Raw genomic sequence first — 226,450 nt, 5'->3', positions numbered from 1 at the left:
AGCACCTTTCTCGGAAGCATGCGCCGCACCCTGGTTCGCACCGAGTCGGGAGAGCTCATCCGGCTGCAGCACGCGCCAGGCATCCAGCCCGCCTTCGGCGACCGTGTGCGGATCGCCCTCGCACCCGAACCGGTCGCGGTTCATCCGCGCGGATGAATCCCGCTCTTCCGTCCCCGTGCCCGCAACGATAGTTTGAGCCGCGAGGGCGTCGCCCTCGACCCGGAGAGAAAGGACGCCTCATGGCAGGCAAATTCGAGCTGTATCAGGACAAGGGCGGGGACTACCGATTCCGCCTGAAGGCCGGCAATGGCGAAGTCATCGCGACCGGCCAGGGCTACGCCTCGAAGTCCGGTGCCCTGAACGGCATCGACTCGGTCAAGCGCAACGCCGCCGATGCCGAGGTCGTCGAGGTCGAGAGCTGACGCCGACACCCCTGTCTCACGACGAAACCCCCAGCTGCGGCTGGGGGTTTCGTCGTGAAACAGGGAGTGCGGGCTAGAGCACGCGGGAGAGGAAGTCCTTCGTGCGCTGGTGCTGCGGGTTGCCGAGCACCTCACGCGGGTCGCCCTCCTCCACGATGTGGCCGCCGTCCATGAAGATCAGGCGCGAGCCGACCTCGCGCGCGAAGCCCATCTCGTGCGTGACGACGAGCATCGTCATCCCCTCGTCGGCCAGCGAGCGCATGACCTGCAGAACCTCGCCGACGAGTTCGGGATCGAGCGCCGACGTCGGCTCGTCGAACAGCATCATGTCGGGGTTCATGCACAGAGCGCGCGCAATCGCCACACGCTGCTGCTGGCCGCCGGAGAGCTGCGTCGGATAGGCATCGGCCTTGTGGGCCATGCCGACCCTGGCGAGCATCTCGTGAGCGATCTTCTCGGATTCGGCCTTGCCGCGCTTCTTCACACGCCGCTGAGCGATGGTGAGATTGCCCACAACGCTCATGTGCGGGAACAGATTGAAGCTCTGGAACACCATGCCGATGCGTGTGCGCACACCGTCGATGTCGATGTCGGGGTCGGTGATGTCGATCCCCTCGATGAGGATCTTTCCGCCGGTCGGCTCCTCGAGGAGGTTCACCGAGCGCAGCAGCGTCGATTTACCCGAGCCCGAGGGCCCGATCACGCAGACGACCTCACCAGCGGTGACGGTGAGGTCGATGCCCTTGAGCACCTCGTTGTCGCCGAACGTCTTCACGAGCCCCTGCACGTCGATCGCGGGGGCGTGGACATCGATCAGGTCGGTGATCATCGCTGGTTCCCCATCCGTCGCTCGAGGTAGGCGGTGAACCGCGTGAGCGGGATCGTCACGATCAGGTAGAGGATCGCGGCCATCACCAGAGGCGTCGCATTCTGGTTCTGCGTCGTCGCGTCCTTGGCGAAGTTCGTGAGCTCCTTCGACCAGATGAACGAGCCCGCCACGAAGAGCAGCGAGGTGTCCTTCAGCAGCAGCACGAACTCGTTCGTCAGCGGCGGGATGATGATGCGGAAGCCCTGCGGCACCACGATCCAGAAGGTCGTCTTGAACGGCGACATGCCCAGCGAGCGCGCGGCCTCGGTCTGCCCCTTGGGGACGGCCTGGAGCCCGGCGCGGATCGTCTCCGCCATATACGCCGAAGCGACGAGGACCAGGCCGATCAGACCGAGCACAACGGGACCGCCGAGCTTCTGACCGGAGATCCCGGTCGCGATCGGAAGGACCTGCGAGATCGCGAAGATCGTCATGATCGCGGGCAGGCCGCGGAACAGCTCGATCCAGGCGGTCGCGATCCACCGGAACGGACCGATGCTCGACATCTTGAGCAGTGCGAGGAGGATGCCCAGCAGCAGACCGCCCGCGAAGGCGACGGCCGTGAACCACAGCGTGTTGACGAGTGCGGTCGTGATGATCCCGGGGAACATCTTTGCCGCGATCTCGGGGTCGAAGAACAGAGGTCCGATCCGGCTCCAGTCCGTCGTGACGATCGCCCAGAGGACTACGGCGATCAGCACGGCATAGACGACGTACCGGTACAGCTTCTGTCTTTGAGTGCGCCTCAACGCCATTGTCAAGGTCCTCCTGTATTCCTGCTCGCCGCTCAGTTCGCGGTGAAGTAGGTGTCGTAGATCGTCTGGTAGTCGCCGCTGTCGCGGAGGTCCTTCAGAGCGCCGTTGACCGCGTCGAGCAGCTCGGTCTTCTTGCCCTTCTCGAAGGCGAAGCCGTAGGACTCCTCGGTGTCATAGGTCTCGACGATCTTGTACGCGCTGTCGGCCTTCTCGTGCTCGAGGTTCACCGGCTGATCCTGCAGGATCGCGTCGATCTGGCCGGCCTGGATCGCGGGCCACAGCTCGCCGTCCGACGGGTACTGCACGAGCTGCGCACCCTTCGCGTTCTCCGTCGCGTAGGACTCGCCGGTGGTGCCCTGCTGCACGCCGACGTTCTTGCCGTCGAGGTCGTCGATGCTCTTGATGCCCGAGTCGGTGCGCACGAGCAGCGACTGCAGCGAGTCGTAGTACGGCTCGGAGAAGTCGATGTTCTTCTTGCGCTCGTCGGTGATGGTCATGGCCGATGCACCCAGGTCGCAGGTGCCGTTGGCCAGAGTGGTTCCGGACTGCAGCGCCTCGAAGCCGACGTCCTGCACCGAGAGCTTCAGGTCGAGCTTCTTCGCGATCGCGTCGAGCAGATCGATGTCGAAGCCCGTGTATCCCGTGCCGTTGTCGCCGCCCTCGAACTCGAAGGGCGGGTAGGGGATGTCGGAGCAGACCGTGAGCGTACCGGCCTCGACGAGGCCGTACGGGTCGTCCGCCGAGCCGCCGGAACCCGCACCTGATCCGCTGGCGCAGCCGGCGAGGGCGAGAGTGGCGGTCGCCGCGAGGGCGATTCCGGCGAAGATGTTGCGACGCTGCATGTCAGCTCCTGGGGAGTCGGGGGCGGATCGCGCCCGCGAACGGGTAGGTGTTCATCTTGACATGCGCTCGAGGGCCGTCACGGCCGAACAGCGTTTCCCCGGGTTACGTTTTTGTTGCAAGTGCTTTTCGTCAGACCTCGAAGTCGACGGCCGCTCGCGAGGCGACGACCGAACGCACGTAGGCGACGACCTCTTCGTGCGCCGGGTGCACCTGGTACTGCTCGAGCGCCTCGATCGAGTCGAAGTCGGCGATCAACGTCACGTCCCAGTTGGAGTCGGGGTAGGCCACGTTGGCACCGGCCGAGATCGACAGCAGCTGCGGCACGACGCCGGCGAGGGCGTTGAGCCGGCGCGCCATTTCGGCGGCCTGCTCGGCGCGGGCGGCGGGATCGGATGCGGCGAGCTTCCAGCTCACGACATGGCGGATGCTCATCTCGTCTCCTTCAGGTCGTTCACCACGGCCTCTTCGAGTGCGGAACGCAGCCGGTCGGCCGACAAGCGCCAGTGCGCATGCAGTTCTCCGTCGATCAGCACGACGGGGATCTTCTCCCACCACAGGTCGTACAGCGCCGGGTCGTCCTGGATGGAAGCCTCGACGACCTCGATGCTCTCCGCCGCGGCATCCGGAAGATCGGCGATCACGGTGTCGATGATCTCGGAAGCCACATCGCAGAGGTGGCAGTCGGGCTTGCCGATCAGAGTCAGCGTGGTCACGCCGACGGCACCTCGACCTCACGGCCCTCGGCGATCCACTCGGCGGTTCCGCCCTCGACGTTGGTGACGTCGTATCCTCGCCCCTCGAGCGCCTCGACCACACGGGCCGAACGTCCGCCCATCTGGCAGATCACGTCGAACGCCTCGGCAGGGAGCTCTTCGAGGCGGTTGCCGATCTCGGACATCGGGATGTTCACGGCGCCCGGGATGTGCCCCGATGAGAACTCGTAGGCCTCGCGCACATCGATGAGCGGCGTGTTCTCACGAGCGGCGAGCTCTGCGACGGTGATCGACTTCATGCGTCCTCCTGCGATGGATCGGAACTGCGGGCGGAGACACAAAGCGCCCGTCCGGAGACAGGCGCTCGGTGTCTGGCCGCTTACTTCTTGTTGCGACGCTGGTGGCGAGTCTTGCGAAGCAGCTTGCGGTGCTTCTTCTTCGCCATGCGCTTGCGGCGCTTCTTGATGACAGAACCCACGGAAACCTCACTAAGTCAGGGGCTGGGCGTCGCACGTGGCGGACACCCGGGTACGGGCACGGAAAAATGCCTCGGAACAGTCTAGCAAATCGCGGGGGCCCGCTCGTACGCACTCACTCCTCACCGCTGTGCAGGGCATGATCAGCCACCATGAATCGCCAGACGAGGGCGTGACCGAGCGCGACCAAGACGATCAGAAGCAGTGCTCCGACCTGGATGCCGGTGAGACCCAGCGGTGCGGCCAACTGCGGTGCGACGCCGATGACGGCGATCGCCGCGTACACGACGACGGTGCCGGCTTGAGTCCAACGCACCGCTCGGGGCGTGCCGTCGCCGCGCGCCTGGGAGACGAGTCGCAGCATCGACACCCCGCCGACGACGGCGATCACGACGAAGGAGAGCCGCCAGATCAGCGGGCTCTCGGTCCCGCCGACCTGGGCGAACAGCCCCATCAGCGCGGGGAGCAGGAACGACAGGTAGACGCCGCCGATCGTGCGTCGGATCGAGCGATCGGCCGTCCAGTCGCTGCGGGCACGGACCACGTTCCACCAGAGCCCGGTCAGCGTGAAGCAGGTGGCGGAGAACAGTGCGTAGAAAGTGCTGGCGTCCACGGTGCCTCCTGCGGCGATCCTGCTCGCGGATCAGCCCACGTCGGCGATCGGGCGCTGCAACGCCTCAGCCACGGCGGATTCGGGGACGCGGAAGCTGCGACCGAAGCGGATCGCAGGCAGCTCGCCGGAGTGCACGAGCCGATAGACGGTCATCTTCGACACGCGCATGAGTTCGGCGACCTCAGCCACCGTCAGGAACCGGACGTCAGGAACCTCGGGCATCCCACGTACCCCTTTCTCGATGTGCACACTCTATGGGTCGCTGGGACGCATGTAAACCCATGTGACCCCTGTGATCAGTGGGACTCCGACGTCGTGGCGAACGCGCGCACCGGGAAGGTCCCGAATCCGCGCACGGCGGGCGGGGCCGCGGTGAACCGTGCCCCGTGCGCCGGGACCGTATCGAGATTCGTCAGATGCTCGACCACGTGCACCCCCGCCGCGAGCAGGATGCTGTGCGCCGGGCGCGCCCCTCCGCTCTCGGTGTCGTCGATGTTCAGGGAGTCGATGCCCACGATCCGCACGCCGACATCGACGAGGAAGCGCGCCCCGCCTTCGGTGAGGAAGGGCGCGCCCGCCGCGTACTCCGGTGTGCCGAAGCGACTGCTCCACCCGGTGTCGAGCAGGACGGCGCTGCCTGCGAGTTCGCGATCCGCGAGTGTCACCGCTTCGATCCCCCGACGATCCGCGCTCCACGAGTCGCGCAGATGGAACACCTCCGCGGGTATCCCCACGAGCGTGTTCAGATCGAGTGAGGCGAGGTCACCGCCGTCTGCGTAGCGGTGGTACGGGGCGTCGAGGTACGTGCCGGTGTTGCCGATCATCGTGATGATGTCCATCGCGAACTCGGTTCCCGGTGCGTACTTCTCCCGAGAGTCCTCACGGGTCAGATGCGGAGTGATCGCCGGTGCCGGCAGGCCGGGGTACGTGATCATTCCCGCTTCGATCGGATGACTGAGGTCGATCACCCGGTCGACTCCGGGGGCCGCGGCATCCGCTCCCCTGCTGCCGCGATGCGTCTCCTCGACTATGCGCAGCCCGCGCAGGTCCACGTCGCGCACGAGCGCGAGGCCGAGATGCCGCACGAGAAGCACGCCGATCTCTTCGGCGCTCAGGTCGGGGCGAGGCAGGTCGAGACGGAAGCCCTCGCCGCTCATCCCGCCGCCGTTCGCGAAGGAGATCGAGAAGTCGAAGTGCGCGCGGTGCTGCGCCGATGCCTGTGTCATCACCACATCATGACAAAGACAACTGGGCGCCGAGCGCGCTCAGCCCTGCCCCTTCGTCTTTGCGAGCCGCCTCGCGGAGGCGCCGGTCAGCCGCCGAGCCGCTTGATGGCGTTCGCGACCACGTGCTTCGCAGAGGCGGCTGCACGGCCGACCACCTCGGCCGCGTGGGCCGCTCCGTCGGGAAGCGGCTGGAAGGGGTAGTCGATGTCGGGCGCGTCGTCTCCGTAGGCGTCGACGAGGAACGGCACGAGCCAGTCGTCGACGACCGACAGCGGCTCGACCGCCAGGCTGTAGAACCGGCGCTGGCCGTCTTCGCGCACGTTGACGAGCTCTGCCTCGCGCAGAACCTTGAGGTGCTTCGAGACCGTCGGCTGGCTGATGCCGAGCTCGGCCACGATGTGGCCGACGCTGGTGCCCGCGTCGCCCTCTTCGGCCCGGCGCAGAAGGAGCTGGAGGATGTCGCGCCTCGTACCGTCTGCGATCACGTCGAAGATGTCCGTCATGTGATCAGGCTAGCCGCCCCCGGCACGGAGTACCATGACGAAGGCTCGCAGCGGCGGGCCGCGACCGCATGGCGCGGCAGGGAGCAGACGAAAGGGGCGGGATGTCGGGCATCGCATCGGCGTCTTCTCCGCGACGTCGGCTGGAAAGCTTCGCGGTGCGCGCGCGCCACATCGTCACCTCGTCCCCGTCACGGTTCGCGATCGTCGTCTTCGCGCTGCTGATCCTGATCTTCACGGTGCTGCTCGGGCTGCCGATCTCGTCTGCGACCGGCGAGTTCACCGATCTCAGCGATGCCCTGTTCACCGCCGTCTCCACGATCTGCGTGACGGGCCTCACCACCGTCGACATGGCCACGCACTGGTCGCCCTTCGGGCACGTGCTGGTCTTCGTCGGCGTGAACGTGGGCGCTCTGGGTGTTCTGACCCTGGCGTCGCTCATGGGCATGCTGATCTCCAAGCGCCTCGGACTGCGCGCCAAGCTGATGGCGGCGGGCGACACGAACCCGCTCCGCGCTCATGGCGGCGTCGTGAACGAGAGCCAGACCGTTCGGCTCGGCGAGGTCGGCCAGTTGCTGACGACCGTCGCGATCTCGGCCCTCGTGATCGAGGGCACCCTCGCGATCCTGCTCTACCCCGCGCTCGTCATGGCGGAGGTCGATCCCATCGCGGCGCTGTGGGAGGCGCCGTACTACGCCGCCATGTCTTTCACGAACACGGGCTTCGCGCCGAACGCAGGCGGCGTCGCCGTGTTCGAGGACGACTACCTGGTGCTCACGCTCCTCATGGCCGGGGTGTTCCTCGGCAGCATCGGCTTCCCCGTGATCTACACGCTGGCCAAGCACGTCTGGCACGTGAAGAAGTGGTCGCTGCACACCAAGCTCACGATCGTCACGACGGTGCTGCTGTTCTTCCTGGGCGCCGCGGTCTTCCTGATCCTCGAATACAACAACCCCAAGACCTTCGGATCGATGGATGCCGTCGACACCACGTTCCAGGCGTTCTTCCTGTCTGCGATGACCCGCTCCGGCGGCTTCAACGTGATCGACATGGCCGATCTGAACGGCTCGTCGCTGCTGGCGGCATCCATGCTGATGTTCGTCGGCGGCGGCTCGGCATCCACGGCCGGCGGCATCAAGGTCACGACCCTCGCTGTGCTCGCGATCGCCGTGTGGTCGGAGGCGAAGGGACGCCAGTCGGTCGAGGTCTTCGGGCGACGCATCCCCAGCGACGTACAGCGCGTCGCCCTCAGCGTCGTCGCCTGGGGCGCCACCATCGTCGCCCTGTCGACGATCATCATCGCCCAGATCACCAAAGACGACATCAGCCATGTGCTGTTCGACGTGATCTCCGCCTTCGCCACGGTCGGGCTGTCCACAGGGCTCACCGAGTCCCTGCCCGATTCCGGCGCCTACGTGCTCGCGGCCACCATCTTCATGGGCCGCGTTGGTACAGTGACTCTCGCCGCGGCAGTCGCCGCGACATCACGGACGCAGTACTACTCGCTGCCGGTTGAAAGGCCGATCGTTGGTTGAAGTCCTCCGCGGAGACGCCCCCGTCCTCGTCATCGGTCTCGGCCGTTTCGGCGCCGCCTGCGCTGGCGAGCTCGACCGGCTCGACCGCGAGGTGCTCGCGATCGACGACAACCTCGAGCTCGTGCAGAAGTGGTCGGACCGTGTCACGCACACCGTGCAGGCCGATGCCAAGAACATCGACGCGCTGCGCCAGGTCGGCGCTCAGGACTTCCAGGTCGCGGTCGTCGCAGTCGGATCGTCGATCGAGGCGTCCGTGCTCATCACGGCCAACCTCGTCGACTTGAAGGTGCCCCAGATCTGGGCGAAGGCCGTCTCCCAGTCGCACGGCAAGATCCTCGCCCGCGTGGGCGCGAACCACGTCATCTACCCCGAGCGCGAGGCCGGCGAACGCGTCGCGCACCTGGTCTCCGGGCGCATGCTGGACTTCATCCGCTTCGACGACGACTTCGTGCTCGCGAAGATGTACCCGCCGAAGTTCATCCGCGGCGTGCGGCTGAACGAGTCCGGCGTCCGCACCAAGTACAAGGTCACTGTGGTCGGTGTGAAGAGCCCGGGCAAGCCGTTCCGCTACGCCGAGGCGAACACGATCGTCACCAATCACGACCTCATCATCGTGTCGGGCACGAACAGCGACATCGAGCGCTTCGCCGCTCTCGACCGGTAACTCCGGCAGCCGTCGGTCCGCTGACGGCATCGGGGATATCCCCCGCAGGGCGGATGCCGCGGCATCCGCCGTCGTGATGAGATGAAGTCATGACCGACCAGACAGCGGCCCCTCCCGTCCTTGCCCTCCGCGGCCTTCGCAAGCAGTTCGGCCCGAAGGTCGCCGTCGACGACCTCTCTCTCGACGTTCCGGCGGGCACGATGCTGGGTCTGCTCGGTCCCAACGGCGCGGGGAAGACGACGACCCTGTCGATGACGACCGGGTTGCTCCGCCCCGACGCCGGCACCGCGTGGATCCTCGGCATCGACGTGTGGCAGAACCCCGCGGCGGCGAAAGCGCTCATGGGCGTGCTGCCCGACGGCATCCGCATGCTCGACCGCCTCACCGGTGCCGAGCTGCTCCGCTACACGGGCCTGCTGCGCGGAATGACCGAAGCCGATGTGGTCTCGCGCACGGGAGAGCTGCTCGAGGCGCTGGGGCTCGCGGACGCCGGCAGCACTCTCGTCGTCGACTACTCCGCAGGCATGCGCAAGAAGATCGGCCTGGCCTGCGCGCTCATCCACGCTCCGCGGCTGCTGATCCTCGACGAGCCGCTCGAAGCCGTCGACCCGGTCTCCGGCGAGACCATCAGACAGATCCTGCGGGCGTTCGTGAACGGCGGCGGCACCGTCGTGCTGTCCAGCCACGTGATGGAACTCGTCGAGTCGATGTGCGACCGGGTGGCGATCGTCGCAGAAGGCCGCCTGCTCGCGAACGGCACCCTCGACGAGGTGCGCGCGGGCATGAGCCTGCAGCAGCGCTTCTTGTCGCTGGTCGGCGCCCACGACCTCGGAACGGAGACGCTGGCATGGTTGCGCTCCTCGTAAGCCTGCGCTGGCGGCAGCTCGGTCACCAGCTCGCCCGCAACCCGTGGATGATCGTCACCCTGATCATCTCCGGGTTGATGGCGCTCGGATTCCTCGCCGTCCTCGCCGCCGGACTGTTCGCGATGCGTTTCGCCGCCCCCGAGGCCGCGGTCACGGTGTTGGTGCTGACGGGCGCCGTGATCACCGCCGGGTGGTGGATCGGATCGCTGCTCGTGAGCGCCGACGACACGCTGGCCGCCGAGCGCTTCTCGCTGCTGCCCGTGACCGCCCGCCAGCTGCTTCCCGGCATGGTCATCGCCGGAGCGACGACCATCGGCGGCCTCGGCACGACCCTGGCGCTCGCGCTCATGCTGCTCGGATGGTCCGTGAACGGACTCGCTCTCCTGGTCGGAGTGCTGATCATCCCTCTGGCGCTCGCGACCTGCGTCCTCGGGGCGCGCGTGATCAGCGGACTGCTCGCGCGATGGCTGGCACGCCGCCGCAGCCGCGATCTCGTGATGACGATCGGCGTGCTGCTCGCCGCGAGCTCGGGCCTGCTGATCAACCTCGCGCTCGCCGCCGTGCGGGAGATGGGCGACGTCGGCTCGGTGTTCGCGGACGCCGCCGACGTGCTCGGGTGGACGCCGCTCGCGGCCGCCTTCGGCGTGCCCGCCTCGATCGTCGCCGGCGACATCGGCGCCGCAGGTCTTCGGCTGCTGATCGGGCTCGCGACGGTCGCCGTGCTCTGGTTCGCCTCGCAGGCGCTGCTCGCCGCCCGGCTGGTCGCTCCGATCCAGTCCAGCGGCGGCGGACGCGTGCGCTCGGGCGGGGTGATCGATCGGATGCTGCCCGCCACCGCTGTCGGCGCCATCGCCGCCCGCTCGCTGCGGTACTTCCGCCGCGACCCCCGCCAGGTCGTCAACGTCGTCATGATGCTGTTCCTGCCCGCCATCCTCATCGGCGTCGTCTTCATGAACGGTCTGCAGGACGAGTCGATCGGGTTCGGTCCGGTCGTCACGCTCGTGCCGGCGATCGACGCTCTGCTCGCAGGCACGATCATGCAGATGGCGCTCGCCTACGACAACGACGCCCTCGCCCTGCACATCCACACCGGCGTGCGCGGGTCGGCAGACCGCTTCGGGCGCCTCCTCGGCTTCGGCATCATCGCGGTTCCGCTGCTCCTGGTGCTGTGCGTCGCGAGCTGCGTTCTGGCAGGGCGCCCCGACCTCATGCCCGGGAGCCTCGGCGCCGCCCTCGGACTGGGCGCGATATCGGCCGGCGCCGGCGCGTGGGTCGGCAGCTTCCTGCCCGGCCGCGCACCCGCACCCGAGGCCAATCCCTTCGGACGGGGATCGTCGGGCGGAGTGCAGTCGCTCATCGCGATGGCCGTCATGTCTCCGATCACCCTGATCCTCGGCGCTCCCGCGCTCGGATTCGCGATCGCCGCGTTCTGGACGCCGGTGCTCGGCTGGGTGAGCCTCGCCTGCGGTCTCGCGGTCGGGGCGGCGGCGATCTGGGGCGGCGCCGCGCTCGGCGGGCGCGTGCTCGACCGCCGCTGGCCGCAGGTGCTCGCGGAGGTCTCGAGCGAGGCCTAAACGCGCGGCATCCGGCATCCGGCATCCGGCATCCGGCATCCGGCATCCGGCATCCGGCATCCGGCATCCGGCATCCGGTCCGAGAATAGGTCAACCGCTCGAGAACAGGACGATACGGCCGAACGCTCCTGATCTCGCGCGGTTGACCTGTTTTCGAGTGGGAGACGGTGCTTCTCGCACCGGCAGTGGTTCTCGGGAACAGGCGCGGATGCTGCGCGGTCAGACTCCGGCGGCGAGCTCCTTGGCACGGACCAGGGCGGCGGCAGCGGCCTCCGCGAAGGTGCGGTCGAGGTGAGCGTCCTGCAGCACCGCGATCGCGCGCTCGGTCGTGCCCTTCGGGCTCGTGACTCGACGCCGCAGCTCGGCCGGATTCTCACCCGAGGCGTCGAGCAGCGCCGTCGCGCCGATGAAGGTCTGCTCGGCCATGAGCCGCGCATCCGCCTCGGTGAACCCCATGCCGATCGCGGCCCGGGTGAACTCCTCGATGAGCAGGAAGACGTAGGCAGGACCGGATCCTGAGATCGTCGACAGCGCGTCGATCTGCGACTCGGGCACCTCGATGACCGCGCCGACGGTCTCGAAGAGGCGTCGCACGACGGCGAGGTCATCGGCGCTGACGGATGCTCCGACCGCCAGTCCCGTGACCGCCTTGCCGACCGTCGCCGGAGTGTTCGGCATGGACCGGATGACTCGGGCGCCCGCGCCGAGGACATCGGCGAAGGTCTGCAACGTCACGCCGGCCGCGACACTCACGACGATCGTCTCCGGCTTCAGGCGAGGGGCGATCTCGCGCAGCAAATCGGGCACCATGGCCGGCTTCACGCCGACGAGGACCACTCCTGCCGCGGCCACCGCGTCGAGGTTGCCGTCGGGCTGCTCCTCGAGCGCGATGCTCTTCACACCGGGAACCTCGGCGAGCGCGGCCGCGCTGTCGGCCGAGCGGTTCGTGGCGGTGATCCCGCCGTCCACAGTGATGCCTGAAGCCACCACGCCGCGGAGGATCGCTCCTCCCATGGAACCGGCACCGAGAAAAGCGAGAGCGGGAAGAGAATCAGCCATGTCGTCATCCTACGGCGGGCTCCCCTCGCTCGATCGGGACGGAGATCTAGACTCGTTCCATGAGTGCATCCGGAGGCAGCAAGGCCATCGTCGCAGCGTTCCTGGCGAACTTGGGCATCGCCCTCGCGAAGTTCATCGCTGCCGCGCTCTCGGGGTCGGCATCCATGCTCGCAGAGGCCATCCACTCGGTCGCCGATTCGGGCAATCAGCTGCTGCTGATGTTCGGCGGCAGGCGCGCCAAGCGCGACGCCGACCGCGAGCACCCCTTCGGATACGGGCGCGAACGCTACGTGTCGGCGTTCGTCGTCTCGATCATCCTGTTCTCGGTCGGTGGCGTGTTCGCGATCTACGAAGGTGTCGAGAAGATCCGCGAGCCGCACGCGCTCGACCCGGCGTGGTGGTGGCTGCCCCTCGTCGTGCTCGTGATCTCGATCGCGCTCGAGAGCTTCTCGCTGCGCACGGCCGTCAGGGAGAGCAACCACGTCCGTGAGAAGGGTCAGTCGTGGGTGTCGTTCGTCCGCCGCGCGAAGGCTCCCGAGTTGCCCGTCGTCCTGCTCGAAGACACGGGAGCGCTGATCGGACTCGCGTTCGCGCTGCTCGGCGTCGGGCTCACCCTGATCACCGGGAACCCGCTGTTCGATGCCCTCGGCACGATCATGATCGGTCTGCTGCTCGTGACGATCGCGATCGTGCTCGGCATCGAGACCAAGAGCCTCCTGGTCGGCGAAGGAGCGAACCAGGCTGACTACGACCGCATCGTCGACGCGATCAACGCGGGCGATGAGATCGAGAAGATCATCCACATGAAGACGCTCTACCTCGGCCCCGACGAGTTGATGGTCGCCGCCAAGATCGCGATGAGCGCGAACAAGCCCTTGCGGGAGGTCGCCGACGACATCGACGCGATCGAGGCGCGCATCCGCGATGCCGTGCCCGTCGCCCGCGTCGTCTACATCGAGCCCGACGTCTACCGTCCGGCGATCGACCCGCAGCCGTCGACGGACGTGTTCGTGCTCAAGTCTTCCGACTGAGCCGTGCTGCGCGATCTGCAGGCGGCCCTCGCACGCACCGATCTACCCGCGGCGACGCTCGCGAAGGCGCGCGCCGTGAAGAGTGTGCTCGACCGTGACTCGCAGGCACGGCTCGAGTCCTTCTGGATCGCCGGTGATCGCCCGTATGCGGTGATCGCCTTCGGCGACCCGGACAGGGCGGACCTCGTCGTCTACCTGATGCACGGCATCGAGACGGATCTCGAGGCGCTCCCCGGGTGGGCGGATGCTGCGCAGCGCGTGTGCGCGGACGTCATCCGCTCATGCGTGGTGCGCGGCACGCCGCGCTCGGTCGCGACCATCGCCTGGTTCGGGTGGGACTCCGGCACGCAGACCAGCGTCCTCGCGACCAAGCACGCCACGATCGGGGCGGCCCGCCTCGCTGTCGACATCGACCGGCTGGCGGACCGCAACCCGGGCGCGCACATCGCGGTCGTGACCTACTCGTACTCGACGACGCTGCTCGGTGAGATGTTCGCACTGAACATCGCCGAGGAGGTGCACACGGCCTTCGCGATCGCCTCGGCCGGAGTCACGCACGCGGCGGGCGCGGCCATCGAGTCGGCGATCGCCGATGGGGAGGTCGTCTTCTACGCGACCGAGGGCGCGGGCGACGGCACCGCGCCGCTCGGGAGACTCGGCCACCACCCCGTCGACCCGCGCGATCTTCGTGGCGTCATCGTCTACGACTGCGACGGCGGTGAGGCGCCGGGGGTGGACGGAGACCTCGTGCTCGGCGTCGCTGTCGAGGGACACGCGTCGCAGACCGCCGTCGACGAGCGGGGTATCCGGCATCCCGGCTACTTCGACGAGCGCGCTCAGGGGTATCTCACTCTGGTGGCGCGGCTGACGGATGCGGCGACGGGCTGAGCCCGAAGCTCGAACGGCTGCGACGGCAGCGGCGCGGTCAGCGGCGCGAGGCGAAGAAGTCGCGGAGCAGAGCCGTGGCGGCATCCGCTTCGACTCCCCCGACGACTTCGGCGCGGTACGGCAGCCGGCGATCTCGCAACAGGTCGTACATCGAGCCGGCCGCTCCGGCCTTGTCATCCCATGCGCCGAACACGACGCGCGAGATTCGCGACTGCAGGATCGCGCCGGCGCACATCACGCAGGGCTCGAGGGTGACGACCAGCGTGCAGCCTTCGAGGTTCCAGGATCCGACGGATGCCGCGGCTCCTCGCAGGGCGTTCACTTCGGCGTGACCTGTCGGATCGTGGGAGATCTCTCGGCTGTTGCGCCCTTCGCCGATGATGCGGCCGTCGGCATCGAGCACCACGGCGCCGACCGGGATCTCGTCGACCGCGGCGGCTTCGGCGGCGAGCGCGAGCGAGCGCAGCATGCCCTCGCTGTCGCCCTGCCTCACGGTCACACCCTATCCCGCCCGATGAGCCGGCATCGGCGAATGCGTGTGCGTCGGATAGCCTGGACTCATGCGCGTTCACGTGGCCGACCACCCTCTCATCACAGCCAAGCTGTCGGTCCTGCGCGACGAGCGCACATCGTCGCCGCTGTTCCGCCAGCTCACCGAGGAGCTCGTGACCCTGCTCGCCTACGAGGCGACCCGCAACGTCAAGGTCACCCCGATCGAGATCAAGACGCCGGTCACCACGACGACAGGGGTGAAGCTGTCGGAGCCGCGTCCGATCGTGGTCCCGATCCTCCGCGCCGGCCTCGGCATGCTCGAGGGCCTCGTCAAGCTGCTGCCGACCGCCGAGGTGGGATTCCTCGGCATGGTCCGCGACGAGGAGACGTTCGAGCCGACGACCTACGCCGAGCGCCTTCCCGCAGACCTCAGCGACCGTCAGTGCTTCGCGATCGACCCGATGCTCGCGACCGGCGGATCTCTCGCCGCCGCGATCCAGTTCCTGTTCGACCGCGGCGCCGAGGATGTCACGGCGATCTGCCTGCTCGGCACGCCCGAAGGAGTCGCGGCGATCGAGAAGCTTGTCGGCGACCGCAACGTCACCCTCGTGCTGGGTGCACTCGACGAGCGCCTGAACGAGAAGGGCTACATCGTGCCCGGTCTCGGCGACGCGGGAGACAGGCTCTACGGCACCGTCTGAGCGGATGGGATGCTGCAGCGCTCCGCTCCTGCGCCGCGCCGCTCCTGCTCCGCTCCACATTCCTGCGCCGCGCCGCTCCGCGCCGTACGAAACGTCGGACCCACGCACCGACACGCCGCGCAGGCGGCCGTCGGCAGCGGTGTGTCGACCGAAACACCGACTTTTCGTACCTGAGCGCGATCCGCAAGGACCGGTCCTGCGCACGACGAGGCCCCGTCAGACCGCGAGCCGGTATCCGCGCTCGTCGCCGTAGTTGCGGAAACCCGCTCGGGCGAGGATGGGCGCTGACGTGGAGATCCGCCCCTTCACCAGCGCGGTGCGGGCGCCGAGTTCAGAGCTCGCGCGCAGCCGCTCCGCGAGCACCGCGCGATAGGCCCCTCGTCCGCGTGCGTGCTCGTGTGTCGCTGCGCCCCACAGGCGGGTGAACCCGTCGACGATCGTGCAACCGCCGGTGCTCACGGGTTCGCCGTCGATCCGCCCCAGCACTCGTAGACCGGTGCCCGCGGCGAGCGCTGTCGAGATATCGGAGAACTCTGTGCGCAGCCCCTCCTCGTCGAGGGGCGCCTGCGCCCACACCGCCACATTGATTGCGTCGACCTCTCGCACCTGCTCGATGCTCCGGACGACTTCGGCGCTCCTGCCGACCGGAATGTCGATCTCGATGGCCTCGATAGGGCTGGCGAACACGGTGACCGTGTCGAAAAGCTCGCCGCCGCGGCGCAGCAGTTCGTGCTCGAGGTCAGGCGAGTCCGAAGGACTGACCCACACTGTCAGCCGCGATTCACCCCATGCGCGGGTGCGCGCGATCGCATGGTCGACAACAGCCGCGGCATCGGCCGTCGAATCGACCTGCGAAGCGCGCACTCCCCCGCCGAACCGCGCCGGATAGCGCACCAGCTGCAGCTCGTCGTTCTGCTGCTCGCTGTCGCGCGGGAACCAGACCCAGGCTGCCGCCGCCCGCAGGATGTCGTCCGTCGTGTGCATCAGTTCGCCGCCCCCACGAGCCGGGCGAAGGCGCTGAGCCGTGTCACGCCCTCCGGCGTGTGCGGCAGGTCGTCGAGCAGCGCCGGGGAGTGGATGAGATAAGCCGCGACCTGCGCGCGCGAGATTGCGACGTTCAGCCGGTTCTGCAGCAGCAGGAACTCGGGTCCGCGCGGGGCGTCACGGCCGCTCGACGCCGCGAGCGACGTGATCGAGACCACCGCCTCCTTGCCCTGGAAGTTGTCGACCGTGCCCACGGGCACCTCGCCGAAACCCGCCGCCGCCAGCGCGTCGAGAACGAGTTGGCGCTGCGCGTTGTACGGCGTGACGACGATGATGTCGCACTGCTCCAAGGGACGCACGGCGCCATCGTCGTCGGTGAAGGCACGGCCGACGATCTCGCGCACGATGCGCACCACCTCGGCAGCTTCCTCGGGCGATTCCGTCGCGTTGCCCCGGTGGCGCAAAGCGACGACGTGCAGCCCGGGTTCGACTCCGTCGAGCGACCTCTTCGCGGCGACGGGAGCCGATGCCAGTCTTCCGGCGTAGGAGAGTTTCGAGACGGGAGCGGCCACGGAGGGGTGCATACGCCACGACCTCGCGAGGAAGTAGCCGTACTCGGGCCTGACCACTTCGTCACCGTCCATGACCCAGCCGAGGGCCGAGGTGTTGACCGGCTCGGGGTGCGCCCCCTGACTCACCTGCGGCAGCTGCTGCGGGTCTCCGAGCAGCAGGAGGCGCTGGGCACCGGCGGCCACGGCGATCGTCGACGCGAGCGAGAACTGCCCTGCCTCGTCGACCACGAGGAGGTCGAGACCAGCTCTGTCGACGCGCTGGGTGTTGCTGAAGTCCCACGCGGTACCGCCGACGACGACGCCGTGATCGGCGTGCTCTCCGAGGAATGCAGCCATGCCGCCCTTCGGGATAGGCGTGTAGGAGGGTTCGGCGGCGCCGTCCTTCGGCGCCTTGCCGACCTGGCCGGCGGGCACGCCGTCGGCGACTACGCGCTCGAGCAGGGTGTCGATGATCGCGTGCGACTGTGCGACGACGCCGACCTTGAAGCCGTGCTCCTTCACGAGCCGCGCGATCACGCGAGAACCCGTGAAGGTCTTGCCTGTGCCGGGAGGACCTTGCACCGCGAGGTAACTGCGATCGAGATCGAGAACGCCGCGCACGATGGCGTCGATCGTGTCCTCACCCGCCTCGGGCAGCGGAGCGCCGGAGATCGTGCGCGGCGGGATCCGCCGCAGGATGTCGGTCGCCGCGTCGCGGGGAAAATCGGGGGCGGCGAGATGCACGGCATCCGCCCATTCGTCGATCGCCCCCTGCAGAGAGACCACCCTCGGCGGTGCCGCGGGTGTCAGAGCGATCGGCAGCTCGTCCCAGGTCTGGCCGCGCACCGAGGTCTCGGTGATGAGATAGCCGTCGTCGAGCACCTCGGCGATCTTGACAGTCCGGGCCGCGTGCACGGCCCTGGACGGAGCGTCGATCTCGAACGGCGCCGGCATCTCGTACAGAGCGAACGGCTCGCCGCCCGCGCCGAGGGTCGTGCCGGGCGCGACCTCTCCCCGGATCTCGATGTCGCGCGACATCACGCGACGCCCTTCGCCGACGCTCCAGCCGCGGAGCACCGTCGACGCGAAACGGTCGATGCGGATGACGTCCCGCGTGGTCTCCCACATCGTCACAGGCTCACGGAGTCGTGCGAAGTGCGAGATCCAGAAGCTCTTCGCCTCGCGGGGGAAGTAGTCGATCGCGGCTGCGGCGATCCGGTGCACGAGTCCGTCGCCCCCTGAGTCGACGTCGTGCGCGGCGTCGGCGAGCAGCGACACCGACCGCGGAGACGGTTCGTAGACGATCTCGTCGGCCTGATCCGGCGGAGCGGGGCGCACGCCCTTCTCTCTGGCGATGTCGATCAGCCAGTTGCGCAATCGCCTCGTCGACACGCAGTCGTAGCGGTTGTAGTCTGCGAGATCGGCGAACACGGCATCGGCCTCGGCCTGCTCCCCCGCCGCCGCGAGCTCGCGCGCGGCGACGTACTGCACGATCGAGTCGTCGCCCTTCTGCACGTCCTGTGTGCGCACCTCGTCGCCCATGTACAGCGGCTCGAGCTTCTTGATCGAGTACGAGCGCGAGCCGACGCGCACTGTCCGCAGGACCAGCGGATACAGGTCGACGAAGACTCCTTCACGCAGCAGCTTGTCGACCTCACCCTCGCGCACGCCATGCCTCGCCGCCATCGCCACGAGGTGCGAGGTCTCGTACGGCGCGTAGTGATAGATGTGCATGCCGGGGTGCGCGGAGCGACGGGCGGCGACGAAATCGAGGAAGTCCTCGAGCGCCCGTTTCTCGGCCGCGAAGTCGTGCGCCCACAGCGCGCTGTACTGATCGGCGTTGTCGACCCAACCGAACAGGTAGTCGAGCCCCCAATGGGCCTCGCCGTCGGGAGCAGGCTCGGTGTACAGAGGGTCGCCCTCGAAGTCGAAGAAGATGTCGCCGTGGCTCGGCACTGGCAGCGTGTGGATCGCCGCGGCGTAGTGCACCTCGAAGGTCGCTTCTCCCGCGACGTCGGCGCGCAGTTGCAACCGCGCCTGCGCGCGCAGGGTGTCGAAGGTGTCGGGGTTCATGCCCTCAGGGGCATCGGATGCGGTGGCCAGGGCGTCGATCGTCTCGATCCCGCCCGCGCGCAGTCGGGCGCGCTGCACGGGCCGCATGCGGGCGACCATGAGCAGGTCGCGGTGCGCAAGGACCTGCTCTTCGCAAGTGGCGCAGCGTCCACACGCCACGATCTCGAGATCTCCCCGGTCGTCGCCCCAGGCCAGCGGCGTGCCCGCAGCGCCGGACGCGATGGCACGATCGGCGATCAGGGCACGCAGACGCGCCCGGCGCACCTGGAACAGCGGCAGCAGATCGTCGACCCGGTGCGTGCTGCGAGTGCCGTCGCCGAGGATGAGGTCGACCTCGTCGGAGCGCGGCACGCCGAGGCGGTCGAGTTGATCGACATATGCCGCGAGCTGCATGAGGGCCGTCACCTTGGCTCGACGCGCGAGCTTCGAGTCTTCGACGCGCCAGCGCCCGTCGGGATCGCGGCGCAGGAAGTCGGCGAATCCGACGAACTCGTCTGTCTTGAACGCGGCCTGGAAGATCACCGTCGCGTCGGAGTTCAGCGCCTCGATCGTCTCGGCGACGGCCGCGGCGAGAGCCTCGGCATCGACCGACGACACCTTTTCGATGCGGTGCACACGATCATCGCCGAGGTCGTCGACGTAGCGCGCCAGAACCTTCTGCTCGTGCACATCTCCGAGGAGCGCCGCACGCTTCAGCGTGGCGTCTTCGGGTTCTTCGACGGCAGGGACTCTCCCGAGCTTCGCATCGATCGCCCGGCACCACGCGAACTCGCACTCGGCCGCCGCTTTGAGGTCGCTCGCGCTCCAGATGACGCGCTGAGATTCGGGATCGATCCGCATGCTTCGACACTAGCCGCGGCATCCGACAACGCCCGGCCGCGCAGCAGTCTGGGCGCCCCTCGCGCGACCGCCCTTCGGACGCCACCGATGGCCGCAATCGCGCGCGGATTCCGCCAACAGGTGCCAGGTGTGTGGCACAGGCAGAAGCGAGCAGAGCCGCACCACCCGCGACGCCGACGGCTCAGCGCCTCAGCGCCACCAGGTGTCGGCCGGTGTCGCGGGCAGGTGCCGCTTGTGCTGGGTGGCGAGGTACTTCGCCTCGATGCGGCCGGCGACCTCGGGATCGACCTGCTTGCCCTCGAGGAAGTCGTCGATCTGCTCATAGGTGAGACCGAGTTCGTCCTCGTCAGCGCGCCCGGGCGTGCCGTCGAGCAGATCGGCCGTCGGCACCTTCAGGTACAACCGCTCCGGTGCGCCGAGGCTCTTCAGCACGGCGCGTCCCTGACGCTTGCTGAGTCCCGAGAGAGGCAGCAGGTCGGCCGCTCCGTCTCCGAACTTCGTGTAGAAGCCCGTCACCGCCTCGGCGGCGTGGTCCGTGCCGATCACGAGCTTGCCCTCATGGCCGGCGAGCGCGTACTGCGTGACCATGCGCACGCGGGCCTTGATGTTGCCGCGGTTGAAGTCGCTGATGTCGCTCGTGACGGCGAACTCGATGTCCTCCTCGACGCCGTCGACCCCGTTCTGGATGTTCACCTCGACTGAGGAATCGGCCTGGATGAATGCCAGCGCGGCGTCGGCGTCGGCCGCGTCGTGCTGCACGCGGTACGGCAGGCGCACGGCCAGGAACGTCGCTTCGCCGCCCTCTTCGCGGACTCGTTCGACCGCGAGCTGCGCGAGACGCCCCGCCAGCGTGGAGTCCTGCCCGCCGGAGATCCCGAGCACGAACCCGCGCGCTCCGGAGGCGCGCAGATAGTCGGCGAGGAACTGCACCCGCCGCTCCGCTTCGGCATCGGGATCGATCTCGGCCTTCACGCCGAGGGCTTCAGAGATCTGCTGCTGCAGCGACACGGGGGCTCCTCACTCGTTGTGACACCAGTATCCCCCCTGACTGTTACGGCGGGATGACACATGCTTCTACCAGGTGCCGAGTGAAAAGATGAGGCAGTGAAACTTCTCGTCGCCGCACTCGCCTCCGAGCTCTCCGCCTTTCCCGACACACTGCCCGGATTCGACCGTCTGGTCACGGGCCCCGGGAAGCTCCAGGCGACGTACGCGTTGACCCGGGCTCTCGACGCGAACACCTATGACGAGATCGTCGTGGTCGGCACGGCCGGGGCCATCGACCCCGATCTGGCCGAGGGCGTGCACGAGGTCGGAACCGCCTTCCAGCACGACGTCACCGACCTCGACGGCATCTCCGGTCAGCACGTCTCACTTCCCGCTCGCGTGTCGACCGGACGCGACGGGGTCCTCATCGCAACGGGCGACCACTTCGTCGACGACGCCGAGGTCACGGCGGTCATCCGCCCCACCGGAGCCGCTCTCGTCGACATGGAGACCTACGCGTACATCTGGGTGGCCGGGCAGTTCGGCGTGCCCATCCGCGTGTACCGTGCGGTGTCGGACAGCGCCGAAGACGGTGCGCTGACGGATTGGCGGGATGCCGTCGCCCGATGCAGCGTGCAGCTTCGCGAGTTCGTCGCCTCGGCGTACGGCGTCTGAGGCGCAAGAAAACAATCCGACAGCGGATCATCTTGCTACAGTTGCAATATGACCGGCATCCGTCTCGACCTGGCATTCCTGCTCAATCAGTCGGCATATGCCTTCTCCGCGCAACTGGGCGCCGCCCTGCAGGAAGTCGGACTGGACGTGCGCGAGTTCTGCGTGCTCATGAAGGCCGCAGAGGCCGAGCGCACACAGAACGTCGTGGCAGAACTCGCCATGCTCGACAAGACCACGATGGTCACGACCCTTGATGGCCTGGAGAAGGCAGGACTCGCCGAGCGTCGCGTGTCGGACTCTGATCGTCGCGCCCGGATCGTCGTCGTCACGGATTCCGGCCTCGAAACGCTACGTCGCGCCTACGACGTGTACGACGCCGTCGTGGAAGAAGCCCTCGTGGTGATCGAGCCCACCGCGCGTGCGACCTTCCTCTCCACCCTGCAGACGCTGACCGAGTCGGTGTGGGCCACCCCTTCGCACACCGCCACCCTGCGACGTCGCGTGCCCGTCACGAAGTAGATCTACAAAGAATAGTTTTATACAAAACTATCTGTTACGGTCGGAATATGACTTCCACCGCGCGTCGACGCTCGCTCGCATTCCTGGCCCTCTCCGCCACCCAGTTGATGGTCATCCTCGACGGCACGGTCGTCACGGTCGCTCTCCCCGCGATCCGCTCCGGCCTCGGATTCTCGAACAGTTCGCTCTCCTGGGTGGTCAACGCCTTCTTCGCCGCGTTCGCCCTGGTCCTGCTGCCCGCCGGCAGGCTGGGCGACCGATGGGGCACCCGGCGCGTCTTCCTCACGGGCGTCGCTCTCTTCACCGCCGCATCCATCCTCTGCGGTCTTGCCTGGGATCCCGCTTCGCTCCTCATCGGCCGCGCGCTGCAGGGAGTCGGCGGCGGGCTCTCCACGGCGGTCTCGCTGGGCATGATCGCCGACCTCTTCCCCGAGCCAGCACCGCGAATGAGGGCCTTCGCGGTGCTCGCCTTCATCGGCTCTGCGGGCGGCGCCATCGGCATGGTCGCGGGCGGCATGATCACCGAGTTCGCGACGTGGCCGTGGGTCTTCCTCGTGAATGCACCGATCGGTGTGGCCGCACTCGCTCTCGGCGCAGCCACCATGGAGCGCGTGCCCGGCCACCCCGTCAGCGGGGGACTGGTTCCGCGTGCCCTCTTCAGCGCCCGTCGCTTCACCCTCGCAGGAGGCGTGCTGTTCACCATGGTGATCGCGGGGATGTCGTTCCAGTTCCTCTCGTCCCTATTCCTGCAGGACGCACTGGGCCTCAGCCCGCTCGCGACCGGGGCCGCGTTTCTGGCGGTGACGGTGCCGATCGCCATCACTTCTCTGGGGCTCTCCGTTCGACTCGCCGTCCGGTTCGGCAGTGAACGAGTGCTCATCGCCGCTCTGGCCTTCTTCGCGGCGGGCATGGTGCTGATGGCCCGTGTGCCGCACGATGGCAGCTTCTGGATGGATGTCGCTCCGGCCTTCGTCGTGATGGGAGCCGGATTCGGTCTTGCGATGCCGCAGGCCACCGACCTGGCGATGAGTGCGGCGCCGCCTGAGCATGCGGGCGCCGCATCAGCCTTCCTCGCCGCCACTCAGCAAGCAGGCGGCGCCATCGGCGTCTTCGCCGTCGCGAGCCTCGCTGCTGCCACCGACCTCGGCATCGGCTACCTTCTGGGAGCCGGCGGCCTTCTGGTGGGCATCGGCTTGGCCGTGTCTCTGGGACGCGCGACCTCAGGCGGACCTGATCGCGAGACCGTCGATGACGCGGTCAGCGGGTCTCGATGATGCTCGGCCCCTCAGGCGTCGCCCGCACCAGCAGCTGAGCAGGGATCTGCTCCTGCATCGCCTCGACGTGACTGATCACGCCGACCGTGCGGCCGCCCTGACGCAGCTCGTCGAGTGTGCGCATGGCGACCTCGAGGGTGTCGCCGTCGAGGGATCCGAAGCCTTCATCGATGAACAGGGTGTCGAGGCGGATGCCGCCCGCTCGGGACGTCACAACCTCTGCGAGTCCGAGGGCGAGGGCGAGGGAGCTCAGGAACGTCTCGCCGCCCGAGAGCGATTGGGCGGGACGACTCTGCCCAGTGAAAGCGTCGTAGACGACGATGCCCAGCCCGGATGCCGCGCCGCGCGCGGCCAGCGCGTCGGAGTGCTTCAACTGGTAGCGACCGGTCGACATGTCGTGCAGCCGTCGGTTCGCGGCTTGCACGATCTCTTCGAGTTCGGCGGCGAGCACGAAGGTCTCGAGAGTCATCTTGTGCGTGTTCGAACCGCGGCCCGCGATCGTGTCGGCGAGGCCGCGCAACACCTCGAACTCGGCAGCGTCTTCCGCGGTCGCCGCGTGCTCGGCGGTCGCCGACTCGATGAGTCCGGTCAGCTGCAGCGCCGCGTTCTCGGCCTTCGTGGCCACGTCGACCGCGGAGATCCAGCTCGCACGGGAGCTCGACGCCGCCTGTTCGGCCGGAGCGAGGTCGATGGGCTCCTCGGGCAGAGTGAGCAGTTCGAGCTCCAGCAGCGTCGCCTTCTCCTTGCCGAGCTGAGCGGCATGCTCGTCGATCCGACGCTGCAGCGCATCCTGCTCCGCCGGCGATCGCAACGCCTGCTCGACCTCCTCCACCTCGGTGAAGTCCGACGCCTCAAGCGCGGCCTGCTGCTCTTCGTGGGCGTCGACGGCGGCCAGCGCACGGCGCTGACGGTCCTCGATCGCCCCGGCCAGCCGGCGAGCTGCATCGATCCGCACCTCGGTGTCGGCGATCCGTTCAGCCACGGTGGCGAACTCGCCTCGAGCGTCATCGATCTGCGTCGCAGCGTCCGTGCTGCGCTGCTGCAGCAGTGCGAGCTGCTCTCGGGCCGACGCGGATTCCGCGTCATCTGCCGCACGCTGTCCCTCGAGGTGCTCGAGGCGTGCGCGAAGCTCGGCGAGCTCCTCGTCGAGTCGGGCGAGTGCGTCCGCTGCGGTGACGCTCTTCGCGTACTCTTCCGTCGCAGCCGCCAGTTCGGTCTCGGCGGTGTCGACTGTGCGCCCATCGGCCCGGGAGGCCGCGGCGGCAGCCTCGGCGCGCAGTGCCGATGAAGTCTCTGCCGCCGCGCGCTCGCGCTCTGCCGCGTCGTCGCGCACGCGTTCGGCCGCGTCGATGTCATCGGCGGAGACGGGATCGCTGTGCGTCGCCGGTGCGGGATGCTCCGCCGAGCCGCAGACCGGGCAGGGCTCGCCGTCGACGAGAGTCGACGCCAGTTCACCCGCGAAGCCATCGAGGCGGCGCCTGCGCAATCCGGCGAGAGCAGCCTGCTCCGCGGCGAGCGCTGCGCTGGCGTCGGCCAGCGACTGCTCTGCGACCTCGTGCTCCGCGCTCAACCGCACGACCTCTCGAGCCGCCGCCACCCGCCCGGCCGCGAGGTCGCGGACTCGAGCGAGGTCGGCTGCACGGTCTGCCGTGCGCCGTGCGTCGTCGCGTGCGGTCGTCACGGCCGCCACCCGCTCGGGCAGAGTCGCTCGCTCAGCGGCACCGGCCTCGATGCGAGCGGATGCCGCTGCCACCCGATCCTGGGACGCCTGCAGTTCGGCGGCGAGAGCGGCAGCGCCTCGTTCGAGTTCGGCTGCGCGCCCCCACGACCCCATCGCTTTGATGCGCTCCCCCACCCAGGCGCGCATCGCCGCTGCTTCGTCTTCGGCATCCGTCGGCGACAGCTCGGCGCCGTCGAATGACTCCCACGCGATCCGTGCCCCCCGCTCGAGCTCGACCGCGGCTTCGAGCGATGCGCCGGCCTTCGTCGCCGCGATGATCGTGGCTCGCAGAGCCTCAGCCGACCGAGCCTCACGGAGCTCGACAGCGACCGCTGAGATCTCCGTGGCCTCGCCCTCGAGCCGCGTGAGCGCGAGGCGGGCCCGATCGCGTTCAGCTTGCGCGCGGCGGTCTTCGCGCAAGGCCGACAATGCGGCGTCCGCCGCCGCCAGTCGCGCCTCGGCATCTTCACGATCGGCCGCGCGCCGCTCGCTGCGGTACTCGGCGCGGGACCGGGCACGGCGGAGATCGTCGAGCCGCTCCTCGGTCGTCGCATCGATCCGCGCAGCTGCGGCGGCTCGCGCTCCGCTCGCGGATTCGGGCGCGACCGCACCCTCCGCCTCCGAAGGGCCGACACCCGCGTCACCCCACAGCTGTGCATCCGTGGCCAGACGCTCGGCCTCCTCGACCCGTGCGGCCACTGTCGCGAGCCGGGTGCCCAGAGCCTGCTCCGCAGCCCGCCGCCGAGCGTCGAAACGAGCCTGCACGTCGTCGAACCGCTCGGTGCCGAACAGGCGCCGCAGCAGTGCCTGTCGATCTTTGCTGTTCGCGAGCAGGAATTCCGAGAACCGGTTCTGCGCGAGGAGTATCACCTGCAGGAACTGCTCGCGACTGAGCTGAAGGATCTCGTCGAGTTCGTTCCCGACATCGACGGCGCGGGCGGCTCGGCCGATCCATCCGGCATCCGACCACTCGTCGAGCGCGACCCCCGCCGCCTGCTTCGTCATGCCTCCGCCGCGCTTGGCCGGCCGCAGATACTCCGGCGACCGGGTCACCCGGAACCTCCCCGCCGGTGTGCTGAACTCGACGACGACCTCTGAGATCTCGTCGGGGTCGCTGTGGTCGGAGCGCACCCGCTTCTCGCCGCCGTCGTATCGCGGAACACCGCCGTACAGGCCGAAACACACCGCATCGAGGATGCTCGACTTGCCCGCCCCCGTGCGCCCGGCGATCAAGAAGATCCCATCGTCGGCGAAGGCGTCGAAGTCCACGAACTGGCGCGCTCGGAACGGGCCGAACCCCTCGACCTCGAGGCGATGCAGTCGCATCAGAGCATCTTCGGGGTCATACGAGGGCCTCGGCCCGCACCCGATCGTCGAGCACCTCGCGGATCAGCACCCGCTCGCGTTCGCTCGCTCCCTGCCCCGCGCGCACGTGCTCGAGGAACGCCTCGATGCGGTCGGTGTCGGTGACCGCGGTGCGCAGGCGCTCGGAGTACGTGCGCACCTCGGCTGCTCCGGTGACAGCGGGCTGGTGCTGCACCATCGCGCAGTATGGGAAGCGCTCACGCAGCCGGCGCATCGGCTCGGCCTGCGGCAGCGCGTCGGTGTAGACCGCGCACACCCAGTGCTCTGCATGCGCGGCCACGTTGTCGCCCGACAGGATGTCGTCGAGCGTTCCGGTGAGGGTGACGAGTGCACGCGGCACCGGCAGCGCGAGCCAGGCGACGTTCGCGAGCCCATCGGCATCGAGGTCGATGAGCCAGGATCCGCGCGGCTTGTCCTGCTCGCCGAAGCTGTAGTGCAGGGGCGCACCCGCGTAGCGCACCCGCTCGCTGAGCTGCTGCCGACCGTGGATGTGCCCGAGCGCCACGTAGTCGGGCCCGTCGAAGACCTCGAGCGGGACCATGTCGAGACCGCCCTGGCGCACTTCGCGCTCGAGCCCGACCGTCGCATCGACGCCCGCGGCGAAGCAGTGCGCGATCGCGACCGAACGCCCTTCGTGCTCGGCCATCCCGGCCCGCACGAGGCTCATCGCGTGCGCCATGGTCTGGGCCTGGGTGCGAAGCTCGGCGCCTCCTTCTCCGGCGGCAGGGAAGTGCTGTCGGACGATGGCCGGCTCGAGATACGGGATGCCGAAGAAGTGCACCGGGCCGTCAGCATCTGCCACCGTCACCGGTGCGCCGATGGCGAGCGGATCGGTCAGCACATGGATGCCGTCGCGCAGCAGCCGCGCCTGGAAACCGAGGCGAGCGGCGGAATCGTGATTGCCGCTTGTCACGATGACCCGAGCCCCGGAATCGGCGAGAGCGAGAAGGGTGTCGCTGAGGAGCGTGTACGCCGGCCCGGCCGGCGTCGCGGAGTCGAAGACGTCGCCCGCGACGATCACGACGTCGACCTCGTTGTCGCGCACCTGCACCGTGAGCGCGCCCAGCACCTCGGCCAGCGCATCCATGGTCGAGCTGCCATGGAACGTGCGGCCGATGTGCCAGTCGGAGGTGTGCAGGATTCGCATACTCACACGCTACGGACGGCCTCGGACATTCCCTCTGAGGCGTGCCGCTCGAGGGCACGAACCGGCGGAGGGACGCTGCCGGTTCCGTAACACAGTGTCACAGAGTTCAGATCATCGTGTACGCAGAAGTGAAGCGTGCTCCGGGTGCGCGTCGAACCAGTCCGCGACGTACCAGCAGACCGGGATCACATGCCGATCGCCGCGGGTCTCGAGGTCGGCGACAGCCCCCTCGACGACCTTCGCCGCGTAGCCTCTCCCGCGGAAAGTCGGGATCGTGAAGGCTCTCGTAAGGGCGATCGTCCGACCGTCGTCACGATAGTCGAGCACGCTCACGAGCTGCCCGTCATGCATCAGTGTGTAGCGGGAGGCATCCTTCTCGTCCGTGAAGATGAAACCCTTTATCGCACTCTCGGTGGTCATTCCGGCAACGTTACGCCGGCCGGGTGGGGCGAGGGTCGTTTTGACACGCGGTGACTTCTTCAGACATAATCCCCCCATGACCACCAACGCACGCCCTTTGTCCGCCCAGGAGGCGAACAGGACTGCCGGGATGATGATGCCCGGTCGCGTTGGCATGTGTTGCCGAATGTGTCGCTGAACGAACAGCCACCCCGCCTGACCTGACCCCTCGCGATCTGCGGGGCAGGGTCTCCGAGCACCCACCCTTGCTCGATCTCTCCGGCTCCGCCCGGTCATTCATGCAACGCATCAGAGCCGCATCGGCTCACGTCCCCGAGGACTCATCATCATGTCGAACACTGCCCTTCTCGAGCGTCCCGCCGCCACCGCCGTCCGCCAGTCGGCCTCTTCCGCCGCGCAGCTCGCCGCAGACCTGCCCGCCGTCCGCTCACCGCGCGGCTTCGCCCTCTACGTCGGACTCGACGAGATCAAGGCGGCTGAGGCCGGAGTGAGCCTCCCCCTCCTCGTCGACGCGCTTCGTCGCACGCTCGCAGAACTCGCCCCCGGCGCCGAGACCCACGCCACCGTGGCGCTCGCACCGCACGGCTCCGGAGGCCGCGACCTCGACGTCGTCCGCCTCGCCCTGCAGGAGCCGGGTGCGATCGCCCGCACCAAGGCCGCAGCCGAAGAGGAGACCACCGACGAGGAAGGCGGCGTGGTCGTCGACATCTCGCGCAAGCGCGTGCTGATCGACGGCGAATCCGCCGCGTTCACCTACAAGGAGTTCGAGCTGCTGCAGTACCTGGTCCTCCGCGAGGGCCGCACCATCGAGCGCAGCGAGCTCGTCTCGGCGCTGTGGCAGGCGCAGGACGACGAGACTCCCGGCGAGCGCACCATCGACGTGCACGTGCGTCGCCTGCGCGCCAAGCTCGGCCGCTACGAGGACATCGTGCGCACCGTCCGTGGAATCGGCTACCGCTTCGACCGTCACGCCGACGTCGTCATCCGCTACGGCCACGGCACCCCCTCGCCCGACCGCTTCTGACCCGACTGCCGCACGCGGCTCTCATCTCGACGGCGGCAGCGCCGCGTAGGGTGTTCGCATGACGTTGACGGCGGGTGCGGAATCGGATGCTGTGGCATCCGCTGCCCCGCTCCAGTCCGTCTACCGCCCTGCGAGACCGGTCGACCTGCTGCGTACGGTCGGCGTGCTGCGCCGCGGTCCGAACGATCCGACGACCGTGATCGACGGACCGGTGCTCTGGCGCGCGGTACGGACGCCCTCTGGCGTGGCGACCCTGGCCCTGCGCGAGTCGTCGGGCGAGATCAGGGCGACGGCGTGGGGAGTCGGTGCGTCTCATGCGCTCGACACCGTGCCCGATCTCTGCGGAGCGAGCGACGATGACGACGGCTTCGACGCCTCGCTGCATCCGGTGATCGCCGACTCCGCCCGCAGGCACCCCTCGCTGCGCCTGACCAGGACGGGACAGGTCTTCGACGCGCTCGCCTGCGCGATCATCGAGCAGAAGGTCACGGGCCTGCAGGCCTTCGGCGCGTGGCGGCATCTCGTCTCACGTTTCGGCGAGCGCGCACCGGGGCCGACGCCCCGGCCGATGTTCGCGGCTCCACTCCCCGCCGTGTGGCGGAGCATTCCCTCGTGGGCGTGGCATCGAGCAGGAGTGGAGCCTTCGCAGTCGAAGACGATCGCACGATCGGCCGAGCGAGGGGCGAGCATCGAGCGCGCCCTGCTGGCTTCACCCGACGGCCCGGCCCGCGACAGGGTTCTGACGAGCCTTCCCGGCATCGGCATCTGGACATCCGCCGAGACCCGCATCCGGGCTCTCGGCGACGCCGATGCCGTGAGCATCGGCGACTATCACCTCGCCCACGAGGTGGGCTACGCCCTCGCCGGCGCGCGCACCGATGACGACGGCATGCTCGAACTGCTCGCGCCCTGGGCCGGGCAGCGCCAGCGGGTGATCCGGCTGATCCTCGCGAGCGGCATGCGCGAACCGCGCCGCGGTCCGCGTCTCGCACCCGAGGATCACCGGCGACGGTGAGACCCCTAGGCTGAATCGCATGAACTCCGCTCCGCGCACCGGCATCCGCGTCGCCGTCTCCGCCGGGCTCCTCGTGCTCGGCGTCATCATCGGACTGATCTTCGAGAACGTGTGGCTGGGCGTGCTGCTCGCCGTGATCGTCTGGTTCGGATGGTTCCTCGGCTTCGAATCCCGCCGTGGGCACCATGAGGGCGTGAACGACGAGGACAACGGCATCGAACTCTGAGCCGCCGCATGGCTGACCGGGATAGCCTCGCCTCATGAGCTTCTCCCTTGAGCGTCGTGGCCTCGAGCTGCGCTTCCGCATCGTCACCCTGGCCTCTCGCGACTGGCTCGCCCCCGATTTCGTGCGGGTGCGCCTGACCGGCAGCGACCTGGCCGGGTTCGACTCTCTGGGCTCGGACGATCACATGCGGCTGTTCTTCCCGACGGGCCCGATCGGCTCTGTCGAGGAGGTGCGCGCGTCCCCGAGCCGCGAGTACACGCCTCTCGCCTGGGGAGACGACTGGCTCGACGTCGAGTTCGCGGTGCATGGAGATGAGGGGGTCGCTGCGCGCTGGGCGGCGACTGCTCCCTTGGGCTCATCCATCGGCGTCGGCGGGCCGCGGGGTTCGGCCGTGCTCGAAGGAACGCCCGGATCGTGGCTGCTCGCGGGCGATGAGACGGCCATTCCCGCGATCCGGCGCTTCGCCGCCCTGATCCCCACGGGCTCTCCTGCCCGCATCCTCGTCGAGACGGTGGACGCCGACCACCAGGTGGACATCGACGCCCCCGTGGACGTCGAGTGGGTGCACCGTGGCAGCGCAGCTGCCGGCTCGGCGCTGATCGCACGCCTCGACGCGCTCACCGAAGCGGATGCCGGCGCCGACCCGTTCGTGTTCATCGCCGCCGAGCAGTCGATCGTCAAGCCCGGCCGCGCCTTGCTCGAGCGCTGGGACGTCGACACCTCGCGCGCCGTCGTGAAGGGCTACTGGAAGCGCGGCGAGGCCGAGTACCACGCCCCGCACTGATCTGCGCAGTGGTGCGGCGAGTGCACGGCATCCCGTCGAGTGCACGGCCGGTCAACGCGCGGATCCCGTGCACTCGGCGACATCATGTGCTCTCGGCGACGGTTCGCGCATCGGCCGCAGCATCCGCGAGACTGGACGCATGGCACTCGTCGATCATCTGGGCATCACCGTCGCCGACGTCGCGCGCGGCCGCGCCCAGTTCCACCCCGTGCTGACGGCGTTGGGCTACGAGCTCGGCACCGAGGAGGAGGGCGGGATCTCGTGGCACCACGGCGACGACACCGAGATCATCATCTTCGCGCCCCTCGAGGAGAGCACCGAGCCGCACGTGCAGGGCCGCGTCGGCTGGCAGCACCTCGCCTTCTCGATCGACTCCCCTGAGGAGGTCGATCGTCTTCATGCCGTGGCGGTGGGCGCGGGCTGGACCGTCGTGCGCGAGCCGAAGCTCTTCCCGAGGTTCAACGAGCGCTACTACGCGTCGTTCGTCGAGGACGACAACGGCATCCGTCTCGAGTTCATGTACAACCCGCCGCGGGAGTCTTGACACCGCCAGCCAGCCTCCCCTATCGTGGCAGAGCTGTGCCGACCGGCGCAGCACTCAGCCGAGGAGACGACGGAATGACCGCCATGCGCGTGCTTCCCACGGTCCTTGCCTTCGATCAGAAGCGCAATGACCGCTACGAGTCGTACCCTCCGGCGCGCGCCGTGTGACAGCATCCGCTGTCCCTTGCCCCGCACCGTCAGGTCCGGGGCTTTTTTCATGAGTTCCCGGCCTGTGGCTGAAACCGCAGAGAAGGAAAGGAACCATGGAGAGGCTCTCCGCACGGCTGCTGTCATGGGCTTCGCTGATCGACGAGAAGACGCTCGATCAGGCGAAGACCACGGCGCGCATGCCGTTCATCCACCCGCACCTGGCGCTGATGCCGGATGCGCACCTCGGCAAGGGGGCGACCGTCGGATCGGTCATCCCGACGCTCGGCGCGATCATTCCCGCGGCCGTCGGGGTCGACATCGGCTGCGGCATGATCGCCGTGCGCACGCAGTTCACGAAGGACGCGCTCGACGGACGCGACCTCACCCCGCTGCGGGAAGCCATCGAACGCGCCGTTCCACTGTCGGCGGGTCACCACAACCGCAAGGTCGTGGCCACCGCCGAGCCGCGGATCGCCGAGCTCGAGGCCCTCGCCGAGAAGGCCGGGTTCGACCCCGCGAAGTACGCGGACAACTGGCGACTGCAGCTGGGATCGCTCGGATCGGGGAACCACTTCATCGAGATCTCGACCGACGAGCTGGGCCGCATCTGGCTGTTCCTGCACTCGGGCTCACGAGGCGTCGGCAACAAGATCGCCATGCACCACATCGTCATCGCGCAGCGGCTGGCGAAGCGATGGTGGATCGACCTCCCCGACCCCGACCTGGCCTACCTGGTCGAGGGAACCCCGGAGTTCACGCAGTACATCAGGGAGCTCCGGTGGGCGCAGCACTTCGCGCTGCTGAACCGGGAGGAGATGATGGACCGGGTCGTGCGGCAGGTGTCGGACTTCCTCGGAGGCGCGGTCGACGAGCAGGAGCGGATCAACTGCCATCACAACTTCACCGAGTCCGAGAGGCACTTCGGAAAGCAGGTGTGGGTGTCTCGTAAGGGAGCGATCCAGGCGGATGCCGGTCGACCGGGGCTGATCCCCGGATCGATGGGAACCGCGTCGTACGTGGTCGAGGGGCTCGGCAACCCGCTGTCGCTGAACTCCTCGCCGCACGGCGCCGGGCGCGAGTACTCGCGGTCGGCGGCACGGCGGACGTTCACGCACGAGCAGCTGCGTGAGGCGATGGTCGGGATCGAGTTCCGAGACACCGACGCCTTCATCGACGAGATCCCGCAGGCGTACAAGCCGATCGACCAGGTGATGGCGGATGCCGGTGACCTCGTGTCGATCCGGCACACGCTGCGCCAGCTGGTGAACGTCAAGGGGAACTGAGTCCCCCGAGCACGGCTTCGGAGACGGCGAGCGGTGTGCCGCGAGGAGAGCGGATGCTGCGGCACGCCGCATCCGCTCTCCGAAGCCGTGCCCGGGTCGACGGTGGGCGAGACTGGTCTCATGGCGACTTTCGATCACATCGGCATCAGCGTCGAGTCGGTGCCCGCGGCATCCGCTCAGTTCCACCCCGTCTTCGAGGCGCTCGGCTACGTCCGCGCGCACGACGCCGAAGACCTCGCCTACTGGCGGAAGGACGACGAACCGGAGGTGCTGCTGTACCCGGCCCGGGAGGACGGCGTGCACCGGCACGGCAAGGTGGGCTGGCAGCATCTCGCTTATGCGGTCGACTCGCGTGCCGAGGTCGACAGGATGCACGACATCGCGATCGCGGCCGGCTGGAGCGCGGTGCGCGATCCCAAGGAGTATCCGCGCTTCAGCGAGCGCTACTACGCCTCGTTCGTGGAGGACGACAACGGCATCCGCCTGGAGTTCATGTACAACCCTCGCGACTGATCAGACGGCCACGACCTCACGGTCGGTGAACGACTCTTTCGGCACGAACACGAGCAGTGCAGCGGCGGCGAGCGCGGTGACGCCGCAGACGACCCAAACCGTGACGTAGCCCGCGAACGATCCTGCGGTGCCCTCGGCCGCGGCTCCGCTCACCCCGTGCAACAGCGCGATGCCGAAGACGCACGACGCGATGGCGCCGCCGACGGTCTTGACCGAGTTCGTGAGGCCGGTCGCAACGCCGGTCTGGCTCGCGGGAGCCGCAGATGCCGCGGCCGCCGGGAGCGCGGCGACGAGGGCGCCAGAACCGACCCCGACGACCACCATGTTCGCGATGACCTGCGCGTAGGCGTCATGGAACGGCACGAACATCAGGAAGCCGACGCCGACGAGCACCGATGCGCCCATGAGGGTCAGTCTCGGGGTGACGGCGCGGGCGACCATCGGGAACAGCAGGGCGCCGCCGATCATGGCGATCAGGTAGATGCCGATGATGAGCGAGGTGGCGAAGCCCGTCGTGCCGAGACCGTAGCCGTAGACCGACGGATCGGTGCGGGCGAAGGTCGACAGCGGCGCCTGGGCGCCCAGCACGCTCACCCCGAAAAGGCCGGCGGTGAGAAAGACCGGACCGAGCGCCGGCGAGCGGAACATGCGCACGTCGATGAGCGGATCGGGGTGACGAAGCTCCCACAGCGCGAACGGGACCACGAGCACGACTCCGAGCACCACCACCGCCCACGACCACGGGTTCGTGAGCCCTCCTTCGAGCCGAAGGAGGGCGAGCCCTCCGGTGAAGCACAGCAGGGCGATCGAGATCAGTACCACTCCGACCGTGTCGAACACGCCGCCGGTCGGCTCGGGCGATTCCTTCACCCCGAAGAGCACGACGAAGAAGCAGATGATGACGAGGAGTGCGGGCACCAGCAGCACGACGGTCAGCGGCAGCACGTCGATCAGCGCACCGCCGACGAGGGCGCCGATGATCGCCCCGCCTTCGAGCGCGGCGACGAGCAGACCAGCCGCCTTCGCCGTGATCGACGAGCGCCCCTCCAGGCGCCGAGATCGCGACCAGATCAGGGCGATCTCCAGCGGCAGCCACACTACGTAGAAGCCCATCAGCGCCCACGCGATGAGGAACAGCTCGAACGAGTCGGTGAACGGCAGCACCAGAGCGGCCGCGGCGGTCAGCGCCGTCGAGATGAGCAGCATCCGCTTGTGGCCCACCATGTCGCCGAGCTTGGCGAAGGCGGGTACGACGAGGGCCGAGAGCATCAGCTGAGTGCCTTCGAGCCAGTTCACGTCTGCGTCGTGCACGCCCAGATGCCGGGCGATGTCGGTGAGCATGGGGGTGTAGTAGCCCTGCAGCACTCCGCTGGTGAACTCGACGAAGGCGAGGAAGCCGACGACGGTCGCGAGGGTGCCGAGAGTGCGGGTGCGGGTCATCGCTGCTCCTGTTCCGGGGCGGTGAGCGATTCGATGAGTGTCCGATGGAACAGCTCTCCTCGCTCCAGCGCCGCGATCTCGACGTTCTCGTCGACTCCGTGGATGGACGCGCGCTGGGCATTCGACATGTCGAGCGGTGCGAAGCGGTACACCGCGGGCGCGAAGCGGTGGAAGTGCCGGGAGTCGGTGGCGGCCATCATCACGTAGGGCACGGGTGCGACGCCCGGATGCGAGACGGCCAGCGCCTCGGCGAGCAGGGCGAACTGGTCGTTGTCGGTGGGCGACTCTGGCGAGGGCTCGCTCGCCTCGACGACGGTGACCGACACGAGCGGGTCGCGGATGCGACGGCGGACCCGCAGCACGGTCTGCTGCGCGGTCTCCCCGAGAGCGATGCGCAGGTTGACGGTGGCGGATGCTGCGGACGGCAGCACGTTCGCCGCCGTCCCTCCGGTCTGCATGGTCGCCGCCACCGTGGTCCGCACGAGTGCTGCCGGTTCGCCACCCAGCGCCGCGAACACCTGGCCTGTGAGCAGCGGCGCCGAACCGAGCAGGCGCAGCAGGTGCCGTGCGGGACCCGGCGTCTGCGCGGCGAGCTGCGTCAGCATCCGACCGATCGCCTTCGACGCCCGCGGGCGAAACGTGCGAGGGCCCAGTCGGTCGACCGCTCTCGCGATCCGCCGCACCGCCGTCAGAGTGGGCGGCGCTGACGCGTGACCGCCGTCGCCGCGCGCCGACAACCGCACCGTCATCACACCCTTCTCCCCCACGCCGATCATCGCCGCACGGCCCGGCACGAACGGCAACGGCGCATCGACGACCGCGCCGCCTTCGTCGACGACGAGCCACGGCGTGATCCCCCGCTCGCGAAGAACCCGCGCGATCTCCTCGGCTGCATCGCCGAAGGTCTCCTCGTTGCCGCCCAAGCTCAGGTAGACGTCGCGCGCAGGCGTGAAGCCTGCGGCGAGCAGGTTCTCGACTGCCTCGAGCACGACGATCAGCGGGCCCTTGTCGTCGAGTGCTCCCCGGCCGTGGACGACGCCGTCGGCGATCACGCCGGCGAACGGCGGGTGAGTCCACTCGTCGCTCTCGTCGACCGGGACCACGTCGTAGTGCGCCATGAGCACGAGCGGATCGCCGGCCCCCGTTCCCGTCCAGCGGAACAGCAGCCCGAACTCGGTGTGCCGCTCGAGAGCCAGGCTCTCGTGCAGGAGCGGGTACTGCTCGGCGATCAGCGCGACGAACGACTCGAAAGGCTCGAGGCCTCGCTCACCGAGTTCGGCCGACACGGTCGGCAGCCGGATCATCTGCGAGAGTCGCTCGGCGATGCCGGGGCGGGGTGCGGTCACGCCCGCCATCGTATCCCCCGCCTGCGAGGATGGAAGGGTGAGTCTGTTCGCCTTCGCCCCCTCGCGCGGTCCGCGCTGGCAGCTCGCGCTGCAGGCGGCGCTCGGCATCTCGATGCCGATCGCCGTGATGACGATCGCGGGCCAGCCTGCACTCGGATATCTGGCGGCGTCCGGCGCGTTCACGGTGCTGCACTACGGCTCGCTGCCGGTCGTAGAGCGGGCGCGGGTGCTGCCGGTCGTCGGTGCGGCGCTCATCGCCGCGGCCGGGCTCGGCGCTCTCGCGTCCAGTGCGATCTGGCTCGCGAGCGCCGGTCTGGCCATCATCGCGATCGCGAGCGCTGCGCTCGCCTTCGGGTTCCGACTCGGACCCCCTGGTCCGCTCTTCTTCGTCCTGACCTTCGGTCTCGCCGCGCACGTCGTCGGCTCCGGAGCCATCGGCGGTGAACTGTACGTGGCGGCGTTCGCCGCAGGATGCCTGTTCTCGTATCTCCTGTCGCTGACGCCGCTCGTGCTGCCTCGGGTGCGGAACAAGGCCTCGCGAACCCTTCGTGCGCTGCTCCCCGGTCCGACGCTGACTCCCGACGGACGGATGCTGCTGCTCCGCGTCGCGCTGGTGGCCGTGATCGGCGTGCTGCTCGGTCTGGTGATCGACCCCACGCGCACGTACTGGGTCGTCGGCTCCGGTATCGCAGTGATCGGAGTGGCCGCCGCACGCAGAGCCGCTTTCGAGCGCGGGCTGCATCGGATGCTGGGCACCGTCGTCGGCGCGGGCGTGTACGCGCTGCTGGTGCTGCTGCATCCGTCCGGGCTGCTGCTGGCCCTTCTGCTGGGCGTCCTTCAGTTCACGATCGAGATCATCGTGGTGCGTCACTACGCACTCGCGCTCGTCTTCATCACGCCGATGGTGCTGCTGCTCGCGGGAGCCGCGACGGGCACGATCGGCTCGCTCGACATCGCGTTCGAGCGCATCGTCGACACCCTCGTCGGCGCGGCTCTCGGCGCGGCATCCGGCGTCCTGCATCCGCGGACCGCGCCCACCGAGCGTTGACCGGCACGCAGGCCTAGGGAACATCGGCGGACCGCGGCCGGTTGGAACAGACGGAGTCCTGCACGGACACGAAAGGCGACGATGGAACTCACCCTGATCAGCTCGTCGTTCTGCGGGGCGTGCTCACGCACGCGAGCGGTGCTCGCCGATGCGGCGCGGTTCCTGCCGGGGGCGACCGTGACGGAGATCGACGTGGCGCGAGATCCGGATGCCGCAGAGGCGCTGGACATCCGCTTCACTCCGACCGTCGTGATCCGCGACGACGCCGGCGCCGAAGTGTTCCGCGCTGAGGGTGTGCCCACCGTTCCTCAGGTGCTCACCGCCGCCGTCAAGGCGCTCCCCGGCTGATCCGGAGGCTCTTGCGGGGGCGACGCACCCGGCGCAGACTGGGCCTGCCCGCCTGGAACCCTCGCGTGCATCCACTCGACACCGGGAGCCGACATGGCCAATCTCAATCCGTATCTCTCCTTCCGCGACAACGCGCGTCAGGCCATGGAGTTCTACCAGGGCGTGCTCGGGGGCGATCTCGACGTCAACGTCTTCTCGGAATTCCCCGACATGATCCAGGACCCGAGCGAAGGCGACCTCGTCATGCACGCGCAGCTCACGACGCCGGACGGCTTGGTCCTGATGGCGTCGGACACCCCGAGCTCGATGCCGTACGTGGCACCGCAGGGGTTCTCGGTCTCGCTGAGCGGAACCTCCGCCGAGGCCACGCATGCCGTGTGGGACGGCCTGTCCGACGGCGCCACCGTGACGATGCCGCTGGCTGAGGCGCCCTGGGGCGGCCTGTTCGGCATGCTCGTGGACCGCTTCGGCGTGAACTGGATGCTCAACGGCGACCCGACCTGACCTGTCCTCGGCGACCGTTCGACGACGCCGAGACCCCCTGATACTGCCGAGACCCCCACGTATCGACACGAATACGTGGGGGTCTCGGCGCGAAACGGGGGTCTCGGCGACGTGCGCGGGGTCAGCGACGTGCGCGGGGTCAGCGCAGCGCGTGCTCCTCGATGAAGGCGCGCAGTGCGGCCGCATCGTCGGACAGTTCGGTGACCTGCTGAGGGGCTTCGAGCATGGTGCGCAGCTCGGGCGAGTAGTCGAGCTCGACGCCGATCGCCTCGCGGATCGTCTCGGCGAACTTCTGGGGCTTCGCGGTCTCGAGCACGAGCATCGGCACGCCGGACTCGATGTACTCGCGTGCGACCTTGACGCCGTCGGCCGTGTGCGGGTCGATGATGTCATCCGATGCCTCGTGCACCGCGCGGATCGTCTCGAGCCGGTCGGCGTGGGTCGAGGTGCCGCTGACGATGCCGAACTCCTCTTCGAAGCGGGCGAGCTCGTCCGTGAAGTCGACGCAGCCCTGCTCGTCGAGATCGCGCCAGGCGCCGACGACACGAGCCGGGTCGCGGTCGACCAGCTCGAAGATGAAGCGCTCGAGGTTGGACGCCTTGGAGATGTCCATCGACGGGCTCGAGGTCGCCAGAGTCTGCTGGGCGCTGCGCGGGCGGTAGATGCCGGTGCGGAAGAACTCGTCGAGGACGTTGTTCTCGTTGGCCGCGAGCACCAGACGGCGCAGCGGCAGGCCCATCTGCTTGGCGTAGAAGCCCGACAGGATGTTGCCGAAGTTGCCGGACGGCACGGTGATGCTCAGCTCGGTCCAGCCGCCGGCATCCGTCGCCCGCAGCCAGGCCCAGAAGTAGTAGACGACCTGCGCGGTGATGCGCGCGAGGTTGATCGAGTTCACGGCGCCGAGGTGCTGCGTGCGCTTGAAGTCGAGGTCGCCGGCGAGCTCTTTCACGAGGTTCTGGCAGTCGTCGAAGACGCCGTCGACAGCGATGTTGTGGATGTTCTCGTCGTCGATCGAGAACATCTGCGCCCGCTGGAAGGCGCTCATGCGGCCCTGCGGCGAGAGCATGAACACCGAGATGCGCTCCTTGCCGCGCAGGGCGTGCTCGGCCGCGGAGCCGGTATCGCCCGAGGTCGCCCCGAGGACGTTCAGCACGGATCCCTTGCGCTCGAGCGCGTACTCGACGACCTGCCCGAGGAACTGCATCGCCATGTCCTTGAACGCCAGCGTCGGACCTTCGGAGAGGCCGACGAGCGTGATGCCGCCGTCGATCTCTCGCAGTGGGACGACCGATTCGGGGAACGGCGCGTACGCGGCCTCGGTCATGCGCGCGAGGTCTTCGCGCGGGATGTCGGTCGCGAACAGGCCGAGAACCTCGGTTGCGAGCTGCGGGTAGGTGAGTGCTCGCCAGCGCTCGAGGGTCTCGCCGTCGACCGTCGGCATGACCTCCGGGACGGCGAGTCCGCCGTCGGTCGCCAGGCCTTCGAGCAGGGTGTCGCAGTACGGCAGCGGCTGCATGCCGCCTCGGGTCGAGATGTACTGCACGGGGGCTCCTCAAGTCGGAATCGGCGCGGGACTTCCATTCTCGCAGGTGCCGAGGAGCGGATGACACGGGGCGGATGCCGCGGCATCCGCCCCGTGTCGCATCACGGCTGCGGCGCCTCGTCGACGACACTGACCTCGATCGCCCACGTCGTCCACGGGATGTCAGCCGGAACGACGCGCGTGGAGCGACCCGTCGGATACGAATCGCGGTAGCCGACGATGCGACCGGAGTCCGTGTCGATGTCGACCTGCTGCACGTGCTCCTCGCCGAGATCCGATCCCTCTCCGAGGCGGGTGCGCAGCTCGAGAGTCGTGACAGTGCCCGTCTGCCCCGCCACGTCGACGCCGCCGAGCAGCCCGAGCACGTGCAGCGTGGCCACGCGCAGATCCGCCGGCATGAGGTCTGTGCCCAGAGCGCGAGTGATGTAGCTGAAGAGGTAGCCGCTGTCGTCCGATGTGGAGAGGTGCTGCCGGTACCAGGAGAGCAACCGATCCGGGTCACGTGGCATCTCGTCGTAGAACTCGCGGAACGGATCGAAGAACTGGTCATCGCTCGTCGTCTCCGGATCCCACGACTGCAGCCCCGCCGGCAGCCGCTCCAGTCCGCCCGGATCGGCGTCGCGCTCGGGGTAGGACTCGACCAACCGCTGATAGGCCGGAAGGGCGGCCTGATCGCCGTACACGTCGAGCACCTCGTTCACGAACCGGTCATCGAGGATCCAGTCCCCCGAGCGGTCGCTCGGCACATACAGGTCGCGCACTCCGCGAGCGCGCACAGCGCCCTCGGAATTCTCGAAGGTCGAGGTGTTGAATCCTGCGACGTACTCGTCGGAGGTCGCCGGATCCGCATCGGCATCCCACAGCGACACCAGCTCGTAGGTCTCGCTGACCTTCAGGTACTGTCCCGGCCCGACGACGGGATCGGTCCCCGCCAGCACTTTTCCCGCGGCGTCGTTGAGAACCGCGACTGCGGCAGCGGACGCCGTCTCCGGTACGACCGGCGCGACGGTCCCCACGATCACGATGGTCGCGACGGCGGCGGCTGCGGATGCCGTACCCAACGCCCCTCCCCATACCCAACCACGGCGCACACGGCGCGGCGGTCGCTCCGCCATCGCGGCGACGAGGGTCCGACGTGAGGCGGCGATGCGGGTCGCCGCGGTGTCATCCGGCGTGTTCTCGATCTCACGCACCAGCTCCAAGACGTCCATCTTCCAGCTCCTTTCCGATCCAGGTGAGGCGTGTGAGCTGCGACCCCGGCGGGGCCAGCTTGCGACGGACGCGGTTCAGCCGCGACCACACGGTGCCGACGGGCACTCCGAGCGCCTGGGCGATCTCTTCGTGGCTCAGTCCGCCCCATGCGAGCAGCAGCAGCGTCTCGCGGTCTCTCCCCGACAGCGCGGCGATGCGCGGGGCGAGCGCGGCGATCGCCGCGGCGGCATCCATGCGCACCCCCGCCTCGTCGATGCCGCCCTCGGTCGTGTGCTCGCCGCCCATCGATGCCGTGATCGCTCGCCAATGCCGCGCCTCGGTCGCCCGGTGCCGCGCGGCGACCCGCGTGGCGATCCCGAGCAGCCAGGGCCGAGCGGAGTCCCACGCGCGATCGAACGAATCGCGTCTGCGAAAGGCGATCAGGAAGGTCTCGCTGAGGGCGTCTTCCGCAGCATCCGGTCCGAGCCTTCGTCGGAGGAAGGACTCGACCGACGCCGCGTGCCGGTCGAACACCTCGGCGAACGCCTGCGGTGTCCGCTCGGATCGGCGGAAGATGTCGCTGTCTGTGCTCACACCAGGTATTCCTCGATCGCGCGATTCCGCTTCACGTTCTTCTTCGCAGCGGATGCTCAGAACAGAGAAGTCGGCAGCGCTCCCTCGTGCTCGAGCAGCCAGCGCTTGGTCTCGAGCCCCTGCCCCGGCTCGCCGCCCGAGTAACCGCCCAAGCCGTCGCCGGCCACCACACGATGGCAGGGAACGATCAGCGGAACGGGGTTCGCGCCCATGATCGCGCCGATCCCGCGGGCTGGGATCGTGGTACCGCTGCGCACGGCCAGTTCTCCGTATGTGACGGTGTCTCCGGACGCGACCGTCTCGAACAGCGCCGTCAGCACGGCACGGGTCGCATCGGTCTGCGCGCCGAGATCGATCGGCAGGTCGAAATCGCGCCTCTCGCCGTCGAAGTACTCACGCAGCTGTGCGATCGCCTCATCGAGCAGGGCGTCCGGCCCGGCATCCGCTCCGACCGGCGCCGTCGACCGCCAGGTCACCTGGGTGATCGCCGCGCCCGAGCTGACGACGCCGATCACGCCGACGGGCGTCCGCAGGGTTCCGAATGAGGGCATGGGGTGAGACTACGCCCCACCGGCGACAGCCGGATCATGCGTGTGGCAGAGGGACCGACCGGCCGCATCGACGTGGCTGACGAGCACCGGCTGACCGCCGGCGGAGAAGATCTCGAAGAAAGTTTCCGGAACCCGCGTCATGATCCGTTCGTGAGCGCGTCTTGCTTGTGTGACGAAGATCGATTCTTGGGGATAATCCTTCGCATCGACGTCTGGGCCGCCTCTCCCCTCATGTGCGGCCCGCGGGTGGGGCCTCCTCCCATGGCCCCACCCGCCTTCTCTTCTCACGGGTCATGCAGACGTGCGGTCACCGCTCTGGGGTATTCTCGGCTCACCGGCACCCGAAGCCGGTCGCTCACCTTGAGGTCTGATGGACGAACCACGCGACGCCCCGGAGTCGGACAACGCCCTGCTGCTGCGCAGCCGCAGCGGTGACCGCCACGCGTTCTCCGAGCTCTGGCGCCGGCATTCGCCCGTCGCCGTCGCCTACGCCCGGAGCCTCGGCGCATCTCCCCCCGACCCGGAGGACGTCGTCTCCGATGCCTTCCTGAGCATCCTCCGGCAGCTCCGCAGCGGCAAGGGACCGCAGCGCAGCTTCCGTCCCTACCTGCTCACGACCGTCAAGAACACCTGGATGGGCCATGCTCGACGAGCGCCGATCACGATGCCTCTTGACGACGCCGAGCATCCGCCATCTCTGATCGGATCGATCGACGTCGAGGCGATGGTGAACTCGGCGGCCGTCGTCGAGGCGTTCGGGTCGCTCCCCGAGCGCTGGCAGCATGCCTTGTGGCTCAGCGAGGTCGAGCAGCTGCCTCCCCGGGAGATCGCGGAGGTCCTGCACATCCGCCCGAACTCGGCGGCCGCGCTCACCTACCGCGCCCGAGACGCCCTGCGCAAGGCGTGGATCCGCGCGCACCTGCGCACCGCACCGATCGGCAGCGAGCACGCCCGCGTGATCGAGCTGCTCGGAGCCTACGCGCACGACGACCTCGCGCCGCGGTCGGAGCGCTTCGTCACCGCGCACATCGACGAGTGCGAGACCTGCAGATCCGCCGCCGGCGAGGCCAGGCGTCTGGCGCGCGCGATGTCGCTCGGCCCGCTGCTGGCCGGCGGCACCGGACTCGTGCTCCTTCCCGCCCTGTTCCCGACCGAGCAGGCCGCGGCCGCGGCGACCGGACTCGCCGGATGGGCCGGACTTCCGGCCCACGTGCAACCGGCCCTCGACGCGGCAGGGAACACCGCCCCCGTGCTCTGGCCGGTAGCCGCAGCCACCGCCGTCGCACTGTCGATCAGCGGCAGCCTGTTCGTGCGCCCAGTCGCCGAGCCGGATGCGACGGCCGCACTCGCCCCGGCTGCGTCGGCGCCTGCGCGTCCGGCTCCCGCGGTCCCCTCTTCGGTGCCCGCGCCGGCGGTCACCGCACCCGCGCCGGTCGCGGCGGCGCCCGTTCCCGTTCCGGTCGCACCGCCAGCGACCACGAACCCGACCCCCGTCGCGCCCGTCGTCGAAGAACCCGGCGAAGACGCGGTCGACAAGACCGTCACGATCCTCACGAAGACCGACCGCGGTCGGGATCACGACGACGAGGATCCTGGCGGCGACGAAGGCAACGCGTTCGGTCACGACAAGAAGGGCGACGTCACTGCGGAAGACGTCGGCGACATGATGTCCGCCCGAGGGTCCTCCTGGTGGACGACCGCGGTCATCGTCTACGTCACAGCAGACGATGAGAGCATCAGCGTGGCGGTGTGGGGCGCGGATGAGACCGAGGTTGCACTCGTCGTCGACGATCAGACGATCGGAACAGCGTCGGACGAGGCGGTCGACTTCGATCTCGCGCTGCCCGAGGGCGAGCACACGCTCGAGGTGTACTACGTCGACGACGAAGGCGCTGTGGGAGACCTCGCGGCCGAGACAGTCGTCACGACGGGCAAGGCGCCTTCTCGCGAAGACGGCTCCACCTCGAAGTAGAGGTGCGCATGCAGTGCGCAGCCGGGGTTGAAGCTCGACGCGCACGACGGGCAGGCGGTGACCTCGAGGTACTCGGCGATGGACAGTTCGTCGCCGCACACGCCGCACAGCACGGCGCGCGCGCTCCTCGCCTCGATCGGCCAGGGGGAGCTGTCATGTCCGGCGACCTCGGCGTGACACAGATGGCACGGATAGTAGTCGCCGCAGCACGCGAAGCGGATCGCGACGATGTCGAGCTCCGTGCGGTAGTGGACGCACCGCGTCTGCCCGTCGACCACCGGCCCGAGCACGGGTGGAGGCGTGGAGAGCGGATGCGGCGGCATCCGCTCATCCTGGCATGCGCGCCGCCGCGTCATTCGCGCAAGGCGGGCGCCGGGAGGTACACGGTTCCGCCCGCTTCCCGGAACGCGTCCGCCTGCTGCTGCATGCCGGCGATCGCCGTCTGCTCGTCGACGCCGCCGAAGCGGTCGCGGATGTCCTGCGAGATGCGCATCGAGCAGAACTTCGGACCGCACATCGAGCAGAAGTGCGCGGTCTTCGCCGGCTCTGCAGGCAGCGTCTCGTCATGGAAGGCCTCGGCCGCCTCGGGATCGAGCGACAGCGCGAACTGGTCGCGCCAGCGGAACTCGAACCGCGCCCTCGACAGAGCGTCGTCGCGGTCGCGGGCACCCGCGTGACCTTTCGCGAGGTCGGCGGCGTGGGCCGCGATCTTGTAGGTGATCACGCCGGTCTTCACGTCGTCTTTGTTCGGCAGTCCCAGATGCTCCTTCGGCGTGACATAGCAGAGCATGGCGGTGCCGTAGCGAGCGATCTCGGTCGCCCCGATCGCCGACGTGATGTGGTCGTAGCCTGGCGCGACATCTGTGACGAGCGGTCCAAGGGTGTAGAACGGCGCGCCATGGCAGAGTTCCTGCTGACGTTCGACGTTTTCGCGCACGAGGTGGAAGGGCACGTGTCCCGGCCCCTCGACCATCACCTGGACCTCGAACGCCCACGCTCGCGCCGTGAGCTCGGCGAGCGTGTCGAGCTCGGCGAACTGCGCCGCGTCGTTGGCGTCGGCGATCGATCCCGGCCGCAGCCCGTCTCCGAGCGAGAACGCGACGTCGTAGCGCGCGAAGATCTCGCACAGCTCATCGAAGTGCGTATACAGGAAGTTCTCCTGATGATGCGCGAGGCACCAGTCGGCCATGATCGACCCGCCGCGCGAGACGATGCCGGTCACCCGGTTCGCGGTCAAGGGCACGTAGCGCAGCAGCACCCCGGCATGGATCGTCATGTAGTCGACGCCCTGCTCGCACTGCTCGATGATCGTGTCGCGGAAGATCTCCCAGCTCAGCTCGTGCGCCTTGCCGTCGACCTTCTCGAGCGCCTGGTAGATCGGCACTGTGCCGATCGGCACCGGCGAATTGCGCAGAATCCATTCGCGGGTGGTGTGGATGTCGTCTCCGGTGGACAGGTCCATGACGGTGTCGGCACCCCACTTCGTCGCCCAGCGCAGCTTGTCGACCTCCTCGGCGATCGAGCTCGTCACAGCCGAGTTGCCGATGTTCGCGTTGATCTTCACGAGGAAGGCGCGACCGATGATCATCGGCTCCGATTCCGGGTGATTGATGTTCGCGGGGATTATCGCCCGCCCGGCGGCGAGTTCCGCGCGCACGAGCTCGACGTCGCAGCCCTCACGGAGAGCGACGAATCGCATCTCGGGCGTGATCAGGCCACGGCGCGCGTAGTGCATCTGGGTGACCGTACGGCCGTTCAGGCTGCGCCGAGGCGGGCGGCGGGTGCCGCGCCATTCGTCTGACGCAGCTCCACGCCGCGCCGCCCCTCGTCCGTCGTCGTTCAGATCGCGAGCGCGCCCTTCGTACTGCCCTGTGTCACCCCGTTCAACTATCCACGTCTCGCGCAGCGACGGCAGGCCGTCCTCCGGCTCGCAGGCCGGCCCCTCGGTGCGGTACACGTCCACTGGAGGGTTGGTGGTTCCGCCCGGTGAATCAGACAGCGGGATGCGGGTGACGGGCACGAAGATGCCGTGTTCTTCGTCGTGATGGTGCGCGAGTTCGCGCACGCGGGAGAGCGTGCTCACAGGACTCCTACTTCCTACGCCGGCATTACCCGGACAGGTTCGACGGTCGCAGGCAGCATCAGCCAGATCTCAGCCCGTGCTCGGGCACCCGTGTGGTCGGGACGAGAGTAGCACGGCCTCGGAGCGCGTCATCACGCCGACTCGGCCAGCAACCGGCCGCTGATCGCGAGAGTCATGCGACGCGGCATGAGGCCGACGAGCTTGCTCGTCACGGCGTTCGCGGCACCCGACACGATGCTCGCGGGTGTGCGCCGACGATCGAGCGCTGCCATCGCCTGCGCGACCACGTCGGTCGCGGACTGGAAGCGGCCCACCGCTGCGGCCTCTGTGCCGACGACATCGAAGAACTCCGTGCGGGTCGCTCCGGGGCTCAGGGCGAGCACGCGCAGACCGGACGAGCGTGTCTCATGCGCGATCGACTCGGTGAAGCTCAGCACGAAGGCCTTGGATGCGCCGTACACCGCCATGCCGGGGCACGGCTGATAGGCCGCGACGCTCGCCACGTTGACGAGGGCGCCCCGGCCGTCGCGAGTCAGCTCGGGGAGGAACTCGCGCGTGATCCCGACGAGCGAGGCCACGTTGACCTGCACCATCTCGGCCATACGCGCAGCGTCCGCCTCGACGAAGTCCCCCTTCGCTCCGAAGCCGGCGTTGTTGATCAGCGTCTGGATGCGGATGCCTCGCTCGTCGAGCGCGGCGCGAAGACGTGCCGGGGCGCCGGCGTCGGCGAGATCGAGGGCGATCACGGTCGCCCGCACCCCGTGCTCCCGCTCCAGGCGGGCGGCGAGATCCTTCAAGCGGTCTTCGCGCCGGGCCACGAGCACGAGGTCGGCGCCGCGGCGGGCGAGCTGGGTGGCGAACTCGGCGCCGAGGCCCGAGCTGGCGCCGGTGACGAGGGCGGTGGTTCCGGTGTGGTGAATGGTCATGATCGCAAATGTAGACACTGACAGCATTGTTGTCAATGTCTACTTAGATCGATAGGGTTCAGATGTGACCGAACGCTCGTACCATCACGGCAACCTTCGAGAGGCGCTCCTCGACCGCGCCTGGGAGTCGATCGACGCCGGAGGCGTCGACGCGCTGTCGCTGCGTCAGCTCGCACGCGACGTGGGCGTGAGTCACGGCGCATCCGCACGCCATTTCAGCGACCGCACCGCCCTCCTCGACGCGGTCGCGGTGGCCGGATTCACACGAATGAACGAGGCGCTGGCTGCGGCCGTGGAGCAGGCTGCCCCGTTCGGCGAGCGGCTGCGCGCCGCGGGTCTCGCGTACATCGGCTTCGCGGTCGCGCACCCGGCGATCCTCGAGGTGATGTACAAGGCGAAGCATCAATTCGATGCTTCGGGCGAGCTGCGCGAACGGAGCAGGGCCAGCATGTCGATGGTCGTAGCGTTCGTCGCCGCAGCTCAGGCGGCGGGTGAGATTCCCGAAGGAGACGCGGAGCGGCGCGCGCTCGTGATCTTCGCATCCGTGCACGGTGTCGCAGCCCTCGCCACGGCAGACCTGCTCGACGGCGTCCCGTGGCAGGACGCGGCGGAGGCCACGATCGAGGTCATCCTCGGATCTCTCGGGGTCGAGTGACGAACGCGGCTGTGAGCGCACCCAGTTTGGCGGCGTAACGTCAGCACATGAACGCACAATTGAAGATCGCGGGGCTCAGCCCCGAACTGCTGGGTCTGGAATCCGTCCTCATCGGCTCGCTTCCGGCGACATTGATGACCGACGACGCACCAGACCGTTACACCGTGGAAGCGGTGTTCACGCGCAAGACCGATCGCGACGAGGTCGCCGCGATCCAGGGCAGCGAAATGCGCGCCCATCTGTCCGCGAACGGGTTCCCGACGGTCGAGCTGCACGTCGCGGATCGCAGGCTCGAGATCGCGAACACAAACCTCGAGGAGCTTCGTGACGGCCTCGCCGCCGTCATCGCGGAAAGACTCGCCGAGATCAGCGCCACCCTCCTGGAGGAGCGCGCGATCGTGGCCCATCGCTTCCAGGACGCCTCCGATCGGGAGCAGCACCGGGCGGCCGCTGTCGCCGCTCTCGCCGAATCGGTGGCGTTCATCCCCCGCCGCGCATCGGGTCTCCCTGACGACGACGCGCGCATCGACGACTGGGTCGAAGAAGGAGGTGCCGTCCTCGCGTAGGGCGACGCCGGAGAAGAGGTCATCATGGGCGGCATCCGTCCGACCGTGCACACCCGCCCGCGCGACGACGCGGTCCGCGCGAACAGCGCTTTCACCGAACTGGCGCAGCAGATCCGCGGACTCGGTCTGCTGCGTCGTCGCTACGGCTACTACTGGACCAAACTCATCGCGGCTCCGCTCGCGGTGGCCGTCTGCCTCATCGCCTTCGTGTGGATCGGCGACACGTGGTGGCAGCTGTTCACCGCCGCCGTCCTCGCGATCGTCTTCACGCAGATCGCGTTCCTCGGACACGACGCCGCCCATCGGCAGATCTTCGTCTCGGGGCGCTGGAACGACTGGATCAGCCTCGTCCTGGGCGATCTCCTGGTCGGCATGAGCTACGGATGGTGGCAGCACAAGCACACCCGTCACCACGCGAATCCGAACAAGCTCGGATCCGATCCGGACATCGAGCTCCCCGTCATCGCGGTCACCGCAGAGACGGCGGCTCGGCGTCACAGCCCGCCGGTCGCCTGGCTGCGGGCGCATCAGGGGCTCCTGTTCTTCCCCATCCTCCTCTTCGAGGGCCTCTCGCTGCACGCATCGAGCGTGCGTCGCGTGGTCGCAAAAGGGCGGCTCGAGCGCCGGTGGGCGGAGATCGCGTTCCTCAGCATCCGCATGATCGGCTATCTGGTGCTGGTGTTCATCGTGCTCTCGCCAGGCATCGCGTTCGTGTTCCTCGCCGTGCAGCTGGGACTCTTCGGGTTCTACATGGGCATCGCCTTCGCACCGAACCACAAGGGAATGCCCGTCGTGCCACGTGACATGACCCTGGACTTCCTGCGCCGCCAGGTGCTGATGAGCAGGAACATCCGAGGAAGCAGGTTCCTCGATGTCGCGATGGGCGGCCTGAACTACCAGGTCGAGCATCATCTGTTCCCGTCGATGCCGCGCCCGCAACTGCGCAAGGCGGCACCCGTGGTCGCGGCGTACTGCGACGAGCACGATGTGCGGTACACGCAGGTCGGACTGTTCGCGTCCTACGCGATCGTGGTCCGCTACATCAATCGGGTGGGACTCGGCGAGCGCGACGTGTTCACGTGCCCGCTCATCGAGCAGAGGAGCCTTGCGGGAAACTCAGGCGGATGACCGCAGATGCGTCAGCTACTCCTGGGGCGTATCGAGAACTTCGTCGACGAGCATGATGCCCCCGGTCGAGTTCACCGAGTGCATGAGATCTTCGATCCACTTCGCGTTGAGCTTGGGCGGCTCCGGCTCGTCGAACGTGAAACGCAGCGGGATCGACGGGTGGATCCAGATGGTCGACCGCCCGCCGGGCTCGCCCACCGGGTGCTTCCACGACAGCGTGAAGCTCTCCTGGCGGCGGAGCTTCGTGGCGATGACGACTTTGAGGTGTGCGAGAGCACGATCCTCGATGTGGATCGGGACGTGCGCAGCGCCGTAGTGCAGAGTGGCCATAACGCAACCATAGCGGTCCTCTAGCTTCCGCGAGCACGAAGATCAAGCCCCTTCGAGGACGACCGGCGCACCTCATAACGTGGGGTCGCCGCATCGACGAAGGGAAGCGAAATGCCGCAGACGACTCTCGAATCTCCTCAGGACCTCCTGCGATTCCAGCTCCGCACGGCGCTGACGATGGAGGACGATTCTCTGGCCGCGCTCAAGGAGCTGGCCGGGGCCGCACGATCCGCCGACATCAAGAAGCTCTTCCGCCATCATCAGGACGAGACGAAGGAGCAGATCGAGAACCTCCGTCGTGTCTTCACCCTCCTCGAGCTGCCGGAGTCGACGGCGCCGTCGCCCAGCACGAAGGGGATCTCCAAGCAGGCTCAGTCGCTCCTCAACCGGTCGGCCGCCTCGCTTCACGACCAGGTGGCGCTGTCGTGCGCCCTGGGCAATGAGCACTACGAGATCTCGGCCTATCAGAGCCTCATCACCGCCGTCACCCCCGTGCATGCAGAAGCCGCAGCGCTCCTGCAAGCCAACCTCGACCAGGAGACGCACACCAGCGAGGAGCTGCTCACCCGCCTGCAGGAGATGGCGGGATGAACCCTCCGCGCTCCGTTGAACATCGCCGCTCTTCTTCTTATAATGCTGGTGAAACTCTGGCGGGCAGAGGACGCCCGTCGACCGGCGGTGACGTTCTCCCGCTCGGACGCGGTGCGCTCCTCCGGCCGGCCGGCTCTGGCTACGACCGATGGGAGTATTGAGATGTCTGCGATGCCCGATCCCCGGTTCCAACTCCGGAAGGTCACAGACACCGAGTGGCTGATCCTCGACCACAAGTACGGCCCGCACGATGCGCGCAGGACCGTCGCGTGCATCTACAAGCTGGATGCCGTGGAATACGAGGTCCTCTGGTTGCGTGACCTGCCGCTGGCGAGCTACTACATGTCTGCCGAGGAGGTTCTCGACGACGTGCAGCGGTTCCACAACCCGCCGAGCCGGTCCGCCGCGCCGATCAAGATCCCTCACCTGCCGCCCCTCGCCGCAACCGCCTGACGGCAACAGGTCGGCTCGGGCACGGCCCCGGTACCACCGGCATCCCGTTTCTCCGGGCTGAGCGACGACGGAAGGCGCGACGCCCGACGGCGACTACGCTGTCCGGATGGACGACCGACGGCCTGCATCGCTCGGGATTCTCGGCGCGGGGCGCGTGGGCACGGTGCTCGCGCGCCTCGCGGTCTCTGCGGGATATCGCGTGCGCATCGCCGGATCGGGTGATCCCTCCCGGGTCGGTGCGGGTGCTCTCGCGACGACCGCGACGGCGCAGTGGGCGGGCGACGTCGCGCAGGAATCGGATGCTGTGATCCTCGCGATACCGCTGGGGCGGTATCGGGAGCTCCCTGTGGCGCAACTGCAGGGCCGACTCGTGATCGACGCGATGAACCACTGGTGGGAACTCGACGGCCTTCGACCAGATCTCGCGGACCTGCGCACCTCGACGAGTGAGACCGTGCAGAAGTTCCTCGGCCGAGCGCGAGTCGTGAAAGCGTTCAACCACATGAGCGCCCGCGACCTGGAGGAGGAGGCCCGCACTCCCGGAGCGCCCGGCAGGAAGGCGATCGCGATCGCCGGCGACGATCCGGCCGATGTCGAGACAGTCGCCGGGATCGTGGACGACCTGGGCTTCGACCCGGTCGTGGCGGGTCGCCTCGCTGCGGGCGCGATGCTCGAGCCCGGCACCGACGTGTTCGGAGCGGCCGCGTCGGCCGAGCACCTGCGCGAGCTCCTCGCCGGATTCGCCACCTCACAGCGGGGAATCATGCAGGCGCGCGCCCGAAGGTCGTGATGCAGGGGCCGCGAGACGCTCGCGACCCCTGCCCACAGCACGGCCCCCGCCGTCGGGACCGCGCCTGCGACGTTCGCCTCAGTTCTCGAGCGCCGCCTTGAGGAAGGCGACGGCCTGCGCGATCGCGGACTTCGCCGCGTGGGTGTCGTGCATCGAGTTCACCATCACGAAGTCGTGGACGATGCCCTGATAGCGGACGGCGGTGACCGGGACCCCGGCTCGACGCAGCTTGGCCGCGTACGCCTCACCTTCGTCCCGGAGCACGTCGGCCTCGCCCGTGATGACCAGGGCCTGCGGAAGACCGGCGAGCTGCTCGATCGTCGCACGAAGCGGGGATGCCGTGATCTCTGCTCGTTCCGCGGCATCGGTGGTGTACTGATCCCAGAACCACTTCATGCCTTCGAGCGTCAGGAAATAGCCTTCGGCGAACTCCTCGTATGACGCGGTGTCGAAAGAAGCGTCCGTGACGGGGTAGAACAGCGCCTGGGCGCGGAACACCACATCTCCTCGCTGCGCGGCCATGATCGTGAGCACCGTGGCCATGTTGCCGCCCACCGAGTCGCCCGCGACGACGAGGCGACTTCCGTCGAGACCCTTCTGCGAGCCGTCGTTCGCGACCCAGCGCGCGACGGCGTAGGACTGCTCGTTCTGCGTGGGGTATTGCGCTTCAGGGGCTCGGTCGTACTCCGGGAACACGACCGCCGCTCCCGTGCCGACCGCGAGGTCCCTCACCAGCCGGTCGTGCGTGTGCGCGTCCCCGAAGACCCAGCCTGCGCCGTGCGTGTACAGGATGACGGGGAGGGTGCCTTCTGCGCCCGCGGGTCGGACGATACGTACGGGAACGGTCCCGGTGGGGCCACCGTCGACCGTGATCCACTCCTCGTCGACCTGCGGCTTCCAGATGGGTTCGTCCTGCACCCCGTCCACGGCCTTTCGGCCGTCTTCCGGGGTGAGCTGGTAGAGGTAGGGCGGGTTCGCGGTGGCTTCCACGAAGGACTGGGCGGCGGGTTCGAGGGCGATGTCGTGGGGGTTGGCGCTCATGGCGGTCTCCTGTTCGAGAGGGTCAGTCGAGTTCGGCGATCGCGTCGGTGATGACCTTCGCGACCTCGACGGGGTGGGTCTGCATGACGAGGTGAGGAGCGTCGATCTCGACGACGGCGCGCACGCCTGCGCGCTGATAGCCGAACCGCTCGACCTCGGGGTTGATGGTGTGGTCGGAGGACGAGACGATGCCCCACGCGGGCTTCGTGCGCCACGCTGCCACCGAAGCGGCTTCGCCGAAGGCGAGCGCGGAGAGCGGGCGCTGCGACACCGCGAAGACCTCGGCAGTGCGAACGTCCACGCCGGCGGCGAAGACGGCCGGGAAGGCGTCGATCTTCACGGACACGTCGGTGCCGTCCGAGCCATCGGGCAGGGTGTACGGCTGATACACGAGGTTCGCCGCGAGGTCGGAGTCGGGGAATCCGCCCTGCAGTTGGCCGAGGCTCTCGCCCTCGACGAGCGCGTACCCCGAGACGTAGACGAGACCGACCACGTTCTCGGCTGCACCGGCAACCGTGATGACGGCGCCACCGTAGGAGTGGCCCGCGAGCAGTACAGGACCTTCGATCTGCTCGACGAAGCGTCGGATGTACTCCGCGTCGCCGGACAGCGATCGGTTCGGAACAGGAGGAACGAGAACCGCGTGCCCCTGGTCGAGCAGCTGGCGCGTCACCGGCGCCCAACTGCCGGCGTCGGCGAATGCGCCGTGGACGAGGACGATGGTCGGCGTGGTCATGATTGCCTCTTTCGAATGGTCGAGGCGCCGTGTCCCGCCGCGAACGGCTTGATGCGGCGCCGTTGCGAGAGGAGCGGATCGGTGATCCTGCTCCTCTTAGACGCTATGCGCCGGGTGCGTTCGGCGGACCGCCCGGGCGTACCTAGATCACGGGAATCGATGACCTAACTTTTCGGCCCGACGCCGGTTACGCGATCGGGCTCGATGCAGTGCATCATGTTCTGGTGCCTGAGTCCCCCCGCATCGTCGGCCGCAGCGATGAAGTCAGCGCCCTGCAGCGCTTGGTCGCGGACCTTCACCGTTCCGGCGGATCGGTCCTCATCACCGGCCCCGCGGGCATCGGCAAGACGACCCTGATCGGGGACGTCGCCGAGCACGCCAGGGCGGCGGGCGTGCGCGTGCTCGAGTTGACGGCGGCCGAGGCGGAGTCCCAGCTGCCGTTCGCTGCGCTGCACCAGCTCCTCTTCGCGTTCCGCCACTCCATCGCAGAGCTCCCCCCGCCGCAGCAGCAGGCGCTGCGGCAGGCCTTCGGCGAGGCCGACGGGGAGACGCCGAGCGTCTACCTGGTGGCGCTCGGCGCACTGACCGTGCTGTCGAACGCCGCATCCGCCGAGGGGCTGCTCATCACGGTCGACGACGCGCAGTGGCTCGATCCCGGCTCACAACAGGTGATGGCGTTCATCGCACGCCGTCTGTCATCCGAATCGATCGCGCTCGTCGTCGCGGAGCGTGCCGCCGAGGCGACGGGAGTCTTCCCGGCCGGTGTCCATATCGCGCTGCACCCCCTGGACGACTCCGATTCACTGCAGGTGCTCGCCGACGCAGGCGGCCGTCTCACACCCCGGCAGCGCCGCGACGTGCTCGCCTACGCCGGGGGCAATCCGCTCGCATTGACCGAACTTGCCACGCGACCGGAGCTCGCCGCACCCGGTGACCACGCGCTCCCCCTGTCAGAACGGCTCACCGCCGCTTTCGCCGCTCGTGTGAACCATCTCGATGAGGCCGCGCGGTCGCTGCTGCACGTGGCGGCATTGAGCGCCGACGGCGCCGCGAGCGAGATCCTGGACGCGACCTCGCGCCTCACGGGCGTGCACGATCTCCAAACGGCGCTGGACGCGATCATCACCGAGCATCTGCTGCACTCCGACGGCTCGACCATCCGATTCCCGCATCCGCTGGTACGGGCAGCCGTGCTGTCGGCAGCGACGCCCGGCCAACGCAGCAGAGCCCACCTGGCGATCGCCGCCGCGTTGCGCCCCGGAAGCGACCAGCGGACCTGGCATCTGGCCAACGCCTCCACGGGACCTGACGAGCATCTCGCCGCGACGCTCGAGGAAGGCGCAGAGCGGGCACGCCGCACCGGCGACGTCTCTGCCGCGATCTCGTCGCTCGAACGCGCAGCCGATCTGAGCGTCGACAGATCCGCACGCGTGCGGCGCAGCACGCGCGCCGCGGAGATCGCACTCGACGCCGGACGGCTCGACGCCGCTTCGGCGATCATCGATCCACTGGAATCCGGCGACGCCGACGACACGGTCCGCGCGCGACTGGCGTGGGTGAGGCATCTGCTCCCCGGCGCCGGGCGAGACGGCCAGGTGGAGACCGGCCTCGAGATCGTCGACGACATGGCTCGCGCCGGCGACGTCGAACGAGCCATCGACACCCTCCTCACCATGGCGTTCCACTTCTGGGGGTCGACGCCGACGGGTCTGCCCTGGCATCGGTTCATCGAGCAGGCGTCCCGCTACGGCGTCGAAGACGCAGACCCGCGGATGCTGTTCCTGATGTCGTGGGGAAGTCCGGAGGAGCACGCGGGCCGGGTACGGCGGGCGGCGCTGGCGATCGATCCGTCAGAGCTCGCCTCGACCGAGCGCAGGCGTCTCCTCGGTCTCGCGCTGGGCGCCGCCGGCATGCAGACCGACGCTGAGAAAGTCCTGTCGGGTGTGGCCGACGAACTCCGTGAGCAGGGCGAGCTGTCGCTCCTCGCGATCACCCTCACCAGCTTGATCGGCAGCCGCTTCATCATGGGGGACCTTCGAGGCTCCCTGATGGCCGGGCTGGAGGCGCGCCAGATCTCGGAGGAGACGGGCGAGTCGTTCATCGGTCTGACTGCGGCGGTCCTGCAGGGCTTCGCAGAGGGAGTGATGAGCGGGAGCTTCGACGGCGCGGCGCTCGCCCGTGAATTCCCGTCCGCGGCCTTCGCCCTCCCGCACAACCCCTTCCTCGTCCAGACCCTCATCGCGGAGGGGATCAGTCTCAGCGCTGCCGGACGGTTCGCCGACGCCGACCAGCGCTTCTCTCGGGTCGTCGATCCGGAGGATGCCGCGCACCATAGATCGTGGGCGATGCTCGCGCTGCCGTTCTACGTGTTCGCCGCGGCCAGGTCAGGACGAGCGGAGGACGCGGCCGTCGTCGTCGAACGGATGCGTGATCTGGGCAGCCTCGTCGAGGGCGACCTGCTGGCGTGGGGACTCGCGTTCTCGGACAGCATCCTGGCTGCGGACGAGGATGTGGAGCGCCGCTTGCTCGCGCTCACGCGAGAAGGACGGAATGCTCCTGCGCTGCTCGTGGCACTCGCGGTGCTCGATCGCGGCGAACGGCTGAGCAGGATCGGTCGAACCGCGGACGCGGCGACGGCGCTGCAGGAGGCGCGCGCACGTCTCGACGCCTTGGGAGCGCGCGCCTGGGCCGACCAGTCGCGTCGCCTCCTGCAGTCCCTCGGCGAGCGTTCGCCTCGTGCGCGCCCCGACCTCGGCCAGGCGCTCACACCACAGGAGCAGAGGATCTCGGCGCTCGTCGCAGAGGGACTCACCAACAAGCAGATCGCCGCTCAGTTGTATCTCTCGCCGAAGACGATCGCCGCCCATCTGCACGCGGTGTTCCGCAAGCTCGGCGTCTCCTCGCGTGTCGAGCTCGCGATGATCGACAAGGGCGGGAGCCTCCCGATGCCCTTCCCGACGACGGGAACCGCGAACCGACGTTGACCACCGCTCGCCGTCCTCCATCACGAGGACAGGGGCCGCAGGGCGCGCCCCGAACATGGACTCGGTGACGTCAGCGCCCGAGCCATCCTCCGTCGACCGGCAGGATCACTCCCGACACGTAGTCGGATGCCGGTGCGGCGAGGAACACCGCGGCCCCGCCGATGTCGGATGCCGCACCCCATCGCCCTGCCGGGATGCGCTCGAGGATCGCCCGAGAGCGCTCCGGGTCGTCCTGCAGCGCCTGGGTGTTGTCGGTGGCGATATAGCCGGGAGCGATCGCGTTGACGGTGACGCCGTGTGCCGCCCACTCGTTCGACAATGCTTTCGTGAGGCCGGCGATCGCAGACTTCGCCGCTACGTAACCGGGCACGTTGATGCCTCCCTGGAAGGCGAGCAGGGAGGCGGTGAAGATGATCTTTCCCCGCCGACGCTCCAGCATGCCGCGCGCGAGGGCCTGGGTGAAGGCGAACTGGCTCGACAGATCGACCTGGATGACCTCGTCCCACCATTCGAGCGGGTGCTCGGCAGCGGGGGCGCGACGGATCATGCCTGCGTTGTTGACGAGGATGTCCACGGGCCGGTCCCGGAGCCGGGCGCCGAGTGCGGCGACTGAGGAGGGGTCCGCGAAGTCGCAGGCAAATGCCTCGAACGCGCGTCCGCGTGCGGTCACGGCATCCCCCACCGCGCTTCGCGTCGGGTCGATGGACGCGCTCACCGCGATGATGTCAGCCCCCGCTTCGGCGAGCGACTCGGCGATCGCGCGGCCGATGCCTCGGGATGCTCCCGTCACGACGGCGAGCCGTCCAGTGAGGTCGAACGGGCCGCTCACTCGCCGGCCCCCACGTCGACGAGGATCTTCAGCGCATTCCCCTGCTCCAGGTCGTCGAACGCCGACTGCACCTGCGAGAGCGGGACGATCTTCGTGATCAGCAACTCTGTCGGGATCGCTCCCTCCGCGAGCAGTCCGACTGCCGTATCGAAGTCGCGACGCTCGTAGACGCGTGCGCCGAGCAGGCGCAGCTCGCGCCAGAACACCCGCTGCAGGTCTATCGGGCGCGGAGTCGGGTGGATCGCGACCACCACGACCGTTCCGCGGACCTTGGCCAGCGACGTCGCTCCCAGCACCGCGGCGGCCGCACCGGAGACCTCGAAGACGACATCCGCCCCTGCGCCCCCGGTCCATCGCTCCACCCAGGCGTCTTGATTCGTCACGCGCGGATCGAGCGTCTCGAAGCCCAGCTCTGCGATCTGCGCACGCCGGGCGGGCGCGAGCTCGATCACGACGACCTCGGCGCCGAGATGACGAGCGACGCTCGCGATGAGCAGTCCGATCGGTCCGCCGCCGATCACGACGACCTTGTCGCCTGGGCGGAGTTCGGATCGGCGCACATCGTGCACGGCGACCGCGGTCGGCTCGGCGAGGGCCGCGATGTCCAGGGGCATGTCGTCGGGCAGACGGATCAGCCACTCGGCTCTGACGTTCCAGCGCTGCTGCAGAGAACCCGGCGAGTCGATCCCCACGAAGTCGAGGTTCTGGCAGATGTGTCGATGCCCGGCAAGGCACGCGGGGCAGCTGTCGTCCCATTGCAGCGGCATGACCGTGACCCGGTCACCGACCGACCATCCCTCGACACCCGCCCCGATCTGCTCGACGATGCCGCTCATCTCGTGTCCGAACACCAGAGGTGTCGTCACCCGAGCGTCCATGGATCCGTGGATGATGTGCATGTCGGTGCCGCAGAGGCCCGTGAACGCCACGGACAGCTGCACCTCTCGCGCGGCGGGGACAGCCGCCGGCTGTTCTGAGACCTCGACCCGACCTGATCCGATGTACGACACGCTACGCATGGCAACTCCTGCGGCATTGAAAGATATGATGAATTCACTGTAGCGCGAACGGAGGATCATGAACGGTCGACTTTCGCCCGCGGGGCTCTCACTCCCCCGGCTCGGTCTCGGCGGCAGCGCGTTCGGCAACCTGTACAGGGCGACGAGCGACGAGGACTGCGCCGCCGCCGTGGATGCCGCATGGGACGCGGGCGTGCGCTACTTCGACACCGCGCCCCACTACGGACTCGGACTGTCCGAACGGCGGGTGGGTGCACTTCTGGCCGATCGCCCTCGCTCGGAGTGGATCCTGTCGACCAAGGTCGGACGCCTCCTCGAGCCCACCCCCGAGCACGCCGACCGTCTCGACGACGACTTCGCGGTGGCAGCCACGCACCGCCGCGTCTGGGACTTCTCTCGCGACGGGATCCTGCGCTCTCTCGAAGCGAGCCTGAAGCGACTCGCGCTGGACCGGATCGACGTCGTCTATCTCCACGACCCCGACGATCACTGGGAGCAGGCGTCCACAGAGGCGGTCGACGCTCTCGTGGAACTGCGGGATCAGGGCGTTGTCAGGGCGATCGGCGCGGGCATGAACCAATCGGCGATGCTGGCGGAGTTCGTGCGCCGCTGCGACATCGACGTCGTCATGCTCGCCGGCCGCTACACGCTGCTGGATCGCTCCGCGGAAGCGGATCTGCTCCCTCTGGCGCAGGAGCGAGGCGTCGCTGTCGTCGCCGCCGGCGTGTACAACTCCGGCCTGCTGAGTCGCGCGCACGTCGACGCGGCCTCGCGGTTCGACTACCGGACGACGCCGGATCATCTCGTCAGGCGGGCGATGCGTCTCGCCGAGATCTGCCGAACGCACGGAGTGACGCTGCCCGACGCCGCCGTCCAGTTTCCCCTGCGGCATCCTGCGGTCGCGTCGGTCGTGATCGGCGCGCGAGATCGACCGCAGGTCGAACAGGGCATCGAGCGCGCATCCGCACCGATCCCGGAGGCCCTGTGGGACGAGATCGATGCGTGGCGAGAAGCTGCGGATGTAACGTGAAGGCGAATTCATTCGATGATTCTCGATAGGCTGTGATCGCGTAACCGTTGCATTGTCCGCAGGGAAGGAATCACGCCGTGTCCGACAGAACCGGGTTCTGGAGCTCATCCGCTGCTCTCGATTGGGAGCACGGTCTCGTCGCGGGCACAGGCTCGCTCGGCGCGGTGCTGTCCGGCACCCCAGCGCGTCATGTCGTCCACGTCTGCCATGAGGAGTTCTTCCTGCCCGTGAACTCGGCGATCGCCGCGCCCCGCATCAGCACCGCGATCGCTGACGTCCGCGCCGCCGTCGTCGCCGGCGATACGGATGCCGCGGCGGAGATCACCTCCCGCACCGCTGCGGAGGACGGATACGACGGACGGCTGATCTGGACCGATCCGTTCGTGCCGGTCGCGGCGCTCTCATGGACGCCCGACGACCCGATCGAGGAGTCGACCTACCGCCGGGTCGGAGACTTCACGACGGGTCGCGTCGAAGTGGAATGGTCCACCTCTTCCGGCGAACGGAACAGCATCGCACTGGTTCCCGACCGCGCCGCGGGGAGCCTGGCGATCGAGCTCTTCTCCACCCAGGATGTGATGGGCGTGCTGTCTCTCGATTTCGGCCCCGACGAGCCGGGAAACGGAGACTACCCCTCCACGGACTACGGCGTCTTCCTGGCCCCTTCCGAGCCCGCGTTCGAGGGCGGTCGCCTGCTGATCGAGGTGGACGTCGATGCGGAGAAGCTGTCCCCGTTCGTCCGCGAGCACGCGCCGAGCCCCTGGCAGCCCACGGGTGCGCGGGTCGAGGTCGACGTACCCGCCGATCTCGATCCGCACCCTGCGGACGGCGGCGTGCGAGTGCGGATCCCGGCCGGCGTGGCCGTGAGCCTGCCGATCCGCGTAGAGCTGTCCGGCGGACTCGTCGGTGCGGCTGCGCCCGAGACGGCCTCGCACGCGTCCTTGTTCGCGGCCTCCGCCCTCGATCTGTACAGCGGCGTGGCCGACTCGGTCTCGTACGACGCCGTGCTCGAGAGCGCACGGGCAGGGGAACCGGACGGCGTCCTCGCGGCGCTCGAGCTCGCCTTCGCAGCGGGTCGGCACACGATCATCTCGTCCACCGGCGTGCTGCCGCCCACGCTGGTCGGCATCTGGCAGGGAACCCGACGGCCGGCGTGGTCGGGCGACTGGACCCAGAACGGCAACGTGCAGCACGGCGGTGTCGCCTCCCTGGTCGCATCCGGCACCCCCGAGCTGTTCACGTCCTATCTGCGGGCGATCTTCCGCCACCTCGAGGATTACGCCGAGAACGCAGAGCGGGTGTTCGGCGCCGAGGGATGGCTGCTCCCCGCCCGCTTCGATTCGCACGGCCGCAGCAATCACTTCGCCACGGCGTATCCGCACCTCTACTGGATGGCCGGGGGCGCGTGGGTGCTGCGCCTCGCGTGGGATCAGTTCTGCGCGACCGGCGACCTCGAGACGCTGCGCGAGTACGCGTGGCCGCTCGCCCGGAACGTCATGGCGTTCGCGACATCGGTCGCGTTCACGGACGACGCGGGTACCCTCCATCTCGCACCGTCGTACTCACCCGAGAACACTCCGGCCAACCGCAACAATCCGCTCGCGGTCGACGCGACCATGGATGTCGCCGCGTTCCGGGACGCCGCTCGCCTCAGCATCCGGATCGCCGATCTGCTGGGCGAGGACGCCGACCTCGCCGCATGGAGATCTTTCGCCGATCGACTTCCGCCGTACCGTGTCGCGGATGACGGCACGTTCGCCGAGTGGCTGGATCCGGCCTTCGACGAGCAGCTCGCGCACCGTCACGTCTCGCAGCTGTACCCGTTCTGGTACGAGGAGGATCCCGCGGCTCAGACACCCGAGCTCCGCGGGGCGGCGCTCGAGACGATCCGCAGGAAGCTGGACTGGCGAGACGAGAGGCCCTGGGCCGGGCCCGACGGCCGCCAGGAGATGGCGTTCGGTCTGGTCGGACTGGGGCTCGCGGCAGCCCGGCTCGGAGATGCGGATGCCGCGTTGAGGTGCGTCGAGTCCCTCGCCCGCGACTTCTGGCGGCCCAATGCCGTATCCACGCACGATGGCGACTCGATCTTCAACGTCGACGCGAGCGGCGGGCTTCCCGCCGTCGTGATCGAGATGCTGGTCCAGTCGCAGCCGGGATCGCTGACGGTTCTCCCAGCGCTGCCGGCGTCGTGGCCGTCCGGCTCGATCCGCGGCGTGCGAGCACGCGGCGGCATCGTGATCGACCAGTTGACCTGGGACGCCGACGGCGCGACGGTCTCGCTCGCGCTCGTGCCCGGCTCGGATGCCGCCCGCCACGGCGACGTCGTCTCGGTGACCGGTCTGGGGAGCACCCGGTCGGTCGATCTGTCGCACGGACCGCGCACCATCAGACTCGAGCGCCTCCCCGAAGCCGCCCCGGCTGCGGGGTACTGAAACGAAAGCCCACATCATGACACAGAAGAAACAGGCCCTCATCGTACGCGGCGGATGGGATGGCCACGAGCCGGTGCAGACCACCGACTCGATGATCCCCTTCCTCGAAGGAGAGGGATTCGAGGTCAGAGTCGAGGAGGGGACGGCCGTATACGCCGACGCCGCGATCATGGCCGCCGTCGACCTCGTGGTGCAGGCGAACACCATGAACACCATCGCCGACGACGAGCTCTCGGGGCTGATCGCTGCCGTCGTCGCCGGCACGGGTCTTGCCGGATGGCACGGCGGGATCGCAGATTCGTATCGCAACAGCGCCGACTACCTTCAGCTGATCGGCGGGCAGTTCGCCCATCACGCCGCGGTGCCGAGGGAGGAACGGACGGGCGAGCAGTCCGACAACTACCTCGACTTCACCGTGAACATCGTGCCCGAGCGTCGCGATCACCCGATCGTGTCGGGTGTCGAGGACTTCCGCCTCCACACGGAGCAGTACTGGGTGCTGTCCGACGCCTACAACGACGTCCTGGCGACGACCGAGATCGTGCACCGCGACTTCGACGCCTGGCATCGCCCGTTCACGACGCCGGTGGTGTGGACGCGGCTGTGGGGCGCAGGACGGATCTTCGTCTGCACCGCCGGTCACAAGCTCGACGTGCTGGATGAGCCGCCGGTGCGGACGATCGTCGAAAGGGGGCTTCTGTGGGCCAGCCGCTGAACGGGGATCTGACGCTCCGCTGATGCGGGCCGGCTTCTCAGCCGGCCCGCACCTCCACGTACGCGGACGGCAGGCCCGGCGTCGAGGCCGTCACCACGATGCGGCCCGACCCGGTCGCGCGGATGACGGCGAGGGCACGCCCGTCATAGAGGCGGTGGCGGGAGTCCACGAACGACTCCTCGGTCTCGGGACGTGCACTGCCGAACCCCTGGAGCACTCCTGGACCGTCGATGGCGACCGCGACCTCGAGGTCGCCATCGGTCGCCCGCACCCCGGCGTCGTCCACGAGCTCGACGACGACGAATGCGAGCCGGTGGCCCCCGGCATCCTGATCTGAGAGCTCTGCGCTCAGCGCGAGACGACGGTCGGTTCCGGCCGTCCGCAGCACCGTCCGCTCGGTCGGCACTCCGTCGCGCACGGCGAGGGCCTCCAGCCTGCCCGGGGCGTACGGCACCTCGAACAGCGCGCGGTATCCGTGCGCAACGCCGGCGGGCTGTCGTCCGAGCGAGGATCCTGCGGCGAACAGCTCGACCTCTGCCGCGTCGCTGTAGACCTCCACCTCGAGCGGGTCCGAGCCGGCATCCGGCCACGTCCAGGAGGGGATGCTGTCCGTCCACGACCACGGAGCGGCCTTCATCTCACGGCCGCGGGTGTGCGGTCTCCGCACAGCGATGAAAGGTTCGGAGCGCAGGCCGAAGACGATCTCACGAAAGTAGGACGCGGGGCGTCGTTCGCCCGTGATGTCGATGTCGCCGGCGAACGAGATGAGGAAGGGGTAGGCGCCGAGCGCTCCCCCGCCTGGCTCGCCGTCCCGGTAGTGCATGCGTCCCAGGCCCGGCTCGCCGAGATAGTCCCAGCCGGTCCACGTGAAATCGCCGATGACGTGCGGGTTGGCAAGGACCAGGCCCCACAGACGGTCGATCCGGGTCGGGAAGGTCTCCGATCCGACGATGACCCGATTCGGGTACCGCTCGTGATCGAGCACGTAACGGGCGTCCTGGTAGTTCATCCCGGCGATGTCGAGCGCTCCGTAGGCCTCTTCCGTGAGTTCGGCGACGGCATCCGTGAGAGCCAGAGCGCTCATACGGTCCTCGAGGCTCATCGAGCGGGCGTTGATCTCGGCCACCGCATCCAGCGACGCGCCGCTCAGCCGCTCGGGATCGACATCGACCGCGCCATCCATCACGAAGAGCGCGCCGTTGACGGCCGCCGTCACGTAGCGCGTCGGGTCCAGCGCGCGGGTCGCCGCCGCCATGGCTCTGGTCAGTTCGCTGCCCGATCGCGTCGCCGCCTCGGGGATCTCATTGCCGATCGAGTACATGATGACGCTGGGATGGTTTCTGTCCTTGCGGATCATCGCCTCGAGGTCTGACGGCCAGCGGTCGAGGAACACGTCGGAGCCGTCCTCGGGCGCCTTCGCCTTCGTCCACACGTCGGTGAGCTCGTCCATCACGAGCATCCCGATCCGATCGCAGGCGTCCAGCATGGCCCTGCTCATGGGCTGGTGGGCGCTGCGGATCGCATTGAACCCGGCGGACTTGAGGATCGCGACCCGACGCTCCTCTGCGGCGTCGAACGTCGCCCCGCCGATGACCCCGTTGTCGGCGTGCACGCAGGCGCCGCGCAGCTTCACCGGCTGACCGTTCACCCGCAGGCCGCGTCGGGGGTCCAGATGAAGTGAGCGGATGCCGAAGACGACGTCGCTCCGATCCGCCTGGGTCTCGTCCCCCGCACCCGAGGTGAGAAGCGATGTCGCGCGGTACAGCTCCGGGGTGTCCACGGACCAGCGCCGAGGCGCGTCCACCAGAATGCGCTGACTGACTTGCACCTCACCGCATGCGGGCACGCTGACTCTGGCCCTGTCCACGCCGACCACGTCACCCGACGGGCTCGAGAGGCTCGTCTCCAGCCACCGCACGACGGGGACGGGTGCGAGATTGCGCACAGTCGTCATGATCTGCACGAGGGACGACTCCGCATCGTGCTCCGGAGTGGTCACCACGACGCCGTCGAGCGGAATGTGCGCCCGGGGGGCCACGACGATGTGCACGGGTCGGATGATCCCGCCTCCCGTGTACCATCGCGCGTCGCGGTCGGCACGAGTCTCGACCACGACCTCGTTCTCGACGCCGTATCGCAGGAACGCGTCGAGCTCCACCACGAGAGAAGTGCTTCCGGACGGCTGGCGCCCCGCGAGGTCTCCGTTCACGAAGACCACGGCTGAGCGGTGTACGGCTTCGAACTCGAGGACGACGTGCCGGTCTCGCCAGTGCGCGGGAGCGAAGATTCGGGTGCGGTACTCCCACTTCCCACCAGGGAAGTATCCCGAGGCCATCTGACGGGGGTCCGCGACGCGCGGCAATGCGAGCACGGCGTCGTGAGGGACGACCACCGGGCGGAGATCCCCTGGTGTTCCCGTGGTGAGATCCCGGTACTCCCACGGCTGCGAATAGACCTCACGGTGCATCCCGGTCTCCTTCTCCGTCGACGAGACGCCACGCTAGCATCGCGGCGAGATTGTGTAAACATCTGATGTTTATCGGCCGAATGCCGCTAGCATTGGAGCAGTCGCACTCGTGGTGGCGGGGAACCGGAAGGCTCCAAGACGGCGAAACATCGACGAAATCAAATGAAAGCGCGGTTCGAGCGTTCGGACGACGCTCCGTTCGCCGTGGAGAGAAACTCTCCGCGAAACAAGGATAGATCGAATGATGTTTGCTCTATCGCCAGCAAGAAGGGACGACTGATGGCGGTCATCACCGGCGTGCGCGTGCACGACATACGCTTCCCCACTTCGCTTGAGGCCGACGGCTCCGACGCGATGAACAAAGACGGCGACTACTCCGCCGCCTACGTCATCCTGGAAACCGACGGCGACCTGCACGGTCACGGCTTCACCTTCACGATCGGGCGCGGGAACGACCTGTGCGCCGAGGCGGCCAGGCAGCGCGCCCAGCCGCTGATCGGCCGAGATGTGGACTCGCTGCTGGACGACCTCGGCGGGATCTACCGCGAGCTCGCATCCGACTCGCAGCTGCGCTGGCTCGGGCCCGAGAAGGGCGTCGTCCATCTTGCGATGGCGGCGGTCATGAACGCCCTCTGGGACATGGCCGCCCGGCGTGCCGAGGTGCCACTGTGGCGGCTCCTCGTCGAGATGACCCCGGAGCAGCTCGTAGATGCCGCGGATCTGCGGTATCTCTCCGACGCCTTGACCCGCGCAGAGGCCCTCGACCTCCTGCGCGCCTCGGCGCCCCTGCGCCAGCAGCGCATCGCTGAGCTGGCCGACCGCGGGGGCTACCCCTGCTACACGACAAGCGCCGGCTGGCTCGGCTACTCCGACGACAAGCTGCGCGCACTCCTGCAAGAGGCGGTGGACGACGGCTACCGCCACTTCAAGCTGAAGGTCGGCGCCGACCTCGAGGAGGACCGTCGGCGACTGCGTGTGGCCCGCGAGATCGTCGGATGGGACGCCGAGCTCATGATCGACGCCAATCAGGTCTGGGACGTTCCACAGGCGATCGACTGGATCAACGAGCTGGCGGAGTTCCGGCCCCTGTGGATCGAGGAGCCCACGAGCCCCGACGATGTTCTCGGGCACGCCGCGATCCGCAAGGCGGTGAGCCCGGTCGGGGTCGCGAGCGGTGAGCACGGCATGAATCGCGTGCTGTTCAAGCAGATGTTCCAGGCCGAGGCGATCGACTTCTGCCAGCTGGACTCGGCCCGCCTGGCCAGCGTGAACGAGATCCTGTCCGTGTACCTCATGGCTCACAAATTCGGCGTCCCGGTGTGCCCGCACGCGGGTGGTGTCGGGCTGTGCGAACTCGTGCAGCATCTGTCGATCTTCGACTTCGTCGCCGTATCCGGATCGCTCGACAAGCGCCTCACCGAGTACGTCGATCACCTGCACGAGCACTTCGTCGATCCCGCAGTCGTCGTCGCCGGGCACTACGTGCTGCCCTCGAAGCCGGGCTACAGTGCAGAGATGCTCGAGCAGAGCATCCAGCGCTACGAGTTCCCGACCGGGAGCTACTGGGTGGATTCGAGGGCCGAAGAAGTACTCGTCGGCTCGCGGCCGCTCAGCCCTGCGGTGCTGGAGGCTCGTCGTTCTTGACGGGGTGATCGGCGGCGAACACCTCGACGCCGAGCAGATGCGCAGCCATGCGGATGCGAGCACGCTCAGCATCGCGTGTGCGAAGGGCGGCCAGGATGGCCCGGTGGTCGGCGTGCGCCTCCCCGAGGGAGTCCCGTTCAGTGATCGCGCGCCACAGTCGCCCCCGCAATGTGCGAGTCATGAGGCTGTCGATGAGTGCAGCCAGCGCGGCGTTGCCGCTGGCGACGGCGATCCGGCGATGGAACGCGGCATCGGCGTCGATGAAGGACTCCGGCTCGAGTCGGCCGGTGACCAGTCCCGCATCGATTTCGGCGAGGATGCTCTCCAGTTCGTCGAACTCCTCCTCGGTGAGCCGTACTGCCGCAAGACCCGCCGACTCGGTCTCGAGCACGCGTCGGACCGCGAGGAGGTCGACCGACTGGTTCGCCTCCTGCAGGCCCGCCCAGAACTCGAGGTGTCTCAGGAGAGAGCTCGCGTCGAGCTGTGTGACATACGTGCCGTCGCCCTGTCGCGTCTCGAGCACGCCGAGCGTCGCCAGCGAACGCACGGCTTCCCGAAGCGAACCACGGGAGACTCCCAGCTGCGCGGCGAGCTCCTTCTCGATCGGCAGCCGATCCCCCGCTCGCAGCTCGCCCGAGGCGATCATCCGCTTCACATGGTCGATGACGTGATCCGATCGAGAGAGGGAACCCGTCGGAAGGTCTTCGGTCTCAGCACTCACGTGGCCAGTGTATGCGGCAAGACGGGAATAGGTACGACCTGGACGCTCGCCGAAGCCCGGATTCACGGGGTGCCGCGCACCGGGCATGCGATTTCACCGAAAGATAGAATCAATTTGGTCCTCGGTGACTCGGAATCAAGATCCCGCAGGGAGCCCGTCGGCGAGGGTGGGGCGGATGCCGCACGGCACAGAGCAGACGGAATTCACGAGAAAATAAGGAAACTGGGCGCACAGAGCCGTTCTTCGCCGCCTCGACCTTACTCCGCCACGGCACAGGCTGGCGCTCGACCCTGCGAAGCGATTGACACATATTGATCTGACGTTTATCGTGAAGTGTGCCTGCATCGAAGCAGAGAGGAGACCTGATGAACACCCGCCCCAGGTTGATCGCCGGTTCCACTCCCCCTCCTACGAACTCGACCCTCAGACTCGCGAGGTCCGCGTGGTGAGCCCGCCCGGTGTCGGCCTGGATGTCGGCGGCGTCACCCGCAGACTCCGGGACCGGGGCAACAACCCCCGCGGGTTGCGTGGCCTGAAGCGCAGCTGGCGTCGACATTGGCAGCTCTATCTGCTGATACTGGTCCCGATCGCCTACTTCGTCATCTTCAAGTACATCCCGATGGCGAACGCCATCATCGCGTTCAAGGACTACAACGTCGTCGACGGCGTCTGGGGAAGCGACTGGGCCGGGACGAAGCACTTCGAGCGCTTCTTCAACAATCCGATGTTCTGGCCGGTGCTCCGCAACACCTTCGTGCTCTCCGCCTACGTCGTCCTGGCGAGCTTCCCGATCCCGATCATCCTCGCGCTCGCACTGAACGAAGTCCGCCTGAGGTTCTTCAAGAACACCGTGCAGATGGTCACGTACGCCCCCTATTTCATCTCGACGGTGGTGGTGGTCTCGATGACCATCCTCTTCTTGTCGCCGCGGTTGGGCATCGCCGGACATGTGACGCAGTTCTTCGGCCTGGGATCCATCGACTTCCTGAGCGACCCGGACTTCTTCCGGCACATCTACGTCTTCAGCGACATCTGGCAGACGATGGGATACTCCGCCGTCATCTATCTGGCCGCGCTGGCGGGGATCGACCCCACCCTCTACGAAGCTGCGCGAGTCGACGGCGCGAGCCGCTGGCAGAAGATCCGCAATGTCGATCTGCCGGGCATTCTGCCCACCGCGATGATCGTCCTCGTCCTCGGCGTCGGCAACGTCATGGCGATCGGCTTCGAGAAGGCGTACCTGCTGCAGAACAGCCTCAACATCTCGCAGTCGGAGATCATCGCGACGTACACGTACAAGGTCGGCCTGCTCAGCGCCGACTTCAGCCAGGCCGCGGCGATCGGATTGTTCAACGGAGTCATCAACCTCGGGCTGCTGCTCGGCGTGAACGCGATCGTGAAACGACTGACGGGAAACGGACTGTGGTGAGCTCGATGCTGAAAGAAGCCCCCGGCAAGAAAAGATCACGACTCCCGGAGCCGCGAGGAGGGCTGAAGCCCACGCGCATAAAGGAGCCGGTGGTCGACCGGTGGTTCATGGCCGGCGTCTACATCCTGCTCACGACCTTCCTGCTGGTGGTGCTGCTGCCGCTCGTCTACATCGTCGCCAGCTCCTTCAGCGATCCGCTCGCGGTGTCATCGGGTCGGGTCACGTTCTGGCCGATCGACTTCACCCTCGAGGGCTACCAGCGGGCGCTCAGCGACAGTTCGATCCTCACCGGATTCGGCAACTCCCTGTTCTACACGATCGCCGGTACGGCGATCAGTCTCGTGCTCACGGTCGCGATCGCCTATCCGCTGTCACGACAGGACTTCTGGGGCCGACGCGGCATCACGGTCTTCGTGGTGTTCACGATGCTCTTCGCCGGCGGCATCATCCCGATGTATCTCGTCGTCCAGAACCTCGGTCTCCTCGACACCCGGTGGGCGATCATCCTCCCGCAGGCGATCGGCGTCTGGCAGGTGATCATCGCTGTCGCGTTCTTCCGGTCATCGATCCCCGACGAGCTCTACGAAGCAGCTCAGCTGGACGGCGCGAGCGATCTGCGCTTCCTCTTCTCGACCGTGCTGCCGCTGTCCAAGCCGCTCCTCGCGGTGATCGCGCTCATGTACGCCATCTTCCAGTGGAACTCCTACTTCGACGCGTTGCTCTATCTGCGCAACCCGGATCTCTTCCCCCTTCAGCTGGTGCTCCGCAACGTGCTGATCCTCAACCAGGCGGCCCCCGGGCTGGACGCGGCCGCAGCCATGGAGCGGCAGCAGCTCGCCGACCTGATGAAGTACTCGCTCATCGTCATCTCGACGGTGCCCGTGATGCTCGTGTACCCGTTCGTGGCCCGCTTCTTCAACAAGGGGATCCTGATCGGGGCAGTCAAGGGGTGAGCGTGGGTGAACTCATCACCTGGCGCCCCGGTGCCGTCGAACTCGACATCTCGTCATCCGCTGACAGGCCGCCGATGGTCCAGCGGTTCACGCGGGTCGGCGACGAGAGCGTCCCCGAACCCGCATCCGCTCTGCCGATCGCCGAGATCCACCTCGGCGGGGAGGGCTCGGGCGTCTCGTCGTCGGAACGCCTCATGGGCAGCGCCGTGGGACGCCGGCTGCGCTTCGTCGACCACCGGGACTGGCACCAGGACGGGATGGCTCATCTCGAGGTGACCGCGCAGGACCCGGTGACGCAGATCGTCGTGATCTCGCGCTGGTCGAGCTGGCCTGACCTTCCCGTCGTCCGATGCGAGACCGAGGTCTGCGCGGGAACGGATGCCGTCGAGCTCCGCGCAGTCTCCTCCGTCGCGCTCGGCGGCATCTCGTCGCCGGGCGCGCACTGGTGGCTCGATCACGAGGTCGGATTCGCGCACAACACGTGGTTCCGCGAGATGGTCTGGCAGCGTCGCACCCCGGCCGAGCTCGGACTCGACGACGCGGGACTGGACTCGTGGGGCATCACCAGCTCCCGCGCGTCGTTCGCCATCGGACAGCGCGGAAGCTGGTCGACCGGCGGTCATCTGCCGATGGGCGTCCTGCGGGCCGGAGCTGAGCAGCGATCCCTGTTGTGGCAGGTCGAGCACAACGGCGCATGGCGCTGGGAGCTCGGAGACCAGGCCGGCGCGCTGTACCTCGTGACGAGCGGACCGACGGACCAGAGCTCGGCGTGGATGCGGCGGCTCTCGCCCGGCGAGCGGTTCTGCTCCGTCCCGACGACCCTCGTCCTCGCGGGCGATGACGATGAGCTGTTCGGCGCACTCACCCGCGCCAGGCGCCGCGTGCGTCGCCCCCACCCGGACAACGACGCGCTGCCGGTGATCGTGAACGACTACATGAACGCTCTGATGGGAGATCCCACGAGCGAGAACATCCCGCCGTTCATCGACGCCGCCGAGCGAGCCGGCGCGGAGATCTACTGCATGGACTCGGGCTGGTACACAGACGGGGCGACGTGGTGGAACGACCTCGGCTCGTGGGAGCCGTCGCTGCGCCGATTCCCCGAAGGCCTCCGCGCGATGACGAACCGGATGCGGGACGCCGGGATGATCGCGGGGCTCTGGCTCGAACCCGAGGTCGTCTCGGTCTCGAGCCCGGTGGCGCACACCCTGCCGCCGGAGGCCTTCTTCCAGCGGGACGGGAAGCCGGTCATCGAGTCCGGCCGACTGCAGCTGGACTTCCGGCATCCGGCCGCACTCGCCCATGTCGACGGCGCGGTCGAACGACTCGTCGTCGGTCTGGATCTCGGATACCTGAAGTTCGACTACAACATGGACGTCACGCAGGGCACCGACGTGGATGCCGACAGTCCCGGTGACGGGCAGCTGGGCCACCAGCGGGCGCTGCTGGACTGGGTGCGCGACCTCATGGACCGTCACCCGGGACTCGTCATCGAGAACTGTGCGAGCGGCGGACAGCGGATGGATGCGGCGACCCTCGCGGTGCACCCCGTCCAGTCGACGAGCGACAACCAGGATCCGCTGTTCACCGCGTCGATAGCGGCGGCTGCACCCACGGCGGTGACTCCCGAGCAGGGCGCCGTGTGGGCCTACCCCGACCCGTCCTGGTCGGCCGAGAGGATCGCGTTCTCGCTCGCGAGCACGCTGTTGGGACGCGTGCATCTCGGTGGTCGCCTCGACCTTCTCTCGTCACCGCAGATGGAGCTGGTCCGGGCAGGGCTGGCCGCGTACCGCGAGACGCGTGACAGACTTCCGGCGGCCGTGCCGTTCTGGCCCCTGGGCCTGCCCGGCTGGCACGATCCCGTCGTCGCCCTGGGCATGCGCGACGACGCGGGCGAGCTGCTCACCGTCTGGCGCCGTTCCGGTCCCACCACCGTGAGGATCCCGCTGGCACGGCACGTGGGGCGCGAACTCGATGTGGAGATCGTGTTCCCGAAGAACCTTCCCACGCGGGTGATGTGGCATGCCCCCGCAGGCGAACTCGTCGTCGAGCTGCCGGACGAGCCTGCGGCGCGCACGCTCCGCCTGCGGCACCCATAGTCATCCCACCCTGGATGCGCCTCTGGCGAACCGCCTCCGCTGAGGCGATCCGCCAGAGGTTCTCTGCCGTTCTGTCTACGCGTCGGCCACCGGGCTCGGCTGTGGGGCGACAGCAGGCGAATAAGGCAGCTCGGTCTCGACGAAGGCCCTCGCCGCCTCGCCGGGATCTTCACCTGCACGCAGCGGCAGCATCCGGTAGAGATGCTGATACGGGCCCTTGGCCGGTGCGTTGCTGTACTTGTCGGGGCGCGTCATGACGTCCCAGTTGCCGCCCTGCATGCCTTCCTGCGCAGCATCGACGCGGACCACGGTGCGATGCGAGATCGGGACGTCGTGCCAGTGGCGGCGGTCCGCGAGCTCAGCCGGACTGTGGGGCTGGGCGTTGAAGAACATGGTTCCGCCGGCGACGAACAGCACACCGGCACCGTCATGATCCACGACCGCCGCCCAGCGGGTATCCGCTTTGTTAGCCGAGTCCTGGGGGCGGCTGTAGCGAGTGACCTGATCCGCGACGGTGCCGGAGTACCGCCCGAAGAAAGCGGAGGAGCGACGATCGGCGGTCGACTCCAGCGGTCCGCGACCGTACCAGTGGATGGTGTCGAGCTCTTCGCGGAGTCCGAGCGTGGTGCCGATCACCTGAGCATTGGGCGTGCCCGTCACCGGCGCGAACGTCGACAGGACGTCGACCTGTCCGTTGCCATGGATCGTGTAGACGATCGACTGCGGCGAGGTGGTGATCTGATCGCTCGGGCGGAACGGCACCTTCGTGGTGACGGTGCCCTTGACGGTGACCCGCACAGCCCCGGTCATCGGTCGCACCTCGACCTCGTCGACGGCCCATTCCTCGCCGACGCCGCGCCACGGCTGCGACGGCTCTGGACGCTTCAGACGGATGTCAGGGATCGCCAGCTCCGGGTCGTTCGGCGTGCGCCAGAAGTTCGGCATCAGCTCGCTCGCGAGCAGTTCTCGTCCGTCGTACTCCAGCGATGTGAGGCGCCCCGTGTCGCGGGAGACCACGACTTCGAACCGGTCGCCGCTGACGTGGATCGAGCCGGCGTCATCGACCACGCGGACGCGCGGCAGATCCTCGGCGGCGACACGGGTGGCGTCGGGTGCAGCGACCGGGATGTCGAACTGTGCACGTGCGACGACGTGCCCCTGCTCGGCCCAGGGTGTGGCCGCTGCGAGGGCGAGAGCGATGTCCAGCCGGTACTCCGCCTCGGGGCTAGGGCTCCCGGGAATCTCGAAAGGAAGCGTGATCTCGGAGCTCTCACCGGGCCCGATGGCCAGTTCCGCGCCCGGAACGGCTCCCTCCTGTAGCGGGATTCCGTCCTCGGTCAGCGACCATTCGAGCGTGTGACCCTCGAGGCCCGTGAACAGGTGTTCATTGATGACCGTGACAGTCGGGGACGGCAGGGCGTGAGCGGTGACGGTGATCGGCTGGTACGCGAGCTTCGCTTCGGCGAGCTTGGCCGTGGGGGTGCGATCGGAGAGGGTCAGGCCGCTCATGTGCGCGCCCTCCTCGTTCGGGTCGTCGCCCCAATCGCCGCCGTAGGCGATGAACTCGACCCCGGGACTCCCCGGCATCGGCCACCACAGCCCCTTGTCGGCCCAATCCCAGAGGAAGCCGCCGCACACCGACCCCGGGTGCTCTCGGATGGCGGCCCAGTATTCGTCGAGGTAGCCGGAGGTGTTCCCTTGGCTGAAGGCGTATTCGATGAGCAGGTACGGCCTGGGGTCGCGCTGCGCTCGGGTGATCAGTTGGCCGACGGGCGGATAGAAGTCGCCGTCGAAGTCGGAGAGCTCCGTCGGGACGATCGGCGATCCTGAGCCGGTGGGGTCCTGGTAGCTGACCGGACGGGTCGGGTCGTGCTCTTTGGCCCAGTCGTACATGGCTCGGAGGTTGGATCCCACGCCGGATTCGTTGCCGATCGACCAGGAGATGACGCTCGCGTGATTCTTGTCACGATCGACCACGTTCTTCATCCGCCACAGCAGCGCGTCCCGCAGTTCCGGTCGATCACCGGGAATGTGGGGCTTGCCTTCTGCGTCGACGCTGTTGATGTGGGACTCGTTGTTGGCCTCGTCGAAGATGTACAGCCCGTACGCGTCGGCGAACTCGTACCAACGGGGATCGTTCGGGTAGTGCGAGGTGCGCACGGCGTTGATGTTGGACTGCTTCATGAGGCGGATGTCGGCGATCATGTCCGCGCTCGAGAGCGTGCGCCCTGTTCGCGGGTTCCACTCGTGGCGGTTGACGCCTCGGATGGACAGCGGTCGGCCGTTGAGCAGGAGTGCGCCGTCGACGATCTCGACCCGTCGGAAGCCGACGCGTGTGGAGATGCGCTCGACGATCGATCCGGTCTCGTCGCACAGCTCGAGGACCAGCGTGTAGAGCTCCGGGCGCTCGGCCGACCACAGACGCGGCTGCCGGACGAGCGCCGACAGACCGACGGAGGAATCGACCCCGACGTCGGCCGGCTGCACGCGGGAGGCCTCCGTCCACACCTCGGCCGCCGATGGCGCTGTGCCGTCGAAGAGACGCGCCTTCACGCTGTGATCGAGGCCGGTGCTCTCACCGGCGTAGTCGCGGATGTCAGCGGTGACCTCGAGCACGGCGTCGGCGAACGCGTCGTCCAGCTGGGTGCGAACGGTGAAGTCGCGAATCAGCACCGGCGATCGGGAGATCAGGGACACGCTGCGGAAGATGCCGGACAGCCGCACGTTGTCCTGGTTCTCCAGGTAGGAACCGGTGCACCAGCGATAGACCTCCACCGCGATGAGGTTGCGTCCAGGGCGGAGGTGAGCGGTGATATCGAATTCGCCGGGCGTGTAACTGTCTTCGCGGTAGCCGATCTTCTGGCCGTTGATCCAGACGTAGTACGCGGATTCCACACCGTCGAACCGGATGAAGGTACGACGAGGCGCCCATTCCTCCGGAAGCTCGAAGGTCGTGCGGTACTGGCCGACCGGGTTGTACGCGGTCGGGGCGTGCGGGTAGTCGCCGCGCGGATCGGGCTGTTCGCCTTTCCCGTTGGCTCCGGTCCACGGCAGGACGGTGTTCGTCCCGATGGGGAAGTCGTAGCCGTGCAGCTGCCAGGAGGAAGGAACCGGGATCGTCGCCCAATCCGCGTCATCGACACGGTCGTCGGCGAAGTCGAGCATCCTCTCCGCCGGGTTCTCCGACCAGAGGAACTTCCACTCGCCGTCGAGGCTCAGGCGATACGGCGAGTCGAGCCGATCAGCGTGCAGGGCCTGCGCGTGCGTCTCATAAGGCATGAGCGAGGCGTGAGCGGGTTCGGTCCCCCATTCGTAGACGGCAGGGTCGTTCCACTCCGGTGTGTTCGTCATCTTGCGTCCTCTGCTGGTGTCGACGCGCCTCTGCCCGAGGCGTGAGTCATCAGATGTTTAGACTAGCGGACTGCAATCGATCACGCCAGAATATGCATATTGACACCGAATGATCAGACGTTTAGCGTGAAGGCATGCCTGCAAAGCCGCAGCCATCCCCGGATGCCGCTGATGCTCCACTACCCCGTCGTCGCCCGATCATTCGGCCCGGGCACTCCCCGCAGACGTCGTCAAGGGATGACGCGTCGCAACCCGCGCCGCGTCATCGACTCCACAGCACGCCCGTCCCACCACAGAGAGGCAAGACATTGTCCAGACAACACCTATCCGACACGATGCGACACAGCCGTCGCTCCGTCGCCGGCATCGCGGCGGTCGCGGTACTGGCCGCCGCGCTGGTCGGCTGTTCCCCCAGCGAAGAAGACGACCAGAAGGTCATCACCATCTTCGGAGAACAGAGCGGCCAGATGGATCTCAACACAAACTCGTTCACCCTCCTCATGGAGGAGAAGTTCGACGTCGACATCCAGTTCGAGACGACCGGCTATGAATCAGGGGCGGCGAACGAGGCTCGCCAGGTCTCCTTGGCGGGTGGCGACCTGCCCGAGGCGTACATGCTCGTCCCGTGGGCGTCGCAGTTCAACAAGGCCGAGCTGCAGCGCTACGGCGATCAGGGCGTGATCCTGCCCCTGAACGATCTCATCGACGAGTATGCGCCGAACATCGCCGACGCCCTCGCCGCCGAGCCCGGCTTCGAGTCGCTCGCCACGGCACCCGACGGAAAGATCTGGGGCCTTCCGCAGTGGAACGACTGCTACCACTGCTCCTATCCGTACAAGTTCTGGATCAACCAGGAGTGGCTGAACGCGCTCGGACTCGACGCGCCGACGACACCCGACGAGTTCTTCGATGTCATGATGGCGTTCAAGACGGGCGACCCCAACGGCAACGGCGTCGCGGATGAGATCCCGATCACCGGCAGTTCGCAGTGGTCGATCGTGCCGTACATCATGAACGCGTTCGTCTCCAACTCCTTCAACACCGGAGCCGGTGCAAACGGCCAGCCTGTCTCGCTGGGACTCGACGGCGACACGGTGCAGATGCAGCCGATGCAGGACGGATGGCGGGAAGGCCTGAAGTTCCTCAACAAGCTGTGGGCGGCAGGCCTCATCGATCCCGCGGCGTTCTCGCAGGGTGACGACACCATGCAGGGCACGGGCAACAACGCCGACGCAGTGATCGTCGGCGGCGCCACGACCATCCATTCCGGGATCTTCGTGAGCGTCGGTCAGGAAGACGGTCGCGACAACCAGTACTTCCCGATTCCTCCGCTCGAGGGACCAGGGGGTGCGAATGCGACGTACCAGCTGCCGAGCATCCCCGGAGCCACCTTCGTCGTCACGAAGGCCGCCGACGAGACGGAGCAGAAGGTGATCATGGAGATGATGGATTATCTCTTCACCGAGGAAGGGCACATGCGCGGTGAGTTCGGCGAAGAGAACATCGGCTGGCGAGCTGCGGAGGAGGGAGAGGTCGCACTCGACTCCGAGCTCGACGCGACCTTCTTCGACATCCTGGTAGATGAGGAGAACGAAGCCGACTACAACGGCAGCTGGGGTCCGATGGCTCAGGTGTTCGAGACGACGGAGTTCCGCAATGCGCAGGTGGCGCCGCTCGACATCAACACGCAGCCGGGCTACGAGCGTCGGCTCTTCGAGGCGACCGAACTGTACGACGGCAAGGACTCCGACGCGATCTTCCCGTACTGGGACCTCTGGGTCCCCGTCGAAGACGGCAACGAGCTGTCCACGCTGACCGCCAACATCGAGAGCAACGTGGCGACATCGACCGCCGAGTTCGTCACCGGAGTGCGTGACCCGAACAGCGACGGCGACTGGAACGGCTACCTGGACGGCCTCAACGGGCTGGGCGTCGACCGCTACCTGGAGATCTGGCAGGCGGCATACGACGCGAGCTGACCAAGAGCGCTGATCGGGGGGCGAGGCGCAGGCCTCGTCCCCCGATTCGCTCACTCCCCCCTCACCCCCACCGAAGGATCTACCCATGCATACTCGTACAGTCGGCAACGACACCGTCGGCCGCATCGAAGTCGGAGCGATCGGGCTCGGCCTGATGACCTTCGACCAGACCGGCCACCAGCCCCGCCCGCAGCTGCTCGACACCGTCCGCGCCGCGCTCGACGCCGGCGTCACGCTCTTCGACACCGCCGACGCCTACGGACCCGGCGACGAGCTGGGTGCCGGAGCCCAGGGTGAGAACGAGAAGCTCGTCGCCTCGATACTCGACGAGCTGGGCGTCCGCGACCGCGTTCTCCTCGCTACCAAGGGCGGTGCCTTCCGCACCCAGGGTGGCGGCTGGGACCACGATGGCCGGCCCGAGCATCTGCACCGCGCGGTCGACGCCAGTCTGTCCCGGCTCGGAGTCGAGCAGATCGCGCTCTGGCAGCACCACCGCCCCGATCCCACGATCGACTATTCGGAGACGATCGGCGCGCTCACCGAGATCGCTGCCAGCGGCAAGGTGCGGATGATCGGGGTCTCCAACGTCGACCCTGCTCAGATCCGGGCGGCGCACGAGGCGCTGGGCGACAGCCTGGTCAGTGTTCAGAACCAGTTCAGTCCGAAGTTCCGCAGCAGCCGACCCGAGATCGACGTCTGCGCCGAATTGGGTCTGGCCTTCCTCGCCTGGAGCCCGCTCGGCGGCCTGTCGGATGCGAAGGAGCTGGCTGCCCGCCACCCGGCCTTCCGGCAGGTGGCCGAGGCCCGCGGCGTGAGCGCCCAGCAGGTCGCGCTGGCCTGGGAACTGGCGCAGGCGCCGGCGGTCATCCCGATCCCGGGGGCCAAGCGGCCGCAGTCGGTCGTCGACTCCGCCGCCGCCGCCGACCTCGAGCTGACCCGGGACGAACTGGCCTCGCTCGATCAAGACTGAGGCTCTCGGCACCCCGGCCCACAGAGGACGCCCGCTCAGCGCTCGGCGCTCAGCGGACGTCCTCTGTCTTGGTCGAGAAAGCGGAGTCGAACGAGGCGTCCGGCGGAGTGATCGCCGCGAGCTTCCGCACGAACGCGAGAGCCTCGGGGGCGCCGTGCAGCCGGTCCATGCCGGCATCCTCCCACTCGACGCTCGTCGGGCCGGTGTAGCCGATCGCGTTCAGAGCCCGGAACAGCGGCTCCCACTTCACGGCGCCGTGCCCGGTCGAGACGAACGTCCACCCACGCCGCGGATTGGCCCACGGCAGGTGCGACCCGAGGACTCCGTTGCGGCCGTCGAGGTTCGTGATCGACTCCTTCACGTGCACATGGAAGATGTGATCGGCGAAGTCGAGCACGAACGCGACCGAATCCAGCTGCTGCCAGACGAAGTGCGAGGGGTCGAAGTTGAAGCCGAAGCTCTTGCGGCGCCCGATCGCGTCGAGCGTCGCCTTGGCCGTCCAGTAGTCGTACGCGATCTCGGACGGGTGCACTTCGAGCGCGAACCGCACCCCCACCTCCTCGAAGACGTCGAGGATCGGGTTCCACCGATCGGCGAAGTCCTGATACCCCGCCGCGATGAACTCATCCGACGCCGGCGGGAACATCGCGACGGCCTTCCAGATGCTCGACCCCGTGAAGCCGTTCACCGTCGTGACGCCGAGCTTCGCGGCGAAACGGGCCGTGTTCTTCAGGTCTTCCGCCGCCCGCAGCCTGACGCCCTCGGGTTCGCCATCGCCCCAGACCCGATCGGAGAGGATGTCCCGGTGGCGCGCGTCGAGCGGGTCGTCGCACACCGCCTGTCCGGTGAGATGGTTCGAGATCGCCCACACCTGAAGGCCGTTGCGCTCCAGGATGTCGCGGCGCGACTGCACATACGCCTCATCATCCCAGCGGGACACATCGATATGATCGCCCCAGCAGGCGATCTCCAGGCCGTCGTAGCCCCACTCCCCCGCAAGACGAGCGACCTCCTCGAACGGAAGATCGGCCCACTGACCGGTGAACAACGTGATCGGACGTGCCATGAACGACTCCTTCGTAGAAACGTGGCGGGTGTTGCGAATCAAGGGTGCGCGTCAGCGCACCCGGGTGTAGCGACCTTCGTCGCGGGCGCTCTCCTCGACTGCTGCGAGCACCCGCTGCACCTGGTACGCGTCGGCGAACGTCGGCGGTTCCGGCGTGCCGTCGATCGATCGCACGAAGTCGACGACCTGGTGAGTGAACGTGTGCTCGTAACCGAGCCCGTGCCCGGTGGGCCACCACGCCTCGGCGTACGGGTGCGCGGGATCGGTGGCCTGGATCGTGCGGAATCCGCGGCGATCGTCGGCGTCGTCCTCGCTGTAGTACTCGAGCTCGTTCATCCTCTCGAAGTCGAACGCGATGGAGCCACGGTCGCCGTTGATCTCGATGCGGTTGGCATTGCGATGCCCGAGCGCCATGCGCGTCGCCTCGAACACCCCGAGCGCACCGCCGCTGAACCCGGCGATGAACGCCGCCGCGTCGTCGACGTCGACCGGCAGCCGCTCGGCGTCGAGGTCGCCCGTGCCACCGAGACCCACCTCGGCGCTGCGTCGGGGGCGCGAAGTCACGAACGTGCGGAGGTGCGCGGACACTCCCTCGATCCGTTCGCCGGTCAGCCACTGCGCGGTGTCGATGCTGTGCGCACCGATGTCGCCGAGAGCACCGGAGCCTGCCGAGGCCCGGTCGAGACGCCAGGTGTGCGGGGCGTCCGCGTCGCTCAACCAGTCCTGCAGATACTGCGCCCGCACGTGCCGGATGGTGCCGAGGGCCCCCTCCGCGATGAGGCGGCGAGCCGAGGCGAGCGCGGGCGTGCGTCGATAGCTGTAGCCGCACATCGCGACGATGCCCTGCCGTGCGGCGGCATCCGCGGCGGCGACCATGTCGGCGGCATCGGCCGGGTCGTTCGCGAGCGGCTTCTCGCAGAGGACGTGCTTGCCGGCGCCGAGAGCCGCGATCGCGATCTCCGCGTGGGTGTCGCCTGGCGTGCAGATGTCGACGACATCGATGTCGTCACGTTCGATGACGGCCCGCCAGTCGTCCGACCAGCTGTCCCAGCCCCAGTCGTGCGCCGCCTTCTGCCCGCGCGCCTCTTCGCGCGACACCAGCACCGAGAGCCGCGGATCCCGCGGCAGGTCGAAGAAACGCGGTGCGGTGCGCCAGGCGTGCGAATGCGCCCGCGCCATGAAACCTGCACCGATCACTGCCACCCGCAGCGGACTCGTCGTCATGACGCCACTTCCTCTCGCTCGATCGCCGGGATTTCCGGCTCCAGTTCCAGTTCCACCGTCGCGAAGGAGTGCGGCGGCATGGTCACGGTCAGCATCCCGTCGCGCAGCACGGCGTCGAGCGCGCGCGGGGCCACCCGGTCGGGCGTCGCGGCGTCGTTGAAGGCCGAGGCGTCATCGCCGGTGAGCACCCGAGCGCGGGACACTGTCGCGCCCCGGCCGCGCAGGTCGATGCTCACCGTGCAGTCGGCGTCGACCGCGAGATGGCTGAGCGAGATGAGCGCGGTCTCTTCGCGAGTCGACGCCGACATCGAGATCAGGGGCAGATCCTCACCGCGCACCCTCGTCGTCGGCAGATCCCGCACATGAGCGGTCAGCTGCAGGGCATCCTGGTGCCCCTTGTTCATCTCGAACACGTGATAGGTCGGCGTCAGCACGAGTCGATCGCCGTCGGTCAGCACCATCGCCTGCAGAACGTTGACCGTCTGGGCGATGTTCGCCATCGACAGACGCCGCGCATAGCGATGGAAGACGTCGAAGTGGAGTCCTGCCACGAGGGCGTCGCGCACGGTGTTCTGCTGGAACAGGAAGCCGGGGTTCGTGCCCTCCTCGACGTTCCACCAGGTTCCCCATTCATCGCAGACCAGCGAGACGCGGTTGTCGGGGTCGTAGGAATCCATCACGGCCACGTGTCCGCGCACGACCCGCTCGACATCGGCGGCGTAGGCCATCGTCTCGTAGTACTTCTCGTCACTGAAGGGGGCGGCGTCCTCGGTGTTGATGCCCGATCCGGAGTGCGTGTAGTAGTGGAAGGAGATCGCCTGGTACGGGAGGTTGCCGTAGAGCGTGCAGCCGTGGCAGTCCATGAGCGTCTTCATCAGCACACGGGTCCAATCGAGGTCGTCCTCGTTGGCGCCGGCCGCGATCCGGGTGAGGCGATTCTCGCCATGGTTGTGGGTGAAGGTGGCGTATCGCCGTGCTTCCTCGGCGTAGTGCGCGGCGGACATGTTGCCGCCGCATCCCCACGCCTCGTTCCCGAGGCCCCAGAACGGCACCTTCCACGGCTCGTCCCGGCCATTCTCGCGCCGCAACCGGGCCATCGGGCTGTCGTCCCCGCGGGTGAGGTACTCGACCCACTCGGCCATCTCCTGCACGGTGCCGCTGCCGATGTTGCCGTTGACGTAGGCGTCGGCGCCGAGAAGGTCGCACAGGTCCATGAACTCGTGAGTGCCGAAGTGGTTGTTCTCCACCACGTCGCCCCAGTTGGTGTTCGCGATCCGCGGCCTCTGCTCGCGCGGACCGATGCCGTCGCGCCAGTGATACGTGTCGGCGAAGCATCCGCCGGGCCAGCGGAGGTTGGGGATGTCGAGGGCGCGCAGAGCCTCGACGATGTCGAGTCTGATACCGCGCACGTTCGGGATGGCCGAGTCCTCACCCACCCAGAAGCCGTCGTAGATGCAGCGCCCCAGATGCTCGGCGAAGTGCCCGTAGATGTGCCGGTTGATGCGATGACCTGTCACATCGAGGTCGATGATCGCGCGGGCGGTGGTGGTGGTGCTCAACGCTGCCTCCAGGCGTTCTCGGGAGTGAAGGGGATGAGCGCGGGACGCTCCGGCGCAGTGGTCAGATCGATGCGGCGCCCGCTGCGCGCGGACTCCGTCAAGGCCGTCATGATCTCCAGCACGTGCAGGGCGATGTCGCCGCGTGCGCTCCCGGCCCCGGTGGCGAGTCGGTCGAGCACGCCGATCCCGCGGCCGGCGTTCTCGTAGCCGGCGCGCTCCGTCACCGTGCTCCAGGCGCCCTCTCCCGGCCGACGCACCCGCACGACACCCTCGAAGAGGTTCGGGTCGGGCACCGACAGCGTGCCGGTCTCGCCGTGGATCTCGAGCGGGGCAGCATCCGTCGCCGCTCCGTCGAAACTGAAGGTGACGGTCGACACCGCTCCGCCGACATGCTCGAGGATGCCGGTCACGTGCGTGTCGATCTCGACCGGGATCTTCTCTCCCGCACGGGGACCCGAGCCGATCGTGCGCACGGCCTTGGGGCGGGAAGACGCCCCGGAGACGCGGGCGACGGGCCCCAGCAGGTGGAACAGCGTGGTGAGGTAGTACGGACCCATGTCGAACAGCGGCCCCCCGCCCTCGCGGTAGTAGAAGTCGGGGTGCGGATGCCACGCCTCGTGCCCCGCGGAGACCCACGTCGCCACCGCGGCGACCGGCCTGCCGATCCCGCCGGCATCGACGACGGCGCGCGCCGTCTGGATGCCGGTGCCGAGCACTGTGTCCGGAGCACAGCCCACCCAGGCGGAGCCGGCCGCGGCCATGACCCGCCGGGCATCCGGCAGCGTCGCCGCCAGCGGCTTCTCGCCGAAGACGTTCTTGCCGCCGGCGAGCGCGGCGAGCGCGACATCTGCGTGCGCGGCCGGGATCGTGAGGTTGATCACGGTGTCGACTGCCGCGTCGGCGACGAGTTCATCGACGCTGAGCGCACGGCATCCGGGATACCGCGCCGCGACCGACTCGGCCCTGGCAGCGTCGAGGTCGGCGGTGGCGGCGATGCGCACACCAGGGTGCGCGCCGAGCGTGTCGAGGTACTGCGCCGAGATGACGCCGAGACCGATTATTCCGATGCCGTGCGGCTGGCCCACAGCATCCCCCTTTCGATGATGGTTCGCACGCTCGTGTCCCGGAGGACGACGAGGCTGTGCCCTGGTGTGGCGACGAAGACGCGGCCCTTCCCCCACTGCCGCGTCCAGACGGCAGGCGAGGTGATCGGGCGGTGCCAAGGATGGAACGGCTGCACGGGATGAGTCGTCGTGGCGAGCACGTCGTTGAGGTCGTCGGTGAGCACCCAGTACTGCTCTGTGCGCAGGGTGAAGTCCTCGACACCGGTCATGATCTCGTGCTCGCGCCCGAGGTCGGTGAGGTCGACGGTGTAGCAGAGGAAGTTGTCTGCCTCTCCGCCCTCCCGTGCGTCAGGATGCTTGGCCGGGTGCGTCGCAAACTGCCCGCCGACCAGCTGCAGGTAGTCCGAGCTGTTGCGGTAGGAATCGGCGATGCCGCCGTGCCATCCGGCGAGACCCGTGCCGCGTTCGACCGCACCACGAAGACCGGTCAAGGCCTCGTTCGAGATCTCCGACATCGTGACGCTCTGCACGATGAGGTCCGTGCGGTCCATCTCCTCGCGATCGGCGTAGATCTCGTTGGAGTCCTCGACCCGCACCTCGAAGCCGTTGTCCGCGAGGAAGGGCAGGAACAGGTCTGTGGCCTCGACCGGGCGGTGTCCGTCCCACCCCCCGCGCACCACGAGGGCTCTCCGCGCGGTCACGACCGCGTCTCCTGCCGGGCCGCCGGGGTCTCCCGGCACACCTCGGCTCCGCGCGCGATCAGCGCTGTCGGCAGCGTCGTCTTCATCGACTCGTCCCTCCGCATCGACGGGCATGTGCAACGACCGACACGATGCCACCGCCGGGTGGCGAAGCGGATGCAATTTGCGCAAAATGGTCGGGTGCCCTCTCTTTCCCGCATCACGCTCACCGACGTCGCCGGCCGGGCGGGGGTGAGCGTGGCCACGGCATCGCGCGCCCTGCGAGCGCGCGGCGAGATGGCAGCAGATACCAGGTCCCGCGTGCTGCGGGCCGCGTCCGAGCTGGGCTACTCCACCACCGGACAGGTGCGGGGCCGCCCGCGACGCGGCACCTCGCTCATGTTCGACCTCGTGCTCGGGCACTTCCACGATCCGTACACCGAGGAGATCACCGCGGGCGCCCGCACGACGGCCTCCCGGCTCGGGTACGACCTCGTCCTCACCGCGGAGCGCGACGAACCGGCCGACGACTGGCCCGAACGGATCCGCTCGCGGGGCTCCGCCGGGGTGATCGTCGGCCTCATCGTGCCCACCAGCACCCAGATCGCCGCGATGCGCAGGGCAGGGATCCCGCTGGTGCTGATGGAACCGCCGTCCGAGGCGTCGAGCCCCCTGCCGAGCCTTCGGACGACGGACAGCGCGGGCGGCGCCGCCGCCGCCCGGCACCTGGACGAGCGCGGTGCCCGACGGTTCGTCGTGATCGGAGGAGCACCGTCGTACCGCTATGGACGTGCACGCGTGGACGGCTTCGTCCGCACCGTCGACGAGATCGCGCCAGGGGCGCCGTGCGTGCGCACCAGCGCCGACTGGAGCGCATGGGACGCCAGACGTGCATGCGCGCGAGCGCTGGCAGAGCTCCCGGGTGACGGTCCGATCGGTGTGTTCGCCTGCTCCGACGAGATGGCGGCCGGCGCATACCGGGCGATCGCGGACAGCGGCCGCGCCATCCCCCGCGACGTCCTCGTCGTGGGGTTCGACGATGTCAGAGGGGCACGCTGGCTGCATCCCTCTCTGACCACGATCCGTCAGCCGATCCGCGAGATGGCATCGGAGGCCGTCCGCATACTCGCGCACGCCGCAGCAGGCGGCGAGGTCTCGACGGAGGCCATCGTCATGCCCACTGAGCTCGTCGAGCGCGGCTCGACCCGGGCACTCGTCAGGGACTGACGGCCGCGCGCACCGGGAAGTACACCGAGTACCGCTCGTCGGTCACCTCGTTGAGCGGGATGAAGCGGATGCCGGCGTCGCGCCCGACCGTGCGATACCGCACCAGCCACTGGGCCCACTGACGCTCATCGTCGGCAGCGAGGAGCGTGGACGGATCGGAGGGGTCGCCCTGCAGGGAGACCTCGCGGTCGACGAGGCCGGCCAGCACGATCGGGCCTTCGACGAAAGCGACGGTGCCCGGCTCGTCGGGGATCGGCACCGTGCGCAGCTCGTGCGGGAACTCGAGATCGACGGTCGACTCCCCGCCACGGTGAGCGAGCTCGATGAACCGGCCGTCGCGCGTCCATGATGCGCTCGTGGTCACGACAGGCTCACCCGACGTCCATGCCGGGATCCGCAGCCGCACCCGCGTCGACGTGCCCTCGCCGGAAGTCACAGACACCTGCACCCGCAGCGCCCGCGGGCGGTGCATCTCGCCGCCAGGGCCGCCGTTCGCGTCGGGGCCGACGTAGCTCGCGTCGTCTCTCAGCCCGACGTCGATCGTCACCGGGCCGACCGCTGCGGTGACCTGGGCGCGCACCGGCACGTACTGCGCGACCGTGAGCGCCTCGTCGTCGGCATACACCGCGAGCGGCGCCACTCTCGTATGCGCCTGCACGAGCGTGCCGTGGCAGCACCAGAAGTCCTCAGTCGGTGTGCCCCACTGTTTGCGGGCACCGCCTTCCAGCGGCAGGAAGTACGCGACCATCCCCGTCTCCGGATGCTGCTGCGCGAGCAGTCCGTTGTGCAGGTTCGCCTCGATGTAGTCGAGGTGTTCCGGGTCGCCGTTCCACCGGTACAGGACGTCGGCGAGGCGGATCATGTTGTAGACCGTGCAGTGCTCCTGGGTCTTCGAGCCCCGACGCGCGGCGAAGGAGAACGGCGGCGTCCAGATCTCTCCCGACGTCTGGCCTCCGGTGCAGAAGGCGCCGCGGCGGGTGACCGCCCACTCCCAGTACTGCTCGACGACGAGCCGCCAGCGCTCGTCTCCCGTGACCTCATAGGCGCGGGCGGCGCCCAGCACCTCGGGGATCGTCGTGTTGGCGTGCATGTTGGTGAGCGCGTCCTCCCCCGCCAGCAGCGGATCGAACAGCGACGCATGCCAGTAGCGGTCGAGGAGATCGCGGTACAGATCGTCTCCGGTCGCATCGAGCAGATCCGCCCAGACCTCCAGCATCCCTCCGGTCTCCATATCGAGGATCTCCTGGAAGCGCTCCTGGTCGAAGTCGCGCGCCCAGGCGGCGATCGCTCCTGCCGCACGATGCGCGATCTGCAGAGCGCGCTCGTCGCCGAGGTCGCGGTGCACGTCGATGAGGCCCATGAAGGTCTTGTGGATCGCGTACTGCGGCGCCCAGACGTCACGGCCCTCCGCCAGCCGGCGCAGGAACGAGGGCGGTGTCGCGAAGACCCACTCGCCGCCGTTCTCCTCCTGGCATCGTGCGAGCAGATCGAGCACGCCGTCGAGCTTGGCGCGCAGCATCGCATCTCCGGTGGCAGCCGCCTCACGCGCAGCCGCCGACATCCAGTGCCCCAGGAAATGGCCGCGCAGCAGCGACCCCGGAGTCTCCCATCCCCAATGCCGGTCGAGGCCGCGATCCGCGGCGGACGCGCCCGACGGATGCAGGTGCCACGCCTGATCTCCGATGCCGGCCTCGATCAGGTGGTTCTGCACGAGATTTCGTTCGGAGAGCGAGAGGAGGTAGTCGCGGTTCCGACGCCGACGTCGGTCGAAAGTGCCCGCCGTCAGTCGGATGGCAGCGGGCGGGAGTGCGTGTGCGGACATGAATCCTCCTGAGAACGTGAGATCGATCTCTGACTGTACTGCAGCGCAGCGACCGTGCAGAATGGTCCCCATGCAATCCGTTCGCGTCATCCACCTCGCCGCCGACGACGTCTCCCTGGTGCTGGCGTGCTTCGCACACGAACTTCCGCTCGTCCTTCACTGGGGTGCGCGGATCACGGCGACCGACGACGATCTGCTCGCGTTCGCCCTCGCGGAGCAAAGGCCAGGTCTCGACGATGTTTCCGATCTCCCCTATCGACCTTCTGTGCTTCCAGAGCACAGCCGGGGGTGGTTCGGGCGCCCAGGGTTGAGCGCGCATCGAGCCGGTGCCGGCTGGGCGTCGTCCTTCCGTGTCGACACGGTCGTCGTCGATGGAACGTCCCTGTCGGAGGGCGTCATCCAGACCGGAGCCGCGTCGGTCACCGTAGAGGCTCAAGACGAGCAATCCGCGATCCAGCTTCGGACAGAGATCGATCTCACGGCGACTGGGTTGCTGCGCATCCGCGCCGGGGTGCGCAACGAGGCGCGCGAGGGATCGCCGCTCGAGGTCGAGGACCTCTCGGTCGCGTTGCCCGTGCCGACCCGCGCGACCGAGATCGTCGACTTCTCCGGACGGTGGGCCCATGAGCGCCAGCCGCAACGGCACCCCGTGGTTCGCGGCATGCACGCCCGCCCCTCGCGGCGGGGACGGACCGGACTGGACGCCACGACGGTCATGCTCGCCGGCACGCCGGGCTTCTCCTCCGATGCGGGCGAGGTGTGGATGTTCCATGTCGGATTCAGCGGGGACCACGAGCATGCCCTCGAACGCGGCGATGGGACCCTGGCTTTCCGCGGCGGCGAGCTGCTGCTGCCGGGCGAGATCCGTCTCGCGCCCGGCGAGGAGTACACGGGTCCGTGGGTGTACGGCAGCCATGGCGAGGGCTGGGACTCCGCGTCTGCCCGATTCCACGCTTTTCTGCGCGGGGTCTCGCGGTCAGCGAAACGGGATCGACCGGTCACTCTGAACGTCTGGGAGGCGGTCTACTTCGCGCAGGATTCAGCCACCCTCATCGATCTGGCCGAGCGGGGCGCCGCACTCGGCGTCGAGAGGTTCGTGCTCGACGACGGCTGGTTCCGCGGGCGCAGCGACGATCGCGCCGGGCTCGGCGACTGGTCGCCCGACCCGGTGGCATGGCCGGAAGGGCTGCGGCCGCTCGCCGACCGGGTCAGGGAGCTCGGCATGGAGTTCGGGTTGTGGGTCGAACCCGAGATGATCAACGAGGACTCCGACCTCGCACGCGCCCATCCCGACTGGATCCTGCGAGCGAGGGAGGAGCTTCCCGCCCGATACCGCTTCCAGCAGGTGCTGGATCTCACGCAGCCCGAGGCGTTCACGCACATCCTGGAGACGCTCGACGCGCTGATCCGCGACATCGGCGTGAGCTATCTGAAATGGGACCACAACCGCGACCTCGTCGCAGCGGGCAACCCGGCGACGGGCGCCCCCGCGGTGCACGCACAGACCCGCGCGCTCTATCGCCTGCTGGACGAGCTGCGCGCCCGCCACACCGACCTCGAGATCGAGAGCTGCGCCTCAGGGGGCGGACGCGTCGACCTCGGCATCCTCGAGCGCACCGATCGCATCCATCCCTCTGACAACCATGATCCGATCGACCGTTTCGAGATCCTGCGCAGCACCGGACTGCTCGTCCCGCCGGAGATGATGGGATCGCACGTCGCCTCGGCGGTGTCGAGCGTGACCGGACGCTCGTCTGATCTGCACTTCCGTTGCGCCGTGGCGTTTCTCGGCCACTTCGGAATCGAGTGGGACATCCGCGACCTCAGCGACGCCGAGCAGACCGAGCTCGCCGCATGGATCGCCCGCTTCCGTCGTCACCGCCGACTCATCCAGACCGGGCGAACGGTCGGCGGCGGGGAGAGCGATCCGTGGGCGCCGTCGATGCGCGGCGTCGTCGCGGAGGATCGCAGCGAGGCGCTGTACACGATCGTCACACCGCGCTCGACTCCCGACACTCTTGCACGCATCCGCTTCGGCGGGGTCGACCCGGGTCGCCGGTACCGGCTGTCCGCCAGCGTGCCGGACACGCTCGGACCGCCCTGGCAGATCCCGGACTGGCTGCGCGCGCCCGATCTCGACGGCGACGACGGTCGTGCTCCGGTGTTCCCCGGCGGCCTGCTGTCGACGGCCGGGTTGGAGTTCCCCACCTTCCACCCGGAGCGAGCCGTGGTCGTTCACCTCCGCGCGGTGGACGCGTCGTGAACGGTGCTGCCGCCCGCCGTGACGCGGCGCTCCTGCCGCCGATGGGCTGGAACAGCTGGGACTGCTTCGGTTCCTCGGTCACCGAAGAGGAGGTCGTGCGGAACGCCGAGTTCCTGGCCGCGCACCTCGCACCGTACGGCTGGGACACCGTCGTGGTCGACATCCAGTGGTACGAGTCCGACCCGGGCCACCACGACTACCGCGAGGTGTCGCAGCCCGAGCTCGACGAGTGGGGTCGCCCGCTGCCCGCGGTCAGCCGGTTCCCGTCGGCAGCGGGCGGTTCGTTCCGGCCGCTGGCCGACCGCGTCCACGCGCTCGGCCTGCGCTTCGGCGTGCACATGATGCGCGGTGTGCCGCGTGCGGCGGCCGAGCGGCAGCTTCCCGTGCTCGGCGCCCCTGGGGCCACCTGCGCGAGCATCGCGGATCGCGGGAACGTGTGCCCGTGGAACCCGGACAACTTCGGCGTGGACATGGATTCGGCAGGCGCTCAGGAGTACTACGACTCGCTCGCGGCGCAGTTCGCCCAGTGGGGCGTCGACTTCATCAAGCTCGACGACGTGCTGTATCCCCCGGTGCAGACGGCGGAGATCGCCGCGTTCTCGCGAGCGATCGATCGCAGCGGACGGCCGATGGTGCTGAGCCTCTCGCCGGGAAAGCAGTTGTCGACCGCGCACGCGGAGTCCCTGCGCAGTCACGCGCAGCTGTGGCGGATCTCGGACGATTTCTGGGACGAGTGGCCGCAGGTGCTCGAGCAGTTCCAGCGCGCCGCGCGGTGGGCGCCGTTCCAGCGGCCCGGGGCGTGGGCGGATGCCGACATGCTGCCGTTCGGGCGGATCGGCATCCGCGGGCATGTCGGGCGTGACCGCCTGAGCCGACTCACGCTGGAGGAGCAGCGCACGGTGATGACGCTGTGGTGTCTGCTGCGCTCACCGCTCATGTTCGGCGGTCATCTGCCGGACACCCCGGACGACACCCTGGCGCTGCTGAAGCGCCTCGACGTCCTGGCGCTGCGCGAGGGCCAGGACGCACGGGAGATCGTGCGCGACGGCGACTTAGTCATCTGGAGCGCGCACGCCCGCGGTCGGGAGTACCGCGCTTTGTTCTGGCTGGGGAGTGAGCCGCGGATGCTGCGCGCCCACGTGGATGACCTGGACGTGAGGGACCCGGCCGTGGCGGAGTGCGAAGACGCGTGGTCCGGTGAGGCGGTGCCGATCGACGGCGGCTGGGTCGAGGTCGACGTTCCCGCGCACGGGGTGCGGCTGCTCGTCTTCGGGTGAGTGACGATGGCGCGGCGGAAGTCCGCCACGCCATCGCACGAGAGTCGCCCCCGGATGAGTCAGCGCGGCGCACCACCCGCCCACTCCCGCAGCTGATCGATGATCGCAGTCTCCCCCGTCGCCTGAGCCTCGGCGAGCGCGGCAGCGCCCGCCCGCGCGAAGACCGCGTCGAGATCGACGCGGCTGCCGGTCGCCGCCGACTCTCCCGCCGCCTCGACCATGGCCAGGCTCCAGATGTTGCTCCTGATCTCTCCCGACGGGGCCTCGCCTCCGTCCAAGGCGGTCAAGAACTCCGTAAGCGCGGCGTCCAGCCCTTCGCTGCCTTCTCCCATCGGCACATCCCGTTCAGGACCATCTTGACCCTGCACGCGCACGGCGGTCTCACCATCCCACGTCGCTGAGCCATCAGGGGCGCTCGCCCGCCAGGATCCGTTCCACGACGTCGTCAGCCCGTCGGCGCACCAGCTCCCCGCGTAGCCGAAGCGGGAGCCGTCCGAGAACCGGAAGATCGCCTGCGCAGCCGCTGCCCCTCGGTACCAGCTCCACGAGGGCGAGAACTCTTCGCAGTAGACCGATACGGGTTCGCTGCCGAGCAGGAAGCGCGCCTGGTCGAACTGATGGATCGCCATGTCGACCAGCAACGGCGAGGGCATCTCGTCCCGGAACCCGCCGAACCGCGGATTCTGGAAGAACTGCGTCTCGAGCTGCCCTGCGCCGCCCAGATCGCGCACAGCATCACGGAATGCGCTGATTCCCGACGAATGCCGACGCGATTGGCTCGTCGCCAGCAGCACCCCGCGCGAGACGCTCAGTGCGCTGAGCCACATCGCATCGGCCACCGTGGGCGTGACGGGCTTCTCGCTGAGCACCGGCACTCCGGCGCGGAGCGCCGCGTCGCTCACCGCGCGGTGCGCCTCGGGCACCGTGACGTTCAGCAGCAGATCGGCGGGTGCTTCGCGCAGCGCGGCGGCGACGTCGGAGAACACCGGCACGTCCCAGCCGCGTTCGGTCGCGGCGCGACGAGCGGCGGACGCGTCGAGATCGACCACTGCAGAGGGGCGGACACCGTCCCGCGCCTGAACCACATCCATCCATGCCCGGCCCATGCCGCCGGCGCCGACGACCACGACGTCCCGCACAGCATCCGTCATCGCAGAGATCCGTCCCACTCGCGCGGCGTCTCGAACTCGCCGACGTGATGCATCGTGATCTGCGGCGCCTGCCGCGGCCGGTCCTGGAACGCCCAGCCGACGGCGTTGGCGAGCACGCGGCGGATCTCCGGCTGATGATAGACCGGATAGTCCTGGTCGCCGGGCGAGAAGTAGAAGATGCGCCCGTGGCCGCGCGAGAACGTCATGCCCGAGCGGAAGACCTCGCCGCCGGAGAAGCTCGAGACGAACACCAGCTCGTCTGGTGCCGGCACGTCGAAGAACTCCCCGTACATCTCCTGCGTCGGGATCACCAGCGGGTGCGGCACACCCTGAGCGATCGGATGGGTGGGGGCCACCGTCCATACGAGCTCGCGGTCGTCGCCCTGCCGCCAGCGCAGGCTGCACGTGGTGCCCATGAGACGGATGAACACCTTGGAGAAGTGGGCCGAATGGAGCGGTATGAAGCCCATGCCGCCGAGCACGTGTCGATGCACGCGTTCGACCACTTCATCGTCCACGGCGTCATGCCGCATGTGCCCCCACCACAGCAGCACGTCGGTGTCGGCCAGCCGTTCCTCACTGAGGCCGTGCTCGGGATCGTCGAGCGTGGCGGTCTCGACCACGGCTCCGTCTCCCAGGAGCTCCCTCAGGCCGGCCGCGATCGTGCCATGCATCGTGTCGGGATAGATCCGCTGCGGGATCTCATCGTGCTTCTCGTGGTGATTCTCGCCCCAGACGAGCACCCTCATCGGTCGTTGTGCAGTCATTCCTCGTCCTCTCCATGATCGATGTCCCATGCGGTCCTTCCGGCGCGGGCCAGAACCAGGTGCCGTGCACCCGTGATCCGCACAGCGGTGGCGCATGCGCGGTTCGCGACCGAGGGCCCGGCGGCGAGCATCACGGTACCCGGGTCCACGCTCAGCCGCCCGTCGATCCCCGTCGCGGCCAAGCGCGCCGCCTCGAGCGTGAAGCGCACCGTCTTTCGCGCCCCCGCGGGGACGCGGATGCGGGCGAACCCGATGAGCTGCGCCTCCGGACGGACGACAGAACCCGCGGGGAAGGAGGCGTACAACTGCACCACTTCGACCGCCGACGCCCCGCTGTTGCGAACGGTGACGGCGATCTCGGCAGCGCCGTCGGTGCGGAACTCGGCGGGCGCCTCGATCGTCTCGTACTCGATGCGGCCGCGGGTCAGACCATACCCGAACGGGTAGAGCGGCGTCGGGTCGGCCACGGTGATACCGGCGTTGTGCCGGCCGAGCGGCGGTTCGAGATAGGTCGTCGTCGCTGTGGCCGAACGCGGGATCTGCACAGGCAGCCGCCCGCTCGGCGCCACACGACCCGACAGGATGCCGGCGATCGCACGGGCGCCCTCGGCGCCGGGGAAGAAGGCCTGCACGATCGCGCGGGCCCCGCGGTACTCCCCCAGCGCATACGGGCGCCCCGAGACCACCACGAGCACGGTCGGCACTCCCGTCGCGAGCACCGCCAGGACGAGCTCATGCTGGCGTCCTGGCAGCCGCAGATCGGCGGCGTCGCATCCCTCGCCGGAGGTGCCCGCGCCGAACAGTCCGGCGACATCGCCCACGACGACGACCGCGACATCGCTCTCGCGCGCAGCCTGCACGGCCGTCGCGATGTCGTCGCTGTCGTCGCTGTCGTCGACGATCTCGCAGCCGCGGACGAACCGGATCTCTCCGATCCCCTGCTCGCTGCGCAGTGCCGCCTCGATCGTCGGAATGGAGATGCCCGGTTCGTGGCCCGGGTACTTCGTGAGCACGTGATTGGGGAACGCGTAGCATCCGAGCAGGCTCCGATACTCGGCGGCGGCCGGCCCGATCACCGCGACTCGGGAGTGCGCGGTGATCGGCAGGATGCCGTCGTCCTCGAGGAGAACGACCGACTCCTCGGCGATGCGGGCGGACAGCGCCCGGTTTCGGTCGCTGTCGAGCTCGACCTCCTCCGCGCCCTCCGGCACGACGGAGGCCTGATCGAGCAGACCCGCCTCGATCTTGTGCCTGAGGTGGCGCACGACCGCGCGATCGATGTCGCTCTCGTCGACGACGCCCTCACGGACCAGACGCGGAAGTGCGGCGTACGCGACGGTCGAAGGCAGCTCCACGTCGACGCCGGCACGCAGGGCGAGCGCCCCCGCCTCGGCGGCATCCACCGCCACCCGGTGCATCGACACGAGGAACGGGATCGCCCAGTAGTCTGCGACGACCGTGCCGTCGAAGCCCCACTCGGTGCGGAGAGTGCCGTCGAGCAGCGCACGATTCGCCGTGCTCGGGATGCCGTCGACATCCGTGTACGAGGTCATCACGCTGCGCGCGCCGCCCTGCCGCAGCGCGGTCTCGAACGGTGGCAGCACGGTGTCGGCGAACTCACGCGGCCCCATGCTGACCGGCCCGTGGTTGCGTGCGCCGCGAGAGCCCGCGTATCCGGCGAAGTGCTTCAGCGTGGCGATGATGCCGGCGCTCTCGAGCCCTGCCACGTACGCCGCGCCCAGCTGTCCCACGAGATAAGGGTCTTCGCCGAGGGTCTCCTCGACGCGCCCCCACCGGTAGTCCCGCACGACGTCGAGCACGGGCGCCAGCCCTTGATGCACGCCGATCGCACGCATGTCCTCCCCGATCGCGCGCGCCATCTCGCGGACGAGATCGTCGTCGAACGTCGACGCCCACGCCAGCGGGGCCGGGTACGCCGTCGCACCGAACGCGGCCAGCCCCGTCAGGCACTCCTCGTGCACGAGAGCGGGGATCCCCAGACGCTGGTTCTCGATCACGCGGCGCTGCAGGCGCCGCAGGGTCTCCACACCCTCCTGGAGAGTGATCGGCGCGGTTCCGTAGACCCGCGTGAGCTGGCCGAGTCCGTGCTCGAACGGATCGACGACAGCGTCGGCGGAGTCGTCCGACAGACGCGGCGCGAAATCGTCGGCGCTGTCGGTGAGCCACACGGAGCCGAGCTGGGCCACCTTCTCCTCGAGAGTCAGCTCATCGACCAGCGCCTGCGCCCGCTCGCGCGCGCTCAACGTGGGGTCGCGCCATCGATCCTGGTCGACGGCGCTCAGCTCGGCGGTCATCCCTTGAACGCCCCGTCCATGATTCCCGCGACCATGCGGCGTCCGACGAAGAAGAAGACGATCAGCAGCGGGAGGGTCGCCATGAACGATCCGCCCATGGTCAGTGCCAAGTCGATCGTCCGGTTCGCCTGCAGCTGCTTCAGCGCGATCTGCACCGTGAACAGCTCGGGAGACTTCAACACGATGAACGGCCACATGAAGTCGTTCCACACCCCCGTGAACGTGATCAGTCCCAGCACGAACGCAGCCGGCCGAACGACGGGGAATCCGATGCGCCAGAAGATCTGCCAGCTGTTGGCGCCGTCGATGCGCGCCGCGGCCATCAGCTCGTCGTTCAGCGTGGTCGAGAGGTGCTGACGCATCCAGAAGATGCCGAACGCGCTCGCGAGGCCCGGCAGGATGATCGCCTGAAGCGTGTCGACCCAGTCGAGCCACGAGATGATCAGGTATTGCGGGATCACGCTGAGCTGCGCCGGCACCGTCATCGTCAGCAGGACGATGAGGAAGAGCGCGTTGCGGCCCGGGAACTGCAGCTTCGCGAACGCGAACCCTGCGAGTGCGCACAGCAGCGACGTCACGACGGCGACCACCAGCGACACGATCACGCTGTTCAGCAGCGACTGCAGGAACGGCACGGTCTCGAAGACCTTCGCGGCGATGTCGAAGAAGTTGAGACCGGGGTACAGCCGCGGTGGGATCGATGTGACGGCCGATGCACCGACCGAGGCGATCACGAACATGTAGTACAGCGGGAAGACGCTGATCACGACGGCGATGATCAGGAGTGCGTACACGGGCCACGACACCTTGCCGACGCGGCGGGAACGGGCGCGTCGGCGACGAGTGGACGCTTCCGGCTTCACCGGCGACGCCGTGGTCGCCTCCTGGGTCACGTGGGTCATGCGCGTGCCTTCCTGGTGCGGGTGGTGAGATAGAAGTTGATCAAAGACACGACCACGACGATCACGAACAGCGCCACCCCGATCGCGGAGCCGTAGCCGAACTCGAACTGGCCGAAGCCCTGCTCGTAGAGGAAGAGGGCGAGAGTCTGACACTGTCGTCCACCGCCGCAGGTCAGCCCGGACTCCGGAGCGACCAGCAGCGGTTCGGTGAAGATCTGCAATCCGCCGATGGTCGACATGATCACGGTGAAGATGATGATCGGCCGCAGCGACGGGATCGTGAGGTGGATGAACTGCTGCCACCCCGATGCGCCGTCGACGGATGCCGCTTCGTACATCTCCCGCGGCAGGGCCTGCAGTCCTGCGAGGTAGAGCAGGGTGTTGTAGCCGAACCAGCGCCACATGACCATCGACGAGATCACGATCCAGGAGCCGAGCTGCGACGACAGGAAGTTCACCGCGGGCGCCCCGACGAGATCCAGGATCCAGTTGATGAGCCCGAAGTTCTTGTCGAAGATCTGGGAGAACACCAGCGCGGTCGCCGCGACCGAGGTGATGTACGGGACGAGCAGCGCCATGCGGAAGAAGTTCGCCATCTTCAGCGTGGCGTGATTCAGCAGATGCGCGAGCCCCAGGGCGAGCAGCAGCTGCGGGATCGTCGAGATCAGGAAGATCCCGAAGGTGTTCACGAAGGCGTTCCAGAACCGCGGGTCCTGGAAGAGCCGCTCGAAGTTCGCCAGCCCGACGAAGGTCTGCTCTCCGATCGGATTCCAGTCGAAAAGCGCCACGTAGAACGTGAACAGCAACGGGAACAGGCCGAAGACGGCGAAGATCACGAAGAACGGCGCGACGTAGAGGTACGGCGCGATGCGTTCGGCGAACGGCTGACGGATCTTCTGGGTCGGCGGCCGGTCGCGCCGGCGGATCTTCTGGACGGGGATTGCGGTCGCTGTCGCGGTCATGGTCCTACCTCGGTGAGGATGGTGGCCCGCCCCTCCCCGGCACGGGCCACCATCGATCGATACGGTGAGTCAGCCGCCGATCGCGGCTTTGGCGCTGTCCAGGCCGGTCTTCCACGCATCAGCCGGCTTGACGTTGCCGGCCTCCATGTCGACGAGGGCGTTCAGCAGCGCGGCACCGATCGCACTGGTGTCGGGGCCGTTGTAGAACGAGCTGAACTGCAGCACGGATTCGCTCATGGTCGCCCCCACGGGGGAATCGCCGAAGAAGGGGTCGGTGTAGCTGCGCACCTCGTCGCTCTCGAGCGCGTCCTTCGCGGCGGGGAAGGTGCCGGTCGTCGCGAAGTGCTCGGTCTGCCCCTCGGGCGAGAGCATCGTCTTGATGTACTGCCACGCCGCCTCGGGGTTGTCGGCGCGGGCGGGGATCGCGATGACGCTGCCGCCCCAGTTGCCGCCCACACCCGGGATCGACGCGATCCGCCACAGTCCTTCGGTGTCCGGTGCGTCGGTCTTGAATCCGGACAGCATCCACGAAGGAGCGGTCGTCACGGCGAAGGCGCCGTTCGCCTTGCCCGGCGCCCACCCGGACGACCACGCGGGGATGCTGGCGCTGATCCCGGCCTCGTAGGTGCGCACGGCGACGTCGAACGCCTCTTCGACCTCAGGGTTCTCGTCGTAGATCAGCTCGCCGTCCGGCGAGTAGTACTTCTCGCTGACCTGGTTGACGGTGGAGAAGAACACGCTCGTCTCGACGTTGTCGACGAAGGGCTCGCCGGTCGCCGCCGTGTACTTCTTGCCCATCTCGATGAACTTGTCCCACGTCGACCACATCTCAGCCACCTCGGCGGGGTCGGTGGGGAGACCAGCCGCCTCGAAGAGGTCGGCGCGGTACGCGAAAGTCAGTCCGCCCACGTCGGTGGGGATGCCGATGACCGAGCCGTTCTCGGCGGTCGCGCCGTCGATGGCCCAATCGAGGTAGTCGTCGCCGATGTCGTCACCGCCGAGCGTGCGCAGATCGACGAAGTTGCCGGGGTTCTCGACGAACTTCGGCAGATCGTCGTTCTGGATCATGACGAGGTCGGGAACCCGTCCGCCCGCGAGAGCGGCGGTGAGGGCGGTGGCCGTCTCGGTCGTGCTGCCGACCTCGCTCAGCTTCACCTTCGCGTCGGGGTTCTCCTCGAGGTAGCGAGCGACGGAGTCCTTCTGTCCGATGCCGGTGAACGACCAGAACTCGAACTCGGCATTCGGATCACCGGATCCGGATTCCGAACCTGAGCCGCCGGACGAGCATCCGGAGATCAGCAGCGCGAATGCGCCGACTGCGGCGATGGGCAGGGCCAGTTTGCGACGGTTCACAACAGCTCCTCTTCTTCGGGGACATGTGAGTGCTGACGACTCGATTGATTCGCTGAGAGATCGATCTCTCGTTCGGGTCACAGTAGCCAAGATCCCTGGAGAGGGCAACCCCTGCGAGGAGGTGGACGCGAGGCTTAGCCGATGCACGACCCCCAGAAGATTGCGACGAGCCTGCGCGAAAATGGGCAGAATCCGTGCAATGATCTCTTCATTGAGAGATCGATCTTCGACCTCCTACAAACTTCGCGGAGAGAGCCATGGTCAGACCCACCATCGTCGACGTCGCGCAGGCCGCGGGGGTCTCGCGGGCCACCGCGGCGCGTGTCCTGGCCGGTGCGACGAACGTCGACCCCGCGATGACCCTGTCCGTCGAGCGGGAAGCGCAGCGCCTCGGGTACGAGACGAACTTCGCCGCGCGCGTCCTCCGCGGCGGCCGCGCCGGCGCAGTCGGCCTCGTCATCGCCTTCGACGAGCTCGGCAGTCACAGCGGCACCTTCTTCACCGCGGTGCTCAAGGGCGCGGCGAAGGGCCTGTCGGCTGGCGCGGTGCAGCCCGTGCTGCTTCCCGCCGACGAGGAGGACCTCGACCGCATCCCGCGCTTCCTCCGATCAGGAGCCCTCGACGGCGCGATCGTGATCCTGCAGCACGAGATCACGCATCTCGTGGAGAGTCTGGCCGACTCCCCCGTTCCCATCGCGTGGGTGGGACGCCCGCACGCCGACATCGGCCCCGACCCGATCGTGATCGACTCGGACAACTACGGCGGCGGAGTGCTCGCTGCACGCGCGCTCGTGGAGGCCGGGCGCCGGTCGATCGGGATCATCACCGGCCCCCTCGACCTCGAACAGGCGAGGGATCGCACGCGCGGATGGACGGACGAACTCGCACGCCACGGCATCGCTCCCGGTCCGATCGTCCACGGAGACTTCACGCTCGACAGCGGAACCGCGGCGATGGCTCGTCTACTGCAGCGTGCCCCCGACCTCGACGGGATCTTCGCCTCCTCCGACCTGATGGCCGCGGGGGCGCTGCGCGTGCTCCAGGCCGCCGGGCGCCGGGTGCCGACCGACGTCTCGGTCGTCGGCTTCGATGACATCCTGATCGCCAGCACGTCCGACCCGCCGTTGACCACCGTGCGCCAGCCGCTGGAAGAGATGGGCAGAGCGGCCGCTGACACGCTCCTCGCCACCATCCGCGGACTCCCCGCCGAGAAGGTGCAGCTGCTGCCGACGTCCCTCATCCACCGCGAATCGCTCTGAGCCGCACCGACGTCGGCGCAGGCGCGTCGCCTATTGCGATTCCCAGCCCGCTGCGGCGATGACCACCGGCGGATCGGCGCCTCAGAGAGGAAGGATCGCCGTGAGCTGCTCGGTGATCTCGGCGACCAGCTGATCGATCGACTGCTGCGCGTTCACGCTGGCGGCCATCGTGAGGAACATGACGGCGGAGACGATCCGCGCGAGAGCGCGGGCCTGGTCGACCGAGACCCCCTCCAGCCGCGCGATCACCTCGGCGACGAGCTCTTCGGTCCTCACGGTGAGGTCGAGAGCGTCTCGGTGATGCGGTTCCCCCGGGTCGCCGAACACGATCTCGCGGAGATAGGTGCGGCCGTTGTCGATCTGCTTGCGGTTGCATTCGACGACGGGCCGGACGACAGCCAGCACGCCGTCGAGAACGCCGTCAGCGTCTTCGGCTGCTGCACGACCGCGGTCGAGAGCCTCCGCGTACATCGAGTTCTGCACGAGCAGAAGCAGCTCGCCCTTGGTCTTGGCGTACAGGAACAGGGTTCCCGTGCCGATATCGGCCTTGTCGGCGATCTCCTGAGTCGTGACGTCGTCGACGCCGCGCTCGGCGAACAGCTCGCCCGCCGCCGCGGTGATCCGCGCGAGCTTGTCGAGCTTGTTGCGTTCGCGCCGACCGATGGGGTGGGTGTCAGCAGTCATGGCATCCTCCGGAAACGAGCTCGATCGTGAGCGAAATCGCCAGCGCGGGCTCGGGAACATCTGGCCACATTCTCCCATGCGCCCGCGCGAGCACCCGCGTCACGGATTGCTGATGACGGCCTTCCCACGGATGCCGCCCTTCGCCAAGGATTCCATTCCGGCGACCGTCTCATCGAACGGGAAGACGCGTCCGACGATGGGACGGATGGCACCGGCATCGACCAGACCGGCGATGTTGCGGAGCTGATCGCCGCTGGCGCGCATGAAGAGGAACGTGTAGTCGACGCCGAGGCGCTTCGCCTGCGTGCGGATGCGGCGGCTCAGCCCCGCTGTGGCGAGCCTGAGGATCAGGCTGAGGCCGGCGGCGCGCGCGAACTCGGGGGTAGGCGGACCGGAGATGCCGATCGCCTTGCCCCCGGGGCGAAGGATGCGCAGCGACTTCTCGAGGTTCTCCCCTCCCAAGCTGTCCAGGACCACGTCGTATCCGCTGAGCACCTCCTCGAAGTCCTCGGTGCGGTAGTCGACGACTCGATCTGCGCCGAGCAACCGCACGAAGTCGGCGTTCGCGGCACTGGCGGTCGTGGCGACCTCCGCCCCGAGGTGCTTCGCGAGCTGGATCGCGATCGAGCCGACGCCGCCGGCTCCGGCATGGATGAGGACCTTCTGCCCCGGGCGGACGTCGGCGATCTCGACCAGGGCCTGCCACGCCGTCAAGGCGACGAGCGGAAGCGATCCGGCCTCGTCCATCGCGATCGAGCTCGGCTTGAGCGCGACGTCGCGCTCGTCGATCGCGATGCGCTCGGCGAAGGTGCCGATGCGGTGGTCGCGCGGACGTGCGTAGACCTCGTCGCCGGGTTTGAAGGCGCTCACGCGGGCCCCGACGCGGATGACGGTGCCGGCGACGTCGTGCCCGAGGATGACCGGCAGACGATACGGGAGGATCGCCTTGAACTCTCCGACACGGAGCTTCTCGTCGAGCTGGTTGAGGCCGGCGGCCTGGACGCGCACGAGGACATCGCGCTCGCCGACCACAGGCTCGGGCACGTCTGCCTCGTGCACGGCGGTCTTGTATTTCGAGAGGACGAATGCCTTCATGGTCTTGCTCCTTGGATCAGGTCGTGCGGGGCGATGTCGCGCGCGTCACCGGTGCAGGAACGCCCGCACGGCGACGACGACATCGAGATGGTTCTGGAAGACGACGCCGTGCCCGGCATCCGGGAAGACCGTCACCGTCGCAGTGGGGAACACGCGGGCGAGCGCGCTCGCATTGCCGACGGGGACCATGCGGTCGCTGTCGCCGTGCAGGATCAGCACCGGCCGGTCGAAGGACGAGGGGCCCGTGGGCGACTGCTCGCCCCAGCGATGGACGGCGGAGAGCTGCGCGCGCAGGACGCGGAGGGCGACGCGGCCGTCTCGATCGGCGCTGCGTTCGCGGAGTCGGCCGAGGTAGTCGCGACTGGCCGTCTTCCCCGCGGCGCTGCGGGTGAAGAAGAGCCGTGCCTTCGGATCGGCGAGTGCGAGCGATGCGCGCACCGCTCCCCCGACCATCACCCTGGTCATCTCGGTGAGAGCCGGGCCACCGGCCGGACCGCTGCTGATCAGGATCAGTCGGTCGACGAGCTCGGGGGCCCGCCGCACGACATCCTGCGCCACCATCCCGCCCATCGACAGGCCGAGAAGATCGACGCGAGGCAGATCGAGCACGCGCAGTGCGGCGATCACGTCATCCGCCATCTCCTCGATCGCGTCGCGCGCCCGTCCTCCGGATCTGCCGACGCCGCGATAGCCGAGCAGGATGAGCCGGCGGTCCAGCGCGAGCCCGTCGGCGAGACGGGGATCCCAGTCGTCGAGGTTGGCGCCGAGGTGGTTGAGAGCGACGAGGGGGATGCCGGTTGCCGGACCGAGCTCGCGATAGACCAGCTCGACCCCGTCGACGAGAAGCACGCGCGTCTCGGCGCTCCGAAACCGCCCGGGACGTGTCGCGGAAGCGGTCATGGCCGCGGCGCAGGCACGTCGGCGGTGAGGAATCTCACCGCGACAGGGGCGAACTTCTCCCAGTACTGGAAGATGCCGCCGTGTCCGGAGTCGGGGTAGATGGTCAGCTCGCTGCCCGGTATGCGCGCGTGCAGGTCGTGGGACAGGACGGAGGGGACCATGCGGTCGTTGTCGCCGTTGGCGATCAGCGTGGGTCCGGTGATGACGGAGAGGTCGGATGGCGCGGACCGGCCGAACCGTGCGATCGCCGTCAGCTGAGTCTGGAAAGCGGAGAGCCTGATGTCCTTGTCGCGATCGACGGAGCGCTCCTTGAGTCTGTTGATGAACGCCTTACCCGCCTTCTTCCCGGCGGCATCGCGGTTGAAGAACAGGAACTCCTTCGGGTCCGAGCGCGTGAGAGTCGCACGCAGCACGTCCCAGTAGGTGGTGCCGATGACCTTGTCCATGTCCTTCCCGCCGCGCGGACCGGTGCCCGTGAGCACGAGTTTGCGCACGAGATCCGGGTGCTTCACGATGAGGTCCTGAGCGATCATGCCGCCCATCGAGAACGAGAAGACGTCGATCTTCGAGTAGCCGAGGGCGGTGATGAACGCGTAGGCGTCGTCAGCCGCTTCTTCGAGCGTGCGCGGCACCGTGCCGGAGGACCCGCCCACGCCCTGCTGATCGAAGGCGATCACGCGCCGATGCTGGGCGATCGCATCCACGATCCGCGGGTCCCAGTTGTCGAGCGTGCCCGCGAGGTGCACGAAGAACACCACCGGGACCTCTTCTTCGGGACCGAGCGCGCGGTAGGCGAAGGTGATGCCGCCCGCAGTCAGGGCTTTGTTGGGAGCTTTCGCGTACGAGGTGTTGACGGGTGCGCTGCCGGTACCGCTCATGAGATCCTCCAGTGTTCGTCGTCGAAAAACGACTACACTTTATTATGAGCGTACTCAGTTTTATTGTCAAGCGATGCTGCCTCCGGGATCAGCGGGCCCACGACACGGGAAGTGGTCCTACATCACGCTTCTCACGATGCGTACGGACCCCGCACGCCCTTCTCTGGTCGGCGTGAGCGGATACACGTGCACCGCGCCTGGACATACCGTCAGTTCGAAGGGCACGTCTTCTGCGGCCGCCCGGTCGCGCAGCAGCAGGACGTCCGGGAGCAAGATGTCCCGAGTGCCGATGTAGACGTCGATCGGGGCGAGGCCGGCGAGGGGTCCACGGATCGGACTCAGCTGCGGGAGTTCGACGTCGTCTCCCTCTGCCCAGACCCGTCCGCATTCGCGCGCTCCCGGAACCGCGAGCCAAGGATCCTTTCGGGAGAGACTCGTGATGTCGGGGTTCCGGAGTGAGATGTCGACCCACGGGGAGATGAGCACGACGCGACCCGGTTGCGGGAGGTCGGCGCTGAGGAGCGTCTGGGCGAATCCGAGCGCGAGGCCCCCGCCCGCGGAGTCCCCTGCGAAGACGACGTCGGACGGGGCCGTCGACTCCAGAGTCTCGCGGTAGACGGCGATGAGCAGGCGGTAGGCCTCTTTGTAGCCGTGCTGCGGGGCGAGGCCGTACACGGGGACGATCACGCAAGCGCCCGCGTCGGCGATCTGCTCGATGAGTTTCCAGTGCTGCGGGGAGATCTCGTTGACGTAGGCGCCGCCGTGCAGGTAGATCACCGTCCGCCCACTCCGCGACTTCCGAGGCGTGACGGTCCAGCATCCGAACCCTTCTCGCACCCCGAAACTCACCGCATGTCGAGTCCGGAGCCTCTCCGGCGGTGTCCCTGCGGTCTTCTCCCGCGCCAGCATCCGGCGAGCGCCGTGAACGGTGGCGAAGTGCCGCTTGCTCCTCACCCGCAGATACAGGCTCACCAGCCGCATCGACAGGCTCACGAGCACCCCCGCGAAATCATCTGGCGAACCTCCGCGATGGTTACAGCTGCGGACGGTGTTCGGCGGTGTACGCCCAGGGGCGCAGGGTCTCGATGGCCCTTCCGAGACGGAACACCATGGCGTCGTCATAGGTGTGGCCGACGATCTGCACGCCAGTGGGCATCCCGTTCCCCGCGTGGCCGCTGGGCACGGCGAGGACGGGGCAGCGATTGCTGATGTTGAACGGGAGGGTGAGGGTGCCTTCGAGTCCCGAAACGGTGCGGCCGTCGATGTCAATCCCGCCGATCAGCGTGTCGGCCGCGGGGAGCCCGATGGCCGCCGTGGTCGGGCAGAGCAGGGCGTCGTATCCCGACATCACGCGCGCGAGCTCACGCTGGACCGCATACTCGGCTTTCGCCGCATCGAACATCGACGCCCCCGCACGGACGACGCGGGTCTGCTCGACGAAATCGCGCGCGTAGTCGCTGAGTTCCGCTGTCTTCCCACCGATCGCGTCGTTCACCATCGAACCCATCATGTGACCGAAATGCGGCATCGCCGCGGCGACGATCAGTTCACGCGTCCAGGCGAAATCGACTTCCACGACCTCCGCCCCGGCCTTGGCCAGTTCCTCCGCGACTCGGCGGGTGTTCTCTCGGATCTCCTCCGCGACGTGAAAGCCGCCGAGATCGAGACTGAGAGCGACCCGAAGGCCCTCTACCCCTGCGAGATCAGATGGGATGACGACTTTCGGCCGCAGTGCGACGTGGTCACGCGGGTCTGGCCCGCTGATCGTGTTGGTGAAGAGCAGGACGTCGTCGACGGTGCGTCCCATCGGTCCGTCACCGCGGTAGTAGTCCACGCTCATGGGGCCGACTCCCGGAATCCGTCCATACGGCGCCTTGTAACCGACCGTGCCGGTGAATGCCGCCGGCCCGCGAGTGGACCCGCCGATGTCGGATGCCGTGGCGAGAGTCGTCATTCCGGCCGCGAGGGCCGCCGCGGACCCTCCGGAAGACCCGCCCGGCGAGAATGCGGTGTTCCACGGATTGCGTGTGACTCCCCAGCGATCGGAATGGGTGAAGGCGGCGATGGAGAACTCGGGGGTCGCGGTTCGTGCATGGATGATGGCGCCCGCATCCAGAAGCCTGTCGATGATGGGCGCGTTCTCGAGTGCGGTGTATCCGTCCCAGGCATTCGAAGCCTCGACCACGTCCATACCCGCGATCTGGTGCTTCTCCTTCGCGGCGACGGTGACACCCTCGAGCGGTCGCGCCGTACCGTCGCGGTAGCGCCGCTCCGACTCCTGCGCGCGCTCTCGGGCCGCATCGACCATCGTCTCGGTGAAGGCGTTCAACGAGTCGTCGACGAGTGCCGCTCGGGCGAGCTGGGCGTCGAGGACGTCTACGGGTGAAAGTGAGCCAGTGCGGTACCGCTCGATGCATTCAGTGGCGGAAAGGTAGATGAGGTCGTTCATCGGTGTGTCCTTACGTGAGAAGTCAGGTTGTGCCGCGCATCAGTTGCCGGGAGCTCGATGGCGTCTCACGAAGCCTGAAGCCAGTGCAGTGCGGCAGTGCTCATGGCGTGGATGCCTGCGGGGAGGGCCCAATCCAGGTCCGGGAGGTACTCGGGCGAGTGGTTCATGGGAATGTGCGCGGGAAGACGTCCCTCGGTCAGAAGCGACGAGAGTTCCTCCGGACTGTATCTGTCGGGTGCTGTCCCACCCCAGTGCCAGAAGACGCTCGGACAGCCGAGGGCATCGCCGATGACCCCGAAGTCCTCGCTGCCGGTCATCGGCTGAGTGACGATGTGGGCGTCCAGTCCGGATTCGCCGATCGCGCCGAGGGTGCGGTGTGTGGCGCGCGGATCGTTCAGGAGCAGCGGAGCTCCACTGATGCGCTCGACGCTCGGGCTTTGTTCCATTCCCGCTGCCGCGGCCTCGGCGTCGACTATGCGACGCATGGCGTTGATGAGGCGGTGCCGGGTCGAGGCGTTGAAGCTCCTCAGGTTCACGGTGAGCTCTGCCTCGTCGGGGATGGCGTTCTCGGCGTGACCGGCGTGTATCGAGGAGACGGTGAGCACTGCAGGTTCGTGGGCTGCAGTCTCGCGTGAGATCACGGTTTGGAGCCGCATGACGATCGCCGCGGCCACGATGATGGGATCGACCGCGGCTTCCGGGCTCGAGGCATGACCGCCGACTCCGTGGATGCGAATGCGGAAGTTGTCCGAGGCGGCGCCGTACACGCCTTCTGCGGTCACGACCGCACCCGCCGGCACCGGCGACACGTGTTGACCCAGCGCGACGGTCGGTGTGCCCACGATGCCGGCGAGTCCGTCCGCGACCATGGCGAGAGCGCCCTCGCCGGTCTCCTCCGCTGGTTGGAACACGACAGCCACGGTTCCTGCCCACCGGTCGCCACACGCCTGCAGTACGTCGATCGCGCCGATGAGCGCTGCGGCGTGCAGGTCGTGGCCACAGGCGTGCATGACGGGGACGGTGGTGCCGTCCCCGTCATGCACGCCGGTGGCGGCTGAGGCGTAAGGCGCCCCCGTTGCTTCGCGGATCGGAAGACCGTCGATGTCTGCCCGAAGCAGCACCGTGGGACCATCTCCGTTTCTCAGCATCCCCACGACACCGGTTCCGCCGACACCATGCGTGACGTCGAACTGCCGGAGAGAGAGCTCGCTCGCCAAGCGTGCCGCCGTGCGCGTCTCTCGACCGCTGAGTTCGGGATGACGGTGCAGGTCGCGATAGAGGTCCGTCACGGAAGGGGACGGCGAGGACCACCGCTTCATGTCAGGCGCCATGGACGGCCACCGTCTGGCGACGAGCGAAGCTGGCGAAGAACTCGTCCGGCCCCCGAGGCACGAGCGCCGCTGCGATGATGCAGATGACGCAGCCGGCGATGAGGACGCCGAAAGCGGCCTCCCAGCTGACGTTCTCGACCACGACGCCCATGAGGGTCGGGGTGAGGATGCCGGCGACCTGACTGCCGGTGCTGATCGTGGCGTAGGCGGTTCCGACGACGGCTGTGGGCAGGCCACGGACGGGACCTGCGAACACAGGCATGTAGCACATCCCGCTGAAGAACGAGAGCAGCCCGATCAGTGTGATGAACAGCGGCACGGGGAGTTCCTGAGTCATCATCGCAAGGGTGAGTATGCAGGCGAGCATTCCCGGGATGACGATGAGCCGGTGCCGACCGCCGAGGCGGTCGACGAGCCGGCCGCCCAGCACAGAAGCCACACCGCCGACGGCCACCGGAATGACTGCGGCAGCTGCGACCACGCCGAGGGGGATGCCGCGTGCGTCCACGAGATAGCTCGGCACCCAGGCGCTCATGCCCCACGCGACGACGCCGTAGCCGAAGAACATCGCGACGTGCCCCCACAGCGCTGCAGATCGGAACAGATCCTTCGCGGTGATCGTCGATGTCGGCGACTCTTGCACTTCGAGGGTCTGAGCCGCTGAGGCGTCCGCCTTCGGGAGGAAGATCCCGATCGCCAGAGCCACGAGCAGACCGACGGCCCCGATGATGAAGAAGGCTCCCTGCCAGCCGATGGTTGCGATGAGCGCCGCTCCCGCGAGAGCGGCGACGATGGTGCCGACCGCGTTCGAGCTGTACATCCACCCCGTCGCCGTCATACGCTGCGCGGCGCTGGTCCGCTCGGCGACCGCTTTCACCGAGGCAGCCGGATACACCCCTTCACCGATGCCGAACAGCGCACGGATGGCGAGCATCACGGCGAAGGAGCCCGCGGTTCCCGTCGCCACGGTGAACACCGACCAGGCGAGCACTCCGGCCACAGCCGTGCGTTTGGCGCCCAGCTTGTCGACGAGCATGCCGCCGGGGATCTGCACGATCGCATAGGTGACGAAGAAGGCCGAGATGAGCATGCCCTGCTGCGTGGGACTGAGCGAGAGATCCTTGCCGATATAGGGCAGGGCGAGGGTGATGAGCTGCCGGTCGGCGTAGCTCATCACCCACCCGAGGAAGAAGAGGAAGACGGCGAGTCTCGCGTCACGGCTCAGCCGCACTCGTGGCGTCTTCTGAACCTGGTTGAGCGCGGGCTGTGACGAGGTGTTGCTCACGATGCTCCCTGGTGACGATGGACGCGGCGCGTGTTGCACCGCGTGAGGTCTGTCTCGAAGTCCGAAGATTCCCCGAATCGTATGCAGAACCCCGACAATCTGTTCGCTGAGATCGGCTATCGATCCGGATATGGGCTAAATTCAGACTCATGCTGCAGGAAACAGTCATCGATGCCGTCGACAGGCAGCTGGTGAACGCTCTGCAGATCTTTCCCCGGATCAGTTGGATGCAACTGGGCAAGATCCTCGGATACGACGCCACGACGCTGGCCCGCCGCTGGGCACGTCTGCGCAACGAGGGTCTGGTGTGGACAGTGTGCTACCAGCAGCCGGAGCATCTCGAGGTGGAGCTTCCCGCAATGGCTCTCATCGAGGTCGATGTTCGAGCCGGTCAACGCGAACAGGTCGTCGCCGCGCTCGCACCGCTCGACGAGGTCATCGAGATCGATCGCACATCGGGCTCACGCGATCTGCTGCTCACTGTGGTGCACTCGAGCATCGCGACCGCCGACGCGTTCGTGGCGCGCAACATCGCTGGCATTCCCGGCATCCGCGCGACGCGGACCCGGTTCGCACACACCCTCTACAAAGATGGGGCGCGATCGCATCTGGACGCTCTCTCTGCCGATGTCCTGCTGGCGCTGAGGCGCGCCGCAGAAGGCTTCGCCGGTGAACCGTCCGTCCCCACGCCGCTGCTCGTCGACGTGATGCGGAGCATGCTCCCAGACGCACGCCGTCCCGCGCCCGAGATCGCCGCTGAGCTCGGGATCTCGACAACCAGCGTGACCAGGGCGATCCATCGCCTGTTCGGTTCACCGTGGTTCACGGCGAAGACGGACTTCGCCCATCACGCGCTCGGATACACGACCGCCGCATCCCTTTGGTATCGCGTCCCCACACCCGAACTGGCCGCCGTCGGCATCGACGTCGCGGGGGTCCCTGGGGTGCGCATGTCCGCTGCCATCCTCGACAGGATGAACCTCGCCATCACCGTGTGGCTCCGCCATACGCACGACCTCGAGTCTCTGCTGACCCGGATCGAACACGCCCATCCGAGGATCGAGCTCTGCGAGACCTGGCTCATCCCGTCCGTTGCGAAGCGTTCGGGGGCGGTGCTCACCGATGACGGCAGGTTCTCCCACCAGATCTCGACATCTCACGCGCTGGCGCCGATCGGAGCACAACGACGGGAGCGTTGAGAACGCGGACAGTCGTGCAGCGCACGCGATGCTCGGAGAACATTCGTTGCCATCGGGCGCACTCGGGCCACTGTCGTTTCGTCAGGCCAGGCGGCCCTCGCAGTGGCCCACCCTCTCGACGCCGGAACGGTGCGGATCAACCAGCACGGCGCTCTCAACCCTCAGGTTCCGTTCGGAGGAACCAAGGCCTCGGGCTATGGACAGGAGTTCCGCGCCGCCGGTGTGAAGGCAGTCACCGCACCCAAGGTCATCAGCCGGTGACGTCCGCGGGTGCCGAGGACGACTGCTCCCAGGTCGCCGCATCCGGATCGATGCCGTGGTGGCGCGCTGGCTCGTCGACGCTCCACGGTTCTTCGCGGCTTCGACAGCATCGTCGGCCTTTGACGTCTAGTACTTTGAATTCGATCGTGGCTGGTCTTCATGACCGTGGTTGCGTGATCGGGAAGGCGCACGGCAGGGGGAACATGGGCACGTCGATTGGTGAGCTGCTTCTCCGAGCACGAGGTCTTGTCGAGGAAGGCGAGCAGGGGGCTGCACGCTTCGCGCTTGCTACGTGGTTTTCTCAGGCCGTCCCTGCGCACAATGCGGAGGAAGCGCGGATGATCGCGGAGGCGACCCGAATTCTGGTGAGCCTCGACGTCGGCGTGGAGCCGTCGACGGTCGTCGACGAGCATCTCGAGCGGATGTCTGCTCTGACACGGGGTTTCGAGGATGAGGGCTCCGCAGAGGCGCGTGCCTTTGCCGCACTTGAGCGGATCGAGTTCATTCATGACGTCGAGGACCTTGACCCGGTTCTTCACGTCGAGATCCTGCAGCGCGCGACAGCTCTCGACGAACGGTTGCGCGATGCACCGCAGGCCGGAGTCCGCAGAGCTGCGGCGGAGGCTGCTCTGACTGCGCAGATGATTCGGCGTTGGTTGAGTCAGGACGAGGCGTCCATCGCGGTCGCGCTGGAGTCCCTGGCGCTGCGTCTCAATGGAGAGAGCGATGACAGGCTCCGCGCTATCCGTCTTGACGCCTTGGTGAGGTCGTCACGACTCCGGGTGGAGAATGGCCTCGACCGCGACGGCGTCCGCGGGATCCTGCTGAGGGTGCTGCACGACGTCGACCACGTTCGTGGAGCGGCGGGCCTAGGGCTGGCCGCGTCCCTGCTGCTGGTGGATCTTGATCTCGCGGAGCGTCTGGATCCCTCAGATTCGCTGGCCCGCGCTCGTTCGATGGTGACCGCCCCTGATGCCGCTGATCATGACGCGTGGCGCGTCCGCTTGGCTGTTCGGCATCTTGAGGGGATTCTCGCGCGGCTCGATGATACCCAGCGCGTCGACGCCGAGGTGGAGGAATGGAGACGGCTCCTTGACGCGTACTCCACGGCACGGGATCCGCTCGCGCGGCTGACCGTATTGTCGGATCTGCTGCACGCTGCAGGCAGTGCGCCGCAGATGTCAGCAAAGATGCTCGCCGTGCTCACGTACGCTGACTCGCTGTATCGGCAGGATCTCGACCCACGCAGCGAGATCTCACGTTTCGCCGTCGCCGCGCGGATTTCCGCGGTCCTGGGGCACCCGGACGATCCGCAGTCGCGAGCGCCTGAGTCACCCCGGCGCGACCCCAACGAGGCGGTCCGCTTCTCGGTGGAGACAGAAGCGCGATTCGGCGCCTTGTGGGGTCGCCGCGACACCGTGTCGTCGATGGCTGCGCTGCTCTTGGAACGGGCCTTGCGCCTGTCCGATCTCGGACGGCGGGAGGAGGCGCTGTCCACGCTGACTGCGCTGTCGGAGAGAGTTCGAGCTTCGGGCTTCGACGAGGCCAGGGAGGAGCGCGCGCAGGCGACCTATTGGACTGCGCGGCTTCGTCTGGAGGCAGGCCAGATCCAGAAGGGACGAGACGCGATCAGGGCTGGTCTGCAGGAGTTCGGCAGCGACCCAGACGGCCGAGTACGTCTGTGGGCGGCCAACGGACTCTGGTCTGCATGGCGATCCGGTCGCTTCGAGGCGGCCGACGCCCGGCAGTTGAGAGAGGAGTTCGCCACGTGGTTCGGGGAGGACCCTGACCCGGCGATCCGCCGGCTCGATGCCTCGAGGCGGCTCAGCGACGCGATCGCCACGCACGAGGCCGGGAGGACGGAGGATGCGATCCTCCTCTTCCGTGAGATCGATGAGCGCTTCGGAGCGATCGATGACGATGACATCGCCGACACAGTGCGGCTGGCGCGGGAGAACACCCGCATCCTGACGACCACGACGACCACAGGCAGTCCAGGCAGCGCACTGTACCGGTCGCTGCACAATCGCCTCTACGCGGCAGACGACCTTGCGGGAAAAGGACAGTTGGCTGAGGCCGAGACGCACTGGGCGTCGATCATCGACGCGACAGCGCAGTCGGACGACGTGGACCTGGCGATGTTGCGGCTCGCCGCGCTCGACGCCTGGGCGGGGCACGCCCAGGACGCCGGCCGTTGGGAGCAGGTCGCAGATCTGTCCGGTCAGGCGACCGTGCTTCATCCCGGGGCAGACACGCGGGCCGAACGGGTGCAGGCGCGTGCGTACTTCCGTCTCGGTGTCGCGCTCACCCGTCTGGGAAACCCAGGAGGCGCCATCGCCGCATACGAGGCTCTCGATGCCCTGGGATCTGGTTCTCACGACCACGACGTGCGGGTCGCCCGGCAGCAGGCGGCATACAACCGTGCCGTGGCGATCGACGACCTCGGTGACAGCCACGCGGCCATCGCCGCCTACGATCATGTGGTCGTCGTCCACAACGAGTCGGTCGACACCCCGACGGGACGCCTGCGTATCGCGAAGGCCCTTCGCAACCAGGCTGTGCTGTTCACGAGCCTCGGACGCCCCGCGGAGGCGGCCGCGGCTCATCGCCGGGTGCTCGACCTCGCGGCGGGAGGCTTGGAGCCGGAGCTCCTCGCCCGTGTGAAGGATTCGGCCTTCGAGCTCGCCGCTGCCTTCTCCGCGCTCGGCGAACATTCATCTGCAGCCGCCACGTACGAGTGGATTCGTGCGACGCCCCAGTTGGCGTTGAGTCCGGCAGAGAGTCGGGATCTCACCCGACGTGAGAAGAGCGCGAAGCGGGGGAGATCACGATGAGGACTCGACGAATCGTGCGCGCTGCTCATCGACGCCAGAGCCGCGCGCTCGCGGTTCTGGCCGTTCTCTCGCTGCCGCTCTCACTCGGGGCGTGCTCTTCTCCGTTGGACGTCGCTGAGGCGGAGCGGGCGGCAGACGCGACCTGCGAGATCCTCGAACCGCTTTCCGGCGTCGCTTCGGCAGACTGCGGCGTCGACGACGGCGGATTCGACGCCGGCATCTCGCGGGAGACGAACGTCGAACTGGAGCGCGAGGTGACGGCCGAGCAGGCTCACCGGGTCATCACAACCTGGCTGTCGTCGAAGGACGGGGGTTTCGACGAGTACGGGGTCAGTGGCTCCCGTGCGACGTCGTTGCACCTCACCCTCGCGACCGTCACGGATGCCTCGTTCTCTGTTGCACCTGGTTCTTCGCCCACCGGAGTCGCGTTCGTCCAGGAGTGGCTGAGTCGTGCAGGGCAGGGGATGCCGATCTCGGCCTCTGTCGGCGACGGCCGCACCATCCGAGTGGCCGAAGAGGGACTCTCCCCCGCAGAGCATGCCGCACTCCTCGATGAGTTCTCGATGCAGACGCGGACCGACCTCCTCACCCTCGCAATCGGGTCGGAATCCACCATCGAGTCGCCCGTTCCCCCCTCGCTGGGCGCGATACTCCGCGGCTTCGACCCTGCCTACCTCGGTTTCACTGAGAACGACCCTGATCACGAGCTCGAATTCAGGATCGACGTGTTCGCGGGCGGGCCGCCGCGGCTCTGGCTGAGGATACCGACTGCGGTCGCACCCGCGCTCCCCTCGGATCTGCCTCTCGCCGACGCCCCCGGTTGGGCAGCGATCCGCACTGTGCTCGAGACCGCTGAGCCTGGCGGAGACGTCTACGCCGTCACCATCACCGCTCGGCCCGGACAGGTGCTCGGAAGGTTCAGCACCTCGGGATGCGAACCACAGCTCTCCGGCCCCGCGTCCCAATTCGGCGACGAACTGCAGACGCAGTGGGCCTCGATCCACGGCGTCACCTCTGCGGAGACGTGCCAGTGAGCAGCCAGTGTTGCGGGTCGGCGATGACGGTCTCACCGCTCCTTCTCTCGCAGCGCTAGTGGCCCTCGCCGGTGGTTCGGGCGCGCATCCGCCCCGTCTGATGCGCCCAGATGGCGATCTCGACGCGGTTGCGAGCGCCGAGCTTGGTCATCAGGCTCGCGACGTGCGTCTTCACCGTACTGAGGGTGATGTACAACTCTCTCGCGATCTCGCTGTTGCTCAGTCCGCCCGCGACCTTCGCGAGCACCTGTTCCTCGCGTTCGGTGAGCGGCTCGACCGGCTGCGGCGGAGGGGCTGCGGGCCCCGCCCCGGCGAACGCCTCGAGCAGCCGCACCGTGACATCGGGGGCGATCAGAGCATCCCCGCGGGCCGCAGCGCGGATCGCCTGGGCGAGCAGCTCCGGTCCGGCATCCTTGAGCAGAAAGCCCTTGGCGCCCGCCCGCAGCGCCGCGAAGACGTACTCGTCGAGGTCGAAGGTCGTGATGACGACGACCGCCATCGGGTCGTCCACACCTGGGCCGGCGAGCACACGAGTGGCCTCGATACCGTCGAGGTCGGGCATGCGGATGTCGAACAGGCAGACGTCGGGTCGCAGGCTGCGGGCGAGGGCGACGGCTTCGTTGCCGTCGACGGCCTGACCCACGACCTCGATGTCCGGCTGCGCGCCGAGGATCATGCTCAGCCCCGTGCGCACGAGTTCCTGGTCGTCGGCGACGAGCACGCGGATGGTCATGCTGCCCATCCAACACGAGGGAGCACTGCGGTGACGACCCATCCGCCGCCCGGCGCGGGTCCCGCCTGGCAGGTGCCACCGAGCAGGGCGGCGCGCTCCATCATGCCGATGATCCCGAATCCGGGCGTGGGAGACGCGGCGACCTCTCCGTCATTCGTCACGCTCAACGTCAGCTTGCCTGCATCCGCCTGCACGAGCACGTCCACTCGCGTGACCTGCCGGGCGTGACGGAGGGCGTTGGTCACGGACTCCTGCGCGAGACGGAAGACCGCGGCTGCGACGGGCGGCGGGATGCTGCCGTCATCGCCCGCGACCTTCACGACGACTGCCACACCGCCCGGCCTCGTTCCGGCGAGCTGCTCGATGTCGCCCAGCCTCGGACTGGGCGCGAGCTCCGCCGTATCGCCCTGTCTCAGCACCCGCACCATGGACCGCAGTTCGCTCAGAGTCTTGGCCGCCTCCGCTTCGATCACGCCGAGCGCGTCCTCCGCCGCTCGGGGGTCTCGCGTCGCCACCGCCAGGCCCGCCTGGGCCCGGATCGCGATGGCCGAGACGTGGTGGGCGACGGTGTCATGCAGATCACGGGCAAGATGCTCGCGCTCCAGCATCCTGATGCGGTCGAGACGACGCTGCCGGGATCCGGCCCGATAACGGAACGCGATCCCGAGCAGCACCATCGTCAGCAGCAGCGCGAACCCGCCGATGAGATCATCGAGGCCTTCCCCGCGGACGAACGTGAGGCCGAGGCTCGCAAGGAGGATGACCGACCCGATCACGAGGTCGCGACCTGATCCCCAGCGGAAGAGTGCGTAGACCATCACCATGACGAAGAGGCTCGTGTAGAGGGTCGAATCGGGCAGGAGCAGCCCGAGGGGCACCATCACGATGACGAGCATCACCAGCGGCCTGGTGCGACGCCACAGCACGGTCGGCAGCACGGCGAGGAGCACGAGCACCGAGACCAACGGCTGCTGCAGGTCGGTTCGGAGGCTGCCCTCGACCACCGCCAGCACGGCGACGAGGGCCAGCAGAACCCAATCCCGCCAGACCCGGCGCGGCGGAGGGGGCACGGCGCTCGGCGCCCTCCACGCGGAACGCAGAAGCCCGGTCACTCCGTCAGGATACAAGCGCACCTCGATCCGACACGCGGCGCACCCGCCGGCCGGTCCGTCGACGGATGAGCAGCTCCGCCACGATGCTGTTGACCACGAACGCCGTCGCGACCAGCCAGACTTCACCGAAAGCGTCCACTTCGCCGAGGGGGATCGTCCACAGCGCGAAGACCAGTGCCTGGGTTCCGCCGGAGACGGCGATCGCGTAGGCGCGTGTCATCCATGCACCGTGCGCAGCGAAGTCGCGGCGCGTGATCGCGATCACCGCCCGCACGAGGAACACCGTCATCGCCGTCGCGAAGACCAGGCGGACCATCGCGAGTGCGAGCTCCTCGAGGTGGCCGCCGAAGAACACCGCAAGCCAGATGGCGGACAGCGCCGCGATGAAGGCGGCGGGGATCAGGACGCGGCCGGCGGCGCGGTGCCAGCGATGCCGGATACGCAGTGCCGGCGAGAACTGGAAGGCGCCGAGAACGCAGTACACGGTCATCGCCACGATGTGCGCGACCAACGCCACCGCTGAGGGCAGGAGGCCTGCGCCCTCGGGGTTCGTGCTCACTTCCGTCAGTCGAAGCGCCCCTCCGAACACCGGGAGTGCGCTGAGCAGCAGGAGGCCGGCAATCGCCGGCCATCCGCTCTTCGAACGCCGCTGCGGTTGTCCGGCAGGCGGGCGGGAGACGTTCATGTGTTCCGACATGTCTCGATGCTGGCGTGAGCGAGGACGGCGGACATCGGCCTTCCGCACGGACTCGGAGTCGTACTTTCGGCCGGACGGATCCGGGTCTGCCGGCCGATGACGCGCGAACCCGAGACGGCGAGCATCGAGTCATGACAACCGACACGACCATGACCGCGGCCGTCTATCGCCGCTTCGGCGGCCCCGAGCAGGTGCACCTCGAGCAGCGCCCCACCCCTTCGCCGAGGCCCGGCGAAGTGCTGATCCGGGTGCACGCGAGCACGGTGAGCATCGCCGACCATCGGTCCCGCGCTCGCGACATCCCGGCCGGCCTCGGTCTGCTCGCGGCCGCCGGGCTCGGCGTGTTCCGGCCGAAGCATCCGATTCTGGGCATGGATGCCGCTGGCGTCGTGGAAGCCGTCGGCTCGGGTGTCACCGCTTTCACCGCCGGCGACCGTGTCATCGCGGCGATGGGCGGAGCGTTCGGCGGCCACGCTGAGTACGTGTGTGTGCCGGCCGACGGGGCGATCACCCGTGCTCCTGCGAGCATGACGCTCGAGGAAGCCGTGACCCTCGTGTTCGGCGGCATCACCGCGCTGGGCTTCTTCGGACAGATCACGATCGGGCCGGGCACCTCGGTGCTCGTGAACGGAGCATCCGGCGCGGTCGGGACTGCGGCGATCCAGCTGGCGAAGCATCTCGGCGCCGACGTCACCGCCGTGACGAGCGAGGGCAACGCCCCGCTCGTCACGTCACTCGGCGCCGACCGGGTCGTCGACTACACCCGGCAGGACTTCGCCGAGGGAGGCGGCATGTACGACGTGATCGTCGACTGCGTCGGCAACGCCCCGTTCAGCCGGGTAGAGGCATCCATCAACCCCGGCGGGGCGCTCCTGCTCGTCATCAGCGACCTGTGGTCGATGCTGCGCAGCCGCGGGCAGAGCCGCCGCTCAGGAAAGCTCGTCACCTGGAACGTCGGCACGCCCGGCGCTGACGAGCTCGCGCACCTCGTCAGCCTCGCGGACGCCGGCCGCTTCCAGGCCGTCATCGACAGGTCCTTCGATCTGGCCGACATCGTCGAAGCGCACCGCTACGTCGACACCGGACGCAAGCGGGGCAACGTGGTGCTGGTCACTCGACGATGACGGCTCCCTGTCGCTGCAGCCAGCTCAAGATCGCCTCGTTGAGCTCGGTGGGCTTCTCCTGCTGGATCCAGTGCCCGCAGTCGAGGCTGACGACGTCCACGTTCGGCACGAAGTCCGCAAGCGTCTCGGATCTCTGGACCATGTCTCTGTCGGCGTAGATCATGAGTGCGGGCTGGTGGATGATCGGGGCCACGTCGGCGAGCAGGTGCCAGTTGCGGTCAAGGTTCCTGTACCAGTTCACACCGCCCGTGAATCCCGAGGTTTCGAAGGCGGAGACGAGAACGGCGAGTTCGTCGTCGCTCATGACGGGCTCGCCGAGTGGTGCCTCTGCTCGGGCGAGATCGATGAACTCCATCCCGGGCTGAGGCGGACGTGGCGGTACGTTCTTCCGGTACAGGTTACGAAGGAACTGGAACGCGTTCTCATCGAACACGGCGTCCGCGACGCCGGGCTGTCGATTGAAGTGGACGAAGTAGAAGTCACCGCCGAGCACGGCTTCCATGAGTTCGATCCACGGAATCTCTCCGCGCTCCTGATAGGGCAGGCTCAAGTTGATCACCTTGTCCACACGGTTGGGGTGCAGCAGAGTCAGCCCCCAGACGACGCTTGCGCCCCAGTCGTGACCGACGAAGATCGCCTTGTCGTATCCGTAGTGATCGAGAAGTGCGACAAGATCGCCCGAGAGGTGCTCGATGTCGTAGGCCGTCACGTCAGTCGGCCGCGAAGAGTTGCCGTAGCCACGCTGGTTCGGCACGATGACGTGGTATCCCGCGGCGACGAGGGCAGGCACCTGATGCCGCCAGACGGAGGCATGGCCCGGCCATCCGTGGCACAGCACGATGGGATTCCCCGCGTTCTCTCGTCCTGCCTCGAAGACTTCGAGTTCGATGCCGTTGACGGGGATGAGGGTGGGGTCGGGGAAGTCGGACAGGTTCACGGATGCTCCTTTGAGATTGGCGCCAGATCGCGTCACGGATCGGCTGCGCTCCGAACGTAAGACGCATTCTGGACACCGGATGTCCTAGATCTTCGGCAAGCTGAAATCATGCGAACTGATTCCACGAGCAGAGCTCTGCAACTGCTGTCGCTTCTGCAGACGCACCGCTTCTGGCCCTGTGCGGAACTTGCGGCTCGGCTCGGGGTGACCGAACGAACGGTGCGCCGAGACCTCGACCGCCTACGCGATCTCGGTTATCCGGTCGATTCCACTTCGGGGAGGTACGGCGGATACCGGCTCGCGGCGGGAGCGCACGTGCCTCCATTGATCCTCGACGACGAAGAGGCCGTCGCGGTGTCGATCGGATTGCGCCACGCGGCCGAAGCCGCCGTCAGCGGGATCGAAGAGACGTCGCTGCGGGCGCTGGCGAAGATCGAAGCGCTCCTGCCCCATCGGCTGCGCCGCCGCGTGTCGGCGCTGCATTCGAGTGTCGCCTCACTGCGTCGGACAGTGGATGACAACGTCATCCATCCGGAGTCGCTGAGTGTGTTCGCTGCGGCCTGTCGCGACCATGAGCACGTGCGGTTCGACTACCTGCGAAGCGACGGTGAAAGCAGCAGGCGGAACGTCGAGCCGCACCAGCTCGTCACAGCCGGACGACGGTGGTATCTCGTCGCGTGGGACGGAGACCGTCGCGATTGGAGAACGTTCCGACTGGACCGGATCCGGGTGCCGCGGCCGGTCGGCAGTCATTTCACGCCCCGTGAGGTTCCGGGCGGAGACGCGGCCGAGTTCGTCGCGAACTCGATCGGCCGCACGCGGCGCCATCACGATGCGACCCTCGTCATCCACACGCCCTTCACCGAAGTCGAGGGAGTCCTTCAGTGGGCCGACCACACTGTGAAGGAGGCGCAGGCAGAGCATTGCGTCGTCGGAATCCGCAGCGAAGATCTCGGACGGCTCGCGATGACGGTTGCAGAGATAGCACTCACCGCTCCGGTGACTGTCATCGAGCCAGCCGAGCTCGCGGGCGCTATCGAGCGGCTCGCCGCTCACCTCAGAGACCCGTCACCGTATGCGCGACTCGCGTGAGACGCTCGCCACGTTCGCGAATGGATTGACACCGAAGTGAGAGATCTCCGCTTCCGACGGGACAGCCGACCCAGTGTCCGATCTCACTGGAGTTGTCATGAGGTGAGACGCGACTGAGCCGGAATCACGCGAAATCTCAAGCACGCGCCGGCCCCTATGCGTCTCATCCGAGTTGTCAGAATCTGCGCCGATGGCCCGCCTTTGCGGTTTCAGTCTTCTCGACACAAACCGCGGCGGCCTGCAGTCTGGCGACCATGTCGTCGTACTCACCGGGAAGCGGTACCTCGAACGGCAGCTCAATGATGAGCGGAGCGATCTGTGCAGAGTTGTTGATCGGGCCCCGCCATCAGTAAGAACATCGCATCGCATCGCGGCTATCCACGAAGCAGTTGAGCAAGCCGTAGGGCGCGAGAGCGCGGCTGATGCGAGTCTTCGGATCCAGGTCAGTGGATCAGAAATCCATGTTGTCGATCTGATCTTGGCGGTACTCCGAGTAGCTCAGGAATGACTCGAAGCGCTCCTGGTCGGCGTGGCAGAGCTCGAGTTCGTTGAGGAACTCCGAATCGAACCTCACCGCCAGCCCGGAGTCGATCCAGGCGAAGGCTTGTTTCCATGTTCCCGCGAACCACTCGTCGATTTCGTCGAAGAGTGCAAACACCTCGGCTACAGAGATCGAATGCGTGATGCCGAGTGCGAGGGATGGACGAGCTCGTGCGGCACTCAACCCGACTGGCAACGCGCCGGCGACGGGGGTGTGGATGTAAACCGTCGATCCGTGACCCTTTTCAAAGCCACCGTGGGCATAGGGGTTGCGCCACGCCTCCACCACTTGGATGAGGCGTTCCAGTAGCGAGCGCGCCCGCTTGTCTCCGCCAAAGATTCGGTCGAACTTCAGGCCCCACCTCATCCCTATGAACTGGGTCAGGTGGTCGGAGGCAGGATCGAATCCGGCAAACGGCAAGGCCAGTACGAGGTCATGCTCGAATCTGCTCAGGTACGCCGTCACGGCCGCGGCCGCATCGTGGCTGGAGTTGAGCTCCATCACGGCCTTGCCGCTCCGGAACAGCCACGACGTACCAAAGGTGGTTTCGCTCTCTTCATTGAGATCCTCAACGACTTCCGGGTTGACCGCCCGGTCCCGAAAGTACTCGTAAACCCGATGCAGCCGGAAGTGCTGATTGATGACAGTGGCGTCGCCTCGGTCGATGAGAGTTTGGGACTGCTTGCTGACTTCTTTCTCTACGATCTTGGTTGCCGAGACGAGCCGCTTGATGGTCGCTCGCATCCGCGACTCGACGTCTGCCGGATCAAGACCGTCTGAGGCTAGTCGCAAGCGCAGACCGAACTTCTGGTGGGCGAGTTCGTACCGCGCGCCGTCGAGCATGAACGTCGTCCACCAAGCAACCTTCTCGCCGGGGCCGTTGAGTCGGAGCCCCACGAGTGAGCAGGCGAGTGCCATCACACCCGGCACCGGACAACCGAGACGGTCTATGTCGGCCCGCGTTGACCCACCCCAGGGTGGCGCCTGCGAGCTTTCCGGAACCGGAACAAACCCTCGCAGGGCGGTTTCTCGCAAACGTTGACCGATTTCAACGGCATTAGGAAGCTGATCCACCCTCGCATCCTCGCACTGTCTCCTCAACGGCGTCACGCGGCGCTGAATCGAAGGGCGATCGGGTCGAGCCGTGTGCAGAACCGCCGGAGGACTGGTGCATCGCCACGCGCCGAGTAGCGAGAGTGCGTCGGAGAATCTAGCGAACCGTTACTGTGACGGGCCCGTCGAGTGCGTCGAGTTCGCACCGCTCGTCGCGATTAGAGCCACCTGATCCGCGTCGAGATAGCGGAAGCTCTGAGGTGGCTCAAGGCCGAGGAGAGCCCGCAAGGACGTCAACGAGACAGGGCGTGCCCACGTTTGCGGGTCCTCCACTTCAAGCAGAGTGGAGTCTTCAGCGCCCTCAAGGTACTCGCCGAGCGCGTCTTCGGCGATGTCGATCGCGCTGGAGTGCATCTCCCACACGCGATCGGAAGGAACTGTGATTGTCTGTTTGAGGCGCACCGTTCCCAGAACAGCTCTCTCCGGGGAACTGGAGTACAGAACAACTGTGGTGCCGGGTGGCACCTCTGGGAATCTCCGTCGCACTTCGACGGTTTTCCGTCCTTCGAGAATCGCGCGCGCGTAGCGCGGTTTCACTGAGATCAGCAGCGCCCTCTTCATCTGGCGTCCCATCCTGGCTGCGTGCGGATGATGTCGTCGAAAAGACCCGGAGCTCCGGTACGCGTTGTGAGTAGCGACGTCGTGATTCCGTGCTTGCGGAGCAGAGCGTCGAACGAGCGCTTGCCGACGGGCTGGTCAAGCACCTGCGTGTCCTCGAACCTCAGCACAAGCACCTTTCCGTCAATCGCATGACCTTGAATCTCGTCTCGGTGCAGGACGCCGAGTGATCGATACTTCTCAGCCGCGTCCTGGACGTCCAGTACTTCAGCATCGAGTACGCGGGAGTGTGCCACCACAGCTCGGACGGCGCTGCTCTCTCGCGCCCTGGGATCTTTGGTCACATACCAAAGCACGCGAGTCGGGATGTCCCAGTGTCTCATCTTCGGTGCAGCGAAATAGACGAACTCGCGGGCGAGCCCCAGCGCAGGCCGTTCGCGTAGCTGGATCAGCGTGTCATTGAACCCGAGGAGCTCGCGCGCGTACCGCGGTTGAATAGGCACGATTCGCACTGGAACAGCCTTGTCGAGCACGATTTGGGGCCAGTTCTTCCGCTCGTAGTCGGCGACCGCGCCTGGGGTCTCCAGCGACTCAGTCTGGGCCGCACGAGGGTGACGACCTAGTTTCACTTTGAGAGGCGCCCCCTCGAAACCGTCTGCGACCAGGGCGGCTCGAAGCACTTCGTCGACGACGTCGTCGACGACCTCAACAGCCGTTGCGCCTCGTTCCAACGCCAACGCCCGAAGGTATCGTGTGAGCTGAAACGCGATGGTGCCGCCGAGTGATCCCCGCGCGACGCGGATCACCGCAACCCACAGCACTTCACCGCGGACCTCGGCGGAGAGCAGGGCACGTTTCCGCCCTCGCTCGTCAACCAGCAGGTCGATCCTCGCACTAGCAGGTCTCGCAAGAACTGCATGAAGTCGTTTCCGGAACTGCTTGCCTTTTTCGCCTTTGTGGACTTCAACGAACACCTCCTCGAGACCAGAGGATGATGCCGTCACTGCTTCCCAACGAAGTCCGACCGACTCGAGTTGGCCTGAGCGGAACTCCGTCGGGGCGGACGGCGGAATGAATGTCCTGAGAAGATCAACTGGCCGGAGAACATCGATCGCGTACTCTTTGCGTGACCAACTCGCGGTCGCGGCGAGGAAGGTCTCGTCCCGCGTCACGAAGTAGTCAGCCCCGGCAAGCACCGCATCCGCCAGATGCTTGGCGTCGCTACGAAGGCTGCGGTCTCGTGCCGTGAGCTCGGCCGGCATTCTTCGGAGGATGTCCGACGCGAGGGATCGCATGCCGTCTTGCCGCCGCAAGGCGACCAGTCCGCTGAGGTTGCGCTGCACACGTTGCCGTTCGGACGCAGGCTCAAGATGGTTTACCTCAATAGACACCTCGGGCGAAACGGCGAGGTCAACTACGTCAACTAGCCAGTCCGCCGCAAGTCCCTTGGATTCTTCACGATCCGGGCGATCCATCTGACCTGAGACGTACAGATCGATCACGACGTTCGAATCAAGGACAGCGATCGGTCGAGATGACTCGTAGAGCGCACTCTCCAGCAGGTCGAACTGCCCGATCTTCCTTGTCCAAATCGTGAGCACCGAGCCCTTCGCCGCCCTGCCCGGGCGCTCACCCGTCGGCGCCATGTCAAGCGAATGCCAAAACCCATCGATCTCGTAGTCTGACCGGCAATGCGCCGTGATTAGTGCTCGATCTGGATTCGCTGTGATCGCTGCGTGGACCATTTCCTTTGCAAGACCAGTACCGCGGGCAGCCTCACCGACGCAGACGTGGACGAGCTTCAGAGTCTGCTGTCGAGGCGTGCTGTACAGCACGTATCCCTGCACCGTGCCATCAACGCTGCCCACAATCAACCGGCCACGGGATCGAGCCTCTTCGAACGCCGCATAGGGCAGATGCCCGAGCGTGGAGCGATGATCTCGGTGCAGCTCCAGCACGCGAGAATACTCAGAATCGGCCTGCGAGCGGTCAGCGCTCCAGGCGAATATCTGAACCCGCGCCATAGCGCCTAGCGTACGGGCTAGTTGCGCGCGAGCGGCCAGCGCCACAGCGCGGCATCGCAGCAGCCCCCTCTACCGTCACGATCGGTCGAGGGTATGCCCGAATACCGCCTCCGGCGAGAGAGCATCCGGATCCCGGCGGTAGCGCGCGAGGATGTGGACGAACGAGTGTTCGTCGCGGAGGCCGACTCCACTCAGGATCGCTGCCTCCGCGGCCTGCTGATCGAGTGGTTCGTAGGTCATCGTCTGGTCGAAGTAGAAGTCCTCGTAGAGCCCAGCGTTGAGATGAAACTTCCCGGTGTTTTGCACGTACGAGTACAGGCGCTTCTGGTCATCTTCGAGTGCCACCCAGACAGGCACGCCGTCGGGGTTCCTTACGAGGTAGAGATTCATCGGCATCGCCTCCCGTCTACATCTTGCGCCATCCTGGCGGGCCCGAGCGGTTGTGTGAGCAATGCCTTGGTGCGGACTAGGTGCACGCGGCGGTGTCCATGAGTTGATTACCACGCGGGCGGTCAGCGGGGACAGTCACGATGTCGGTGGCAGGATCCAGTATGCGATTCATGCCTGAGACTTCTTTCAATCCTTTACGTGTCGAGCGCGGCAATCTCCGATTGGGCCGGCATTCCAGCGTGCTCGGCGTGATCGCGAACTCGCTAGCCGTAGTTGCGCCGATCGTGAGCGTCGCGCTCGGGGTATGGGTGACAAGCTTGAACTCAGACGTCGCGCATCTCAACGCCACGATCAATGGGCTGCACCAAGATGTGGCGACCGCCGAGGCGTTGCTCACTGATCGCGAGGAGATCGTCGAGGACCTCCGCGCAGAGAACCGCGAACTCCTCGCCGCGCTCCCGCCGAGCATCCCGCCGGAGCAGGTTCCTGATGCACGCAACATCGGCACCGTGACTTTGGCCGCCGGCGGCGATTCGGTCGACCTGAACTCGACGCTCCCCAACTTCGGAAACGGTGCTGATCGGATCCAGAAGGACACCCTCCAATTCGCAAACGGAGTCCTCACGTCGCTATGGGGTATCGACGTACTCCGACTTCCCGAAGGAGAAGCCTCATACGAGACCTGCGCCGTTGCCACCGGCTACGCTCCGACGAAGACGATTGAGCCTCATCGCCTGGATGGACGCGTCTGCATCCGCCTGCAGTCCGGGAACTATGCCCGTATTACAGTGAACGCATCCGAGGAGGAGCGCGTCGAGCTCACGATCGCGACCTGGGATGCTCCGCTTTAAAGTGTCTTGACCGGCGCACGATGACCAAAAGGAGCCGAGAGCGTGCCACCGTCAGCTCGGCAACGCCTACGTAGGCTTCTCGTGCTCGACGTCGACGGAACTATTTCTCGGATCTACGGAGACGAGGAGCGCGTTCTGCATCAAGACGAGCCTGGTTGGCGTTCGTGGATGAGCGTTGACGATGACGTGGTCGATGCCCTCGACGCGCTCGTCGAGGGCACTGAAGTTGACGTTGCGTGGCTGACAACGTGGCCTCACGATCAAGTCGCTTGGCTCATCCAGGAACCTCTTCGCGGCAAGCTTTCAGGCCCCTACGTGCCCTGGCAGAACTGGCCGAAACAGGGCTGGCGACTGCAAAGCCTGATCTCATACGTGCGCGACGTGAAGCCAGCCGCCGTCGCCTGGGCGGACGACCGTGCGCCAGACGATGCCGAACGACGGCTCACGGGAATGACCGAGGTTCCCTCGTTCGTCGTGCGGCCGAACAAACATGTGGGTCTCACGCTCGAGGACGTCGACGGAATCGCCGCCGTTCTCGAGCGCACTGATCAGAACCGCTGAAGTCTCAGTTGGTTCTGAGTGGGATTCAGACCAGCTCGCTCACCAACTGCTCGATCCTGACCGGCAGGGTCGTCGAGCTTCCAGTCCTCGTATCGCTTGCCAGGGAAGAACGGGCAGGCGTCACCGCATCCCATCCTGATGACGACGTCCGAGGCCTGACCGGATGACATCCGAGGCGTCTAAGTGTGCGCGCCGCCGTCAATCCTGATCTCCGTTCCGGTGATGAAGGCGCCGTCGTCCGAGATCAGCATGGCGATGACTCCTGCGACGTCTTCAGGCCTGCCCATTCGTCCGTCGTTCAGCGGAGCGCCGAGGTGCTCGAGCAAGGTCCAGTCCGTGTCTGCAGGCAGGTTCTGCGGGGTCGTGTTGGTGATCCCGCTCGTGATCCCTCCGGGCACGATGTTGACTGCGCGAAGTCCTTGCCTGGCGTATTCGAGGGCGACCGAGTGCGTGAATGACGCGATCGCCCCCTTGGTCGCGGCATATGCGGCCATGTAGGGGTGCGCGAAGAACGCCGAGGTGGAAGCGAAGTTGATGATGACACCGTTCGCCGTCGTCAAGAGGTGGGGAAGGCTTTCTCGCACCATGAGGAACGTGCCGGTCAAGTTCACCTGAATCAGGCGGTTCCAGCGGTCGAGGGTCATCTCGTGAGTGTGATCCCCGTAGAGGATGCCCGCGGCGTTCACGATCGCGTCGAGTCGTCCGAAGCGAGAGACGACGTCTGCGACCGCGGTGCGGACGGACTCCTCGTCCGCGATGTCGACGCGGTGGATGAGGAGTCGCGAGCGCGCGTCTTCCGGTGCCGCATCGACGAGGTGAGCGAGGTCTTCTTCGCGCAGGTCGAGCGCGGCGACGTTCGCGCCTTCATCGAGCAGTCGGAGGGCGGTGCCTCGTCCGATGCCAGAGCCGGCACCGGTGACGATGATGATCTTGTCGGCGAGTCGGGCCGTCATTCGTGCTCCATTCATGCGGGGATCGATTCGGAGTGTGCGGACAGCGTGTTGCGTTCCGGCCGAGGCGAGGGACCGTGTTCGCGTACCTCCGCACGCACCATGACTTCGGGGGTGCCTTCTGCGGCGACCGCGATCTCGATCGTGCCCGCGCGATCGGGGCGGATGACCGCGAGCACACGACCGTCGTAGGTGCCGTGGGTGTTCTGATCGAAGCGCTCGATAGTGCGAGGGCGGCCGCTGCCGAAGGCCGCCAGCGACCCTGCCCCGGTCACCGTCACCGTGACTGGACGATCGGCGTCATTGATGAGGCTCCCGCCGCCGTCGCGAAGTTCAATCTCAGCGAAGAAGAGCGTTCCGTCTCGGAGTTCTGCGGTGGTCTTGTCGAGTCGGACATCGAGGAGCGCTTCGCCAGCAGCTGATTTCAGGATGGAGCGACTGACTTCTTCGCCGTCTCGAAGGGCGACCGCCGTGAGAGCGCCGGATTCGAACGGGATCTCGAAGTCCGCCACGAACGCGCGTCGAGCACCAACGCGTTGTGTGGCGATCACACGGTCGTTGAGCTGGAGCCTGATCTCGTCGGCGTCGCTGTAGACCTCCAGCGCCATCGGGAAGCCATCTTCAATGTTCCAGCTCCAGCTGGAGACGGCGTCCGTCCAACTCCACTGTCCGAGTGTGAACGCACGTCCGTGGTTCGAAGGTCGCCGCACGGCGATGTAGGGCTCGGTGCGCAAGCCGAAGACGGTCTCGCGGTAGTACGACATCGGGCGGCGGTGCCCGGTCATGTCGAGGTCTGCAGACCAGGACGTCAGCCACGGGAATTCGCCATCGAATGCGTCGGGTTCGCCTTCGTATTTCACGCGCCCGACTCCGACCTCGCCGAGGTAGTCCCATCCGGACCAGGTGAAATCCCCGATCACGTGCGGGTGTTCTGTCACGAGTTTCCAGTTGCGGTCGATGCGCGACGGGAACGTCTCAGTCCCGACCACGATGCGATTGGGGTGTTCGTGGCGCTCCATCTCATACCGGGCGTCCCCGTAGTTCAGGCCGACGATGTCGAGGACTGCAAACGATTCTGCCGTGGCTGCGGTGACCAGCGGGGACGTCGCGACCCAGTCCATGAAGTCTTCGGTGCTCCCCATGAGGGCGTTTACTCCGCCGTCGGCCTCGGCATCCGCAGTCTCGCTCGAGGCAGCGGTGTCTGCGGCGACGGCCTCGATCATGTCGGTGATCTCGCTCAGCGCGGACACGAAGCCGTTGATGCCGTTGGTCACGTAGCGTGTGTCGTCCAGCTCACGGACCTTCTCGGCGAGCTTCCGTCCCCATTGGCTCGCGATCGCGTTGCCCGTCTCCGGGATCTCGTTGCCGATCGAGTAGATGATCACACTGGCGTGGTTGAAGTCCGTGGCCACCATTGCTTCCACGTCTCTCTCCCACCACTCGGGGAATGCCAGCGAGTAGTCGAAGGGCGACTTGGATTCGGCCCACATGTCGAACGTCTCGTCCATGACGAGCATGCCGTGGCGGTCGCACGCATCGAGCATGGCGACGCTCATGGGGTTGTGGCTGTTGCGAATGGCGTTGAACCCCGCGGCTTTGAGGAGGAGGACGCGGCGCTCCTCAGCGTCTGCGAAGGTGGCTGCACCGAGGATCCCGTTGTCGTGATGGATGCATGCGCCGCGTAGCTTCACGGTGTCACCGTTGATGCGGAGACCATGGGCGGGATCGAGCTGCAGCGTGCGGATGCCGAAAGGCGTGGTTCGAGTCTCGGACGTGTCTGAGATGCCGTCGAGGGTGGTACGTGCGGTGTAGAGCGCAGGGTTATCGACGCTCCACCGCTGCGGAGCGGGAACGTAGATGCGCTGCCTTACGGTCGCCTCTGTCTGAGGGAACGTCGTGACGGGGCTGTTCTCGAGGCCGACGATTCGACCCTGGGGGTCAAGGATCTCTGTCGTCACGGTTGCTGTGCGCGTCAAGGTGCCCGTGTTGGTCACGCGGGTGACGACGCTCACCACGGCCCGCTCGTCGTCGACGTCCGGTGTCATGACCTGGACGCCCGCCTGTTCAGGGATGTGTATTCGTTCGCTGACCCAGAGGTGAACTTCGCGGTAGATGCCTGCGCCGGTGTACCAGCGAGAGTCTGCGTGAGCGCGGGCGTCGACGCGGATAGTGTTCTCAGCGCCGTACTCCAAGTAGCCGTCGAGGGAGACGATGAATGCGGCGTACCCGTTGGGACGCTGGGCGACAAAGGCGCCGTTCACGTAGATCATCGCGTCGCGATAGACGCCCTCGAACTCGAGGGCGACGTGCTTGTCGCGCCAATCGAGTGGCGCGTCGAGCGTGGTGCGGTATTCGAATGCGCCGCCGGGGAAGAACGCGCCGGCGGCGCCGCTGGGTGCATCGGCATGCCGCTCGAGCGAGATAATCGCGTCGTGCGGCAGGTGAACCGGCACGCCGGGCGACGATTGCCCATGCGCGTCAGCGAAGATGCTGGTCTTGGGGCGGTACGTCCAGTTGGTGTTGAGGGGTGAACGGCTCATTGCTGCCTTTCGAGAAGGATCGAGGGAGAGGCAGTCAGGCGGACGCCGTGACTGCCCATTCGGAGCGGAGGATGTCCAGCGTTTCCAGTACCGCGATGCTGTCGGACAGAGGATGGTGCGAGTGTTGAGTCGCGCCGGTGGACAGTGCTTGATGGACAGCGCGGAGCATCGGCACGTATCCGAAACCTTGCTGCGGAAACACACGATCTGCGGGTTGGCCGAACGCCTCGCCGAGGTCGCCCGAGTGCAGGCGGTATCGATCGGTGGCCCAGAAAGGCGGCGCGACGGTTGCCCACCCATTCGTGCCACTCACTGCGGCGGTGGGCTCGAGGTACGTCACCATGGATGCCGCGAGTTGCGCGAACCGGCCTCCGGCGTACTCGAGTGTTGCGTGAAGCGTGAGATCAACACCGTCTGCTCTCACGGTCGCTCCGCTTGTCACATTCAGCGGTTCACCGAGAAAGTCCCGAGCAAGCGTCACAGCGTAGATGGCCTGGTCGAGAAGCGTGCTGCTGCGAAGGTCGCTACTCCAGCGCTCCGACTGCGGATGACCGAAAGGCAGCCCGAAAGCGGCACGCACGCCGCTGATGTCGCCGAGCGCCCCGTTCGCCACTTCCTCACGCAAGGCCACATACGCGGGCGCGAATCTCATCCACATCGCCTCCATGGCGAAACGACCGTTCGCTTCCGCCGCCCGTGCGATGGCCTTGGCCTCGTCGGCATTGACGCCGATCGGCTTTTCTACGAGTACGTGCTTTCCCGCTTCGAGGGACGCGATCGCAAGACGGGCGTGCGTTGCGTGCGGTGTCGCGATATAGACGATGTCAATGACCGGCGCGGCAAGCACATCGTCGATCGAATCAAATGCTCGCTCGAATCGATGCATCGCTGCGAACGACTCGGCCTTTTCCGCGTCGCGTGACCAGACGCCGACCCGCCGCGTTGCATCGACGGCGCTCAGGTCGGAAGCCACCGAGTGCGACACGGTTCCCGTCCCGAGGATCGCCCATCCGAACGCAGCAGGTCGGTCGGTCATGTTGTCACCGTGAGCGTTTCCGCGAATGGCGCGGTCGAGTCGCCGCCGATCGCCACATCGAAGGTCGTGGCGTCTTGGATGGTGCACGAAGTGACAGCACTCCAGTACTGGAGTTGATCGGGCCCGAGTTCGAACTCGACGCGACGCGACTCCTCGGCTGCGAGCGTGATGCGGCGGAAGCCTTTCAGCTCTCGCACCGGACGCGTCGATGTCCCGTGTCGCTGGTGAATGTACAGCTGGACGACCTCGTCGGCCTCCCGACCGCCGATATTCGTGACGACGACGCTGACCGAGGTCGACTCGCCTCGCGAGATGCGTGACCGGTCCAGCTGCAGATCGCTGTATTCGAACGTCGAGTACGACAGTCCGTGACCGAACGGATAGAGGGGTGCGTTCGATTCCTCGTAGTACCGCGCGTCGTTTTCCTCCGGGAGGAAGGTGCGATTGTGTGCGTAGACGAGCGGAACCTGCCCGACATGCCGCGGCCATGTGAAAGGCAGGCGACCGGCCGGGCTCGTCGCGCCCAGAAGCACGGATGCCACCGCCTCGCCGGCCCGGGTCCCCGGGTACCACGCCTGCACGATCGCCGGCACGTTCTCGTCAGCCCAGCGGAGGTCGAGTGGACGTCCGGAGACGACGACCACGATGACCTTGGTGCCCGTGGCATGGATTCGCTGGAGCTGCTCGAGCTGACGGCCCGGCAGGTCGAGCGTGCTGGTCGACGACTTCTCGCCGATCTGGTTCTGTCGCTGTCCGACGACGACGATCGCGATGTCGGAGCCTTCGGCGAGGGCGACCGCGCGGTCGATAGCGGCGTCATCGTCGTGATCTTCGGGCGTGCGCTCCACGGTGGTGTCCATCACATCGAACATGGATGGGTGGATGCGTTCGGGGATTCCGGCGCCCGGTTCGTAGCCGATCCGGGCGCCGCCGAGCGAGTCACGCAGCCCATCGACGATGGTGACGGTCTCGTCGGTATCGTGGTCGAACACCCACGGTCCGAGAAGGTCGCGCTTGCTGTCGGCGAGTTGTCCGATCACCGCGATGCGCCCGACAGCGGAGGCATCCAGGGGCAACGCGGCATCATCGTTCTTGAGAAGAACGATCGACGCCTCTGCCACCGAGCGGGCGAGAGCCGTGTTCTCGGGAGCGTTGAAAGCGGCCGCGGTGCCCGCCTCATCCGCGTAGGGGTTCTCGAACAGGCCGAGGCGGAACTTCGCGGTCAGCACTCGTCGCACCGCGGCGTCGAGCACGCTCTCGCTCACTCTTCGCTCTGCGACGGCCTGCGGGAGGGTGTCGAAGGCCGGCTCGTACATGCACATCTCCATGTCGAGCCCGGCTTCAAGAGCCCGAACCGCGGCGTCGGCGTGATCCTCTGCGAAGTGTTGAACGGCGAGGGAACGCACGGCGTTCGCGTCCGAGACGACGAACCCGTCGAAGCCGAGCTGATCTCGAAGGATGTCGGTGAGCAGGGTCCGGCTCGCTGCCGCAGGGACACCGTTGAGGTCCATGTACGCGCTCATAACGTTTCCCGCGCCAGCGTCGATCGCGGCGCGGAATGGCGGTATGTAGACGTTCCAGAGCTCGTGGTCCGACACCTCGGCGTCGTCATAGTCGCGGCCGCCTCGGGAGGCGCCGTATCCGACGAAGTGCTTGGGGCCAGCGAGCAGGCGATCGGTTCCGAGATCGCCTTGGAAGCCGCGCACTTGAGCTGCGGCCATCGCAGAGGCCAGCACCGGATCCTCGCCGGCGCCCTCGATGATGCGGCCCCATCGAGGATCCCTGGCGATGTCGATCATCGGGGCGAAGGTCCAATGCACACCCGCTGCCCGAGCCTCCCGCGCGGCCGCCGCCTGTGCAGCTTCGACCGTCGGCTCCGACCACGTCGCGGCAAGGGCGATCGGGGCGGGGAAGATCGTTCGCCACCCGTGGACGACATCGAAGCCGAACAGGAGGGGGATGCCGAGACGCGACTCTTCAACGGCGTACTTCTGCAGCTTGTTGCTTAGCGCAGGGTCACGCAGGAACAGCAGAGAGCCAGCGCGACCGGAACGGATCGCAGCTTCGATGAGCGCGGGGAGCTCGACGTGAATTCGATGCTCCGGGGGAAGGGAGTCGATATCGAAGTCGTCGGGAATGGGCTGACCATCGCCGGTATAGAAATACTGCGTCAGCTGGCCGGCCTTCTCTTCGACGGTGAGTCGTGAGAGGAGGTCCTCGACGCGTTCGTCGACGGGCAGGCTGGGGTCTCGGTAGGGCAGGACAGTCATCGGTTCCTCCGTGGAAGCGTGAGAGAGCGGTGGTGATCAGGGGCTCGCGCGGTTGCGAGGTGGGGCTCAGCGGGATGTTCCCTCGAGAGCGCTCTGCAGCTCATCTCGCAGTTGGTCAGAGGCACCGGGCACGTAGTCGAGCATTGTGCGGATGGACATCCCTGCAGCTTCGGGGGCTTTCCCGTCTAGGGGGACTCCCGGGTAGTGACGGGCGAAGGCTTCGGTGAAGCGGTGCCACCCAGCCGGGTCGTCGGACACTTCGCGAAGGGTGGAGTCCAGGCTCAGCGGGGCACGATCTGCGACGGCTGCGACGTCGTACTGCCACGCGTGGTCTCCTCCGCTGACCTCGATGACCGCAGAATCGGGGTGCATCGGCAGTGCCACTTCCGCCGTGGTGCCCTCGGGGATGGTCACATCGACAGAGACCCGCTCGCCGTCCATCCGCCAGGAGACACACACCTTGCCGTGCACCGTGTCGTGCGTCAGGTCGGCGTGGGTTAGCCCGCCTCCGGGCTGAGGGGCGATGCGCATGCGGCGGTACCCGGGGGCGGTCGCCGTGAGGCCGCCGATCGTGCGGTGCATCCAGTCGACCACCGCGCCGAGCGCGTAGTGATTCAGTGAAGTCATCCCAGAAGGGTTGATCGTTCCGTCCGGGCGGACGGAGTCCCATCGCTCCCAGATCGTCGTCGCGCCCATGGTCACGGGGTAGAGGAACGACGGGGCTTTCGTCTCCAGGAGAAGGAGGTAGGCCTCGTCGAGGTGTCCAGTCGAGGTCAGAGCATCCGTGACCAGCGGCGTTCCCGCGAATCCGGTCGAGATGCGATAGCCCGCTTGCGCGACCACGGCTGCCAGGCGATCACCCGCATGGCGCGTCTGCTCTTCATCGAGGATCCCGAACGAGATCGCGAGCGCGTACGCGGTCGCCGTCTCATTGACCAGGCGGCCGTTCGGGCTCACGTACTCGCGGCGGAAAGCCTCGCGCACCCTCGACGCGAGTGCGTCGAACTCTGCCGCGTCATCGTCGTGCCCGAGGATGCGCGCGCTGTCCGCCATCTCGCGTGTGGTGCGGCACAGGTAGGCGCCCGCGACGAGGTGGCGGTCGGTCTTGCCGCCGGCGGGGTTGTCGTCGGGGGCGTCGGGGTCGAGCCAGTCGCCGTATTGGAAGCCGGTGCTCCACAGCCCGTCGTCATCGAGGAGGTCGGCTACCTGGCGGATGAATGTGCTCATCGACACATACGCGTCCTCGAGGATCTTTTCGTCGCCGTATTCGCGGTACAGCGCCCAGGGAAGGCTCACGGCCACGTCGCTCCAGAGGGCCGTCGGAGAGGAAGGGGTCGACAGGACGTCCGGCACGACCCAGGGCACGAACCCCTTCTCCGCCTGCTCGACGGCGAGATCTCTCAACCAGGATCCGAGCACACCTCGGACGTCGTAGAGAAAGGCAGCGGTGGGAGCGAACGCGTTGATGTCTCCGGTCCAACCGAGGCGTTCGTCACGTTGCGGGCAATCGGTCGGGATGCCGACGAAGTTGTCGCGCATGGACCACACGGCGTTGGAGTGCAGCTGGTTCAACTGCGGGTTGGAGGTCGTCAGCCATCCCGTCCGGGTCATGTCGGAGTGAACGACGATTGCTCGGATCGCGTCGTCCGCCAACTCACCAGGCCACCCGTCTACCTCGACGTATCGGAAGCCGTGGAACGTGAATCGCGGCTCCCACGTCTCAACCGCACCACCACGGAGAACATACTGATCGGTGGCCGCAGCAGTGCGCAGCGTCTCGATCTCGATCTCCCCGTCGACCATGACTTCTGCATGGCGCAGCGTGATCGTCGACCCGGGGTCGCCCTGAACGGTGAGACGGACCCAGCCAGAGATATTCTGCCCGAAGTCGACGACGAGCTTGCCGGAAGGCGTGCGCAGAGTCTGTTTCGGCGTCAGCTCTTCGATGCGGCGGATCGGCGGCGCGATCGGCTCCGTGAGGGCATCGAGCGGCCAGTCGAAGGCCTCGACCGGACCCCACTCGCTGTCGTCAAAGCCCGGCCGATCCCATCCATCCGGCTCGTTGCGAGCGTCGAACGTCTCCCCGTCATAGATGCTGTTCGCGCCTACTCCGCCGCGTGACGCTGTCATCGATGTGTCACTGACGATCGTGTCGCGACTCCCATCGGCATACTCGATCTCGAGTTCGAACCACGCCGCAGGACGATCGGAATAGTGGTGACGTCGCTCTTCCCAGCCCAAACGTCCGATGGCCCACCCCTCGCCGAGCACGGCGGCGATGACATTCGCTCCTGCTGTGATCTGGTCAGTGACGTCGTGGGTACTCACGACGAGCCGATGCCGGTATGAGGTCCATCCGGGTGCGAGGACCTCGTCGCCAACCACGGCACCATTGAGGTGCGGCTCGATGAGTCCCACGGCGGTGGACCGCAGGGTGGCGCGGCGGGGGACGCTCGACGCGACGAACTCCTTGCGGAGGTACGAGGCATGTTCCCCAACGGCGCCCTGTGCAGAGGGCGGGCTGACGAAACTTGCGGATCGGGGTTCGGGCATCGGATCGGCGCTCCTTGAGTGAGAGCTTCGACAGTCGGGCTGCCGAGACTCCATTGTCTGACTGACTAGCGCGAGCTAGTGAACAATCAGAATAACATGAGTGCTAGCGCGCACAAGTCAATCCTGCAGACTGTTCCTTGCTGTGGTGGACTTGGTGAGGAGCACACCCTGCAACGAAGGAGCGACAGTGGCATTGCAGAAATCACGCCGTCGGGTAACCGCGGCAGACATCGCTCGATCACTCGGAGTCTCGCGAGCGACCGTGGGGTTCGTTCTCAACGAGACCCCCGGGCAGACGATTTCTGCAGCGACGACCGAGCGCGTGCTCGCGGAAGCGAGACGCCTAGGGTATCGGCCACACATCGCTGCGCGGGCTCTGGCCAGTGGACGAAGTCACCTCGTACTGCTCGTTCTTCCGGACTGGCCTATCGAGTACAGCCTTCGAGAGAACATCGATGAGGCGACCCACGCGCTCGATGAGCACGGGTACGCGCTGATCACCTATACGCCGCACGAAGGGGCGCGCGCACGCCCGCTGTGGGAGACGCTGCAGCCGGACGTCGTGATGGGCCTCTTCCCGTTCTCCGACACGCTGATCGACTCAATGCGCGCAGCGGGAGTCGAGCGAATCGTCCCGGACCCTGAGGAAGTCTCGGAGGTTCGCTACAGCGAGGGCGGGCCTCGACTACAGGTGGAGCATCTTCACGACCTGGGCCACCGTCGGCTCGGTTTTGCCCGACCGAGCGATCCACGGCTGTTCGAGCTCGCGGACGCCCGCGAGGAAGCGGCCACGGCCGCAGCGATCGAACTCGGTCTCGAGACGCCCGCTACCCTCGAGCTCAATCCTGCAGCTTCTGAGGTCGATCCGCCCGTCTCGGAATGGATCGAAGCCGGCATCACAGGTGTGGTGGCGTTCAATGACGATGTCGCAGCGGCCATCATCGGGGCCGCCGCGCGTGCGGAGATTGCTGTGCCTCAGAGCCTCGCGGTCATCGGACATGACGACACCCCTATGGCGCTGATGTTCGAGCCGCGTATCTCGAGTGTTCGGATCGACTCGACAGGCCTGGGGCACTACCTCGCCGCTCTGGCCATTCATGCGATGGATGAAACGCCGACTCCGGAGTGGGAGCAGACGTCCGCGGTCAAGCTCATTGCCCGAGCGTCGACATCCGTGACCCCGACCACTCAGGAGTAGTCGGGCTCACATCCACACCCTCGGGGCCCGCAGCGACGCTAGTCGCTGCGGGCCCCGCCATCTTGTCGACTCAGCGCACTTGCCGAACTCGCATCACGATGAGACCGCCGACCAGAGTGATCGCTCCGGCGATGAAGTAGAGCAAGGTGTAGTTCTTGTCCCCGGCCGAAGTCACCCCGATCGCGAGGATGAGCGGAGCAACGAACGGCGCGATCGCCTGCGGAATGGCAGTGGCGAATCCGGCGATTCCCATGAATCGACCCGCATCCGTGTCACGCTCGGGAAGGACGTCCAGGAGGAGCGCCTGATCCACTGCAGAGAACGCTCCGATGCCCACGGACGCGATGAGCGATCCGACGAAGAGCATCGTGATGTCCGTCGCGACAGCTTCCGTCACGACGCCCGCGGCGAAGATCACGGATGCCAGGAGAACGAAGAGCCGACGGCGGCGCAGCTTGTCGGAGAGGAAACCTCCACCGATTGCCCCGATGGTCGTGGCTGCGATGCCGACCAGGCTCAGAGTGGCGAGAATGCCTGCGATCTCCTCGACACTGATGTTCAGGCGAGCCGCAAAGAAGAAGGCGGTGAAGGCGGTGTTCAGGGTGAGCCCAAAGTAGAAGCAAAACCGGCCCGACCAGACAAGCGAGAAATCGGGGTACTTCGCAGGGTTGAACAGGTACTTCCGGAACGTCGTTCCGATGGTGAGAACGCCCGAGATAATCATCTCGCGGCTGTCCTGCTCTCGAGAGAAGAGCAGGAAGAGGGTGAGGAAGAAGACGCCCACCAGGCCGGGGACCAAGAAGAGCAGGAGCGAATCCGCGACGAGAGTGCCGGCGATAATCACACCGGCGACGGGTGCGACCTGAGTGGCAAACCCGACAAGTCCGGCGACCTTGCCGCGCTGGTGCTCAGGGAGGGTATCTGCCATCGAGGTGGTGAGGATGGCCAGGGCCTGGCCCCACCCGATCTGAGCCAGGATCCAACCCACCCCGAGCAGAAGCACGTTCGGCGCCAAACCCATGACGAACAGCGACCCCACGCCGACGAGCATTCCGCCGAGGATCCACGGACGTCGACGACCCAGACGCGAGCGCGTCCGGTCGCTGAGGATTCCGACAATAGGAGTGATGATCATCACGACGATGGAGGCCGCCCCGGTGATGTAGCCCAGGTACACCTCTTCGAAGCCCGGCGCCAGTGCGCTCACCCGCACCGCAAGAGAGATCGCGAGCGGAGTGATGAACGCTACGAAGATTCCGAACTGTGCCAGGACGAGCAGCCAAATGTATGAGCGCGTGGCCTGAAGCGGACGAACGAGGCCCGTAACCGTGCGGATGCCCTCCTGGAGCGCACCAGGCGCGGGAGGAAGTGGCGACGGCAGCTCGGTCCTTGATCCCTCGGCGGGAGTGCCGGGATGAGAGGGCGTGGTCATGATGACTCCATTGTCGAAGGGGGTACCGAACTCGGCACGGTTGCTAGACGGCAAACCGCTCAGGATTCGGGACCTGCGCGGTAACTTGCACGCGCAAGTTGACATGACTGTAGCCGGTCGCACTTGCGCGCGCAAGTTGCAATCGATCAAGTGTCGCTCGCACCGTTGTTAGGCGCGACCACATGGCTGCTGGCACTCGGTTTCTTGAAGAGTTTGAAGAACTTGAATCCAGAGCGATCCTGCATGGCCTGCACCTATTCGAACAGTCGGTACTCGCCTTCGAGGCCCTCTCGGACCGCGTCACCTCTCGTCTCGGCCGCGTGACCTAGGCAGAGTGTCGAGACCCACATTCTGATCACATACTGCTTAGCCTGCGCCCCACATACCTCGCACGTCTCGATACTCTCCCACTCAGCCGCACGCACCGCCTCCGTAAATGCCTCATCGAAGCTCGACGGGTCATCAGACGGGTCGGCGTAGAGGCTCAGGGCGCCAAACTTCGATTTCACCTGCTGTATGACGTAGTTCGGGGCGATGACGGACAGTGTCGCATCGAGTCTGGTCAGCAGCGGGTACCAGCCGGCTCCGACTTCCAGCAGTTCTGGCCAGCCTGGAGCGATCCGCTTGAGGAGGCCCTGGAGTTCCGGCGGATATTTCTCGGTCAAGTTAACTTTCTCGTTCCGTGATGGCGGTCATGACGGTGAGTTCCGAGCTCGGTTCGCGATCGGTTTCGCACTGATGGCGTGTGGCTTCTCGGGCCTGTTGGCGACGCCGCGACCGCTCGCGAAACTCGCGTCCTACGCGAAGGCTGCGCATGACGCCGTTGTCGAAGCTGATCATTCCTCGTCGGCGCCATTCGATTGCCGCGTGGCCGCGGAAGCCCGCGACTGCGCGGCGCCGCTGCATGAAGTCTAGGTTTCGTGGCAGGGGTCCGGGGAGCCCGTCAGTGTCTGGCAGAAGGTGTGTGAAGAGCTCTGCAAAGGTCGGACCTGCTGTTGTGCGGCGACGAGTCTGAGCGATGAAGATCGCCGCCGCCAACGCCCACTGCTCGGCTGTGTCGTCACCGGTGAAGTCCTCGAACATGAACACCCACTCAGCTGGCGGCGGCGAGTCGATTTCCTGCCACCAGATCGGGTACGACTCGAGCATCTCAACCATCACAATCGCGGTCGCTCGCACGGGCCTTCCCGCGACGCGACCGCCTGTCATCGGGATGGGCAGCACACGTGCAGGGAAGAGCGGAGCGATCCGACGAGGACGAGATTGTTTCGTATGGCCTTCCGAATTATGCCATACCGATTAGGCCATGCGAGGAGTGGCCCGTCGAGACGCTTGGTAGGTGCCCCGACGGAACGATGAGATTGAAGCGGAGTGGAGCGCGTACTCCCAGCGCTTCGCGACCTCGCTCCGTTCCGCACGCGAGCGTGCCGGGCTGAGCCAGGAAGATGTGGCATACAGATCGGGCCTCACGCGGTACACGTATCAGAAGTACGAAAAAGGAGAGTCGCGTCCTGGGAACCCGGCGAACCCGACGCTTCGAACGATGCTCGCGCTCTCGCAGGTGCTTGGTCTGCCTCTGGCTGATTTAGTCCCCGACGGCGCCCCGGATCTCCGCAGCCGCTAGGTCACGGCAGCGCCAACTCATCTGGTTCCAGGGGAGATCTTCGGGTCACGCTCAGTCGCGATGTGCCCTCAGTGTGGCCTCGCATGAGTCCGTCCAGTATTCGTGGCGAGACGTGTCGGAGCAGGCATGCCCGTTGAGTACCGGACGCGACGATGAGCGCGCGATCTTGCGGGCATAGGGCGTTCTTGGCGCTTTTGGTTCGTCTGAGCCCCGCAGCGTAGAGGACCGCGCGGTGCGCGTGACCGATGACGGCGCCCGCCCAGTCGTGTAGGCGCTCGTTTACTGTTGCACTTAGCGCATTTGCGATGATGTTTGCGAAGCCATCGATCTGCGGTAGTGCCGATCGCGACACCTGAAGGACGCCGCGGAGTATTCGTGGGCTCATCGCGACTTCGACAACTCTCACTACTTCGGGATAGCCGCACAACATCACCTCCTCAAACGTGGTCGGTGCAGGTAGGCCGAGCCGTTGGGCGCGCTCGTCGAGGAACGTGTCACCGTCGTGCCCTTGGGACCACGCGAGTACCGCTGCGGTCGCGAGGTTGTACTCGCCGGTGTGCAGGGCGATGCCGCGTTCCCACAGTGGTCCGCGCAGGGTCTCTTCGGCGCGGCGCGCGGACGCCCCAACGGAGACCTTTATGTCCAGTCCGCGAAGCGTCCAGCGGCCATGCCTCAGGCAGAGAGGTCCGGTTCTCGCTCGGGTAGTGGTTGCGAGCCCACCGGCACATTCCACGCAGGCAGTGCGTGGTTCGGCAAGCGTGCGGCACCGCGGGCACTTCTGAGGCTTCCAGCGCGGATGACCGCAGCGAGTCCACATCCCGTGGTCTTCGAAGGACACCTCGAGTGCATCATCGGGCAGGCCGCAGAGCCGGGCGAGCGCGAGCGCGATACGTGGATCGGTGTCGCTCCACGTTGAACGCCCCGCCTCTCGAATCAGCATGCGGCGAATCTCCCCAACCTCCAGGCAGTGCGTCTGGGCGATGCGCCCGATATATCCACTGACCGTCTCGGCGGGCACCGGGTCGACGTAGATGGGCAGGGTACGCATCGCGTCTATCGATGGCGTGGAGGTTGGTCGCGCAGCGTCGGCAGTGGACGACGAGCGTCGTCGTGGCGCAGAAAGACCGCTCGAATACGAGGGACACTGTCACGGACCAGACCACCAAGCGCTCCAACTTCAAGGGGGCGCCCGTGCCGCAGGGGCTTGGTTTCTGAATCGCCCAGTCGTAGTTCACGGCCGGAGGCCTGGAACATCCCGTGCACGGAGCTGAGTCGGTGCCGTGACCTCGACGCGACTGCCGTCACAGCCGCCTCGACCATCGCGGCGACGGGAAGGTGCCCGATCTGTCTGTTGCGAAGGAACGCCAGTGCCGAAGGCGCCGTGAGGAATGCGGTCAGTTCGACAGCATCAGGATAGAAGTCGCGCAGGCGCTGGTCTGCGCTGCGGGTGGAGTTATCGCGGTAGACGAATTCACGGTAGGTCGAGATGATCTCGCAGGCGAGCTCGATCTCGCCCGTGTCGAGGCCGATCCCACGCGCCCAGAGAGTTCCTGTCAGGCATCGTTCCGCGCGGGCATACGCGACGGGGATCCCAATCGCCTCGTCGCGCCCGTCGTAGTGCCAGCGCTCGTGGCGTGCACAAAAGGCGCCGGCCCGAGATTGGACCTCGACCTTCATACCACTCGCGCACCGCCGACACATCGTGACCGGCTTGGGAAGCGCGGAACAGCGCGCGCATTGCGCGTGGGCCCAGTTGTTGTGGATGCAGCGGCTGAAGAGTCGGTTGGTGGTGTCGTCTCGGTCGAACCAGTTCGCTGGTAGATCGTCGAGTTGCGCGACCACGTCGGGCGCGGCCGCCGGCGTTGTCCGCAATGGAAGCCCCTGCTTCGACTTGCGGATGGCGGTCCAGAGTTCTCCGGCCGTCAGGGAGTTGCGTTCGACGAGCCTGTTGTAAAGGCTCCGCACGGTTTCGCCCGGGAACGGGCTGACCGTCGCCGGCAGCACTCTCATCGGCCAGCCTTCGCCCGTCGCCCTCGTGATCGTCGTGTGCTCTGTGCCGCTTCGTCGGCTACGCGATCTTCAAGTCGCCGTATCGTCTCGAGAACCACTAGGAGATGATCCAGGTCGAGTTGTTCGGAACGATCACGAATCGCATCGCGAGCGCAACGCCGAATCGCCTTGGCCATGCGTCCCAGCGATCCTCGCGAGATCTCGCGAAGCTCCGCGGCAATCCTCAGAATGTCGCCTTCAGTCTGACGGATGAGGCAGAGCGAGTCTTCAAGTTCAGTGAGGACCCTTCCCCAGACCGCAGCTCCCTCGTTGGTTGCGACGTCGTACTCGTCGAACTGGACAGTCTCAAATCTGGCCATGATCTGTTCTCCCCGGGACCCCCAGAAGAGCCCGTTCTGCGCGACGTTCACTCCGGCGTAGATCATCGTTCCGGGGCAGCGTTCCGAGAGTTCCTTGAGCGCGTCCGCCGCTTGTTCGCTCGCGCGATAGCGCAGATCGAGGCGATGGATATCGTCGATGATGACGATCTCCGTCTCACAGGCCCGCATCACGTTGCTCACCCGACCCAGCAGCGTCTCGTAGGACGCTGTCTGAGAGAACGGAAGCGCGTAGAACTCCGCGAGCTTCTTCATCATCGTCTTCTCGGTCGCGTGCGTGGGCACTTGAGCGAAGGCGACGGGGATCAGGTCCTTTCTTCGAGTACCCGCACGTTCTCGCCGCGCTCGTTCATATGCTCGCCCGAACTCTTGGACGGCCGTCGTCTTCCCCATACTTGGTCGTCCGGAGATGACGACTCCGGATTTGCTCGCGTCGGGCGAGCGATTGTCGGCCATCGCACTGCTGGCTGCCGCAACGAATCTCCGAAGTGAGGGTGTGGCGATACGAGCACCCACCGACATGAAGCGCTCGCGAGCGATGTTGTAGATTGCTCGGTCCGATGAGGCCATCTCCTCGTACGCGCTCATGGTGCAAGGCGCGGGACGTGGAGCATCGAACTCGACGAACTCCCGCCATCCTTCCTTCGTCGTGTAATCGAAGTTCACGGTCGGGGCATCGAAGTCGAACTGGGCGAGCAGATCGTCGAACATCACTCCGTTCCTTCCGCTTGACGCGTGAGCCCGAACGGAGGCGCCACCGGCCAGCTGGACGCAGCCTCTTCGGTCGAGTCGTCGCTGCTGGTCGGCGCGATCTCTCGCTCCGAGTCCGTGGGTGCTGGGGAGAGCGTCGCCAGCTGGTTGGTGATCCCGAGAGGGTCGGTCATGTTCGACTTCGCGCGCTTGCGCTCGCGTGAGGTCAGGGACTTATTGCCGGTGCTCATGAAGCGGCGGAGGACCTCGTTCAGGTCGTCATTCGTCGGCGCTTCCTCACCGCGCGCTGCGGCTTGTGCGCGTGCGATTCGCCAGATCTCATCGGCCATCGGCATATTCGAGTACGGGGATCGCCAGCTGAGTGGGATGAATTCGTCCTCGAGTTGGAGCCAGACGATCATGGGGTTGTATGGATCGACGTGAATCGGCCATTGACCCGCGTGTCGGCGATCGGGCGATCGCTTGTTGCGCAGGGTGCCCAGCGCTTCGGAGTCGTATCGTCGGAGGTCGAGGTTCACTCCGTAGTGATGGATTCCGCGCCATTTCTTTGGGAGCAGTGCGATGTAGTGATCGGCGGTGAGTGGGATCAGCAGCTCGGGGACGGCTTGTCGGTATGCGCTCACCATCTGATTCGGGCTGAGCTTGAACTTCGGGTGGCGTGGGTCCCGTAGTGAGCCGTGGGGGCGGTTCTGCCAGATTGCCGCGATCCAGTCTTCGAGCAGCTCCTGCAGTTGTTCGAGCGTGAGCAGCCGGTCGGTCGGGAACCTCTCGTCGCCGCGCATGTCGGCGCTCTCGCCGAGAAAAGAGACCACGTACTGCGTGAAGCGGTTCTTGATCGTGCGGAACATACGCTCGATCTTTGCCTTCTGGGTGGGCGTGTATGCCGCCGCGAGGTTCAGGGAGATGCCGAGTGTGCGACATGCATCGGTGAAGTGTCTCGACACATAGGATGCTCCTCGGTCTGTGGTGATCGTCTCGGGGAAGATGTACTGTTGCGCGTCGCGTGCGTCCTCAAAGCGTTGCGCAATGAGGTCGTCGTCTCCCACCCAGGCTTGGGCGATGTTTCGACGGTTGGCGCGAACACCCTCGGGCCGGTAGGCGTACGGGACGAGAGCGCGTGCGAGCAGGACAACGAGATCGATGCTGCGCGTGCCGATCGTCACGATCGCGCCCGGAACGCTCCGAGAGCATTCGTCGAGCAGGATCGTGAGGTCAGGACGCACCTGTTCCCCGTCGCAATCGACGAGAATCTCCATCGGAGTGGTGTCGATCAAGACCTGTTCGCCGGGGCGCATCCCAGTCCGGTTGCCGAAGACGTGGCTGGGCTGGTTCGCCGTCGTCCTGCGCGTGCGCGCCGTTCCGAATGTGTGCCGTCCGGCTTCCAACCGTTCCATCAGGCGATAGACCGTTGCCCTGCTGGGCACGTCAACCGCGCCTTTTCCGTACCGGGTTTCGAGATCGCGCTCTACCATCCAGATCAGACGGTCGGCCGTGCCGGTCGACGCTCGAGTCTGACCGTCCATCGCGGAGACGATCGCTTCGATGAGACGCGGATCCTGTGTTGATCGAGGCCTGTCCGCCATCCCGAATCGGCGCCGGTCAAGAAGCCCAGCGACGCCGAACTCGTCGAGAGCGGCAAGCTGCCGCGTCACCTTGATCGCGTTGTAGTCCGTTCCAAGTCGACGATTCACATTGTCGACGGTCACCTGGTAGGCAGGCGTCTTCTTCGTCCCGGCTTCAAGGAGGTCCGAGAGTCGGTCGAGTTCTTCGAGCCACACGTCCACGACTTTGCGGTCGGCGGGTGGGAGCTCGTCAAGGACACCCAAGTCCAACACGTCGGTCGTCGACCGCACTGTTGCTGGCTCGCCGCGCTCAGCGAGATCGGCGTTCAGTACCTCGAGATCCTCGCCCATCTCGGCGTTGCGCAGCGTGGTGTAGGTCGCCCGGACAGCGACGACTTGCAGGTCTTCGTCGTTCCATCTCACCAAGTCGCCGGGATGGACGATCATCGGTCTGGCCCGAATCGGACTACGGCGGACATGCTCAGCGGACGGCTGAGATCGCATCGAGCGATGTCGGACCATATGAGGGCGTATGCCGCTCCGAGTGCGCTGTTTGGCGCGTCGTCGAGGAGCGCGACGAGGTCGACGAGTCGAATCGCACCGGAATCCGGTAGATCCCTGAGAGCCACGCCCTCGAGCCACTGCGGGTCGCGGTAACGCAACAGGAACCTCAGGTTCTGTTGCGTCGCTCCGGGTAGATCGTCGAACACGAGGTAGTCCCATCCCAGAGCGGCCGCCATTCGCCGAGTGAGCTCGAACTTCGCCGCATCCTCCGGTTCGATCTCTGACCTCTCCCTCACGTCGACGAGAAGAGAGGTGCCGTCCTTGCGGCGAACGAAGTAGTCGGGGGCATGCCGGCGCTTCGGGTTACGCCAATGAATCCACATCGGCTGACTCGACACCACCTCAGCACTCCGGGTTCGATCGAGACTCATCAAGAACGCCCGCTCCCAAAAGGACTCGAAGGGCACGTGCTGGCCCGTCGAGGCAAGCCAGAAGCGTCCCTCGACATTGCGCTTGTGGGGGTAGTCCGGAAATTTCCGGACTGGGGCCGTCTCCTCGAAGGCGATCGACCCGGCATCCGCTGGTGTCGCCTCCCGGGCGAACCCGTGAAGCGAGTATCGAATTGTGGCCGCCAGGGCGTTCGTTCCATCGATCGCCTGAAGCCAGTTGGTGGTCAGCGTCATTGCGGACTCCGTTCGGCCCCGGTGTCCGTGGAGGTGTTCCGCGGTGCGGGTCCTGACTTGTCCGGCAAGTTACTCCGCCATTCGGCGCGGAACCGGCAACACGCCGCCGATCTACAACTCGGGTGCGAATCTACAACTCCCGTGCGACGTTCTACAGGTAGATGAGATTTCTACAGATCCGGTGAGACAGGACACCCAGATGTGTCGAGCCAAGATTCCGTGATCAAACCGTTGCATTCGTTACCGCGCCGTTATAGAGTGATCGCGCGGTGAATGTTTGCTGTGGCATCCACCTCATGTGATTGCAGGACACTCTTGGTGCAAGGGACAAGGGCCGGTCGGGAGCCTCTCCGACCGGCCCTTTACTTGTGCCGTCGACGGACTCCTCGTCCGAACAGCATCCGCTGATTCAGCGCTCGATCAGCGCCGCGAGCCCGTCGAGGACCCGTTCGAGACCGAACTCCCACGCGCCATCAGCAGACCACGCGGCCCCTTGCGCCTCCCCCGCCGCTGCACCGATGCGCACCGCCCGCGGATAGACCTCCGGATCGAAAGCCCGCGCGAGGATCGGCTGATTCGCCTCCCACCACTGCGCATCGCTCATCGCCGTGTCGGTCGTCGCGCGTTCGGCATCGTGCGCCGCGCGGCAGTGCGACTGCACGAAACCGAGAACGAACGTCAACGCGGCATCGACGTCGACGTCATCGAGACCCGCGTCGTCGAATGCCGCGAGTTCGTGCTCGTACTTCGCCAACACCCCCGGCCCGAGCGGAGGACGACTGAGCGCCGCAACCTCTGTCATCCACGGATGGGTTTCCAGCAGCGAGCGGTTGCTCTCGGCCACAGCCACGGCACGATCCCGCCAACGCTCGTCGCGCCACGGCATCCGCTCCATCCCGAGGTACAGCGCATCGACCATGAGATCGAGCAGTTCCGGCTTGCCGGGGACGTAGGTGTACACCGACATGGTCGACACCCCGACCCGCTCGGCGACCGCCCTCATGGTGACGGCGCCCAGTCCGCTCTCGTCGGCGATCGAGAGGGCGGCGTCGACGATCTGCGTCACGGTGATCGATCGAGCGGGCCCTTTACGCGGCGCGAGCGGCTCACCCCACAGCAGCGCGAGGGTTCTGCTGGGCTCGCCGGATCCGGTGCGTTCGGAGCTCACGGGAATGATCTTGTCATAGTTGCGTTGTACGCGTTACATTGTACGTCGTACAGAATAACAAGGAGAGCCATGAACATCACCGCATCCGCCGTCTCCCTCAACGTCTCCGATGTCGAAGCATCCAGCCGATGGGCTGAGCAGCACCTCGGCTTCACCATCGCCATGGCCGCCGACGGGTTCAGCTCGCTGACCCGCGCGGACGCCGGAATCAACCTGATCTACCTGCGGACGGGACTGGCGAGCTTCAAGCCGCAGTCGCAGGCAGGCGCCGCATCCGGCCTGCTCGTCGTGTTCACAGTGGATGACATCGACACCGAGTACAGCCGCCTGCAGGCGCAGGGCGTCGACATCGCGACCCCTATCGAGACCGAGCAGTGGGGCGAGCGCTACTTCCAGATGCGCGACCCCAACGGCGTGATCTATCAACTCGTGCAGTGGATGACGACCGCGCACGACCAGGGCTGATCATCCGGGGCCGGCGGCCTTCCCGCCGGCCCCTCCGACCACCCCCGAATCCGACCCGAGGGACGTCGCGGCGAGCGCCCGCGCGGTGTCCGCGAGTGCCAGTACGCTGTTCTCCATGACCGATCGCAAGCTCGCCCTCGAGGCGTGGGAGAGCCTCTTCCGCGCGCAGCACGAGCTGTTCGACGAGATGGTGAAGGACTTCGACGACGCCCACCTCTCGCAGGCAGAGTACGACGTCCTGCTCACGGCGACGCGCTCCCCCGGCATGACTGCGCGGCTCCGTGACGTCACCAGCAACATGCTGATCAGCCAGCCCAGCGTCTCCCGCCTGATCGACCGCATGGTCTCTCGCGGCCTCATCGCGAAATGCCCTGATCCCGAAGACGGTCGCGGTGCCCTGGTCAGAGCGACGGATGCCGGCGCGCGGGCCTTCCGCACACTCGCCACCGTGCACGGCCGCTCGATCGCCGAGCGCATGTCGCACCTCGACGACGAGGAGCTGCGAACGCTGCGCGACCTCACGGAGAAGCTGCGCAACCATTCGTGATGATCTTCGCGAAAGGCGATGTAAGTAGTTTCCACATATTCGAAACTACATTCGAATAGTCGCTCTGCTCGAGCGTACGCTGGATGCATGTCCTCGCACCTCACTCCACTGCACGAGGCGGTCGCCCGCCTCGATTCACTGTGGTCGGATGCCGGTGAGACAGAGGATTTCACCCGCGCGCAGCTCGTGGAGGCCAATGACGCGCTCGGCGCGATGCGTCGGCTCATCGACGCACTTCACGTCGAGGTCGCGGCGGGCATCGCGCGCGAATCACGGCCCGAGCTCGGCCCCGAGTCGCTCGCGAAGCAGCAGGGGTTCCGCGGTGCCGCCCAGCTGATCGCGACGACCAGCGGCACGTCTGCCGGAGACGCCACCCGACTTGTGAAGGTCGGCGAGGCGACCGCGCCACGCCGCGACCTGCTGGGCGAGCGGCTGCCCGCGAAGTACCCCGCCGTTCAGAAGGCGATCGCCGCCGGCGGGCTCCACACGACCGCGGCAGCGCTCATCATCGCGCTGCTCGACCGGGCGCGACTCACGAGCGACATCTCTCGCATCGACGAGGCCGAGCGACTCCTCGTAGACAAGGCCGGCTCTCTGTCTCTGGATGACGTCCGCAAGCTGATCGCCCGCGCGGAAGCATGGCTCGATCCCGACGGCGTGGCGCCACGCGATGCCGAGGCACGAGCGCGGCGGTCGCTGACGATGTTCGAGCGCGACGGTGCCCTGCACCTCAACGCCGTCTTCGACCTCGAGTCAGCAGCGCCGATCCGCGCGGCGATCACCGGGTGGGTCTCCTCCGCCTTCGGTGCACGCAAAGACGCTGTCGACCCCGATGCCCCTGACGCCGATCACCGCTCGGTCGCGATGCTGCAGGCCGACGCGCTGAGCTCGATCTGCGCTCACACGCTCGGATGCGACAACCGCGCGCCCGCTCTCGCCGGGGCGACGGTCGTCGTGCGTGTGAACCTCGAAGACCTGATGGCCGGCACGGGTTCCGGCACTGTCGACGGCGCCGACCGCCCGATCAGCATCGCGGCCGTCCGACGGATGGCCGCTTCGGGAGGCGTCATCCCCTGCGTCCTCGACTCCGCCGGCGAGATCCTCGACTGGGGTCGCGAGAAGCGGCTGTTCACGAAAGCGCAGCGCCTGGCTCTCGCCGAACGCGACGGAGGATGCGCGATGTGCGGTCTGCCGCCAGAGATGACGAAGGCTCACCACATCGCCTGGTGGCAACGGGATGCCGGCCCGACCGATCTGAGCAACGGGGTGCTGCTGTGCGAGAGCTGCCACCATCGCATCCACGACAACGGATGGGAGATCCGCATCGACGGGGCCGGCGCCGCCTCCAGAGTGTGGTTCATCCCTCCGCCCTATGTCGATCCGGCGCGCACGCCGCGACTCGGAGGTCTGGCCCGGTACACCCTCGCGGCGTGAAGCCGGGCGGCGGCGGGCCCTCGGCGGGCCGAACTCATCCGGTGGGCAGCAGTGCCCATGCAGCGATGCATCGGATCTGGCAGGGTGGAGCCTGTACGTCTGCGCGACCGCGCAGCACACTCGACCGCCCCCTCGGGGGGAACCAGGGAGGTCATCCATGGAGATCGCCGGAGCAATCGGCACTCTCGTCATCGTCGGGATCGCGATCGTCGTCGCGATCGTCGTCCTTCTCATCCTGCTGCTGTTCGCACGCAGCTGGATCAAGGTCGCCCGCGCCGACGAGGCCCTCGTCATCTCGGGTCGCAAGCAGAAGGTGCAGCGCACCGTCGTCGCCGCAGACGGCACAAGCCGCGGCGAGACCGAAGAGTCTCCCGTCACGGTGATCGTGAACGGCAAGTCGCTCGTCAACCCGATCACCCAGCGCCACGAGATCATCTCGCTGCGCTCGCGTCAGGTCTCGCTGAACGCCGAGGCGCAGTCGCTCGACAGCGTCACCCTCAACGTCGACGGCGTCGCGATCGTCAAGATCGGGTCCGACCCGATCCTCGTGCGCCGAGCTGCAGAGCGCTTCGCCTCGCAGGACAAGGCGATCGAGCAGTTCACCACCGAGCAGCTCGAAGGAGCGCTCCGAGGCATCGTCGCCACCCTGTCGGTCGTCGAACTCATGCGCGAGCGCAAGAAGTTCTCCGACCAGATCGCCGCCGACGTCTCGCAGGAGCTCGCCGAGCAGGGTCTCATCCTCGACTCGTTCCAGATCAAGGGGATCACCGACAAGGTCGGATACATCCAGTCCCTCGGCGCCCCCGAGATCCAGGCGAAGCGTCAGTCCGCCGAGATCTCGCAGACGAACGCCGACCGCGCGATCAACCAGAAGAACATCGCGAACCAGGAAGCCAACCTCGTCGAGCAGACCGCTCTCGACACCAACACCGCCAACGCCAACGCCGGAATCGGTCGCGCACGCGCCGAGGCCGAGCAGGCCGAGAACCTCGCCCGCGAGCAGACTCAGCAGGCGGTTCTGCAGCAACAGGCCGAGAACAAGCAGGCCCAGCTCGACGCCGACGTCAAGCGTGTCGCCGACGCGCAGCGGTACGAAGCAGAGACTCGCGCCCAGGCCGAGCTCTACACGCGAGAGAGGGCGGCAGAGGCCGCGGCGATCGAGCAGGTCAAGCAGGCTGAGGCCCGCACACGCATCGCCGAGCAGCAGGCCGAGGCCGACAAGGCCAAGGCGAACGGTGAGGCCGCAGCCGCAGTCGCCCGCGCGACCGGTGAAGCCAACGCACTCCGCTCCCAGGCCGAGGCCGAAGCAGAGGCACGGCGTCTGCGCGCCAACGCCGAGGCCGACGCGATCCGCGCCGAAGGTGAGGCACGCGCAGCTGCGGTCGAGGCAGAAGCCAAGGCCATCGCCTCCAACCAGGACGCGTTCCTCTCCCAGCGCGTGCTCGACGTGCTGCCGTCGATCATGGCCGAGTTCGCCAAGGGCTACTCGACGATCGGCAACGTGTCGATCATCGGCGGATCCGGCGACGGCGCCTCCGACCTCGTCGGCGCCGACAGCGCCAAGGCGCTGAAGTCGGTGTTCGACAGCGTCAGCGCAGCCACGGGAGTCGACCTCGCCTCGATCATCCAGGGCCAGGCCGTCGGCCGCGGCATCGGCGAGAGCATGGCCACAGCATCCGCGTCTGCCCCGGTGGTCCGCCACCCGAAGCCGACCACACCCCCGCCGCCCGCGGCCCCCGCCGCAGAGTGACGACCAGGAAGGCCGTCCCGCATCCACGCGGGGCGGCCTTCCTCGTGCTCGCCGGCTCTGCCGGTTTCGTAGACTCGAGCCATGACGATGCCGATTCAGCCGCCGTACGCCGTGTTCGCAGGATCTCTCGGCGACAACGCCACCGGAAACTGGTACCCCGCACAGGCGGAGGTCAGCAACGGCTTCGTCACGCTCTGGGTCGGCTCTCCGGCCGGATGGACGCAGTACTTCAGCGTGCCCGCGACGGAGGTCACCGTGAAGTCGGCCGCTCAGCGCATCACTCTCGTGGTCCGCGGACAGAGCTACCCGATCCTCGCGAAGCCGCGCGCCGTGGGCCGCGCGATCGGCTACGGCGTGGCGGGAACCGCAGCCAGCGTGCTCGACAAGCCGGTCTTCGGGGCAGGAGTCGACGTCGGGCGAGGCGTGAACCAGGCCGCAGCCGCCAGCGCGTGGAACACCGGGGGCGGACCCGAGTTCATCGTCGCCGCGCGGAACTCGGGAGCACAGGTCTCCCGTCTCGGCTACGGCCCGCTCATCGCCATCGGATGCGGGGGCGGCGTGGCCGTCGTGATCCTGGTCGTCGTCGTCACTCTGATCGCCATCAACCTCTAGTGCTGCGGATCCGCGTTCGCACGAGGCAGGACGGATGACGGCCACCGGCTTCGACCTGACGAGGATCGGCGACGGGCTCGCCTTCGCCGCCGCGCTCGACGAGCTGCGGGGCGCGCTCGAGCAGAGCTCATCCGTCGTCGTGAGCGCGCCGCCCGGCACCGGCAAGACCACCCTTGTGCCGCCGCTGCTCGCATCGCGATCCCCCGGCCGCGTGATCGTCACGCAGCCGCGCCGTGTGACCGCACGCGCCGCCGCCCGCCGCCTCGCGCAACTCGACGGATCCGCGCTCGGAGCCAGGGTCGGATTCACGGTCCGCGGCGAGCGCCAGGTGTCGGCATCGACGCGGATCGAGTTCGTCACCGCCGGCGTGCTCCTGCGACGGATGCTCGACGATCCCGGCCTCGACGGCATCGATGCGGTCGTCATCGACGAGGTGCATGAACGGGCGCTCGAGACAGACCTGCTCATCGGGCTGCTCGGCGAGACCCGCCAGCTGCGCGACGACCTCGTGCTCGTCGCGATGTCGGCGACGATCGACGCCGACCGCATCGCCGCGGTGATCGGCAGCGACGGGTCGCCGGCCCCGATCGTCTCGCACGCCGTCCCCGCGCACACCCTCACCGAGCTGTGGGCCCCGAGTGCGTCGCCGCGCCTCGACGAGCGGGGCGTCACCCGGGCTTTCCTCGACCACGTCGCCCGCACCGCGGCATCCGCCGGGCGCGAGCTCACCCGCGACATCCCATCCGCCGACGTCCTGGTGTTCGCGCCCGGTGCCCGCGAAGTCTCCGAGATCGCCCGCCGCATCCGTCAGGACGCGGCCGAGTTCGACGTCCGTGAACTGCACGGCCAGATCCCGGCCACCGAGCAGGATGCCGTGATCAGAGGCCGCGACAGCGGTCAGCCGCCGCGCATCATCGTGACCACGTCTCTCGCCGAATCGTCGCTCACGGTCCCCGGTGTCCGTCTCGTCGTCGACAGCTGCCTTTCACGGCATCCGCAGCGCGACGCCGCTCGCGGCATGAGCGGCCTGATCACGACGGGCTCGCCGCGCTCGTCCGCGGTGCAGCGCGCGGGGCGCGCCACGCGTCAGGGGCCGGGCACGGTGATCCGCTGCATCGACGAGCGCACGTATGCCGCAGCCCCGGCCAGACCCGCGCCGGAGATCGTCACGACCGACCTCGCCGATGCCGCCCTCCTGCTGGCCTGCTGGGGAACGCCCGGAGGGGTTGGTCTGCGGATGATCGACCCGCCACCCGCCGACAGCCTGCGCGAGGCGCTCGCCGTGCTGCGCGCCCTCGGCGCGATCGATGCAGAAGGCCGAGCGACACCTGCCGGCCGTGATCTCGCCCGCATCCCGGCAGATCCCCGCCTCGCCCGTGCGTTGCGTGACGGCGCACCGATCGTCGGCGCCCGACTCGCAGCCGAGGTCGTCGCGCTGCTCAGCGGCGACATCCGCATCGCCGAGGCCGACGTCGCGAGTGCGATAGCGGGCATGCGCGGCCGTCGCGGACCCGATGCGCAGCGCTGGACCCGCGAGGTCGACCGGCTTCTGCGCTACGCCCCGCCGGAGACGCCGGCAGCGCGCCGCCCGAGCCTCGACGACGCCGGGGTCGTCGTGGCTCTCGCGTTCCCCGAGCGGGTCGCCCACCGGGTCGAGCGCTCAGCGGACGGCGCGACGTTCCTGCTCGCATCGGGCACCAGGGCCGGGGTGTCCGCGCCTCTGGCAGACGCCGAATGGCTCGCCGTCGCCGAGGTGGCCAGGGCCGCCGGTCGCCTGACCGCAGGCACGGGAGCCGTGATCCGCTCGGCCGCCGTCATCTCGGAGAGCCAGATGGAGCAGGCCGCCGGTCATCTGCTCACAGACCGCGTCGAAGCGGAGTTCGTCGGCGACCGCGTCGTCGCCCGGCGCGAGCGCCGAGTCGGTTCGATCGTGCGCTCCTCTGTTCCCGTACGCGTGACCGCGGAAGACGGCCACGACGCGGTGCGCAGAGCGATCCGTGATCGCGGTCTCGACGTGTTCACCTGGTCGGATGCCGCAGACGGTCTGCGCCGCCGACTGGGTCTGCTGCACCACGCGGTCGGTGCTCCCTGGCCGGACGTCTCCGACGCGGCCCTGCTCGATGGCCTCGACGACTGGCTCGGCTCGGAACTCGGCACCCTCGCGACGGGCACCAGGGCCGGGCGCATCGATCTCACCCCGGCTTTGCGCCGGCTGCTGCCATGGCCCGCGGCATCCGATCTCGACACCCTGGCGCCGGAGCGCCTCGAGGTGCCCAGCGGATCGCGGGTCCGCATCACCTACCCGCCGGTCGACGACCCGACGGCGCAACCCGTCGTCGCCGTGAAGCTGCAGGAATGCTTCGGCTGGGCCGAGACGCCCCGCCTGGCTGGCGGCCGCGTTCCCGTGCTCTTCCACCTGCTCTCGCCTGCCGGGCGTCCTCTCGCCGTCACCAGCGACCTCGCGTCGTTCTGGTCCGGTCCCTACACGCAGGTCCGCGCCGAGATGCGTGGCCGCTATCCGAAGCATCCGTGGCCGGAAGACCCCTGGCAGACGCCGCCCACGCGCCACACCACTCGGCGCACGCAACGATGATCCGGGCTACCGCGTGCGTCGTCTCAGCGTGAGCGAGGCGAGCACCAGCGCGCCGACCGCGAACGCGACCACCACGAGCAGCGGGCCGTACAGGTCCCATTCCTCGTCCCCCGCCGTCACTGCGCTGATCGCGTCGATCGCGTAGCTCAGCGGCAGCCAGTCGGAGATCGCGTACAGCACGTCCGGCATCTGATCGCGCGGCATGAAGAGCCCGCCGAGGATGATCTGCGGAAGCACCAGCAGCGGCATGAACTGCACCGCCTGGAACTCCGTCTGCGCGAAGGCGCTCGCGAGCAGGCCCAGCGCGGTGCCGAGCAGCGCGTCGACGACGGCCACCAGGCCGAGCTGCCAGAGCGGCCCTTCGACGTCGAGACCGCACACGCCCACCGCGAACGACACCGTGATCACGGCCTGCAGCAGCGCCATCAGCCCGAACGCGAGAGCGTAGCCGAGGATGAAGTCGGCTTTGCCGACCGGTGTCGTCATGAGCCGCTCGAGAGTGCCGGAGCGTCGCTCGCGGAGCGTCGTGATCGAGGTGATGAGGAACATCACGATGAAGGGGAACAGCGCCAGGATCGCCCCGCCGAAGCGGTCGAACACGCCGTCCTGATCGCTGAACAGCCAGGCGAACAGCCCCACGAGCAGGCTCGGAGCGACGAGCATCAGCGCGATCGAGCGGGGGTCGTGGCGAAGCTGCCCGAGCACGCGGCCCGCGGTGGCCAGCATCCGTCGTCCGTTCATTCCGACGCCTCTCGTCGCGTGCGACGAGTCACCCCGTGCGCCTGGCGATCCCTCTCGATCAGGGCGAGGAACGCGGCCTCCGGATCCCTCGTACCGGTGTCGTCGAGCAGCGCCCGAGGTGTGGTGTCGGCGATGATCCGCCCGTCGCGCATCAGCAGCAGACGGTCGCAGCGCAGCGCCTCGTCCATCACGTGGCTCGAGACCACCATCGTCACCCCCCGATCGGCGAGGCGGCGGAAAAGGCCCCACAGCTCGGCGCGCAGCACGGGATCGAGTCCGACGGTCGGCTCGTCGAGCACGATCACCTCCGGCGTACCGATCAGCGCCATCGCCAGCGACACCCGCGTCGACTGTCCTCCGCTGAGCGACTCGACCAGTTGCCCGGCCTGCTCGCGCAGCCCGACCTCGTCGATCACCCGGTCCACGTCGCTGCGCGGAGCCTTCAGCAGACGCGCGAAGTACGCGAGGTTCTGCCGCACCGTGAGGTCGCCGTACGTCGCGGCTCCCTGCGTGCCGTACGCGACCCGCTGGCGGAGGGGCCTGCTTCCGCCCGGCTCTCCGAGCACGGTCACGGTGCCGCCCGAGATCTTCTGCACGCCGACGATCGAGCGCATGAGCGTCGTCTTGCCGCACCCCGAGGGCCCGAGCAGGCCGGTGATCTCACCGCGCGGGATCGCAAGGTCGATGCCGTCGAACACCTGCGTCCGTCCGCGTCTCACCCGCAGCTGCGAGATCTCCACCGCCGCTTTATTCATCATGTGATGAATTATGCGCCTGCGCGTCGGCGTGCACAAGGGCGGGTCGGCGCACGGGTGCGGTCGGCGCCCTCCCCGACGTGCGAAAAGTCGGACTTCCGGGGCGACACACCGCGGGCAGGCAGCCGCGGACGGCGTGTCAGGCCGCGGGTCCGACTTTTCGCACGCCGGAACGGCGAAAGAACGGATGCCGGGCGCGGCATCCGCCTCAGTCGAAGAGGTAGCGCTGCACCGTCGGCCCGACGCGGGCGACGAGCTCGTCGACCGGCACCGCGGCGATCGGCCCGAGCTTCAGCACGTACCGGGTGAGGAGCATCCCGGCGATCTGAGAGGCGACGAGCGTGGCCCGCAGCTCGGCGTCATCGACGGCAAGCCGCTTCGCGATGCGGCCGATCAGCTCCCGCGACAGGAAACCCGCCAGCAGCGGGGTGGTGAGCCGGCTGCCGATCGCCGTGCGCATGAGCATCACGCCGCGCCGCCGCACCTCGGGCTGCTCGAACGACTCCAGTACGTAGCGGACGAGGCGCTCTCCGACTTCGTCTCGGGGTCCGTCGAGAATGCCGGGCACGTCGATGTCCGGCCGCATCGGGATGCCCACGGCCTCGGCGAACAGATCGGCCTTCGTGCCGAAGTAGTGGTGGACGAGTGCCGAGTCGACGCCAGCGCGAGTCGCGATGGCCCGGATGGTCGACGCCTCGTAGCCCTGCTCACCGAACTCGTCGACCGCTGCCGCGATGATGCGCTCGCGCGAATCGGAGCCTCCTCGCGGTCGTCCGCGGCGCCGCGGCGCGGCCTGTTCGGTCATGCCCGACAGCCTACCCACGCCGCCGTCAGCCGAGGAGGTGGCGCAGATACCGCTCGGGAGAGTCGAGGAACGAGCGCCAATGGCTCACGAGCTCGAGATCCTCCCATCGTGTCGGCCGGATGCCCCATTCCCCGATCTCGAGGATCCGCGCACCGGGAAGAGCTGCAAGCACCGGCGAGTGCGTCGCGCACAGCACCTGCCCTCCGTCGTCGACGATCCGCTGCAGCACCGCGATGAGCGCGAGCGTCGACTGGAACGAGAGCGCGGCCTCGGGCTCGTCGAGGCAGTAGAAGCCCGGATCGTCGAACCGGCTTCCCAGCATCGCGAGGAACGACTCGCCGTGACTCATCTCGTGGAACGCGATGTCGGGTCCGCGCGTCGACGGATTCTCCTCCAGGTACGTGTAGAACGAGTGCATCGTCTCGGCGCGCAGGAAGAAACCCCACCTGCTCGCTCCGACCCCGCGCTGCAGGCGGATCCAGTCGGACAGCGGCGACTCGGTCGGGCGGGTGCTGTGCATCGCCTGCCGCGAGCCGCCCTCGGGCGAGAGACCGTAGGCGATCGCGACGCCCTCGACGATGGTCGATTTGCCGCTGCCGTTCTCGCCCACGAGGAACGTCACACCGGGCGAGAGGTCGATGCCCTCTCGAAGGACCTGCGCGACAGCGGGAATGCTGGTCGGCCACGCGCTGCTCGGCGTCGGCGCATCGTCGTTCGGGCGCACCGCCACGACGGGCTGCTCGCGTCGCCGGCGACTCCCGGGCTTCCAGATCGACTCCATGATCCGACGCTAACCCGAGCCGCAGACGTCAGCACTCGATGACGTTGACCGCGAGGCCGCCCTCGCTGGTCTCCTTGTACTTCGTCGACATGTCCAGCCCGGTCTGCCGCATGGTCTCGACGACCGCGTCGAGCGACACGTAGTGGCTGCCGTCTCCGCGCAGCGCGAGGCGTGCCGCTGTCACGGCGGTCGAGGCCGCGATCGCGTTGCGCTCGATGCACGGGATCTGCACGAGCCCACCGATCGGGTCGCACGTGAGGCCGAGATGATGCTCCATGGCGATCTCTGCGGCGTTCTCGATCTGCCGGTTCGTGCCGCCCATGACCGCAGTCAGTCCGCCCGCCGCCATGGCGCACGCAGAGCCGACCTCGGCCTGACAGCCGCCCTCGGCTCCCGAGATCGAGGCGTTCGCCTTGAACAGCGACCCCAGAGCGGTCGCGGTGAGCAGGAACCGGCGGATGCCGCGGCGGCGGTTCGCCTCGGCGACCGCGACCGGGTCTTCGATCGCCCCGACCGCGACGAGCGAGGCCTCCGCCCCGAAGCCGAGCAGCGCGCTGCCGACCAGCTCGCCGTACGGCGTGACCGCGTTGCCAGCCCCGAGACCGGAGTCGGCGAGGAAGCGCCACCAGTACATGGCGACGGCGGGCAGGATGCCGGCCGCCCCGTTCGTCGGCGCCGTGACGACCCTGCCGCCCGCGGCGTTCTCCTCGTTGACGGCGAGCGCGAAGGCGCCCAGCCATTCGCCCGGCAGCTCCCGATGCCCGTCGGCTTCCGTCTCCTCTAGCTGGGCGCGGATCACGCCCGCGCGCCGCTTGACCTTGAGCATCCCCGGGAGGACGCCCTCTGCGGACAGCCCCGCCTCGACGCAGCTGGACATCGCGTCCCAGATCGCGTCGAGCCCGGCCGCGACCTCCTGCTCGCTGCGCATCGCGATCTCGTTGCGCTTGGCGAGTTCGGCGATCGTGATCCCGTGCTCGTCGCACAGCGCGAGCATCGATGCGGCATCCGCATAGGAGTACGGCAGCCCGCCCGTCGAGAGCGTCGCCTCCTCGCCGTCACGGCGGATGAAGCCGCCGCCGATCGAGTAGTACGTGTCGACCACGACGATCGCACCGTCGGCGTCCCACGCCGTGAGCGTCATCGCGTTCGGGTGGCCGGGCAGCCGGGTGCGCGGCGCGAAGACGATGTCGTCCTTCGCGAAGCGGATGCTGTGCGTGCCGTTCAGATCGAGAGTCGCCCCCTCGGGGAAGTCCGTCCATGCCTCGCGCACCTGGGCGGGGTCGCAGGTCTCGGGCGACAGCCCGCGGAGTCCGGCGACCACGGCATCCGGCGTCCCGTGCCCGATGCCCGTGGCGCCGAGCGATCCGTATAGGGTGCTGCCGACCCGCGCGACGCGGTCGATACCGCCGGTCGCGGACAGGCGTCGGATGAAGTCGAGTGCGGCCCGCATCGGCCCGACCGTGTGGGAGCTCGAGGGCCCTACTCCGATGGAGAAGAAGTCGAAGGCCGAGACGTACGCAGTCACGCCTCCAGCTTACGTCCGAAGTGATCTCGCCGGATCGGTCACATATCCGCTGCCTCGTTCGTCTCCTCTTCAGAACCATCGACGAAGGAGAACCGAAATGACCATCACCACCACCGCATCGTCCGAGATCGTCACCCACAAGGCGCGGATGCCGCACCCGGCGTTCCTGCTCGAAGGCGGCATCGACGCGATCAGCGGCGTCAACCGCGCAGCCCAGGCCGCAGGCGTTCCCGAGGAGATCCTGCACCTCGTCTCACTGCGGGCGAGCCAGATCAACGGCTGCAGCTGGTGCGTCGTCGACCACTCGCGTCAGATCGTCGAGGACGGCGCCGCACCCGAGCGGCTGCACGCCGTCGCTGCGTGGCGCGACGCTCCGTACTTCACCGCGGCCGAGCGTGCCGCCCTCGAGCTCACCGAGGTGCTCACACGTCTCGCGGACAACCACGACCCCGTATCGGACGAGCTCTGGACCGAGCTGTCGACCCATTTCGACCGCAAGCAGCTCTCGGGACTGCTCTTCGAGATCGGCGCCATCAACGTCTGGAATCGTCTGAACGCGGCGATCCGGCAGCCAGCCGGATCGTTCTGACGGGTAGGTTGCCGAGCATGCAGTCGACACCGCTGGCCGAGGAGTTCGAGAGCCACCGGCGCTACCTCACCGCCGTGGCGTATCGCATGCTCGGTTCCCACGCCGATGCCGAGGATGCCGTGCAGGAGGCCTGGCTCCGGGTCGCGCGGGCGACGCCGGACGCCGACGATCTGCGCGCCTGGCTGACGCGGGTCGTCAGCCGGATCTGCCTCGACCAGCTGCGCTCGCGCACACGACGCCGCGAGAGCCCGCTCGATGTCATCCCCGACGCGGAGCGGGCTCCCGACGGCGACGATCCGGTCGTGCATGCCGAGAGCGCCGACCGCGTCGGGTATGCGCTCATGCTCATGCTCGAGCAGCTGAGCCCCGACGAACGCCTCGCCTACGTGCTGCACGACGTGTTCGGCCTGTCCTTCGATGAGGTCGCGCCGCTCGTGGATCGCACCGTGCCTGCCGCCCGCAAGCTCGCGAGCCGCGCGCGCGACCGCGTACGCGGCGCGGCGCGGGAGGATCAGCTGCAGGCGGCGACTCGCGAGCAGCGCAGGCGCGTCGTCGACGCGTTCCTCGCGGCGGCGAAGGACGGCGACTTCGCCGGACTCCTCGCCCTCCTGCACCCCGACGTCGAGTTCCGGCAGGATCTGGGGGCCGACGGCGTCCGCATCCTCCGGGGTGCGGAGAAAGTCGCATCGAGCGCGGCCGCGTACCACCGCTACGCGAAGGGCTTCGACTTCGACGTCGTCGAGCTCGGCGACCGCTTCGCGGTGGTCGCGATCGAGGACGGGATGCCGGTGTCGCTGCTGTTCGTGACCTCGGAAGGCGACATGATCGTCGCGATGGAGACCCGCGAGATCGGCTGATGCCCGAATCGGGCTCCGTCAACCCCCTGCCTCGCGTGCGGTCGAGGCGACATGCTGATCGCATCGACCCAGGCGAAAGGCACCATCATGACGAACAGCACACCCGCGCAGGATCCGGCCGGCCGCGACCCCGAAACCCAGACGCCCACCCCTTCCCCGTCTTCGGGAGCCGACGCCGGCGAGTTCACCCAGGGCACCGCCGAGAAGCCGGAGCAGGCGGAGTCGCCGGAGGATGCCGACCCCGCGCAGGTTCCGAGCAACGAGGAGCTCGAGGAACCGAGCACCGAGAAGGAACCGGAGGAGGAGCCGAAGGCGCCGGCTCCCGATGACGCCGAGCCCGATCACCGGGCCGTCGGCATCGGCGTGATCGACGCCCCGGAGTCCGACGCAGGGGAATGAGTTCCGGTCGCAGTTCGTGCCGCCTGGTCGATGGCGAAGCGGCACAAACTGCGACTGGAGGGGCCAGCCTGCTACTCGACGAGCTTTCCCGCCGTGTCGACCTCGCGCATGAGCTCGGCGATCTCGGCGGGGATGGGCGGGATCTCCTCTCGCGTGACGCCCGTGGTCGGCGACCAGACCAGGTTCACCTGCAGTGTGGGATCGGTGTCGGGGAAGTCGCTGCGGTTGTGGCATCCGCGCGTCTCGCGCCTCTCCCTCGCAGCCTCCAGCGTGGCCCGGGCAGCGAGCGCCGACGCTTTCAGATCGAAAGCGTGCGCGAGATCCTGGTAACCGGCGATGTCGGGGTGGATGCCGATGTCCTCCATGCGACCCTCGATGAGGTCGAGCTCGGCGAGGCCGGTGCGAAGGCCCTCTTCTGAACGGACGACGCCGGCGTGCGCGGTCATGATGTTGCGGATCGCCCGCTGCAGAGCGCGCACGTTCTCGCGCCCGTCGGCGGCCAGCAGGTCGTCGATCTCGGCGCGGGCCGCGGCCACGGCATCCGCTGACCGGCGCTGCGCATCGAGACCCACGGCATGCGCCATTGCGGCCTGGCCGACCAGGCGTCCGTAAACGAGGAGCTCGATGAGCGAGTTGCCGCCGAGGCGATTGGCGCCGTGCAGTCCGCTGGATGCCTCGCCGATCGCGTACAGCCCCTCGACGTCGGTGCGGTGGTCCTCCGGACGCACCCACACTCCGCCCATCGAGTAATGCGCGGTGGGCGCGATCTCGATCGGGTCGGTCGTGATGTCGAGCATCTGCAGCTCCATCATCGTCTGGTAGACGCGCGGCAGCCGGGTCATGATCGTCTCGCGCGGCAGGTGCGAGACGTCGAGCCACACTCCGCCGTTCTCGGTTCCGCGGCCCTCGGCGATCTCGGTGTACGCCGCGAGCGCGACGCGGTCACGGGTAGACAGCTCCATGCGCTCGGGATCGTACTTCGCCATGAACCGCTCGCCGAGGGCGTTGGTGAGGAACCCGCCTTCGCCACGCGCGGCCTCGGAGATGAGAGTGCCCGCCGCGTTCTCGGGCTCGATGATGCCGGACGGATGGAACTGCACGAGTTCGGGGTCTCGCAGCCGCGCTCCCGCCTCGACGGCCAGCCGGAACGAGTCGCCGGTGTTCTCGTCCCGGCGGGAGGAGGTACGCCGCCAGATGCGGTTGTGACCGCCCGCTGCGAGGATCACGGCATCCGCGTGGATCAGATAGCGCGTGCCATCCGCCTGATCGAACCCGTAGGCGCCGAACACGACGTTGTCGCGCACGAGCAGGCGCGTGATGTAGATGCCGTCGAGAATCGGCACGTCGAGCTCTTCGGCGCGGCGCACGAGCGTGCGCTGGATCTCGAGTCCCGTGTAGTCGCCGGCGAAGGCGGTTCGGCGGAAGGTGTGCGCGCCGAAGAATCGCTGCGAGATGCGTCCGTCGTCTTCGCGGGCGAAGTCCATGCCCCAGCGCTCGAGATCGCGGATGCCGCGTTCCGCACCCTGCGTGACGATCTCGACCGTGTGCGGGTTTGCGAGCAGATAGCTCTCCTTGATGGTGTCGGCGGCGTGCTGCTGCCAGCTGTCGTCGGCGTCCATCGTGCCGAGCGCGGCGTTGATGCCGCCTGCGGCGAGCGAGGTGTGTGCGTCGCCCCGCGGGCGCTTGCCGACGGCGACGACGTCGATGCCGTGCTCGGCGACCTCGATCGCCGCTCGCAGCCCTGATCCGCCCGTTCCGATGACGAGGACGGTAGTGGAGATCTGACGTTCGTTCATGCTGTCCACGCTAAGAACCTCTCCGCGATAACTCCAATGCATAGTTCCGCTTGTCTCGATACACTCTGAACATGAATCTCGAGCAGCTGCGCAGCTTCGTGGAAGTGGCCCGTCTGGGGCACTTCACCCGTGCCTCCGAGAGCCTGCATCTCGCCCAGCCCTCGCTGAGCCGGCAGATCTCCACCCTCGAGCGCGAGCTCGGGGCGGAGCTGTTCCAGCGGGCACGGGGCAACATCTCGCTCACCGCCGCCGGCGAGACCCTGCTTCCCCGCGCGCAGCGGATGCTGGCCGAGGCCGAATCGATCCGCGAAGAGATGGGCGAGCTCGCCGGCCTCCGCCGCGGGCGCGTGCGCCTCGGCGCTCCGCCCACCCTGTGCATCAGCCTGGTCGCCGAGGCTCTCAGCGCTTTCCGCGCCCGGCATCCCGCTGTCGATCTGCACCTCACCGAGAGCGGCTCGCGCCTGCTCGTCGAGCAGCTCGCCGTGGGAGCCGTCGACATCGCCCTCATCACCGAGTCCGACGCGCAGCCCGTCTCCGGCGTCAGCCTGACCCGCACGCCCCTCCTCGCCGAGGAGCTCGTGGTCGTGTCATCCGCTTCGGCGCCCGCGCTGACGACCGACGAGGTGATCTCCCTCGAGCTCCTCGCCACGCTTCCACTGATCGCCTTCGACGACAGCTACTCGCTGCGAGCGACGACGGATGCCGCGTTCCGCGCGGCAGGCCTGACGCCGACGATCGTGCTCGAGGGGGCGGAGATGGATGCCGTGCTCCGCTTCGCCGAACGCGGCGTCGGCGTGGCGGTCGTCCCCGCGATGGTGCTGCTGGATCGCCCCGAACTGCGCTCGGCGCGTCTCGCCCACCCGTCGATGACCCGCACGATCAGCCTGGCGCATCGCTCCGACGTGACGCCCGCTCTCGCCGTCGCCGAGATGCGGCGTGCGATCGTGTCGACGGCGGCCGAAGTCGCCCGGAGGGACCCGGCGATCACGAACCTGCGGTAGCGCGACAGACAGGGTCCAACTCGTTCATCGTCTGTCCACCTTTTGGCGGACAGACGAGGGACGCAGCTGACCCTATGCTCGTGTCATTCGTCATCGCGAACAGCTGATCTATGGGAGAGGTCTGAACGCGACGACAGTGTCAGCCTTCAGAGAGGAAGAGCATGAGATCAGCCCGTCGCCCCGCCCGCCGGATCGCGCCCGCCGTTGTCTTGGCCGGCGTAATCGCGGCCACCGTTAGCACAGGGATAGCGAACACCTCTGTGGGCGCGAACGCAGCTTCAACCGAACTAAACCAGACCGGAGAGACGTCGTACGATCCCTACGAGGGGCTTGCTCAGCTTGTACGCGAGAACTATGGCGAGGACTATCTCGGCGGTCTGATAAGCATGTCCATTACTCAGGAGGGCATCACTTCCGTCGTGGTGCCCTGGGTTGGGCCGGTTCCGGGTTGGCTGGAACAAGGGGTCGAGTTAGTGGCTTCCCGTACCGATGCCGAGATCTCGATAGAGCCCGCCGAGAACACCAGCGTCGAAATGATGGCTGCCGCAGCAGCCGTCCACGAACTTCTTCCTGCGAAGGTCTCGGCCGGGACATCGATCGGTATCGGAGTCGACACGCTGACGGTTCGCGGCCCGTCGGTACCCGTGAACCTCAAGACCGCTCCGGAGGAGGTGGACCAGTCGTGGAAGGAGTTCGTGGCCGATGCAGCCAAGCGAACCGAAGCTGACTCGATTGAGGTTCTCTTCGAGTTCGATCCCCTGGCGCCTGTCTCCGCCGCAAGAACTGGAGACACCACAGCATTCCGCGGCGGTTCAAGCTATTTCACATCGACCCCCGTCGGGACCTTCGGCTGCACCACTGGCTTCCCAGCGCAATTGGGCTCGACCATGATGATCCTCACTGCCGCGCACTGCAGCAAGTACCTCGACGGGCAGCCGGTAGTTTCGTCGACGTCGGGTGGTGGTACGGGAGCGTCGATGGGCGTAACCGACTACATCTGGGAGATGCAGGATCTCGCGCCGTCCTACGATCTCGGACTCATTCGGCTGAACGGAGGGCACACCAATCTGGCGAGCGTCTACGCCGATCCGATGTTTTCCACAGTAACCGTTCGCGGCGCGGCCTCCGGCATGCCGCCGGGCGGCAACTACTGTTCCTCCGGCAACGTCACCAGGGCGAAATGCAACGTCTTGGCAGAGGGCCAAGAGTACGTCTGCTACCCGAACACCCCTTACCCGGATGAGTGCCAGTACACGATACGGGTCGTGAGCACTAACGGGGCACCCGTCTTCTGCAAGGGAGACAGCGGCGGCCCGATCTATTACCACCACCTTGGGTTGGGAAGCCCCAACGTGACGGCGGCAGGAATCATCAGCGGGATTCGGACCACGGCGGGCGGAAGCTGCGGTACGACCGGATTCGCAAGCGTTGTCGCATCCGCTATCTCCAAGGTCCCGGGCCTTCAGATCAGATATCAGCCGTAGATGGCGAGTTCGGAGCGAACAACGCCCGGTGCGTCGGCATTGATGCGGCGTGCGATCGTGTCGACGGCGGCCGAAGTGGCCCGGAGGGACCCGGCGATCACGAACCTGCGGTAGCGCGCGTCCCGTCTGCATGTTCAGATTCCGTCTGCATGTCGATACCGTCGTTCTCGGCATGCAGACGGATCCCCGGCATGCAGACGGTCCCGCCACCAGCATCCGACAAACGAAAATCCCCGCCGCTTCCGCGACGGGGATCTTCAATACTGTCTCAACACAGTTCTGCCGGTTCCGAAGAACCTGTGCGCCACAAGGGACTCGAACCCCTAACCTTCTGATCCGTAGTCAGATGCTCTATCCATTGAGCTAGTGGCGCCCGGCCTGCTCAGCGGGCCGTGGAACAGCCTACAACAGTCTCTACGAGAAAGCGAAACGACGCCTCAGGCCCCCTTCGCAGACGACTTCTCGGCCTCTTTCTCCTGTTTCTTGCGTCGCTTCGCCTTGGCCCGCTGATCGGACGACAGCGCCTGCAGATCGACCAGACGCAGCGCCTGCATCCGCGCCTCGCGCATGCGATCGTAATCGGGATCCTGGTCGGGCCGCATGCCCTCGACCCGGAGCCGGCGGTCGAGATTGTGCCTGACGTCGGCCCAGGCGGCCTGACGCGCCTCTTCGACGATGACCCCGAGTTCTTCGCGGTCGTCCATCATCTCGCGCAGTTTCGCGGCGACGCCATGCGACTGCCTCGCGCGTCGCTTGAGGTTGCGCACGTCGCGATCTCGATAGTCGTGCGTGCCCACAGGATCGGAGTGCCGCCCGCGCGCCCGCTTGCGCAACTCGGCCAGAGCCTTCTCGGACTGCTCGGCCTCTTCGGCCATCGCCCGAAGCGCCTCGCGCGTGTCGTCGATGTACTTCTCGGTGTCGAAGACTCCACCCTCGGCGATCGTGCCGACGAGGATGTGATTCTTCACGGCGAGGCGCGCGGCAGAAGTCGCGATCGCGACGCCCTCGGCGATGGCATCCGCAGTTCGTCCCACCGCTACCTCCTCTGAACGAGAGTACCGGTTCCCCCCGACGCTCCGGCAGGTCACAATGGATCGGGATCCGGTTCGGGTCCACGTCGCCGCGCACCAGAGACGGCGCGGGGAGGAGGATACCGTGACACCGCTCGACCTCACCGGACGCACGACCGTCGTCACCGGCGCCGCGAACGGCATGGGCGCCGAGATCGCGCGACTGCTCGCGGCACAGGGCGCTCACCTCGCGCTGGTCGACCACGACTCGCAAGCACTCTCGTCCGTCGCTGCAGGCCTGACCGACGCCACCGTCACGACTCACGTCGTCGACCTGCGCGATGACGACGCGGTCTTCGCGGCATCCGCCGACATCTCGGCCGCCCACCCGCAGATCAACGCCCTCATCACGTGCGCCGGTTCATCGATGCTGGGCGACATCGAGCAGCTCACGATGGAGGAGATGCGCTGGCTCGTCGACGTGAACCTGTGGGGCACCGTCTCGATCACGAAGGCCCTGCTCCCTGCGCTGAAGAGGGCGCCGGCCGCGCACATCACGCACCTCGCCAGCATCTACGCCCTGGCGGCCCCCGCCGGGCGCATCCCCTACGCACTCAGCAAGTTCGCCGTGCGCGGCTTCTCCGAAGCCCTCCGCCACGAGCTCGAGGGCACCTCCGTCACGGTCGGCGCGGTGTATCCGGCGGGCGTCCGTACCGGGATCATCCTGCACGGACGGTACGCGGCCGCGATCGATCCGGCCGTCGCCGCGCGTGCCGCCGCCGCGCAGGCCGCGATGTACCACACGGAGCCTGCCGCCGCCGCGGCCCGCATCGTTCAGGCGACGCGCCGCAGGCGGGCGCGGACGATGGTCGGGCGCGAGGCACGGCTCGTCGACGTGCTGACCCGGCTCTCCCCCGTCGGCTACTGGCGGATCATGCGCCGACCTCTGCGCGAGGCGATCGACACGACCACGCCCGCGGACTGACTCACTGCACCGCGCCGACCCAGATGCCCGACGCCCACGCCTGCTGGTCGCCGCTGCAACCGACGGATCCGGGGAACCCGCGCACCACGGCCATGCAGTTCGCGAGGAACTCGGGGTCGCCGCCGAACATCGACTGATACGCCGCCGAGGAGGTCAGGGCGCCCCACACCTGGAACTGGTAGATGTGCGCGAGCTCGTGGGCCATCGCCCAGTTCAGCCGATCCGCATTCCAGGTGACGATGTCGGCGCGGTACTTGATGTATCCGTTGCTGTTGGCGCACGCGGCGGCGCTGCCTCCCGCGCACGACGCCGACTCGTACAGGCCGACGCCGCTGCCGCCCACGTGATCGAGCGCGGCGCGCACGCGTGCGTAGCCGTCGGGCCCGCTCGACGACCACGCCGGTCCTCCCGGGCCGCGTCGGGCCTGCTGCACGGCCTGCCAGGTCGAGATGTCTCCGTCGATCTTCGCGGTCATCGCGTGGATCGTGGCCGTCGCGTTGGTGACGACGACGGGGTCGGCCCGCTCGGCGAGCACGGCTTGCTGGGCGGAGAGAGCGGATGCTCGATCCGCCGTCGTGTCGACCTTGCCCGCTGCTCTGTCGAACGCGGCCGTGAGCGCCGCGATCTCGGCGACGAACGCCGGGCGGACAGCGAGCACCGCGGCGCGATCGGCCACATCCTGCTCGGCGATGACGATCGCACCTCGCAGATAGTCGCCGCGCTGGGCGGCCTCGTCAGCGGCGGTCGAGACCGTGCGCAGCTCGGCGATCGTCGCGGCCCGCTCCTCGTCGAGGGAATGCGCGCGCTCGACGACCCCGGCGGCGAGGACGACGGCCAGGGCAGCGGTCACGACCAGCAGTCGCCTCACGGCAGAAGGCCCGTCGTGTCGGCGAGCTGCTTCTCCTGCTCGGCGATCTGCGAGCGCAGAGCGCTCAGGGCCTCGTCGAGTTCCGAGTTCGCCGACTCGAGCTCCTCGAGCTCCTGCCGGGTCTCTTCGACGGCAGCTCTCGCCGCCTCGAGCGCGGCGACGCGCTGCTGATCGGCGACGACGATGAGAGCCCCTCCGCCGACGAGCAGCAGAGCACCCACGATCACTGCGATGACCCGCATATCGCTCCCCAGAACGAACGACTACCTGACCCCCTGGGGACACCATACCGCCGAGCGGTCTACGACATGCCGGGTGCTGCGCTGCGGAATCGCCGCAGGCGCAGGCTGTTCAGCACGACGAACACGCTGGAGAATGCCATCGCTGCTCCGGCGAGCATCGGGTTGAGCAGTCCGAGCGCCGCCAGGGGAAGGGCAGCGACGTTGTAGGCGAGCGCCCAGAACAGGTTGCCCCTGATCGTTCCGAGAGTGCGTCGTGCGAGGCGGATCGCGTCGACCGCGCCCCAGAGATCGCCGCGGACCAGGGTCAGGTCGGAGGCTTCGATCGCGGCATCCGTCCCGGTGCCCATCGCGACGCCCAGGTCCGACTGCGCGAGAGCTGCGGCGTCGTTGACTCCGTCTCCGACCATGGCGACGACTCGACCCTGCTGCTGCAGGGCCGTGATCTCGGCGACCTTGCCCTCTGGGAGGACGCCGGCGCGCACCTGGTCGATGCCGACCGCCGCCGCCACCTGGCGCGCCGCCTGCTCGTTGTCTCCGGTGAGGAGCACCGGGGTGAGTCCGAGACCGCGCAGGGCGGCGATCGCGTCTGCGCTGCTGGGCTTGATCTGGTCGGCCACCACGAGCACGCCGCGCACCTCGCCGTCCCACGCGACGGCGATCGCCGTGCGGGCCTCGGATTCGGCGTGCTCGAACGCAGCCGTGAGCTCGGGTGAGAGATGCAGCGCCCAGTCGGCGAGCAGAGCCGGCCGCCCGGCGATCACGGCGTGCGCGTCGACGACGCCCGTGACGCCCCGGCCCTGCACGTTCTGGAAGTCCGAGACCTCGGGGATCTCGCCCAGTCGCTCGGTGGCGGCGCGCACGATCGCCTGCGCGATCGGATGCTCGGATGCCTCTTCGACCGCTGCCGCGAGCCGCAGCACCTCCTGGGGATCCTGTCCCTCCGCGGGGATCACGTCGAGCAGGGTCATCCGCCCGCTGGTGACCGTGCCGGTCTTGTCGAGCACGATCGTGTCGACGCGGCGCGTCGACTCGAGCACCTCCGGGCCTTTGATGAGCACCCCGAGCTGAGCTCCCCGCCCGGTACCGACGAGGAGCGCCATGGGCGTCGCGAGGCCGAGAGCACAGGGGCAGGCGATGATCAGCACCGCGACCGCGGCCGTGAACGCCGCAGCCGCCCCGCCCCCGGCGATCAGCCAAGCCGCGAGCGTCACGGCGGCGATCGCGAAGACGATGGGCACGAACACCGCCGACAGCCGATCGGCCAGTCGCTGCGCCTCTGCTTTGCCGGACTGCGCCTCCTCGACCAGCTGCGCCATACGCGCGAGCTGCGTGTCGGCGCCCACGCGCGTGGCCGTGACCAGCAGACGACCGCCGACGTTCACGGTGGCGCCGGTCACGGCGTCGCCTGCGGCGACCTCGACGGGCACGGACTCACCGGTGAGCATCGAGGCGTCGATCGCGGATGTGCCGTCGAGCACGACGCCGTCGGTCGCGATCTTCTCCCCGGGGCGGACGACGAAGACGTCGCCGACGAGCAGTTCGGCCAGCGGCATCCGCTGCTCCACCCCGTCGCGCAGGATCGCGACGTCCTTGGCTCCCAGTTCCCCGAGGGCCCGCAGGGCGGCTCCGGCCCGGCGCTTGGACCGATGCTCGAGGAAACGCCCGAGCAGCAGGAACATGGTCACTCCTGCCGCGACTTCGAGGTAGATGCTGCCGAGACCGTCACCGCGCTCGATCGTGAAGCGGAACGGGTGCGTCATGCCCCACATGCCCGCGGTTCCGAAGAACAGCGCGTACAGCGACCAGAGGTACGCGGCCGTGACGCCGACCGAGATCAGCGTGTCCATCGTGACCGCACGATGCCGGGCGTTCAGCCAGGCGGCCCGGTGGAACGGCCAGGCCGCCCACGTGACGACCGGGGTGGCGAGCACGAGCGAGGCCCACTGCCAGCCGGAGAACTGCAGCGGCTCGATCATGGAGAGCAGGATGACCGGGACGGCGAGGGCCGCTGCCACGATCAGGCGCAGGCGCAGGAGCCGGTAGTCGCCGTCGGACTCGACAGCCTCTTCCGTCCGCGGAAGAGACGCGGTGTAGCCGGTGCGCACGACCTCGGAGATGAGGTCGTCGACGTCGATGCCGGAGTCGGCCTCGACGTGCGCCTTCTCCGTCGCGTAGTTGACGGATGCCGTGACCCCGTCGATGCGGTTGAGTCTCTTCTCGATGCGCGACGCGCACGACGCGCACGTCATGCCGCCGATCTCGAGATCGTACGTCGCTCCTGCGCCTGCCATGGCAGGGCCTCAGGCGCGGACGGCGCGGTAGCCGGCCTCGTCGACAGCGGCCAGCACGGCGGAATCGTCCAGCGCGGACTCGGAGGTGACGACGAGGCTCCCCGATGCGGCGCTGACCTCGATGCCGGTCACCCCGTCGATCTTCGCGACCTCGCTGCGGACGGATCCTTCGCAGTGTCCGCAGGTCATCCCGGTGATGGCGTAGGCGGTGGTGTTCATGGTTGTTCCTCTCGGCTCCCTCCGACCTTCGGAGGGATACCCCCAGGGGGTATCTGCCTATCGACAACGATACGCCCGTTCGCGCTATTCCCGCAAAGTTCAGATCGCGTAATCGCTCGCGAGACGGCGTTGCGCCGCCTGCTGCCCGCTCGCCAGATGAGCGGGCACGATGCGTCCGAGCGTCTCGATGTCGCGCGCAGCGAACGCGTCGAGGATCTCGCGGTGCTCCTGCGCCATCGCGATCAGGTCGTCGTGCTGCCCGAACAGCCACCGCAGGCGCGTGACGAAGACGCCGATCAGTTCCGCGAGCATCGCGTTGCCGGCGAGCTGAGCCGCGATCTCGTGGAAGTGACCTGCCGCAAGACGCGCGGTCTCGGTGTCACCGGCGTATGCCGCGGCGAGTTCGCGATCGCAGGCGTCTCGCATGCGGGCGAGCCCGGCGTCGTCGTGACGCTCGGCGGCGAGCATGAAGATCAGGGTCTCGACCGACGCGCGGACTTCGCCGAAGTCGTGGATGTCCTGCGGGGTGAACTCCCGCACGACGGCCCACGTGCGGGGGCGAGCGACCACGACGCCCTCGGCGACGAGCGTGCGGATGGCTTCGCGCACCGGCAGTCGCGAGACGTTCAGCTCCGCCGCGATGTCGCGCTCGACCAGCCGGGAGCCCGGCAGCCGACGACCGAGGATGATGTCGTCGCGCAACACGCTCGCCACCCGCACAGACTCCAGCTCACCGGTTGCCCCCGCATCCCCCATGAACGGATTCTCTCATCATGCGGAAGCCCCGGCAATCTGGTATCCCAATCAGGCGGATATGTTACGGCGTCACGGCAGGCGGTTCGCGATCGCGAGATTCGCCTTCAGTTCGGCCGCGTTCTGTCGGACGACGTATGCCGGACGATCGCGCTCGACTCGCCACGATTCACTGAGGGGCCCGATGTCGACGGTGTCGAAGCCCGCCTGGTCGTAGAACCGGGTGACGAACTCCACCGCTTCTGGGGCGTCACCGGAGGTCGCCAGCGCGCGTCGGTCGGCGGCGCCGGCTGGAGCGCCGTCGGTCGTGATGTCCGCAGCACCGATGTGATTGAACGCCTTCGCGACCTTCGACGTCGGCAGATGCTGCTGCAGCAGCTGCGAAGTGGTGGTCTCGCCCCGGTCGAGCGCCTCGATGTGCCCGTCGCGCTCGAAGTAGTAGTTGTTGGTGTCGAGCACGATCTTGCCGGCGAGCGGCTCGACCGGGATCTGATCGATCGCGCGCAGCGGGACGGTCACGACGATCACGTCGCCTGCGGTCCCGGCCTCTTCGGGCGTACCGGCCTTCGCGCGCGGGCCGAGCTCCTCCACGAGGTCAGTGAGCGTCTGCGGTCCGCGGGAGTTGGCGATCACGACGTCGTAGCCGTTCGCCACCGCCACGCGGGCGATCTGAGAGCCGATGTGTCCTGCACCGATGATTCCGAGAGTTGTCATGCAAGGGGAAACCGTGCGCTCCGGCGCCTATTCCTCGATGACGCCGCATGACACGGATCAGAGGTCGAGCAGGAAGGTCTCCTCGACCCGGCGGTATCCGAGCGACTCGTACAACTCGATCGCGCCGGTGTTGAAGCCGAACACGTGCAGCCCGAGGGAATCAGCGCCCAGCCGTCGCGCTTCGCGCTCCGCGGCGTGCATGAGCGCCCGGCCGTAGCCGAGTCGGCGCTGGTCCTCGGCGACCTCGATATCGAGGACGAACGCATGCGGCCGTCCGTCTCTGCGGCGCATCCCGAGCCAGAGGTAGCCGACTTCGGCGCCGTCGACGGATGCGGTGAACAGCTCCTGCCCCGGGGTCGCGAGGCCCTGCGGCAGCTCGAGCCTCATCTGCCGACGCGACTCGGCCGCCGCGTCTTCCCGCGCGTATCTGCCGGACGCGACGAGGTCATCGGCGAAAGCGGCTTCCGAGTGCTCGACGAAGCTCTGGAACCGCTCGCCGGTCATCGGCACGACCTCGACGAGCGGTGTGAGCTCTCGAACCGGCAGCGGCTCGAGCACCATCTGGATCGACGCGATCGAGAAGCCGCGGTCGCCGATGAGGGCGTGCCCCTCGGCATCCTGCGGGAACAGCGCGATGCTGATCCTCGCCACCTCGGCCTCGTCGGCGACGCGCCGCAGGGCCGAGAACAGCGCCTCGCGCTGCTCGGCCGTCGTCGCAGCGGCGATCCCGAGGTCGATGACGTAGACCCTGCCCGCGCTGACACCCAGCCAGATCGTGCCGAGCTCGGAGGAGCCGTCGACGATCGTGAAGACGCTCGTGGTCGTCGTCGCGTACCCCTGCGGCAGAAGCTCGTGCAGGAAGGTCTCGGCGAAGTCGATCGCATCGGCTCCGACCCGCATGCCGGACTCCTGGCTGCGGACGACGAGGCGCTGCTTGACGTCTTCGCGCCAGGCGTCGAAGCGGTCGGCCGGCAAGGGCATCAACTGGACGGTCATCGGGCGCCCCTTTCAGACGGTGCTCTTGGCGAGGGCGTCCTCCGCGGCCACCCACGCGAGCATGGCGCACTTCACCCGCGCGACGTACTTGGACACGCCTCCGAGGGCCGCGGCATCACCGAGGAGCTCTTCGTCGGGCTGGATCCTGCCGCGAGAGCGCATGGCCTCGCGGAACGAGGCGATGCGAGCCTCGAGGTCCTCGACCGTGAGCCCCTCGGCGAGATCGGCGAGCATCGAAGCGGATGCCTGCGAGATCGCGCATCCGTGCCCTTCCCAGGCGATCGCCTCGACGGTGCCGTCGGCGGCGCGATGCACCTGCACCGTCACCTCGTCGCCGCACGTCGGATTCAGTTGATGCGACTGCGCGCGGATCTCGTCGCGCAGACCGAAGCCGTGCGGGGTGCGCGAGTGGTCGAGCACGAGCTCCTGGTACAGATTCTGCAGATCGCTCATGCGCCCCTCCGGAAGAAGTCGATCGCCCCGGCGACACCGGCGATGACGGCATCGACCTCGGCGTCCGTCGTGTACAGATAGGTGCTCGCCCGCGTGGATGAGGTGATGCCGAGCCGGCGGTGCAGCGGCTGCGCGCAGTGGTGCCCGACCCGCACGGCGATTCCGAGATCGTCGAGATACTGCCCGAGGTCGTGCGAATGGATGCCGTCGACGTCGAAGCTCGCCAGCCCCACGCGCGGCAGATCGATGCCGGCGCCGAGCACGCGCACACCGTCGATCGCGCTGAGCCCATCGACGAGGCGGGCGCCGAAGGCGGCTTCGTGCGCGGCGATGCGCGGCATGCCCACCGCGGTGAGATAGTCGACAGCTGCGGCGAGCGCGATCGCCTGCGACACGCGCTGCGTGCCGGCTTCGAAGCGCTGCGGCGGTGGGAGGTACTCGGCTGTCGTCGTCGTGACCGTGGTGATCATCGATCCGCCGGTGAGGAAGGGCGGCATGATCTCGAGCAGAGCGCGGCGACCGTACAGTGCGCCGATACCGGTCGGACCGAGCATCTTGTGTCCGGACAGCACCGCGAAATCGACGTCGAGCGCCTTCACGTCCAGCGGCAGATGCGGAGCCGACTGGCAGGCGTCGAGAAGGACGAGGGCGCCGGCCTTCCGCGCGAGGCCGACGAGCTCGGCCACCGGGTTGATCACGCCGAGCACGTTCGACACGTGCGTGAACGCCACGAGCCGCGTGCGCGCCGTGATGAGCTCTGCGGCGACGTCGAGGCGCAGCGCCCCTTGGTCGTCGAGAGGGATCACCTTCAGGGTCGCCCCGGTGCGGGCGGCGAGCTCCTGCCAGGGGATCAGATTCGCGTGATGCTCCATCTCGGTCGTGACGATCTCGTCGCCTGGGCCCAGCCGCAGCGACTCGGATGCCGCGCCGCCGCGGCCCAGAGAGGCGTTCGACAGGGCGTAGGCCACGAGGTTGACGGCTTCGGTCGCGTTGGAGGTCCAGACGATCTCGTCGTCGTCCGCACCGACGAAGCGCGCGACCGAGGCCCTGGCGTCTTCGAACAGCTCGGTCGCCTCGGCGGCCAGGGTGTGCGCACCACGATGCACGGCGGAGTTCATGCCGGTCGCGAATGCACGCTCGGCGTCGAGCACCGCGAGCGGACGCTGCGAGGTGGCCCCGGAGTCGAGATATGCGAGCGGATGCCCGTTCACCTCGGTGCGGAGGATCGGGAAGTCCTCGCGGATCCGCTGCACCTCGGCATCGGTTAGCGGGGCGATCAGGTCTGCCTCGATGGTGCTCATCGTTCCAGTTTCTCACCTGCCGCCCCGACGCGGGTCGCCGGCCCGGTGGCGACCCGCGCGACGAACGGTTCAGCGGCGCGCGGATCTCGCGCGCACGGCTGTGACGGCGAGCAGGCTCAACCAGGTGATCAGCAGCGCGGCCGTCAGCCAGATCCCCAGATCGTCGATCGCGAGCCCGGACAGCCAGGCGGTCGGACCCTGCCATCCCCACAGCTCGCTCGCGACGCCCGACAGCTGCACGAGTGCGACGACCACGGCGACGGAGACCGAGATCAGAGCCATCCAGGTCGCGTATCCGCTGAGCGTGCGGCGCTCCCGGTCGGGGAAGGAGTAGGCCCGATGTGCGACGGCGGCCTGCGCGGTGTCGAGGGCCGTCATGCCGGCCGCGAAGATCACGGGCAGCGCCAGCACGAGCCACCACGGAAGGGCGGTCGCCGCGGCGGTGCCGGCGAGTGCGAGAAGGCCGATCTCGGTGGCCGTGTCGAAGCCGAGACCGAAGAGCAGCCCGACGCCGAACATCCGGCTCGGGCGATCGACCGTGCCTTCCAGGCTCGACAGCGCCCGCCACACCGGTCCGCCCGGAAGCCCGCCGCGGCGACGGGAGAGGAGAGCGCCGATGCCGAGCGCGGCCAGCAGAAAGAGGAAGGCGCTGGAGATCGAAGGGCCCCACACTCCGGTGATCTGATGCAGCAGCGAGGTGTCCTGGGCGAGGGCGCCCGCGACCGACGCCGCCCCCCAGGCGAGCACGACCGACAGGCCGAACACCACCGTCGAGTGACCGAGGGCGAACCAGGTGCCGACGTTCCGCGCGGGCAGGCCCCGCTCGAGCAGGCGACGGGTCGTGTTGTCGATCGCGGCGATGTGATCAGCGTCGAACGCGTGCCGCAGCCCGAGCGCGTACGCGGCGAGGCCGGTGGCGAGCAGGCCGTTCGCGGCGCCGTCGGGTGCGGCGACCGCCGCCGTGAGCAGAAGAGTCCCCCAGCCCAGGACATGCAGGGCCGCGACGAGCACGATCGCGGTCGACGGCCGAGCGAGCCGCGGCGTGCTCTCAACGGTGAGCAGGGTCATAGGTGTTCTCCTGTCGTGCGGCCCACGCTGCCGCGAGCTCGTCGGTCCAGCGGTGCGAAAGCGCTCCGAGCGGACTCTCATGGGTGTGCGAACCGAGATGCCTCGAGACCGCTCCCGGTCCCTCCAGCATCATCGTGCCCGGCGTCTGGACGACCGGACGGATTCCGGCGAGGACGACGGCGTCGAACACGCTGTGCGCGCCGAGCACTCCCGGCTGCGGTGCCGCGCCCGAAGCGTGCAGGCCTTCGGCGAGGAGCGGATGCCGGCCCCGATCCACCATGGTGCGCGAGCGGATCGTGCCGCCGCGCTCGCCGCTGCGTCCGAGCACGGTGGTCTCGCGGATGAGCAGAGCGGCGCTGTCGGCGATCCGGGCGCGCGTCGTGCGCACCACCTCTGCGCCGTCCGCGACGATCAGCGGCTTCGCCGCCCACACGAGCGCCGCGCCCTCTTCCAGCTCGATGTCGGCGACCCATCGAGAGCGCTCCGGCCGGCCGCCGTACGCCACCGTGCCGCCGATGTCCTCCAGCCGCAGCAGGCACCCGGCTCCCACACGGATGCGGATCGCGACCTGGTCTCCGGGGAGGAGCAGTGCGCCGGCTGCGACCAGTGCGACGCTCGCGACGCGCGACGAGCGCGAGATCAGGCGCGGAGCGAGCTGCGCGGTGCTCAGGCGCACCGAGGCCCGATGCTCGGCGGCATCGACCTCGATCGTCGTGACGGCGGCGGACACGGGTGCACAGGCTCCCGGTCAGTGCGAGGCGTCGGCGTGGGTGTGCGTGTGCGTGTCTTCGTCGTGCGTGTGCACGAACCAGCCGCCCTCCTCGTCGGAGTGGCTGTGCGGTGCCATGGGACCGGGGTCGACCGGCGTGTGCGTCCCCGACCTGTGCGCAGCGAGGATGTCGAGCACCCACTGGCGGAGCGTGGAGATCGCCGAGGCATCCGTGCGCGACAGCGCGAGCACGGCCCTGCCCTCGCGGGCGCTCTCGGCATCCGCCACCATCTGCGGGACGTCGACGCCCACATAGGGGGCGAGATCGGTCTTGTTGACCACCAGCAGATCGGCGCGGGCGATGCCCGGCCCGCCCTTGCGTGCGACATCGCCGCCTCCGGCGACATCCAGGACGAAGAGCTGCGCGTCGACGAGCGCCGGTGAGAACGTCGCGGTGAGGTTGTCGCCGCCTGATTCGATGATCACCACGTCGAGCGGAGCGAAGTCGCGCTCGAGGTCCTCGGCAGCGAGGAGATTCGCGGTGACGTCATCGCGGATCGCGGTGTGCGGGCATGCGCCGGTCTCGACCGCGCGGATGCGTTCCGGCTCGAGCACTCCCTCGGAACGGAGGAAGCGTGCATCCTCGTCGGTGTAGATGTCGTTCGTGATGACGCCGAGGCGCAGATCTTCGCTCAGGGCGCGGCAGAGCGTCGCGATCAGCGAGGACTTGCCGGTGCCGACAGGGCCGGCGACGCCGAGTCGGAGGGCGCGGACGGGAGAATGCGTTTCAGGCACGGAACAACCTTTGCGTCAGGAGCGCGTGGGACTCGGCCCACTGCTCGGATTCGGGGGCACCGGCGACGGGGATGTCGCGGGAGTCTGTGAGCTCGGAGATCGGCCGGAGCGCGTCGTCGACCGCCGCGCAGGTGTGCGCGACCCATACGCTCGCGGCGGCCGGATCACCCGGTTCGAGTTTGAGCACGGCTGCGGCGGCGCTCGCCGCATCGTCGTAGACGACGGTTCGGCACAGGTCGAGCGGGTCCATGCCCGCCTCCGCGGCGATGACGCCGAGCACCACCGCTCGAGGCGCGGGGGTCGGGCGACGTCCGAGCGAGGCGAGGGGGTGCGATTCGGGCCAGAGGTGGGTGCCGAGGCGCAGCAGCCCGCGGCCGAGCACCCTGGCGGCGTCCCGTTGCGCAGGTGACGGCGTACGCGCAGCCCAGGCCGTCTCCGCGGCGGTGAGCGCGTCGGCGTCGGCCGTGAGCGCGAGATGGCGCGCGACCACCGCCGTGCCGGCATCCACCAGCGAGCCGGTCCATGCCCGGGTGTGCAGGAGAGCGGGGATCTGAGCCGGATCCATGCCGGCGCGCAGCGCCGGCTCGACGCCCGCCGAGTGGGCGTGTCCGCCGGAGGGCAGGCGCGCGTCGGCCAGCAGCATCGCGATGCTGGTCGAGGGCAGCGGGTACGGCAGCATGACGGCTCAGAACATCGAGTAGAGCTGCGCGAGCGGAAGGATCGACGCCGGCGCCGGGTGCACCTCTTCGCCGTCGATGTCGATGCGGAACGTGTCGGGATCGATGTCGATCCTCGGCAGCGCGTCGTTGTTGCGCATGTCGGCCTTGCCGATGCCGCGGGTCGGACGAACGCCCATCAGCCGACGTCGCAGGCCGAGCTCATCCGCCAGCCCGGCGTCGAGCGCGGCCGGCGACACGAAGGTCACCGAGTGCTCGGCTCCGGCCGCGGCGAGGAACGCCGGTCGCATGAGCACGGGCTGCGGTGTGGGGATCGACGCGTTCGGATCGCCGAGCGCGGCCCACACGATGCCGCCGCCCTTGATCACGACCGCAGGGCGGATGCCGAAGAAGGCGGGATCCCACAGCACCAGATCCGCGAGCTTGCCGGCCTCGATCGATCCGACCTCGTGGTCGATGCCGTGGGCGACCGCCGGATTGATGGTGTACTTCGCGACGTAGCGACGCGCGCGTTCGTTGTCGGCGGGGAGCGATGTGCCGAGCGACCCTCGGCGCGCCTTCATGACGTGCGCGACCTGCCAGGTGCGGGTGATGACCTCGCCGATGCGGCCCATCGCCTGCGCGTCGGAGGAGGTCACCGACAGCGCGCCCATGTCGTGCAGGATGTCTTCGGCGGCGATCGTCGTGCCGCGGATCCGCGATTCCGCGAAGGCGAGATCCTCGGGCACGGCGGGGTTGAGATGGTGGCAGACCATCAGCATGTCGAGGTGCTCCGCCACCGTGTTCACGGTGTGCGGCAGGGTCGGATTCGTCGAGCCGGGGATCACATACGGCAAAGACGCGATCGCGAGGATGTCGGGGGCGTGACCGCCGCCCGCGCCCTCGACGTGGAAGGCGTGGATCGAGCGCTCGGCGATCGCGGCCACGGTGGACTCGACGTATCCCGTCTCGTTGAGCGAGTCGGAGTGCAGCGCGACCTGGAGGCCCCAATCGTCGGCTGCTCTCAGAGCCGCATCGATCGCGGCCGGACTCGAGCCCCAGTCCTCGTGCACCTTGAAGCCCGCGGCCCCCGCCCGCGCCTGCTCGGCGAGCGCTTCGGCCGAGACCGTGTTGCCTTTGCCCAGCAGCAGGAAGTTGACGGGCAGAGCATCCAGCGACCGGTGCATCGTGGCGAGGTGCCACGCTCCGGGCGTGACCGTGGTCGCCTTCGAGCCCTCCGAGGGACCCGTGCCTCCGCCGACGATCGTGGTGATACCGGTCGCGAGCGCCTCGTGCACCTGAGACGGCGAGAGCAGGTGCACGTGCGAGTCGATCGCCCCGGCGGTCAGGATGCGGCCCTCCCCCGAGATCACGTCGGTGGACGGCCCGATGATGAGGCGGGGATCCACCCCGTCGGCGATGTCGGGGTTCCCGGCGCGGCCGAGCGCGACGATCCGGCCGTCGCGGATCCCGACGTCGGCGCGGATGATGCCCCACCATTCCAGGATGATCACGTTCGTGATGACCGTGTCGAGAGCACCCTCCGCCCGCGTGCGCGTGGACTGCGCCATGGATTCGCGGATCGACTTGCCGCCGCCGAAGACGGCTTCCTCACCGCCCGCGGTCAGGTCTTCCTCGATCTCGATCCAGAGGTCGGTGTCGCCCAGCCGCACCTGATCGCCCGCGGTCGGACCGTAGATGGCGGCGTAGCGCTCCCTGTCGATGTGCACCATCAGTCGGCCTCCGGGTCGTCGAGGAGCGGATGGGCTGCGCGCGCGAGCTGCAGACCGGGGACGCGCCGCGCACCGCGCAGCGCCACGGCGTCCAGCGCCCGCGACGCACCGGGTTCGAAGCGTTCGGACGTTCCGGACGGGATGTCGAGACGGAATCCGTGGGCGGCCTCTCTGTCGAAGGACAGCGCGGTGTTCGCGTCGGGGAGGTGCAGGTGCGAGCCGACCTGGATCGGGCGGTCTCCGGTGTTGACGAACACGAAGCTCCTGCGCTCCTCGGCGGTGCGATCCGCATTCAGCTCGATCGTGCCGGGGCGCACGCGCAGCCCGCCGGGGCCTTCTGAGATGCCTGAGCTCATGGAGTCCGCCTTCAGTCGATCGGATGATGGATCGTCACGAGCTTGCGCCCGTCGGGGAACGTCGCCTCGACCTGCACGTCGTGCAGCATCTCGGGGACGCCGGGCATGACCTCGGCTCGGGTGAGGACCTTGCGCCCCTCGTCCATCAGCCCCGCCACGTCGGCGCCCTCTCTGGCGCGCTCGATGACCCAGGTCGACAGCAGCGCGACCGTCTCGGGATGGTTCAAGAGCACCCCGCGCTCACGCCGGTCACGGGCGACCATGCCGGCGACCGCGAGGAGCAGCTTCTCCGTGTCAGCGGGTGTCAGATGCACCGCGGCTCCTTCCGTCTTCCCGGCGCCCGGCAGCGTGCGCCTGGAAGAAATCTGCCACACCGGAAACGGGGCGGCGACCGCCGCCGGATGCGGATCCGCGCGAACTGGCGGCATGCCGAAGAAGAGTTAACGCGATCGCAACACCGGCGAAATCGCGGCGCGGGCGCGCGGGCCCACACTGGCAGCACGCCCTCACCGGTACGAGAGCGCGAACCACCCTCGGCGTCGAGGCCGCTCCCCGAGGTCGTTCGCCCGAGGGGTGCGGATCGCCGCCGATTCTCACCACGCCGTCGTGGGCAGCGCCCCGGCGTCCGCCCGCCCCGAGACGAACGGAGACCGGGCATGACCACGGAGATCACCCGTCCGACGACCGACGATGCGCCGCCGGCGCTTCCTCCCACCGACATCCACGACCGCGGTTCCGCCGACGCCAGGGCCGCGACGAAGGAGAGCCTCGAGGACTACACGCTGCGTTTCGCCCCGCGCTCGTACCGAAAGTGGGGTCCGGGGGTCGTCGCCACCAGCGCGTTGGGCGGCATCGCCTATCTCGCCGACTTCTCGATCGGGGCGAACATCGGCATCACGCACGGCACGATCAACGCCCTCCTGGGCATCGCGGTCGCCGCCGTGGTGATCTTCGTCACCGGCATCCCCCTCGCCTACTACGCCGCCCGCTACAACATCGACCTCGACCTGATCACCCGAGGCTCCGGCTTCGGCTACTACGGCTCGGTCATCACGAACGTGATCTTCGCCACCTTCACGTTCATCTTCTTCGCCCTCGAAGGATCGATCATGGCGCAGGGCCTCCAGCTCGGGCTGGGAATCCCGGTGTGGATCGGCTACGCGGTCTCGACGATCCTCGTGATCCCCCTCGTGATCTACGGCATGCGCGCGCTCTCGAAGCTGCAGGTGTGGACCACACCGCTGTGGCTGATCCTGATGGTGATCCCGTTCGCCTACCTGGTCATCGCCAACCCCTCGTCGGTCGGCGAGTTCTTCGACTTCAAGGGACAGGGCGACGGCTCGCTCTCGCTGTCCTCGGTCATGCTCGCCGCGGGCGTCTGCCTCTCGCTGATCGCCCAGATCGCCGAGCAGATCGACTACCTCCGGTTCATGCCTCCCAAGACCGAGGCGAACCGACGCCGGTGGTGGGGCGCGGTCATCCTCGCGGGTCCCGGGTGGGTGATCTTCGGCGCTCTCAAGCAGGCGATCGGCCTCTTCCTCGCGGTCTACCTCATCGCGAGCCTCGACCCCGAGGCCGCGGCGACGGCGAACGAACCCGTGCACCAGTTCCTCGGGATCTACGAGCAGATGATGCCCGGCTGGCTCGCGATGACGCTCGCGGTCATCCTCGTGGTGATCTCCCAGATCAAGATCAACGTCACGAACGCCTACTCCGGGTCGCTCGCCTGGACCAACTCCTACACGCGCATCACCAAGACCTACCCCGGCCGCATGATCTTCGTCCTGGTGAACCTCGCGATCGCGCTGATCCTCATGGAATCGAACATGTTCGACTTCCTCAACACCATCCTGGGCTTCTACGCGAACCTCGGAATGGCGTGGATCGTGACGGTGGCGACCGACATCGCGATCAACAAATACCTGCTGAAGCTGTCGCCCAAGCAGCCCGAGTTCCGCCGCGGCATGCTCTATGCGTGGAACCCGGTCGGCGTCGTCTCGCTCGCTCTGTCCGGCGGCATCTCGATCGCGATGTTCTTCGGAGCGTTCGGGCCGGGCGTCCAGCCCTTCTCGCCGATGTTCGCCGTGCTGATCGCGTTCGTCGCGACTCCCGTGATGGCGATCATCACGAAGGGCCGCTACTACCTGCGGCGCACCGACGACGGCATCGATCTGCCGATGCTCGACGATGACGGCAACCCCAGCGACGAACGCTTGATGGACCTCGCGACCGGCATCGAGTTCGAGCGGCCAGACATGATCGCGTCAGCCGTCCCCGGGCCCGACGGCGAAACGCAGTACATCTCGTCTCTGTCGCTCGCGACGGACAAGACCGGGGAGCACGTGCTGCCTGCGCAGAGATAGCCGCCCACCCGATCAGCGCCCTCGCCGTCGAGATGCCTGATCTCGACTCAGCGGCCGCCGAGCACCCGCTCGTCGGCCGCTTCGTCGTAGCTGTCCTGCGCGGCGAGAACGTCGTCCACGTGCGATTCGGCCCAGATGCGCAGCGCCTGCAGCGGCTCGTGCAGGGTCCGCCCCAGCGGAGTGAGCCGATATCGCACATGCCCGTCTTCGTCAGCGGCGCGCTCGAGCATCCCGTCGCGCTCCAGTGCTCGCAGCGTGTCGACGAGAACCTTCTTGGTGATGCCCTCCACCGAACCGTGCAGCTCGCCGAACCGCAGCGGCTGCTCGTGCAGCAGGACCACGATCATCGCCGTCCACTTGTTCGCGATGCGTGCGAGCGACGCCCTGGAGGGGCATCGCTCCGAGAAGACGGTCCAGTCCCTGGGCATCGGATGCTCCGTTCGGTGACGTTGAGGTGACCAGCCCGCGCTCGAGAGGCTGGGTGCCCAGAGTACCGAGTCGAAGGAGGATCATCATGTCGGCGATCGATGTGGTCGGACAGTACGGGGCGGCGTTGGCTGCCGGAGACATGGAGGCGCTGGCGGCGACCTTCGGAGCGGATGCGGTGTGGCACCAGCCCGGTGCGCACCAGGCGTCGGGAGACCACGTCGGCCCGGCGGCGATCCTCGCCCATCTCGGCCGCCTCATGGAGCTCAGCGGCGGCACCTTCGTTCTGGAGACGGATTCCGCGACCGAGAGCGGCGACCTCGTCGCGGCCACGGTGCGTTTCCGCGCTCAGCGAGCCGGCGCGGAGGACCTCGATCAGAACGGAGTCGACGTCTTCCGGATCGCAGACGGCCGCATCGCCGAGGTGTGGCTCATCAGTGAGGACCAGGACGCGGAGGACCGCTTCTGGGGTTCGGTCTGAGACGCGATGAGGGCGGCCGTCGCGGTCGCCCTCATCCCCCGGCCGAGGCCTGAGCGCACCGAGGTGCCGTATGCTCGCCCCCATGTTCAGCGCGGAGACACTCACGACATTCGTGATCGCTGCCCTCGTCATGGTGGCCATCCCAGGGCCGACCGTGCTGTTCACGATCGGACGCGCCATGGCGTTGGGCCGGGTGGGCGGATTCCTCAGCATCCTCGGCACGGCGATCGGCTCGCTGGTGCTCGTGGCCGGTGTCGCGCTGGGCGTCGGCACGGTCATCGCGCAGTCCGTCGTGCTGTTCACGGTCGTCAAGGTGATCGGGGCGGGGTACCTCGTCTTCCTCGGGATCCAGGCGATCAGGCATCGGAAGGATGCCGCCGACTCCGTCACCGGCGCGCAGCCGCGCCGGTCGGGCGCACGGCTGCTGCGGGAGGGGTTCGTGGTCGGCGTGACGAATCCGAAGTCGATCGCGTTCTTCCTCGCGATACTTCCGCAATTCGTCGATCTTCCGGCGGGGTCGGTGCCGATGCAGCTGTTCGTCCTCGGTGCCATCACCGTGACGATCGGCGTCGCGTGCGACGCGATCTGGGTGCTCCTCGCGAGCGCCGCCCGCGACTGGTTCGGTCGCTCGCCGCGGCGGCTCCAGACGATGAGCACCGCCGGCGGTGCTCTCATGATCGTCCTCGGCGCATTCCTGCTGCTGTGGAACGAGAAGCCGGCGCCAGCCTGATCCTCCCGCTTCGTCACATCCGGGCGAGGCGTGCCCGAGCGAAGCAGAACACGCCGTAGACCGCGAGGCCGGCCCCCGTCAGGAGCAGGGCGAGACGGCCCAGCGGCAGAGCCGCGAGGCTGTGCAGCGCGGCATCCAGACCCGCCGCCTTGTCCGGGTCCTGAGTCCAGGCCGCGACCACGAAGAGCGCTCCCGTCAGCGCGACGGCGACGCCCTTGGCGATGTACCCGATCACGCCGAGGGTCACCACGCCGTTGCGGGCTCCCCCGTCTGGCAGATCCATGGTCTTCTCGAAGACCCGTCTGAGACCGCCGACGACGAAGCCGACGCCGACGCCGATCACCCCGATCCCGAGCAGCACGATGAGGACGAGCCCGCCAGGGGCCGACATCACCCGAGCGCTGAGCGTCTGCGTGGCCTCCTCCGAATCGGCGCTGCCGCCCACCGCATACACCGCAGCCATGCCGGCGATCACGAGGTAGGCGACTGCCGCGCCGAGCAGCGTGACGCGCCGTCCCCATCTCTTCGCCTCATCGGGAGCCGCGGCGACCACTGCCGCCGCGATCTGCCACACGGCGAGCGCGGCGAGTCCAGCGGCCACGCACCACAGCAGGGCGCCGCCGATCGGCGTGCTCCGGATCTGCTCCATCGCCCCGTCCTGATCGGCGTCGCCTCCCGCGCCGAGCGCGATCGACACGGCGAGCGCTCCGATGATGACGTGCACGACCCCCAGGACCACGTATCCGGCGCGCGCGGCCCTGCGGAAGAGCGTGGAACTTCTCGCTGCTCTCGCGGTGCTCTTTGCGGTGGTCACCCGGGCAGAATATCCGGCCCGGTCCGAGACGAGGAGGGGCTTGCTTCCGCGGGTCGACGCTCTCTCAACGACTCTGTGACGTCATCCATAGAGTCGATTATGTAGGCTAGGCAAACCTAACATAAGGAGTCGAATCGGTGCCTGAGCTGCTCACCTCGTCCACGGCCGATCTCTATCGATCGATCGTCGCCCAGACCACCTCCCGCGTCGCGACGCGCTTCGCGGAGACGACGCAGCCGACATCGGGCGCGTCGCGCGCCGAGCTGCAGAAGCAGGTCGACGCGGTCGACCTAGCCACCCCTGGAGTCGGCACGCAGGCCGCCATCCGCGAGATCGACGAGCTGTTCCTCGCGAACGCCGTCTGGTTCCACCACCCCGCGTACGCCGCCCATCTCAACTGCCCCGTCGCCCTCCCCGCGGTAGCCGCGGAGGCCGTTCTCGCGGCGGTCAACCCGTCGGTCGACACGTACGACCAGTCCACCGCAGGCACGCTGATGGAGCGACGGCTGATCGACGTCGCAACCGGCTGGGCCGGCTTCAGCGCGGGCGACGGCGTCTTCACCTCCGGCGGTACGCAGTCGAACCTGCACGCCCTGTTCCTGGCTCGCGAGGCGGCGATCGCCGACGCCCGCACAGAGCGGGCGCACGCGCTGCCTCGGCTCGTCGTGTTCGCGACGGCCTCGAGCCACTTCAGCGTCGGCAAGTCGGCGCTGCTGCTGGGACTCTCCGACGACGCGGTGATCACCGTCGCGGATGACGGCGAAGGACGGATGCTGCCTGCCGCCCTCGACGACGCGGTGGCCTCGGCCCTGGCATCCGGCCGTCTGCCGATGGCCGTCGTCGCGACCGCCGGCACCACCGACCGTGGGGTCATCGATCCCCTCGCCGCGGTAGCCGCCGTATGCGACGCCCACCGCGTCTGGCTCCACGTCGATGCCGCCTACGGCGGCGGGCTCCTCGTCTCGCGCCGACGCCGCGATCTGCTCGACGGGATCGAGCGGGCGAGGTCCGTGACCGTGGACTTCCACAAGAGCTTCTTCCAGCCTGTCTCGTCGAGCGCGATCCTCGTGCGCGAACCCCGAGATCTGGCGGCTGGAGCCTGGCACGCCGACTACCTGAACCCCCTGGAGAACGACGAGCCCAATCAGGTCGACAAGTCGCTGCAGACCACGCGGCGCTTCGACGCGCTCAAGCTGTGGGTGTCGCTCCGCGCGATCGGAGCCGACCGCATCGGCGAGATGTTCGACACCGTGATCGACCTGGCGGCGACCGTGGCCGATGCGGTGGACGCGGATGACGAACTCGAGCTCGTCGGGCGGTCGCAGCTCAGCACCGTGCTGTTCCGGCTGCGGACGGAAGGAACCTCGTCCGAAGAGCGAGACGCGCTCGTCGCCGGCGTGCGGCGCGTGCTGTTCGAGTCGGGTCGCGCGCTCGTCGCGAAGACCGTGATCGACGGACGTCCGTGCCTCAAGCTCACGCTGCTGAATCCCGAGACCACGCTCGCGGACGTGAGGGCGATCCTCGACATGGTGAAGGACGCGGCCACGACCCTCGCCGGCATCGGCTCCGAGCTGATCGGGGCCGACGCATGACCGGGCACGTGCACGATCTCATCGGCGTCGGCATCGGCCCCTTCAACCTCGGGCTCGCCTGCCTCGCGCATCCCACCGGGCTCGACGCCGTGTTCCTCGATCGGGCAGAGGAGTTCCGCTGGCACCACGGCATGATGATCGAGGGATCGACGATCCAAGTGCCGTTCCTCGCCGACCTCGTGACGATGGCCGACCCCACCTCCGAGTTCTCGTTCCTGAACTGGCTGAAGCACACCGGCCGGCTGTATCCCTTCTACATCCGCGAGAGCTTCTACGCGCTGCGCGCCGAGTACGACGCCTACTGCCGCTGGGCGACGAGCCGCCTGCCCGAACTGCGATGGAATCACGAGGTCGTCCGGATCGAGCACGACGCCGCAGAGGACCTCTACGTGGTGCGAGCCATGCGCACCGACACCGGTGAGGAGCTCGAGCTGCGCGCCCGCCACGTCGTGATCGGCGTCGGAACCAGGCCGTCGGTGCCGCAGGAGCTGCGCGACGTCGCGGGCCGCGCGGTGCACAGCTCGGAGTACATGCAGCACCGCGACGAGCTGCGCGCGAGCGGATCCATCACGGTTGTAGGCAGCGGACAGTCGGCGGCGGAGATCTACCGCGACCTGCTCGAGGGCGCTCACGAGGGCGGGTACCGTCTGGACTGGGTCACGAGGTCGCCGCGGTTCTTCCCGATGGAGTACACCAAACTCACGCTGGAGATGACCTCGCCCGAGTACACCGACCACTTCCACGCGCTGCCGATCGGGATGCGGCAGCATCTCGGCCGTGAGCAGCGGAGCCTGTACAAGGGCATCTCGGCCGACCTCATCGACGACATCTACGACACGCTCTACCGTCTCAGCGCCGACGGGCCCGTGCGCACGACGCTGCTCGCAGACACCGAGGTGAGCGCCGCGGAGTGGGACGGCGAGCGCTACCGGCTCCGACTCCGCCACGGTCAGCTGGCGGAAGAGCACGAGAGGCAGACCGAGTCGCTGGTCCTCGCCACCGGCTACGCGGCGGAGACGCCGCCGTTCCTCGCCGGCATCGCGGATCGCCTCGACTGGGACGCTCTCGGTCGGCTCGACGTCGCCCGCGACTACAGCATCGACGGCGGGCGCGGCCGGGTCTTCGTGCAGAACGGCGAGGAGCACACGCACGGCCTGACCGCACCCGATCTCGGCTTCGGCGCCTGGCGCAACTCGTCGATCCTCGCCTCGATCACCGGGAGCGAGATCTATCCGATCGAGCGGCGCATCGCGTTCCAGGAGTTCGGCGTCCCGCAGGGGGCGCTCGCGGCCGAGGCTGCCCGATGACCTCGTCGCCGGCGCCCTCCGTCACGCTCGTCGCCGCCGATCCGCAGCGCGACGCGCCGCTCCTGCAGGGCTGGCTCTCCGACCCGCATGCGACGTTCTGGGGCATGGGAGACCTGGATGCGGCCGCCGTCGAGGAGTACTTGAGCGGGATCACGAGGCACCCCGATCAGGATGCCTGGCTCGGCCTCGTCGACGGCATCCCCGCGTTCTACGCCGAGACCTACGATCCGGCGCGAGTGCTGTTGACGGGCATCCACGATGCGCAGCCGCGCGACCTCGGCATGCACGTGCTGATCTCGCCTCCGGCGGACGAGCCGCGGCACGGCCTGACGGATGCCGTCTTCGCTGCCGTGATGGCGTGGTGCTTCGGCGAGCTCGGCGCGCACCGCGTGGTCGTGGAACCGGACGCGTCGAACGACCGCATCCGCCGCAAGAACGTGCGCGCCGGCTTCACCGAACTGCGCGAGGTGACCGTCGACGACGGCGGACACCTCAAGACCGCGATGCTGTCGGTGTGCACGCGCGCCGACTTCGCGGCATCCGATATCGCCCGCGACCGAAAGGCCAGCGCATGAACCCCGCCACCCATCTGACCCCTGTCACGCTCGAGCGCGCGCAGCGCCACCTCGTCGCCAAGGCCATCGCCGAGTTCAGTCACGAGCGGCTGATCGCGCCCCGGCCGCACCCTGACGGCGGATGGCTGCTCGGCGTGCCTGCGGGCGATGTCGAGTACCGCTTCGACGCGCAGCGAGCCGAGCTCGAGCACTGGATCGTCGACGAACCCAGCATCCGCCGCCTGCGCGGTGGCCGCGCACTGCCGCTCGACGCGCAGGAGCTCATCCTCGAGCTGCAGCCCGCGCTCGGCCTCTCCGACGAGCTGCTCCCGGTGTATCTGGAGGAGATCGCTTCGACCCTTGCCGGATCGATGTTCAAGATCGCGCAGGGCGGGCCATCGGCGGATGCTCTCGCCGGAGCCGACTTCCAGACCGTCGAGGCGGCGATGACAGAGGGCCATCCCGGTTTCGTCGCCAACAACGGCCGCATCGGCTTCGGCGTCTCGGATCACGCCGCGTTCGCGCCAGAGGCCGGTCGCCCGTTCCGCATGACCTGGGTGGCCGCCCGCCGCGCCGTCTCGCATCTCGCGCTCGGCGCGGGCCTCGATGAGGAGACGCTGCTCGAGGGAGAACTGAGCGCCACCGAGCGCGAGAGCTTCGCCTCGCGTCTCAGCGACCTCGGCGAAGACCCGGCGGACTTCCACCTGCTGCCCGTGCACCCGTGGCAGTGGGAGAACCGCGCAGCGATCACGTTCGCCCCCGACCTTGCACGGCGCGACCTCGTCGTGATCGGCGAGAGCGAGAGCGAGTACCGCGCGCAACAGTCGGTGCGCACGATGTTCAATCTGTCGCACCCCGGGCGGCACTATGTGAAGACGGCTCTGGCCGTGCAGAACATGGGATTCCTGCGTGGCCTCTCCCCCGCCTACATGCGGGTCACGCCCGCGATCAACGACTGGGTCGCCGAGCTCGTCGCGGGTGACGCCACACTGCGCGACGCCGGGTTCCGGGTGCTCCGCGAGCGCGCATCCATCGGATACACGGGCGACGTGTACCACCGCACCGCCGAGCCCTCGGCGCACCGGAAGATGCTCGCCGCGCTCTGGCGCGAGAGCCCGATTCCCCTGGTGAGCGGGCAGCAGCGGCTGGCGACGCTCGCCTCTCTACTCCACCGCGACGGCGAGGGCGCATCGGTGGTCACGGCTCTGGTCCGCGCGTCCGAGGTCTCGGCGCAGGACTGGGTGCGTGCGGCGCTGCGCGCCTACCTCCGCCCGGTCGTGCACTGCCTGCTCGCCCACGATCTCGCGTTCATGCCGCACGGCGAGAACCTCATCCTCGTCCTCGATGATCACGTGCCGACCGGGGTGTTCATGAAGGACATCGGCGAGGAGATCGCACTGCTCGCCGATCGCGCCGTACCGGAGGACGTGCGCCGCACGGTCTCCCCCGTGGACGACGAGGAGAAGGCTCTCGCGATCTTCACCGACGTGTTCGACGGTGTGCTGCGACACCTCGCCGGCATCCTGCACGTCGACGGCACGCTGACCGAATCCGAGTTCTGGCGGCTCGTGGCCGAGACGGTCGACGAGCACGCTCTGGACCACCCGGATCTCGAGTCGCGCGTCGATCTGCGTGCTGACGCGTTCGCGCACTCGTGCCTGAACCGGCTGCAGCTGCGCAACACGCTGCGGATGGTCGATCTGACGAACCAGTCCGCCTCGCTCCTGTACGCCGGCACCCTGGAGAACCCGATCGGCCGGGCACGTATCCCGCAGCCGGCTGCTGTGGGAGTCTGACGGGATGGCGGAGATCTTCCGTGACGGCCTGGGCATCCCGCACATCCGCGCGACGGATGTGCGGGATCTCGCCCATGCACAGGGTGAGGTCACCGCTCGCGACCGGGGCTGGCAGATCGAGGCCGACCGGCTTCGTGCGCAGGGCCGGCTGGCCGAGCTCATCGGCGACGCCGGCATCGCCTGGGACGTCTTCGCGCGACGGGCGCGGATCGATGACACCGCCCGGCGAGCATTCGCGGCTCTCGACGCGGAATCGCAGCGATTCATCAGCGACTACGCGGCCGGCGTGCGCGCCGGCATGAGCGATCTCGGCGGGCAGGCGGCAGAGTTCCGCATGCTCGACGCGAGATTCGACGACACCCGCCCGCTCGCGCCGTGGGACGACCACGACCCGCTCGGCGTGCTGCACGTCGCTCACGTGCTGTTCTCGACCTTCCCGCATGTGCTGTGGCGCGAGCACGTCGCGCGCACGATCGGCGACGACTGGGTCGACGTGTTCGCCGGGGACGAGCATGCCGACGAGACGCTGCCGACATCGGGGAGCAACGCCTGGGCTCTGCATGGCTCGCGGACGTCGGGCGGGTTGCCGCTGCTGGCCGGCGACCCGCATCGGCTGTTCGAGCTGCCCGGCGTGTACCAGCAGGTCCGCCTCGCGTGCGAGGAGTTCGACGTCGTCGGCTTCGCATTCCCCGGAGTGCCGGGGGTGCCGCATTTCGGCCACACCGGAGACTCCGCATGGGGCATCACGAACGCGATCGCGCACAGCGTCGACGTGTTCGAGGAGCGGCTTCGCCGCACGGGCGACGGATACCAGGCGTGGGGGCGGAACGGCTGGGAGCCGGTCGACGTTCTGCGGTCCACGATCCGGGTGCGCGGCGGAGCGGACATCGAGGTCGAGGCGCTGGAGAGCGTCCGCGGAAGCATCGTCACCGACCTGCACGAGCATGACGGCGAACTGCGCGGGTGGAGCATCCGCCACCCGGCCCGCGTCCACGTCGATCTGGGCGCCGCGGCGCTCCTGCCTCTCCTGCGCGCCCGCACCGCACGTCAGGTGATCGACGCGTTCGGATCCTGGGTCGACCCGGTCAATCGCGTGCTCGCCGCCGACCGATCGGGCACGGTGCTTTCGGCGACCGTCGGAGTCGTTCCCGACCGCCCCCGCTCCCAGCGACGTCGAGCGCTGCAGAACGGCACCCCGGTGGCCGCTCGGACGCTGCCTGCCGCCATCCCCGTGGCGGATCTCGCGGTGGATGCGAACGAACGCCCCGCGAGAGCGGACATCGATCTCGGTTGGGCCTACCCCTCGCGCCATCGTGCGCAGCGCATCGCGCACCTGCTCGAGACCCGGCGCCCGCGTAGCACCGCCGGCTTCGCCGAGGTCTGGAGCGACACGCAGGGCGGTGTGCGCACCGGGCTGCTCGCTCTGCTGCCCGCAGGCGACCTCCCCTCGCCCGCGGCCGAAGCGCGTGACGCGCTCGCCCGGTGGGACGGGCGCATGGATGCCGGCTCTCCCGCGGCCGGGGTCTTCGCAGCCTGGCGAGGCGCTCTGGTGCGGGCCGTCGCACAGCATCCGATCCTGTCCCCCCTGCGCGATCCGCACCTCTTCGGCGCGGTCTTCGACCCGTGGATGGCCGTCGAGGGCCAGATCGCCTCGGCCCTGCCGCGCCTGCTGCAGCATCCGTCGCTCGCCGCGGAGGCGGCGAACCTGGTGCGGGCCGCGCTCGAGCGTGCCGCCTCGGCCTCCGCCTGGGGCGCGACGCACCGGATGCTGCCCCTGCACGTGCTCGCCGATGTCGTCGGGATCGCTGCGCCCGGCACCGAGTTCGACACCGTTCTGTCGGGCGACGGCGACACGGTGCGCTGCACGGGATCGACCCCCGGCGTCACCGATCGCAGCTGGCGTGGATCGGTCGCCCGCTGGGCGTGGGATCTCGAGGATCGTGAGCGGAGTCTGTGGAGCGTGCCCTTCGGCGCCTCGGGCGACCCCGCCTCACCGCACTTCGCCGATCAGCACGCGGATTGGGCCGAGGTCCGTCCGACCGCGGTCGTCACCGACTGGAGCGCCCTCACCATCGACCGTCCGACGGGAGCATCATGACCTCCATCCGCAATGCCCGCCTGGTGGCCGGCCCGGCCGGCGCCCTCGTGCACGTGAACGACTCGGCGGCTCTGGGCCGCATCGAGATCTCCGTGCTCGACCCCGTCGGCGATCTCGATCTGCTGCACGAGTGGGTGACGCGCCCGAGCTCGCGATTCTGGGGTCTGGCCGAGCTGACCCCCGAGGAGCTCCGCGACCTCTACCTGTTCGTCGACGGCCTTGCGAGCCACCACGCCTTCCTCGTGCGTCGCGAAGGACTGCCGATCGTGCTGCTGCAGACGTACGAGCCCGAGAACGATCCGCTGGGCGATGCGTACGATGTGCTCCCCGGCGATGCGGGCCTGCACTTCTTCCTCGGCGACCGCGGCGAGCCTGTCCCGCGGTTCTCCTGGCACGTCTCCGACCTGATCGCCGAGTTCGTCTTCTCCCGCCCCGAGGTGGATCGCATCGTGATCGAACCAGACGTCGGCAACGAGCGTGCAGTGGCTCGCGCGGTCAAGAGCGGCTTCGAACTCGGACCGCTCGTTCAGCTTCCCGACAAGACGGGCCGCCTCGCCTTCCTGACCCGCGAACGGTGGGAGCGGCAGCGCGCAGCGGTCAGCTGATCGATGCCACCGGCTGGCGGAGGATCGTGCGCAGCTTCGCCGCCTCCACCCGTCGGGCGTCGCTGAGGTAGATCTCGTGGTGACGGCCGCGCATCCGCAGCCCGTTCTCGGGGACGAAGCGATGGTGCAGATCGTCGAGCACCGGAGCCTCGTCGTCGTAAGAGCCGATGTGCAGGGTCTGCACGCACTGCCCCTCATCGAGCGTCTCCAGTCGCACGAGCGGCAGCGCGGGCAGGGGCTGCTTCTTCTTCACAGCTTTGTTCGCCACCGTGTCGACCGCCTCGGCGAACATCGCGACCGTGATCTGCTCCGGCACCATGATCATCATCGTCCAGAGCCATGCGGACTTGTCGCGCCGGGTGGTGAACGACTCCATGTCGCTGGCATGCCAGAGCCCCTCGAGCGGCATGACCACCGCATCGATTCCGGCCTGCTCACGCAGTGCGAACTTCAGCGTGTAGGCGACGGGGTACAGCGCCGCGAGGGCATCTGCATACTCCCCGGACGTGTTCGGGTCACCGGCGCCGTCGACCATGAGGTACTGCATGGCCGGCACCTCGAGGACGCGGAGCTCCCCGCGCTTCGCCTGATACGCGTCGAGCGTCTTCTTCGGATCGATCGCCATGCGATCAGTGTCGCACCGGCCACGGACAGCGCTCGCGGGAGGCCCTGCCGCGGCGCGCGCGACAGGACCTCCCGCGGAGTGATCTCAGGCGGCCTCGACGGCCAGCCAGAGCTCGCACGAGGCGTGCGTGCCGGTGAACTCGAGGTAGCGGACGATCGACGGCCCAGGACGCAGCCGCCAGGGGTTCGAGGGGAACCACTCGGTCGCCGTCGCCGCCCACAGGTTCTGCAGGGTCTCCGGGAACGGTCCCTTCGCGGAGAACACCGCCCACGAGCCTGCGTCGACTCTGATCACGTCGAGATCGTCGGGCACAGGGGTGCCCGACTGCACGGCCACGCCGTGCAGATAGGTGAGTGTCGTGCCCTCGGGCGCATCGGGAGCGACATCGGCCGTGACGGCGAGGATCCCACGGGGCTCGGCGTCGCTGAGCGCCTTGAGCCTCGCGTGCTCCTCCGGTGCGATCGCGGCGATGTGCTCCTGGATGCGCGGATTCACGCCTTCATGGATGAGCGGGACCTGTGCGGCATGGCCGACCAGGACGAGTTCGGGCAGTGCGGTGATGGTGACGTCCATCTGGGTGCTCCCTTCGACGCTCAGGCGGAACCGGAGCGTGGGTTGTGTGCGGAGAGGCCCCCCGTCACGGCGCGCATCCGTCGCGCTGATCCCGTGCACGGCACGGAAGGCGCGGCCGAACGCCTCGATCGAGCCGTATCCGTGTCGCACGGCCACATCGAGCACGTTCGGCGCACCCGCCGCGAGCTCGGCGCCCGCTAGAGTCATGCGCCGCCGCCGTACGTATTCCGAGAGCGGCATACCGGCGAGCGCCGAGAACATCCGGCGCAGGTGGTATTCCGTCGTGCCCTGTCCATGGGCGAAGGCGGCGATGTCGAGCTCTTCCCCGGCGCTGCGTTCGACCAGGTCGACCAGCGCGTTCAGCGTTCCGATCATGAGGTCCTCCTTTCCCCACCATCGTCGCGGGCGGGAGCATGCCCGCACCCGATCATCCTGGCCGGATGCGGTCAGCCGCGCTCGGCCGGATTCGCGATGAGGCCGGCGAAGGCGAGTTCGGCGGCGCCGATCAGCAGACGGTCGGCCCCGAGGGCGGCGGAGCGGATGCCGAGGCCCTCGGCGCTCTCCGCCATGGCGAGCTCCGTCACGGCATCCATGATCTCCTCCCGGCGCAGTTCTCCGAGGGTCGCGAGGAAGCCGCCGAGCACGATGACGGCGGGATTGAGCACGTTCACGGCGTTCGCGAGCGCGCCCGCGAGGACGCGCCCCTGACGGGACACCTCGGCTGCGGCGTCGGGACTGCCCGACGTGCTGAGCTCGGCTGCGAGGACGTCATCGTCGGCTGCCTCGAGCCCGACGACGTCGAGCAGCAGCCGGCGGCTCACCTCGGCTTCGAGCACGCCGTCGGCCGTGCGGCGATCGGCGTCGTCGGTGATGCGCGGCCGATTCTGCCCGAACTCTCCTGCGTAGCCGCCCGCGCCCGCGACCGGGACGCCTCGGATGATGAGCCCGCCGCCGATGCCTGAGGCGCCGCCGTTCAGGTAGACGATGTCGTCGATTCCGTGTCCTGCACCGTAGCGGTGCTCCGCGACCGCGCCCAGACTGGCGTCGTTGTCGACGACCGTGGCGATGCCGCAGCCGTCGGCGACGAGGTCGGCGAGAGGCACGTCCCGCCATTCGAGGTGGGGGGCGTTGCGCACCACGCCGTCCGACGCGCGCACGAGACCGGGCACCGCGATGCCGATCGCGGTGATGCGGACCTGCGTGAGCGGTCCGTCGCTCCATTCCTGGAGCGTCTCGGCGAGCAGGGTCGTGAGACCCTGTGGCGTCGGAAGGGCCTCGTTCAGGACCCGCTTGCGCAGGCGGATGCTGCGGTCGAGCCCGATCGCAGCGATCTCGACGGCATCGACTTCCGGGTTCACGGCGATCGCGACGACATCGGAGGATGCCGCGACGACGGGCGAGGGGCGGCCGACCCGCCCCGGCGTCTCGGGAATCCTCTCGTCGACCAGCCCGAGCCTGATGAGTTCGCCCACCAGATCCGCGATGGTCGAGCGGTTCAGCCCTGTCGTCTCGGTGAGCGCGGCGCGGGACTGCGCACCCTCCTCGTGCACGAGTCGCAGGATGCGAGCGAGGTTGTGCGGACGGGTGCCCGGGGCCGGGCTCGACGGTGACGGCATCCCTTCACTGTAAGGGGTGGACAGCATCTCTGTCATGAGATATGTTGTCACTCACAACTTATTTCGACCTGCACAGGAGCAGTCATGAACACCCCCACCCGTGAAGACAAGTTCTCGTTCGGCCTCTGGACCGTCGGCTACAACGGCGCCGATCCCTTCGGCGGCCCGACCCGCCCCGCCCTCGACGTCGTGCACGCCGTCGAGAAGCTCGCCGAACTCGGCGCCTACGGTCTGACGTTCCACGACGACGACCTGTTCGCCTTCGGCTCGACCGAGGCCGAGCGCCAGACGCAGATCGACCGCCTCAAGGGCGCTCTCGCCGACACCGGCCTGATCGTGCCGATGGTCACCACCAACCTCTTCAGCGCCCCGGTCTTCAAAGACGGCGGCTTCACCTCGAACGACCGCGACGTGCGCCGCTACGCCCTGCGCAAGGTGTTCCGCCAGCTCGACCTCGGAGCCGAGCTCGGCGCCAAGACGTTCGTCATGTGGGGCGGGCGCGAGGGTGCGGAGTACGACTCCGCGAAGGACGTCCGCGCCGCTCTCGAGCGCTACCGCGAGGCCGTCAACCTGCTGGGCGACTACGTGACCGACAAGGGCTACGACATCCGCTTCGCGATCGAGCCGAAGCCGAACGAGCCCCGCGGCGACATCCTGCTGCCGACCCTCGGCCACGCGATCGCGTTCATCGACTCGCTCGAGCGCCCCGAGCTCGTCGGCGTGAACCCCGAGGTCGGGCACGAGCAGATGGCCGGGCTCAACTTCACGGCCGGCATCGCACAGGCGCTGTTCCACGGCAAGCTGTTCCACATCGACCTCAACGGCCAGCGCGGCATCAAGTACGACCAGGACCTCGTGTTCGGGCACGGCGATCTGCACAACGCGTTCTCGCTCGTCGACCTGCTCGAGAACGGCGGCCCCGGCGGCGTGCCCGCCTATGACGGCCCCCGTCACTTCGACTACAAGCCGAGCCGCACGGAAGACGAGAACGGCGTGTGGGAGTCGGCCGCTGCGAACATGCGCACCTACCTGCTGCTGAAGGAGCGCGCCGCGGCCTTCCGCGCCGACCCCGAGGTGCAGGAGGCGCTCGCCGCCGCTCGTGTCGACGAGCTGTCGACGCCGACCCTGGCCGAGGGCGAGACCTACGACGACTTCCTCGCCGATCGCTCGGCCTACGAGGACTTCGACGCGAACTCGTACTTCGGCGGCAAGGGCTTCGGCTTCGTCCGTCTGCAGCAGCTCGCCACCGAGCACCTCCTCGGCGCTCGCTGACCGATCTCGCGCGGTTCCGGTCACGCTGCGGGTGGGAAGCCGCCCGCAAGCGTGACCGGACACCGGGCCGGTCACACAACCGGCTGGTTCGGCCTCAGAAGCCGACCACAGGCGTGACCGGACATCGTGTCGGTCACAGAACCGACGGGTTCAGCGACCGAAGCCGACCACAGGTGCGACCGGCCTGAATCCTGGACACACCCGAAGCAATCGAGAGGATGCCGGAATGGCACTCGTGATCGGGGTCGACTCGTCGACCCAGTCCTGCAAGGTCGTCGTCGTCGACACTTCGACCGGAGCCGTCGTGCGCTCCGGACGAGCGTCGCATCCTGATGGCACGGCGGTCGACCCCGAGGCCTGGTGGCAGGCGCTGAACTCGGCGCTCGCGGAGGCGGGAGGCCTCGACGGCGTCGAGGCCTGGTCGATCGGGGGCCAGCAGCACGGCATGGTCGCGATCGACGCCGAGGGCCGCGTCATCCGCGACGCCCTGCTCTGGAACGACACCCGCTCGGCGGGAGCCGCCGCCGATCTGATCGCGGAGTTCGGCGCCTCGGCTCTGGCCGAGCGCACCGGCCTGGTTCCCGTCGCGTCGTTCACGATCACCAAGCTGCGCTGGCTGCGCGACAACGAGCCGGAGAACGCCGCCCGCGTCGCCGCGGTCGCTCTGCCGCACGACTGGCTGACCTGGCGGCTGCGCGGATTCGGGCCCGAGAATCCGGCGCTCGACGAGCTCGTCACCGACCGCTCGGATGCCTCGGGCACGGGCTACTGGAACCCGCGCACGGGCGAGTACGACCGTGAGCTGCTCGTCGCGGCGCTCGGTCACGACGCGGAGCTGCCGCGCGTTCTCGGCCACGACGAGAGCGTGACGGATGCCGGTGGCCGCCGCGTCGCGGCCGGCGCCGGCGACAACGCCGCCGCGGCCTTCGGTCTGGGCGCCGTGGTCGGCGACGTCGTCGTCTCGATCGGCACCTCGGGAACGGTGTGCGCGATCAGCGAGTCTCCCGTCTTCGATCCCTCGGGCACGGTCGCCGGCTTCGCCGATGCCTCCGGCAACTTCCTCCCCCTGGTCGCGACGTTGAACGCCGCTCGTGTGCTCGACGCCACGGCGTCGCTGCTCGGCGTCGCCCATGCCGAGTTCAGCGACCTCGCGCTGCAGGCCGCTCCTGGGGCCGATGGTCTGACGCTCGTGCCCTACTTCGAGGGCGAGCGCACGCCGAACCTGCCGGATGCCACGGCATCCCTCACCGGGATGACACTCGCGTCGACCACGCGGCCCAATCTCGCCCGCGCCGCTGTCGAGGGCATGCTGCGAGGCCTCGGCGCGGGTCTCGACGCTCTGCGCGATCTCGGCATCCCTCTCGAGCGGGCCCTGCTCATCGGCGGCGGAGCGCAGTCCGAGGCCGTGCGCGTCATCGCGCCCGAGGTCCTCGGGCTGCCGGTCGAGGTGCCGGATCCCGGCGAGTATGTGGCGCTCGGAGCCGCGCGGCAGGCCGCGCAGGCGCTCGGAGGCTGAGGCATCCGGGCAGACGCCTCGACGCTGCGCCCTCGCTACGAGGAGCTCGTGCGGTTCGTGTCCAGGTCCAGGCCCACCGGCTGAGCGGCGAGCTCCGGCCCGACCACGACGGCTGCATCGGGCGGGACCTCGAGGAGGCCCGCGTCGAGGTCCGCCGAGCGGGTCGACAGCAGCATCCGATCACCGGGTCGCACGTCGAACGCGACCGGTTCGCTCGTGAGGTTCACCAGCACCGACACCGCACCCCGCTCGATGCGGAACGCGCGGGCACGCGGCGGACCGTCGTCGCGGATCGAGGTGACGGCGGTCTTCGCGGCGTCGGGATCGGTGAGCTCGGGCCGCTGGATGCGCAGCGCGAGCAGCCGCCGATGCAGATCGAGCAGGCGCGCGTGCTCGCCCTGCTGGCGTTCCTCCCAGTTCAGATGCGAGCGATCGAACGTCGCCGGGTCCTGCGGGTCGGGCACGAGGGACCGTTTCCAGCCCATCTTCTCGAACTCGGCGATGCGCCCCTCCGCTGTGGCCTTCGCGAGTTCCGGCTCGGGATGCGAGGTGAAGAACTGCCACGGCGTGGATGCGCCCCACTCCTCTCCCATGAAGAGCATGGGAGTGCCGGGTGCGGTGAGCGCGAGAACGGCGGCGACCGCGAGCCGGTCGGGCGTCAGGTTCGCGCCGAGCCGGTCGCCGGCAGCTCTGTTGCCGATCTGATCGTGGTTCTGCATGTAGGTGACGAGTCGCCACGTCGGCACCGTCGGCGGTATCGGATGCCCGTGCGGCCGCCCACGGAAAGACGAGAACGTGCCGTCGTGGAAGAACCCGTGCTGCGTCACCTTGGCGACCGCCTCGGGGGCGGCGAAATCGTCGTAGTACCCCGTGGTCTCGCCGGTGAGGGCGACGTGCATCGCGTGGTGCCAGTCGTCCGACCACTGCGCCGTGAGACCGTAGCCGCCGGCCTCCCGCGGAAGGATGAGCGTCGGATCGTTGAGATCGGATTCGGCGATCAGGCTGAGCGGCCGGTTCTGCTGAGCGGAGAGCGCCTCGATGCGCTCGGCGAGCTCGGCGAGGATGTGCGTGGGCCGGTCGTCGTTCAGCGCGTGCACGGCGTCGAGACGGAGGCCGTCGACGTGGAAATCGCGCAGCCACATCAGCGCGTTGTCGATGATGTACTGGCGCACGGCCGGTTCGTCGAGGTTCACCTCGTCACCCCACGGGTTGCTCCGTCCCTCGCGCAGATACGGCCCGAACTCCGGCAGATAGTTGCCGCTCGGGCCGAAATGGTTGTAGACGACGTCCTGGATGACGCCCAGTCCGCGGGCGTGCGCGGCGTCGACGAAGCGCTGATAGGCGCGCGGGCCGCCGTACTCCTCGTGCACGGCGTACCAGAGCACGCCGTCGTATCCCCAGTTCCGTCGCCCGTTGAAGGCGTTGACGGGGAGCAGCTCGACGTGCGTGATGCCGAGGTCCACGAGGTGGTCGAGTCGGCCGATCAGAGCGTCGAGCGTCCCCTCGGGGGTGAAGGTGCCGATGTGCAGCTCGTAGATCGCGCCACCAGCGAGCTGCCGCCCTGTCCACGCCGCGTCGGTCCAGGCGAACGCCGCGAGGTCGAAGGCGGCCGAGGGTGCGTGCACGCCCTCGGGCTGCCGGCGCGATCGAGGGTCGGGCCGCACCTGATCTCCGTCGTCGAGCACGAAGCCGTAGCGGTCGCCGTCGGCCAGTTCGAGCTCTGCGCGCCACCACCCCTCCGCCTCAGAACGCCTGAGCTCGCGTTCGTCGATCGTCGCGCCCTGGTCGCCCAGAAGGCGCACCCGCACGCGGCGCGCCAGGGGCGCCCACACCTCGATCATCGGGCGTCCTCCAGCAGGGCCACCGGGTACTTCTCGAGCAGCTCGGCGAGGCGGACCGGCCCCGGTTCGATCCGCCGCCCGGTGAGCACGTCGGTCGCCGACAGCTCGGGGCGCATCAGAACAGTGTCCTGCCAGCCGCCGATCCGTGCGAGTCCCGCAGGCAGGCGGGTGGCGACCACCGTGACCCCGCCGCGATCGACCGCGACCGCGTGATCGGAGGACCCGCCGGTGACGACCAGCGGCCGATAGGCGCGGAACAGCTCGGGGTGGTCGCGTCGCAGGCGCAGCGCGCGAGAGGCCACGAGCATCTTCGCCCGACCCGAGACGTCGACCGGCGGAAGGATGCCACGGGCGACCTCAGCGTCCAGAGACTCGAGCATGCGAGCCCTGGCGACGAAGTCGACCGGGCGACGGTTGTCGGGGTCGACGAGCGACAGATCCCACAGCTCGGTGCCCTGGTAGACGTCTGGGACCCCCGGGCCGGTGAGCTGGAGCAGCTTGGCCGATAGCGAGTTCGACCAGCCGAAGCCCGCGATCTCCTCGACGAACCGGGCGAGGATCTCGGCGGCGGCCCCGTTCGCGGCATCCGCCATCTTCGCCAGGCGCTCTTCGAATGCGGCATCCGGATGCTGCCACCCCGTCGCCTCCGCTCCCTCGCGTGCAGCCTTGACGGCGTAGGCGAGCAGCCGGTCCGTCGAGATCGGCCACGCGCCCACTGCCGCCTGCCAGAACAGGGCATCGATCGGCCCGTGCCCCGAACCCGCCACAGCGCGCAGCTCACCCAGCACCTCGGCCCAGCGCTCAGGCATCTCCGAGAGCACCGAGAGCCGCGCGCGGACGTCTTCCGAGCGCTTGGTGTCGTGCGTCGAGAGAGTCGTCATCGAGTGCGGCCAGGCCGAAAGCCGCGCCTGCTGCGCGGCGTGGAACTCCCGCGTCGAGAGGGCGGCCTGCGAGGGGTCTCCCCCGACCTCGGTCAGCGTCCCGAGCCGCGTGAACCGGTAGAACGCGGTGTCCTCCACTCCTTTGGCCATCACGGCGCCGCTCGTCTGCTGGAACCGCTCTGCGACCTCGAGATCGGGGTCGGCGAGCAGGGGTTCGAGCTGCTCGATCGCCTCCGCGAGATCGGGACGCCGCCGAACCGCCTCGGCCACCGCATGCCGCAGGTGCTCGCGTCCGGCCGGAAGATATGAGCGGTACACGGGGAAGCAGGCGAGGATCTCGGCGAGCGCATCCGCCGCTCCCACGACGCCCATCGGGAGCACTCGCACCAGCCGTCGCACCTCCGATTGCAGCAGTTCGTCGGCGACCATCCGCTTGGTGTCGTGCACGAGTTCGAGCCATGAGGCCGGCCTCGCCAATCCGGTCTCCGCGCGCAACCGCTCGTCGATCTCGGAGAGCGCCTGCACACCGTCGGGGTCGACGAAGATGCGGTCGAGAACCGCGAGCGCTTCGTAGCCGGTGGTCCCGTCGGTGCGCCACCAGGACGGGAGCTCCTCGCCCGGTTCCAAGATCTTCTCGATGAGCGTGTAGGCGCCGCCCGTGCCGTCGGCGAGGCGTTCGAGGTATCCGCCGGGATCCGCGAGGCCGTCGGGGTGATCGACGCGCAGCCCGTCGGCGAGACCCTCGCGCAGCCAGCGCAGGATCTCCTGGTGGGAGTCCGCGAACACGTCGGGAAGCTCCACCCTGATACCGGCGAGCTCCGACACCGCGAAGAAGCGGCGGTAGTTGAGCTCAGCCGACTGGTCCTGCCAGAAGCGCAGCTCGTAGTGCTGGGCGGCGAGCAGCGCCGGGAGGTCGCCCACGAGTCGTGCTGTTCCCGGAGCGAGCGGCAGCACGTGCTCGAAGTAGCTCAGCGTGCCGTCCGGCGCGTCGGCGGCCGGCGTCGGGTCGACGGTGATGTCTCCCCTGGCGACCACCTCGTCCCGAGCGGCGCCGAGGATGGGCAGCCGCACCTTCCCGCCGCCGAGCCGTCCGTCGATGTCGAACGCACGGGCGTGCCGTGACTCCGCGCCGAGGCGCAGCACGTCCCACCACCAGGGGTTCTGCCGGGGCGCCGACACGCCCATGTGATTGGGCACGATGTCGATCAGGATGCCGAGGCCTGCAGCACGGGCGGCCGATGAGAAACGGCGCAGTCCCTCGGCCCCGCCGCGCTCGGCATCGACGCGCGGGTGATCGACGACGTCGTACCCGTGATCCGACCCCGACACGGCAGCGAGCAGAGGAGACAGATAGACCCAGTCGCCGCCGAGAGCCGCGACATACGCCGTGACGGCGGCGGCCTCGTCGAGCGGGAACCGGGACGTGATCTGCAGTCGGTACGTCGACAGCGGCTTCAGAGTCATGCGGTCACCGCGCCGGCATCCGTCTCTCCGGCATCCGCCTCTCCGGCGAGCGCTTCGCCGTGCTCGCTCTGCGCCCTCAGCGACGCCTCCACCGAGTCGTCGACGGGCCCCTCGTCGTCTCCCGCGGCCCGGAGCACGAGCAGCGACTTCGCCTCCATCGTGAACCCGCCGCCGGCCGAGAGCGGTTGCTCCTCGTCGGCCTCTCCCGCCGTGTCCACCACGACCTCCCAGCTGTCGCCGTGCCTGTCGTCGGGAAGAGTCACCTCGACGCGGTCGTCACCGCTGTTGAAGTACACGATGAAGTTCAGATCGGTCACCGGCCGGCCGCGTTCGTCCTTCTCCCGGATGCCGCGTCCGTTCAGGAACATCCCGACAGCACGGCCGAACCCCGAGTCCCAGTCCTCCGGCTGCATCGTGACGGCGTCCGGCCGCAGCCAGACGACGTCGGGCACGCGTTCGCCGTCGGCGACCCGCACCGGGCGGCCGTTGAAGAACCGGCTGCGACGGAAGGTCGGATGCGCGCGGCGCAGCCGCGTCAGCGCGGCCGTGAACTCGACCAGCGGGGTGTCCGCGGCATCCCAGTCGATCCACGTCGTCTCGTTGTCCTGCGCATACCCGTTGTTGTTGCCGCCCTGGGTGCGGCCGAGCTCGTCGCCGTGCGAGATCATCGGCACGCCCTGCGAGAGCAGCAGGGTCGCGAGGAAGTTGCGCTGCTGACGTGCGCGACGCCGATTGATCGCGGGGTCGTCAGTCGGACCCTCCGCGCCCATGTTGTCGGAGCGGTTGTGCGATTCGCCGTCGGCGTTGCCCTCGCCGTTCGCGTCGTTGTGCTTGTCGTTGTACGAGACGAGGTCCCGCAGCGTGAAGCCGTCGTGAGCGGTGACGAAGTTGATGGATGCCACCGGGCGCCGCCCCGAGTGCTCGTACAGATCGGCCGATCCGGTCAGCCGCGAGGCGAACTCTCCCAGCGCCTGGGGCTCCCCACGCCAGAAGTCGCGGACGGTGTCGCGGTACTTGCCGTTCCATTCCGTCCATTGCGGCGGGAAGTTGCCGACCTGGTAGCCGCCGGGCCCGACGTCCCAGGGCTCGGCGATGAGCTTCACCTGCGACACGATCGGGTCCTGCTGCACGAGCTCGAAGAACGTCGACAGCCGGTCGACGTCGTAGAACTCACGGGCGAGGGTCGAGGCGAGGTCGAACCGGAAGCCGTCGACGTGCATCTCGGTCACCCAGTACCGCAGCGAGTCCATGATCAGCTGCAGCGCGTGCGGGTTGCCGGCGTTCAGGCTGTTCCCGGTGCCGGTGTAGTCGGTGTAGTACCGCTTGTCCTTCTCGAGCCGGTAATACGCCTCGTTGTCGATGCCGCGCAGAGACAGGGTCGGCCCGAGGTGGTTCCCCTCGGCGGTGTGGTTGTAGACGACGTCGAGGATGACCTCGATCCCCGCCGCGTGCAGAGCCCGCACCATCGCCTTGAACTCCTGCACCTGCTGACCGCGTTCGCCGCTCGAGGAATAGGCGTTGTGCGGCGCGAAGAATGCGAGCGTGTTGTAGCCCCAGTAGTTCGACAGGCCCTTCTCCTCGAGCACGGCGTCGTCGAGGAACTGGTGCACCGGCATGAGCTCGATCGCCGTCACGCCGAGGCGGGTGAGGTGGTCGATGATCGCGGGGTGCGCGATGCCGGCGTACCGGCCGCGCAGGGAATCGGGGACACCCGGATGCCGCTCGGTGAGCCCCTTCACGTGGGCCTCGTAGATCACGGTCTGCGCGTAGGGGATCTTCGGCGGCCGGTCGCCCGCCCATTCGAAGAAGGGGTTCACGACCACGCCTTTGACCATGATCCCGGCCGAGTCGTCGTCGTTGCGGGAGTCGGGGTCGCCGAAGTCGTAGCCGAACGCCGGCTGCCCCCAGGCGATCTTCCCCGACACCGCTTTCGCGTAGGGATCGAGCAGCAGCTTGTTCGGGTTGAACCGCGCGCCCTGCGTCGGATCGTACGGCCCATGCACGCGGTATCCGTAGAGCTGGCCGGGTTGCAGCGAGGGGAGATAGCCGTGCCACACGAACGCGTCGACCTCCGCAAGGTCGACGCGCTGCTCGCCGCCTTTGTCGTCGAACAGACACAGTTCGACGCGTTCGGCCCCTTCGCTGAACAGCGCGAAGTTCGTCCCCTGACCGTCGAAGGTCGCCCCCAGCGGGTATGCCGATCCGGGCCAGATCTCGAGCGTCATGCGCGGCGCCGAGTGCGTCGCACCGAGGCGGCGTGCTCGATCACCGTCTGCACGGCGGTCTGGAAGTCGTGCCTCTGCGCGGCCTCCTCGGCCTTCGCGAAGGGGTGGCCTGCATAGCAGACGAAGACAGGGGGAACGACCTCGACATAGCCCACGGGACCATCATGCATGATCGCGTAGCGATCCAGGTCGACGAGTTCGTATGTCGGCTCAGCCGGCGCCTGAACGTCGTTCGTGGTCGTCGTGGATTCCCGCTGAGCGGAGCCGTGCGCGGTTCTGGTGGTGGCGGACATCTCGGCTCCTGACTCTGGGTTGTGAAGCCCAAGTTAGGAAGCCCGCTCCGTCTCGCCAACGGGATTGCCACGACCCGCGAGAAGAAGCTACTATCCCGCGCGACGCGCGGCGGAGCCGCTACAGCTCGACCGGCGGAGCCTCCGGCTCGGTCTCGGCCACCTCCGGGTGACGCGCGAGGTTCACGATCGCCGCGATCAGGCCGCCCCAGACCGTGACCATCGCGACGATCATCATGACGATCGCGGTGGGGGTCATGACGCCGTTCCTCTCTGCTCGGCGGAGGCGACCGGTATCGCGCTCGTCTCCGGGTCGGGTTCGTAGTGCTCCTGGGCGAGGAAGTCGTCGTAGTCGGTGTCGTCCTTCGCGTGCGAGCGTCCGCTCCACGGCAGAAGCGAGAGCAGCACCGCGAGGATCACGAGCGAGATCACCATCCCCCAGCCGAAGATCCCGAGGAACCAGGCCGGGTAGCCGCCGTACGGGGTCGTGATCTTGGCGATCAGCTCGCTGACGAACAGGTAGCCGAGCACGAGCGGTGCGAGGACGCCGACCAGCAGCATCCAGATCCGACCGACGGAGAAGCTCGATCTCCGGTTCAGGTGCTCCTTGAGCGCAGGCAGCTTGTGCAGCAGCCAGGCGACGACGATCACGGCGACGAGGGCGACGGCCATGATCCCGAAGGCGTTCACGAACGCGTCGGCGGTGTCGAGCACCGACAGCGCTGTGGTCGTCGAGAACAGGGCCATCGAGATGACGGCGAGCGGGAGGGAGACCGTGAGGGTGGTGCGGATGCGGTTCCACCCGAGCTTGTCCTGGAGAGCTGCGACGATCACCTCGAGGATCGAGATCAGCGAGGTGACTCCGGCGAACACGAGCGCTCCGAAGAACAGGACGCCGATGATCGAGCCGCCGGTCGCCTGCGAGACGATCGTCGGGAAGGCGATGAACGCGAGCCCGATGCCCGACGAGGCGACTCCGGCGACCTCGGTGCCCTGCGCCTGCGCCATGAATCCGAGCGCTGCGAACACGCCGATGCCGGCGAGGATCTCGAAGCCCGAGTTGGCGAAGGCGACGACGAGGCCTGAGCCGGTGAGGTCGGTCTTGCGCTTCAGATACGAGGCGTAGGTGACCATGATGCCGAAGGCGACCGACAGCGAGAAGAAGATGTGGCCGTAGGCCGACGCCCAGACGGCGGGGTCGGCGAGGGCTTCCCAGTTCGGCGTGAAGAAGGCGGTCAGCCCGTCGAGGGCGCCGGGCAGGAACAGCGACTGAACGACCAGCACCGCGAACATCACCGTCAGCAGCGGCATCAGGATCATGTTCGCGCGGCCGATGCCCTTCTTGACGCCCAGGCACATGATGACGATGACGGCCAGCCAGACCACGATCAGCGGGATGCCGACCTGAGGCACGAACTGGGTCGACACGCCGGTCTCGGCGACGTCGGCCGACTGCAGGAAGTCGACGAAGAAGAAGTCGTTCTCGTTGCCCGGCCCCCAGGTGAGTTGAGCGGAGAACCACGTGTACATCGCCGACCAGGCGATGATCACGGCGTAATAGACCGAGATGACGACGCAGATGAGGACCTGCCACCAGCCCAGCGTCTCCGCCGAGCGGTGCATGCGCCGGAACGCGAGCGGCGCCGAGCCGCGGAAGCGGTGACCGATCGCGTAGTCGAAGAACAGCAGCGGGATGCCGGCGGTCAGCAGCGCGCACAGGTACGGGATGAGGAACGCCCCACCGCCGCCCTCGTAGGCGACGTAGGGGAAGCGCCAGATGTTTCCGAGCCCGACGGCGGATCCGATCGCCGAGAGGATGAAGACGTTCCGCGAGCCGAATGCCTCGCGCTGGTTGGTCTGCGTCGTCGCTGTGGCCATGGCGGCGACGATACCCGAGAAACGGGGCGGATGCCGGGACGGACCCGCGTCACGCGGTGAGTCGTGCGCGAAGCGAATCGATGAGCACCGACACACCGAGTTCGAATGTGCGGTCCGCACGTTCTCTGCCGCGTTCGCCCGAATCGATGAGGCGTCCCAGCGTGCGCGTCTCCTGTTCCGGCCGCCAGACGTCGTCCGGCGCGGCGAGATCGAGGCCGAAGCCGATCGCGAACGCGTCGACGACGGCGATGACCGAGAGGATCTCATCTTCGGGGAAGCCGCCCTCGGCGAGCACCGTCGCCAGGTCGTCGTACACCTCGATCACGTCCGGGCTGGTGATGGTCTTGCCCACGAGCAGCGGGACCAGTCGCGGATGATCCGCGTACATCTGACGCAAAGCGCGAAGCATCGTGAGGACGTAGTCCTCCCACCTCTCCCCAGACACCTCGAGACGATAGGTCGCCAGGAGCCGGCCTCTGATGAGCTCGACGATCCCGTCCATGCCGTCCACGTGGTTGTACAGCGACGATGGCCGCACTCCGAGTCGTCTCGCGATCGCGTTGACTCCGAACGGCTCGCCGGCGCGAGACAGGGCGAGCCCGGCGTCTCCGATGATCTCCGGCGACAGCAGCGGAGTGGATGGCCTGGGCATGGGTGACTCACTCTCAGCAGAACGTAACGTCGTCGCAACACCGGGGCTTCCCTGCGACTCCTCCTCCGTGCATACTAATGAACACCATTCGTTTACGAACACCATTCGTTTACGAGAACGTGCTCCACGAACGCACCCCCGGCCTCTCCCGATCCCGCACGCCGTCGTGCACCACCTGCCCTTGGAGTCCTCCATGACAGCAATCGATCTCGGCACACGAGTACCACTGCGTCTCCCCACAGCCACTGCGACGTTCGCCGTGGGCATCGCCGGCTACGTCGGTGTCAACCTCTCGCCCTACATGATCACCGCGGCACAGACCGCTCTTCACGTCGATGTCCTGACGTCCAGCTGGATCGTCACGGCGAGCCTCTTCCTCACGGCGTTGGCAGGTCTGGCGATCGCTCCGCTGTGCGCCGGCCCTCACCGGAGAAACGTCGCCCGAGCGGGTCTTGTCGTCGCCACGCTCGGCTTCGGCATGGCCGCCCTCGTTCCCGCCATCTTGATTCCGGGCCTCCTGGTCGGCGGCCTCGGAGCGGGTGGGGCCATTGCTGCGGCAGGCGCGGCGATGGCCGCGTTCCGCAATCCCGAACGTGTGGCCGGACTGAGCGGCCTCGTGAAGGGAGGTCTCATCACCATCGTGATCGCCGTCATCCCTCTCATCGGGCTCGTTCCGATCGCCGTCTTCGGCGCGATCGCCCTGTTCAGTCTGATCGCGCTGCTGTTTTCGGCGTGGCTGCCTGCAGTGCCCGTCATCGATCCGCAGGCGGGTGCCGCCGTGGCGGAGGCCATGCCGATCGAGGTGCCGCCGACAGGCGCGGTCCGCCTCTCACCTGCACGGTCGCGCGCAGTGACGGTCGCCGGGTTCGGACTGCTCGTCGCCTTCGCGCTCTGGGCTGTGAGCGAGGACTCCCTGTGGGCCATGGGAGGTGTGATGGGCGCCGATCAGGCGGGCCTCACCCCCGAGGGGCTCGGCGTCGCGCTCAGCGGGGCGACCGCGGGAGGGCTGATGGCCGCGCTGCTTCTCATGATCGTGGGCGACCGGCTCGGTCGTGCGGTGCCACTGGTGGTGCTGATGCTGGTCGGTGGCGTCCTGAAGATCATCGAAGGCTTCATCACCGACGCCACCGCGTTCACCATCGTGTTCATCGCATGGCAGGTCGTCTATGCGCTCGGATTCATGTACTTCATCGCGACTTCTGCAGCCCTCGACGCCGGAGGGCGCTGGTCGGCGCCGCTGCTGTCGGTCTACCTCGTCGGGTCGGCCCTGACACCGGTGGTCGGCGCCGCGCTGATCAGCGTCCTTGGCTACCAGAACTTCGCGATCACCCTCGGCATCGCGAGCTTCGCGCTCGCGGTCCCGTCCGGGGCGATCGCCCTGCTGGCCACGCGCCTGGAGCGCACCACCACCAACACCTACAAGGAAGAGATCTCCGCATGACCCGCACGCTGTACCGCAACGCCCGATTCTTCACCGCCGACGAGCGGCAGTGGGCCGACGTCGTCGTCGTCGAAGACGGCTCATTCGTCTTCGTCGGCACGGAGGACGATTCTCCGACCTGCGATCGGGTCGTCGATCTCGAGGGCCGGCTCGTGCTGCCCGGCTTCACCGATGCGCACACCCACCTGCTCCTGATGGGCAGCTCGCTCGGCCAGGTCGGCCTCACGGATGCCGGCACGCTCGAGGAGATCCAGGAGCGACTGCGGGCGGCGAGAGCGCACGTCGTCGACGAGCTCTACGGCGGTGGCTGGCTCTTCGACTCCATCGACGGCGCTCCGACGGCCGCGATGATCGACGCCGCGGTCTCCGACATCCCGGTCTACCTCTTCGCGAACGACTACCACTCGTGCTGGGTGAACAGCGCGGCGCTCGCCACTCTCGGCATCACGCGCGACACGCCCGATCCGATCGGCGGACGTATCGAACGGGATGCCGATGGCGAGGCCACCGGGATGCTGTACGAGACCGCCCTGAAGCTCGCGTGGACGCATCGGGATGCGACGACCAGCGACGCACAGCGCGACGCCGACATCGACCGGGTCGTGGCCGCGTACCTGGCATCCGGTGTCACGGCGGCTGTGGACATGGCCTTCCAGGAGAACGGGCTCACAGCGCTCGAACGGGCCGCCGCTCGCGGGGCCATGCCGTTGCGGATCGACGCGCACTGGTTCATCCTCAACACCGGACAGGATGACGAGAACCTCGCACAGGTCGCTCGCGCCGCAGAGCTCGCGGCGGCGGAGAACCCCGGCGTCCGTGTCATCGGCATCAAGCTGATCGTGGACGGCACGATCGATGCGTGCACCGCTGCGATGGGGCATCCGTACGCCGACGGCTCGAACGCCGACCCGATCTGGCCGGCCGAGCGGCTGTTCCCGGTCGTCGCCGCGGCGGATGCCGCGGGCCTCCAGATCGCCATGCACGCGATCGGCGACGCGGCAAGCACGCTCGGGCTCGACGCGATAGAGAACGCGATCACCGTGAACGGCGACCGCCCTCGTCGCCATCGCATCGAACACCTGGAATATGCGGCACCCGGCACGGCCGAGCGGATGTCGCGGCTCGGAGTCACGGCGTCCATGCAACCGGTCCACGCCGACCCCGCCATCTTCACGAACTGGGCCGCGCAGCTCGACGACGACCGCGTCGAGCGGGCGTTCCCCTGGTCCGAGTACGAGGACGCCGGGGCGCTGCTCTCATTCTCGACCGACGCCCCGACCGCCCCCTACGACCCGCTCGCGAACCTGTATGTGGCGGCGACACGCGGCTCCGCGCTCGATCCCTCGCTCCCGGCCACCCACCCTCAGTACGCTCTGCCGCTCGATCGGGCGATCGCCCATGCCACGAGGGATGCGGCCGCGTCGGTCGGCGACGGCGATTGGCGCGGGCGCATCGCAGTGGGCCACGCCGCCGACTTCGCGGTTCTCGACGCCGACCTGTTCGTCGAAGGCGCCTCGTCGTTGCTCACGGCTCGGGTGGTGCGCACCTTCATCTCGGGATCCGAAGTCTTCGCGGCTCAGTGACCGCTTCGGCCTCCGCTCCCCCGCAGGATGCGGCAGAGCGGGGGTCCGACTGCCGTGGCGTTTTCTCCAACAGACTGTTCGCCGAATACCTTCCCCCCGGGTCAGGAGAAGCATTTCGGGAACTGGTCGATACCATCGACGCAGGCGGTCGCAGACCGGTCGATCCACCGAAGGAGCACGGAATGACCTACCACCTGGCCGGGGACTCGACGGTCGCGCCGATGAAGCCGGCCGAAGAGCCGATGTCGGGCTGGGGGCAAGCGCTGGAAGGCTACGTCGACGCCCCGGTGCACAATCTCGCCTTCGGCGGAGCGACGACCGACAGCTTCATCGCCTCGGGCTCGTGGGACGCGCTCATCGCCGAGGTCGAGGAGGGCGACACGGTCGTCATCCAGTTCGGTCACAACGATCAGAAGGAGCCGGAGCTTCTCGCGTCTCGCGGCGGCTACGCCGACCGCCTGCGCCGTTTCGTCTCCGAGACCCGGGAACGCGGAGCGCGAGCCGTGCTGTGCACGTCGGTCGAGCGCCGCTGGTTCGACGGCGACGTCGTCACGCCGACGCACGGCGACTATCCGAACGCCGTGCGCGACCTCGCGCATGAGCTCGACGTGCCGCTGATCGACCTCACCGTGTTCACCACCTGGCTCTACGAGGAACTGGGAGACACGGCATCCGCTCGCCTGCTGTCGCACTACGCGCCGGGCGAGACCTCGGCCTGGCCGGAGGGTCTCGCCGACGACACGCATTTCCGGTTCGAGGGGGCGAAGAAGATCGCCGCCTTCGTGGCCCGCACGCTGCGCGCGATCGAACGGCGCGACGGCGATCAGCCCGCCAAGGGCTCGCTGCTGGTCAGTTGAAGGAGCACGCATGAAGATCCTGATCCCGAACACGATCGAGTTGAACCTGCGGGCGGGTGACGACGTCGTCGTCTACGACGTGAACGCAGCGGTGCCGGCCGCGCATCGCGACGCCGAGGTCCTCGTCGCCTGGCACAACTCGGCGGAGCAGTTGGCGGATGCTGCGCGCACCCTGCCCGCTTTGAGGCTCGTGCAGGCGCTGGCGTCGGGGGCCGACGTCGTGCTGAATGCCGGGTTCGCCGCCGATGTGAGCATTTGCTCGGGGCGCTCGCTGCACGACGGGCCGGTCGCCGAGCACGCGCTGGCGCTGATCCTCAGCGCTGTCCGCCGACTCGATCGTCTGCAGGACGCGCAGCACGCCCACCTCTGGGATGAGGAATTCATCGCCGCACAGGCCGCGCCGGCGACCCGCGACCTCTACACGCTCGCCGGCGCGACGGTCACGATCTGGGGCTTCGGGTCGATCGCCGCCCGGCTCGCGCCACTGCTGCAGCTGCTCGGCGCCGACGTGCACGGCATCGCGCGCTCCTCCGGCGAGCGCTCCGGGGTGCCGGTGGTCGCGGAAAGCGACGCGAGTGAGCTGCTCGGCCGGACCGACGTGCTCGTATCGCTGCTGCCCGCCACCGCAGAGACCGCGGAGCTGTTCGACGCCTCGGTCTTCGAGTCGCTCAAGCCTGGCGCCGTGTTCGTGAACGTGGGCCGGGGCGCCACGGTCGACGAGAGCGCCCTGATCGACGCGCTCGCATCGGGTCGGCTGCGCTCCGCGGCGATCGACGTGACGCGGACCGAGCCGCTGCCCGCCGACTCCGCGCTGTGGGACACCCCGAACCTGGTGATCACACCGCACGTCGCAGGCAACCGCCCGGTCGGGTCGAGCGCGCTGATCGATGAGAACGTGCGGCGGCTGCTCGCGGACGAGGAGCTTCTGAACCGCGTGCGGTGATCCGGGTCGGCGTCAGATCGTCTGGCCGGCGTCGGCGAGAAGCGTGCTCCCCGTCATGACCATCGACATGTCGCTGGCGCAGAACAGCACGACGCGCGCTATGTCGTCGGGCGCGGCGAGCCGTCCGATGAGCCCGGGGCGCATCACGGCCATCACGTCGACGCCCTCGGGGAGATCCGCCGCCGCGGCGGCGAGGTTCCCCTCGGTGGGCACGAACGTCGGAGCGACTCCCAGAACCCGGATGCCGCGCGGCGCGAGCTCGAGCGCCAGCTGCGCCGTCAGCCCTCGCACCGCATGCTTCGAGGCGACATAGGCGGCGAGCCCGGGTGCCGTTCCGCGGAATCCCGCGGTCGACGCGATGTTCACGATCACGCCGCCGTCCGGCATCCGCCTGGCTGCCTCTCGCGCACCGACGAAGACGCCGCGGGCGTTCACGTCGATCACCCTGTCCCACTGCTCGAGCGGCATGTCCAGCGCGGGCACGCTGGGGAAGACGCCTGCGTTGTTCACCCAGATGTCGATCTCACCGAGCTCCTGCCGAGCGCGCTCGGCAGCGGCGGCGACCGACTCCTCATCGGCGACGTCCATCTCCACGCCGACCGCGTGCGCATCGTGCTGCTCGCTGACGGCCGCCGCCGCCGTAGCGGCACGGTCGAGGTCGAGGTCGGCGATCGTCACCCGCGCTCCGGCCTCCACGAGGCGCTGGGCGATCGCTCTGCCGAGCCCCTGCGCGCCCCCGGTGACCAGCGCATGCCGTCCATCGAGCGAGAGGAGATCGGCGACAGTCGTCGCCGAGACATCCGGAAACGGGTGACTCACGCGGACACCGCCGTCGGCAGCGCACCACGGCTCGCGACCTGACCGAGCCACGCGAGGCTCGGCTTGGGCGAGCGCGCGAACGTCTCGCGGTCGACCGCGATGAGGCCGAAGGTGGGCTCCCAGTGGCCCCACTCGAAGTTGTCGAGCAGCGACCAGTGCAGGTACCCGCGCACATCGATGCCGTCGGCCATGGCCGCGTGCAGTCCGCGCAGCGCTTCTTCGGTGTACCGGATCCGCTGGGTGTCATCCGCCGTGGCGATGCCGTTCTCGGTCACGAGGATCGGCACTCCTCCGGTGATGCCCCAGGCGTGACGCACCGCCATCTGCAGCGCGTCCGGTCGGAAGGCCGTGCCCACGAGGGTGTTGTCCGGATGCGGCGGGTGCGGCACGAGACCGCGCGCGTCCACCTGCTGCGTCGAGTACGCCTGCACACCGACGAAGTCGTCGCCGCGAGCACCCTCCCAGTACACGTCCTCCTTGCCGTAGCGGATCTCGAGGAGCTTCTCCTCCCCGCCCGGCGCCGCCGTCAGCGCACCGGCCGCGATCGTCCAGCCGACCTTCGCGCCGGTCCTCTCGCGCACGATGTCGCGCGCGCGGTGATGGATCGACGTGAACAGGCGTCCGATCTCGGGGTCGGCGTAGGTGAGGAACTCGCCGTGCGACTGCTGCTCTCCGTCGCCCTCGACCGTCGGGCTCTGCCACTGCCCCGACGGCGACTGCTGCATCCGGCGCATCGCCGTCATGATCGCAGCCTGCATGTTGGGCTCGTTCATCGTGACGACCCACTCGACGCCCTCGAGGATCCGGGTCGCCTCGGTCGCGTAGCGGACGAACAGGTCGCCCGCGTCGGGGGCCAGCCAGCCTCCACGCTCGGCGAACCACTGCGGCGTCGTGAAGTGCTGCAGCGTGACCACGGGGACGACGCCGCGACTGAGGCAGAAGTCGATCATCCGGCGGTAGTGAGCGAGCTCGGCTCTCGAGAACCGGCCCTCGACGGGTTCGATGCGCGACCACTCCAGGCTGAACCGGTACGAGGTGAGGCCGGCGTCGGCGAGCAGCGAGATGTCCTCCTGGTACCGGTGGTAGCTGTCGACGGCGTCGCCCGACGGCTCCATTCCCGGCATCGTGAGCTCGCGCGCCCACCAGTCGCTGTTGACGTTGTTGCCTTCGATCTGATGGCCCGCGGTCGCAGCTCCCCACAGGAAGTCGGTCGGGAAGGTCGTCATGTTCATTCCTCTTCGTTCAGTGCTCTCGTTGCGTTCGATCAGACGGATGCCGCGAACCGGGCGACCGGCGCCGACACGGTGTGCCGACCACGGGAGACCCGATGCGCGGTGCCGTCGGGAAGACGGATCAGGGCCGTCGTGAGCGGCGGGATCTCGACGTCGACGACCAGTTCCTCGCCGTCGATGCGCCACTCGACACCGATCGGCCCCTGCGGCCCGTGGTGCGAGCCCCGGGCCCACGTGAGGTCGCCGCCCGGCACCGGCTCGATCTCGACGCTGCGCCAGCCGATCGAGTCGGGCGCCTGCCTGAGGCCGAGGGTGTGGGTGTGCAGGAACCGCACGACCGCGCCCTTGCTGTAGTGGTTGAGCGAATCATGGGCCTCGCCGTTGTCGTCGATGCCCTCCCAGTCCTCCCAGATCGTGGTGGCTCCGCGGTCGACCATGTACAGCCAGGACGGGGCGGTGCGCTGCAGCAGCAGCCGGTAGGCGGTGTGGGCGCGACCGTGGTCGGCGAGCACGGGCAGCAGATCGCCGGTCGACAGGAATCCGGTGGACAGGTGATGATCGGCGGTCTCGATCAGCTGCACGAGTCGGTCGACGGCCGCGGCACGCATCCCCTCGGGGACGAGGCCGAACGACAGCGCCCGCACGTACGCGGCCTGAGAGTCGGTCGCGGTCGTGCCGTCGTCGCGGAGATAGGCGCGCTGCCATGCGTCGCGGATGCGCCCGGCGAGGTCGGAGTAGCGCGCCTCGTCGTCACGACCGAGCACGGATGCGATCTGCGCGAGCGTCGACACCGAGCGGAACAGGTAGGCCGTCCCGACCTCTCCCTTGTCGGCCATGAACCAGACCATGGGGTTGTGCGCGATCGGGTCCAGACGGTTGCCGTCAGCATCCTTCGGCTTCGGCTCGGTCCACTCGCCCCAATGGAACGTGCCGTCCCACAGGTACTGCTCGAACGACTCGGGGGCGCTCTGCATCCGGGCATGGTGCCGGGTGGTCGCGGCCTTCTCCAGCGCCCACTCCACCCAGCGGACCATCGCATCCCAGTTCTCCGCGAGCACCTGCTCGTCACCGTACGCCCGGTACATCTCCCAGGGCACGGCCACGATCGCGTCGCCCCATCCGGCGGATCCGGTCATCATCGCGAACTGGTCGTCGAGATGATGCTTGATCTGGCGGCCGTCGGGCGAGAAGTTCGCGATGCGCCCGTCGTCGAGCTGGTCGTCGCGCACCGAGCGGAGCCACTTGCGGGTGAACCCGTGCACGTCGTACAGCCGTGTCGCGGTGGGAGCGAACACCTGGTAGTCGCCCGTCCAGCCGATGCGCTCGCGGGTCGGGCAGTCGGTCGGGATGTCCACCGCGTTGCCGCGGAAGCTCCAGTCGGCCATCCGGTGCAGCGTGTTCAGATCCTCATCGCTGCACGCGAACAGGCCCGTGCGGCGCAGGTCGCTCTGCACGACCTGCATGCGCGCAGTGGCGGGGTCGAACGGCTGGCCGTCACGCGTGATGCGCACGTACTGGAAGCCGTGCACGGTGTGACGGGGCTCGAACACGTCTGCACCGCCCGCCGAGATCACCTCGTCGCGCTGCACGAACACCTGCACGGGCTCGCCCGGTCTGTGCGAGTCGAGGTGCGCGGTCGACAGATCGCCGTCGGCATCCACGTGCTCGCCGTACTCGAGCACTGTGCGCGTTCCGGCTGGGCCCAGCTCGTCGAGCCGGACCCGACCCGAGGCGTTCTGCTCGAAGTCCAGAACCCACACCCCGTCGCGCACCTCTCGAGCCTCGGCCGCCGCGCGGGTCTCCACGACGCGCACCGGCGGAGCCGGCGACCACGTGACCGGCGGAGCATCGACCGTGTCGACGCTCACGGGGCGCGGTGCGCCGACGGCCGTGGTCAGATCGGTGCTCTGCCCGTCCATGAGATCGGCGCGGATGACGGTGGAACGACTCGAGGTCCACGAACCGTCGGTGGCGACAGTCAGGTGCCGGCCGTCGGCGAGGTCGACGTGAAGCTCGGCGCGCGCGGCCACCGTGGTGCCCCATGCGGCCGGGATGCGGAACGCGCCCACCTGGCCGCGGAACCAGCCGTCCGACAGTTCTATCTCGACGCGATTCGCTCCGTCGCGCAGGAGGTGCGTCACGTCGGCGGCCTGGGCGTGCAGGGTCTTGTCGTACGACGTCGCTCCCGGCGCCAACTCGACATCGCCTGCGCGCTCGCCGTTGACTGCGGCCGTGTAGACCCCGAGCGCAGTGCTGTAGAGCCGGGCGCGGACGACGTCGCCCATCAGCTCGAACGCGGTGGCGAGGAGGTGCGCGGGCCGGCGGCCGTAGCCGGCATCCGTGGTCTCCTCGGGGCTGATCCACCGGGCGGTCCAGTCCTCGTCGAACAGCCCGGCCTCAAAACCTGACCAGTCGGACCACAAGCCCGCTTCGCCGACACGCCAGACGACCTCGGCGCGGCTGGTCAGCGGCGCCCACGGCCAGGCGACGAACCGATGGCCTTCGACGATCTGCGGCTGCTGCCGCCGACCGTCGACCACGGCCTCGATCTCGAACCGGTCTGTGTCGCCTGTGGGTTCCCAGGAGAGTCGCGGTGTGCGACCGGAGATCGCGAGCGCTCCCCCGCCGCTGTCGATCGAGAGGCGCTCTGGAGCGCGGGTCATCGGACGGCCTTCACCTTCAGGAACACGATGAGTCCGCCGACGAGGGCGAACACGGCGCCGGTGAGATACAGCAGGGTGTAGTTCTTGACGTCGGCGACAGCGCCGATCGTGATCACCACGGAGGCGATCAGCGGGGCGACGGCGCTGGGGATCTTCTGCGCGAAGGCGACGATCGCCATGTAGCGTCCGGTCTCGGCGCGCTCGGGGATGATCGCGAAGATGATCGCCTGGTCCACGGTCGCGAACACCGCGATCGCGAGCTGCATGAGCACGGCGCCGATGATGAGCTGCGCCAGCGACCAGCTCGTCGCCTCGGTGAGCGCGCCCGCCACGAACAGCAGGGCGGAGATCATCACGAACAGCCGACGGCGCTGCAGCTTGTCGGAGAGGAAGCCGCCGAGCAGCGCCCCTCCCGCTGCGGCGACGACGCCGAGCATTCCGATCGTCGCCACGACACCCGCGACGTCGCGGACCTCGAGATCGAGGCGCTGCGCGTAGAAGAACGTGCCGAAGGTGGTGTTGAAGTACAGGCCGATGAAGAAGACGAACCGGCCGAGCCAGTTCCACGCGAAGTCCGGGTACTTGCGGATGTTGAATCCGTAACCGGCGACCAGTTCGCGAACCGTGACCCTGGTGCCGACCGGGAGTTCGCGAGAGCTGCCCTCGGGCTTGATCAGCGGAAGGAGCGCGAGGAGGACGGCGCCGATCACGCCCGGCACCACGAAGACGAGGAGCGTGCTCGACGACACGGCGTACGCGACGCCGATGCCGAGAACCGGCGCGATCTGCGTCATCAGCCCCGTCAGCGCGGAGACCTTGCCGCGCTGCCGCTCGGGCAGCTTGTCGGCCTGGATGTTCTGGATCGCGGCGCCGGCGATCGACCAGCCCGACATGCCGAGCACCCAGCCGGCGCCGACGATCAGCAGGTTCGGGGCGAGCCCCATGACCACGAGACCCGCGAGGCCGATCACGACGCCGAGGAAGATGAAGGGCGAGCGCCGCCCGAACCGCGATCGGGTGCGGTCGCTCCAGATCCCGATCATCGGGCTGAGCACGAGGTAGATGACCTGTGCGGTTCCGGTGATGTAGCCGAGCACCTCTTCGTGTCCGGGTGCCAGTTCGGCGATCCGGACCGCGATCCCGTACGACAGCGGCACCATCATCGCCATCGAGGCGCCGAAGCTCGCGAGCATCAGCCAGAAGATGTACGACCTGCTCACCGGACTCTGCGGCTCGTCAGCGGTTGACACGGGCGCGGCGGTGTCCTGCGAGTCGGGATCTTTGATCGTCACCGTGGCTCCTTCGTTGGATGGTGACCCGCAGCGACGCGGGCTCGGCGGGTTCGGGTTCCGCCATTCAAACAGTAACCACGTTGGTTACTTTTCCAGAACTGTAACCGACTTGGTTACTATTGGCAAGACGCCGATCGACTTCGGCAGATTGGCAGGCGCATGACGAACACCGCGACCGCACCGAAGTCCCGCCGGGGACCGTACGCGTCCACGCCCGCCCGCCGCGCGGAGATCGTGCGCGCCGCCCTCGCGAGCATCGCGGAGCACGGGTACGAGCGCGCGTCGCTGCGCGACATCGCCGCGCGGGCCGGCGTGACGCACGCGGCGCTGCTGCGCCATTTCGCGACCAAGGACGATCTGCTCCTCGCCGCCCTCGCCCAGCGCGACGCCGACGACGAAGAACTCGCGCAGCGCATCATGCAGTCGAAGGTCTCGGCCGAACGGGTGCTGTCGAGCGTCCTGGCCGAGGAGTTCGCGCACCCGGAGCACCAGCGCAACTGGCTCGCGGTCACGATCGCCGCGACGAACCCCGAGCATCCCGCGCACGACTTCTTCATGGCGCGCAAGGAGCGCATGCGCCGCGAGTTCAACAAGCGCGTGATCTCGGTCATGGGCGAGACCGACGAGCTCTCGGCCGACGACAAGGTGACCATGGTGCTCGCCATGATCGACGGCCTGCGCATCCAGGCGCTGCTCGACCCCGGGCTGGCGGTGCTGCCGCTCATCGAGACGTTCATGCGCATGATCGCCTCTCCCGAAGAGCGCTGATCGGAAGACGGCATCCGCTCTCCGTTCTCCGTTCTCCGACGGCATCCGCTCTCCACAGGGCCTGAACGCTGCCCCCGCTCACCGCTAAAGTGGCGGGCATGTCTGCACCGACCCCGACGCACGTGAGCGCCTCGGCGACCCCGACGCCCGCGCAGCGCCGGCTGATGCCATGGCTGCTCCTCATCAACGCGGCGATGCTGACCGGGTTCTCGGGGTTCATCGTGATCTTCCTGCCGGATCAGATCCAACAGATCGACGCCGCGAACAAGGTGGGGAACCTCGCGATCGTCTCGGCGGCCGCGTCGGTCGGCGCGATCATCGTGCATCCTCTCGTCGGCGCGCTCTCCGACCGCACCCGCAGTCGATTCGGGCGCCGCGCCCCGTGGCTGATCGTCGGCGGCGTGACGGCCGCCGTCTTCATGATCGCGATGTCGCTGGCCACCGAGCTGTGGAGCGTCCTGCTCGTCTACGTGATCCTCACCGTGGGCCTCAACACGATCGGCACCGCCCAATCGGCGGTCGTGCCCGATCGCCTTCCGCGCGAGCAGTTCGGCGCGGCATCCGGCGCCCTCGCCGTCGGCGCGTTCATAGGCATGGGTCTCGGCGTGGGACTCGCTGGTGTCTTCGCGAACAGCGTCGGAATCGGCTACCCGGTGTTCGGGGCGGTGGTGCTCGGGGTCTGCGTGCTCTTCACGATCTTCAACCGCGACGAGTCATCGCTCGACATGGCACGCGAGCCGTTCCGCTGGAAGCGCTTCTTCGCGAGCTTCTGGGTGAGCCCGCGGACGTTCCCCGACTTCTGGTGGGCGTTCGGCGGCAGATTCCTGCTGATCCTCGCGTACCAGAGCGTGCAGTCGTATCTGCTGTACATCCTGCGCGACTACGTCGGGCTGTCGGATGCCGAGTCCACAGCGCTGAGCATGCCGCTCACCGCTGCCATGCTGGTCGGCGCGCTGCTCACCGCCTATGTGACCGGCAAGATGAGCGACCGTCTGAACCGGCGCAAGATCTTCGTGCTGATCGCGTCGGTGATCATGGCCGCGTCGCTCGTGATCCCACTGGTCGCCCCGAGCGTCGTCGGCATGTTCGCCTTCGCCGGTCTCTTCGGGCTCGGCTACGGCGTCTATCTCAGCGTCGATTCCGCTCTCATGAACGAGGTGTTGCCGACAGCGGATGCCGCAGCGAAGGACCTCGGCATCCTCACGATCGCGACCACTCTGCCGCAGGCTCTCACTCCCCTGATCGTGTGGGCGCTGATCGCCCTCACCGGCAGCTACACCTCGGTCTTCCTCGCAGGAATCGTCTTCGCCTTGGCCGGCGCTCTCACGGTGCTGCCGATCCGCAGCGTGCGCTGAGGCTCAGGGCTCAGGACACCGAGCCGCCGACGGGAGCCGCGAACTCGTCGAGCGCCGTGATCACGTCGCCGGACAGCGAGACCTGGCTGGCCGCCACGGCATCGTCGATCTGCGAGGTCCGCGAGGCGCCGATGATCGCCGTCGTGACCACGGGATCACGCAGCACCCACGCGATCGCGAGCTGCGGGATCGAGAGCCCTGCCTCCTGAGCGATGCGGTCGATGCCGCGGATCCGGTCCAGGTAGCCGTCGGTGAGTGCCGAGCCGTTCAGGAAGAAGCTGTTCGCGGCGCGCGAGTCGGCCGGCACGTCGCCGTCGATGTACTTGCGGGTGAGCAGCCCCTGAGCGAGCGGAGAGAAGACGGCGCTGCCGACGGCGAGTTCGCGCAGCAGCGGAAACAGTTCGGCCTCGGGAGTGCGGTCGAACAGCGAGTAGCGCGGCTGGTGCAGCAGCAGCTTCACGCCCTGTTCGGCGAGCAGGTCGTAGGCCCGCTTGGCGAGCGGAGCCGGATAGTTCGAGATGCCGACATAGAGAGCCTTGCCGCTGCGCACGATGTCGGCGAGCGCGGTCGTCGTCTCTTCGATCGGGGTATCCGGGTCGACCCGATGCGAGTAGAAGACGTCGACGTAGTCGGTCTTCATGCGCCGAAGACTCTGCTCGAGCGAGCGCACGAGGTATTTGCGCGATCCGCCGTCGCCGAACGGCCCCGGCCACATGTCGTAGCCCGCCTTGGTCGTCACGAACAGCTCATCGCGATAGCGGGCGAGGCCGCTGTCGAGAACCGCGCCGAATGTCGACTCCGCGGATCCGTACGGCGGGCCGTAGTTGTTCGCGAGGTCGATGTGCACGACCCCGCGGTCGAAGGCGTGCAGCACGATCTCGCGCTGGCTGTCGAACGAGCGGTCGCGACCGAAGTTCTGCCAGAGCCCGAGCGAGACCTTCGGCAGCTGCACGCCGCTGGCTCCCGCGCGCTGGAACGGCACGTCGGTGTAGCGGGTGGCCGCGGCCTCGAAAGGACGCGCGAGCCGGGAGTCGTCAGCGGCGATGGGCATGGTGCTCCTCGGGACGAGAACGGGGGTGCTTCAGGATAGCGTTTTCTCCCGCGGCTCCGCCGGGTGTGACACCACTGGACAGCCCGGCCCGATCGGCGGATGCTGATTCCATGACCGCCTTCCAGAGCACGCACGCCTTCAGCGGATTCAGCGTCGACGACATCGACGCCGCCCGCACGTTCTATGCCGAGACTCTCGGCCTCGAGGTCACCACCAACGCGATGGGGTTCCTCGACATCCATCTCCCGTCCGGTGCATCGATCCTCGTCTACGCGAAGCCGAACCACACTCCGGCCAGCTTCACGATCCTGAACTTCCCCGTCGACGACGTCGACGCCGCGGTCGACGACCTCAACGCCCGCGGAGTCGTCACGAAGATCTACACCGACCCCGACTTCGGCACCGACGCCAAGGGCATCGCGCGCGGCGGCGGCCGAGGACCCGACATCGCGTGGTTCACCGATCCGGCCGGGAACGTCCTCTCCGTCCTCGCCGCCGCCTGAGCGCCGTCTGCCGGGCGCCCTCCGACGAGCCACCAGCGCACTCGCACGCAATAACCTCCACCTGGAGGTTTTCCGCCCGGCTCGGTATCATCGGGACATGACCGACTCGCCTGAGGATGCGCCCGACGCAGAGGCGCGCCCGAAGGGGCGGTACCCGAAGGGCATCGCCCGGCGTCAGGAGATCCTCGACAAGGCGATCGAGGTGTTCGCGCGCCGCGGCTCTCAGAAGACGAGCCTGCGCGCGATCGCGCAGGAGGTCGGCGTCACGCATGCGGCCCTGACTCACTATTTCGGCTCTCTGGAAGAGCTGCTCGTCGAGGTGTACCGCGAATCGCAGCACAAACCGAGCAAGGAACGCCCGTTGCCCGCCGACGCGAGCCCCGCGATGGCGATGAGCATCGCGGCAGAGGCGAACCGCGAGATCCCTGGACTCGTGCAGTTGTACTCGACCCTCGTCTCGATGGCGCTCGAGGACAACCATCCGATCGCGCAGCGGTTCGCCACGGAGCGCTTCGGGCAGCTCCGCGCGGAGATCGCGGAACAGGTCGGACACCTGCAGGCATCGGGGCATGTGCGCGCCGATCTCGACCCCGTCCTCGTCGCCGCCCTCGTGATCGCGGCATCCGACGGCCTGCAGATCCAGTGGCTTCTCGACGACGAGGTCAATCACGAGGCGGCGCTGGAGATGCTCGACCGCCTGCTCCGGGGCATCGCTCCGGCATCCGACGGCTGAGCCGATCGCCGACGCCCGATCCCGACCGACACCACCGACGAGGCCCGAACGCAGAAGACCGCGGACCCGCCCTGAGGGCGGACCCGCGGTCTCGTTCTACGGCCGACCTCAGAGGGTTGCGGCGAAGGGGTCGAAGCCCTCGGGCAGCAGCGGCACCGGGGCCACGGTGCTCTCGACCACCACGGTCTGCCCCGTGGCCGCCGACTCCTGCGCGGAGAGCAGGATGTCGAGCACGTGGTATCCGAGTTCACCGGATGCGACGTGCGGACGCCCTTCAGCGATCGCACGGACCATGTCGAGAGCGCCGAGACCGCGACCGATCTTGACGTCCTCGTGCTCGATCTCGATCCACTCCTGCTCGAACGACATGCCGTCGCGGATGACACCCAGCGGCTTGACGTACGCGATGCGGCCGGCGAACTGGTTCGGGTCGGGGATCACGATCGTGCCCTCGGTGCCATGGATCTCGACGATGCCGTGACGCTCCAGCGCGGAGTCGAAGCTCAGCAGGCTCTGCGCCTGGGCGCCCTGCTCGAACGCGGTCACGATCTGGATCGTCGAGGGCACCTCGACGGGGAACGTCGTTCCGGCGTTGGGTCCGGTGTGGATCTCGCGCTCCTCACGAGCCTTCGAACCGACGGCCGCGATGCGGTCGACGGGGCCGAGCAGGCTCACGAGAGCCGAGAAGTAGTACGGCCCCATGTCGAGCAGCGGGCCGGCGCCCTTCGCGAACAGGAAGGCGGGGCTCGGGTGCCAGAGGTCGGGCCCCTGGGTCTGGAACGCGGTCTGCGCGAACAGCGGACGCCCGATGACACCGTTCTCGATCGCTCGACGAGCGGCCTGGAAGCCGGGTCCGAGCAGCGTGTCGGGAGCCGAGCCGACACGGAGACCGGCAGCATCCGCCTCACGGAGCAGCTCTGCGGCGCCCTCGCGGTCGAGGCCGAGCGGCTTCTCGGTCCACACGTGCTTGCCCGCGGCGATCGCCGCGCGCGAGACCTCGACGTGGACGGCCGGGATCGTCAGGTTGATGACGAGTCCGACGCCCGGGTGCGCGAGCACGTCTTCGGCGCTGCCGAATGCCGGGACCCCGTACTTCTCGGCCTGCGCCTGCGCGCGGTCGACGAGCAGGTCGCCGACGATGAGGACCTCGACGTCGGGGAACGCCGAGAGGTTCTCGAGGTAGGTGTCGCTGATGACCCCGACGCCGATGATGCCGATGCCGACCGCGCTCATCGGGAGAACCCACCCTCGATGAGGAAGGAGTAGCTGGCAGCGATGTCGGCGAAGACGTCGCCCGGAGCCTTGTCGTACTCGATCACGGCGTACTGGAGAGCGGATGCTGCGCGCAGCGCGTCGGCGAGGGGCACATCGCCCGTGCCGGCGTGACGCTGGTCGAGGCTGTCGGAGCCGAACTCCGCGGCACCGGGAGCGAACGGGTTGCTCGCGGGGGCGATGCCGTCCTTGACGTGCGCGGCGACGAGGCGGTCACCGAGGCGCGAGACGAGGGCAGGGACGTCCTGTCCACCAGTGAGGGCCCAGTAGAGGTCGAGCTCGAGCGCGACCCGGTCGTCGGTGAGCTCGACGAAGCGCTCGTAGGCCGTCTGGCCATCGAAGTCGGCGACGAACTCCTGCGCGTGGTTGTGGTAGCCGACCGTGAGGCCGAAGCCCGCGGCGGTGTCGACGAGCGCGTTCAGGCGGTCGGCGATGTCGGTCACGCCCTCGAGCGTGAACCAGCGCTCGGGTGCGACGAACGGGTCGATGACCGTCTTCAGCCCGACCTTCGCGGCTGCCTCGAACACGACCTCCGGAGCCGGCGTCGGGATCGAGCCGTCGGGCGTCCACAGCTCGTCGGAGAGCAGCGGGGCGTGGCCGGTCGGCGAGGCGAGGCCCGAGGCGTCGAGCGCCGCGCGGATCTCGTCGGGACGGCGGACGAAGTCGAAGGCCTCGACGTTGCGGAGGCCGATGGCGGCGAGCTTGTCGAGCGAGCCTTCCATGTCGGCGGAGAACTCCGCTGCGAGGGTGTACAGCTGAACCGAGGTTTCTGGCAGGGCCACGGTGACCTTCCTTGCTTGTGAGAACGAGGGGCATCTTCGCTGCCCTGCGGCCAGGCTAGCAGAAAACCTCCATGTGGAGGTATCTAAATCTCGGGCACGGATTCTGCGGGTCCCGCCGGCAAGAAGCGAGCGTCGCCTACAGCCCAGGTATGACTCGAATCTCATCCCGCGGCACGATGACACAGGACACCCCGAGCGACGACGCTGGAGTCATGCCAACCGCAACCCCGAGGAAGACGCCCACGACCACCCTGGTCTCCGCACACACGACAGCCCCTCACATCGGCCACCTGTCCTACGGCGCGCTCGCCTACGCCGCAGGAACACTGATCCAGGTCGGGACCACGTCGACGCCGTACATCAGGACTCTCGATATCGCTGCCGGAGCCACCCTCGGAGGCCGGTCGCGATGACCGTCCTCCGATACGTCGGGGTCGGCGCGCTCGCCGTCGTGCTCGCGGTCGTCGAGGCATTAGCCCTCGTATTCACCGCGATCGTCATGGCCCTCATCGTCCTGGCCGCCTTCATCGTGCGAGCGTGCGTTGAGGCGGCGGAGCGCCGGCGGCTCCGCCGCAGGCGCCCCACGGGCATCGTCGCAGTCTGAGTCGGAAGCCCCATTGCGGGACGCCGGCGATGCCGACCCCGTGTCCGCGTACCGAGAGCACGCTCAACCGCGGCGCGGATGGGCTTTGAAGAACTCCCACATCGTCTGCGAGGCGTTGATCTCCTGCGTCGTGGCACCGAGGGCGGAGAGATCCACGTCGGTTCCCGGCCAGGTATGCCCGCCTTCCGCCACCTCGTAGACGACGACGTCTGCGTGCGCGGCGCAGTGCGACCAGGAGTACGCGGTGATGCCCTCACCGGCCGAGGCGACGGCCGGCCCCCGGCGGCACTCGTTGAGCGCGGCCCAGCGCTCGGCCGCCAGTTGGACGCTGTAGCCCCAGCGGGGATCGGAGTTTCCCGGATACGGGTTCACGAAGTCCGCCGTCCCGTGGAACGACACCACCGCAACCGGTCTCTCCGGCGTGCATGACGCGGCGACGGGCGCCGAGAGCGCTTCGGGATCAGGACGACCTGCCCGGAGCCCGGCCACCGGGGCGATCGCAGCGAACACATCCGATGCCTCGCACGCGAGTGCAGACGCCATGCGTCCGCCGCCGGAAAACCCGGTGGCGAAGACACGGCGCTCGTCGACGCAGCCGGCTGCGTCGACCGCGTCGACCACTGCGCGGAGGAACGCGACGTCATCGCGGGCGCCCTCGGGCGGATACGTGCCGGAGGTGAGTGGGACGCCCGGCACGTTCCAGGCCCAGTTACCGTCTGGGAGCGTCTGCGGGAACTCGAGATCACCCGTCGGATTGACGACGATGAAGCCGTTGGCAGCGCCCACCTGGCCGAGATCCGAGATCTCGGCCTGCACGCCTCCGTTGGCATTCGAGCCGTGAAGGTCGACGACGAGCGGGAGTTCGCGACGCAGCGGCGCCTCCGGCACTTGGACGAGAACGTCATACGCCTCTCCCGCGAAGGTCACGTCGAGCGTGGACGCGCCGACCGGCAGCTCGCGTTCGCATGACCGACCAGGTCGGGCATCGGCGCTCGCGGGTGCCACGGAGATCACCCCACCTGCGGTCATCGCCACCACGAGTCCCGCAGCCAGCAGCGCGCGGGCCCACGGACGTGTCACCTTGATCATCGGAGCTCCTTTGCTCTCGAAATACCGAGCGCCTGCTCGGGTTTGAGAACGTATCAGCGCAGAAATCGAGTTGTCAACCGTGGAGCCCGAGCCCCGGACCCGCGTTCGCGGGACTCCGGCGAACCCGCTCGGTCGATTCACGTCCGTTCTGCACGATGTCGATCAGCGCCTCGCCGATGACGAGCACCTGCAGTGCGGAGCGGTCGCCGAGCGGGATCGTCGGCGTCGTGTCAGCGGGAGAGTGGTTCGACACGCAGGCTCCCGAACGGCTCGCGCGGGAACACCTGCTCGGTCATGGTGACGAGGCCGTCTCCGGCGTAGATCTCGACGATCATGCCGTCCACCACGATGAGCAGGTCGAGCGAATCGGTCGTCCCGTTCGGCAGGGGCGCCCAGTCCACAGACGGGAAGCTCTCGTGGAACGCGATCTGGCCGCTGGCCGTTCGGTCGCAGGAGATGCTGCGGTCGTCGCCGTCGATCGTGATCACCAGTCGCTCTTCGTTCACGCCGGACAAGACGACGGCGTGCCGATTTCCGACACCCGACGGCACCGAGAGTTCGAAGACCTGCAGACCTTCGACTCCCCTCGGCAGCACGGGACGCTGCGCGATGCGATGCACACCGTCGGCCGAAGCGATCAGTCGGATCTCCCGCACGAGGGACATCGACGAGCGCCAAGGGGATGTGGGGGTGACGTTCGCGTAGTCCCAGTTGCTCGCCCAGCCCACCATCAGCCGTCTTCCGTCAGGGGCATCGTTGAAGGAGACCGCCGCGTAGTAGTCCCGGCCGTAGTCGAGCCAGTCGAAGTCCGCGAGGTCGTTCGAATCGACGAGGCGCTCGGGGACGAACGAGGCTCCGTCGAAATCTCCGACGAAGTACTGGGTGCCCGATCCACCCGCGATCCCTCCGGGATTCATACTGACGATCAGAACCCAGCGCGTGCGCGTCGTGCCCTCGACGATCAGCGGGAACAGGTCGGGGCATTCCCAGACGCCGCCCACGGCATGCGCCGGCCCGAAGTCGGACGCGAAGGTCCAGTGCCGCAGATCGGACGAGGTGTAGAGCACGACCTTCTTCGCGACGGCTTCGACCGCGACCATGACCCAGTGGCCGTCGTCGCCGCCGTACCAGAAGACCTTCGGGTCGCGGAACTCGGCCGAGCCGATGTCGAGCACCGGGTTTCCGGCATAGCGTGTCCACGTCTCCCCCTCGTCCAGGCTGAACGCCAGGGACTGGGACTGCGAACCGTCTTTCGCGCTCGTGTAGATCGCGACCAGGGCGGTCTCCCCCTCTTTCGCGAAGCCGGCTGTGTTCCGCGCATCCACGACGGCGCTGCCGGAGAACGCCATCTCGTCCTCGGTGAACGGGATGGCCAGATCCTGCTCGGTCCAGGTGACCAGATCGGTCGATGTCGCGTGCCCCCAGGAGATGTTCCCCCAGGTGGTGCCGTGCGGGTTGGTCTGGAAGAACAGGTGGTACGTGCCGTCGTGATGGAGCAGGCCGTTCGGGTCGTTGAGCCACGAATACTTCGCGGTGAAGTGCGCGACGGGTCGCAGCGCGGCGGTATCGGTGGTGGGGATGCTTGTCACGGGCTTTCCTGTGGCTTTGGGGG

Annotated in this window: 209 protein-coding genes, 1 tRNA gene and 1 riboswitch (1 of these 211 cut by a window edge); of the genes, 86 read left to right on the top strand and 124 right to left on the bottom strand. The window is 68.0% G+C overall.

Annotated elements, in window-relative coordinates; translation table 11 throughout:
* Together ACI3KT_RS11370 and ACI3KT_RS11365 are read left to right on the top strand one after the other, a co-directional pair.
* Positions 1-156: the end of an ABC transporter ATP-binding protein gene (locus ACI3KT_RS11370; RefSeq protein ID WP_307294893.1), read on the top strand. 924 nt of this gene lie to the left of the window's left edge; only the last 156 of its 1,080 coding nucleotides appear in the window; its start codon lies off the left edge, out of view; the stop codon is at positions 154-156.
* A gap of 83 nt (positions 157-239) precedes the next feature.
* The gene (locus tag ACI3KT_RS11365; RefSeq protein WP_130495960.1) at positions 240-422 is read left to right on the top strand and encodes a YegP family protein; all 183 of its coding nucleotides are present in this window, start codon (positions 240-242) and stop codon (positions 420-422) included.
* A 73-nt stretch (positions 423-495) separates the two neighbouring features.
* Here ACI3KT_RS11365 and ACI3KT_RS11360 read toward each other — a convergent pair whose 3' ends face one another.
* From ACI3KT_RS11360 to ACI3KT_RS11310, 11 genes are all read right to left on the bottom strand, one after another.
* Positions 496-1,251 (bottom strand): amino acid ABC transporter ATP-binding protein, encoded by a 756-nt coding sequence (locus ACI3KT_RS11360; protein WP_292906188.1) that lies wholly within the window; start codon positions 1,249-1,251, stop codon positions 496-498.
* Positions 1,248-2,045, bottom strand: coding sequence for an amino acid ABC transporter permease (locus tag ACI3KT_RS11355; protein ID WP_292906186.1), 798 nt, complete (start codon positions 2,043-2,045; stop codon positions 1,248-1,250). The genes ACI3KT_RS11360 and ACI3KT_RS11355 overlap by 4 nt, the downstream gene beginning before the upstream one ends.
* A gap of 32 nt (positions 2,046-2,077) precedes the next feature.
* On the bottom strand, positions 2,078-2,887 hold the full coding sequence (locus ACI3KT_RS11350; protein ID WP_292906184.1) for a basic amino acid ABC transporter substrate-binding protein: 810 nt from the start codon (positions 2,885-2,887) through the stop codon (positions 2,078-2,080).
* 130 nt (positions 2,888-3,017) lie between these two features.
* Positions 3,018-3,320, bottom strand: a complete 303-nt coding sequence (locus tag ACI3KT_RS11345; RefSeq protein ID WP_292906182.1) for a Dabb family protein — start codon at positions 3,318-3,320, stop codon at positions 3,018-3,020.
* A complete protein-coding gene (locus ACI3KT_RS11340; RefSeq protein WP_292906180.1) occupies positions 3,317-3,601 on the bottom strand; it encodes a glutaredoxin family protein in 285 nt (94 codons plus the stop codon). Before ACI3KT_RS11340 ends, ACI3KT_RS11345 begins: the two co-directional genes overlap by 4 nt.
* Positions 3,598-3,900 (bottom strand): rhodanese-like domain-containing protein, encoded by a 303-nt coding sequence (locus ACI3KT_RS11335; protein WP_404904318.1) that lies wholly within the window; start codon positions 3,898-3,900, stop codon positions 3,598-3,600. Before ACI3KT_RS11335 ends, ACI3KT_RS11340 begins: the two co-directional genes overlap by 4 nt.
* Positions 3,901-3,980: 80 nt before the next feature.
* Complete coding sequence (locus ACI3KT_RS11330; protein ID WP_003792170.1) at positions 3,981-4,079, bottom strand: 30S ribosomal protein bS22; 99 nt, start codon at positions 4,077-4,079, stop codon at positions 3,981-3,983.
* A gap of 113 nt (positions 4,080-4,192) precedes the next feature.
* Positions 4,193-4,690, bottom strand: a complete 498-nt coding sequence (locus ACI3KT_RS11325; RefSeq protein ID WP_307294888.1) for a hypothetical protein — start codon at positions 4,688-4,690, stop codon at positions 4,193-4,195.
* A 30-nt stretch (positions 4,691-4,720) separates the two neighbouring features.
* Positions 4,721-4,912 (bottom strand): helix-turn-helix domain-containing protein, encoded by a 192-nt coding sequence (locus ACI3KT_RS11320; RefSeq protein WP_292906174.1) that lies wholly within the window; start codon positions 4,910-4,912, stop codon positions 4,721-4,723.
* A gap of 74 nt (positions 4,913-4,986) precedes the next feature.
* A complete protein-coding gene (locus tag ACI3KT_RS11315; protein ID WP_307294886.1) occupies positions 4,987-5,916 on the bottom strand; it encodes a cyclase family protein in 930 nt (309 codons plus the stop codon).
* A gap of 86 nt (positions 5,917-6,002) precedes the next feature.
* Complete coding sequence (locus ACI3KT_RS11310; protein ID WP_292906164.1) at positions 6,003-6,419, bottom strand: helix-turn-helix transcriptional regulator; 417 nt, start codon at positions 6,417-6,419, stop codon at positions 6,003-6,005.
* A gap of 101 nt (positions 6,420-6,520) precedes the next feature.
* On the opposite strand from ACI3KT_RS11310, the gene ACI3KT_RS11305 reads away from it, so the two are divergent.
* From ACI3KT_RS11305 to ACI3KT_RS11290, 4 genes are all read left to right on the top strand, one after another.
* Positions 6,521-7,951, top strand: coding sequence for a TrkH family potassium uptake protein (locus ACI3KT_RS11305; RefSeq protein WP_307294880.1), 1,431 nt, complete (start codon positions 6,521-6,523; stop codon positions 7,949-7,951).
* Entirely contained in the window at positions 7,944-8,615 is a 672-nt protein-coding gene (locus ACI3KT_RS11300) for a TrkA family potassium uptake protein (protein WP_307294877.1), read from the top strand. Before ACI3KT_RS11305 ends, ACI3KT_RS11300 begins: the two co-directional genes overlap by 8 nt.
* Positions 8,616-8,704: 89 nt before the next feature.
* Entirely contained in the window at positions 8,705-9,481 is a 777-nt protein-coding gene (locus ACI3KT_RS11295) for an ABC transporter ATP-binding protein (RefSeq protein ID WP_292906158.1), read from the top strand.
* Positions 9,463-11,055 carry a hypothetical protein gene (locus ACI3KT_RS11290; protein ID WP_404904316.1) on the top strand — a complete coding sequence of 531 codons (1,593 nt, stop codon included), beginning with the start codon at positions 9,463-9,465 and terminating at the stop codon, positions 11,053-11,055. Before ACI3KT_RS11295 ends, ACI3KT_RS11290 begins: the two co-directional genes overlap by 19 nt.
* A 219-nt stretch (positions 11,056-11,274) precedes the next feature.
* Here the strand turns inward: ACI3KT_RS11290 and proC are convergent, their stop codons facing one another.
* The gene (gene proC, locus ACI3KT_RS11285; protein ID WP_404904314.1) at positions 11,275-12,114 is read right to left on the bottom strand and encodes a pyrroline-5-carboxylate reductase; all 840 of its coding nucleotides are present in this window, start codon (positions 12,112-12,114) and stop codon (positions 11,275-11,277) included.
* A 59-nt stretch (positions 12,115-12,173) separates the two neighbouring features.
* Between proC and ACI3KT_RS11280 the strand changes: the two genes are divergently transcribed.
* Both ACI3KT_RS11280 and ACI3KT_RS11275 read left to right on the top strand, forming a co-directional pair.
* Complete coding sequence (locus ACI3KT_RS11280) at positions 12,174-13,145, top strand: cation diffusion facilitator family transporter (RefSeq protein WP_404904312.1); 972 nt, start codon at positions 12,174-12,176, stop codon at positions 13,143-13,145.
* A gap of 3 nt (positions 13,146-13,148) precedes the next feature.
* Complete coding sequence (locus tag ACI3KT_RS11275; protein WP_292906150.1) at positions 13,149-14,033, top strand: alpha/beta hydrolase; 885 nt, start codon at positions 13,149-13,151, stop codon at positions 14,031-14,033.
* A gap of 37 nt (positions 14,034-14,070) precedes the next feature.
* Here the strand turns inward: ACI3KT_RS11275 and ACI3KT_RS11270 are convergent, their stop codons facing one another.
* On the bottom strand, positions 14,071-14,502 hold the full coding sequence (locus ACI3KT_RS11270) for a nucleoside deaminase (RefSeq protein ID WP_292906308.1): 432 nt from the start codon (positions 14,500-14,502) through the stop codon (positions 14,071-14,073).
* 91 nt (positions 14,503-14,593) lie between these two features.
* On the opposite strand from ACI3KT_RS11270, the gene upp reads away from it, so the two are divergent.
* Positions 14,594-15,226, top strand: coding sequence for a uracil phosphoribosyltransferase (upp, locus tag ACI3KT_RS11265; protein ID WP_292906148.1), 633 nt, complete (start codon positions 14,594-14,596; stop codon positions 15,224-15,226).
* Positions 15,227-15,442: 216 nt separating this feature from the next.
* Here the strand turns inward: upp and ACI3KT_RS11260 are convergent, their stop codons facing one another.
* The 3 genes from ACI3KT_RS11260 to nadE form a co-directional block, all read right to left on the bottom strand.
* On the bottom strand, positions 15,443-16,210 hold the full coding sequence (locus tag ACI3KT_RS11260) for a GNAT family N-acetyltransferase (protein ID WP_404904310.1): 768 nt from the start codon (positions 16,208-16,210) through the stop codon (positions 15,443-15,445).
* Positions 16,210-19,674 (bottom strand): TM0106 family RecB-like putative nuclease, encoded by a 3,465-nt coding sequence (locus ACI3KT_RS11255; protein WP_404904308.1) that lies wholly within the window; start codon positions 19,672-19,674, stop codon positions 16,210-16,212. The genes ACI3KT_RS11260 and ACI3KT_RS11255 overlap by 1 nt, the downstream gene beginning before the upstream one ends.
* 189 nt (positions 19,675-19,863) lie before the next feature.
* Positions 19,864-20,682: an ammonia-dependent NAD(+) synthetase gene (nadE, locus tag ACI3KT_RS11250; RefSeq protein ID WP_292906143.1), complete on the bottom strand. Its 819-nt coding sequence runs from the start codon at positions 20,680-20,682 to the stop codon at positions 19,864-19,866.
* A 96-nt stretch (positions 20,683-20,778) separates the two neighbouring features.
* Here nadE and ACI3KT_RS11245 point away from each other — a divergent pair, with 96 nt between their 5' ends.
* Genes ACI3KT_RS11245 through ACI3KT_RS11235 form a run of 3 tightly spaced genes read left to right on the top strand, consistent with a single transcriptional unit; the run spans position 20,779 to position 23,129 of the window.
* Positions 20,779-21,336 carry a nucleoside phosphorylase gene (locus tag ACI3KT_RS11245; protein ID WP_292906141.1) on the top strand — a complete coding sequence of 186 codons (558 nt, stop codon included), beginning with the start codon at positions 20,779-20,781 and terminating at the stop codon, positions 21,334-21,336.
* A gap of 48 nt (positions 21,337-21,384) precedes the next feature.
* The gene (locus tag ACI3KT_RS11240) at positions 21,385-21,855 is read left to right on the top strand and encodes a MarR family winged helix-turn-helix transcriptional regulator (RefSeq protein ID WP_404904307.1); all 471 of its coding nucleotides are present in this window, start codon (positions 21,385-21,387) and stop codon (positions 21,853-21,855) included.
* A gap of 47 nt (positions 21,856-21,902) precedes the next feature.
* Entirely contained in the window at positions 21,903-23,129 is a 1,227-nt protein-coding gene (locus ACI3KT_RS11235; RefSeq protein WP_404904305.1) for an MFS transporter, read from the top strand.
* On the opposite strand, the gene ACI3KT_RS11230 is transcribed toward ACI3KT_RS11235, so the two are convergent.
* The 3 genes from ACI3KT_RS11230 to ACI3KT_RS11220 all read right to left on the bottom strand — a co-directional run bounded on the left by ACI3KT_RS11230 (position 23,113) and on the right by ACI3KT_RS11220 (position 27,781).
* On the bottom strand, positions 23,113-26,175 hold the full coding sequence (locus ACI3KT_RS11230; RefSeq protein WP_404904303.1) for an AAA family ATPase: 3,063 nt from the start codon (positions 26,173-26,175) through the stop codon (positions 23,113-23,115). The genes ACI3KT_RS11235 and ACI3KT_RS11230 overlap by 17 nt on opposite strands.
* 16 nt (positions 26,176-26,191) lie before the next feature.
* On the bottom strand, positions 26,192-27,361 hold the full coding sequence (locus tag ACI3KT_RS11225) for an exonuclease SbcCD subunit D (RefSeq protein ID WP_404904301.1): 1,170 nt from the start codon (positions 27,359-27,361) through the stop codon (positions 26,192-26,194).
* A 111-nt stretch (positions 27,362-27,472) separates the two neighbouring features.
* Complete coding sequence (locus tag ACI3KT_RS11220; protein WP_404904299.1) at positions 27,473-27,781, bottom strand: GNAT family N-acetyltransferase; 309 nt, start codon at positions 27,779-27,781, stop codon at positions 27,473-27,475.
* Positions 27,782-28,109: 328 nt separating this feature from the next.
* Here ACI3KT_RS11220 and ACI3KT_RS11215 point away from each other — a divergent pair, with 328 nt between their 5' ends.
* The 7 genes from ACI3KT_RS11215 (at position 28,110) to ACI3KT_RS11185 (ending at position 33,319) form a co-directional block, all read left to right on the top strand.
* Entirely contained in the window at positions 28,110-28,805 is a 696-nt protein-coding gene (locus tag ACI3KT_RS11215; RefSeq protein ID WP_292906129.1) for a winged helix-turn-helix domain-containing protein, read from the top strand.
* A 58-nt stretch (positions 28,806-28,863) separates the two neighbouring features.
* On the top strand, positions 28,864-29,820 hold the full coding sequence (locus ACI3KT_RS11210) for a DNA-3-methyladenine glycosylase family protein (protein ID WP_404904297.1): 957 nt from the start codon (positions 28,864-28,866) through the stop codon (positions 29,818-29,820).
* Between the two features lie 19 nt (positions 29,821-29,839).
* Complete coding sequence (locus ACI3KT_RS11205) at positions 29,840-30,046, top strand: hypothetical protein (RefSeq protein ID WP_307294844.1); 207 nt, start codon at positions 29,840-29,842, stop codon at positions 30,044-30,046.
* 34 nt (positions 30,047-30,080) lie between these two features.
* Positions 30,081-30,830 carry a siderophore-interacting protein gene (locus ACI3KT_RS11200; protein ID WP_404904296.1) on the top strand — a complete coding sequence of 250 codons (750 nt, stop codon included), beginning with the start codon at positions 30,081-30,083 and terminating at the stop codon, positions 30,828-30,830.
* A 139-nt stretch (positions 30,831-30,969) separates the two neighbouring features.
* Positions 30,970-31,374 carry a VOC family protein gene (locus ACI3KT_RS11195; protein WP_404904294.1) on the top strand — a complete coding sequence of 135 codons (405 nt, stop codon included), beginning with the start codon at positions 30,970-30,972 and terminating at the stop codon, positions 31,372-31,374.
* Positions 31,375-31,636: 262 nt separating this feature from the next.
* Complete coding sequence (locus tag ACI3KT_RS11190) at positions 31,637-32,806, top strand: RtcB family protein (protein ID WP_404904292.1); 1,170 nt, start codon at positions 31,637-31,639, stop codon at positions 32,804-32,806.
* Positions 32,807-32,926: 120 nt separating this feature from the next.
* The gene (locus tag ACI3KT_RS11185; protein WP_292906117.1) at positions 32,927-33,319 is read left to right on the top strand and encodes a VOC family protein; all 393 of its coding nucleotides are present in this window, start codon (positions 32,927-32,929) and stop codon (positions 33,317-33,319) included.
* Here the strand turns inward: ACI3KT_RS11185 and ACI3KT_RS11180 are convergent, their stop codons facing one another.
* Entirely contained in the window at positions 33,320-34,759 is a 1,440-nt protein-coding gene (locus tag ACI3KT_RS11180) for an MFS transporter (RefSeq protein ID WP_404904290.1), read from the bottom strand.
* The gene (locus ACI3KT_RS11175; RefSeq protein WP_404904288.1) at positions 34,756-36,114 is read right to left on the bottom strand and encodes a M20/M25/M40 family metallo-hydrolase; all 1,359 of its coding nucleotides are present in this window, start codon (positions 36,112-36,114) and stop codon (positions 34,756-34,758) included. Before ACI3KT_RS11175 ends, ACI3KT_RS11180 begins: the two co-directional genes overlap by 4 nt.
* Positions 36,115-36,142: 28 nt before the next feature.
* Between ACI3KT_RS11175 and ACI3KT_RS11170 the strand changes: the two genes are divergently transcribed.
* The 3 genes from ACI3KT_RS11170 to ACI3KT_RS11160 all read left to right on the top strand — a co-directional run bounded on the left by ACI3KT_RS11170 (position 36,143) and on the right by ACI3KT_RS11160 (position 38,005).
* Positions 36,143-37,153 (top strand): FUSC family protein, encoded by a 1,011-nt coding sequence (locus ACI3KT_RS11170; protein ID WP_404904286.1) that lies wholly within the window; start codon positions 36,143-36,145, stop codon positions 37,151-37,153.
* A gap of 81 nt (positions 37,154-37,234) precedes the next feature.
* Entirely contained in the window at positions 37,235-37,501 is a 267-nt protein-coding gene (locus ACI3KT_RS11165) for a thioredoxin family protein (RefSeq protein ID WP_292906107.1), read from the top strand.
* A gap of 93 nt (positions 37,502-37,594) precedes the next feature.
* A complete protein-coding gene (locus tag ACI3KT_RS11160) occupies positions 37,595-38,005 on the top strand; it encodes a VOC family protein (RefSeq protein WP_292906105.1) in 411 nt (136 codons plus the stop codon).
* 139 nt (positions 38,006-38,144) lie between these two features.
* Here ACI3KT_RS11160 and thrC read toward each other — a convergent pair whose 3' ends face one another.
* The 4 genes from thrC to ACI3KT_RS11140 form a co-directional block, all read right to left on the bottom strand.
* Entirely contained in the window at positions 38,145-39,548 is a 1,404-nt protein-coding gene (gene thrC, locus ACI3KT_RS11155) for a threonine synthase (protein WP_404904284.1), read from the bottom strand.
* 101 nt (positions 39,549-39,649) lie between these two features.
* Positions 39,650-40,759, bottom strand: a complete 1,110-nt coding sequence (locus tag ACI3KT_RS11150) for a hypothetical protein (protein ID WP_404904282.1) — start codon at positions 40,757-40,759, stop codon at positions 39,650-39,652.
* A complete protein-coding gene (locus ACI3KT_RS11145) occupies positions 40,734-41,333 on the bottom strand; it encodes an RNA polymerase sigma factor (protein ID WP_404904280.1) in 600 nt (199 codons plus the stop codon). Before ACI3KT_RS11145 ends, ACI3KT_RS11150 begins: the two co-directional genes overlap by 26 nt.
* 56 nt (positions 41,334-41,389) lie before the next feature.
* The gene (locus ACI3KT_RS11140) at positions 41,390-41,884 is read right to left on the bottom strand and encodes a methylated-DNA--[protein]-cysteine S-methyltransferase (RefSeq protein WP_307294820.1); all 495 of its coding nucleotides are present in this window, start codon (positions 41,882-41,884) and stop codon (positions 41,390-41,392) included.
* Positions 41,885-42,254: 370 nt separating this feature from the next.
* Between ACI3KT_RS11140 and ACI3KT_RS11135 the strand changes: the two genes are divergently transcribed.
* Positions 42,255-43,856 (top strand): sigma-70 family RNA polymerase sigma factor, encoded by a 1,602-nt coding sequence (locus tag ACI3KT_RS11135; protein ID WP_404904278.1) that lies wholly within the window; start codon positions 42,255-42,257, stop codon positions 43,854-43,856.
* Here ACI3KT_RS11135 and ACI3KT_RS11130 read toward each other — a convergent pair.
* From ACI3KT_RS11130 to ACI3KT_RS11120, 3 genes are all read right to left on the bottom strand, one after another.
* Entirely contained in the window at positions 43,757-44,179 is a 423-nt protein-coding gene (locus ACI3KT_RS11130) for a CHY zinc finger protein (RefSeq protein ID WP_404904276.1), read from the bottom strand. The genes ACI3KT_RS11135 and ACI3KT_RS11130 overlap by 100 nt on opposite strands.
* A 29-nt stretch (positions 44,180-44,208) precedes the next feature.
* On the bottom strand, positions 44,209-45,939 hold the full coding sequence (gene thiC / locus ACI3KT_RS11125) for a phosphomethylpyrimidine synthase ThiC (protein WP_404904275.1): 1,731 nt from the start codon (positions 45,937-45,939) through the stop codon (positions 44,209-44,211).
* Positions 45,934-46,041: riboswitch (TPP riboswitch) on the bottom strand. It overlaps the preceding gene by 6 nt.
* Before the next feature lie 29 nt (positions 46,042-46,070).
* Positions 46,071-46,865, bottom strand: coding sequence for an SDR family oxidoreductase (locus ACI3KT_RS11120; RefSeq protein ID WP_307294807.1), 795 nt, complete (start codon positions 46,863-46,865; stop codon positions 46,071-46,073).
* A 64-nt stretch (positions 46,866-46,929) separates the two neighbouring features.
* Between ACI3KT_RS11120 and ACI3KT_RS11115 the strand changes: the two genes are divergently transcribed.
* Genes ACI3KT_RS11115 through ACI3KT_RS11105 form a run of 3 tightly spaced genes read left to right on the top strand, consistent with a single transcriptional unit; the run spans position 46,930 to position 49,214 of the window.
* Positions 46,930-47,520 carry a TetR/AcrR family transcriptional regulator gene (locus tag ACI3KT_RS11115; RefSeq protein ID WP_292906089.1) on the top strand — a complete coding sequence of 197 codons (591 nt, stop codon included), beginning with the start codon at positions 46,930-46,932 and terminating at the stop codon, positions 47,518-47,520.
* Between the two features lie 47 nt (positions 47,521-47,567).
* Entirely contained in the window at positions 47,568-48,086 is a 519-nt protein-coding gene (locus ACI3KT_RS11110) for a hypothetical protein (protein ID WP_404904272.1), read from the top strand.
* A 24-nt stretch (positions 48,087-48,110) separates the two neighbouring features.
* Positions 48,111-49,214 (top strand): fatty acid desaturase family protein, encoded by a 1,104-nt coding sequence (locus tag ACI3KT_RS11105; RefSeq protein ID WP_404904271.1) that lies wholly within the window; start codon positions 48,111-48,113, stop codon positions 49,212-49,214.
* 15 nt (positions 49,215-49,229) lie between these two features.
* On the opposite strand, the gene ACI3KT_RS11100 is transcribed toward ACI3KT_RS11105, so the two are convergent.
* Positions 49,230-49,544 (bottom strand): hypothetical protein, encoded by a 315-nt coding sequence (locus ACI3KT_RS11100; RefSeq protein ID WP_307294794.1) that lies wholly within the window; start codon positions 49,542-49,544, stop codon positions 49,230-49,232.
* 111 nt (positions 49,545-49,655) lie between these two features.
* Here ACI3KT_RS11100 and ACI3KT_RS11095 point away from each other — a divergent pair, with 111 nt between their 5' ends.
* The 3 genes from ACI3KT_RS11095 (at position 49,656) to ACI3KT_RS11085 (ending at position 51,378) form a co-directional block, all read left to right on the top strand.
* Entirely contained in the window at positions 49,656-50,135 is a 480-nt protein-coding gene (locus ACI3KT_RS11095) for a ferritin-like domain-containing protein (RefSeq protein WP_404904269.1), read from the top strand.
* A 171-nt stretch (positions 50,136-50,306) separates the two neighbouring features.
* A complete protein-coding gene (locus tag ACI3KT_RS11090; protein WP_404904267.1) occupies positions 50,307-50,588 on the top strand; it encodes a hypothetical protein in 282 nt (93 codons plus the stop codon).
* 106 nt (positions 50,589-50,694) lie between these two features.
* The gene (locus ACI3KT_RS11085; RefSeq protein ID WP_307294787.1) at positions 50,695-51,378 is read left to right on the top strand and encodes an NADPH-dependent F420 reductase; all 684 of its coding nucleotides are present in this window, start codon (positions 50,695-50,697) and stop codon (positions 51,376-51,378) included.
* A gap of 78 nt (positions 51,379-51,456) precedes the next feature.
* Here ACI3KT_RS11085 and ACI3KT_RS11080 read toward each other — a convergent pair whose 3' ends face one another.
* A complete protein-coding gene (locus ACI3KT_RS11080) occupies positions 51,457-52,419 on the bottom strand; it encodes an alpha/beta hydrolase (RefSeq protein WP_404904265.1) in 963 nt (320 codons plus the stop codon).
* Positions 52,420-52,441: 22 nt separating this feature from the next.
* The gene (locus tag ACI3KT_RS11075; RefSeq protein ID WP_404904263.1) at positions 52,442-53,155 is read right to left on the bottom strand and encodes an alpha/beta fold hydrolase; all 714 of its coding nucleotides are present in this window, start codon (positions 53,153-53,155) and stop codon (positions 52,442-52,444) included.
* 224 nt (positions 53,156-53,379) lie between these two features.
* On the opposite strand from ACI3KT_RS11075, the gene ACI3KT_RS11070 reads away from it, so the two are divergent.
* Positions 53,380-56,139, top strand: coding sequence for an ATP-binding protein (locus tag ACI3KT_RS11070; RefSeq protein ID WP_404904262.1), 2,760 nt, complete (start codon positions 53,380-53,382; stop codon positions 56,137-56,139).
* Between the two features lie 70 nt (positions 56,140-56,209).
* On the opposite strand, the gene ACI3KT_RS11065 is transcribed toward ACI3KT_RS11070, so the two are convergent.
* Together ACI3KT_RS11065 and ACI3KT_RS11060 are read right to left on the bottom strand one after the other, a co-directional pair.
* Positions 56,210-56,968 carry an SDR family oxidoreductase gene (locus ACI3KT_RS11065; protein WP_404904260.1) on the bottom strand — a complete coding sequence of 253 codons (759 nt, stop codon included), beginning with the start codon at positions 56,966-56,968 and terminating at the stop codon, positions 56,210-56,212.
* Positions 56,965-57,987 (bottom strand): zinc-binding dehydrogenase, encoded by a 1,023-nt coding sequence (locus ACI3KT_RS11060; RefSeq protein ID WP_404904258.1) that lies wholly within the window; start codon positions 57,985-57,987, stop codon positions 56,965-56,967. Before ACI3KT_RS11060 ends, ACI3KT_RS11065 begins: the two co-directional genes overlap by 4 nt.
* A gap of 58 nt (positions 57,988-58,045) precedes the next feature.
* On the opposite strand from ACI3KT_RS11060, the gene ACI3KT_RS11055 reads away from it, so the two are divergent.
* From ACI3KT_RS11055 to ACI3KT_RS11045, 3 genes are all read left to right on the top strand, one after another.
* Positions 58,046-59,017, top strand: coding sequence for an aldo/keto reductase (locus ACI3KT_RS11055; RefSeq protein WP_404904256.1), 972 nt, complete (start codon positions 58,046-58,048; stop codon positions 59,015-59,017).
* 77 nt (positions 59,018-59,094) lie between these two features.
* Positions 59,095-61,449, top strand: a complete 2,355-nt coding sequence (locus tag ACI3KT_RS11050) for a glycosyl hydrolase family 95 catalytic domain-containing protein (RefSeq protein WP_404904254.1) — start codon at positions 59,095-59,097, stop codon at positions 61,447-61,449.
* Positions 61,450-61,465: 16 nt separating this feature from the next.
* Positions 61,466-62,164 carry a ThuA domain-containing protein gene (locus ACI3KT_RS11045; protein WP_404904252.1) on the top strand — a complete coding sequence of 233 codons (699 nt, stop codon included), beginning with the start codon at positions 61,466-61,468 and terminating at the stop codon, positions 62,162-62,164.
* A 37-nt stretch (positions 62,165-62,201) separates the two neighbouring features.
* On the opposite strand, the gene ACI3KT_RS11040 is transcribed toward ACI3KT_RS11045, so the two are convergent.
* Positions 62,202-64,631 (bottom strand): glycoside hydrolase family 2 TIM barrel-domain containing protein, encoded by a 2,430-nt coding sequence (locus tag ACI3KT_RS11040; protein WP_404904251.1) that lies wholly within the window; start codon positions 64,629-64,631, stop codon positions 62,202-62,204.
* A 279-nt stretch (positions 64,632-64,910) separates the two neighbouring features.
* Between ACI3KT_RS11040 and ACI3KT_RS11035 the strand changes: the two genes are divergently transcribed.
* Positions 64,911-66,275: an enolase C-terminal domain-like protein gene (locus ACI3KT_RS11035; protein WP_404904249.1), complete on the top strand. Its 1,365-nt coding sequence runs from the start codon at positions 64,911-64,913 to the stop codon at positions 66,273-66,275.
* Here the strand turns inward: ACI3KT_RS11035 and ACI3KT_RS11030 are convergent.
* Complete coding sequence (locus tag ACI3KT_RS11030) at positions 66,241-66,996, bottom strand: FadR/GntR family transcriptional regulator (RefSeq protein ID WP_404904247.1); 756 nt, start codon at positions 66,994-66,996, stop codon at positions 66,241-66,243. The genes ACI3KT_RS11035 and ACI3KT_RS11030 overlap by 35 nt on opposite strands.
* Before the next feature lie 445 nt (positions 66,997-67,441).
* Between ACI3KT_RS11030 and ACI3KT_RS11025 the strand changes: the two genes are divergently transcribed.
* From ACI3KT_RS11025 to ACI3KT_RS11015, 3 genes are all read left to right on the top strand, one after another.
* The gene (locus tag ACI3KT_RS11025; RefSeq protein WP_404904245.1) at positions 67,442-68,425 is read left to right on the top strand and encodes an ABC transporter permease; all 984 of its coding nucleotides are present in this window, start codon (positions 67,442-67,444) and stop codon (positions 68,423-68,425) included.
* A gap of 89 nt (positions 68,426-68,514) precedes the next feature.
* Entirely contained in the window at positions 68,515-69,378 is an 864-nt protein-coding gene (locus tag ACI3KT_RS11020; RefSeq protein ID WP_307294754.1) for a carbohydrate ABC transporter permease, read from the top strand.
* Between the two features lie 2 nt (positions 69,379-69,380).
* Positions 69,381-71,477 carry a glycoside hydrolase family 36 protein gene (locus ACI3KT_RS11015; protein ID WP_404904243.1) on the top strand — a complete coding sequence of 699 codons (2,097 nt, stop codon included), beginning with the start codon at positions 69,381-69,383 and terminating at the stop codon, positions 71,475-71,477.
* 75 nt (positions 71,478-71,552) lie between these two features.
* On the opposite strand, the gene ACI3KT_RS11010 is transcribed toward ACI3KT_RS11015, so the two are convergent.
* On the bottom strand, positions 71,553-74,828 hold the full coding sequence (locus ACI3KT_RS11010; RefSeq protein ID WP_404904242.1) for a glycoside hydrolase family 2 TIM barrel-domain containing protein: 3,276 nt from the start codon (positions 74,826-74,828) through the stop codon (positions 71,553-71,555).
* 335 nt (positions 74,829-75,163) lie between these two features.
* Here ACI3KT_RS11010 and ACI3KT_RS11005 point away from each other — a divergent pair, with 335 nt between their 5' ends.
* Complete coding sequence (locus tag ACI3KT_RS11005; RefSeq protein WP_404904240.1) at positions 75,164-76,807, top strand: ABC transporter substrate-binding protein; 1,644 nt, start codon at positions 75,164-75,166, stop codon at positions 76,805-76,807.
* An 85-nt stretch (positions 76,808-76,892) separates the two neighbouring features.
* Positions 76,893-77,777 carry an aldo/keto reductase gene (locus ACI3KT_RS11000; RefSeq protein ID WP_404904238.1) on the top strand — a complete coding sequence of 295 codons (885 nt, stop codon included), beginning with the start codon at positions 76,893-76,895 and terminating at the stop codon, positions 77,775-77,777.
* 49 nt (positions 77,778-77,826) lie between these two features.
* Here the strand turns inward: ACI3KT_RS11000 and ACI3KT_RS10995 are convergent, their stop codons facing one another.
* Genes ACI3KT_RS10995 through ACI3KT_RS10975 form a run of 5 tightly spaced genes read right to left on the bottom strand, consistent with a single transcriptional unit; the run spans position 77,827 to position 83,391 of the window.
* A complete protein-coding gene (locus ACI3KT_RS10995) occupies positions 77,827-78,843 on the bottom strand; it encodes a sugar phosphate isomerase/epimerase family protein (protein WP_404904237.1) in 1,017 nt (338 codons plus the stop codon).
* A gap of 51 nt (positions 78,844-78,894) precedes the next feature.
* Positions 78,895-80,067 carry a Gfo/Idh/MocA family protein gene (locus tag ACI3KT_RS10990; RefSeq protein ID WP_404904236.1) on the bottom strand — a complete coding sequence of 391 codons (1,173 nt, stop codon included), beginning with the start codon at positions 80,065-80,067 and terminating at the stop codon, positions 78,895-78,897.
* On the bottom strand, positions 80,064-81,626 hold the full coding sequence (locus ACI3KT_RS10985) for an alpha-N-arabinofuranosidase (RefSeq protein WP_404904234.1): 1,563 nt from the start codon (positions 81,624-81,626) through the stop codon (positions 80,064-80,066). Before ACI3KT_RS10985 ends, ACI3KT_RS10990 begins: the two co-directional genes overlap by 4 nt.
* Positions 81,623-82,711, bottom strand: a complete 1,089-nt coding sequence (locus ACI3KT_RS10980; protein WP_404904232.1) for a Gfo/Idh/MocA family protein — start codon at positions 82,709-82,711, stop codon at positions 81,623-81,625. Before ACI3KT_RS10980 ends, ACI3KT_RS10985 begins: the two co-directional genes overlap by 4 nt.
* Entirely contained in the window at positions 82,684-83,391 is a 708-nt protein-coding gene (locus ACI3KT_RS10975) for a ThuA domain-containing protein (RefSeq protein ID WP_292906036.1), read from the bottom strand. Before ACI3KT_RS10975 ends, ACI3KT_RS10980 begins: the two co-directional genes overlap by 28 nt.
* Before the next feature lie 180 nt (positions 83,392-83,571).
* Between ACI3KT_RS10975 and ACI3KT_RS10970 the strand changes: the two genes are divergently transcribed.
* Complete coding sequence (locus ACI3KT_RS10970; protein WP_404904230.1) at positions 83,572-84,597, top strand: LacI family DNA-binding transcriptional regulator; 1,026 nt, start codon at positions 83,572-83,574, stop codon at positions 84,595-84,597.
* Here ACI3KT_RS10970 and ACI3KT_RS10965 read toward each other — a convergent pair.
* On the bottom strand, positions 84,587-86,419 hold the full coding sequence (locus ACI3KT_RS10965; protein ID WP_404904229.1) for a beta-L-arabinofuranosidase domain-containing protein: 1,833 nt from the start codon (positions 86,417-86,419) through the stop codon (positions 84,587-84,589). The two genes, ACI3KT_RS10970 and ACI3KT_RS10965, sit on opposite strands and share 11 nt — an antisense overlap.
* Positions 86,420-86,489: 70 nt before the next feature.
* Between ACI3KT_RS10965 and ACI3KT_RS10960 the strand changes: the two genes are divergently transcribed.
* On the top strand, positions 86,490-88,682 hold the full coding sequence (locus tag ACI3KT_RS10960) for an alpha-galactosidase (protein WP_404904227.1): 2,193 nt from the start codon (positions 86,490-86,492) through the stop codon (positions 88,680-88,682).
* Positions 88,679-89,959 carry an alpha-galactosidase gene (locus ACI3KT_RS10955; protein ID WP_404904225.1) on the top strand — a complete coding sequence of 427 codons (1,281 nt, stop codon included), beginning with the start codon at positions 88,679-88,681 and terminating at the stop codon, positions 89,957-89,959. Before ACI3KT_RS10960 ends, ACI3KT_RS10955 begins: the two co-directional genes overlap by 4 nt.
* Before the next feature lie 59 nt (positions 89,960-90,018).
* On the opposite strand, the gene ACI3KT_RS10950 is transcribed toward ACI3KT_RS10955, so the two are convergent.
* The 6 genes from ACI3KT_RS10950 to ACI3KT_RS10925 all read right to left on the bottom strand — a co-directional run bounded on the left by ACI3KT_RS10950 (position 90,019) and on the right by ACI3KT_RS10925 (position 97,409).
* A complete protein-coding gene (locus tag ACI3KT_RS10950) occupies positions 90,019-91,110 on the bottom strand; it encodes a Gfo/Idh/MocA family protein (protein ID WP_404904223.1) in 1,092 nt (363 codons plus the stop codon).
* On the bottom strand, positions 91,107-91,877 hold the full coding sequence (locus ACI3KT_RS10945; RefSeq protein WP_292906024.1) for a ThuA domain-containing protein: 771 nt from the start codon (positions 91,875-91,877) through the stop codon (positions 91,107-91,109). Before ACI3KT_RS10945 ends, ACI3KT_RS10950 begins: the two co-directional genes overlap by 4 nt.
* Positions 91,874-94,192 (bottom strand): beta-glucosidase, encoded by a 2,319-nt coding sequence (locus ACI3KT_RS10940; protein ID WP_404904221.1) that lies wholly within the window; start codon positions 94,190-94,192, stop codon positions 91,874-91,876. The genes ACI3KT_RS10945 and ACI3KT_RS10940 overlap by 4 nt, the downstream gene beginning before the upstream one ends.
* On the bottom strand, positions 94,189-95,094 hold the full coding sequence (locus tag ACI3KT_RS10935; RefSeq protein ID WP_292906020.1) for a carbohydrate ABC transporter permease: 906 nt from the start codon (positions 95,092-95,094) through the stop codon (positions 94,189-94,191). Before ACI3KT_RS10935 ends, ACI3KT_RS10940 begins: the two co-directional genes overlap by 4 nt.
* The gene (locus ACI3KT_RS10930) at positions 95,091-96,056 is read right to left on the bottom strand and encodes a carbohydrate ABC transporter permease (RefSeq protein WP_292906018.1); all 966 of its coding nucleotides are present in this window, start codon (positions 96,054-96,056) and stop codon (positions 95,091-95,093) included. Before ACI3KT_RS10930 ends, ACI3KT_RS10935 begins: the two co-directional genes overlap by 4 nt.
* 69 nt (positions 96,057-96,125) lie before the next feature.
* Complete coding sequence (locus ACI3KT_RS10925; protein WP_292906016.1) at positions 96,126-97,409, bottom strand: extracellular solute-binding protein; 1,284 nt, start codon at positions 97,407-97,409, stop codon at positions 96,126-96,128.
* 257 nt (positions 97,410-97,666) lie between these two features.
* Here ACI3KT_RS10925 and ACI3KT_RS10920 point away from each other — a divergent pair, with 257 nt between their 5' ends.
* Positions 97,667-98,668: a LacI family DNA-binding transcriptional regulator gene (locus ACI3KT_RS10920; RefSeq protein ID WP_292906014.1), complete on the top strand. Its 1,002-nt coding sequence runs from the start codon at positions 97,667-97,669 to the stop codon at positions 98,666-98,668.
* Positions 98,669-98,749: 81 nt separating this feature from the next.
* Here the strand turns inward: ACI3KT_RS10920 and ACI3KT_RS10915 are convergent, their stop codons facing one another.
* From ACI3KT_RS10915 to ACI3KT_RS10880, 8 genes are all read right to left on the bottom strand, one after another.
* Positions 98,750-99,352, bottom strand: a complete 603-nt coding sequence (locus tag ACI3KT_RS10915) for a TetR/AcrR family transcriptional regulator (protein WP_404904219.1) — start codon at positions 99,350-99,352, stop codon at positions 98,750-98,752.
* Positions 99,353-99,451: 99 nt separating this feature from the next.
* Positions 99,452-100,447 carry an NADP-dependent oxidoreductase gene (locus tag ACI3KT_RS10910; protein WP_404904217.1) on the bottom strand — a complete coding sequence of 332 codons (996 nt, stop codon included), beginning with the start codon at positions 100,445-100,447 and terminating at the stop codon, positions 99,452-99,454.
* A gap of 45 nt (positions 100,448-100,492) precedes the next feature.
* Positions 100,493-101,296: an alpha/beta fold hydrolase gene (locus ACI3KT_RS10905; RefSeq protein WP_404904215.1), complete on the bottom strand. Its 804-nt coding sequence runs from the start codon at positions 101,294-101,296 to the stop codon at positions 100,493-100,495.
* Positions 101,297-101,343: 47 nt separating this feature from the next.
* Complete coding sequence (locus tag ACI3KT_RS10900) at positions 101,344-102,225, bottom strand: alpha/beta fold hydrolase (RefSeq protein WP_404904213.1); 882 nt, start codon at positions 102,223-102,225, stop codon at positions 101,344-101,346.
* A 117-nt stretch (positions 102,226-102,342) separates the two neighbouring features.
* Positions 102,343-103,134 (bottom strand): alpha/beta hydrolase fold domain-containing protein, encoded by a 792-nt coding sequence (locus ACI3KT_RS10895; protein WP_404904388.1) that lies wholly within the window; start codon positions 103,132-103,134, stop codon positions 102,343-102,345.
* Positions 103,135-103,258: 124 nt separating this feature from the next.
* Positions 103,259-104,674: an amidase gene (locus ACI3KT_RS10890; RefSeq protein WP_292906004.1), complete on the bottom strand. Its 1,416-nt coding sequence runs from the start codon at positions 104,672-104,674 to the stop codon at positions 103,259-103,261.
* A 65-nt stretch (positions 104,675-104,739) separates the two neighbouring features.
* Positions 104,740-105,993 (bottom strand): amidohydrolase, encoded by a 1,254-nt coding sequence (locus ACI3KT_RS10885; protein ID WP_404904212.1) that lies wholly within the window; start codon positions 105,991-105,993, stop codon positions 104,740-104,742.
* A gap of 1 nt (position 105,994) precedes the next feature.
* A complete protein-coding gene (locus ACI3KT_RS10880) occupies positions 105,995-107,290 on the bottom strand; it encodes an MFS transporter (RefSeq protein WP_404904210.1) in 1,296 nt (431 codons plus the stop codon).
* A 149-nt stretch (positions 107,291-107,439) separates the two neighbouring features.
* Here ACI3KT_RS10880 and ACI3KT_RS10875 point away from each other — a divergent pair, with 149 nt between their 5' ends.
* From ACI3KT_RS10875 to ACI3KT_RS10860, 4 genes are all read left to right on the top strand, one after another.
* The gene (locus ACI3KT_RS10875) at positions 107,440-108,489 is read left to right on the top strand and encodes an Lrp/AsnC family transcriptional regulator (protein ID WP_404904209.1); all 1,050 of its coding nucleotides are present in this window, start codon (positions 107,440-107,442) and stop codon (positions 108,487-108,489) included.
* A 51-nt stretch (positions 108,490-108,540) separates the two neighbouring features.
* A complete protein-coding gene (locus tag ACI3KT_RS10870) occupies positions 108,541-108,750 on the top strand; it encodes an aldehyde dehydrogenase family protein (RefSeq protein ID WP_404904385.1) in 210 nt (69 codons plus the stop codon).
* Between the two features lie 338 nt (positions 108,751-109,088).
* Complete coding sequence (locus tag ACI3KT_RS10865; RefSeq protein ID WP_404904208.1) at positions 109,089-111,584, top strand: hypothetical protein; 2,496 nt, start codon at positions 109,089-109,091, stop codon at positions 111,582-111,584.
* Positions 111,581-112,618, top strand: coding sequence for a hypothetical protein (locus ACI3KT_RS10860; protein ID WP_404904205.1), 1,038 nt, complete (start codon positions 111,581-111,583; stop codon positions 112,616-112,618). The genes ACI3KT_RS10865 and ACI3KT_RS10860 overlap by 4 nt, the downstream gene beginning before the upstream one ends.
* A 55-nt stretch (positions 112,619-112,673) precedes the next feature.
* Here ACI3KT_RS10860 and ACI3KT_RS10855 read toward each other — a convergent pair whose 3' ends face one another.
* Genes ACI3KT_RS10855 through ACI3KT_RS10845 form a run of 3 tightly spaced genes read right to left on the bottom strand, consistent with a single transcriptional unit; the run spans position 112,674 to position 115,022 of the window.
* Positions 112,674-113,351, bottom strand: a complete 678-nt coding sequence (locus tag ACI3KT_RS10855) for a response regulator (RefSeq protein WP_404904203.1) — start codon at positions 113,349-113,351, stop codon at positions 112,674-112,676.
* Complete coding sequence (locus ACI3KT_RS10850) at positions 113,348-114,463, bottom strand: sensor histidine kinase (RefSeq protein ID WP_404904202.1); 1,116 nt, start codon at positions 114,461-114,463, stop codon at positions 113,348-113,350. Before ACI3KT_RS10850 ends, ACI3KT_RS10855 begins: the two co-directional genes overlap by 4 nt.
* Before the next feature lie 4 nt (positions 114,464-114,467).
* A complete protein-coding gene (locus tag ACI3KT_RS10845) occupies positions 114,468-115,022 on the bottom strand; it encodes a DUF2306 domain-containing protein (RefSeq protein ID WP_404904200.1) in 555 nt (184 codons plus the stop codon).
* Between the two features lie 269 nt (positions 115,023-115,291).
* Between ACI3KT_RS10845 and ACI3KT_RS10840 the strand changes: the two genes are divergently transcribed.
* On the top strand, positions 115,292-116,284 hold the full coding sequence (locus tag ACI3KT_RS10840) for an NAD(P)-dependent alcohol dehydrogenase (RefSeq protein ID WP_404904198.1): 993 nt from the start codon (positions 115,292-115,294) through the stop codon (positions 116,282-116,284).
* On the opposite strand, the gene ACI3KT_RS10835 is transcribed toward ACI3KT_RS10840, so the two are convergent.
* Entirely contained in the window at positions 116,271-117,221 is a 951-nt protein-coding gene (locus ACI3KT_RS10835) for an alpha/beta fold hydrolase (protein ID WP_404904197.1), read from the bottom strand. The genes ACI3KT_RS10840 and ACI3KT_RS10835 overlap by 14 nt on opposite strands.
* 108 nt (positions 117,222-117,329) lie before the next feature.
* Here ACI3KT_RS10835 and ACI3KT_RS10830 point away from each other — a divergent pair, with 108 nt between their 5' ends.
* On the top strand, positions 117,330-118,313 hold the full coding sequence (locus tag ACI3KT_RS10830) for a helix-turn-helix transcriptional regulator (protein ID WP_404904195.1): 984 nt from the start codon (positions 117,330-117,332) through the stop codon (positions 118,311-118,313).
* A 451-nt stretch (positions 118,314-118,764) separates the two neighbouring features.
* On the opposite strand, the gene ACI3KT_RS10825 is transcribed toward ACI3KT_RS10830, so the two are convergent.
* From ACI3KT_RS10825 to ACI3KT_RS10810, 4 genes are all read right to left on the bottom strand, one after another.
* Positions 118,765-119,928: a hypothetical protein gene (locus ACI3KT_RS10825; RefSeq protein WP_404904194.1), complete on the bottom strand. Its 1,164-nt coding sequence runs from the start codon at positions 119,926-119,928 to the stop codon at positions 118,765-118,767.
* A gap of 147 nt (positions 119,929-120,075) precedes the next feature.
* Complete coding sequence (locus ACI3KT_RS10820; protein WP_404904193.1) at positions 120,076-120,540, bottom strand: ASCH domain-containing protein; 465 nt, start codon at positions 120,538-120,540, stop codon at positions 120,076-120,078.
* Positions 120,525-122,549, bottom strand: coding sequence for a GNAT family N-acetyltransferase (locus ACI3KT_RS10815; RefSeq protein WP_404904191.1), 2,025 nt, complete (start codon positions 122,547-122,549; stop codon positions 120,525-120,527). The genes ACI3KT_RS10820 and ACI3KT_RS10815 overlap by 16 nt, the downstream gene beginning before the upstream one ends.
* Positions 122,550-122,624: 75 nt before the next feature.
* Complete coding sequence (locus ACI3KT_RS10810) at positions 122,625-122,939, bottom strand: hypothetical protein (protein WP_404904189.1); 315 nt, start codon at positions 122,937-122,939, stop codon at positions 122,625-122,627.
* Between the two features lie 170 nt (positions 122,940-123,109).
* Here ACI3KT_RS10810 and ACI3KT_RS10805 point away from each other — a divergent pair, with 170 nt between their 5' ends.
* The gene (locus tag ACI3KT_RS10805) at positions 123,110-123,790 is read left to right on the top strand and encodes a hypothetical protein (protein ID WP_404904188.1); all 681 of its coding nucleotides are present in this window, start codon (positions 123,110-123,112) and stop codon (positions 123,788-123,790) included.
* 81 nt (positions 123,791-123,871) lie between these two features.
* Positions 123,872-124,351, top strand: coding sequence for an HAD domain-containing protein (locus tag ACI3KT_RS10800; RefSeq protein WP_404904187.1), 480 nt, complete (start codon positions 123,872-123,874; stop codon positions 124,349-124,351).
* Between the two features lie 179 nt (positions 124,352-124,530).
* Here ACI3KT_RS10800 and ACI3KT_RS10795 read toward each other — a convergent pair whose 3' ends face one another.
* The 5 genes from ACI3KT_RS10795 to ACI3KT_RS10775 all read right to left on the bottom strand — a co-directional run bounded on the left by ACI3KT_RS10795 (position 124,531) and on the right by ACI3KT_RS10775 (position 133,700).
* Positions 124,531-125,304 carry an SDR family NAD(P)-dependent oxidoreductase gene (locus ACI3KT_RS10795; RefSeq protein WP_404904186.1) on the bottom strand — a complete coding sequence of 258 codons (774 nt, stop codon included), beginning with the start codon at positions 125,302-125,304 and terminating at the stop codon, positions 124,531-124,533.
* A gap of 11 nt (positions 125,305-125,315) precedes the next feature.
* Entirely contained in the window at positions 125,316-127,841 is a 2,526-nt protein-coding gene (locus ACI3KT_RS10790; RefSeq protein ID WP_404904185.1) for a glycoside hydrolase family 2 TIM barrel-domain containing protein, read from the bottom strand.
* 34 nt (positions 127,842-127,875) lie between these two features.
* On the bottom strand, positions 127,876-128,877 hold the full coding sequence (locus ACI3KT_RS10785) for a Gfo/Idh/MocA family protein (RefSeq protein WP_404904183.1): 1,002 nt from the start codon (positions 128,875-128,877) through the stop codon (positions 127,876-127,878).
* Positions 128,874-131,147 (bottom strand): glycoside hydrolase family 3 N-terminal domain-containing protein, encoded by a 2,274-nt coding sequence (locus tag ACI3KT_RS10780; RefSeq protein WP_404904181.1) that lies wholly within the window; start codon positions 131,145-131,147, stop codon positions 128,874-128,876. The genes ACI3KT_RS10785 and ACI3KT_RS10780 overlap by 4 nt, the downstream gene beginning before the upstream one ends.
* A gap of 66 nt (positions 131,148-131,213) precedes the next feature.
* Complete coding sequence (locus tag ACI3KT_RS10775) at positions 131,214-133,700, bottom strand: family 78 glycoside hydrolase catalytic domain (protein WP_404904180.1); 2,487 nt, start codon at positions 133,698-133,700, stop codon at positions 131,214-131,216.
* A 142-nt stretch (positions 133,701-133,842) separates the two neighbouring features.
* On the opposite strand from ACI3KT_RS10775, the gene ACI3KT_RS10770 reads away from it, so the two are divergent.
* Positions 133,843-134,898 carry a LacI family DNA-binding transcriptional regulator gene (locus ACI3KT_RS10770; RefSeq protein WP_404904178.1) on the top strand — a complete coding sequence of 352 codons (1,056 nt, stop codon included), beginning with the start codon at positions 133,843-133,845 and terminating at the stop codon, positions 134,896-134,898.
* Positions 134,899-134,968: 70 nt separating this feature from the next.
* Here ACI3KT_RS10770 and ACI3KT_RS10765 read toward each other — a convergent pair whose 3' ends face one another.
* From ACI3KT_RS10765 to ACI3KT_RS10755, 3 genes are all read right to left on the bottom strand, one after another.
* Positions 134,969-136,330, bottom strand: coding sequence for an MFS transporter (locus ACI3KT_RS10765; RefSeq protein WP_404904177.1), 1,362 nt, complete (start codon positions 136,328-136,330; stop codon positions 134,969-134,971).
* Positions 136,331-136,584: 254 nt separating this feature from the next.
* Positions 136,585-136,995: a hypothetical protein gene (locus ACI3KT_RS10760; protein ID WP_404904175.1), complete on the bottom strand. Its 411-nt coding sequence runs from the start codon at positions 136,993-136,995 to the stop codon at positions 136,585-136,587.
* Position 136,996: 1 nt separating this feature from the next.
* Positions 136,997-137,488 carry a hypothetical protein gene (locus tag ACI3KT_RS10755; protein ID WP_404904173.1) on the bottom strand — a complete coding sequence of 164 codons (492 nt, stop codon included), beginning with the start codon at positions 137,486-137,488 and terminating at the stop codon, positions 136,997-136,999.
* 181 nt (positions 137,489-137,669) lie between these two features.
* Here ACI3KT_RS10755 and ACI3KT_RS10750 point away from each other — a divergent pair, with 181 nt between their 5' ends.
* Complete coding sequence (locus ACI3KT_RS10750) at positions 137,670-137,954, top strand: helix-turn-helix transcriptional regulator (protein WP_206516659.1); 285 nt, start codon at positions 137,670-137,672, stop codon at positions 137,952-137,954.
* A 1-nt stretch (position 137,955) separates the two neighbouring features.
* Here ACI3KT_RS10750 and ACI3KT_RS10745 read toward each other — a convergent pair whose 3' ends face one another.
* From ACI3KT_RS10745 to ACI3KT_RS10720, 6 genes are all read right to left on the bottom strand, one after another.
* Entirely contained in the window at positions 137,956-139,002 is a 1,047-nt protein-coding gene (locus tag ACI3KT_RS10745; RefSeq protein ID WP_127481804.1) for a TniQ family protein, read from the bottom strand.
* Positions 139,003-139,007: 5 nt separating this feature from the next.
* Complete coding sequence (locus tag ACI3KT_RS10740; RefSeq protein WP_127481803.1) at positions 139,008-139,964, bottom strand: hypothetical protein; 957 nt, start codon at positions 139,962-139,964, stop codon at positions 139,008-139,010.
* Positions 139,961-141,052, bottom strand: coding sequence for a TniB family NTP-binding protein (locus ACI3KT_RS10735; RefSeq protein WP_127481802.1), 1,092 nt, complete (start codon positions 141,050-141,052; stop codon positions 139,961-139,963). The genes ACI3KT_RS10740 and ACI3KT_RS10735 overlap by 4 nt, the downstream gene beginning before the upstream one ends.
* Positions 141,052-143,061, bottom strand: a complete 2,010-nt coding sequence (locus tag ACI3KT_RS10730; RefSeq protein ID WP_164743631.1) for a DDE-type integrase/transposase/recombinase — start codon at positions 143,059-143,061, stop codon at positions 141,052-141,054. The genes ACI3KT_RS10735 and ACI3KT_RS10730 overlap by 1 nt, the downstream gene beginning before the upstream one ends.
* The gene (locus ACI3KT_RS10725; RefSeq protein WP_127481800.1) at positions 143,058-143,801 is read right to left on the bottom strand and encodes a TnsA-like heteromeric transposase endonuclease subunit; all 744 of its coding nucleotides are present in this window, start codon (positions 143,799-143,801) and stop codon (positions 143,058-143,060) included. Before ACI3KT_RS10725 ends, ACI3KT_RS10730 begins: the two co-directional genes overlap by 4 nt.
* A 409-nt stretch (positions 143,802-144,210) precedes the next feature.
* A complete protein-coding gene (locus ACI3KT_RS10720) occupies positions 144,211-144,969 on the bottom strand; it encodes a TetR/AcrR family transcriptional regulator (protein WP_404904171.1) in 759 nt (252 codons plus the stop codon).
* A 69-nt stretch (positions 144,970-145,038) separates the two neighbouring features.
* Here ACI3KT_RS10720 and ACI3KT_RS10715 point away from each other — a divergent pair, with 69 nt between their 5' ends.
* The 6 genes from ACI3KT_RS10715 (at position 145,039) to hrpB (ending at position 152,370) form a co-directional block, all read left to right on the top strand.
* Positions 145,039-145,434, top strand: a complete 396-nt coding sequence (locus tag ACI3KT_RS10715) for a VOC family protein (RefSeq protein WP_404904169.1) — start codon at positions 145,039-145,041, stop codon at positions 145,432-145,434.
* Between the two features lie 115 nt (positions 145,435-145,549).
* Positions 145,550-145,981: a MarR family winged helix-turn-helix transcriptional regulator gene (locus tag ACI3KT_RS10710; protein WP_292905980.1), complete on the top strand. Its 432-nt coding sequence runs from the start codon at positions 145,550-145,552 to the stop codon at positions 145,979-145,981.
* Between the two features lie 87 nt (positions 145,982-146,068).
* Positions 146,069-147,415, top strand: a complete 1,347-nt coding sequence (locus tag ACI3KT_RS10705; protein ID WP_404904167.1) for a DUF222 domain-containing protein — start codon at positions 146,069-146,071, stop codon at positions 147,413-147,415.
* A 157-nt stretch (positions 147,416-147,572) separates the two neighbouring features.
* The gene (locus tag ACI3KT_RS10700; protein ID WP_292905976.1) at positions 147,573-149,165 is read left to right on the top strand and encodes an SPFH domain-containing protein; all 1,593 of its coding nucleotides are present in this window, start codon (positions 147,573-147,575) and stop codon (positions 149,163-149,165) included.
* Positions 149,166-149,246: 81 nt separating this feature from the next.
* Positions 149,247-149,777, top strand: a complete 531-nt coding sequence (locus tag ACI3KT_RS10695; RefSeq protein ID WP_307294632.1) for a hypothetical protein — start codon at positions 149,247-149,249, stop codon at positions 149,775-149,777.
* Between the two features lie 34 nt (positions 149,778-149,811).
* Positions 149,812-152,370, top strand: coding sequence for an ATP-dependent helicase HrpB (gene hrpB / locus ACI3KT_RS10690; protein ID WP_404904165.1), 2,559 nt, complete (start codon positions 149,812-149,814; stop codon positions 152,368-152,370).
* A 6-nt stretch (positions 152,371-152,376) separates the two neighbouring features.
* Here hrpB and ACI3KT_RS10685 read toward each other — a convergent pair whose 3' ends face one another.
* From ACI3KT_RS10685 to ACI3KT_RS10665, 5 genes are all read right to left on the bottom strand, one after another.
* On the bottom strand, positions 152,377-153,111 hold the full coding sequence (locus ACI3KT_RS10685) for an ABC transporter permease (RefSeq protein WP_404904163.1): 735 nt from the start codon (positions 153,109-153,111) through the stop codon (positions 152,377-152,379).
* Positions 153,108-153,866: an ABC transporter ATP-binding protein gene (locus ACI3KT_RS10680; RefSeq protein ID WP_404904384.1), complete on the bottom strand. Its 759-nt coding sequence runs from the start codon at positions 153,864-153,866 to the stop codon at positions 153,108-153,110. Before ACI3KT_RS10680 ends, ACI3KT_RS10685 begins: the two co-directional genes overlap by 4 nt.
* Before the next feature lie 208 nt (positions 153,867-154,074).
* On the bottom strand, positions 154,075-154,671 hold the full coding sequence (locus ACI3KT_RS10675) for a TetR family transcriptional regulator (RefSeq protein ID WP_404904161.1): 597 nt from the start codon (positions 154,669-154,671) through the stop codon (positions 154,075-154,077).
* A gap of 25 nt (positions 154,672-154,696) precedes the next feature.
* Complete coding sequence (locus tag ACI3KT_RS10670; RefSeq protein ID WP_404904159.1) at positions 154,697-155,452, bottom strand: AAA family ATPase; 756 nt, start codon at positions 155,450-155,452, stop codon at positions 154,697-154,699.
* Positions 155,453-155,480: 28 nt separating this feature from the next.
* Entirely contained in the window at positions 155,481-156,977 is a 1,497-nt protein-coding gene (locus ACI3KT_RS10665) for an L-serine ammonia-lyase, iron-sulfur-dependent, subunit alpha (RefSeq protein WP_404904157.1), read from the bottom strand.
* A gap of 97 nt (positions 156,978-157,074) precedes the next feature.
* Between ACI3KT_RS10665 and ACI3KT_RS10660 the strand changes: the two genes are divergently transcribed.
* The 3 genes from ACI3KT_RS10660 to ACI3KT_RS10650 are packed head-to-tail and all read left to right on the top strand — an operon-like array spanning position 157,075 to position 158,822.
* On the top strand, positions 157,075-157,566 hold the full coding sequence (locus ACI3KT_RS10660; protein WP_404904155.1) for a carboxymuconolactone decarboxylase family protein: 492 nt from the start codon (positions 157,075-157,077) through the stop codon (positions 157,564-157,566).
* A gap of 17 nt (positions 157,567-157,583) precedes the next feature.
* The gene (locus ACI3KT_RS10655) at positions 157,584-158,423 is read left to right on the top strand and encodes a sigma-70 family RNA polymerase sigma factor (protein WP_404904153.1); all 840 of its coding nucleotides are present in this window, start codon (positions 157,584-157,586) and stop codon (positions 158,421-158,423) included.
* A gap of 51 nt (positions 158,424-158,474) precedes the next feature.
* Positions 158,475-158,822, top strand: a complete 348-nt coding sequence (locus tag ACI3KT_RS10650) for a hypothetical protein (protein ID WP_404904151.1) — start codon at positions 158,475-158,477, stop codon at positions 158,820-158,822.
* Positions 158,823-158,893: 71 nt separating this feature from the next.
* Here ACI3KT_RS10650 and ACI3KT_RS10645 read toward each other — a convergent pair whose 3' ends face one another.
* The gene (locus ACI3KT_RS10645; protein WP_404904148.1) at positions 158,894-160,618 is read right to left on the bottom strand and encodes an L-aspartate oxidase; all 1,725 of its coding nucleotides are present in this window, start codon (positions 160,616-160,618) and stop codon (positions 158,894-158,896) included.
* A 71-nt stretch (positions 160,619-160,689) separates the two neighbouring features.
* On the opposite strand from ACI3KT_RS10645, the gene ACI3KT_RS10640 reads away from it, so the two are divergent.
* Both ACI3KT_RS10640 and ACI3KT_RS10635 read left to right on the top strand, forming a co-directional pair.
* The gene (locus ACI3KT_RS10640; protein ID WP_292905955.1) at positions 160,690-161,619 is read left to right on the top strand and encodes a LysR family transcriptional regulator; all 930 of its coding nucleotides are present in this window, start codon (positions 160,690-160,692) and stop codon (positions 161,617-161,619) included.
* Positions 161,620-161,879: 260 nt separating this feature from the next.
* Positions 161,880-163,103, top strand: a complete 1,224-nt coding sequence (locus ACI3KT_RS10635; RefSeq protein WP_404904146.1) for a trypsin-like serine protease — start codon at positions 161,880-161,882, stop codon at positions 163,101-163,103.
* Between the two features lie 300 nt (positions 163,104-163,403).
* Here the strand turns inward: ACI3KT_RS10635 and ACI3KT_RS10630 are convergent.
* Both ACI3KT_RS10630 and ACI3KT_RS10625 read right to left on the bottom strand, forming a co-directional pair.
* A tRNA-Arg gene (locus tag ACI3KT_RS10630) sits at positions 163,404-163,476 on the bottom strand.
* A gap of 64 nt (positions 163,477-163,540) precedes the next feature.
* Positions 163,541-164,137, bottom strand: coding sequence for an asparagine synthase (locus ACI3KT_RS10625; protein WP_404904144.1), 597 nt, complete (start codon positions 164,135-164,137; stop codon positions 163,541-163,543).
* A 121-nt stretch (positions 164,138-164,258) separates the two neighbouring features.
* Here ACI3KT_RS10625 and ACI3KT_RS10620 point away from each other — a divergent pair, with 121 nt between their 5' ends.
* Entirely contained in the window at positions 164,259-165,098 is an 840-nt protein-coding gene (locus ACI3KT_RS10620; protein ID WP_404904143.1) for an SDR family NAD(P)-dependent oxidoreductase, read from the top strand.
* A gap of 1 nt (position 165,099) precedes the next feature.
* Here ACI3KT_RS10620 and ACI3KT_RS10615 read toward each other — a convergent pair whose 3' ends face one another.
* The 16 genes from ACI3KT_RS10615 to ACI3KT_RS10540 form a co-directional block, all read right to left on the bottom strand.
* Positions 165,100-165,948 carry a hypothetical protein gene (locus ACI3KT_RS10615; protein ID WP_404904141.1) on the bottom strand — a complete coding sequence of 283 codons (849 nt, stop codon included), beginning with the start codon at positions 165,946-165,948 and terminating at the stop codon, positions 165,100-165,102.
* Positions 165,949-165,962: 14 nt separating this feature from the next.
* Positions 165,963-166,208, bottom strand: coding sequence for a hypothetical protein (locus tag ACI3KT_RS10610; protein ID WP_292905947.1), 246 nt, complete (start codon positions 166,206-166,208; stop codon positions 165,963-165,965).
* Positions 166,209-166,267: 59 nt separating this feature from the next.
* Positions 166,268-168,499 (bottom strand): heavy metal translocating P-type ATPase, encoded by a 2,232-nt coding sequence (locus ACI3KT_RS10605; RefSeq protein ID WP_404904139.1) that lies wholly within the window; start codon positions 168,497-168,499, stop codon positions 166,268-166,270.
* A 9-nt stretch (positions 168,500-168,508) separates the two neighbouring features.
* Positions 168,509-168,718 carry a heavy-metal-associated domain-containing protein gene (locus tag ACI3KT_RS10600; protein ID WP_404904137.1) on the bottom strand — a complete coding sequence of 70 codons (210 nt, stop codon included), beginning with the start codon at positions 168,716-168,718 and terminating at the stop codon, positions 168,509-168,511.
* Positions 168,719-168,817: 99 nt separating this feature from the next.
* A complete protein-coding gene (locus ACI3KT_RS10595) occupies positions 168,818-169,474 on the bottom strand; it encodes a GntR family transcriptional regulator (RefSeq protein WP_292905941.1) in 657 nt (218 codons plus the stop codon).
* A 69-nt stretch (positions 169,475-169,543) separates the two neighbouring features.
* Positions 169,544-170,185: an NADPH-dependent F420 reductase gene (locus ACI3KT_RS10590; protein ID WP_307294603.1), complete on the bottom strand. Its 642-nt coding sequence runs from the start codon at positions 170,183-170,185 to the stop codon at positions 169,544-169,546.
* Positions 170,186-170,242: 57 nt separating this feature from the next.
* Positions 170,243-171,181, bottom strand: a complete 939-nt coding sequence (locus ACI3KT_RS10585; RefSeq protein ID WP_404904134.1) for a GNAT family N-acetyltransferase — start codon at positions 171,179-171,181, stop codon at positions 170,243-170,245.
* 12 nt (positions 171,182-171,193) lie between these two features.
* Positions 171,194-171,634, bottom strand: coding sequence for a Fe-S cluster assembly sulfur transfer protein SufU (gene sufU, locus ACI3KT_RS10580; RefSeq protein WP_292905935.1), 441 nt, complete (start codon positions 171,632-171,634; stop codon positions 171,194-171,196).
* Positions 171,631-172,935 carry an aminotransferase class V-fold PLP-dependent enzyme gene (locus ACI3KT_RS10575; RefSeq protein WP_404904133.1) on the bottom strand — a complete coding sequence of 435 codons (1,305 nt, stop codon included), beginning with the start codon at positions 172,933-172,935 and terminating at the stop codon, positions 171,631-171,633. The genes sufU and ACI3KT_RS10575 overlap by 4 nt, the downstream gene beginning before the upstream one ends.
* A 69-nt stretch (positions 172,936-173,004) precedes the next feature.
* Positions 173,005-174,003 carry a HoxN/HupN/NixA family nickel/cobalt transporter gene (locus ACI3KT_RS10570; protein WP_404904131.1) on the bottom strand — a complete coding sequence of 333 codons (999 nt, stop codon included), beginning with the start codon at positions 174,001-174,003 and terminating at the stop codon, positions 173,005-173,007.
* Positions 173,984-174,733, bottom strand: a complete 750-nt coding sequence (locus tag ACI3KT_RS10565) for an urease accessory protein UreD (RefSeq protein ID WP_404904129.1) — start codon at positions 174,731-174,733, stop codon at positions 173,984-173,986. The genes ACI3KT_RS10570 and ACI3KT_RS10565 overlap by 20 nt, the downstream gene beginning before the upstream one ends.
* Before the next feature lie 18 nt (positions 174,734-174,751).
* On the bottom strand, positions 174,752-175,507 hold the full coding sequence (gene ureG, locus ACI3KT_RS10560) for an urease accessory protein UreG (RefSeq protein WP_292905927.1): 756 nt from the start codon (positions 175,505-175,507) through the stop codon (positions 174,752-174,754).
* Positions 175,500-176,186: an urease accessory protein UreF gene (locus tag ACI3KT_RS10555; RefSeq protein WP_404904128.1), complete on the bottom strand. Its 687-nt coding sequence runs from the start codon at positions 176,184-176,186 to the stop codon at positions 175,500-175,502. The genes ureG and ACI3KT_RS10555 overlap by 8 nt, the downstream gene beginning before the upstream one ends.
* Positions 176,187-176,192: 6 nt before the next feature.
* Positions 176,193-177,896 (bottom strand): urease subunit alpha, encoded by a 1,704-nt coding sequence (locus ACI3KT_RS10550; protein ID WP_404904126.1) that lies wholly within the window; start codon positions 177,894-177,896, stop codon positions 176,193-176,195.
* The gene (ureB, locus tag ACI3KT_RS10545) at positions 177,896-178,252 is read right to left on the bottom strand and encodes an urease subunit beta (protein WP_404904124.1); all 357 of its coding nucleotides are present in this window, start codon (positions 178,250-178,252) and stop codon (positions 177,896-177,898) included. Before ureB ends, ACI3KT_RS10550 begins: the two co-directional genes overlap by 1 nt.
* An 11-nt stretch (positions 178,253-178,263) precedes the next feature.
* On the bottom strand, positions 178,264-178,566 hold the full coding sequence (locus ACI3KT_RS10540) for an urease subunit gamma (protein ID WP_292905923.1): 303 nt from the start codon (positions 178,564-178,566) through the stop codon (positions 178,264-178,266).
* 342 nt (positions 178,567-178,908) lie between these two features.
* Here ACI3KT_RS10540 and ACI3KT_RS10535 point away from each other — a divergent pair, with 342 nt between their 5' ends.
* Positions 178,909-180,615 (top strand): cytosine permease, encoded by a 1,707-nt coding sequence (locus ACI3KT_RS10535; RefSeq protein WP_307294589.1) that lies wholly within the window; start codon positions 178,909-178,911, stop codon positions 180,613-180,615.
* Between the two features lie 47 nt (positions 180,616-180,662).
* Here ACI3KT_RS10535 and ACI3KT_RS10530 read toward each other — a convergent pair whose 3' ends face one another.
* A complete protein-coding gene (locus tag ACI3KT_RS10530) occupies positions 180,663-181,043 on the bottom strand; it encodes a helix-turn-helix domain-containing protein (protein WP_292905921.1) in 381 nt (126 codons plus the stop codon).
* 86 nt (positions 181,044-181,129) lie between these two features.
* On the opposite strand from ACI3KT_RS10530, the gene ACI3KT_RS10525 reads away from it, so the two are divergent.
* Positions 181,130-181,522 (top strand): nuclear transport factor 2 family protein, encoded by a 393-nt coding sequence (locus ACI3KT_RS10525; RefSeq protein ID WP_404904123.1) that lies wholly within the window; start codon positions 181,130-181,132, stop codon positions 181,520-181,522.
* A gap of 82 nt (positions 181,523-181,604) precedes the next feature.
* Complete coding sequence (locus ACI3KT_RS10520; RefSeq protein WP_292905919.1) at positions 181,605-182,252, top strand: LysE family translocator; 648 nt, start codon at positions 181,605-181,607, stop codon at positions 182,250-182,252.
* A gap of 13 nt (positions 182,253-182,265) precedes the next feature.
* Here ACI3KT_RS10520 and ACI3KT_RS10515 read toward each other — a convergent pair whose 3' ends face one another.
* Positions 182,266-183,066: a DUF1206 domain-containing protein gene (locus ACI3KT_RS10515; RefSeq protein ID WP_404904121.1), complete on the bottom strand. Its 801-nt coding sequence runs from the start codon at positions 183,064-183,066 to the stop codon at positions 182,266-182,268.
* 137 nt (positions 183,067-183,203) lie between these two features.
* Between ACI3KT_RS10515 and ACI3KT_RS10510 the strand changes: the two genes are divergently transcribed.
* From ACI3KT_RS10510 to ACI3KT_RS10485, 6 genes are read left to right on the top strand one after another with little or no spacing between them, the layout of a single operon-like run.
* Positions 183,204-184,658 (top strand): pyridoxal phosphate-dependent decarboxylase family protein, encoded by a 1,455-nt coding sequence (locus ACI3KT_RS10510; RefSeq protein WP_404904119.1) that lies wholly within the window; start codon positions 183,204-183,206, stop codon positions 184,656-184,658.
* A complete protein-coding gene (locus tag ACI3KT_RS10505) occupies positions 184,655-185,965 on the top strand; it encodes a lysine N(6)-hydroxylase/L-ornithine N(5)-oxygenase family protein (RefSeq protein WP_404904118.1) in 1,311 nt (436 codons plus the stop codon). Before ACI3KT_RS10510 ends, ACI3KT_RS10505 begins: the two co-directional genes overlap by 4 nt.
* Complete coding sequence (locus tag ACI3KT_RS10500) at positions 185,962-186,540, top strand: GNAT family N-acetyltransferase (RefSeq protein WP_404904116.1); 579 nt, start codon at positions 185,962-185,964, stop codon at positions 186,538-186,540. The genes ACI3KT_RS10505 and ACI3KT_RS10500 overlap by 4 nt, the downstream gene beginning before the upstream one ends.
* Positions 186,537-188,315: an IucA/IucC family protein gene (locus ACI3KT_RS10495; protein WP_404904114.1), complete on the top strand. Its 1,779-nt coding sequence runs from the start codon at positions 186,537-186,539 to the stop codon at positions 188,313-188,315. The genes ACI3KT_RS10500 and ACI3KT_RS10495 overlap by 4 nt, the downstream gene beginning before the upstream one ends.
* A 4-nt stretch (positions 188,316-188,319) precedes the next feature.
* On the top strand, positions 188,320-190,413 hold the full coding sequence (locus ACI3KT_RS10490; RefSeq protein ID WP_404904113.1) for a penicillin acylase family protein: 2,094 nt from the start codon (positions 188,320-188,322) through the stop codon (positions 190,411-190,413).
* Complete coding sequence (locus ACI3KT_RS10485) at positions 190,410-191,018, top strand: GNAT family N-acetyltransferase (RefSeq protein ID WP_307294574.1); 609 nt, start codon at positions 190,410-190,412, stop codon at positions 191,016-191,018. Before ACI3KT_RS10490 ends, ACI3KT_RS10485 begins: the two co-directional genes overlap by 4 nt.
* On the opposite strand, the gene ACI3KT_RS10480 is transcribed toward ACI3KT_RS10485, so the two are convergent.
* The 3 genes from ACI3KT_RS10480 to ACI3KT_RS10470 form a co-directional block, all read right to left on the bottom strand.
* Positions 191,011-191,643: a GyrI-like domain-containing protein gene (locus ACI3KT_RS10480; RefSeq protein WP_404904112.1), complete on the bottom strand. Its 633-nt coding sequence runs from the start codon at positions 191,641-191,643 to the stop codon at positions 191,011-191,013. The two genes, ACI3KT_RS10485 and ACI3KT_RS10480, sit on opposite strands and share 8 nt — an antisense overlap.
* 84 nt (positions 191,644-191,727) lie before the next feature.
* Positions 191,728-192,591, bottom strand: a complete 864-nt coding sequence (locus ACI3KT_RS10475) for a GyrI-like domain-containing protein (RefSeq protein ID WP_404904110.1) — start codon at positions 192,589-192,591, stop codon at positions 191,728-191,730.
* A gap of 71 nt (positions 192,592-192,662) precedes the next feature.
* Positions 192,663-193,832 (bottom strand): ROK family protein, encoded by a 1,170-nt coding sequence (locus ACI3KT_RS10470; RefSeq protein WP_404904109.1) that lies wholly within the window; start codon positions 193,830-193,832, stop codon positions 192,663-192,665.
* An 84-nt stretch (positions 193,833-193,916) separates the two neighbouring features.
* Here ACI3KT_RS10470 and xylA point away from each other — a divergent pair, with 84 nt between their 5' ends.
* Positions 193,917-195,104 carry a xylose isomerase gene (gene xylA / locus ACI3KT_RS10465; RefSeq protein ID WP_404904108.1) on the top strand — a complete coding sequence of 396 codons (1,188 nt, stop codon included), beginning with the start codon at positions 193,917-193,919 and terminating at the stop codon, positions 195,102-195,104.
* Between the two features lie 226 nt (positions 195,105-195,330).
* Positions 195,331-196,620 (top strand): xylulokinase, encoded by a 1,290-nt coding sequence (gene xylB / locus ACI3KT_RS10460; RefSeq protein WP_404904106.1) that lies wholly within the window; start codon positions 195,331-195,333, stop codon positions 196,618-196,620.
* A gap of 35 nt (positions 196,621-196,655) precedes the next feature.
* Here xylB and treZ read toward each other — a convergent pair whose 3' ends face one another.
* The 7 genes from treZ to ACI3KT_RS10425 all read right to left on the bottom strand — a co-directional run bounded on the left by treZ (position 196,656) and on the right by ACI3KT_RS10425 (position 205,851).
* Positions 196,656-198,461 (bottom strand): malto-oligosyltrehalose trehalohydrolase, encoded by a 1,806-nt coding sequence (gene treZ / locus ACI3KT_RS10455; RefSeq protein ID WP_404904104.1) that lies wholly within the window; start codon positions 198,459-198,461, stop codon positions 196,656-196,658.
* A complete protein-coding gene (gene treY / locus ACI3KT_RS10450) occupies positions 198,458-200,806 on the bottom strand; it encodes a malto-oligosyltrehalose synthase (RefSeq protein ID WP_404904101.1) in 2,349 nt (782 codons plus the stop codon). Before treY ends, treZ begins: the two co-directional genes overlap by 4 nt.
* A complete protein-coding gene (gene glgX, locus ACI3KT_RS10445; RefSeq protein ID WP_404904099.1) occupies positions 200,803-203,031 on the bottom strand; it encodes a glycogen debranching protein GlgX in 2,229 nt (742 codons plus the stop codon). Before glgX ends, treY begins: the two co-directional genes overlap by 4 nt.
* Complete coding sequence (locus ACI3KT_RS10440) at positions 203,028-203,324, bottom strand: hypothetical protein (RefSeq protein WP_404904097.1); 297 nt, start codon at positions 203,322-203,324, stop codon at positions 203,028-203,030. Before ACI3KT_RS10440 ends, glgX begins: the two co-directional genes overlap by 4 nt.
* A gap of 118 nt (positions 203,325-203,442) precedes the next feature.
* Positions 203,443-203,580, bottom strand: a complete 138-nt coding sequence (locus ACI3KT_RS10435; RefSeq protein ID WP_404904095.1) for a methionine/alanine import family NSS transporter small subunit — start codon at positions 203,578-203,580, stop codon at positions 203,443-203,445.
* Positions 203,577-205,199 (bottom strand): sodium-dependent transporter, encoded by a 1,623-nt coding sequence (locus ACI3KT_RS10430; RefSeq protein ID WP_404904093.1) that lies wholly within the window; start codon positions 205,197-205,199, stop codon positions 203,577-203,579. The genes ACI3KT_RS10435 and ACI3KT_RS10430 overlap by 4 nt, the downstream gene beginning before the upstream one ends.
* A 49-nt stretch (positions 205,200-205,248) precedes the next feature.
* Positions 205,249-205,851, bottom strand: a complete 603-nt coding sequence (locus ACI3KT_RS10425; protein WP_404904091.1) for a TetR/AcrR family transcriptional regulator C-terminal domain-containing protein — start codon at positions 205,849-205,851, stop codon at positions 205,249-205,251.
* 193 nt (positions 205,852-206,044) lie between these two features.
* Between ACI3KT_RS10425 and ACI3KT_RS10420 the strand changes: the two genes are divergently transcribed.
* From ACI3KT_RS10420 to ACI3KT_RS10405, 4 genes are all read left to right on the top strand, one after another.
* A complete protein-coding gene (locus ACI3KT_RS10420; RefSeq protein ID WP_404904089.1) occupies positions 206,045-207,292 on the top strand; it encodes an MFS transporter in 1,248 nt (415 codons plus the stop codon).
* On the top strand, positions 207,289-208,875 hold the full coding sequence (locus ACI3KT_RS10415) for an amidohydrolase (RefSeq protein WP_404904086.1): 1,587 nt from the start codon (positions 207,289-207,291) through the stop codon (positions 208,873-208,875). The genes ACI3KT_RS10420 and ACI3KT_RS10415 overlap by 4 nt, the downstream gene beginning before the upstream one ends.
* Before the next feature lie 182 nt (positions 208,876-209,057).
* Positions 209,058-209,732 carry a rhamnogalacturonan acetylesterase gene (locus ACI3KT_RS10410; RefSeq protein WP_404904083.1) on the top strand — a complete coding sequence of 225 codons (675 nt, stop codon included), beginning with the start codon at positions 209,058-209,060 and terminating at the stop codon, positions 209,730-209,732.
* A gap of 10 nt (positions 209,733-209,742) precedes the next feature.
* Positions 209,743-210,675 carry an NAD(P)-dependent oxidoreductase gene (locus tag ACI3KT_RS10405; RefSeq protein ID WP_404904082.1) on the top strand — a complete coding sequence of 311 codons (933 nt, stop codon included), beginning with the start codon at positions 209,743-209,745 and terminating at the stop codon, positions 210,673-210,675.
* A gap of 12 nt (positions 210,676-210,687) precedes the next feature.
* Here ACI3KT_RS10405 and ACI3KT_RS10400 read toward each other — a convergent pair whose 3' ends face one another.
* Genes ACI3KT_RS10400 through ACI3KT_RS10385 form a run of 4 tightly spaced genes read right to left on the bottom strand, consistent with a single transcriptional unit; the run spans position 210,688 to position 216,681 of the window.
* Complete coding sequence (locus ACI3KT_RS10400) at positions 210,688-211,494, bottom strand: SDR family NAD(P)-dependent oxidoreductase (RefSeq protein WP_292907243.1); 807 nt, start codon at positions 211,492-211,494, stop codon at positions 210,688-210,690.
* A complete protein-coding gene (locus ACI3KT_RS10395) occupies positions 211,491-212,720 on the bottom strand; it encodes a glycoside hydrolase family 1 protein (protein WP_292907245.1) in 1,230 nt (409 codons plus the stop codon). The genes ACI3KT_RS10400 and ACI3KT_RS10395 overlap by 4 nt, the downstream gene beginning before the upstream one ends.
* Before the next feature lie 38 nt (positions 212,721-212,758).
* Entirely contained in the window at positions 212,759-215,389 is a 2,631-nt protein-coding gene (locus tag ACI3KT_RS10390) for a family 78 glycoside hydrolase catalytic domain (RefSeq protein WP_404904080.1), read from the bottom strand.
* Entirely contained in the window at positions 215,386-216,681 is a 1,296-nt protein-coding gene (locus ACI3KT_RS10385) for an MFS transporter (protein ID WP_404904079.1), read from the bottom strand. Before ACI3KT_RS10385 ends, ACI3KT_RS10390 begins: the two co-directional genes overlap by 4 nt.
* Before the next feature lie 159 nt (positions 216,682-216,840).
* On the opposite strand from ACI3KT_RS10385, the gene ACI3KT_RS10380 reads away from it, so the two are divergent.
* Both ACI3KT_RS10380 and ACI3KT_RS10375 read left to right on the top strand, forming a co-directional pair.
* A complete protein-coding gene (locus tag ACI3KT_RS10380) occupies positions 216,841-217,449 on the top strand; it encodes a TetR/AcrR family transcriptional regulator (RefSeq protein ID WP_292907251.1) in 609 nt (202 codons plus the stop codon).
* Positions 217,450-217,547: 98 nt separating this feature from the next.
* Complete coding sequence (locus ACI3KT_RS10375; protein WP_404904077.1) at positions 217,548-218,804, top strand: MFS transporter; 1,257 nt, start codon at positions 217,548-217,550, stop codon at positions 218,802-218,804.
* A gap of 10 nt (positions 218,805-218,814) precedes the next feature.
* Here ACI3KT_RS10375 and ACI3KT_RS10370 read toward each other — a convergent pair whose 3' ends face one another.
* On the bottom strand, positions 218,815-219,855 hold the full coding sequence (locus ACI3KT_RS10370; protein WP_307294554.1) for an aldo/keto reductase: 1,041 nt from the start codon (positions 219,853-219,855) through the stop codon (positions 218,815-218,817).
* 110 nt (positions 219,856-219,965) lie between these two features.
* Here ACI3KT_RS10370 and ACI3KT_RS10365 point away from each other — a divergent pair, with 110 nt between their 5' ends.
* Positions 219,966-220,358: a VOC family protein gene (locus ACI3KT_RS10365; RefSeq protein ID WP_404904075.1), complete on the top strand. Its 393-nt coding sequence runs from the start codon at positions 219,966-219,968 to the stop codon at positions 220,356-220,358.
* Between the two features lie 97 nt (positions 220,359-220,455).
* Positions 220,456-221,091 carry a TetR/AcrR family transcriptional regulator gene (locus ACI3KT_RS10360; RefSeq protein WP_307294550.1) on the top strand — a complete coding sequence of 212 codons (636 nt, stop codon included), beginning with the start codon at positions 220,456-220,458 and terminating at the stop codon, positions 221,089-221,091.
* A 108-nt stretch (positions 221,092-221,199) separates the two neighbouring features.
* Here ACI3KT_RS10360 and ACI3KT_RS10355 read toward each other — a convergent pair whose 3' ends face one another.
* Together ACI3KT_RS10355 and ACI3KT_RS10350 are read right to left on the bottom strand one after the other, a co-directional pair.
* Positions 221,200-222,324, bottom strand: coding sequence for a Gfo/Idh/MocA family protein (locus ACI3KT_RS10355; RefSeq protein ID WP_292907261.1), 1,125 nt, complete (start codon positions 222,322-222,324; stop codon positions 221,200-221,202).
* A complete protein-coding gene (locus ACI3KT_RS10350; RefSeq protein ID WP_292907263.1) occupies positions 222,321-223,145 on the bottom strand; it encodes a sugar phosphate isomerase/epimerase in 825 nt (274 codons plus the stop codon). Before ACI3KT_RS10350 ends, ACI3KT_RS10355 begins: the two co-directional genes overlap by 4 nt.
* A gap of 212 nt (positions 223,146-223,357) precedes the next feature.
* Here ACI3KT_RS10350 and ACI3KT_RS10345 point away from each other — a divergent pair, with 212 nt between their 5' ends.
* Positions 223,358-223,558: a hypothetical protein gene (locus tag ACI3KT_RS10345; protein ID WP_404904073.1), complete on the top strand. Its 201-nt coding sequence runs from the start codon at positions 223,358-223,360 to the stop codon at positions 223,556-223,558.
* A complete protein-coding gene (locus ACI3KT_RS10340; protein ID WP_404904072.1) occupies positions 223,555-223,749 on the top strand; it encodes a hypothetical protein in 195 nt (64 codons plus the stop codon). Before ACI3KT_RS10345 ends, ACI3KT_RS10340 begins: the two co-directional genes overlap by 4 nt.
* Positions 223,750-223,812: 63 nt before the next feature.
* Here the strand turns inward: ACI3KT_RS10340 and ACI3KT_RS10335 are convergent, their stop codons facing one another.
* The 3 genes from ACI3KT_RS10335 to ACI3KT_RS10325 all read right to left on the bottom strand — a co-directional run.
* Complete coding sequence (locus tag ACI3KT_RS10335) at positions 223,813-224,838, bottom strand: alpha/beta hydrolase family esterase (protein ID WP_404904070.1); 1,026 nt, start codon at positions 224,836-224,838, stop codon at positions 223,813-223,815.
* A 73-nt stretch (positions 224,839-224,911) separates the two neighbouring features.
* Complete coding sequence (locus ACI3KT_RS10330) at positions 224,912-225,091, bottom strand: hypothetical protein (protein ID WP_292907275.1); 180 nt, start codon at positions 225,089-225,091, stop codon at positions 224,912-224,914.
* Positions 225,069-226,450 (bottom strand): glycoside hydrolase family 32 protein (locus ACI3KT_RS10325; RefSeq protein WP_404904068.1); only part of this gene is annotated, 1,382 nt, incomplete at its 5' end. The genes ACI3KT_RS10325 and ACI3KT_RS10330, both read right to left, overlap by 23 nt.

It is taken from the genome of Microbacterium sp. ZW T6_19, from assembly GCF_044987465.1.
In the GTDB taxonomy this organism is placed as follows: Bacteria; Actinomycetota; Actinomycetes; order Actinomycetales; family Microbacteriaceae; genus Microbacterium; species Microbacterium natoriense_A.
Note: the sequence above shows the minus strand (reverse complement) of the source record. Positions and strands in the feature narration are given on the sequence as shown.

Bases quoted from the DNA above. Each gene is read 5' to 3' on its own strand.
- ACI3KT_RS11365 (WP_130495960.1), top strand. From the start codon at position 240: ATGGCAGGCAAATTCGAGCTGTATCAGGACAAGGGCGGGGACTACCGA.
- ACI3KT_RS11360 (WP_292906188.1), bottom strand. From the start codon at position 1,251: ATGATCACCGACCTGATCGATGTCCACGCCCCCGCGATCGACGTGCAG.
- ACI3KT_RS11355 (WP_292906186.1), bottom strand. From the start codon at position 2,045: ATGGCGTTGAGGCGCACTCAAAGACAGAAGCTGTACCGGTACGTCGTC.
- ACI3KT_RS11350 (WP_292906184.1), bottom strand. From the start codon at position 2,887: ATGCAGCGTCGCAACATCTTCGCCGGAATCGCCCTCGCGGCGACCGCC.
- ACI3KT_RS11345 (WP_292906182.1), bottom strand. From the start codon at position 3,320: ATGAGCATCCGCCATGTCGTGAGCTGGAAGCTCGCCGCATCCGATCCC.
- ACI3KT_RS11335 (WP_404904318.1), bottom strand. From the start codon at position 3,900: ATGAAGTCGATCACCGTCGCAGAGCTCGCCGCTCGTGAGAACACGCCG.
- ACI3KT_RS11320 (WP_292906174.1), bottom strand. From the start codon at position 4,912: ATGCCCGAGGTTCCTGACGTCCGGTTCCTGACGGTGGCTGAGGTCGCC.
- ACI3KT_RS11315 (WP_307294886.1), bottom strand. From the start codon at position 5,916: ATGACACAGGCATCGGCGCAGCACCGCGCGCACTTCGACTTCTCGATC.
- ACI3KT_RS11310 (WP_292906164.1), bottom strand. From the start codon at position 6,419: ATGACGGACATCTTCGACGTGATCGCAGACGGTACGAGGCGCGACATC.
- ACI3KT_RS11305 (WP_307294880.1), top strand. From the start codon at position 6,521: ATGTCGGGCATCGCATCGGCGTCTTCTCCGCGACGTCGGCTGGAAAGC.
- ACI3KT_RS11295 (WP_292906158.1), top strand. From the start codon at position 8,705: ATGACCGACCAGACAGCGGCCCCTCCCGTCCTTGCCCTCCGCGGCCTT.
- ACI3KT_RS11290 (WP_404904316.1), top strand. From the start codon at position 9,463: ATGGTTGCGCTCCTCGTAAGCCTGCGCTGGCGGCAGCTCGGTCACCAG.
- proC (WP_404904314.1), bottom strand. From the start codon at position 12,114: ATGGCTGATTCTCTTCCCGCTCTCGCTTTTCTCGGTGCCGGTTCCATG.
- ACI3KT_RS11280 (WP_404904312.1), top strand. From the start codon at position 12,174: ATGAGTGCATCCGGAGGCAGCAAGGCCATCGTCGCAGCGTTCCTGGCG.
- ACI3KT_RS11270 (WP_292906308.1), bottom strand. From the start codon at position 14,502: ATGCTGCGCTCGCTCGCGCTCGCCGCCGAAGCCGCCGCGGTCGACGAG.
- upp (WP_292906148.1), top strand. From the start codon at position 14,594: ATGCGCGTTCACGTGGCCGACCACCCTCTCATCACAGCCAAGCTGTCG.
- ACI3KT_RS11260 (WP_404904310.1), bottom strand. From the start codon at position 16,210: ATGCACACGACGGACGACATCCTGCGGGCGGCGGCAGCCTGGGTCTGG.
- ACI3KT_RS11255 (WP_404904308.1), bottom strand. From the start codon at position 19,674: ATGCGGATCGATCCCGAATCTCAGCGCGTCATCTGGAGCGCGAGCGAC.
- ACI3KT_RS11240 (WP_404904307.1), top strand. From the start codon at position 21,385: ATGACCGGCATCCGTCTCGACCTGGCATTCCTGCTCAATCAGTCGGCA.
- ACI3KT_RS11235 (WP_404904305.1), top strand. From the start codon at position 21,903: ATGACTTCCACCGCGCGTCGACGCTCGCTCGCATTCCTGGCCCTCTCC.
- ACI3KT_RS11230 (WP_404904303.1), bottom strand. From the start codon at position 26,175: ATGCGACTGCATCGCCTCGAGGTCGAGGGGTTCGGCCCGTTCCGAGCG.
- ACI3KT_RS11225 (WP_404904301.1), bottom strand. From the start codon at position 27,361: ATGCGAATCCTGCACACCTCCGACTGGCACATCGGCCGCACGTTCCAT.
- ACI3KT_RS11220 (WP_404904299.1), bottom strand. From the start codon at position 27,781: ATGACCACCGAGAGTGCGATAAAGGGTTTCATCTTCACGGACGAGAAG.
- ACI3KT_RS11215 (WP_292906129.1), top strand. From the start codon at position 28,110: ATGTCGAACACTGCCCTTCTCGAGCGTCCCGCCGCCACCGCCGTCCGC.
- ACI3KT_RS11210 (WP_404904297.1), top strand. From the start codon at position 28,864: ATGACGTTGACGGCGGGTGCGGAATCGGATGCTGTGGCATCCGCTGCC.
- ACI3KT_RS11205 (WP_307294844.1), top strand. From the start codon at position 29,840: ATGAACTCCGCTCCGCGCACCGGCATCCGCGTCGCCGTCTCCGCCGGG.
- ACI3KT_RS11200 (WP_404904296.1), top strand. From the start codon at position 30,081: ATGAGCTTCTCCCTTGAGCGTCGTGGCCTCGAGCTGCGCTTCCGCATC.
- ACI3KT_RS11195 (WP_404904294.1), top strand. From the start codon at position 30,970: ATGGCACTCGTCGATCATCTGGGCATCACCGTCGCCGACGTCGCGCGC.
- ACI3KT_RS11190 (WP_404904292.1), top strand. From the start codon at position 31,637: ATGGAGAGGCTCTCCGCACGGCTGCTGTCATGGGCTTCGCTGATCGAC.
- ACI3KT_RS11185 (WP_292906117.1), top strand. From the start codon at position 32,927: ATGGCGACTTTCGATCACATCGGCATCAGCGTCGAGTCGGTGCCCGCG.
- ACI3KT_RS11180 (WP_404904290.1), bottom strand. From the start codon at position 34,759: ATGACCCGCACCCGCACTCTCGGCACCCTCGCGACCGTCGTCGGCTTC.
- ACI3KT_RS11175 (WP_404904288.1), bottom strand. From the start codon at position 36,114: ATGGCGGGCGTGACCGCACCCCGCCCCGGCATCGCCGAGCGACTCTCG.
- ACI3KT_RS11165 (WP_292906107.1), top strand. From the start codon at position 37,235: ATGGAACTCACCCTGATCAGCTCGTCGTTCTGCGGGGCGTGCTCACGC.
- ACI3KT_RS11160 (WP_292906105.1), top strand. From the start codon at position 37,595: ATGGCCAATCTCAATCCGTATCTCTCCTTCCGCGACAACGCGCGTCAG.
- ACI3KT_RS11150 (WP_404904282.1), bottom strand. From the start codon at position 40,759: ATGGACGTCTTGGAGCTGGTGCGTGAGATCGAGAACACGCCGGATGAC.
- ACI3KT_RS11140 (WP_307294820.1), bottom strand. From the start codon at position 41,884: ATGCCCTCATTCGGAACCCTGCGGACGCCCGTCGGCGTGATCGGCGTC.
- ACI3KT_RS11135 (WP_404904278.1), top strand. From the start codon at position 42,255: ATGGACGAACCACGCGACGCCCCGGAGTCGGACAACGCCCTGCTGCTG.
- ACI3KT_RS11130 (WP_404904276.1), bottom strand. From the start codon at position 44,179: ATGCCGCCGCATCCGCTCTCCACGCCTCCACCCGTGCTCGGGCCGGTG.
- ACI3KT_RS11120 (WP_307294807.1), bottom strand. From the start codon at position 46,865: ATGACCATTCACCACACCGGAACCACCGCCCTCGTCACCGGCGCCAGC.
- ACI3KT_RS11110 (WP_404904272.1), top strand. From the start codon at position 47,568: ATGAACGCACAATTGAAGATCGCGGGGCTCAGCCCCGAACTGCTGGGT.
- ACI3KT_RS11105 (WP_404904271.1), top strand. From the start codon at position 48,111: ATGGGCGGCATCCGTCCGACCGTGCACACCCGCCCGCGCGACGACGCG.
- ACI3KT_RS11100 (WP_307294794.1), bottom strand. From the start codon at position 49,544: ATGGCCACTCTGCACTACGGCGCTGCGCACGTCCCGATCCACATCGAG.
- ACI3KT_RS11095 (WP_404904269.1), top strand. From the start codon at position 49,656: ATGCCGCAGACGACTCTCGAATCTCCTCAGGACCTCCTGCGATTCCAG.
- ACI3KT_RS11090 (WP_404904267.1), top strand. From the start codon at position 50,307: ATGCCCGATCCCCGGTTCCAACTCCGGAAGGTCACAGACACCGAGTGG.
- ACI3KT_RS11085 (WP_307294787.1), top strand. From the start codon at position 50,695: ATGGACGACCGACGGCCTGCATCGCTCGGGATTCTCGGCGCGGGGCGC.
- ACI3KT_RS11080 (WP_404904265.1), bottom strand. From the start codon at position 52,419: ATGAGCGCCAACCCCCACGACATCGCCCTCGAACCCGCCGCCCAGTCC.
- ACI3KT_RS11075 (WP_404904263.1), bottom strand. From the start codon at position 53,155: ATGACCACGCCGACCATCGTCCTCGTCCACGGCGCATTCGCCGACGCC.
- ACI3KT_RS11060 (WP_404904258.1), bottom strand. From the start codon at position 57,987: ATGCGTAGCGTGTCGTACATCGGATCAGGTCGGGTCGAGGTCTCAGAA.
- ACI3KT_RS11055 (WP_404904256.1), top strand. From the start codon at position 58,046: ATGAACGGTCGACTTTCGCCCGCGGGGCTCTCACTCCCCCGGCTCGGT.
- ACI3KT_RS11045 (WP_404904252.1), top strand. From the start codon at position 61,466: ATGACACAGAAGAAACAGGCCCTCATCGTACGCGGCGGATGGGATGGC.
- ACI3KT_RS11040 (WP_404904251.1), bottom strand. From the start codon at position 64,631: ATGCACCGTGAGGTCTATTCGCAGCCGTGGGAGTACCGGGATCTCACC.
- ACI3KT_RS11035 (WP_404904249.1), top strand. From the start codon at position 64,911: ATGGCGGTCATCACCGGCGTGCGCGTGCACGACATACGCTTCCCCACT.
- ACI3KT_RS11010 (WP_404904242.1), bottom strand. From the start codon at position 74,828: ATGACGAACACACCGGAGTGGAACGACCCTGCCGTCTACGAATGGGGG.
- ACI3KT_RS11005 (WP_404904240.1), top strand. From the start codon at position 75,164: ATGCGACACAGCCGTCGCTCCGTCGCCGGCATCGCGGCGGTCGCGGTA.
- ACI3KT_RS11000 (WP_404904238.1), top strand. From the start codon at position 76,893: ATGCATACTCGTACAGTCGGCAACGACACCGTCGGCCGCATCGAAGTC.
- ACI3KT_RS10995 (WP_404904237.1), bottom strand. From the start codon at position 78,843: ATGGCACGTCCGATCACGTTGTTCACCGGTCAGTGGGCCGATCTTCCG.
- ACI3KT_RS10990 (WP_404904236.1), bottom strand. From the start codon at position 80,067: ATGACGACGAGTCCGCTGCGGGTGGCAGTGATCGGTGCAGGTTTCATG.
- ACI3KT_RS10965 (WP_404904229.1), bottom strand. From the start codon at position 86,419: ATGTCCGCACACGCACTCCCGCCCGCTGCCATCCGACTGACGGCGGGC.
- ACI3KT_RS10960 (WP_404904227.1), top strand. From the start codon at position 86,490: ATGCAATCCGTTCGCGTCATCCACCTCGCCGCCGACGACGTCTCCCTG.
- ACI3KT_RS10950 (WP_404904223.1), bottom strand. From the start codon at position 91,110: ATGACGGATGCTGTGCGGGACGTCGTGGTCGTCGGCGCCGGCGGCATG.
- ACI3KT_RS10945 (WP_292906024.1), bottom strand. From the start codon at position 91,877: ATGACTGCACAACGACCGATGAGGGTGCTCGTCTGGGGCGAGAATCAC.
- ACI3KT_RS10940 (WP_404904221.1), bottom strand. From the start codon at position 94,192: ATGACCGCCGAGCTGAGCGCCGTCGACCAGGATCGATGGCGCGACCCC.
- ACI3KT_RS10935 (WP_292906020.1), bottom strand. From the start codon at position 95,094: ATGACCCACGTGACCCAGGAGGCGACCACGGCGTCGCCGGTGAAGCCG.
- ACI3KT_RS10930 (WP_292906018.1), bottom strand. From the start codon at position 96,056: ATGACCGCGACAGCGACCGCAATCCCCGTCCAGAAGATCCGCCGGCGC.
- ACI3KT_RS10920 (WP_292906014.1), top strand. From the start codon at position 97,667: ATGGTCAGACCCACCATCGTCGACGTCGCGCAGGCCGCGGGGGTCTCG.
- ACI3KT_RS10915 (WP_404904219.1), bottom strand. From the start codon at position 99,352: ATGACTGCTGACACCCACCCCATCGGTCGGCGCGAACGCAACAAGCTC.
- ACI3KT_RS10910 (WP_404904217.1), bottom strand. From the start codon at position 100,447: ATGAAGGCATTCGTCCTCTCGAAATACAAGACCGCCGTGCACGAGGCA.
- ACI3KT_RS10900 (WP_404904213.1), bottom strand. From the start codon at position 102,225: ATGAGCGGTACCGGCAGCGCACCCGTCAACACCTCGTACGCGAAAGCT.
- ACI3KT_RS10895 (WP_404904388.1), bottom strand. From the start codon at position 103,134: ATGCTGGCGCGGGAGAAGACCGCAGGGACACCGCCGGAGAGGCTCCGG.
- ACI3KT_RS10890 (WP_292906004.1), bottom strand. From the start codon at position 104,674: ATGAACGACCTCATCTACCTTTCCGCCACTGAATGCATCGAGCGGTAC.
- ACI3KT_RS10885 (WP_404904212.1), bottom strand. From the start codon at position 105,993: ATGAAGCGGTGGTCCTCGCCGTCCCCTTCCGTGACGGACCTCTATCGC.
- ACI3KT_RS10875 (WP_404904209.1), top strand. From the start codon at position 107,440: ATGCTGCAGGAAACAGTCATCGATGCCGTCGACAGGCAGCTGGTGAAC.
- ACI3KT_RS10865 (WP_404904208.1), top strand. From the start codon at position 109,089: ATGATCGCGGAGGCGACCCGAATTCTGGTGAGCCTCGACGTCGGCGTG.
- ACI3KT_RS10860 (WP_404904205.1), top strand. From the start codon at position 111,581: ATGAGGACTCGACGAATCGTGCGCGCTGCTCATCGACGCCAGAGCCGC.
- ACI3KT_RS10855 (WP_404904203.1), bottom strand. From the start codon at position 113,351: ATGACCATCCGCGTGCTCGTCGCCGACGACCAGGAACTCGTGCGCACG.
- ACI3KT_RS10840 (WP_404904198.1), top strand. From the start codon at position 115,292: ATGACAACCGACACGACCATGACCGCGGCCGTCTATCGCCGCTTCGGC.
- ACI3KT_RS10830 (WP_404904195.1), top strand. From the start codon at position 117,330: ATGCGAACTGATTCCACGAGCAGAGCTCTGCAACTGCTGTCGCTTCTG.
- ACI3KT_RS10820 (WP_404904193.1), bottom strand. From the start codon at position 120,540: ATGGGACGCCAGATGAAGAGGGCGCTGCTGATCTCAGTGAAACCGCGC.
- ACI3KT_RS10815 (WP_404904191.1), bottom strand. From the start codon at position 122,549: ATGGCGCGGGTTCAGATATTCGCCTGGAGCGCTGACCGCTCGCAGGCC.
- ACI3KT_RS10810 (WP_404904189.1), bottom strand. From the start codon at position 122,939: ATGAATCTCTACCTCGTAAGGAACCCCGACGGCGTGCCTGTCTGGGTG.
- ACI3KT_RS10805 (WP_404904188.1), top strand. From the start codon at position 123,110: ATGCCTGAGACTTCTTTCAATCCTTTACGTGTCGAGCGCGGCAATCTC.
- ACI3KT_RS10795 (WP_404904186.1), bottom strand. From the start codon at position 125,304: ATGACGGCCCGACTCGCCGACAAGATCATCATCGTCACCGGTGCCGGC.
- ACI3KT_RS10790 (WP_404904185.1), bottom strand. From the start codon at position 127,841: ATGAGCCGTTCACCCCTCAACACCAACTGGACGTACCGCCCCAAGACC.
- ACI3KT_RS10785 (WP_404904183.1), bottom strand. From the start codon at position 128,877: ATGACCGACCGACCTGCTGCGTTCGGATGGGCGATCCTCGGGACGGGA.
- ACI3KT_RS10780 (WP_404904181.1), bottom strand. From the start codon at position 131,147: ATGACTGTCCTGCCCTACCGAGACCCCAGCCTGCCCGTCGACGAACGC.
- ACI3KT_RS10775 (WP_404904180.1), bottom strand. From the start codon at position 133,700: ATGCCCGAACCCCGATCCGCAAGTTTCGTCAGCCCGCCCTCTGCACAG.
- ACI3KT_RS10765 (WP_404904177.1), bottom strand. From the start codon at position 136,330: ATGACCACGCCCTCTCATCCCGGCACTCCCGCCGAGGGATCAAGGACC.
- ACI3KT_RS10755 (WP_404904173.1), bottom strand. From the start codon at position 137,488: ATGGTTGAGATGCTCGAGTCGTACCCGATCTGGTGGCAGGAAATCGAC.
- ACI3KT_RS10745 (WP_127481804.1), bottom strand. From the start codon at position 139,002: ATGCGTACCCTGCCCATCTACGTCGACCCGGTGCCCGCCGAGACGGTC.
- ACI3KT_RS10740 (WP_127481803.1), bottom strand. From the start codon at position 139,964: ATGAGAGTGCTGCCGGCGACGGTCAGCCCGTTCCCGGGCGAAACCGTG.
- ACI3KT_RS10735 (WP_127481802.1), bottom strand. From the start codon at position 141,052: ATGTTCGACGATCTGCTCGCCCAGTTCGACTTCGATGCCCCGACCGTG.
- ACI3KT_RS10730 (WP_164743631.1), bottom strand. From the start codon at position 143,061: ATGATCGTCCATCCCGGCGACTTGGTGAGATGGAACGACGAAGACCTG.
- ACI3KT_RS10725 (WP_127481800.1), bottom strand. From the start codon at position 143,801: ATGACGCTGACCACCAACTGGCTTCAGGCGATCGATGGAACGAACGCC.
- ACI3KT_RS10715 (WP_404904169.1), top strand. From the start codon at position 145,039: ATGAACATCACCGCATCCGCCGTCTCCCTCAACGTCTCCGATGTCGAA.
- ACI3KT_RS10710 (WP_292905980.1), top strand. From the start codon at position 145,550: ATGACCGATCGCAAGCTCGCCCTCGAGGCGTGGGAGAGCCTCTTCCGC.
- ACI3KT_RS10705 (WP_404904167.1), top strand. From the start codon at position 146,069: ATGTCCTCGCACCTCACTCCACTGCACGAGGCGGTCGCCCGCCTCGAT.
- ACI3KT_RS10700 (WP_292905976.1), top strand. From the start codon at position 147,573: ATGGAGATCGCCGGAGCAATCGGCACTCTCGTCATCGTCGGGATCGCG.
- ACI3KT_RS10695 (WP_307294632.1), top strand. From the start codon at position 149,247: ATGACGATGCCGATTCAGCCGCCGTACGCCGTGTTCGCAGGATCTCTC.
- hrpB (WP_404904165.1), top strand. From the start codon at position 149,812: ATGACGGCCACCGGCTTCGACCTGACGAGGATCGGCGACGGGCTCGCC.
- ACI3KT_RS10685 (WP_404904163.1), bottom strand. From the start codon at position 153,111: ATGAACGGACGACGGATGCTGGCCACCGCGGGCCGCGTGCTCGGGCAG.
- ACI3KT_RS10680 (WP_404904384.1), bottom strand. From the start codon at position 153,866: ATGAATAAAGCGGCGGTGGAGATCTCGCAGCTGCGGGTGAGACGCGGA.
- ACI3KT_RS10675 (WP_404904161.1), bottom strand. From the start codon at position 154,671: ATGACCGAACAGGCCGCGCCGCGGCGCCGCGGACGACCGCGAGGAGGC.
- ACI3KT_RS10670 (WP_404904159.1), bottom strand. From the start codon at position 155,452: ATGGAGTCGATCTGGAAGCCCGGGAGTCGCCGGCGACGCGAGCAGCCC.
- ACI3KT_RS10660 (WP_404904155.1), top strand. From the start codon at position 157,075: ATGACCATCACCACCACCGCATCGTCCGAGATCGTCACCCACAAGGCG.
- ACI3KT_RS10655 (WP_404904153.1), top strand. From the start codon at position 157,584: ATGCAGTCGACACCGCTGGCCGAGGAGTTCGAGAGCCACCGGCGCTAC.
- ACI3KT_RS10650 (WP_404904151.1), top strand. From the start codon at position 158,475: ATGCTGATCGCATCGACCCAGGCGAAAGGCACCATCATGACGAACAGC.
- ACI3KT_RS10645 (WP_404904148.1), bottom strand. From the start codon at position 160,618: ATGAACGAACGTCAGATCTCCACTACCGTCCTCGTCATCGGAACGGGC.
- ACI3KT_RS10640 (WP_292905955.1), top strand. From the start codon at position 160,690: ATGAATCTCGAGCAGCTGCGCAGCTTCGTGGAAGTGGCCCGTCTGGGG.
- ACI3KT_RS10610 (WP_292905947.1), bottom strand. From the start codon at position 166,208: ATGCGGGTCATCGCAGTGATCGTGGGTGCTCTGCTGCTCGTCGGCGGA.
- ACI3KT_RS10605 (WP_404904139.1), bottom strand. From the start codon at position 168,499: ATGGCAGGCGCAGGAGCGACGTACGATCTCGAGATCGGCGGCATGACG.
- ACI3KT_RS10600 (WP_404904137.1), bottom strand. From the start codon at position 168,718: ATGAACACCACCGCCTACGCCATCACCGGGATGACCTGCGGACACTGC.
- ACI3KT_RS10595 (WP_292905941.1), bottom strand. From the start codon at position 169,474: ATGGGGGATGCGGGGGCAACCGGTGAGCTGGAGTCTGTGCGGGTGGCG.
- ACI3KT_RS10590 (WP_307294603.1), bottom strand. From the start codon at position 170,185: ATGACAACTCTCGGAATCATCGGTGCAGGACACATCGGCTCTCAGATC.
- ACI3KT_RS10585 (WP_404904134.1), bottom strand. From the start codon at position 171,181: ATGACCGTCCAGTTGATGCCCTTGCCGGCCGACCGCTTCGACGCCTGG.
- sufU (WP_292905935.1), bottom strand. From the start codon at position 171,634: ATGAGCGATCTGCAGAATCTGTACCAGGAGCTCGTGCTCGACCACTCG.
- ACI3KT_RS10575 (WP_404904133.1), bottom strand. From the start codon at position 172,935: ATGAGCACCATCGAGGCAGACCTGATCGCCCCGCTAACCGATGCCGAG.
- ACI3KT_RS10570 (WP_404904131.1), bottom strand. From the start codon at position 174,003: ATGACCCTGCTCACCGTTGAGAGCACGCCGCGGCTCGCTCGGCCGTCG.
- ACI3KT_RS10555 (WP_404904128.1), bottom strand. From the start codon at position 176,186: ATGCTGCCGTACCCGCTGCCCTCGACCAGCATCGCGATGCTGCTGGCC.
- ACI3KT_RS10550 (WP_404904126.1), bottom strand. From the start codon at position 177,896: ATGGTGCACATCGACAGGGAGCGCTACGCCGCCATCTACGGTCCGACC.
- ureB (WP_404904124.1), bottom strand. From the start codon at position 178,252: ATGAGCTCAGGCATCTCAGAAGGCCCCGGCGGGCTGCGCGTGCGCCCC.
- ACI3KT_RS10535 (WP_307294589.1), top strand. From the start codon at position 178,909: ATGACCACGGAGATCACCCGTCCGACGACCGACGATGCGCCGCCGGCG.
- ACI3KT_RS10530 (WP_292905921.1), bottom strand. From the start codon at position 181,043: ATGCCCAGGGACTGGACCGTCTTCTCGGAGCGATGCCCCTCCAGGGCG.
- ACI3KT_RS10525 (WP_404904123.1), top strand. From the start codon at position 181,130: ATGTCGGCGATCGATGTGGTCGGACAGTACGGGGCGGCGTTGGCTGCC.
- ACI3KT_RS10520 (WP_292905919.1), top strand. From the start codon at position 181,605: ATGTTCAGCGCGGAGACACTCACGACATTCGTGATCGCTGCCCTCGTC.
- ACI3KT_RS10505 (WP_404904118.1), top strand. From the start codon at position 184,655: ATGACCGGGCACGTGCACGATCTCATCGGCGTCGGCATCGGCCCCTTC.
- ACI3KT_RS10500 (WP_404904116.1), top strand. From the start codon at position 185,962: ATGACCTCGTCGCCGGCGCCCTCCGTCACGCTCGTCGCCGCCGATCCG.
- ACI3KT_RS10495 (WP_404904114.1), top strand. From the start codon at position 186,537: ATGAACCCCGCCACCCATCTGACCCCTGTCACGCTCGAGCGCGCGCAG.
- ACI3KT_RS10490 (WP_404904113.1), top strand. From the start codon at position 188,320: ATGGCGGAGATCTTCCGTGACGGCCTGGGCATCCCGCACATCCGCGCG.
- ACI3KT_RS10485 (WP_307294574.1), top strand. From the start codon at position 190,410: ATGACCTCCATCCGCAATGCCCGCCTGGTGGCCGGCCCGGCCGGCGCC.
- ACI3KT_RS10480 (WP_404904112.1), bottom strand. From the start codon at position 191,643: ATGGCGATCGATCCGAAGAAGACGCTCGACGCGTATCAGGCGAAGCGC.
- ACI3KT_RS10475 (WP_404904110.1), bottom strand. From the start codon at position 192,591: ATGATCGGAACGCTGAACGCGCTGGTCGACCTGGTCGAACGCAGCGCC.
- ACI3KT_RS10470 (WP_404904109.1), bottom strand. From the start codon at position 193,832: ATGCCGTCACCGTCGAGCCCGGCCCCGGGCACCCGTCCGCACAACCTC.
- xylA (WP_404904108.1), top strand. From the start codon at position 193,917: ATGAACACCCCCACCCGTGAAGACAAGTTCTCGTTCGGCCTCTGGACC.
- xylB (WP_404904106.1), top strand. From the start codon at position 195,331: ATGGCACTCGTGATCGGGGTCGACTCGTCGACCCAGTCCTGCAAGGTC.
- treZ (WP_404904104.1), bottom strand. From the start codon at position 198,461: ATGATCGAGGTGTGGGCGCCCCTGGCGCGCCGCGTGCGGGTGCGCCTT.
- treY (WP_404904101.1), bottom strand. From the start codon at position 200,806: ATGACTCTGAAGCCGCTGTCGACGTACCGACTGCAGATCACGTCCCGG.
- glgX (WP_404904099.1), bottom strand. From the start codon at position 203,031: ATGACGCTCGAGATCTGGCCCGGATCGGCATACCCGCTGGGGGCGACC.
- ACI3KT_RS10440 (WP_404904097.1), bottom strand. From the start codon at position 203,324: ATGTCCGCCACCACCAGAACCGCGCACGGCTCCGCTCAGCGGGAATCC.
- ACI3KT_RS10435 (WP_404904095.1), bottom strand. From the start codon at position 203,580: ATGACCCCCACCGCGATCGTCATGATGATCGTCGCGATGGTCACGGTC.
- ACI3KT_RS10430 (WP_404904093.1), bottom strand. From the start codon at position 205,199: ATGGCCACAGCGACGACGCAGACCAACCAGCGCGAGGCATTCGGCTCG.
- ACI3KT_RS10425 (WP_404904091.1), bottom strand. From the start codon at position 205,851: ATGCCCAGGCCATCCACTCCGCTGCTGTCGCCGGAGATCATCGGAGAC.
- ACI3KT_RS10420 (WP_404904089.1), top strand. From the start codon at position 206,045: ATGACAGCAATCGATCTCGGCACACGAGTACCACTGCGTCTCCCCACA.
- ACI3KT_RS10415 (WP_404904086.1), top strand. From the start codon at position 207,289: ATGACCCGCACGCTGTACCGCAACGCCCGATTCTTCACCGCCGACGAG.
- ACI3KT_RS10410 (WP_404904083.1), top strand. From the start codon at position 209,058: ATGACCTACCACCTGGCCGGGGACTCGACGGTCGCGCCGATGAAGCCG.
- ACI3KT_RS10405 (WP_404904082.1), top strand. From the start codon at position 209,743: ATGAAGATCCTGATCCCGAACACGATCGAGTTGAACCTGCGGGCGGGT.
- ACI3KT_RS10395 (WP_292907245.1), bottom strand. From the start codon at position 212,720: ATGACGACCTTCCCGACCGACTTCCTGTGGGGAGCTGCGACCGCGGGC.
- ACI3KT_RS10390 (WP_404904080.1), bottom strand. From the start codon at position 215,389: ATGACCCGCGCTCCAGAGCGCCTCTCGATCGACAGCGGCGGGGGAGCG.
- ACI3KT_RS10380 (WP_292907251.1), top strand. From the start codon at position 216,841: ATGACGAACACCGCGACCGCACCGAAGTCCCGCCGGGGACCGTACGCG.
- ACI3KT_RS10375 (WP_404904077.1), top strand. From the start codon at position 217,548: ATGTCTGCACCGACCCCGACGCACGTGAGCGCCTCGGCGACCCCGACG.
- ACI3KT_RS10370 (WP_307294554.1), bottom strand. From the start codon at position 219,855: ATGCCCATCGCCGCTGACGACTCCCGGCTCGCGCGTCCTTTCGAGGCC.
- ACI3KT_RS10365 (WP_404904075.1), top strand. From the start codon at position 219,966: ATGACCGCCTTCCAGAGCACGCACGCCTTCAGCGGATTCAGCGTCGAC.
- ACI3KT_RS10360 (WP_307294550.1), top strand. From the start codon at position 220,456: ATGACCGACTCGCCTGAGGATGCGCCCGACGCAGAGGCGCGCCCGAAG.
- ACI3KT_RS10355 (WP_292907261.1), bottom strand. From the start codon at position 222,324: ATGAGCGCGGTCGGCATCGGCATCATCGGCGTCGGGGTCATCAGCGAC.
- ACI3KT_RS10345 (WP_404904073.1), top strand. From the start codon at position 223,358: ATGCCAACCGCAACCCCGAGGAAGACGCCCACGACCACCCTGGTCTCC.
- ACI3KT_RS10340 (WP_404904072.1), top strand. From the start codon at position 223,555: ATGACCGTCCTCCGATACGTCGGGGTCGGCGCGCTCGCCGTCGTGCTC.
- ACI3KT_RS10335 (WP_404904070.1), bottom strand. From the start codon at position 224,838: ATGATCAAGGTGACACGTCCGTGGGCCCGCGCGCTGCTGGCTGCGGGA.